Here is a 225,111-nt window from a genome sequence, read left to right as displayed (position 1 = left end):
AGACTGCTCTGGAAGTTGACGGCTGACTGCTAGGGGTCGACAGTTCCAGTTGACACCCTCGGGCAGCGGACGTTCGGGTGGCGACAACGTGCAGGCGCGCCGGAAAGGTCCGCAGTACCTTGAAGCCGGCCATCGAATGCGGGAGACTGCTGGCGTCTGATGACCGCAATGTGGCCGAGACCGTGATTTCAGGGTGCCCCCATCACCGACTGGAAGCGCTGCGAACCAGCCACTCACGAATCTGTAACGAACGCCTGCCACGGGCCGGGTCCTGACGATAACAGTGACTGCTCGACTTGCCGGACCCGACCATTATGAAGAGCTCTCCACTATGGTCGACTGCGCCACTTCACCAGCCAAGCCCAACGGTCTGTTTGGCCCTCCAGTCCAGATATTCAGTTTTGGCGACTGGTAACAACCACTCCCTCTTTCATTGGTACGGCGGTACACGGTCTGAGGCCGCAGTATCGAGTTTTTCCGATAGTGTTTTGTCTACGACTTCAGTTGCTTGGAATAGCCGTCGTTCCCATAAAACCACAGCCTGAAAAATATTTATTTCCGACGTCGTTTATTCACCTCCCACACGCACCCATTTGCCGCTTCACTCTGGCGACCCGCAATAAGCGACGTCGTTTATTCAGCGGAAAAGCGCTGGTAATGCACTTGGTATTTTTGAACCTGGCAAAGACACTTGCATCCACAAAAATCTTCGGTATGCTGATTCCAATCGCTGCCAAATCCGCCATGAATTCAGCCGCCCACGCCCTCGCCAACCGCTGCCCCGCACAGCGGCAGATAAGCGTGCGCGCCATCGCCACGCGCATCAATTCCGCCAGCGCCACAGCGATGCCGGTGGGTAGCGAAGCCTCTCGAACTTAGAGACCGAAATGAAGCGCCTTTGCTACCCACCCATCCCACCCAACCCCCTCAGGGGTTCGTGTCAGCCGACCCGTTGCTCCAGATGATCTGACAACCGCGCTGACCGAGCTCCTGACAGACACAGGAGCCCGAGATGATCCGAGATCGCCAACAACAAGATGCCCCGCCGCCGGGCTACCGGCTGCATGCCCGCTACCTGGGCTTTAAAGCAAAAGGAACGGGCCTGGCGCCCGAGATCCTGCTGGACGAGCGCCTGGCCACCCAACTCGGCGAGGAGGCAAACCGCCTTCGCGAGCAGGAAATCGCCGAAAGAGCGGAACGCGAAGAGGCGGAGGAGCGTGCGCGCGATGCCAAGTACGAGGCCACGCAGGCCAATGCATTCGCCAGATCACGCAAGAAAGACGACATCGACTTTGACTTCGACAAGGAGCTCGAGCAGGCCATCGACCCCGTGCTTGGCGTCGACTACGACGTGAGGGCGCAGCACCCCGTGTACCCGGCCGCCCGGCTGGTGCACTGGATCCAGGGTTGCCTGACATCCACTCCAGACAAGGAGTGGTATCAGCGCGACCACAAGCTGTACCTCAAGCTCAAACAGCGCGGGCCGCTGCGCCGTGTGGCCGCACCTGAGGATCCCGTCGCTGCACTGGCCGCACTGCGCGAGTCCCAGCCGCACTTCGGTGCGGTCATCGATCTCGTGGCCGCCCAGCTCGCGCTGGGGGACAAGAGCGGGCGCGCCTTCTCGCTGCCGCCGATCCTGCTGGTGGGCGAGCCCGGCGTTGGCAAGACCCATTTCGCCTTCAAACTCGCCGACGCCCTGGGTACCGAAGTCCGCCGCCAGGCCTTCGACAACGACCAGACCGGCGCCGTCCTATTGGGCAGTGACCGCAAGTGGGGCAATACCACCTATGGCGTGGTATTCGACCAGGTGGTGCTGGGCCAGGTTGCCAACCCCATCATCGTGCTCGACGAGGTCGACAAGGCCCGGCGCGACTTCGCCGTGCAGGACCCGCTGGCCTCGCTGCTGACGCTGCTCGAGCCCGTCACGTCGAACTGCGTGCGCGACATCTCGACCAACTTCGAATTCGACGCCAGCCAGATCATCTGGATCGCTACTGCGAATGATGCCCGGCGCATCTCCGCGCCGCTGCGCTCGAGGTTTCGCGAGTTCCACATCGCCATGCCTACGCCCGAGCAGGCGCTGCAGATGGCCCCCGGCATCGTAAAAAGCGTCATCGAGAGCCTCGCGCTCGAAGGCTTCGAGCCGCCCGCGCGCGAGATCGTGGTGCGCGTGGCGCATCTCAGCCCGCGCGAGATCCGCCAGGCGATCGAGCCCGCGGTGGGCCACGCGCTGGCCAACGGCCGCTCGCATCTTCGGATCAGCGATCTGCCGAAAGAGCTGCAGGACGATGCCGCCGGCGCGGCGGGACGCCCGCAACTGCATTGACCTTTAGACCAAGGAACTTTCATGAACGCCAATCACGACCATCCATCCACGGTGCAGGCCCTCAAGGAGCGCTACCCGTACATGTTTGCCGGCACGAACATCGGCTTCGCGCTGTACCGCGGCTGGTTCGAGATGTTCGCGCGGCTGTGCGCCGACATCGATGCCGCCCTTTGCGAGAACAAGAGGAATTTTCATTGGGTGCAGATCAAGGAGAAGTTCGGCTCGTACCGGCTGTACTACAGCATGGAACGAGATCCCGATGACGTCTCGATCTCTTACGAGGTGGTGCCGGGGCCCGGCCATGTGGGTCTGCGCCCCAAGGCGAAACCGGCCCGCGCCAACGCACCAGCATCGCCGGCGCAGGTGATCCGCGAGCTGGTCAACCGGGCCGAGGACGCCACCACCAGTATGTGCATGGCCTGTGGCCAACCCGCCAAGGCCCATTCCTACAATGGGTACTACCTCACGCTGTGCAAGGAACACTCGCCCAATCGACGCTTGTCGCTCAGCAATCCGGTCTGGAAGAAGGTATGGCAGGCCACCAAGATGCCCGATGACCAGGAGGGCTCGTCATGATCGTGTTCCTCGACTTCGATGGCGTCACCCACCCCGAGCCTTGCGAAGTGGATGCCCTATTTGGAAGGTTGCCCCTGATCGAGGAGGTGCTGCGCGAGTTTGACGCGACGCGCATCGTGATCAGCAGTAGCTGGCGAGAGGTGCATCCGCTGGGCGAGCTGCTGGAGTTTTTCTCGAAGGACCTGGCCGAGCGCGTGATCGATGTGACCCCAGGGCTGGAACGCCTTGATAACGGCTGGTTGCCCGGCCAATCACGCCGCTTTGAGCGCCAACGCGAATGCGAGCACTGGATGCGGCAGAACCGTCCCTGGGACACGCCGTGGCTCGCCATCGACGACCGTGCGCACTGGTTCGAGCCGCAGTGCCGGCATTTGCTGCTGACCGACCACCGGCAGGGATTTGCGGTGGACGATGCCCCGCGCCTGCGCGCCATGATCGAGGAGAGACTGTGATGGCCCGCGATTTGATCGTGTTCCTGGACTTCGACGGCGTCACGCATCCTGATTTCCACGTTGTGGATGCGCTCTTTGGAAGGCTGCCTCTGATCGAGGGCGTGCTGCGCGAGTTTGATACGCCGCGCATCGTCATCAGCAGCAGCTGGCGCACGATCCATTCGCTGGGCGTGCTACGTGAGTTCTTCTCGGCCGACATGGCCTCTCGGGTAATCGACGTGACACCCGTCATGGAGGCACAGCGGTACAACGAGCGCTGGCTGCCCGTTTTATCGCAGCACTTCGATCGCCAATTGGAGTGCGAGGCCTGGCTGCAAAGGAACCGCCCCCGAGGCACACCCTGGCTGGCCCTCGATGACTGGCCCTACTGGTTCGAGCCGCAGTGCCCGCACTTGCTGCTCACGGACCCAAGCCAAGGCTTCCAGCCGACCGATGCCCCGCGCCTGCGCGCCATGATCGAGGGGAGACTGTGATGCGAGACATGGAGCAATTCGACCGGGACCATGAAAAAGCGCTGCGCCGCCTCTGGTTCCTCGGCGACGTGCATGCCGAGTTCAAGTACCTGGCCCGCGCGCTGCTGGCCGCGCCCGAGCCGCCGCGCTGGCTGGTGTTCCTGGGCGATGTGGACATCGACCACCAGCCCTTTCGGGAAATCCTGGCGCCGTTGCACCGCAGTTTCCCCGAGGTGCGGGTCGCCTTCATCCACGGCAACCACGATGCCGACACTTATGAGCATTGGGCCATGCTGCACGACTGCGGCGCTGCCATCCCGCTGCATGGCCGCGTGCTGGAGATGGACGGCGTGCGCGTGGCCGGTCTGGGCGGAGTGTTCCAGGGCCGCATCTGGTATCCGCCGGCCGAGCCGGTGTTTGCCAACAAGGACCAAGCCATGAAGAAGGGCCCGTACCCGTGGCGCGGTGGCCAGAGGCCGAGCCCGAAGCTGCACGGGGCCATCTACCCCGACGACGTGGCAAGCCTGGCGGCGCAGGACGCCGACATCCTGGTGACGCACGAGGCGCCTTCGTGCCACCCGCATGGCTTCGCGGCACTGGACGACCTGGCGCGTGCGCTGCGCGTGGTGCGCAGCTTCCACGGCCACCACCACGATGACCGCAGCGAGGCATACGCGCCGTTGCGCCCGGCCCTGGGCTTCGATCCCCGGGGCGTGGCGTACTGCGCCATCAAGAACGGCCTGGGCCAGCTGATCCATCCGGGAGAGGCGGGATGGTGAAGCTGCTCGTCCTGTCCGATCTGCACCTGGAGTTCTGCGCCTTCGCGCCCGACCCGGGGGCCGTCGCGGCCGCCGACATCGTGGTGCTGGCCGGCGACGTCCATCCCGGCGCCGACGGCATCATCTGGGCGCGCGCGACCTTCCCTGACAAACCCATCGTCTATGTGGCCGGCAATCACGAGTTCTACGACGGCGACTGGGAGGATACCCTGGCACTCCTGCGCCGCACCGCCCGCGAGCAAGACGTTCACTTCCTGGAGAACGACGCTGTGGAAATAGCGGGCCTGAGGTTCCTGGGCTGCACGCTGTGGACCGATTTCGCGTACCTTGGGGAGCATCGGCAGGAGGAGGCCATGCACGAGGCCGAGTGGGGCCTGGCCGACTACCGGGTCATCGGGGTGGCGGGGCGAGAGAAACGCTTGAGCCCCCAACTCTCGATCGAGCGTCACCTGGCCAGTCGCGCCTGGCTGACCACCGAACTGATGAAGGGTGATCCGAGCCGCACGGTGGTGGTGACGCACCACTACCCGCACCGGCGCTCCACCGCGCCGCAATTCGCCAGCGACATCCTGACCGCGGCGTTCGGCTCGCACCTGCCCCTGGAGCTGTTGCTGCGCGCAAGCCTGTGGATCCACGGGCACACGCACAGTTCGTGCGCCTACCGTCTCGGCGACTCTCGGCGCAACGTGAGGGTCGTATGCAATCCGCGCGGCTATCCCTATGGGTGGCTCACCAACGAGATGGAGAACGCCGAGTTCGATCCCGGCTTGCTAGTTTCGGCCGGCGTGCCAAGCATTTCTTGAGGACCCTATGAAACTGCAAATCGCTTCAGACCTCCACCTGGAATTTCTTCAAAAGCGCTGGCCGGGTGAGCGCGTCATCGCCCCCGCCACTGGCGCCGACCTGCTGGTGCTGGCCGGCGACATTGCCAATGGCACGCAGGCCATCGACTTGTTCGCCGATTGGCCCGTGCCGGTGCTGTACCTGGCCGGCAACCACGAGTTCTATGGCGAGTCGCTGCACAGCGTGCGTCAGGACCTCAGAAAGGCGGCCGCCGGCACCAATATCCACTTCCTGGACAACGACCGCCTGGAGTGGGGCGGCGTGCGCTTCCTGGGCTGCACTCTGTGGACCGACTATCGGCTGGACAACCGTTACCTGCAAAGCGATCTCATGGGCCGGTGTGAGCGGGCCCTGAATGATCACTGGTGCATCAAGATGCAGGAGGGCGCCTTCACAGCGGCGCGTGCGCTGCAGGAGCATGAGCAGTCCCGAGCCTGGCTGGAGCGGGAGTTGGCCCGGCCGTTTGCCGGACCCACGGTAGTGGTGACCCACCACGGTCCGCACCCGGGCTCGGTGCACCCGCGCTACAGGGGCGACGCGGTGAACGCGGCCTTCGTGAGCGACCTCTCCAGCCTGATGCCGGGCGTGGACCTGTGGCTGCACGGTCATGTGCATGACTCGTTCGACTACCGCGTGGGCGACTGCCGGGTCGTGGCGAATCCGCTGGGTTATGCGAGGAACCGCTCCAGCGCGGCCACGCCGGCGGAGCTCCAGTTCGAGAACCCGGACTTTGACGGCTCCCTGCTGCTGGAGGTCCCCTCATGAAGCTGCTGATCCTGTCCGACCTGCATGTGGAGATGCGTCCCTTCTCCCCGGTGACTGATGGCCGGCGCATCGACGCGTCGGCCGACGTGGTGGTGCTGGCCGGCGACATCCATGGCGGGGCGCGGGGACTGCGCTGGGCGCGTGAGACGTTTCCGCACAAACCCATCGTCTATGTCGCCGGGAATCACGAGTTCTACGACCAGCACTGGACGCAGCTGCTCGATCCGCTGCGCGAGATGGCGCGCCAGCACGACATCGAATTCCTGGAGGTCGACGGCGTGGATCTTGGAGGTGTGCGTTTCCTGGGCTGCAGCCTGTGGACGGATTTCGATCTGTTTGGCCAGGAGCGGCGCGGGATTGCGCAGCGCCTGGCTAGAGCCCGCATGAACGACTACCAGTGCATCCGGATCACCAAGACGGCCGAGTTCTACTGGGCACACTCGAAATACCTGATCCCGGAGCTCACCGTGCGTCGGCACCGCGCCAGCGTGGAGTGGCTGAAGGGAAAATTAGGGCATGGCGATCCCGCCAGGACCGTCGTGGTGACGCACCATGCGCCGCACCCCCATTCGATTCCCGAGCGCTTTCGGGAGGATCTGCTCTCGGCAGCCTATGCCTCGGACCTGAGCCATCTCATGGGGCGCGCCGCCCTGTGGATCCACGGGCATATCCATGATTCCGTGGACTACGAGGTGGCTGGGACTCGAGTGGTTTGCAATCCGCGCGGCTACCAGCACTGGAGCGAAAGGTTCGAGAACGGCTCGTTCGAGCCGGGGTTCATTGTGGAAATCTGAAGGAAAGGGATTCATCATGACCATGCCATCGGAGAGAACCCGGGCGCTGCGCTGGGCGGGGGAGTTCCTGCGGGAGGTTCGCTCCTCCAGCGAGGTTCCTGCGCCGCTGCGCGAGCAGGCCAGAGTCATCCTGCGGCACTACCCGAGCAGCGCTGACATCAAATCCGAGGCGGCGCACTTGCGCGCCCGCGACACCCTGGACAAGGGGCTGGGGCCGTGGATTGCGCCGGAATCGGACCTTGAGATTTGATATGGACACCCACCACCCCATTAACCCGGCGGTGCGCGCCCAGGTGCTGGAGCAGCTGGCGGATATCGAGCGCCGCGAGAACGTGCGCATCCTGTACGCCTGCGAGTCCGGCAGCCGCGGCTGGGGCTTTGCCTCGCCCGATTCGGACTATGACGTGCGCTTCATCTTCGTGCGACCGCTCAACCAGTACCTGCGGCTGTATCCGCCCCGCGATGTGATCGAGGAGACACCCGGGCCAGTGTTCGATGTCAATGGCTGGGACCTCAGGAAGGCCTTGCTGCTGCTGGCCAAGGGCAATGCCACCGTGGTCGAATGGCTGAGCTCATCCGTCGTCTACCGCGCGGAAACTGGCTTTCTGGCTGAAATGCACCATGCGGTGGCTTCGGTGCACCGGCCCGAGCGCCTGTTTCACCACTATCTGCACATGGCCCGGAGCAACTACCGGGAGTACCTGCAAGGAGAGATGGTGCGGGCCAAGAAGTACCTCTATGTACTGCGCCCGGTGCTGGCCGCCCTGTGGGTGATAGAGCGCAAGGATGCGCCGCCGATTGCATTCGAGACCCTGGTGGACGAGGTGGTGACCGATCTGGTGGTGAAGGCGGACATCGCCGGGCTGCTCGTGATGAAGCGGGCCGCGGGGGAGCAGGAGTACTTCCCGCGGCGGCCGGTGTTGAACCGGTTCCTGGAAGAGACGCTTTGACCCTGCCTCGATTTCACGTACAGCAAGAAGTTGAAAACTTCTAAGGTATGGAGAATCGAGATGCGAGATAAAAAATTGCCGAAGCGGCAGTACACGGATGAGTTCAAGATAGAGGCGATCAGGTTGGCGGAGTCGGTCGGAGGCCACCAAGCGGCACGCCGCCTCGGCGTGCCTGTAGCGACTCTGGGTAATTGGTCGCGGCGGCGCAGAGCTGCGGGCACACCGGCGCCCGAAGTCGCTGTGGCTGGCGCCGCAATGCCGACGCGTCGACCTGTGAGCGAATTGGAAGCCGAGAACAGCCGCCTGCGCAGGGAGCTTGCCGATGCGAAGCTGGATGTGGAAATCCTTCGAAAAGCGACGGCGTACTTTGCCAAGGGGTCGCGATGAAGTACGCCTGGATCGAGAATCATCGCGACGAGTACACGGTCAGCCGGCTATGCCGGGTGCTGTCGGTGTCGCGCACGGGGTACTGCCAGTGGCGCGTGCGACCGCCCAGCCCACGAGCACTGGCGAATGAGGCACTGGATGCCAAGGTGGCGGTCCTTCACCGCGACAGTCGCAGGAGCTACGGTCGAGCGCGCATCACGCAGCAACTGCACCAACAAGGCGAGTACGTGAGCGCCGAGCGAGTGCGCCGAAGTCTGCAACGGCAAGGGCTGCGTCCGGTGTACCGGCGGGCATATGTGGTGACCACTGACTCGGCCCATCGCCTGCCGCTGGCGCCTAACCTGCTGGATCGGCGCTTCGACGGCTGGCCGTCGAACAAGGCCTGGGTGGCAGACATCACCTACGTTGCCACCGGTGAGGGCTGGCTGTACCTGGCTGCGGTGATGGACCTGGCGAGCCGCCGCATCGTGGGCTGGTCGATGTCCGAGACGATCGATGCGAAGCTGGTGTGCGCGGCCTTGAGATCGGCGTACTGGCAACGCAAGCCTGAGCCGGGGTTGCTCGTGCACACGGATCGTGGCAGCCAGTACGCCAGTCACGAGTACCGCCACCTGACAGCGCAGTTCGGTATTACGATGTCGATGAGCAGGAAGGGCAACGCCTGGGACAACGCGGCCATGGAGAGCTTCTTCAAGACGCTGAAGGTCGAGCGCATCTACCAGGTACGCTACGACACGCGAGCGCAGGCTCGCCTGGACATCGTCGACTGGATCGAGGGCTTCTACAACCGGGTACGAATTCACTCCGCAAATGGATACCTGGCCCCTGTCGTCATGGAGAGCAGCCTAATGGCTGCATGACTTGCTGTACGTGGAAACGAGGCAGGGTCACTTGCCCGGCTCGATGAGGTTGGCATGCCGGCGGCGGGCGGGGTTGATCTCAATGTGCTGGAGTCTGTATTTCTTGGGTTCGTGAAGGCTTCGCAATTCCTTCGCGATGGCGCTGGCAGGGCCGACCTTTCGCGCACCGATCGCGAGCCCATCAGTGACGCTCTCCAGCTCGAAACTCTGACACTCTACTGCGCAGGGAAAATCTCAGGCTCCGAGACCGAGGCAAGCCTGGGCTGCGATACGCGCGGACTGATTGCCTTGGTGGCGCGGCACGGGCTCAAGCTCCCGCACGTGCCGCAGGAGGTGGCGGAGAAGATGGCTCGCGAGGCGCTTGAACTACTCGGGCTGGCGCCTTGACATGACAAAAGGGCATCATTGCACTGAAGTTGAGGAAACAGAAATGCAAAGGGCTTCTGCTGTATTCACCGATGAGCATGCGTTCTTTGCTCGTGGCCGCCGTCTGGCGGCCCTGGCGGATGCCGGCAAGCCGATTCCCGAGACCAAAGGCACCATTGCACTGGACGCGGATGGGGTGCTTCTGGACTACAACCTGGCCTATGCCCACGCTTGGGAGCGCGCGTTCGGCGTCGAGACAAATAGAGAAGGGCGGCCACGAGGCCGCCCCTCTTTTGAGACTGCCCGTTACACTACAGTGCTTGCGAGAAGTCCAGCGCGTTGGTCAGGTCACCCATTGGCTTATTGCCGTTGTTGGCTAGAGCACGGTCGCGCTCCTTCAGGCCCGGTAGTTGCGGCAGGGCAAAACGGTGCGTGATCAGGCGCAGGACCGAGGCCGTGTCGTACTGCGTGTGGTCGACGAAGCCCTTCTTGGCGAACGGCGACACGATGATCGCCGGGATACGCGTGCCCGGACCCCAGCGGTCGGCCTTCGGCACAGCAGCGTGGTCGTAGAAGCCGCCGTTTTCGTCATACGTCACGACGATCACCATGTTTTTCCACTGCGGACTTTGCTGCAGTTTGGCGATCACGTTGGCAATGTGGGCATCGCCGTCGGCTACGCTGGCGTAGCCCGGGTGCTGGTTCAGGTTGCCCTGCGGCTTGTAGAAGGTCACGGCGGGCAGCTTGCCTGAGGCCGCATCCTGCAGGAACGAGGCGTCGTAGTCCTTCAGGTGAGCGGCACGCTCAGCCGCGCCGGTGGCGGTGGCGGGGTCGAAGCGGCTGAAGTAGTTGAACGCCTGGTGGTGCGGCTGGAACTGCGTCGTACCGCCGTAGATGACGCTGCGGTCGGTCTGGGCGGCATTCCAGGCGCCGGCGTACCAGGCCCAGTCGATATGACGGGCGCTCAGCAGGTCACCGATGGTGGTCTGCGATTGCGTCGGCATGGTCGAGGGCTTGGAGGGATCGGCGTCGGCCGCGTTGCCACCGGTCGCGGGCGGGTTGCCGCTTGGCTGATACGGTGGCTGCATCGTGTTGACCGCGTAGAACATGCCCGAGGCATCCTTCGGGGTGATCGCGCCGTCGTTCAGATAGGTGGCCGGGCCGCTCAGCGCCGAGGTCTGGCTGTTGGCGGCCGGCGTCAGGCGGATGAAGTTACCGTCGGCATCGGTGTCGATGGCTGCGATCTTGCCCTTGGCGACCGAGGTGTCGGCGTTCGGGTATTTCGGGACACAGGCGCAGACCAGGTACTGGTGGTTCAGGAACGAACCACCGAACGTGCCCATGAAGAAGTTGTCGGCCAGCACGTATTGCTTGGCGATGTTCCACATGGTCATCTTGCTGCCGTCGTAGTAGCCCATCGACAGGCCGCCGGCATCCGAGTAGGCGGGGAACTTGTCGTTCTTGCCGCCGTTGATCTGCATCTGGTTGTTGTAGAAGCGGTGCACCAGATCGGTGGTGACCACGGTCTGCGGCACGACCACGCCAGTGCCGTTGACGCCCTTCGGATCGTCGATCTGGAACGGCTTGTTGGGCCAGTTGGCTGTTTGCGCCTGTGTGACGGTGACGCTCTGGCCGGGGGCGGTCAGGCCACCCCAGGTCTGCGGCAGCACCGGCAGCACGGAGCCGTCGAAGTCCTTCTGCGGCACAGCGGTGCCTTTCGAGGCCGGGTTCACGCCCGGAACGCCGTCGGCGCCCGGGAACAGGCCGTACAGGTTGTCGAAGCCGCGGTTTTCCGCGTAGATCACGACGATGTTCTTGATGTTCTTGATGTTCTTCGCTAGGGCTGCATGCTTGCGGACGCGCTCGCGGAGACCCTTGTTGAAATCGGCGTCATTGACCTTCGCATCGGCAATCAGGGCGATGACTTCGCCGATTTCCGCCTTCAGCACTTCCTTGATGGCCGGATCGCTTTCCTTGTTGTGGTCGGCCAGCAGCTTGTCCTCCGCCACACCCAGGCGTTGCGCCAGCGCGGTCTTGGCGGCGGCGAGGTCGCCGCCATTGTCGTCCATCTGGACAGCCAGTTCGGTCGAGATGGCGCTGACGATGGCGTTGGCGCCAGCCGGTGCGCGGAACACCAGCGGCTGCGTGACGACGTCATGCGCGCCGGTGTCGGGATCATTGCGGAAGGCATCCGTGCCGACTTCCACCACGACGTTACCCTGGCCGGGCAGCGTGTAGGCACCCTTGGCGTCAGTGAAGGTGCTCGCTTCGCCGGCGTCGCACTTGCCGTTGCTGTTGGCGTCGATACAGACCTTGGCGTGCTCGAAGTAGCTGCCAGTCACGACACCCGAGGTGGACCCGCTCGAGGCGGTACTGGAACTGCCGCCACAGGCAGTCAGGCTGGCCGCGACTAGCGCGGTCAGCGGAAGAAGACAGAATGCTCGGCTCATGATTTTCCTGAAATGTTGTGAAAGAGAGGACGAGGGCGAGCGCGATTCTCTGCTGCCTGTATGACCAGTTGATGACGAAGACGCGCGCGCGGTGCCAAATTCGGTTGCGCGCATGACGACGGCTTGACGACACAAAAGTGTCACGACCGGCGTGCTACCTTGCTAAGCTTTCATCATCCCGTCCGTTGCCGATGCGCCATCGTCTCCCGCCTGCCACCACTGTCCGCGTGATTGCCGTCTTGGCGCTCGCGCTTGCCGGGCTGGCCGCATGCGGGCGCGACGAACCCTTGGAGGCGCAGGCCGCGACGCCGGCGCCTGCTACTCCGGCTGCGGACAATTCGCAGGCAACTGCTGCCCCAGCCTATGAAAAGGCCTTCTACGCGATGATGGTGACGCGCCGGCCTTCGGTGCCGGCCATGGCGGCGCTCGGCAAGGCGCTGTTTTTCGATCCGGCGCTGTCCGCCTCCGGCAAGCTGGCCTGCGCAAGCTGCCACAGCCCGACACACGCCTACGGCCCGCCCAACGACCTGTCTGTGCAGGTGGGTGGCCCGGAGATGAACAGGACCGGTGCGCGTGCAGCACCGTCGCTTCGCTATCTCCAGAAAGTGCCGCCGTTCTCCGAGCACTTCAACGAGAACGACGGCAACGATTCTGAAGACCAGGGCCCGACCGGTGGCTACACTTGGGACGGCCGCGCGTCGTCCACGCACGACCAGGCGCGCATCCCGCTCCTGTCCGCACACGAAATGGCCAATGGAGACCCGGCCGCGGTGGTCGCCAAGCTGCGCAGCGGCCGCCGCGCGCAGACGTTCCGCCAGGTGTTCGGCAACGACATCCTCGATAACGAAGACACCGCTTTTCGAGCCGTGCTGATGGTGCTGGAGGTGTTTCAGCAGACGCCGTCCGAGTTCTACCCGTACAACAGCAAGTACGACGCTTTCCTGCGAAAGCAAGCCAAGCTGACGCCGCAGGAAATGCGCGGGTTGCGGTTGTTCGTCGATCCCAATAAGGGCAATTGCGCGGCGTGTCATACCAGTGTCATCAAGCAAGATGGCGCTTTCCCGGCGTTCACGGACTTCGGCCATATCGCCGTGGGCGTGCCGCGCAACCGCAAAGTGGCCGCCAATGCCGACCCGGCCTTCTTCGACCTGGGCCTGTGCGGCCCGGACCGGATCGACTTCAAGAACCGCCCCGAATACTGCGGCCTGTTCCGCACGCCCTCGCTGCGCAACGTGGCGCTGCGCAAGGCCTTCTTCCACAACGGCGCGATCCACTCGCTGGAGGATGCCGTGCGCTTCTATGCCCAGCGCGACACGCAGCCGCAGAAGTGGTATCCACGCAAGCCTGACGGCACCGTCGACAAGTTCGACGACTTGCCGCCGCAGTACCGCGTCAACGTCAATATGGAGAAGCCCTTCGGCGGCAAGCCCGGCGACAAGCCCGTGCTCTCCGACGCTGACGTCCGCGACATCGTTGCCTTCCTCAAGACGCTGACCGACGGCTACCGCCCGAACGCCTCGCTCGCCAAACGCTGACTACATGCAGGCTGCAGCGCCAGCGGATGCGAGCGCATGCCTGCGCAAGCTCTGGCCCAGCGCCGCACAGTCAAACACAATCTCCTCGTCTTCGGCTAGATGGAGCCGAAGCCAGTGTAATTGTCGATGCCGCGCGGGGGCGCAGGGGTCGCCATGACCAACAGCGTTTCGGTGATTGCACGCAGCTGCATGCTGGCCGACGCGCTCACCAAGGTTGTCGTACTCAAGAGGCGGATTCCTTGCCGCATTGCCAGACATGCGCAGGCCAGGATCGTGGCGCTATGGCGACCCATCACATGTTCAGTATCCGGTTGCCTAAGGCGCAGCGCCGGGCTAGGTATCTGGCGTTGATCTCGGTGGCGGCCTGCAGCATGGTCTGGAGTGTGCTGCACGATGTCCTGCAATGGGATGGGATGCTTGCGGAGCGCCGCTTGCGGATCACATGGCATCGCGGCGGCGGCATTGGTCATCGTTGGGGGTCTGCTGCCGTTGCATATCCGCCTGGGGTGGCGGGTTTGACGCAATCTGGCGTCCGGCATCCTCGCATTGACGGTCATGGCTCTGTTGGCAGGAACCGGGCTGTTTCAATATTACGGTGGCGAGGAATGGCGCGATTGGGGGCGATGGATGCACATCGGCGGAGGCCTTGTTGCCGCTCTTGCCGTCCCGATTCATGTCTGGCTTGGACGCAGCAGGCTTGCACGCTCAGCCGCATCCGTCGTAGCATCTACGCACAGTGCGTAAACTGACCGCCCAACGGCGTGACGTGAGTGACGAACGTTGATACGCCAGCGGCGCGGCGATGCAAACCGGCTGGGCATCGCCGTGCAGTTGTGCTTGCCGCGCCTTCCAGATCAATGGCTGCTGTCCGATACCACGGTGCCGGTGTCCTTGTTGCCGCCGATCGGACGGCACTGCGCACCAATTCGGCATGCTGGTCGCAGTATGCCGAGCGCGAGGAAACCCGGAGGGAACATCTGCTTGAACTGCGCGCTTACCTGGGGTTGGAACCGTTCGGTCTGGCGCGCTACCATCAGGCCGTTCATGCCACCAGCGAACTGGCCTAGCAGACTGATAAGGGCATTGTGCATGCGGCCAGCGTCCTTGATGCGCTGCGCCACGGGCACATCATCCTTCCGACATTGGACGTCATTGAGCGCCTGGCCAAGAGTGTGCCGACAGCGCCGGGACGATTCACCGAAAGGGCCGATCAACCCTTTTCGGGTTGTTCAATCGGCGACTCGCGGTCATCAGCACCATCATGTCCCGTCTTAGGCGCAGATAGCCAGCGTGAGCAGGTTTAGTCTTGGTCGTCGTGATCGTCCCAATCCCGACGGTCGTAATGGCGATAGCCGTAGCCTGGTCCGTAATAGACCGGCGTTGGCGGTCCGTAGTACACAGGTGCGGGGCGGTAATAGACCGGCGGCGGACGGTAGTACACGCGCGGTGCAGGTTGATAGTAGACCGGTGGGGGGGCCGCGTAGACGGGCGCCGGCATGTAGTACACCGGGGGATTGAGCACGCCGACCGCGACGCCCGGGACGCTAACGCCAACGGACCAATTCACCTCGGCATTGGCCGAAGCGACAGTGAAGAGGGCACCGACTGCCACGGTACCTGCGGCAGCCCATTTGACCAAAGTAGAACGATTGGGGCTCACAGTGGGTCTCCGAAAGAAGGGCGAAAACCGCCCATGCCAGCACTCAACGCTCGACCCGTGAATGAGGTGCACCCAAAATTGGGAAGAGCGTTGCTAAATGTCACAGCTCCCGAGGCCTTTCAGATGCTTATCGAGGCGAGTCTGGAACAGACCCGGCATCCTCATGCGCGGCGGCGTTGCCTTAAGACTGCATATCGAAGGGCTGCCTTCTAAATTGCGAAGCCGCAACGACCGGAAACATCTCAAGCGTGCCGGAAGTCATCGAAAGCGCACCCCATGCGTTGAACAATCAGCTCGCTCGAGTCGGGCTTCACGCAGAGGGCACCATGAAATCAAACAACCAACACGAACCGCTTCGAACCAGGCGCCGCCCCAAGGCAGCTTGTTTTCTGGCGACTGCAGCTCTTGTCCTGGCGGCAAGTTTCGCCATGCCACGGACCAGCGCCGCAGCCGAAGTCGGGCTTTCAGGCAGCGGCAGCTTCAAGCCACCTTCGGCCGAGCAACTCGCAGCGCTACCTGCCGGGTTGGGTTTTTCCCAAGCGGATCTCGCCTCTGGAAAATGGTCGTTTTCAGTGCGCTACGACGACAGCATTCGCGACGCCGACCCCGACCCCTATGTGGGGCGTTATGCCGGAGCGATCCGCGCGTTTCGCGTCGTGATTGGCAGCACCACCGTCGATTTGCCCGTTGACCAGGCGCAGATTGTTGTCAGTGACGGCGGGGGCGGTTTCACGAACCGCGAGTCGATTCGGCTGGAGGCCAGGGCCACGATCCCCTCAGGCCTCCTGCGTCTTAGCTGGATTCAGGTCAATCAACAGCCCCAGGGCACTGATCTGCGCGGCCCCGCCGGGGCGCTGGGGAGCGATGCGCTTCCGGCTTACGCGATGGTCGCCAACCTGGCCACGGCAAGTCCGTTCGACAGATACCTGGAACTGCGCATCGACGCCCCGGGTGGCGGATCGCGGCCGCTGCTGTACCTCAGCTCGTCCAAGCTTTCGGTGACAGCCAGCCCGACCATGGCGCCTTGAGGAGTTCGAGATGCCACACATGACCGCATTCACGCGCAGTTTTCTGCTGCGCAGCGTAGCAGCATTGATTATCTCGGGGAGCCTCGCCGCGTGCGGCGGTGGTGGCGACGTGACCGTGGTTGCCTCCCCTGCCGTTGCGCCGCTGACGCTTGCCCTGACGCGCGTCGGGCCCGAAGCCGTCCAGGTTGACTGGAGCGACGATTCCTACGTTGCCAGCTTCCAGGTGGTTCGTGATGGTTACCCATTGGCGACGGTCACGACCACGAGCCTGGTCGACGCTTCGGTCCTCGTCAACGAGACCTATTGTTACCAGGTGCAGGGGTACGACGCCGCAGGGCAACTGGTGGCAGCCACCAGCAGCGGTTGCATCACGATCATTCCTTGAGCGGATCGTCGCTGCAGCAATCACGACCGCAGCGTGGAGAGAGCTTGGGCTTGGACTCAGCGGCACCCATCCGCTGCGGTCGTCGACACGAGCGAGGCCAACAGGGCGATCGATGTTTGCTTCATCGCAACTCCTTTCCCATCTCATCGATGGATCAACAACGGATGCACCACGAGGCCGATCAACGCTGCAATGAGCACGAGCACGGGCTCGGGGATCTTCTTGAAGCGCCACAGGACGCCGACTGTGACGAGCGCCAATGCGGCGGTGATCCGGTCGGTGATCGAGCGCTGTCCGATGACGATCACGGCACCCGTGATCGCGCCGATGGCAGCGGCCGTCACCCCATCGACAAATGCGACGATGGCCGGCCGCTTGCCGTACTTCTTGAAGTACGGCGCCGGCAGGATGGTGAATAGGTAGCACGGCACGAAGGTGGCGCCGGCCGCGACCACCGCGCCCCAGAAACCGGCCACCAAGTAGCCGATGAAGCCGGTGGTGATGACTACCGGGCCGGGCGTGATCATCGCCACTGCGACTGCGTCGACGAATTGGCGATCGGTGAGCCACGCGTATTCCTTGACCACGCCGCCGTAGAGGAAGGGCACGATCGCCAGGCCGCTGCCGAAGACGAAGCTGCCAGCGTAGGCGAAGTACGCGCCGATCTGGCCAAGCTTGTGCCAATCGATCGCGCTCAGCGCGAACCAGCCCGCCACGGGTGCGGCGATGCTGTGGCGTGCACCGCCGAACTTCGGCGGTGCACGCCACAGCCACACGAGCACGCCGGCGCCGAGAAACACCCACACGACCTCCTCCCGTGTGATGACCGTGACTGCCGCGCTGGAGAGGTAGATCGCCCACAGCAGTTTGTCCTTGCCGATGTTCCTGGTGGTGAGCTTGTAGGCGCTGATCGCGATGATGCCGATCACCGCCGCGCCGACGCCGTAGAACACGGCCTGCATCCATCCAATGCCCCCAAAGGCGACGTAGGCCGCCCCCAGGCCCACGACCATGAAGAATGAGGGCAGCACGAAGGCCACGCCGACCAGTGTCGCGCCGAGCACGCGGTAATGCACATAGCCCAGGTAGATCGCGAGCTGGGCCGCCAACGGGCCCGGCATGAGTTGCGCAAGCGCGAGGCCTTCCTTGTAGTCGCTCTCGGAGATCCATTGGCGTCGTTCGACCAGGTCACGGTACATGTAGCCCGCGAGCGCCACGGGTCCCCCAAACCCCCAGGTACCCAGACTGAGCGCGTAGCGCACGAGTTGCCAAAGGGTGTACCGCGCCGGGCTGGGCATGCTGGCCACTTCGTTTGTGGTGATGCCGTTCATCGGCCCATTTTTCTCTCAAGGTTTGGCACGCGCGGCTTCGCGTTCGAAATGCGCGTACAGCGAATCCAACACCGTGCTTATTTCCGTCAACAGCGCGTCGTCGTCCGGCAGGCGCTCGCGGGCGCCCGCCAACACGGCCTCGAAGCCCCTGGCTTCGGGCACCGGCTCGCCACCGACGTCCAGCTGGTGCACCATGGCCGAGAGGCGCATGAGCATCGGGTTGCACTCCAGACCGAAGGAGGCGATCAGCGTCTCGAAGGTCACGCGATTGCCGACATGCGTGAACGTGGCGCCGTCGAAATCGAAGCCGAGCACGCTCTCGGGGCAGTCCGAGGGCTTGGCCAGCCACTGAAAGCGTGCTTCGCGATCGATAAAACGTCGGATCAGCCAGGCGCTGGCCACTCGATCGGCCCACAAGCGGCGCCGCGTGGCCCACGTCCGGCCCTGGTATTGACTTGCATCGCGTCGCGGGATAGCGCCTTCTGTTTCATGCGGCTCGTCGGGTGACAGCACGCCTTCAATGCGCTTGTTGAGGTCCGTCCACGCGGCATCGGCCTCGACGCCGCCCTCGCCGGGAAAGAAGTCGATGGCCCGCACAGCGTCGTACTCGCGCTGCAGCTTTCGCTGCAACCGGGCAATCTCCGGGGCTGCCAACGACGCCAGCGTGCGGTTCGCCCCCTTCCAGGTTTTGCGCAGCTCCGCATAGTCCTTGGTGCGGTCGAACAGCCGCCGATAGGCGCCGGCTTCGTCCGCCGAGCGCGGCTGCACCGCCATCAGCCAGGCGCTGCCGCCTTCACGGCTGCACTCGTCGGCGAGATCCTGCAACGCCTGCTCGTGATTGGCGCCAGAGGGCAGCAGGTAGGCGCCATCGCGTAGTGCCATGCAGCCCAGCGCCTTGAGCGCCCGCCAGATGCGCATGCGCGCCGTGGCGCTCGGTGTAGGGAGCGAGACGATCAGGAGCAGCCATGACATCGGCTCAAGAGAATTCATGTAGTCAATATTACAATAATGTTTTGTAATCTACAAAATTGTGAACGCTTCGACACGTCGATGGGCCGCCCGGCTGCTCCTGCCACAGGGTGCGCACGCCAGCGCGCTGCCTTTGCTGGTCGCCCGCGCGCTGCGTGCGCTCGCTGACGGCTACATGGCCGTTTTGCTGCCGGCCTACCTATTGGCAATCGGGCTAAGTACGCTGGAAGTTGGCATTATCGCCACCACCACCATGCTCGGTTCGGCGTTGGCAACGCTCGCAATCGGTGCCTGGGGGCATCGGTTTCACTCTCACCGCCTGCTGCGAGGTGCCGCGTTGTTGATGACGGCGACGGGTGCGGGGTTCGCCGGTTTCTCGTCGTTCTGGCCGCTGATGCTGGTCGCTTTCGTCGGCACCCTCAATCCGAGTTCGGGGGACGTGAGCGTCTTCCTGCCGCTCGAGCACGCGCGCCTGGCCGGTGCCGCTGCCGGCCAGGCAAGAACGGCACTGTTTGCGCGTTACAGCGTGCTCGGCGCCCTGAGCGCCGCGCTGGGGGCATTGGCGGCTGCGGTGCCGGACTGGCTGGCGAGTCACGCAGGAGACTCGCGCGTCCATGCGCTGCGCGCCATGTTCCTGCTCTATGGCGCGCTGGGCCTGGTCGTGTGGTGGCTCTATCGGCAACTGCCGGCGCACGCCGCGAACACCGGGGCACACGCGTCTGCCCCGCTCGGCCCTTCGCGTCGCGTCGTCGTGCGGCTCGCTGCATTGTTCAGTGTCGACGCCTTTGCCGGTGGCTTGGTCGTGAATTCGCTGCTGGCGCTGTGGTTGCTGCAGCGCTTCGGGCTGTCGCTCGCGCAAGCCGGTGCTTTCTTCTTCTGGGCGGGACTGTTGAGCGCCGCGTCCCAGCTGGCCGCGCCGCTGGTGGCGCGGCGCGTCGGCTTGCTCAACACCATGGTCTTCACGCACATTCCAGCCAACGTCTGCCTGGTGCTCGCGGCACTGGCACCAAGCCTGCCGCTGGCCCTTGCGCTGCTGCTCTTTCGCAGCGCCTTGTCGCAAATGGATGTGCCCACGCGCACGGCCTACGTGATGGCGGTCGTGACGCCGGCGGAGCGACCAGCAGCGGCGAGTTTCACGGCCGTGCCGCGAAGCCTTGCGGCGGCGCTGAGCCCCACACTCAGCGGTGCGCTCTTCGCCGCGGGTTGGATCGCACTTCCGCTGATTGCTTGCGGGGTGCTCAAGACCGCGTACGACCTTGTGCTTTGGCAAGCCTTCCGGCGAAATCGTCTGACAGACGAATGAACGCTGGCTCGGCGAATATGGGGGCCATAGCGACTGCCACGGGGGTACAAACTGACCACAGTTACTGCCGCTACTGCATCCTGGCCACCGCTGCATCCCGTTGTCCAACTACTGGCAAGCGCCACATTCTCTTGGCAAAAAGCTGGCTAGTCGCGCCGATCGGCGCCGTGAAGTCGCAACACCCGCCTGACCAAGTCAACGCCCGGAATTTGGGGCTTGAGGCGCAGTGGAACGAAAAACCAGGTTAAGCGCTACAAACCCCACCTTCAGTGTCGTGCGCATGCTCCATGTCGGGCCGATCCAGCTAGACATCCCGCTATGGAGCATGCTGAATCCTGCGACTCTACTGCTGGCCGTGGACGCCGACATCGCCATGCTTCGCCCCCGTGTGGGGAGGGTCTGGACACCAGGCATCTGCGCCCGCCTTGGTGGAACGCTTCGCTGACGTTGTCGTCAGAAGCAGATGTAGCCCTTTGACGAATTCAACAATGATCAGAAAAACTCGTACTCCACCTGGGTCAGCCACGTTCGCCGGGGGGCCGCCGCATTGAGACCGAGTACCACGCCGAAGCGGTATTCGAGGCTGCTGGTGGTGCCGGGGACGTGCCATTCGCCGGCAACGATGGGGCCTGCCTGATAGGCGTCATCAGCGGGCCGCGCATAGGCCTCAATGCCGGGACGAAAAGCAGCGGAAACTGCATAGGTACCCGAATAGCTGTAGCGAAACTCGTACTTGCCACCGGCACCGGCGCCGACCTGCTTCTCCCAGATGGCATTGAACCGGTGGGTGAACCGTCCCACCGTTTTCTCGACCAGCGGGCCAAACTCGACGGCGTCGGGTTTGCCGGCGACGATCTGGTGTTCGTACGAAGCCAGAAAACCGAAGTCAGCCCAATATTCACCCGGCTGGGTGAATTGGAACGTGTTCTCGAACTCGTAACCGAGCAGGCGACCGCCGCTTCCTGGTTCCTTCTCATACCGCGTGAGATAAATCTCCGGCTTCCACCAATCGGTGAACGCGTGGGACACCGAGAGCTCAGCCGCGTTGCCACCGTTGAAGTCAGCGCGTGGATCGCCATAGCCATAACCGCGCAGCTCGATCTCCGACTGGGTGGCGAGAACGTGCGGCGAATACACGATGAAGTCGTCAGCCTGGACTACTCCGGTGGCGACCAAGAGGATCGCGCCTACACCCAGGGTACGTGATTGCCAAACGCGGCCGTGACGTTGCCGGGGCGCAGATTTTCGAGAGAAGGATGGATACACGGGATGGTTTCTGGGCTGATGATTCAAGACACACGTTCCCGTCCGGCGGCAGCTAACGGGGATGTGAGCGAGCAACAAAAAAGGATGGGTTAGCGCAACGACTCGGAAGCTGGGTCCGTGGGTAGCGAACGCATCCTTGATGAGGGTGACGGCGAGGTTTGGCTCAGTCGCTGCATGCCGACGACCAACAGCAGCAACGTGGTCGCGTAGAAGACCAGTTGGATACCCGCCGGGCTGGCGTCATAGCCGATGAGGATGCCCAGCGTCTGGCCAGCCAGCGAACCGTTCGACAGCAGCCCGGAGGTGTCCCACACCTGAGTCCCCCAGGACGGCACCAGATTCCCCTGCATCAGGAAGCGGGCAGCGGTGGAAGCCAGTCCCGACGCCAGCAGCACCAGCATCCAGTTGGTAACGGTGAAGAAGTGCTTCATCGGGATGCGCAGCAGGCCGAAATACAGCGCCAAGCCAAGCAGCGCGCCGCTGCCGACGCCTAGGGCGATCCCGCCCGCCAGCCCGGCCGCGCCGATACCGCCGATGGCCATACCGGTGAGGAACAAGACGATCTCGGAGCCTTCGCGTAGAACGGCAATCGCCACTACCGCAAGCAACAGCGTCAGCGAGCTGGAGCCTGCCCTGACGGCGCTGCCGACCGCCCCCATATGCTGCGCCAATTCGCGACCGTGTTTGGACATCCACACCACATGCCAGCCGATCATAAGGACGGCAGACAGCAGCACGCATGCGTTGAAGATTTCCTGGCCGGAGCCGCTGGCCATGCGAGCGATGAGCGAGGCGCCCATAGCCACCAGCAGGGCTCCGGCGATGCCGAGTCCGATGCCTGCGGTCACAAACCATCCCCGTCGCGCCACGCCGCGCGTAGCAGCGCACACGATGGAAATGATCAAGGCTGCCTCCATCACTTCACGAAATACCAACAAAGCCACACCAAGCATCACGTCACTCCACGATCAGCCGGCCTTTGGCCGTGGCTTGATGGAAGTCACCGAAAAATCCGTAGCTACCGGCGCGCAAAGGCCCGACGTAAACGGTAACGCTGCTGTTTGGCAGCACAATTTTCTCGCGATTGAAATCCGTGCTCTCGAACTCCTCTGCAGTGGGATCCTCGTTGCGCACAATGAGCTTGAACTTGGTGCCGGCCGGCACCTTGATCTCGCTGGGCTTATAGACGTGATCTTTGACGACCAGTGTGTATTCCGGAAGATCGTTGGCGGCTGCCGTGCCAGCGAGAGCCAGTAGCATCGGTGCCGCGATAAGAAAGGGGTGCTTCATGGAAAGGATACCGGGGAGGTTGAGTGAATGATAACCATTCCTATTTGACACGTCAAACATGGCTGATTCTGTGTCAGGAGTAAATGAGATGTCCGGTGTCTAGCAAGTAATCTGTCCGGTTTGTGGAGGAGCGATGCAACACGTCCCCATAAGCCGGGCCCGCTACATGCAGGAGAACCGGAACATGAGATTCGAACAGGCCCTTGAGGGCTGGAGCCAGGGGCGATTGACACAGGCCGAGGCGGCCTTGTTGCTGGGACAGTGCGAACGCAGTTTTCGCCGCCACATTGAACGCTACGAGGCCGACGGCCTGGACGGCTTGCTGGACAGGCGCTTGAGCCAGATCTCCAAGCGCCGAGCCAGTGGGACGGAAGTTGACCAGGTGGTGCATCTGTACAAGGGCGGCTTCGCCGGCTGGAGCGTGGCGCACTTTCACAGCAAGTACAAGGCGGAGTTTGCCGGCGCTCGCAGCTACAGCTGGCTCAAGAGCGTGCTGCAGGACGCCAGCGTGGTCACAATAGCCAAACGCCAGGGCAAACACCGCATCAAGCGCGAACGCGCGCCGCTTGCCGGGATGCTGCTGCACCAGGATGCCAGCACCCACCGTTAGATGGCCGATCAGGTGTGGGACCTGGTGGTCACCATGGATGACGCCACCGGGGAGCACATCGAGACTTCACAACACGACATCGATCAATTTAGCGCCGGCATCGCATCGTGATGTCGTTAGCCCCGGGCGCACCGCTCATTGATCAGCATTTCCTTAAGTCAGGTAATAGATTTGGATCTAAATCGCCAGAGTCGGAATAACAATGAAATACGCGTTCAGCATGTACAGACCGGTAAGAATCAGCGTGACTGCGCCGGCCACCTCGAATGCCTTCTGGTAACGCTGAAGCTTCGAAAGGCTCTCCAGCCAGCCCACCGCCGCGGCGCCCAGGATAATGGGGACCGCGCGCCCCATCGCAAACGCAAACAGGAGTGTTGCGCCGAACAGGGGCGAGCCGATCCCGGCCGCGATGCCGAGCAGTATCACGAGCACTGGCGTACAAAACGGGCAGACCGCGACGGCGAAGGATGCGCCCAGTACAACTGCCCCCCAGCTGCTGCCGGCGCGCTCTCCGCGAAGCGAAATCGATGGTAACGGCAACTTGATCCACCCAGGCCACATCAGGCCCAGCAGAATCAGTGCGGGTCCCAGCACGAGCCCCCATTCTCGGCTGACCAATTGCGCTACCCAATGTCCGCCGAAGCCGGCAATCAGCCCCAACAGCGTCTGGATGATCACCATGCCCAGAATGAACATGCCGCCATACAAGGTTGCTGTTCTCGGCTCGCGCGCCTTCGTCACGTACGCGAGCGACACCGGAATGGAGGCCAGCGCGACTGGGTTGAACGTAAAAACAAATCCCAGCAGAAAGCCGAAACCTAGGGATGCCAAGCCGGCTTGCTCGAGCGTAGTTCGCAATGCCTCAATATCCACTTACCGCCTCCAAGACGTGTTTCATCTTCATACTGCCTCGTTGAGGCATTGATCTAACGCGATATCGATGCCAGATCGGCGATTCACGTCTGTTCCCGTTGAAGCCGCCGCTCCAATTCCTCACGAAGCTTTGCGGCACTCGGCAGCCTTGGGAATACTAGTTCGCCGTCGATCGCGATCGACGGCGGGGTCAACACGCCGAGCTCCACGGCGTAATCCAGTTCTTTCAGCAGGTTGATGTCGCGCCAGGTCACCCGGTGCGCGCCGAACGCCTGGGCGATGGCTTTCAAGCTATCCCGGCTGCGACCACAGTTGCTGCAGCCCGGCGTCGAAAACACTTCAATTTTGATACTCATTGCTCGCGTCCTAAGTTAGCGTGGTTCACGCTACTGGCTTGCCATACTGGACTCCAGCGCCGCCAGAATGGGGCAGTCATCCAACGGCTTGCCTTCGTCCGTGCAGATCTCAATCAGCTCGCTCAACGCCTGCGACATCGCTTTCATCGTCTTGATCTTCTGTTCGAGCTGCAACTTCTTTCGGATCGCGAGGCTGCGTACGTCGCTGCAGCACGAGCGGTCGTCAGCCTTCAGCTCAAGCAGTTGGCGAATTTCCGATAGCGTCATGCCGCAGTGCTGGGCGTGTTTGATGAAGTCCAGCCGGCGCACCGCGCCCTGGCTGTAAAGCCGATACCCCGCTTCAGTTTTTCCGGCGGGTCTCAACAAGCTTTCGTCCTCGTAAAACCGCAGGGTGTCGGTGCTGACGTCTGTAAGCTTCGCGAGCTTCCCGATCGTCAACCAGGTACCGTCCCGAGCCGCCTCATCAAACGGGTCGGTCTGGTGCCGACGCGCTGGCGCACGATTTTCCTTTTGGGATGCCTTGCTGACGCCAGCGTGGTGTCCTTGGCTGGGCTTGCTTGGTGGTTGCACGAGCTTTCCTCCAATGAGTATCTGGCTTAGAGTTCCTGCCGGCATGCCGGTTCGCGGCGCAACCCGGCCCGTCTCAATGGCGCGGCCCGGAAGTTCATCCGACGACTCTGGTCTGGTAGCCGGCTTCACCCAGGAGTTCCGCGAGTGCGGACAGTTCTACCGTTGCCGTGTCAAACAGCACCTCGATACGCTGGTCAAGCGCTTGTGCACGGACCTGCCGCACGCCATGCAGCGGTGTGAGCAGGCGCGCGACGCGCTGTTCGCATTTTTCACAGTTGAGGTGCTGATCGCCGATGACTTCGAATGTGACGGACTTGAACATGGCTAAGACCTTTCATGAATGACGTGGATTCTGGTCAAGCAGGGGGGTCCTGGGTCGAAAGCAGGCCCAGGAGGCTCGCCTTTCTCTCACGATGCGGTCGCTCTGGAGGGCATCTGAGGCGCGTGCCCGACCGCCCGGATCGCCTCGAAGAAATAGTCGCCGCGGCCCCACAGGGAGTTGATGAAAATTGCTGTCACGCTTGCGGCCATGGCAACCATGCCCCATATCGGATAAATCAAGCCCGTGGCGGCCGCCGGAATCCCGATGCCATTGAAAAGGAAAGCCAGCGAGACGTTCTGCACGATCTTGCGGTAGCTGTTGCGGCTGACCGCATAGGCCTCGAGGACGGCACCGAGCCGCTGGTTCAGGATGATCACGTCGGCTGATTCGATCGCGATGTCCGCGCCACTGCCGAAGGCGACACCGACATCAGCTTGCATCAGAGCCGGCGCGTCGTTGATCCCGTCGCCGACCATCGCCACGCGTGCCCCCTCCTGCAACTGCCGGATCATCGTGGCTTTTCCGGCCGGCAGCACGCGCGCATGCACCTCTTCGATCCCAGCGGCACGGGCGAAATGACGGGCCGCCTGCTCGTTATCGCCGGTGATCAAGCTGGTGCGGATGCCGAGCGCATGCAGGCGGCGCACGGTATCCGCGGCGTCGGGCCGCAGCGCGTCGCCAAGCGCCAGCAGGCCGAGCAGCAGGCCGTCGCGCGCCACGCCGATGACCGTCAGTCCGCGCCCTTCGAGTTCGGTGATGCGTGCGTCCTGAGCCGAGAGATCAACGGCTTCGGCCGCGAGAAACGCCGGGCTTCCGACCATCAGCCTCGTCTCGCCCAGGCGTGCCCGCACGCCTTGACCCGCGACGGCCTCGAACCCCTGCACCTCGGACAGTGCGACCCCGCGTTTGAACGCCTCTTCCACCACCGCCCGAGCCAGGGGGTGTTCGGAAAATGCCTCGATGGCTGCTGCGAGCGCGAGCAGTTCCTCTTCCGTGCACGCCGTGGCGACGATCGTCCGCAAGGCGGGGCGGCCCTCGGTCAGCGTGCCGGTCTTGTCAAACACCACGCGGTTCACGCGCCGCAGGGCTTGAAAGGCCTCGCCGGTGCGCATCAGCACGCCGCGTTCGGCCGCTTCGCCCGCGCCTCGGACGATCGACAGCGGCGCCGAGATGCCCACGGCGCAGGGATAGCCCATGACGAGCACGCTCAGGCCGGCAAACACCGCGCGCTGCAGATCGGGGGAAGACCCGATGAGAAGTGGGCCGAGGAGCCAGAAAAGGGCCGCGCCAGCCGCGGTGAACAGCACGATCGGTGTGTACACACGCAGCACGCGGTCCACGAGATGCAGCAGGCCGGGTTTGAGGGCGCGGGCGTCCTCGACGCTGCGCACCACTTGCCTGAGAAAACTTTCTTCGCCCACCACCGTGACGCGCACCAGCAGCGTGCCGTGACCGTTCATGGCGCCACTCACCACCCGGTCACCGGCGCGCTTTTCGTCCGGTAGCGGCTCGCCGGTCACCAGTGATTCATCCACGTCCGATTCGCCCGACTCGACCTGTCCGTCGACCGGCACGCGCCCTCCCGGGCGGATGCGCACCAGGTCGCCGACGCGCACCTGTTCGAGCGGCACCTCTTGTTCTAGACCATTCTTGACTAAATACGCGACGTCAGGCTCGAGGTCCAAAAGCTTCTTGACCGCCTGCGAACTGCGTGTCTTGACGATCAGCGACAGCCACTCGGAAAAGATGTGATAGCTGAGCACCATCACGGTTACCGCAAAAAACGCTGCCGTCGGATAACCGGCGGGGTGCAATACCAAACCGATCGTCCCTCCGGCCAGCCCCGCGAAGGCGCCGAACTCAACCAGCACGTGCTGGTTGAGGATGCCGCGCCGCAGCGCCATGGCGGCCATGCGCACAATGTGCTGGCCCACCCCGAAGACGAGCATCAGTGCGAGCGCGCCGGTAAGCCATGGAACGGTCGCGCCGAACGTGCCCCGCAACTTGAAATAGTAGATACCAACAGCGAACACGGCGAGCAGGGTTGTACCGGCCATCGCCCGCTGCAAGCCGTAACCGCGCAACACGACGAAAGCAAAGGCCACCAAGCTGACGAGAGCGAAAACGCACAGCGGGAACCACACGCTGTCGACCGGGTAGCCGACCAGGCTCATTGAGGCAACGCTGGCCACCAAGGCAGTCAGGAAGCGCCCGCGCTCGCGCACCAGCGCACGCTCTTCTTGATCATATGGACGCAACTTACGCGGATCGGAAACCGTGTAGCCGATATCCTTGAGCGTCTGCAGCAGGTCCTCGGCGCGCGCCACGTTCGGGTCGTACTCGATCAGCGCCTGCTCATGGGTCAAGCTGACGGCGACCTTGTCGACGCCCGGTCGCTTGCCCAGTGCTTTTTCGATTGTGCCGGTGCACAGCGAACAGTGCAGCCCACCGATGCGCGCGCGGATGCGTCGCCGGCCGGGCAAATTGGACGGCTCCTCGCTCCAGAAGCGCGGGGTGGATTCAACGGTCGTTGCGAGATTCATGACGGTACCTCATTGCGTGTTGGGCATCTTCGATGACACCCGAAGCCTGTGCGCGGCGCAGCCCAGCTGCGACTTCTTTTGGCCCAATCGGCGGGCGGGCGACGGGTGTTTGATGCCGTGATGTTTCAATGGTAGACCTTGGAGGGCACTCCAGAGTCAAGAGAAAACTGTGCGATGCGGTAGCGCAGTGCGAACTGCTGTAGCACTGCGGCTTGTTACAGGCGCCTACTGGGCGGCGTGACACACATTTGTTCTTTACGACGGCGTATCACGAAACAGAAAAATCACTATGGCGTAGTCAGCCCTCGACTACACCGCACCGGCACTGCGAGGTTCGCTCTCCCCCTGCAGCGACGCAATCAGGGGGCAGGAAACATTCCCCTTCCGCGCGTGGCAGGCGCGCACAAGCTGCGATAGCACGGTCTCCATGCTTGTCAGGTGCGCCAGTTTCTCGCGCACATTCTTGAGCTTGTGCTCGGCCAGACTGCTGGCTTCCTCGCAGCGGGTGCCGTCCTCCAGCCGCAGCAGTTCGGCGATCTCGTCCAGGCTAAAACCCAGCCGCTGAGCCGATTTCATGAACTGGACCCGCGTCACGTCCGCCACGCCATACCGGCGAATGCTGCCGTAGGGCTTGTCCGGCTCTGCCAGCAGGCCCTTGCGTTGGTAGAACCGGATGGTTTCCACGTTGACCCCGGCGGCCCTGGCGAAGCCACCGATGGTCAGATTCTCCAGATTGTTCTCCATATCGCTTGACTCCGTACAGGACTACGGAAGTAAGCTTACCCTGTTGATTCCATATCTGAAAGGACAGGTGCATGTCTGAGCCACAAAACGGGCGCAAAGCCCTCTTCGCCGGCGGGCTAGCCGCCATTCTTGCTTCCACCTGCTGCCTCGGGCCGCTGGTGCTGGTCGGCTTGGGGTTCAGCGGTGCCTGGATCGGCAACCTGACGGTGTTGGAGCCGTATCGGCCGATCTTCATTGGCGCGGCGCTGGTTGCGATGTTTTTTGCTTGGCGACGCATTTACCGCCCGGTGCAAGCTTGTCAACCGGGCGAGGTCTGCGCGATCCCGCAGGTGCGCAGCACCTACAAGCTCATCTTCTGGATCCTGGCCGCGCTGGTACTAGTCGCGCTCGGATTTCCCTATGTCCTTCCCTTATTCTACTAACCGCAGGTCACCATGAAGAAACTGTTCGCCTCCCTCGTACTTGTCGCTGTCGTCGCACCCGTGTGGGCCGCCATGCAGAGCGTCACGCTCTCCGTGCCGGGCATGACCTGCGCTGCCTGCCCGATCACGGTCAAGCACGCGCTCTCCAAGGTGCAAGGCGTGACCAAGACCGATGTAAATTTCGAGAAGCGCGAAGCCGTCGTCACCTTCGACGATGTCAGGACCAGTGTCCAGAAGCTGACCAACGCGACCGAAGACGCGGGCTATCCGTCCAGCGTCAAGCGCTGAGCCACTGAACCAGACAAGAGAGCAACATCATGGGACTGATCGCACGCATGGCCAACAAGGCCGGCGCCTTTGGCAGCATCGTGTCGGCAATGGGCTGTGCGGCCTGTTTTCCTGCCATCGCCAGCTTGGGCGCGGCCATCGGCCTGGGCTTCCTGAGCCAGTACGAAGGGCTGTTCATTCGCATCTTGCTGCCGGCGTTCGCCGGCATCGCGCTACTAGCCAATGCGCTCGGTTGGCTCAGTCATCGGCAGTGGCGGCGGACTGCACTCGGCCTGGTCGGCCCGGTCCTCGCTCTGGCAGCGGTGTTTTTGACTTATGGCCGGCGAGGCGAATGGCTGCTCTACGTTGGTCTGGCCTTCATGGTCGGGGTGTCGGTCTGGGATTTCGTCTCGCCGGCGAGCCGTCGCTGCAGACCAGACGGCTGCGAACTTCCACCACAACATGGCTGACAGCAACGGCCGTCGCCGACAACAGAAAAGGAAAATCGCATGACCACCCTAAAGATCACCGATATGACCTGCGACTCGTGCGCTGCGCACGTCAAGGAAGCCCTGGAGAAAGTGCCCGGCGTGCAGTCGGCCGTCGTGTCCTACGCGAAGGGAGCTGCGCAGCTCGCCCTCGAGTCCGGCACTGCACGGGACGCGCTGACCGCCGCAGTGGCCGGACTCGGCTACAAGGCAACGCTCGCCGATGCTCCGTCGGCGCAGAACCGCGGTGGCCTGCCCGACAAGGTGCGCGGCGGGATGCGGGCCGCCGACAAGCGCAACGACGGCGAACGCCCGTTGCAAGTGGCCGTGATCGGCAGTGGCGGGGCAGCGATGGCGGCGGCGCTGAAGGCCGTCGAGCAAGGCGCGCAGGTGACCCTGATCGAGCGCGGCACCATCGGCGGCACCTGCGTCAACGTCGGCTGCGTACCGTCCAAGATCATGATCCGCGCTGCCCACATCGCCCATCTGCGCCGCGAAAGCCCGTTCGACGGCGGAATCGAGGCCACGCCGCCGGCGATCTTGCGCGAGCGGCTGCTGGCACAGCAGCAGGCGCGTGTCGACGAGCTGCGACACACCAAATACGAGGGCATCCTGGATGGTAATCCGGCCATCACCGTGCTGCACGGCGAGGCCCGTTTCAAGAGCGGCCAGAGTCTTACCGTCCGTTTAAACAACGGCGGCGAGCGCGTGGTGGCGTTCGACCGTTGCCTGATCGCCACTGGCGCCAGCCCCGCCGTGCCACCGATTCCCGGCTTGCAAGACACGCCCTACTGGACCTCGACCAAGGCGCTGGTCAGCGACACGATCCCCGAGCGCCTTGCCGTGATCGGCTCATCGGTCGTGGCCGTGGAACTGGCGCAAGCCTTCGCCCGGCTGGGCAGCAAGGTCACGATCCTGGCGCGCAGCACCCTGTTCTTCCACGAAGACCCGGCCATCGGCGAGGCGGTCACGGCGGCGTTCCGCATGGAGGGCCTCGAGGTGCTGGAACACACGCAGGCCAGCCACGTCGCCTATGCGGACGGCGAATTCGTGCTGACCACGGGGCACAGTGAAGTGCGTGCCGACAAGCTGCTGGTCGCCACCGGTCGGACGCCGAACACGCGCGGCCTGGCACTGGAAATGGCGGGCGTCGCCGTCAATGCGCAGGGCGCCATCGGCATCGACAAGGGCATGCGCACGAGTAGCCCGTACATTTACGCCGCCGGCGACTGCACCGACCAGCCTCAATTCGTCTATGTGGCGGCGGCGGCCGGCACGCGCGCAGCCATCAACATGACCGGCGGGGACGCGACCCTGGATCTGAGCGCGATGCCGGCCGTGGTGTTCACCGACCCGCAGGTCGCCACGGTAGGCTATACCAAGGTGCAGGCGCATCACGACGGCATCGAGACCGACAGCCGGCTGCTCACTCTGGACAACGTGCCGCGTGCGCTGGTCAACTTCGACACGCGCGGCTTCATCAAGTTGGTCGCGCAGGCGGGCTCGGGCCGTCTGATCGGGGTGCAGGCGGTGGCCCCGGAAGCGGGAGAACTGATCCAGACAGCGGCGCTGGCTATTCGCAACCGCATGACTGTGCAGGAACTGGCCGACCAGTTGTTCCCCTACCTGACGATGGTTGAGGGGCTCAAGCTCTGCGCACAGACCTTCACCAAGGATGTGAAGCAACTTTCCTGCTGCGCAGGCTGAACAGACAGCACTTCTCGGGCGCAAGCGGGTCAGTCTCTGAAAAGGTGAACGGCAATGTGGGCGAACATGATGACTGGACAGGGCTGGGGCGGTATGGGCATCGGCATGATCGGCATGGCAATTTTCTGGATTTTGGTCATCGTTTTGATCGTCGTGCTGGTCGGGCGAATGCTGGGTTTCAGTGGCGGACGCGACAAACGGCAGGAGAAAACCGCGCTGGACCTCCTGCAGGAACGCTACGCCGCCGGCGAAATTGAACGTGAGGAGTACCAGCAGAAAAAGCGCGATCTCAGCAGCTGATGTCGACAGATTGAAGCGAGGGAATCTCCCTGTGCTTTATTCGCCTTCACCGGCGAGGAAGGAAACAACCATGAATCAAAGTGCGAATCCCGCGATCACCGCTCTGCGGCATTGGTCCATCGGCATTCGCAGAATGACTTGTGCCTCCTGCGTCGCCCACGTTGATTAGCCTGATCCTGCTCGGCAAGTGGCGGGAAGCCCGCGCCAAGTGCCAGACGGCCGACGCCATTCGCGCCCTCAATGCCGTGCGCCCGGCGACGGCCCGCCTATGGCGCGACGGTACGGAACGCGAGTTGCCGCTGGCCTCGGTTCGGGTCGGCGATATCGTCGTCGTTCGCGCCGGCGAGCGCGTCTCGGTCGATGGCGTCATACGCCAGGGAGCCAGCCAGCTCGACGAATCGCTGCTCACCGAGAGCCTGCCAGTTTCAAAGGCGGAAGGCGATCAGGTCACCGGCGGCGTGATCAACGACGACGCCTGCTGCGTATCGAAACCACCGCGATCGGTGCCGAGACGACGCTGGCCCGCATCATCCGTCTGGTCGAAAACGCACAAATGGCCAAAGCGCCAATCCAGCGCGTGGTCGATCAGGTTTCGCCGGTTTTCGTGCCGGTCGTCCTCGATATCGCGCTGCTGACCTTGGGCGGCTGGTGGCTGATGGGCATCGCCCATCGCATCGGCATTGTGGCCTTCGACAAGACCGGTACGCTCACCGAAGGCAAACCACGGCTCGTCGCCCATCTTCCCGCCGGCAGCCTGAGCGCCGACGAATTACTGCAATTGACGGCAAGCGTCCAGGCGGGCAGCTCGCGCCTGATGGCCGAACCCGGCATCAATCTCGCCGCCCTCGCGGGCCAGGCTAGCGAACTCGAAAGCACCGGGCGCACAGTGTCATGGCTGGCCGATGTCACCGCCGCACCGCAGCTGCTCGGTCTGTTGGCTTTGGGCGACACGGTCAAGGACAGTGCGCGCAAGGCCACGATGCGCTCCAGGCGGGCGCTCTCGTCCTCAAGCATTTTCAAGCGCTTGAGTTCCGTCACCCCCAAATTACCGAATTTCTTCCACGCGTAGTACGTCGCCTCCGACACGCCGATCTGGCGGCACACGTCGACCACCGGCGTGTCCGACTCGGCCAAGCGCAGTGCGCTGGCGATCTGTTCCCCCTGAAAACCTCGACCTCTTCATCGCTTCTCCTTCCTGCCCTCGCGGGCCGGCCGAAAAAGCCACCTTACCTCTAGTTTTGAAAAGTCCGGAATCAAGGGGAGACGCACTGTAAGGAAATCCCGACCCCAAGCGTCTCTTCCAAGTACACAGACTAAGGAAGACCCGATCATGCACGAGGTGGTTAGCGACTACTACGGTCGCCAGTTAAAGAATTCCGGCGACCTGAAAACCAACGCGTGCTGCGACGCCAGCGCCGTTCCGCCGTGGATGAAGCCGATTCTCGCGCGCGTCCATCCGGAGGTGTTGAGCCGGTATTACGGCTGCGGGCTCGTGTGTCCGCCGCTTCTGCAGGGCTGCCGGGTGCTCGATCTGGGCTGCGGCGCCGGCCGAGACGTCTATGCCGTTGCACAACTTGTCGGGCCGGCTGGCGAGGTCGTCGGGGTTGATATGACCGACGAGCAACTAGCCGTGGCAAATCGCCATCGCGCCTTCCATGCGCAGTCCTTTGGCTACGACAACGTCCGATTCCTGTACGGCTACATCGAACAGTTGGATCAGTTGGACCTAGAGCCCGGCAGCTTCGACGTCATCATTTCAAACTGCGTAGTCAATCTGTCACCGGACAAGGAATCGGTGCTGCGCGGCGTGCATCGTCTTCTCAAGCCGGGCGGGGAGTTCTACTTCGCCGATGTGTACGCTGACCGCCGTGTGCCCGACTCCGTGCGCAACGACCCGGTGCTCTACGGCGAATGTCTGGGCGGTGCGCTGTACTGGAACGACTTCCTCCGGCTGGCCCAGGGACACGGCTTCGCGGATTCTCGCCTGGTCACCGACCGCCCGCTGGACATGGGCGATCCGCAATTGGCCAGCCGGCTGGGCAACCTTCGCTTCTTCTCGGCGACCTATCGCTTGTTCAAGCTCGAAGGGCTCGAGTCCGCCTGCGAGGATTACGGCCAAGCCGTGGTCTACCGGGGCAGCATCCTCGAGCAGCCCGACCGCTTCGTCCTGGACAAGCATCACGATATCGAAACAGGCCGCGTGTTTCCGGTGTGCGGGAATACTTGGCGCATGCTTCGTGAGACGCGGCTGGCGCCCCACTTCGATTTCATCGGTGACTTCCGTCGGCACTATGGCCTGTTCGAGGGCTGCGGTGGGGGACTGCCATTCGATGCTACGGGGAGCGAATCGACCGCTTCCGCTTGCTGCTAAGGGGCAGGGCGGATATGGAATGGCTGCTCGTCGCTTCAGCGCTATTTGTCGCGCTCAGCAATGGCGCGAATGACAACTTCAAAGGCTTTGCCACCGTCTGGGGCTCCGACACGCTGACATATCGGAAGGCGCTGGCACTGGCCGCCGTTGCTACGGTGGCCGGCAGTCTCGCCTCCATCGCGCTGGCAGGCTCGCTGGTCGAGCAGTTCTCCGGCAAGGGCCTGGTGCCCGATGCAGTGGCCAGTGCTCCGCTGTTCATCCTGGCCGTCGCTGCGGCAACGGCCGCGACCGTGTTCCTGGCCACGCGCCTTGGCTTTCCCGTATCGACGACGCATGCGCTTATCGGCGGTCTGATCGGCGCAGGCGTTGCCCAAGCGGGCACTCAGGTGCATCTCGCGCAGCTCGCGGACGCCTTTCTGCTACCGTTGCTCGTAAGCCCTATCCTCTCGGCCTTGTTGGGCATGGCGGCGTGGCGTTTTATGAGAATGCGGCGCTCCGAAGATGACTGTGCCTGCATCGTCGCAGCCGTCCCTGCGCCGGCTCTGGCGATCGGTGGAACCACGGCCGGGCGCCTGCCGCTTCCAAACATCATCGTGGCGTCCGATGCGCACTGTGATCGCGTCCCGACGCAAGCGCGCGTTTCGGTATCGCGCAGCATGGACTGGCTGCATGTGCTGTCCGCCATGTCGATCTGCTTTGCGCGCGGGGTTAACGACACTCCCAAGCTCGCGGCGTTGCTGGTGGCCGCGCACCTGCTGAAGACCGACATGTCGATCGTGCTGATCGCCGTGGCGATGATGATCGGCGGGCTCCTGTTCGCAAGGCGGGTAGCCGAAACTATGAGCCGGCGCGTGACACGGATGGATCACATACAGGGCTTGACGGCAAACCTGATCACTGCGGCCTTGGTCCTGCTCGCCAGCAAGCTGGGCCTTCCCGTTTCGACGACGCATGTCTGCGTAGGCTCGATCGGTGGCGTGGGTGCGAGTGCCGGGCGCGTGAACTGGCAGGCCCTGCGCGGCATCCTGCTGTCATGGGTCGCAACTTTACCGATTGCAGCCGTCGTTGCCTGGTCCGTGGCGAGGCTGGCATGACGACATCTGTTCCAGTTGGCGATTTCGGGCAAGCCACGGTTGGCAAGCACTACCCGTGGTACGTTCGCACCATCTTCTGGCTGCAGCGCCGTAAGTATGGGCGCGAACTGGAACCGGCCCGACTGTGGGGGCGCGCACCGAAGGCCTTTCTTGCGTTGACGCTGCTCTACCGTTCGCTCGACCGCAAATCGTCGCCGATCAATGCCGCTCTGCGCTCGCTGATCACTGTGCGAATCTCGCAGATCAATTGGTGCGCGTTCTGCATCGACTTAAACTCGGCGACAGCGATTGAACGCCATGTCGCGCCGCAAAAGCTTGCCGAGTTGCCTCGCTTCCTGCACTCAGCGCAGTTCAGTGCCAAAGAGAAGGTCGCGCTTAGCTACGCCGAAGCCGCAACGATCACCGGCTCCGGTGTCGACAACGAGCTGCGGCAGCAGCTGCGGTCGTATTTCGACGACGACGCCATCGTCGAACTGACGGCGCTGATCGCGTTCCAGAACCTGTCGAGCAAGTTCAATGCGGCGCTCGACGTGCCGGCGCAGGGATTTTGCGAGCGTCCGACGCTCTAATCGTTAAGCAGCGCACTGCGGCCTTCGCGCGCCTCGCGCCGAGGTCACGCCAAACCTTCGGCGGCGCCGTCTGATCAGCGGCGCAGCCGCTATTGCTGCCATCCGAAAAATCGAGGCGAGTCTGCTCCTTTTAGGCCACGACCGCGTCGATCTTCATCGGCGCCGCGAGGAGCGGACCGGCAATGCCGCCAATGAGGGCGAAAGCGCCGAGCACGGTCATCCATCAGTGCATTGCATGATTCCTTTTCACGTATCAATCTCCTTCTGTTTGCGACACCGGAGGCAGTGCCTTCATCATTTCGATGGCTGGTCCGCTGGCGGGGGAGCGGCAGCACCGCCTTCGGCGTAGGTCTGCGCGACCACCCGCAGCGCCTTCATCTGCTTGCGGAAATTCGTGCACCCCGTGCACATCATCAAATGAGTTCCCATCGACAGGCGCTCGCCGAAACGTAATCGACGTTCCATTTCCTGGGAGCAGAGTTCGGTGACTTCCTTACAATTCAACACGCCGCGTCTCCCATGTGAGCCCAACCATTTCCAAGGCAAGCCCGCAGTTTCAACCGGGCCCGATGCAGGATGACGTGGCAGTTACTGGTCGAGATGGCCAGCTGAGCGCAAATTTCGTCGGACTCCAGACCCAGGAACTCGCGCATCATGAATACCCGGCCCGTATTGGCTGGCAGATGCTCGAGGCAAGCCTCGAACACCTCCCAGAATTGTTTGTTCTGCATGGATTGCTCCGGATTCGGCCAGGCGCCAGGACGCGCATTGTCGCGCCAGCTCCCCCGCTCGTTGAACAGTGCTTCGAGGCGCTCCTGCCAATCGTCCCCATCTTCGACCAGGCTTGACATCGGCACAGTGCGCCCGGCTTGCCGAAGGTGGTCGATAATGCGGTTCTTGAGGATAGTGAACACCCAGGTCTTGAGCGAAGAGTTGCCCGCAAAGGAGGACGCTTCGCGCAGGGCCGACTCGATAGCCTCCTGCACCATATCCTCGGCAGTCTCCTGGTTGCGCAATTGCATTTGTGCAAATCGGATCATGTCCGTCCGGAGCGCAATCAGCGCCGCGGCGCTGATGCCTGGGCCGGCGCTTGCGGCGGGCTCAGGCGATGCGACGGCCATGCTCGACATTCGGTCTCCTCGATGATTCGTTAACCCCCGCCGCGCACTCGGCGACAGGCTTTGGTGAGCTCGATTCTCCTCCAAGTATCTTTGGACGAGCGCCAATACGATTCCTTACGCCCGGTCATGAGGGCGTGTAAGGAATCGGTCGACGAAACGTCCAAAAGCCATCGCACCACGGAACTGCCATGCACGCCACCCTTCCCCTGCTCGCCCGAACGGATTTCCCCGCCCTGCGCCGGCGCGTGGTCGACACCCTGCAGGTCAACCTCGGCTACCGCTGTAACCAGAGTTGCGTGCACTGCCACGTCAACGCTGGCCCAAATCGGACCGAGGAGATGTCCGGCGAAACTGTCGACACAGTCATCGCCTTTCTTGCCGCCAGCCCTCAAGTTCGCACCCTGGATTTGACCGGTGGCGCACCGGAGCTGAACCGGCATTTCCGCAGGCTGGTCATTGGCGCGCGCTCGCTTGGCGTGCGGGTGATCGACAGGTGCAATCTGACGATTCTGGAGGAACCCGGCCAGGAGGGCCTTGCCGAGTTTCTGGCAGATCATGGGGTCGAGGTCGTGGCATCCATGCCATGCTACCTCGAAGAAAACGTGGACCGCCAACGCGGCAAAGGCACGTTCGACGCCAGTATCCGCGGGCTCCAGCGACTCAACGCGCTGGGTTACAGCCGGCCGGGCACCGGCCTGATACTGAACCTCGTCTACAACCCCCAGGGCGCCGCATTGCCTCCGGCCCAAGAGGCGTTGGAGCGTGATTACAAGCAGCACCTTGCGGCTCACTTTGGCGTTCTCTTCGACCAATTGTTCACGCTTGCAAACATGCCGATCCAGCGCTTCGGGTCGATGCTGGTGTCCAAAGGCCAGTTCAACAGCTACATGTCTCTGCTGCGCAGTGCGCATAGGGAGGACAACCTCGATCAGGTAATGTGCCGCAGCCTTGTCAGCGTGGACTGGCTGGGGTGTCTGTACGACTGCGACTTCAACCAGCAACTCGGACTGCCGATCCGCGATGCCGGCAAGCCGCGTGTCCATCTCGGCGAGATCACTGTCGGTGCGCTGGAGGGCCAATCGATCCGCGTGGCCGATCATTGCTTTGGCTGTACCGCCGGCCAGGGATCGAGTTGTGGCGGCGCCCTCGAGACTGCTGCGGCATCCGCAACGACTTGCGGAATCTGACGGGCGTCGATTCAGCTGTTCAAGGAGAAAAGTCATGGACATCCAGGCCTTGGCGTTCGACACCGGCGGCACCGTGCTGGACTGGCATCGCGGCATGGTGGCCGCCCTGAAGTCGATCGGTACGCGACATGGAATGAGCGCCGACTGGCACGCCGTCGCCAACCACTGGCGACGGCAGTCCATGAAGGGAATCGTGGGACAGGTGCAACCTGAGTTCCAGATGGATGACGTCCATCGCCAGGCCTTGGACGAAACGCTCGCGCATTTCGACCTGGACGCCGTTACCCCGGAGGAACGCGTCGTGGTCTGGCGCGCATGGCATTCGCTCGATGCTTGGCCTGACTTTCCGGGCGCACTGGCCGCCTTGCAGAAGTGGCGGCCCGTCGTCTCCTTCACGATGCTGCCTACATCCCTGGTCGTCGATGTGTCGCGCAAGAACGGATTGACCTGGGACGCCATTATTTCCTGCGAGATGATCGGCGTGTACAAGCCGCACGCGCAGGCCTATGCCACGGCCGCGAAATGGCTGAACCTGCAACCGGCGCAGATCCTGATGGTCGCATGCCACAACTTCGATCTCAACGCAGCGCATGCCGCGGGCTTTCGCACCGCATTCATCCGGCGGCCCCGCGAGTGGGGGCCGCAAGGCCCGCCCGACCCGAATCCGAACATGACTTATGACCTGATCGAAGATGGTTTCGACGGCCTCGTCCGCAGCCTGCGCGCCTGAAGCCGCAGGCACTTCCCTTTCACATACCCACAGGAAACAATCCCGATGAAACCCGATCCTCTGATGCCTCGCGAAGTGGTCCCCGCGCTTGACGTTGCCGTGACTGCGGGTGGGCGCTACACCTCGGGCCAGGCGCCGGGCGCGGCCTTCGACCTGCTGGTCTTCTATCGCGGCTTGCACTGCCCGATCTGCACCAAGTACCTGCTGGAACTCGAGCGGCTGGAGCCCGAGTTTCGCCAGCGCGGCGTGCAGGTAATCGCCATCAGCAGTGACGACGAAAACCGCGCCCGGCAGATGGCCGAGAAGGTCAAGGCCAGCGGCGTGAAGTTCGGTTATGGGCTCAGCCTCAAAACCGCGCGCCAATGGGGCCTGTACATCAGCACGTCGCGCGGCAAGACGTCCGTCGGAATCGACGAGCCGACGCTGTTCAGTGAACCCGGTGTCTTCCTGGTCCGGCCGGACGGAACGCTGTATTACGCAGCGGTGCAGACCATGCCCTTCGCGCGGCCGCAGTTCCAGGATCTGTTGGGCGCGATCGACTTCGCCATTGCCAAGGACTATCCGGCACGGGGAGAATACGCTGGCGAGGTGTGATTGCGCATGGCCTGGTTTCCGTCCCTTCCCGAAGATGCCGGCGTGCGGCATATCGTTTCGCTGAACCCGGCTGCCGGCCGGGCGCTGATCGAATTCCACGACGCAGTCCTGCGCAATGCCTTGGGACTGCTGCCGCGCGACAAGGAACTGATCGCGGCCTATGTCTCCGGGCTGAATGCGTGTCAGTACTGCTACGGCGTCCACTCCGAAACGGCCAAGGCACTCGGGATCGACTCATCGTTGCTCGAACAGCAGCGGACGGATTTCGACATGGCGCCGGTCGACGCGCGCCTGAAGTCCATCCTGGCCTACGAGCCAGCGAAGTTGACCCAGGCGGATGCCCACGCGGTGTTTGCCGTCGGATGGAGCGAGTTGGAACTGCACGACGCTGTGCTGACGATCTGCCTGTTCAACTTCATGAATCGTCTTCTGGAAGGTCATGGCGTCAAGGGCAACCGCGCGCTCTACCAAACCCGCGGGCAATCGTTGCACGACGATGGTTACGCACCTTTGCTGCGAGCATTGCCTCCGGCCGTCTGAGTGTTCATGCCTCATGGAGCCACTGCGCTTCCTCGATATCGCGCGTTCAGTCACCTGCCCTCGAATTTGTTGAAAGACTGCTTATGAAGACCAGCGACGAAGTTCGACCGGTCGCGTCTGCTTCTCAAGGTCGATGGAGGGCCGCCGCGGCGCTGGGTCTCTTCATAGTCATCGTTACCGCTGTCGCCGGCGCAGCGTGGTGGATGGCACTCGACTTTGGGTCCAATTTCACCTCTGACATGCGCAGTGCGGCTGCGACAATTCGCGGCTGGGGCCGGTGGGGGGTCTTTGGATCGATCGGCCTGATGGTCATTCACTCATTTGTGCCGTTTCCAGCGGAAATACTTGCCTGCGCGAACGGTCTCGTCTACGGACCGATCCTGGGCGCCGTGATCACCTGGGTTGGCGCCATGCTCGGCGCCGTTGCGGCGTATGGGCTGGCTCGCCGCTTCGGCAAGCCATTCGTCAAACGGCTTCTGACGCGCCACCAATCCGATGAACTTACGAGATGGGCGGGCCGGCAGGGTGCGGGCGCCATGCTTATGGCCCGGCTGTTGCCGATCGTCGCGTTCAATCTCATCAATTATGCCGCTGCACTGGCGGGTATCGGCTGGTGGACCTTCTTGTGGACCACAGGCTTGGGTATCCTGCCTATGACCGTGCTTACGGCAGTGTTCGGGGACCGGGTCCTCACCGTCTCGCCCTGGATTTGGACGGCGGTGGGCGCCGCAGTGCTAATGGCCGCATGGGTGACGCATGTGGCGCGACGACGTCGGAATGCCTAGACACATACAGCAGGTGCCACAGGGTCGGTGCGGGGAAATCTCCGTTGTCGGCCAAAACTGGGAAATGGCGGTCGAGGCTCGAAGCATCGACCGCCGGCGATCAGATGGCGCCGCGTTCGCCGGAGGGGATCTGTCCCAGACGGACAGCTTCTGCAGCTTGCGCTCGCACCGCCGCGCGATCAAGGCTCGATTGAACCGGCATTGCCACGCGAGAACCAGCCGGTTCGTTGCTGCGATTGCGCGCCGCCAGCACCGCTTCGGCCATGACTTCCGCGCCGGTGCGGCTGCCTTGGAACGCCGGGGTGTGCTCGGGCGCAACTGCATCTTCCGCGTGGGCGCCGGCCGAAACGAGAACTGCCAATGTAGTGACGGCAAACAGGTGACTCGATTTCATGATGATTTCCTTTGTGAGGTTGAACGGTGGACTTGGATCAACTGCTTCGCTCATAACGTCATAGTCACAACCTTGGTCGGCCTAAGGCAGCAAAACGTGACATCGCCAAGTCAAGGCGAGACACGTGACGTTCGCCAACATGCGAGTTGCACCTCCTGGGCAAGCAGAAGGCCGAAGCGTGTAAGACCAAAACAGTGTTGGCCGTCTAAACAGACGATGGGCATGCTCGGGACGGTGAGCACGACGCGGCACTGGCCAAGCGCAGCGTTTCACTCCCTGGCTCCTCGTCGCCATCACGCAGCCACGCCGCACCTTTGATGAAGCCGCACAAAGTTTTCCATCGAAAGTTGATCGCCTCCGTCCTGATGGTGGCTCCGTCGGTGTGCGGTGGCCGCATTTGGCAGGGTTGGCTTTGGCCTCGCATGAGCGCCTACGGGTTCGCCTGGTTGCGATTTCATCTTTGGACCTCGGTGTTGCGCATGCCGTGACATCACGCTCAGGCCGTCGTCCATGTCTCTCGAAATCGTCACCCTCGCCTGCGCCTTGCTGATCGGCTTTGCCGCGCACCGCGCAAGCCTGCGCAACGTACGCGCCATTTCCGAAGTTATTACGGCGGGCAGCATGCACTTGTTGTGGAGTCCGCTACAAGCAATGCTCTGGACAGCTACGCTGACGGGAGTTCTGGTTCTTGGGTTCGGTATGACGCCGCAGCCCGCCTGGGCCCGCACGCCGCTTGCGTTGGCTTGGGCCGGCGGACTGCTGTTCGGCGTGGGCGCGGCTCTCAATGGTGGCTGTTCACTTTCCACGCTGACGCGCCTGGCCGACGGCGACTTGGGCATACTGGCTACGCTGGGCGGATTCCTGGTTGGCGTGAGAACCTGGATTGGCTTGCAGGCGACGGGCTTGCCCGCAGGGCTGGCGGCGGTGGTATCACCCTGGTCGCGCTGGCCACAGTTAGCGCCTTGGCTCCTGGCCCTTTTCTTGGCGTGGGCCTTCCACCGTCTGAAGGTGCTATGGCAATTGAGCCGAGGCCGCCACCAGCTCAAGGCGGCGCTGCTGGCGCCGACCTTTCATCTTTCGATACCTGCCGCACTCCTCGGCTTGGCCGCAGGTCTGCTGTATGCCAGGCAAGGAGCGTGGTCCTACACCAATTACCTGCGGACAAGGGTGTTGAACTCGTGGGGCGCAGCGCCGGCTCCCTCAACGTGGCATGGCCTCCTGGTGCTCGGGCTGCCCGCCGGCATGATCGCCTTCGACGCTGCAACGAGGCTCGTTCGCCTGGCACCGGCCGAACGATGCCTCGAACTGGCTGCGGCACGCTGGCGGCGGCGCACTGATGGGATCGGGTGCAACCATGGTGCCGGGCGGAAATGACACGCTGCTGCTTGGCAGCCTGCCGATGATGACGGCCACCGCCTTGTTCAGCTATTTGTCAATGCTCGCTGGTATTGCACTGGTGCTTGGCACTTTGCGCGCGACACGCACGCCGATGCCAGTGATCTCCTGCTCGCCTTCCGGCTGCGACGAGGCGCGCGTCCCACAAACACCCGGTTCGGGTCGATGAGGGAATCCGGCACGAAGACACGACATGACACTTCTTGACCTACCCATCACCGGCGATGCACCAATGTGCGCCGGTGCGGCCATTTCCGAGCTCGATCTGGAAGGGCAACTCCCGTCGCTGCGCCAGCGGCTTCTTCGGCACGCGCGGTTTGCGCTGAGTGATACCAGTCTCGCCGAGGACCTGGTGCAGGACACATTGATGGCCGTTGTGGAGCAACGCGACCAGCATCGCGGCGTGGCCTCGCTCGTGACGTGGGCGACGGCGATCCTGAAGAACAAGATCGCCGACTGGTACCGCTCGCCCGCCCGGCGTCGTATCGTGCAGCTGAGCCCAGACGATGAGAAGCTCGATGACGCCATTGACGCGCTTTACGATCCCGACGGGGCCTACACCGACCCGATCCCCGCCTGGCAACAGCCTGACAACCTGATGGAGCAGCGACAGATGATGACCGTGCTCGAAAGGTGCGTGAGCTGCCTGCCTCGCCAGACGGGCCGCATCTTCATGATGCGCGAATGGCTGGGGTTCGAAACCACCGAAATCTGCGAGCGTGTCGGCGTCAGTGCCGAGAATTGCAGGACCATCATGCACCGCGCCCGCATGGCGCTTCGCGGCTGCATGCAACGCGATTGGATCAACACCAAGGCCAATGTATGAACTGGATGCATTCTTGCAAGAAAGTCGCGGAGCTCTTGTCGCAGCGACTGGATGAACCGCTCGGGCTCATCGACAGCCTGCGGCTGCGCATTCACCTATCGATGTGCGACAACTGCGGCAATGTCGACAAGCAGATGAGCAGCGTGAACGCGCTGGCGGCGGACCTGTTCTCGGGCGGAGGGGCAATCCAAGAGGACGCGCAAGCAACGCAACATTCGGAAGCCACGCCGACAAGTCCCGCATGATCCGAGCGCCGAAGGCAGCCTCGGGCGCAAATGAACGATTTGCAGTCTGCCAGCTACCCTGTTAGACCCGTCCGATGACTCCAAATTTTGCTGCCGCGCACTTTGAGCGGGTGACGGGTTGCACGACTGCAGATCTGCTGCCGTGGCTTGCGCGCCTCGCCTTCGGCCTCATTGACTATTGACGAATCGAATCCGACTTGCGCGGCGAAGTTTGCGGGAGGTTTTCTGCGCTTGACGTAGACATCTCTCGCCGAAAGGCATCGCGGATACAGCCGCGCTGCCATGAACATCCGAAAGCCGAGACGAATCCTTGCTTTCGCGATTCGTAGATGGGGGACCGTGTCAGTTCCTTACACCAGCTCAAGCCGATGGCGTTTGGTGGTCACAGAAACCGCGCGAGCAGCGCGCTTAAACGCGCGCGCACTTCCGCGGTCATCGCTGCAGGTGGAGTGACCAGGGCGGAGCTCAAGGCGGAGTGCGCGGCCGACACCGGCCAAGTGGCCGCGAGTCGCCTGACCGCGTGGCCCAGCAACGTCTGGGCGCGTTGGGCATTGGCCTGCAGATTGCCAATCGCAATTTCGGCCGTGACGCAAACCTGGTGCGGATGCCAACAGTCCCAATCAGTGGCCAGGGCCACCGTCGCATAGGCGATTTCAGCTTCGCGCGCCAGCCGAGCCTCGGGCATGTTGGTCATTCCAATCACGGCCGCTCCCAGGCTGCGGTACCAGGTCGACTCGGCGCGCGTGGAGAAAGCCGGCCCTTCGATGCAGACGTAGGTGCCGCCATCGTGCAGGCGAATGTCCGCGAATCCGGCGTCGGCATAGGCTTGGGCCATCACGCTGCGCAGTGCACCGCAGACCGGGTCGGCCAATGCAACGTGGGCCACGGCCCCGTTGCCGAAGAAGCTGCCTTCGCGCGTGCGGGTGAAGTCGATGAACTGGTCCGGCAACACCATGTCCAGTGGGGCGATCTCTTCACGCATGGAACCTACGGCCGACACCGACAGCAGATACTGCACGCCGAGCGACTTCATCGCGTAGATGTTGGCGCGAAAAGGGATCTGCCCCGGAATCAGCTTGTGGCCACGGCCGTGGCGCGCCAGGAAAGCGACATCCACGCCATCGAGTTTGCCGAGCAGCAGCGCGTCGGAAGGCGGGCCGTACGGCGTATCGACGACGTGCTCTCGCGTATCGGTGAGCCCGTCCATCCGGTACAGGCCGCTGCCGCCGATGATGCCGATGCGGATGGGGTCCATTCGATGTCTTTCGTTGGTGTGATCGTCTCTAGACGTACGCCGGCGGTATTCCTTACACGGCCTGCGCGGCTGCGCGTGTAAGAAATGCTCAGTGGAGCCGTCTACGAAAAAGAGGCTGGCGCCTGTGCCCGGCCGCACATAATGAAAGCTTGGGATGCATCTGGACAAACGCTGGTGGTTGGTGATCGCTGTGGTCGGACTGGTGGCCCTATTCCAAATCTTTGACGTCTCACGATTCCTGAGCTTAGCCGCCATCAAAAGCAGCCAGGCGGATCTTGAAACGTGGCGGCGCGCGCAACCGGTGTTTGCTGGCCTGATGTTTTTTTCGGGTTACATCGCCGTTGTGGCTTTGTCGGTTCCCGGAGCCACTTGGATGACATTGGCAGCCGGTGCCGTCTTCGGCCTCGGATGGGGCGTGTTGATCGTCTCGTTTGCATCGACCATCGGGGCGACCCTCGTGTTCCTTGCCTCACGCTGGTTGCTGGGCGGCTGGGTCCAGGCTCGCTTTGGCGATCGCTTGGTGGCCATGAATGCCGGCATCGCCAGGGATGGCGGCTTCTACCTGTTCACTCTGCGCCTGGTGCCTGTGGTACCTTTCTTCGTCATCAATCTCGCCATGGGCCTGACAACCATCAGGACGCGGACGTTCTACTGGGTCAGCCAACTCGGCATGCTGGCCGGCACGCTGGTCTACGTGAATGCCGGAACCCAATTGGCCCGGATCGATTCGCTCTCAGGCATCGTCTCGCCCACCGTTCTTGGCTCATTGGTGCTGCTCGGAATCCTGCCGCTGGCAGCGCGCAAAGTCCTCGATGGCGTGCAGGCCCGCCGCATCTATGCACGCTGGCAGCGCCCCAAAAGCTTCGAGCGCAATCTGGTCGTCATCGGTGGCGGGTCGGCTGGTCTTGTCACGGCCTACATCGCGGCGGCACTGAAGGCCGAGGTGACCCTGGTCGAAAGGCACCAGATGGGCGGCGACTGCCTGAACACGGGCTGCGTGCCGTCCAAAGCCCTCATCCGGTCCGCTAAGTTCTTGTCGCATGTGCAGCGTTCCAAGGAATTTGGCATCCGCTCGGCGCACGCCGAATTCGACTTCGCCGAGGTCATGGAACGGGTCGAGCGCGTGATCAAGACCGTAGAGCCGCACGATTCGGTACAGCGGTACACCAGTCTCGGCGTCGACGTGGTGCAAGGCGCCGCCCGCCTCGTGTCGCCGTGGGAAGTGGAAATCACCCGCCACGACGGGCATGTGCAGCGCCTGACCACTCGCAGCATCGTCATTGCGGCCGGCGCCCGCCCGTCCGTGCCTCCGATTCCCGGCATCGAGCGGGTCGACGTCTTCACCTCGGACAACGTGTGGAGTCTGCGGCAGCGACCCGATCGCCTGGTGGTGCTGGGCGGCGGCCCGATCGGCAGCGAGCTGACGCAAGCCTTTGCGCGACTCGGGTGCCGGGTCACGCAGGTCGAGATGGCACCGCGCATTCTGCTGCGCGAAGACCCCGACGTGTCGCAGCTGGTCACCGCGCGCTTTCGCGGCGAGGGCATCGACGTGCGCGTCGGGCACACGGCGAAGCGAGTGGAAGTCAACGGTGGCGAGAAACTGCTGGTTGCCGACCATGAGGGCCAGGAGGTTCGCATCCCCTTCGACGTTTTGCTGGTCGCCGTCGGCCGCACGCCTAACCTCACCGGATATGGCTTGCAGGAACTGGAAGTGGTCACAGGCCGCACGCTTGAAGTCAACGGCTACCTGCAGACCAACTTCCCCAACATCTACGCGGCCGGCGATGTCGCAGGGCCCTATCAATTCACCCACACCGCGGCGCACCAAGCCTGGTACGCCGCGGTGAATGCGCTGCTCGACCCCTTCAAGAAATTCCGCGCCGACTACCGTGTGATTCCGTGGGCCACCTTCGTCGAGCCCGAAGTCGCCCGGGTGGGACTGAACGAAACGGAGGCGAAGGAGCGCAACGTGCCCCATGAAGTCACAGTGTACGGCCTGAGCGACCTGGACCGCGCGATTGCCGACGAAGAGGCCCACGGCTTCGTGAAGGTGCTGACGTTGCCAGGTAAGGACCGCATCCTGGGCGTAACCATCGTCGGCGAACACGCCGGCGACCTGCTCGCCGAATTCGTGTTAGCCATGAAATACGGCATCGGTCTGAACAAAATCCTCGGCACCATTCACACCTACCCAACGCTGGCCGAGGCCAACAAATACGTCGCCGGCAACTGGAAGCGCACGCATACACCCCAGGGCCTGTTGGCTTGGGGCGAGCGCTTCCACGCATGGCGGCGTGGCTGACCGGGAGCGACTATGCACCAATCACCTGGCCTGACCGCCATGATCGACCTGCCGCCAGTGGCCAGGAGAAGCGCGCAACGCGCTGGGCTGAGCGCGTTGCGGGTGCTACCGCGCGACATGCCGGCTGACCGCAACCGACACGAGAACGTTCTGCTTCGACTCGCGGATCGCCCCCACACCGTGGCCTTCATCGATATCTCACGCGGGGGTATGGCGACGCGACCGACATTGATCGAAATCGATGCGGCGCTGCCGCGCGATGCCACGCGTCAACGCATGTTCCTCACCCGGCTCGAAGGCGGACATGTGAGCGAGGCCGACCGGCGCTGGGTTCACGCGCTTGAATTCGCTGACTTGTTACCCGAGTTCGACGCCCGCGACTGTGAAGGAAGCCTGCGATCGGCCCTCGATGGCGTGACTCGCGTACTCGGCATGACGCCGCTTGCACCCGAGGAACTGGCCCGGCATGCCCGAGTACCCAAGCAGAAACGGAAGGTCGGCACGCCACGGGCGACCCTTCGTGCCTTGACCGGAAAATCGGCAGAGGACGTTGCCGAGTTGTTGCACCGGTCGCTTGCCATTCAGGATCTGGCATATCGCCTGCGGACTTACCCGCAATGTTTCGTGGGCTCGGAAGCGGTGGCGTGGATGTCGCGGCGCTGGCACCGCCCGGCCACCGAAGCCGTGGCGATCGGCCAGGCGCTGGGTTCGCTGGGGCTGATGGTCCATGTCACTCATGACCACCCGTTCCTCGACAATCGCCTGTTCTACCGCTTGGCGGTATCCGAAGCTGCCGACCGGCTGGGTCTGGGCCAGGTTCTGGCCTCGGTACGGGCGTCGAACGGAGTGCCGGTAGCCGATCGCAGTTATTTGGGCGCGACCTACCCACGTTGCTGGATCGGCGCCGAGGCGGTGGACCTCCTGGTCGCCCGTCACGCCCTGGCGCGGCGCGATGCGTGGGTGCTGCTGCACCGGCTAATGCAGTTCGGCCTGATTGAGCATGTGACGCATGAAAGGCCTTTCATCGACGGGGCTTTCTACTACCGCTTCACCGGCCCGCCGGCCGACGGGAAATCGTGATGACACGCACCCTCCCGCCACTCCCGGCGTCGTCTTCGCCTCGGAAGTCTCCGACTACGACTGGGCACTCGGCGACGCTCACTGAGCTTGCGCAGACTCGAAACGAAGCGGAACGGAACGCGAACAACCCATGATTGGCATCTTCAACAGCATCGCACGGTGGATCGGCGAGCGCCTGACTCGCTATCTGAGCCAGACCCACCACACGCACAGCCTGACCGCGCCTACCGACCCAGCGAAACTGATGGCCTGCCTGATGCCTGGCGACGTGGTGCTCGTTGAAGGCCAGAGCCGATTCAGTGTCACGATCAAGTACTTGACACAGTCCACCTGGTCGCATGCCGCGCTGTTCGTGGGTGAGGCCAGCGGGCTCGCCGATGACCAAGGCCGGCCGCGCTGCTTTCTGGAGGCAGACCTGCGCGACGGCGTGCGCGCCGTCACGGTGGCCAAATTTGCCGGCCTGCATTGCCGCGTGTGCCGGCCAGTCGGACTCGATGCGATCGAGATCGACGCCCTCATCCGCTTCGTAATGTCCCGTCTGGGTCAGCAGTACGACCTGAAAAACGTCGTCGACCTGGCGCGCTACCTCCTGCCCACGCCACCCGTGCCGGTGCGCTGGCGTCGCCGCATGCTGGCGCTGGGCAGCGGCGATCCCACGCGCGCCATCTGTTCCACCCTCATCGCCCAGGTCTTCCAGTCGGTGCGGTACCCGATCCTGCCGCTCATCCAAAACGTTCCATCGCAGGACCCGATGTGCCTTGGCTGCATGGACGAAATGCTGCACGTGCGCCATCACAGCCTGTTCGTGCCGCGCGACTTCGACGTCTCACCCTATTTCGCGGTGATCAAGCCGACGCTGGCGGCGGGTTTCGAGCACCGCGCGCTGACCTGGCATACCGACATCGACAAGGTGCCGTCTTGAGGCCTTCCCTTTGCATCATCGTGCCGGTGCTGGACGAAGCGCAAACGCTGGCGCAACGCCTGCAGGCACTGCAGCGATTTCGACAGCGCGGAGCGCGTGTGGTCGTGGTGGATGGCGGCAGCCAGGACGACACGCTGGATATCGCCCGGGCCCACGCCGACCTTGCCCTGCTTGCACCGCGCGGCAGGGCATCGCAGATGAATGCCGGCGCCGCGGCTTGCCCGGCCGACGTGCTGCTGTTCCTGCACGCCGACACCGAGTTGCCGGACAACGCCGACGCGCTGGTGCGTCGCGCCACGCTGGGCCCGTTTGCCTGGGGCCGCTTCGATGTGCGGATCGCCAGTGACCGGCCGCTGTTGCGTATGGTCACCGTCATGATGAACTGCCGCTCGCGCTGGACCGGCATTGCCACGGGGGACCAGGCGCTGTTCGTCCGCCACGACCGGTTCCGCCAGGTCGGCGGTTTTCCGGATCTGTCGCTGATGGAAGATGTCGCCATCTCAAAGGTCCTCAAGCGACACGGGCCGCCGGCCTGCCTGACCGAGCGTGTCATCACGTCGGCGCGGCGTTGGGAACGCCACGGCATTTGGCGAACGATTCTGCTGATGTGGCGCCTGCGCGCCGCCTACTTTCTCGGCGCGGACCCCGAACAACTGGCAATCCGGTATGGCTATCACCCACGATGACGCGCATGACAGCCTGCGGCAGGTACAGGTGGCTATCCTGGCCAAGGCGCCCATCCCGGGACTGGCCAAGACGCGACTCATTCCGGTCCTCGGTCCGCGCGGCGCCGCGCGTTTGCAGCGGCGACTGACGCGCGCGGCTGTGCAGACGGCTCGTGATGCCGACGTTGGGCCCGTGACCCTGTGGTGCATGCCCGATGCCGGGCATCGCTTCTTCAAGGCCCTGCAAAGCGCGACGAACGTGCGCTGCTTGGTTCAGTCCAGCGGAGACCTCGGGGATCGGATGCATACCGCGTTTCGCCTGCTTTGCGCGCAGGGGCCCCTGCTGCTCATCGGCACCGACTGTCCGGTGCTGCGACCGGCCCATCTGCGCAAGGCTGCTCGGGCCCTGATCGATGGCGACGACGCGGTGTTCTATCCGGCGGAGGACGGCGGCTATGTGCTGGTCGGCCTGCGCCAGCCGCAAGCTGCCCTGTTCACCGACATGACCTGGGGCACCGCCACAGTCATGTCAGACACCCGGGCACGCGCGCGAGCGCTGGACCTGCGGCTGTGCGAATTCGAAGCCCTCTGGGACGTGGATGTGCCGGACGATCTTGCGCGTCTCGATGCGGTAGGCACTGAGGCCGCCGCGTGAAGCGGCTCATGTTGCTCGGCGGCGGCCGCGCCCATGTCAAGGTGCTGGCCGATCTGGCTGAACGTCCATTGGCCGGATGGGACGTGCATCTGGTGTCACCGTACCGACACCAGATTTACTCCGGCATGTTGCCCGGCGGGGTGGCGGGCCACTATCCGATCGAGGCCTGTGCCATTGCGCTCGACGCGCTGGCGGCCGACGCGCGCATGAAGTTCCACGAGACCGCCGCGCTCGGCGTCGATGCAGCAGACAACGAGGTCACATATGCCGACGGCACCCGGTTGAACTTCGATTTTTGTCCATCAATACCAGTCCGTTGCCAGCCATCAACCAATTACCGGGCTGCGTGGAGCATGCGTTGCCGATCCGGCCTATCGAGGCATTCGTCGCGGCGTGGCCAGAACTGGTGGACCGCACGCTGGACCGCTGTCGTCGCTTCGAGCTGGCGATGCTGGGTGCCAGCGCCGCAGGCGTGGAGTTGGCTTTTGCAGCTCAGTACCGGGCCATGGCCGACGGCTGGTCGCACGTTCGCATCACCCTCGTCGGTTCTGGTGCGCTGCCGCTGGAAGGTGGCCCTGGCCGTATGCGCCGGCAAGTGGGCCGATTGCTGGTGCAGCGCAGCGTGGCTTGGCTCGGCGAGCGTCGCGCCGTAGGTTTGATGGCCGGCCAGATCAACTTCGAACAGGGCCCGCCGCAGCGCTTCGATGCGTGCCAGGTAGAGTCACTGGCGCGGCTGCACCTGCGTGGCCGCGCACGGGTGGCCTGGCCACCGACGAACAGGGTTTCATCCGCGTGCTACCTTGCAAAGTGTCTCGCACCCGCGAGTCTTTGCCGCGGGCGACGTGGCGGCCTACGCCACTGCAATGCCCAAGTCCGGCGTGTATGCGGTCAAAGCCGGCCCCGTGCTGGCCGAGAACTTGAGGGCGGTGTGCGAAGGACGTGCGCCCCTGTCCTGGACGCCTCAACAGCGCGCGCTGCACCTCATCAGCACCGGCAACCTAAATGCACTGGCTTTGTGGGGGCGCTGGTCCATTGGCGGCGGTTGGGTCTGGAACTGGAAAGACAGGATCGATCGGGGCTTCATACGACGCTTTGACACTGATGCGTGATGGTTTCAATCGCGCGCTCTGCCACGGTCACGCGATCCAAGACAATGCGCTGCAGCAAGTCACGGGATTGATCGCTCACATCATGGAATTCCTGTCGGCTTGGCCCGCATCCGCGCTGATCGCATCGGCAAGCTTGAGGACGAGCAGGTCGTCGGCCGGACCGCCGGCGCTGAGCTGGGCCGACTTGCACGTCTGAGCTACGCCCCGCAGCGACACGTTTGGGGCCCGGCGCGCTACTAACGCATCAGCAGCGTGTGATTCCGGGGCGCCGATCCGACCGGACACGACCCGAGCCATGTTTCTGCCCCCTCCATCACGAAAGGCTTGCCATAAGAACCACCTCGCCGCCGACCGCCAGATGCACCGATGGCGCCTGCCTCGCACCGGCGCAGACGCGCCCGCTCACGCGTGTCACGCTGGATTCCCGCCGACAGGTCCAGAGGCACGGTCATGACTGGGAGCCAAAGTAAGTGCCATTCGGGTTAACCCGGATCTTCTGCCGATACGATATGCACGGAAACCGAGATCACCCCGCTCTCCCGCGCAGTTTTCCCTTTGTTCCAGTTCGAGGACCACAAGCCTATCAAGGCCGACCAGAAGGTAATAGCGGCCTTCGGCGAGCACAAGGCGCCGTGGAAGCTGACTTTGTGGTTCACAGCGAACAATGGCTGACTGCCAAGCCAAGCGCGGCCGGTGGACCTTTTGTCGTCGGCTCCGGATGCCGTCGTGGAGGCGGCGCACCGCGACGCGGGCGGGAGCGTGACTTGAGTTGCCGCGCACCGAGTCCGCCGCTCGATACATTGATCGGGCCCTGGCCAGCGGAGCAGGTATTCCATGTCATCCACGACGCGGCCTTCGCGCCAAACAGCTTCAACCCCGGCGTCGATGGTGGGAGCAAGCTGCGAAAGGCGCACGTCGCCTTTATCGTGCAACCCACTCGAACAGCCGCTTCCCATAGAGTCCGCCGAAGGTCAAAAACAGCGCCGCCACGCCAAAATTCCACAGCAAAATCAAGACCGTTGCATCGAGTGGATGGAACAGCGACAGAGCGGCCGCCGTCATCGCGGCGACCGCGAGACTGCCCATCATCGCCACCGGCGCCGGCGACAGACGCGCCACATGGCGCAGCATGACAAGCATCGCCAGCGACAGCGGGATGCCGGTGACCGCCAGCGTGGCAAAACAGCGCGCGGTCTCGCCGAGCGACATGCCTTGCGGCCCCACGCTGACCCAGTCCGTGAGGCAGCCATAGCCAATCGTGGAAATCCACGCCGCCAAAGCGGGCGCCGGCAACAGCAGCCAGCGCCGCGATCGGCCGGGAATGCTCACCACAAACGACGCCATCGCGGCGAGCACGCCGGTCAGCAAGGCGGCCGCAACGCCAGTGGCAAAAGCCGGCTGACGCAGTTTGAACATGAGATCCGGCCGCACGCCATGGCCGACGGCGACCAGCACTAGTATCAGCGCCGCAAACAGCAGCCAACAAAGTGCCCGCAGCGCAGGCGGCCGCAAGCGCCGCACGGGCTTTGCGTCAATCACCAGCGATTCGATGACGTCGGAGGTTGAGGTCATGTCTGGTCCCTTGCCTTTCCAATCACCGCGCGCAACTTCTTCAAGGCCCGATGCGTTGCCACTTTCAATGAGGCAATCGACATCCCGCTGGCCGCGGACGCTTCCAGCAACGACAGTTCTTCGAGTTTCAGCATTCGTATGGCATCCCGTTGCCCGGCTGGAAGGCGCTCCACCGCGTCGCGCAGCACACGCGCATCCGCCGCCTCTTCCTGTAAGTTCGCTGCAGAGGCCCACAAGGTTTCATGCTCGGGCTCGATCGGTGTTTCATACGCACCAAGGCGCCCCAGTCGCCGCAGCCCGTCGACGATGCGCCGATGGGCAATCGTCACCAGCCAGGGACCGAACGGTCGGGCCGGGTCGTACGTGTGGCGCACCGTGTGGACGGTCAGGAGAATATCCTGAACCGTATCCTCAATGTCGCTTCGATTCCCCATGCGGCGGGCTGCGAGCGCCCGTAAATAGGGCGTGATCGCCTCGAGCAGACGTCGGTAGGCATCACGATCGCCCGCCTGTGCCTGAGCCATGGAGAGGGACCAGTCCAGCGTACCGTCGGCGCGAGTTTCTCGCGCCATGAGGGGATGCTCGGGCGTACCCGATTCCCGGACATCCTGTACAAGACTCAGCGACGGGCCGGGGCGCCGCGTTTTGGAAGACATGATCGAATTTTGCACTGGGGTTGGGGGCAATTTCGAATAAATAAATTTTTCGCGCTGTGTAACCTTTGGTCGCCGGCAGTCGAATTTTATGACGGGGTTGCAATCCTGTGACCCGTGAATCTACCTCTACTACTTTTAGGAGAATCCCAAATGAGCAAACAGGGTTTGGCAGCTTCGACGCTGTCTGCGACGGTCGGTCTCGCGCTCGCCTTCCTGGCATTTCCGGGGCAGGCGCAGGGCATGAAGGATATGAGCAACGCGCCACAGATCGTCAAGGACAACATGATGCGGATGACGCAAAACAAGCTGGAAAAGTGCTACGGCATCAATGCCGTGGCGAAAAACGACTGCGCGGAAGGGGCACATTCGTGTGCTGGCCAAGCCACGCAGGCGCGCGATGTGAAGTCCTTCGTGATGCTACCCGCAGGTGACTGCAGCAAGATCCAGGGCGGCAAGCTTCAGGCTAGTTGAGCGGACACCGGCGCATGAACGCTTCTATAGTAATACTGCGGGATGCGCCGGGCCCGATCCCGGTGAAGGCCGGCATCGGGCTGCGCTTTCGGCACCATCAACCAGTCGCCGAGACGCGTCCCGATGTTGCGTGGTTCGAGGTGCACACCGAAAATTACATGGGCGGTGGCATCGTACCCCGGTATCTGGATGCGATTCGCCGCGACTATCCCGTCTCGCTGCACGGCGTCGGTCTGTCGCTGGGCAGTGCCGACGGGCTCGACAGCGCTCATCTCGGGCGGCTTCGCGATGTCGTCGACCGGGTCGAACCCGGCCTGATTTCCGAGCATTTATCGTGGAGCGTCACCGGCGGCACGTATTTGGCCGACCTGCTGCCGCTGCCGCTGACCGAAGAGGCGTTGGCCATCGTCTGCCGCCATGTCGACCAGGTTCAGGCTTATCTGAAGCGGCGCATCCTGATCGAAAACCCGTCAACCTATTTGCAGTTCCGGCACTCGACCCTTCCCGAGTGGGAGTTCCTGACCCAGGTCGCGCAGCGCACCGGCTGCGGCATTCTGTGTGACGTCAACAACATCTTTGTGAGCGCCTGCAATCACGGCTGGGATGCGCGAACCTACCTTGCCGCCCTGCCGCCGGCGGCCATCGGCGAAATCCATCTTGCCGGACACAGCATCCGCGAACTCGGACAGGGGAAAACGCTGCGCATCGACGACCATGGCTCGCGCGTCGCACCAAAGGTCTGGGCGCTGTATCGCGAGGCCCTCGCGCGCTTCGGGCCGATTCCGACCTTGATCGAGTGGGATACCAATGTGCCTGCACTCGAGGTCCTGATGGAGGAAGCCGCCATTGCCGAGTCCATTCTCGAGGGACACCGCCATGAAGCCGCCCGCGCCGACGCTACTTGAACTTCAACACGCCATTCAACGGAGCATGCTTGACGGCGTGGACGGGGATGCGTTCGCCCTCATCATCAACAAAGGATTGGACCCGGCAGAGCGGCTCGGCATCTACCGCAACACCTCGGCCGGCGTGCTGGTGACGGCACTTCGCCTGGCCTATCCAGCCGTGCAGCATGTGGTCGGCCCGGAATTCTTTGAGGGCGCGGCGCGCCTGTTCGCGGCCGAGGCCCCGCCACGCAGTGCCTGGCTGGATGCGTATGGCGCGGATTTCCCTGAATTCCTCGCAAGGCTCGCGCAGGCGTCATCGGTGCCTTACCTGCCGGACCTGGCCCGGCTCGAATGGACGGTCAACCTCGTGCTGCACGCGGCCGACGCCGAACCGCTCGAGATCGCGCGCCTGGCGACTTTGAGCGAAGCCGAGCTCGAAGACCTGCGCTTCGAGCCGCATCCTGCGGCCCAACTGCTGCGCTGCGGGTTCCCGGCCGACGCGATCTGGCAGGCGGTGCTGGAGCGTGACGATGACGCCATGACGGCGATCGACCTTGCAGACGGTCCGGTCTGGTTGCTGGTTCAACGAGCGAAGAGCGGCATCGATGTCGTGCGCTTGAGCGAGCCCGAATGGCGCGTTGCCGCAGCGCTGTTTGCAGGACAGCCATTGGGCGCGGCGCTGGCGCAAGCAGCGTGTGCCGAACCGTACATCCTGCTCGCGGCACACCTCGCGCGCGCCTGCTATGCAGACTGCCGCGTGGCGCACGAACCGATGGCACTCCAGCCCCGAAGGATTCACGCATGAAAAACTCGCCCTCATCCATCACATCGCAACCGGTGGCTGACCATCCGCTAGGGCGTTTCGTGCGCTGGCTCGACCGGGTGCCCTACTCGCTTCTCGCCATCCCGCTGCGGTTCGCGGTGGCCACGGTGTTCTGGAACTCTGCCATGGCCAAGCTGGCCAATTGGGAGACGGCTGTGGCGTTGTTCCAGGACGAGTACAAGGTGCCGCTGTTGCCCCCGGAAGTTGCTGCCTACATGGTGGTTTCGATCGAGTTGACCGCGCCGGTGCTGCTGGTGCTCGGACTGGCGACCCGGCCCGTGGCGCTGATCCTGCTGGGCATGACGTCGGTCATCGAGATATTCGTCTACCCGCAAGCGTGGCCCACGCATATCCAGTGGGCCGCGATGCTGCTGGTGCTGCTGTGCCGGGGTGCTGGCGCCTGGTCCCTTGACCACCTGCTGCGGCAGCGCTGGATGAGGTAGCCCGAACGGGTTTGACGTGTAGGCAGCCAAAAAATCGAGCGCCGAGCAGTTTCCACACCTATCGGCCTGCTCAGATTTCCGGGGCCAGCTCTTCCAGGCCGCCGAAGTTGTCGTGATCATTGGCACTAAGCATTACACCGGCTTCTTGTTGAAGCGACCAAAACGTGCCGCCAAAACGGGCAACGCCAGCAGGTTCAGAACAGTCGAGGTCACGAGGCCTCCCAGGATGACGATGGCCATGGGTCCCTCGATTTCGTTGCCCGGCTCTGCGCTGGACAGCGCCAATGGAAGCAGGCCGAGCGCTGTCACGAGGGCGGTCATCAAGATTGGGATCAGGCGCTCCGAAGCTCCCCGCCGGGCGGCTTCCAGTCCCCACAGCATGCCTTCGGAATGCACCAAATGCTCGTAATGCGAAACGAGCATGATCGAATTGCGCAGCGTGATCCCGAACAGCGTGACGAAGCCGACCAATGACCCCAAGGTCAGGTTGCCTCCGGTGAGCAGCACCGTCAAAACGCCCCCGACCAGGGCGAAAGGCAGGTTGACCAGCACGAGCATCAGCCCGCGCGTGCTGCGCAGCGCGACGAACAGCAGCAGAACGATTGCAACGGCCGCGATGCCGGTATTGACCAGCAGATCGTGCCGCGACTGGGCCTGCGCCTGCGCCTCGCCGGCGAACACCGCATAGGTGCCGCGCGGAAAAGCGACCTTGCTCGCAATCTGCGCCTGTGCCACCTTGACGAAGTCGCCCACCGCGCGCCCGGTAACGTTGGTGGTGACCGTCTGCAGACGTTGCCCGCCCCGGTGCTGGATCTGATAACGACCATCGGATTGCCGAATATCGGCCAGCTCGCGAAGCGGCATCACCAGCCCTTGCGGATTGCGCAGCAACAGCGCGCCCACGCCGGCGGGGTCGCCGTGCACGCCCGCGCCCAGCCTCACGGTGACGTCATAGGCCCTGGTTCCCTGGAATACCTGGGCAACTGCGACGCCCTCGAACGCCGTCTGTATCGCCTCGAGCACATCCACGGAACGAAATCCGAACCGGCTCAACTGCTGCGCACGCAGACGCACGACCATTTGCGGGGTGCCCGGGGGCGATTGCACCGTCACGCCGATGGCGCCAGGGATGCCGCCGAGCACCTGCGCGATCTCCTGCGCCTTGCTGTCCAGAACGTCGAGGTCGTCGCCGAAGACATTGACGATGACCGGTGCGGTGTAGCCGGAGATCGTCTCGTCGATTCGCTCCTTCAGGAAGGTGTTCGCCGAGGTTGTCAGTCCAGGGAAACGTGCCAAGGTGGCGATTACGTCGGATCGCGCGCGTTCCTGTCCGGCACCAGACATCGGCTTGAGCGCCACCTCGAACTCGCTGATGTTCACACCGACCGGGTCGACGACATCCTCGGCGCGGCCGGCTCGTTGCGCCACAAGACGCACGCCTGGAATCTTGGCCAATGCGACCGATACTTCGCGTCCAATGCGCATCGACTCGGTTAGCGAAGTTCCTGGTGCAGTGGCCATGTGCACTGTGTAGTGGCCCTCTTTCAGGTCAGGAATGAAGCTCGTGCTGAAGAACGGGATGATTGCGAGCGCCAGCATGCAAAGGATCGCAAGGGCGGCAATCAGAACTTTGGGGCGATGCTCCACGGCCGTCAGCACCAGGCCATAGCGCGCCTTCAGCGCACCGATCAGGCGAGGCTCCCTTTCCTGCAGTGGCCTGCGAGTCAGAAGAATGTACGCAAGGGCCGGTGTTACCGTCAGGGCGACACCAAGCGAGGCGAGGATGGCAAGGATGTAGGCAATTCCGAGTGGCGCAAACAGCTTGCCGGCCACGCCCGACAAGGTGAGCACTGGAAGGAAGATGAGTGCGACGATGAAGGTCGCAAACACGACGGCACCACGCACCTCGACGGATGCCTTCAGCACTACCCGCGCTGGCGCCAAAGGGGTTGACAGTGCCTGGTTCTCACGCAGCCTTCTGAAGATGTTCTCCACATCGACGATGGCGTCGTCCACCACTTCGCCGAGAGCGATCGCGAGGCCGCCGAGCGTCATGGTGTTCAGACTGACGCCGAGGTGGTGCAACACCACGACTGCCGTAAGCAGCGAAAGCGGAATCGCGGTCGCTGAAATGAAGGCCGTGCGTACGTCCAGGAGGAATAGAAAGAGCACAGCGACGACCATGGCGCCGCCCATCAGGAGCGCCGTGCGCAGATGATCGATGGAGGCGGTGATGAAATCGGCTGGCCGAAAGATATCCGGGTGCAGCACGATGTGCTGGACGTCAAGTGCCGGCTTGAGCTCAGAGAGCACACGTTCAACCGCTTCGGTGGCCAACATCGGATCGGCCCCGTACTGGCTCTCGATCACCATCATCAGGCCAGGCTGATCGCCGATCGAGGCGCCGCCGACGACGGGAGCGGCGCCGATCGCGACCCGCGCGACGTCCCCCAGATGAACGCTGACACCACCGCGCTCGGCGACGACGGCTTGTGCCAGTTCCTCAACGGACGTGATCTGGCCTTCCGAATGAACGACGATGCGTTGATTCGCGCTCTCCACATAGCCGCCGCCGCGCACGCCGGTGGATCGACGTGCGGCTTCGAGTACGTCCGAGACTTGTAGCCCATAGGCGAGCAGCTTCTGAGGATCCACCTCGATCTGGAACTGACGCACATCGCCGCCGAAGATGATCACGTCGGCCACGCCCGGAACGCCGAGCAGGCGTGGCTTCACGGTCCACTGCGCGGCATCGCGCAGCACCATCGATGGCTGCTCTCGCGATGTGAGGCCGATGACCATCGCCACGCCCGTCGAGGATGTCAGTGGCAGCAGCGCCGGCGGCTTGACTCCCGGCGGCAGCGCCCCAGCCACATTGCCAAGGCGCTCAGCCACCAGCTGCCGCGCCCGATAGATGTCGGTGCCCGCATCAAACGTGAGGCTTACCACCGAGAGCGCTTGCAGCGATTTGGACTGCATGGTCTGCAGGCCGAGCGTGCCGCCCAGCGAATTCTCGATTGGCTGGGTAACCAGCGTCTCCACCTGCTCGCTCGACAGGCCCGGGGCTTGCGTGTGGACGATTGCCAAAGGGGGCGCAAACTCCGGGAAAACATCCAGACGCGATTGGAACAGCACGTAGAAGCCGTAGCCGGCGAGAAGGCACGACAGGGCGATGACCACCCCGCGCAAGCGAATCGCGGTCCGAACGAGCGAGGTCAGCATGGAAAGTCGTGCGCGTGCAGGCACTTGTTCTGCCGCCGCTTGGTCATATCAGTCGCACTCTGGATCCTTGCACGCGCTACCGCTCGCGCGAGGCTTGAGTTCTTCGGACAGCAGCAATTGGGCGCCTTGAATCACGACTTGCGCACCCTGTTGAATGGGTTGCGTGACGAAATACCCCCCGTTGGCGGGGGCGCTGATGGAGACCGGTGTGCGGGCAAACCGATCTGGCGCCGTCTTCACGTAAGCCCATGGCTGCCCGCCGTACCAGATCAATGCGTCGGCGGGAACGACAACGCCGATCTCGGCGCGAGTCGCTGGCGCAGGCAGGAAGGCGCTGACCCGCGTTCCCGCGGCGATAGGGCCGGTTGCCGTGATCGCCGACCGGTAAACGAAGGCATCCCCCGGCACTGCCGGATCGCTCTGTGCGGCGCGCGCGACGAGTTCGGCTGGCTGGCGCCGGTTGTCGACGCCTGACACATCGATCTTGCTGGGCGGCGCGCCAACGAAGCCCGAGGGGACCGATACACGCAGCAAGATGTCCTGACGGTTCAACAGACGCTGGAACGCAGCGGATCGTGGATCCATCGCCCACTGCGCCAGCGAATCCCCGAACTGGGTGCGCAAGCTGCCTCGAAGGTTGTTTTCGGTTGCCATCGCTGCTTCGGCTCGGGCCAGCTCCGCCCGGTAGGTTGCCTCGGCGGCTTGGTAGGCCTTCAGGGACATGTTCTGGTTGTCCCGGAAGAGCGCCCCGGTGCGGTCGAACTCGTGACGCGCGACCTCAGCCTGGGCGGCCGTCGCTGCCCGCTCTGCCTGCGCTGCCGCGTAGCGCACGCGCAAGTCAATAAGCGGCTGCAGGTCCAGCACCATGGCCGAGGCCACCACCTCGCTGCGATAAAGCGCCGAGGAGAGCTGCTGCGTGCGGATGCCGCTGTGTTGCTGGGTCGCGGGATCGACCGTCACGACGGTGGCGCCGTTCACCTTGGTCACGCTTTGCGGGGCACTGGCGGGCGTTGCCGAGCTTGCCGCACGAGCTTGCGTGTAGCCCCTAATGACGTAGCCAGCCGCCGCGGCAACCAGGAGGCCAACAACCAGAGCGATGACAACAGTGAACCGCTTCATTTGGGTGTTGGTGCGAGAAGATCGGCCGGTACCGCGTTGCCGGCGCCGAACTGCAGCGGCTGCTGCATGGCGTCCTCCAACTGGCCGGTGGTGCGCTGAACCGCCACGCGCGCGGCCAGACGAGACAGCGTGCTCGTCTCCAGCGTGCTCTGCGCAGAGATCAGGGTCAGCCGATCTGTCTCTCCAGTATCGAAAGACCGCCTCAGATTTTGCAAGACTCGCGTCTGGGTGGCCAGGAGTCTGTCCTGCAAGTCGAGCGCAGCTAGTGCAGATTGATGGGCCTGGACCGCTCGGTCGATGTCGTTGATGGTTGCAGCCTGAAGCGCTAGCGCTTCCGTGGCCGCTTCCTTGCGTCGGCCTTCCGCTTCGGCAATCGGCCCCTCATTGCGGTTGAAGACCGGCAGTGCGATGCCGGAAAACTGTGAAGATAATTTATTCGCCCCTGAATCGACGGTATAGCCGATACCGATATGGAGATCGGGATACTGACGCGCGATCTCGAGTTGCAACGCCGCTTGACTTGCTTCGTAACGGGCCAATGCGGCCCGCAGGTCGACCCGATTCAGAACCGCGCTGCGTCGCGCGTCGTCAAGCGGAATCTCCGCCGGGGTGCGCTCAAACTCCTCGAAGCCGATGTTGACCTGGCGCAGCGCGCCGAGCGACAGCCCCATCACCCTGGCGACCTCGGCACGCGAGGCGCCTTGTCGATCCATGGATTGCACCACTTCGTTTCGGCTGCGCAACAGTGCCACCTTTGCGGAGTTCACATCGGTGGTGGAGGCAGCACCGAGCGTGAAACGCCGATCCAGCATCGCCACGATCTGCTCCTGGGCCGCCACCTGTCGCGTCAGGATTTCCGATGCGCGGCTGGCCGCGAAAAGGTCCAGCAGGGCGCTGCGCAGGCGCGATCGCACTTGCCATGCGACCACGCCGATTTGCAACCGCGCGGCATCGCTCAACTCATTGGCTCGCGCGAGCCGGTACCCTCGCTTGCCGGCCGTTTCGATCGGGATGTCTAGCCCCAATCCATAAAGATAAGGCAACGTTCCGTCCGGTGCGTTCGTCGTGTACCCAAGGGGCAGAACCAGCGTCGGGTTCGGCCGCTGCTGCGCGGTGCGCGCCGCGGCCCGGCTCGTCTCCCAGCGAGCCCTCGCCACATCGAGTTCCGGGCTGTAGTAAAAAGCGGCCAGGGTCAGCGTTTCTAAATTCCACGCCTCGCCCACACCGGCTTCATGGTCTTGATGTTCGGTGATGTAGCGTCGCAGCGCCGGGTCATCGAGACTGCGCGATTCAAAGCTTCGCGCGAGTGCGGCCGGCTCGATGGGTTTTGCTTGGTAGCTCGCACAACCGGCCAGGATGGTCAGCGAGAGGCCGATTGCCATCGGCACCAAGCTCATCATGCGCAACTGAGCAGCGCACGCGAACTCCAGCTGTCGTGGGATACAGCGTGGTTCGAGGGTTGGTTGAAAGAAAAGCACGAGACAGCCGTTCAATGATGGCTGCAACGATATCGAATTACGCGTCAAGCTCGCGTGAGCATGGCGTGATGAAAGCGTTAAGGCGCCGGTGAAAACAGCACAATGAAACGGCTACCGCCGCCTTCGCGGTCTTCGACCGACACGCGCCAGCCAAGGTGGTCCGCCACGCGACGGACAATCGCAAGTCCCAGTCCGGAACCGGTCAGCTGATCGGCACTGCCGCGCACGAACCGCTCGAACAGTCGCTCGCGAATGGCTAATGGGATACCGATGCCGGTATCTTCGACCACCAGGGCGTCGACCAGCAGCCGTACAGTGACGCAACCCTGCTCCGTGAACTGGCAGGCGTTGCGAATGAGATTGCCCACTGCGATACCCACGAGTTCCGGTTGCGCGAAAACGTGCACTTCCGCGGACGATTCGAACTGAAGTTCGACCGGTTTTCCTTCCAGCAGCGGGCGGTGTCGTTCCATCTCCTGCTCGATCAACGGGATCAACCCGATCCTCGGTGCGTCGACGGATTCCGGCGCGCGAGAGAGAAGCAGCAGTGCTCCGATACGGTCCGCGGTATCCGCCGCGGTGCGTCGAACTCGCTCCACGATTGGCAGCAGTTCGTCCTTGCCGTGCAGGCGTGCCTGTAGCAACTCCGCCGCGCCCAAGATGACCGTCAACGGTGTTCGCAACTCATGGCTCACGTCGCCGGCAAAAAGGCGCTCGCGTGCCAGGAACGTTCCGAGCGCATTCGTCCTGGCGGCGAAGGCTCTGGCGAGGACACCGATCTCATCGCCGGCCCGCAGAGAGGGTAACTCGCTTGTCATGTCCTCCTTCCGTACGGCATCAGCCAGGGCCGTGACGGGCGCAATGACGCGGCTTGCGGTAATGCGACCCAAGAGCACTGCCAGCAGCAGACAGGCCGGAACGGCGACAGCCAGCGCTTCGTAGACACTGCGTTTGATCCGCTCGTAGTCGCTATCGTCTTGCGCGATGGCATAGCGTTCGCCTTTGTCATCGACTATGAGCGCCTGATGCGCGCTGTCGCCGATCACAGTGTCGTAGACCCCGGGCTTGAGGCCGGTGAGCGCCAGCGGAATGTCGCGGCCGTGATAGAGCGTTGCCTCGCCTGGTTCGGTGATTGCGAGGCCCTGCCGATAGCGTTCGATCAACCCTGGCGCTGCTTGCGACAGACGCTGATCGATCACGCGATCCTCGACAGCCTGCAGGGCAAGGAAGGCAACAATGGCAAAGCACCCGCAGACTGCGCAGGTCAGCAGCACATAGGCTGCAACGATCCGATAGCGCAGTGACATGGTCCTATTCCTGCGCGGCGGTCAGCCGGTAGCCGATGCCTGGCAGCGTCTTGAGCATGGGGATCGCGAACGGCTTGTCGAGCACCACTCGCAAAGAATGGATATGCGTTCGAAGGGCGTCGCTGTCCGGTCGATCGTCGCCCCACACTTCCCGCTCAAGGTTATCCCGACTTACCACGGCAGGCGCTGCACGCATCAGCGCCGCAAGCAACTTGTAGCCGGTGGGCGTCAGCTGCAATTGGGTGCCGGCGCGTGTCGCTTGGAAGGTCGCCGGATCGAAAGTCAACGCCCCTACACGCAGGGCCGTCGTCACGTGGTTGCCTCTCGCCCTGCGTATGAGCGCCTTAAGGCGGACCTCCAGTTCGATCATCGAAAACGGCTTGACCAAGTAGTCGTCCGCCCCGCATCCGAACCCGGCCACCTTGTCCTCGACGGTGTCCCTTGCGGTAAGTATCAAGACGGGCGTGGCACAGCCAAATACGGCGCGCAAGCGACCGCATACGTCGAGCCCATCGAGCCCAGGAAGCATCAGATCGAGAACGATGGCATCGTAGGTGCCCTTACTGGCAAGCGCCAATCCCGCAGAGCCATTGCGCGCACTGTCCAGTACGTAGCCCAAAGGCTCCAGGAATCCGTACAGATTCGCGAGGATGTCGGGATTGTCTTCTACGATCAGTAGTCTCATGGCCGTGCGGTGGTCAAAGCGCAGCGCAAAATGAGCCTGCCGACGGCGCCCGCTCAAGCCTGTGCAGCCGTGAACGGATTATACGAGCGCCGCTCGCCGGATCACTACGCCGGAGGGGGTGGTTGCGAGCCGAATCGGTGAACGCTGCCACCTCGTACTGCTGCTGAATCAACTCTTCGGCGACCTGATCTTACTGTGTCGTGCGCCATGAAAAGGCGCTGTCTTCCAGCGGGTGCGAATCCCGCCCGGCAACTGTCGCCCCAGCCGGTAGCAATCGGAGTAATCGTGGAGGTAACGAAGCGTTTGAAGCCCTCGGTGTAGAGGATCCTTCAAGGGACTTAACGATCATGCAGGCCGTAAGGCGACTGAACGTTGAGCAGGCCTCGAAAGAGATGGTGCGCAAGGCACGCCAGCGGAACCTGCTCCAGCACGGTTTCCCAGATCGAGATGGTCTACGCGACCGACAGCACGGATTCAGGACGCAGCCCGAAGGCGAACGTGCTGAACGCGCCGGGGCCGGTTGCCTTTGTTGAGGACTATCTGCCGTACCTGGTGGGCGTTGATCCTGCCATTCATTCGGCCCTGATCATGCGAGGTCGGAATGGCACGCCGAACTGTGGGGAGGGCTTGCGACTGGCCGCCTCGCAGCACAGCAGTCTGGTGGAATTCTCGCGCTGGTGGGTGGCGGCTGATACGTGATCGATCCTGGAAGCCTCACTTATTCGAGCGCGGGAGACTCACCTTCATCTGATTTGGGCTTGAACACTGGAAGTCTGGCGGCCGACGGCTTGCCACGTCAGGCGCGGTTGGTGACACGCAGCCACACGCCCAAGGTGTCCCGCAGGCAGGGCTCGCACAAATCAACCTCGACCCGACTCCCATCGCCAAAAATCGAGTCGTAACCGGCATCGAAACCGATCGACGCCATTTCATGAAAGCCGGGCTCCCCGCGCTCAGCCGCCTTGCCGCACCGATCGCATGTGATCCGGTGCACCACACTCACGGTCTCGGCGATCACCACTTGCATGAGGTTCTCCTTGCGAAATCAACAGGCTGCATCATTCACCTGTTACTGCCGCCGCCCATCGGCATCCTTGCCAATGCCCATTATTTGAGCACACCCTGTAAACCCAATGCCTGCGCCATTTTGACGAGTTGTTAGGGCAACTGTCCACAGCTTAGACCACAGTAATCGTGGGTAACTGCGCGCCGCTGGACAAGGCCCTGCACACCGGAGTATTGACGTCGGGCTTGACCTTGCGTTACATTTGCGGCAGGTGACCGTCACCTGCCGCACGCGCCCAGACTGGGCACGACGAAGACGGAATATTCGCAGACCTAACCCATTCCTTTGTTTTTCCATGGGCGGACCGCAATGCGTGCACCGGATACATCGCCCAGGAGAAAACAATGGAACTACTGCAGTTGAAACTGCTGGCGGGTCGTATTCGCGGCCTGCTGGAACAATCAAACCACCCCGTAAACCACAATCAGTCGCTTGACTTGATCGCCGCGCTGCCTGGTCTTCGCAACTGGCCAGAGGTCCAAGCTTTTCCTGATCGGGTTGCAGGCTGTGAGCTCGATACCACATCGGCAGGCCGAATGGCCTTCAGGCTCAAGAAAAAGTTCGAACTTGTGTTCACACCTCAGTCTATGTTGACGGCGCTCAGTCCACCCGGTGTCGAGAGGATTCACCCTGTGCCCCAGATCTGGCCCGGTGGGCCTGCGCCTGGCGTGTACATAACAACATCCCAGGACGCCATCAACGCGCTGCTCGAGAGATACGAAGACGCGACAGACGGGGCTCTCGTCTATGCTGAGCGTGATGGTAACCACTGGGCTGGCAGCATTGATCTAGGTGAAAACGGCTTGTGGTCAAACGGGCTGGAGCGCGTACCCAGTGGAACACTGCTCGTCGTCGGCCCGCTCGAACTGGACCAACAATCCTGGGGCGATAGCTCAAGTAGTCTCGAGAGGGCCTGTCTGCATGCTCAGGCGTCGGCGCACCGAGTGGCGGTTCTGATTCGGACCCCAACGCCTAGCGCTATGTGCGAGGACGTCCGACTCATGATTCAATCCGCCTATTCTGAAGGTAATGACACTGATGCAGCGTTGTTGGGGGTCGTAACCGCGGACGGGGAAATGCAAAGAAGGTTGCCCTTCGCACAACCTTGGCCAACTCCGGCGCAGATCCGAAGTGAGGTCACGGTTGACGCCATCCCGCCATCCGCGCGTGAGGCTCTGAAAATCGCGCTCTCAGAGCGTCACGCCGGGTTGTTGTTCTTTGGCTCTGCAATCATTGACGAACACACCGCGATAGATCTTGTGGTTTCCGCCCTGGCTTTGACGGAACATGCGGGGCCGGCCGCGCGCATCATGCCTCGCAATCGATCGACGCCCGCAAAGGACTGGCTCGTGCCAGACGCCATTAAGCGGCTCCCGTTTTTACCCTCAGTCGAGAGTGCGTTCGCGCAAGGGTATCGACGGATGATCGTCGATCCGAACTACACAGAGACCGAGCTTCTTTTGGAGTTCGGCAAGGACGTTCTTTTTATCGCGGGAACGTACGGCAGCGATGTTGACGAAATATTTATGAGCATGCTGCGCCGGGGCAGGGTCAAAAAGGAGAGCGACCTCGTTACTCTGATAATTGCCCTTTTAGGTGTGAAACCAATTCCAACGAAACACGGCGAGGTTGTTGCGAGTGATTTATTTATTGGGCGCGGAATCGGCCCGGCTTTACCCGTGAAGTTTGAAGACATTATTAGGTACCTGCAAGAGAGTCGAGTCTTGAAATGGCAAGACGAAATGGCTCATCTACTGGATTCGGGTGAGGTAACCGTCGCCGGCATCAAAAGGACGATGGAACGAAACCATGCGGTTCGTGAATTCTTGGCGCAAAGAGCCTCGAACAGGCAGTCCGCGCACAGTGCAGGCTAGAGTGCTGCAATTGTCTCGAGCCAAGCGTGTCATGCTGCGTCTCAGCCCGGAGGCCCATGAAGCATTGAAAATCATCATGGCGCATACCTTCGTGATGCGCTTGCGCCTTGCTGTAGCCCACGGTGGCGAGCCACTGTAGTTTGCCAGTTAGCAGGCTGTTGAAATTTGCTGCAATGAGCCATTCTGAGCGACGGACGCGAGGTCATCCAGTGGTTGCAATTGCCGGGCGAGGGGCCGTTTCGTCTCGCCATTGCGTTCTAGAGCCTGGCGCGGTGGCCTTTGGTGATTCATTGGACTGCTCCTTGCGGTATTCGCGTGAACAGTCGAGCCATTCGCACGATGTTGCTGGCTGTCATCGTCAGCTTGAAGTGCTGATCGACCCGTCGGATGCCTCTATACAGTGTCTGCCTGATGCGCCCGATGGTCTTGCCCCAGCCGAAGTGCTCCTCGATGCGCTTTCGGATCGTCTGGCTGACAGCATAGCCGGCGTGCCGGGTTGTTCGCCCATCGATGGCACTGCCACCGATGCGTGTGTCGTTACTGGCCACGTGAGGCGTGACGCGGCGCTGGCGACAGGCGGCAATGAAGTCCCGCGTGTCGTAGGCTTTGTCTGCGGCGACGGTTTTGGGGTGCGTACCGGGCAAGGTGTCCAGCATCGCCAGCGCCGCGGCTCTCTCGCCCAGCCCGTCGGCATGGGTGACGACGGCACCCACCACCAGCCCCGAGCGGTTCTCCATCAGCACATGGCCCTGATAGCTCATGATGGCGGCGGTGTTGTGACTCTTTCTGAACAGTCGTGCGTCAGGGTCAGTGGTGCTGGCATGGGTGTCGTTGCTGCGCGGCTTGCCCTTCCAGTTGGCTTGGGTGTTGCGCCCGCTCGGCTCCCCGCCGTTGGCGTCGTCATTGCTGCCGTCCTTGGGCACGAAGCTCTTGTGGCTGGCCCACGCCTGGATCAGCGTGCCGTCCACCGAGAAGTGCTCTTTGGACAGCAACTGGCACTTGTCGGCCAAGGTCATGACCTCTGTGAAGAAGCTCTCCACCACCTCGTGTTCGAGCAAGCGGTCGCGGTTCTTGGAGAAGGTGGAGTGGTCCCAGACGGCGTCGTCGATGGCCAGACCGATGAACCAGCGGTACAGCAGGTTGTAGCGTACCTGCTCCATCAACTGGCGCTCGCTGCGCACCGAGAAGAAGATCTGGATGAGCATGGCCCGCAGCAACTTCTCCGGGGCGATGGAGGCTCGGCCTGTGTCCGCGTAGATCAGGTTGAACAGGCCCCCCAGCCGTCCAAGCGCTTCGTTGACCAGCGTGCGCACTCCGCGCAGCGGATGATCCGCAGGAACAAAATCTTCCAGCTTGGCCACTGTGAACAGCGCTTCTTGCATTGCGTCTGATCCTCGCATCGCATTCTCTCCGTTATGAGCATGAACACAATATCGATAACGACCATCCCGCAGACGACGTTTACATGCGGGTAAATTTCAACAGCCTGTTAGGGCTCGATTCCCCGTGACGAGGCATAGTTCAACAGTGACGCCTGCAACTCCAGCATGTCGGGTTCTGGCAGAAGACAGCCCAACGGTGACTGGCCTCGACGCCCCCTTGGCACAAGGACGACTGGGGCACGGCTCAAGGGTGACGCCGTACCTGGTTCAAGCGTGACGCTACCAGGCCCACTCAGAACCATGGATCGCACTTTGCCACCCTGCCCCGGCGCTCTGTGACGCATAGACCTAAGGCATCTTCAGTTGATCGGTAAGCAAACGGTGATCCCATCTTGAGATAGACCCAGCAGTCGGGCATGGTGTGCACGATGAAGATCATGCACACCATGGCGAGCGAGGCGATCGCCGGGCGCCCCAAGCGGCGCTTCTACAGCCCAGAACTCAAGACGCAGGTCGTAGCGCAGTGCCAAACCGATGGCACGTCGGTCGCTGGCGTTGCGCTGGCCCACGGCATCAATGCCAATATTGTCCACCGCTGGCTTCGTGAGCATGCCCATGATGGGTTGTCGGTTGCGTCGCAGGGCTTTGTGCCACTAACCCTGCAGGCTGGCGCAGTTGAACCGTTTAGGACTACGGCCATGCCTGCAGAGATCAAACGCGACATCCGTATCGAAGTTCACCGTGGCACGGGCTCGGTGAGCGTGAACTGGCCGCTCGAAGGTGCTGAGTCCTGCGCGGCCTGGCTGCGCGACTGGCTGAGATGATCCGCATAGATACCGCGTGGCTTGCTTACGGCCCAGCGGCGGTACCAGATGCTGTTTGCCATTGAACGGCGGGGTCGGCCAGCGCAAGCTCTGGGGCATCGTGGGCCTGGCCAAGCGTTACCCCAATCGCTTCATCGACGCGGCCTGTGCGCAGGCCATAGAACACGGTGTGCTCAGCTACCGGCACGTCAAGGCGCTGACCGAGCGGCTGATGGCCAACGCCTTGGCCCCCCTGCAGGCCGGTGCCCCGACATCGTCGGCGTCAACGCTCACCCAGCAGCACGCGCTCATTCGCAGCGCACAGGAGTACGGCGATCTACCTGAATTGGGAAACACTGTTTTAGACTTTACAATTGCTGCGTTGGTGCTCGCGGTGTGGTTCACATGCCGCAGTTCAACGGGAAGCAGGAGGGTGCGCTGCCAACAGCAAACCTAACCTGCGCTGCCCCCGCAACGGTAAGCGGACGAATCCCTCCAGATTCGGTTTGCCGGTCACACAGCCACTGGGCGTCTTGAACACGCGCCTGGGAAGGCGACCCGCAAATTGCTCCGCCAGCCCGGATACCGGCCATCAAGGTGGCGGCCATGGCTCTTCGAGCTTTGCCGTCGTAACGCTCAAGCACTGGCGGGGACGCCGGTGAGGGCTTTTTTGCGGATTGTTCCCTTCATGAAAACCTGTATTTCCCGTGCGCGCCTTGCCGTGCTGCCGCTGGCGTTGACCGCCGCGTTTCCCGTGCTGGCGCAAAACCAGCCTGCCGCATCCCTGAATGAAACCATAGTCACGGCCACGCGCTTCGCCGAACCCGCCGAGTCTCTGCCGCTTGGCGTGAGCGTCATTACGGCCGATGAAATACGCGCATCCGGTACCACCACGGTGAATGAGGCGCTGATGCGGTTGCTGGGTGTCGTCGGGCGGCAGGACTTTTACGGCGGCGGCGATTACGCGCTGGATCTTCGAGGCTTTGGCATCACGGCCGATAGCAACCAGGTTGTGATGGTGGATGGAATGAAGATCAGCGAAGCCGACCTTGGCGGCACGCGCCTGGCCGGCATTCCCATCGATAGCGTGGAGCGCATCGAGGTGTTGCGCAGCAGTGGCGCCGTGCTGTATGGCGAAGGCGCTACCGGCGGGGTAATCCTGATCACGACCAAGGCAGGCGCCGGCAAGGCGCGCCACAACTCGGCGTCGGTCTATGCAGGGGCCGGCAGCTACGGGCTGCGGGAAGCGCGAGCCAATGCCACGGTGGCCGGCGGAGGATTCTCGCTCGACGTGTCCGGATTGAAACGCGACAGCGACAACCATCGGGACAACTTCCGCTCCAAAGTGGATGGCGCTTCGGTGACAGGGCAGTGGTCGAACGACTGGTTGCGCCTGGGCGCCCGCTACTCGCAAGATTCGCTCGATACGGGTTTGCCGGGCGCTCTCACCGCCGCGCAGTACGCGGCCGATCCAAAGCAAACCACGACGCCGAACGACCACGCCCACATCAGGAATACTCGCAACAGCATTTTCGCCGAAGCCATGCTTGGCAACTGGCAACTGGCGGCGGACGCAGGCTCGCGGCAAAAGAATCTTGTCAGTAGCCTCAGCGGTTTTCCTTTTGCCTACGACATCGACGCGAACAACTACTCGCTGCGCGCGCGCAACGAAGCCAGGCTCGGTGAGGTGAAAAATGCGCTGATACTGGGCACCGACTACAACGATTGGAGCCGTGACGTGCTGGGCGCCTTTGGCTCGGTGGCGCAGCAGTCATCGCGTGCATGGTACGTGAAAGACGACGTTACCTTGCCTGGCAGTGGCACGCGCCTGAGCGCGGGCTGGCGCACGGAACGCATTGCCAAGGACAGCACCAGCGCGGCGGCCGGACTGTCGGACCGGCAGCACGCCTGGGAGTTGGGCGTGAGTCAGCCGGTGGCGCAGGGCGTGACGGTGTATGGGCGCGCCGGACGGAGCTTTCGCCTGGCTAATGTGGACGAGTTCAGCTTCACCACGCCGGGAGTGATTCTGAAGCCGCAAACCTCGCGCGATCTGGAGTTGGGGACGCGTTGGGCCTACGAGGCAGGAAAGCTGGAAGCCCGGCTGTATCGGAGCATGCTTGAAAACGAAATTGGCTTTGATCCGAATGCGGCCGGACCTTTTGGCTTTGCGGGTGCCAACGTCAATTTCGATCCCACGCGCCGCCAGGGTCTGGAAATCGACGCCTCCCATGCGCTGACCAAGATGGTCGGGCTGCGTGTCGATGCAGCCGTACGCAAGGCGAACTTCCGTTCCGGTCCCTACGCGGGCAACGACGTTCCGCTGGTGCCGCAACGCACGCTGGCGGTACATGCCGATTGGACGCCGGCGGCGGGGCACCATATCACAGGCGGCGTGAACTGGGTATCCTCGCAACACCCCGATTTCGGCAACAGCTGCCGCATTCCGGCCTATGCCACCGTGGACCTGCGCTACGCCTACCAGTGGCAGCAGGTGGAGCTGTCGCTGGGGGTGGCCAATCTTTTTGACAGGAAGTATTACACCCAGGCATTCGGGTGCGCGGCGGGGGTGACCACCTCCATCTACCCAGAAGCTGGCCGTGCCATCACGGCTGCCATGCGCGTTCGGTTCTGAGTGGCCACAGGCCCAAAAAACACACAGGAGTTCGCCGAAATGCCTTCTGTATCCTGCCCCGCCATCCTGGTCGCGGCACCGGCATCCGGCCAGGGCAAGACCACGGTGGCCTGCGCGCTGGCGCGCTGGCACACGCGCCAGGGCCGGCGCGTGCGGGTGTTCAAGTGCGGGCCGGATTTTCTGGACCCGCACTGGCTGGCACTGGCCAGCGGCGCGCCGGTGCACCAACTCGACCTGTGGATGACCGGCGAGGCCGATTGCCGCCAGCGGCTGCACCAGGCGGCGCAGCAGGCCGACCTCCTCATCGTCGAAGGCGTGATGGGCCTGTTCGACGGCGCGCCGAGCGCGGCCGATCTGGCGCAGCGGTTTGATCTGCCGGTGCTGGCGGTGGTTGACGCCTCCGCTATGGCGGGGACCTTTGGCGCGTTGGCGCTCGGTTTGCAGCATTACCGGCCTGGCTTGCGCTGGGCCGGCGTGCTGGCCAATCGCGTCGCCGGCGAGCGCCACGCCGACATGCTGCGGGCCAGCTTGCGCGAGCCAGCGCACTGGCTCGGGGCCTTGATGCGCAACCCGGCGCTCGCATTGCCGGAGCGGCACCTGGGACTGACCGTGGCCAGCGAGGTCGATGACGCCATGGCGCGGCTCGATGCAGCCGCCGACGCGCTGGCGGGCACGACGCTCACGCAGATGTCCGGCGCTGATTTGCAGCGCTGGGCCGTGTCGTTTGAGCCGGCCGCGAGTGCTGCCGCGCCAGCCACGGGCGCGCAGCCCTTGCTGGGCACCACGGTGGCGGTGGCGCGCGATGCGGCCTTCTGCTTTATCTACGCCGCCAATCTGGAGTGTCTGCAGGCGCTCGGCGCCAAGGTGGCGTTTTTCTCGCCGCTGGCGGACGCCGCACTGCCCGATTGCGACGCGGTGTGGCTGCCCGGCGGCTACCCGGAGCTGCATGCCGAGCAGCTGGCGCGCAACCGGGGTCTACGCGATGGGCTGGCCGCGCACGTGGCGCAGCACAAGCCCGTCTGGGCCGAGTGCGGTGGCATGATGGTGCTGTTCGATCAACTCGTGACAAGGGACGGCGAGACCCATGCCCAGTGGGGCCTGCTACCCGGCCGCATCACCATGCAACAACGTCTGGCCGCCCTCGGGCCGCAGCAGCTTGTGATTGACGGGCAACTGCTGCGCGGCCACACCTTCCATTACTCGACCTGCGCCACGCCGCTGGCGGTCCGCACCCGCACTGCGCGGCCGGGCTGCGAGACGGCGCCCGACGCGGGCGAGGCCTTGTACGAAGCAGGCAGCCTCCGCGCCAGCTACTTCCATGCGTGGTTTGCGTCCAATCCACAGGCGGTGGCGGCCCTGTTCGCGCGCCGGACCGTTACTGGGGGAACTGTCTCATGAGTGCCTTGAATTTTGAGTTGCAGAACGGCCCGCAGCGCATCGTCTGCATGACCGAAGAGACCACCGAATGGCTTTACCTGCTGGGCGAAGAGGCCCGCATCGTTGGCATCTCCGGCTACACCGTGCGGCCGCGCCGCGCGCGTGAAGAGAAACCCAAGGTCAGCGCCTTCATCAATGCCAAGATCGACAAGATACTGGCTTTGAAGCCCGACTGCGTGTTCGGCTTTTCCGACATGCAGGCGGATATTGCGGCCGAGCTGATTCGCCGCGGCGTGCAGGTCACGATCTTCAACCAGCGCAGCGTGGCCGAGATTTTCTCCATGATGAGTCAGGTCGCCGCCATGGTGGGGCAGGTGGCGCGCGGACAGGCGCTGATGCAGACCATGCTGGAGGGCTTGCGTGCCATCGAAAAGACGGCCGCCGCCTTGCCGCGCCGCCCACGCGTGTTCTTTGAAGAGTGGGACGAGCCGCACATCAGCGCGATCCGCTGGGTGTCCGAGCTGATCGGCATCGCGGGCGGTGACGACTGCTTCCCCGAGCTGGCGGCGCAGCCCATGGGCAAGAACCGCATCATTGCCGATGGCGCTGAGATTGTGCGGCGCAACCCCGACATCATCATCGGCTCGTGGTGCGGCAAGAAGTTCCGGCCCGAAAAAGTGGCGGCGCGCGCGGGCTGGCAGGACGTGAACGCAGTCAGGAGCGGGCAGCTGTTCGAGGTCAAATCCACCGACATCCTGCAGCCCGGTCCGGCCGCCTTGACTGACGGAATTGCGCATTTGCACCGCATCATCATGGCGTGGGGAAAGAATGTGACCCCCACGCTTGTCGCTTCGCGTACTGCGCTGCCCCCCGAGGGGGCGCGTTTCGCCTTGGGGCGGCCCGGCGGCGAAACCGTCGCTCCCACGCCCGACGCCGGAGAGTCCAAGGCATGACGGCTCAAGGTGTTGCCCGCAGCGAACTGATCCTGGGCGGCCAGAAGAGCGGCAAGTCGCGCCGCGCCGAAGCGCTCGCAGCGGCGTGGCTGGCGCAATCACCCGGCCACCGCGCAGTCTTCATTGCCACCGCCCGGGCGGGGGACGATGAAATGGCCAGGCGCATTGCGCGGCATCGGCAAGACCGCGCCGCTCGCGTGCCCGGCATGACGACGGTGGAAGAGCCGCTGCAGCTGGCGCAGGCGATGGCAGCGCACGGCCGGCCCGATACGTTGCTGGTCATCGACTGTCTGACGCTGTGGCTGACCAACGCGCTGATGCCGGCCGCTGACCCTGACCCGCCCCAGGACCAAGGTGATGGCAATGACCGTGAATTTAAGCGAAATGTGCCTGTAGCCCTTGATGGATTTGCACAGATAGCTATTGTTTTAGGAGCAATCCGCAATGCCCCCGGCCCCGTGGTGCTGGTCAGCAACGAGATCGGGCTCGGCGTGATTCCGCTGGGGCGCGAGGTGCGCGCCTTCGTCGATGCGCTGGGGCGGCTCAATCAGGATCTGGCGCAGGCGTGCGAGCGCGTCACGCTGATGCTGGCCGGCTTGCCCGTCCCGATCAAGGACGGCTCGGGAGAAGCTTCGTGAGGAAGCTGCTTGCCCTGCTGCTCGTGTGGTGCGCGCTGCTGGGCTCGCAGGGCGCGTTCGCGCTGCAGGTCACCGACGACCGCGGCGTGACGGTCACGCTGGCCGAGTCGCCGCAGCGCATCGTGAGCCTGCTGCCATCGCTCACCGAGAGCGTGTGCGAACTCGGCGCCTGTGCACGCCTGGTGGGGGTGGACCGATACTCGAACTATCCGGCCAGCGTGCGGGCCCTGCCGCAGGTCGGCGGCGGGCTCGATCCCAACATCGAGGCGATCGTCGCGCTGCGGCCCGATGTGGTGCTGCTGGCCACCTCGTCGCGCGCCAGCCAGCGGCTCGAATCGCTCGGCCTGAAGGCGGTGGCGCTGGAGCCCCACAGCTATGCCGACGTGCGCCGCGTGCTGGACAAGATCGGCCAGGTGCTGGCCGTGCCCGATGCGCAGCGCGTCTGGCGCGTGATCGATGCCGGCGTGTCGGCGGCCGCGCAGTCGTTGCCGCAGCGGGTCCGCAACATGCGGGTTTATTTCGAGGTCAACGGCGGACCTTACGCGGCCGGTGCATCGTCCTTCATGGGCGAGATCCTGACGCGCCTGGGCGCGCGGAACATCGTGCCGGCGGCGCTCGGGCCGTTTCCCGAACTCAATCCCGAGTACGTGGTGCGCGCCGACCCCGACGTGATCATGGTGGGCGAGCGCAGCGCGCAGGGCCTGGCGCAGCGCCCCGGCTGGGCGCAGATGCGCGCGGTCCGCGGACAGCACGTCTGCGTGTTCAATCCGCAGCAGATGGACGTGCTGATCCGCCCCGGTCCGCGCATGGCGCAGGCCGCGCGCCTGATGGCCCAATGTCTGCTGGACAAGGCGCCATGACGGCACCGGTGCGCGATGTGACGGGCCAGGCGCGCGCCGCCTTCATGCTGGGCGCGGGATTGCTGCTGGTCAGCGCGGTCTTGCTGCTGCTGGGCAGTGCCGCGGGCAGCACCGGTTTCGAGAGTTTTTTGACGGCCGGCCATGACCCTGTGGCGCGGCAAATCATCTGGGACATCCGGCTGCCGCGCACCGCGGGCGCGTGGCTGGCGGGCGCTTTGCTCGGGCTGGCGGGTGCGGTGGCGCAGGGGCTGTTCCGCAACCCACTGGCCGACCCCTATTTGCTGGGCAGTGCCTCGGGCGCCTCGCTCGCAGTGGCCGCGTCCATGGCGCTGTTGGGCATGTCGCCGCTGGCCACGCAATGGCTGGTGCGCCTGGGCCTGACGGGGGCCGCCTTTGTCGGCGCGGTGGCGGCCGTGCTGCTCACGTTGCTGCTCGCCAAGGGCGTGCAGCACACGCTGCGCCTGCTGCTGGCCGGCGTGATCGTGGGTGTGGTGCTCGGCGCCCTGACTGCCTTGACCATGCTGCTGGTGCCCGAGGTGCAGCAAACCATGCAGGCGTTCACGCTGGGCAGCACGGCCTTTGTCGGCTGGGCCTCGTGCGTGCTGATGGCGGGCGCATGGCTGGCCTGCATGGTGGTGGCCTGGATGCTGAGTCATGCGCTGGATGGGCTGGCGCTGGGCGAAGCCACGGCGCTCAGCCTGGGCCTGCCGCTGCCGGCCATGCGCGCGGCGCTGGTGGTGGTGCTGGCGCTGGCCACCGGTGCCGCCGTGGCGCAAACCGGGCTGATCGCCTTCGTCGGCCTGGCGGCGCCGCACATGGTGCGCTCGGTCGTGAAGACCACGCACGGGCGCCTGATTCTGCTGGCCAGCCTGATGGGCGCCGTGCTGCTGCTGGCTGCCGACATTCTGGCGCGCGCGCTGATCGCGCCGCAGGAGTTGCCGGTCGGCGTGCTTACCGCCGTGCTGGGCGGCAGCTACCTGCTATGGCTCATGCACCGGCGCACCAGCCGCGGGCAAGTGCTATGACACAGGTGCCGGTTGCTATCAATCCCATAGCGCTTGGTGCCCATGCCATTGGGGCCAGGCTCGGAAACATTGAGGTGCTGCATGGGATCGAACTGTCCATTCCACAAGGCCGTTGGACCAGCATCGTCGGCCCCAACGGCGCCGGCAAATCGACGCTGCTCAAGGTGTTGGCGGGCCTGCTGCCGCACGCGGGCCAGGTCGTGCTGCTGGGCCGGCCGCTGGCAGGTCTGCCGGGCCGCGTGCGGGCGCAGCAGCTGTCCTGGCTGGGCCAGAACGAGGCCAGCGCCGACGATTTGACGGTCTATGACGTGGCCATGCTCGGGCGCCTGCCGCACCAGGCCTGGCTGGCGCCGCCCAGCGAGCTGGATCGTGCTGCGGTGGAGCAGGCGCTGCGCGCCACCCAGGCCTGGGACTGGCGCGGCCGGCCCCTGAGCCATCTCTCGGGCGGCGAGCGCCAGCGCGTGCTGCTGGCGCGGGCGCTGGCCGTGCAGGCGCAGGTGCTGCTGATGGACGAGCCGCTGGCCAATCTCGATCCGCCGCACCAGGCCGACTGGCTGACGCTGATGCGCCAGCTGGTGGCCGGCGGCAAGACCGTGGTCAGCGTGCTGCACGAAATCTCGCTGGCGCTGCGGGCCGACGAGATGGTGATCATGAGCCAGGGCGCCATCACCCATCAGGGCGGCTGCCGCGAGGCCGCCACGCACCGCGCGCTGGAGCAGGTGTTTGACCATCGCATCATCATTGCGCCCTTGCTGGACCAGTGGGTGGCGCTGCCGAAATCATGAAACCTTGCGGGACAGACCGCAGGCTGCGTAGCAGGCCAGCTCTGTCCTCAACTAGCCAACTAGCCAGGAACAAACCCATGCAAATCGAAACTCCTCCCGCCACCAAGCCCTACGAGAAGCCCGAGGGCGAGCGCCGCGGCCTGGTTATCGTCAACACCGGCGACGGCAAGGGCAAGAGCACGGCGGCGTTTGGTCTGGCGCTGCGCGCGCACGGCCGCGCCAAGGCGGTCAAGATTTTCCAGTTCATGAAGGTGCCGACGGCGCGCTTTGGCGAGCACCGCATGTTCGAGCAGCTCGGCATTCCCATCGAAGGCCTGGGCGACGGCTTCAGCTGGAAAAGCCAGGATCTGGAACACTCGGCCCAACTGGCGCGCGATGGTTGGCAGAAAGCGCGGGCGGCCATCCTGGGCGGCGAGTTCTTCATGGTGGTGCTCGACGAGATCACCTATCCGCTGATCTACGGCTGGCTGCTGCTGGACGATGTATTGCAGACCTTGCGCGAGCGCCCGCGTGAGGTCCATGTGGTTCTTACGGGGCGCCGTTGTCCACCCGAGATCATCGAGCTGGCCGGCACCGTGACCGAGATGACCAAGATCAAGCACGCCTTCAACGCCGGTATTCCGGCCCAGCGCGGCATTGAAGACTGAGAAGGTGCATTCGTTCACACCTTCTGATCGTGGCTGACATGAGCAATCAAACCCCCGAGCACGCCTTTTCGGCGTCAGAGATCGCCGCCGTTTACCGCGCCATTTACGAGCGGCGCGACATGCGGCATTTTTGTGGCGGCAGCGTGCCCGCCGACATGCTGCAGCGCCTGTTGTCCGCGGCGCACCATGCGCCCAGCGTCGGCTTCATGCAGCCTTGGCGCTTCATCCGCATCAAGAGCCTGGCGCTGCGCCAGGACATTCATGCGCTGGTGGAACAGGAGCGAGTGCTCACGGCAAAGGCTCTGGGCGAGCGCGAAGACGCCTTCATGAAACTCAAGGTGCAGGGCGTGCTCGATGCCGCCGAGCTGCTGGTGGTGGCACTGCCAGCGGGGCGCGAGCAGCATGTATTTGGCCGGCGCACCCTGCCCGAGATGGATTTGGCATCAAGCGCCTGCGCCATCCAGAACCTGTGGCTGGCCGCCCGCGCCGAGGGGCTGGGCATGGGCTGGGTGTCCCTGTTTGCCCCGGAGCAGCTGGCCGGCCTGCTGCACATGCCGCCCGGCAGCAAGCCGATTGCCGTGCTGTGCCTCGGGCCGGTCACAGCGTTCTATGACCAGCCGATGCTGCAAACCGAAAAATGGGCGCGCCGCGCGCCCTTGCACAGCATGCTGTTTGAGGACCGGTGGGACCAGCCTCTCGCTCCGCCACCCGACACCCCGGTGCAGGCGGCCCGCGATGTTTGACGGCGCCTTCGATGCGCAGGGGTTTGGTTGGGGCCTGGCGCTGGCCGGCGGCCTGGTGCTGGCGCTGGTGTTGGACTGGGCATTCGGCGAGCCGCCGGCCCGGCTGCACCCCGTCGTCTGGATCGGCCGCTACCTCGGCTGGGCAGGCCGCCTCATTGCACCGTCCATCGCACCCTGCGCTGCCCCTCGCGGTACGCACGCGCAGCCGCGCGATTTCAAGCATTTTTGTGCCGGAGCCCTTGCCTGGACTGCGGGTTCAGCTATCGCCCTGATAGCATCGCTGGCCTTGGAGACGCTCGCGCGGCGACTGCCCCTGTGGCTCGCCGCGGCGCTGCTGGGCGTGGCGCTCAAGCCAATGCTGGCCTGGCGCATGTTGCGTGACGAGGTGCTGGCGGTCGAGGCCGCGCTGGGCGAATCGCTGGCGGCGGGGCGCGAGCGCCTGGCCTGGCTGGTCAGCCGCGATGTGGCGGACCTGAGTGAGACCGGGGTGCGCGAGAGCGCGATCGAAACCCTGGCTGAAAACCTCAACGACTCGGTGCTGGCGCCGATCTTCTGGTTCGTGCTGCTGGGCCTGCCCGGTGCCGCCGTGTACCGCTTCGCCAACACGGCCGACGCCATGTGGGGTTACCGCGGCGAGCGCGCCGGCCGCGACTGGGAATGGGCCGGCAAATGGGCGGCGCGCGCCGACGACGTGCTTTCCTGGCTCCCGGCGCGCTTGACGGCCTTGTTGCTCGCGCTGGTGGCCGGTCCCATGTCGCTCAAAACGCTGCGCAGGGAGGCCCGTCGCACGCCGTCGCCCAACAGCGGCTGGCCGATGGCGGCGATGGCGCTGGCGTTGCGGATCAGCCTGCGCAAACCCGGTGGCTACGCCCTGAATGCTGCCGCCCCGCCGCCGCAGGCCACGGACACGCCGCGCGCCATCGATATTGCATTAAAAGTGGTACTGGCCTTTGCTCTGATTGGGCTATCAGCTATTGTTTTAATAGCATACGAGGTTAGCCGGTGACTGCCGCGGCGGAAACGATGCAGCGCCTGCATGGCGGTCCCGACGCGCAGGGCGTGCCGCGTTACGACTTCTCGACCAACAGCAATGCTTGCGGCCCGTGCCCGTGGGCGCTGGCGGCCGTGCAACAGGCCGACGCCAGCTGCTATCCGGATCCGGGCTACCGGACGCTGCGCGAACAACTGGCCGCCTTTCATGGCGTGTTGCCGCAGCGTGTGCTGCTCGCGGGCAGCGCCAGCGAATTCATCTTTCGCATCACGGCCTGGGTCGCGCAGCAGGGTGAACGCAGCGGGCAGGGCGAGTGCGCCGTCTGGTTGCCGCGGCACGGTTATGGCGACTACGCCCTGGCGGCGCAGGCTTGGGCTCTGCCGGTGACCACACAACCGCGGGACGCGCAACTGCTGTGGTGTTGCGACCCGTCCAGCCCGCTGGGAACGTGCCAGGACGGACTGCAAGGGCTGGCCGCGACGCCCGGTGTATGCGTGATGGACCGCGCCTACGAGCCCCTGCGCTTGAGCGGCGCGCTGGCCTTGAGCGATGCCCAGGTCGATCGCGTATGGCAACTGTGGACGCCCAACAAGGCGCTGGGCCTGACCGGCGTGCGCGCGGCGTACGTCATTGCGCCCATCAAAGCCGATGACGCGGTGGCCGCGCTGGAGCGCCTATGCGTGTCGTGGCCAGTGGGCGCGCACGGGGTGGCGCTGCTGCAGGCGTGGACGCTGCCCGAGGTCCAGGCCTGGCTGGCCGACAGCCAGCAAACCCTCCAATGCTGGAAGACCCGGCAAGTCGGGCTGTGCGAATCGCTGGGCTGGACCTGCCTGCCCAGCGACACCAATTTTTTCTGTGTGCGGCCCCATGCCGCTGGGCTCGGCCACCTGCTCGACCAGTTGCGTGGGCACGGCATCAAGCTGCGCGACACTGCCTCGTTCGGGCTGCTTGGCCACGTGCGCCTGAGCGTGCAGCCGCCCTTGGCGCAAGACGCGCTGGCCGATGCGTGGCAAAAAGTTAACGAAAGGGAAACCCCATGACCGCAAAATGTGTCATGGTGCTCGGCACCACCAGTGGCGCCGGCAAGAGCTGGCTCACGACGGCGCTGTGCCGCTGGTATGCGCGCCAGGGCCTCAAGGTCGCGCCGTTCAAGGCGCAGAACATGAGCAATAACGCAAGGGTGGTCGCTCAAGGCGAAATCGGCAGCGCCCAGTACTTCCAGGCGCTGGCCGCGCGCGCGCAGCCCGAGGTGCGCATGAACCCGCTGCTGCTCAAGCCCGAGCGCGACACCCACAGCCAGGTGGTGCTGATGGGGCAGGTCGACGAGGCGCTGTCCCGCATGCCCTGGCGCGGCCGCAGCGCCAGCGTGTGGCCGGTGGTGGCGCGTGCGCTGGACGGGCTGCGCGCGGAAAACGATGTGCTGGTAATCGAGGGCGCCGGCTCGCCGGCCGAGATCAACCTGCACGACAGCGACATCGTCAACATGCGTGTGGCGCTGCATGCGCAGGCGCGCTGCCTGCTCGTGACCGACATCGACCGCGGCGGCGCGTTCGCACACCTTTACGGTACCTGGGCGTTGTTGCCCGAGGCCGAGCGCGTCCTCATCAAGGGCTTCGTTCTCAACAAGTTTCGGGGTGACGCGGCGTTGCTCGCGCCCGCGCCGCAACAGCTGCAGGAACTCACCCGCATTCCCACCGTGGCCACGCTGCCAATGTGGTGGCAGCACGGTCTGCCCGAAGAGGACGGTGTGTTTGACGATCGCAGTGTGGCCGCCGGTGTGGTGAGCCAAACCATCGCGGTGGTGGCCTATCCACGCATCAGCAACCTCGATGAATTCCAGCCCCTGAAGAACATCCCCGGCGTGCGCCTGGTCTGGGCGCACAGTTCGGCCGACGTGGCGGGCGCCGACTGGATCATCCTGCCCGGCTCCAAGCACACCAGCGGTGACCTGGCCTGGCTGCGCGCGCAGGGCCTGGACCGCGCAATCGCCGCGCACGCGGCGCAGGGCGGGGCGGTGCTCGGTATCTGTGGCGGCCTGCAGATGCTGGGCGAGGCGCTGATCGATCCGCACGGCATCGACGGCAACGGCCCCGGCCTGGGCTTGCTGCCGCTGGTGACCGCGTTCGATCCGGCCAAGACCGTGCGCCACGCACGGACCCGCTTCACCGGGCTCACCGGCCCGTGGGCGGCGCTCTCGGACACCGAGACTGCGGGCTACGAAATCCACCACGGTCAGACCGCTCAACATCCGGCCATGGCCGCCCAGGGCGATGTGGCGCGGGCCGTGTTGGCCGATGGCTTGGGCTGGCAGAATGACGCGGGCAACGTGCTGGGTGTCTACCTGCATGGCTTGTTCGAAGACCCGCGCGTGCTGCACGCATTATTTGGCGCCAGCGCGTCCACGTTGAACAGCGTATTCGACGGCCTGGCCGATTTCATTGAAAAACATGTCGAGCCTGGCGTGCTCGATGCCCTCATCCGAAAGAACTGAACCATGACCTTCACTGTCCCCACCATTCAAGACATCACCCAGCCCGCACTGGCTGCGAGCCTGCAGCGCCAGCTGGACAACAAGACGAAGCCGCTCGGCTCGCTCGGCCGCGTCGAGACACTGGCGCAGCGCATCGGCCTGATTCTCGGCAGCGAAACGCCCGAGTTGCGCGAGCCGCGACTCGTGGTGTTCGCCGGTGACCACGGCCTGGCCGCGCACGGCATCTCGGCCTATCCGAGCGACGTGAGCTGGCAAATGGTGGAAAACTTCCTTGCCGGCGGCGCCGCGGTGAGCGTGCTCGCGCGGCAGCACGGTATCGGGCTTACCGTGGTCGACTGCGGCGTGCGCCACGACTTCACGCCCCGGCCCGGGCTGGTTATCAACAAGATCGCCCCCGGCACCGCCGACGCTTTGGAAGGCCCGGCCATGAGCCCCTCGCAATGCAAGATGGCCATGGCCAACGGCGCCGCGCTGGTGAAAGAACTGCCGGGCAACGCCTTGCTGCTGGGCGAGATGGGCATCGGCAACACCTCTGCGGCCTCGCTGCTGCTGGCCCGGCTGACCGGCCTGGACGTGGCTGATGCGACCGGCGCGGGAACCGGCCTGGACGCCGAAGCAGTGGAGCGCAAGATCACCATCTTGCGTCAGGTGCTGGCACGCCACCCCGATGCCAGGGCTCCGCTGGAGGCGCTAGCGGCCTTTGGCGGTTTCGAGATTGCTACCATGACGGGCGCGGTGCTGCAGGCCGCGGCCGAGCGGCGCGTGATCGTGGTCGATGGCTTCATCGCCAGCGCCGCCGTGCTGGTGGCCAGCGCCCTGCAGCCTGCGGTATTGCAGCGCTGCGTGTTCGCGCACCGTTCGGGCGAACGCGGCCACGCGCTCATGCTGGCGCACCTGAAGAGCGAGCCGCTGCTGGACATGGGCCTGCGCCTGGGAGAGGGCTCTGGCGCCGCGCTGGCCTGGCCGCTGCTGGTCTCTGCCTGCGCCATCCTGCGCGAGATGGCCAGCTTTGATGCGGCCGGCGTTTCGCGCAGCGAGGTCGGCTCGGTGATGTCATGAGGAGCTTCGTGCGGCACTACCTGCTGGCGCTGCAGTTCTTCACTCGCGTGCCCGTCACCGGACGGCTGGCCGACTGGGTCGGCTTCAGCCCGGCCATGCTGCTGGCCAGTGCCGCCCACTTTCCCGGCGTCGGTTGGCTGGTCGGCGGCCTGGCGGCTGCGTTGTTCGCGCTGCTGTCATGGGCGTTGCCCCCGCTGCCGGCCGCACCCTGGGTGGCCGCAGCGCTGAGCACCATCTTCAGCGTGCTGCTGACCGGCGCTTTCCATGAAGACGGCCTGGCGGACCTTGCCGATGGTCTGGGCGGCAGCCCCGACCGCGAGCGTGCACTGGACATCATGAAGGACTCGTGCATCGGCAGCTACGGCTCGCTGGCGCTGGTGCTATGCGTGTTGACCAAGGTCGCCCTCCTGGCCCTGCTGGCCCAGTACAGCGTCGCGCTGGCCGTGGCGGCGCTGTTCGGCGCGCACGTCACATCGCGCCTTGTGCCGCTCTGGGTCATACGCACGCTGCCGCATGTCGGCGACACGGCTCGGTCCAAGTCCAAACCGCTGGCCGACGGCATTGGCAACGCCGGGCTTCTGGCCGGGATTACATGGTGGCTGGCGGCGATGGCACTGCTGCTGTGGTTGCAGCCGGCCGCGCCCTGGCCGCAAGCGATATTGGGCACGCTGCTGGCTTTGGCATGGATGTGGCGCCTGCTCAAGCGCCGGCTGCAGGGATTCACAGGCGACGGCCTAGGCGCCACGCAGCAGGTCAGTGAAGCGGCGTTCTACCTCGGACTCTTGCTGGGCTTGCCCGCATGAAACTCTGGCTGCTGCGCCACGCGCCGGTTCAACTCGCGCCCGGCCTGTGCTACGGCGCCAGTGACGTGCCGGCCGACGATGCCTTGAGCCGGCGCGCTGCGCAGATGGCCGCGGCCATCCTGCCACCGGGGGTGCCGGTCTGGGTGTCGGGGCTGTGCCGGGCGCAGCAACTAGCCACATATCTGCAGTCCGTGCGACCCGACCTGGCGCCGGCGCGCGTCGATACGCGGCTCAATGAGATGAATTTCGGCCGCTGGGAGTTGCAGCCCTGGGGCGCGGTGCCGCGCGCGGAATTCGACGCCTGGCTGGCCGACTTTGCCAACCACCGTTTTGGCGGCGTGGAAAGCACTCAGGGCGTGCTAGACCGGGTAGCAGCGGTGCTGGCTGAATTGCAAGCCTCGCTCGGCGCAAATGGGCAGGCCGTGTGGATCACGCATGCCGGCGTCATACGTGCGGCGCAGCACATCGCGTCATGCGGCGCCAATCCGATCCCGACTGCCGGCCAATGGCCGCGCTGGTCCCCCGCCCCCGGCGAGTCGATGAGTCTGGTGATCGGAGGGACAGGTTGAGGGACTCGACATCGTTGTTGATTTGCTTGATGCGAGTAGTCGCCTTCGCCACCGATAGGTCCAGCAAGGCTGCCAGCACAATGCCCTGCCAACGGTACCGCTCTCAGGGTGCATGCGCGCCGACTTGTTCGACGACTACACCGAGCATTTCGCACCCTCGGCGCACCGTCCGCTCGACCGATGGATATAAGTGACTTGATTCCGTCCAACGCCACTGGACCGTCAACGTTCGCTGAAGGCGCAGTCTTTTCCAATTCGTCGCCCCTGAGAAACTCCAAGAATCGAGCATTGATGCGGGTTAGTGAGGTGTTGAAGTGGCCCGCAGGTTGCCAGAATTGAGGCTATCAAAGCCCCAAACCTTGCAAACTCATGGCACTGCGCGAGACCCAACATTCGGCTGAAACAGATCTGTTTCGCCAGGAACTGGCCAATCTCATCAACCTGCGCCACCCGCTGGTGCAACTGGCCCAGAAGATCGATTGGCAATCTTGCGAGCAGCGCTTTGGCGGCCTGTACAAAGCCGGCATTGGCCGCCCCGGCCATCCCATCCGTCTGATGGTCGCTCTGCAACTGCTCAAGCACACCAGCAACCTGTCGGATGAAGAAGTCGTGGCGGTGTGGGTAGAGAACCCGTACTGGCAGCACTTCTGCGGCGAGCAGTACTTTCGTCACGACTTCCCCATTGACCCCAGCTTGATGACCGGCTTTCGCAAACGCATTGGCGAGCCCGGCTGCGAATTCATCCTGGGCCTGACAGTGCAAGCAGGTCTGGCCACCAAGACAGTCGTCAAGACCTCGCTGGCTGTGGTCAATGTGGACACCACGGTGCAGGACAAGGCCGTGGCCTTCCCCACGGACGCCCGACTGCTGCACAAGGCGCGCGTGGCGCTGGTGCGCCAAGCCAAGAAACTCGGCATCAACCTGCGCCAAAGCTACGAACGGGTCGGCCAGGCAGCCTTCGTGCGCTCGCAGCGCTACGCCCATGCCCGCCAGATGAACCGGGCCAAGGCCCAGAACAGAAAGCTGCGCACCTACCTTGGCCGCGTCATTCGGGACATTGAGCGCAAGATGCAAAGCGATGACACGCGGACCGGGCGGATGGACAAGTTGCTGGAGATCGCAGCGCGCATCCACAGCCAGCCCAGACGGCGCAGCGAGGGCGATCCACCCAAGCTGTACAGCGTGCATGCCCCGGAAGTCGAATGCATTGCCAAAGTGCGACGTGAAGTCGCTTACATCATTGTCTCGCCCGCTCACAAGGCTGGTGACGAGACCGGCCGTTCCGTTGGCCGTAGCCTACCTGTGCATGCGTCGCCGGCAACGGCGGCGTGTGAAGCCACGGGGACAACGTATCGGGCCTTCGGGCCGCGCCGGCTTCTGCGAGGAAGCAGCGTCACCTGCCAGCGTCAACGCGGGTGGGATGCCAGGCTGAGTGGCATGGTCAACAGAAGTGAACTGCTGCAGGCATCGTTATGCATGACAAGCCAAAGATGCTGACAGGCTTGAACCAAAACGGTACGTGGTCGGTTGCTCCTCCCTTTGTTACGGAGCACGCGGACATGAAGACCATCGGTGTACAGGCAGGACCTACCCCACGCGTTGTGATGTATGCGGAACACGGTAAGCCCGACGCGCCGCCGGAGGCGGCAGGTCAACCGCAAGGAAGGCTGATGGCGCAGCGGGTAAAGGAAAGCGGAGAAAGCGAATGCTGCCCTGTAATGGGGTGGATACGGGTTGCGACATCACCCGGCGCGAAAGCGAGCCCACTTCCGCGAGGTCTTCCATGGCGAGAGAGCCTGAGAAACCGCGAACAGGAGGAAGGCAGATGACGGCGCCTATACATGCGGCGAAAGCCGCAGTGACCAGCGTTGGTGCGCCTCCGACCGATGATGTGACATGGGACCAGATTGACTGGCACCAAGTCACTGAAGAGGTTTCGCGGCTGCAGGTGCGTATCGCCAAGGCCGCACAGGCTGGCAGGTGAAACAAGGTTCAGGCCTTGCAACGCCTGCTGACCCGCTCGCGCAGCGGCAAGCTACTTGCCGTCAAGCGAGTGACGCAGAACGCGGGCAAGAGAACGGCCGGTATTGACGGCAAGATCTGGTCAACGCCGCTGTCCAGGTTGACGGCGACACAATCACTGAAGCACAGGGGCTACCAAACGCAACCGCTGCGGCGCGTGTACATCCCGAAGAGCAACGGAAAGAAGCGCCCATTGGGTATTCCGACCATGCGCGATCGGGCAATGCAGGCGCTATGGCTGCTGGCGCTGAACCCCGTTGCAGAAACCACGGCCGATCCGAACTCGTACGGCTTCAGGCCCCGACGTTCGACGGCCGATGCCATCGAGCATTGCTTCAACATCCTCGCAAAGCGGTCCTCCGCCCAGTGGGTGTTTGAAGGCGACATCAAAGGCTGCTTCGACAACATCAGTCACGACTGGCTGTTGAAGAACATCCCGATGGACAAGGTCATCCTGCGCAAGTGGCTGCAAGCTGGATTCATGGACAAAGGTGTGTTGTTCCCCACCGAAGCCGGAACGCCGCAAGGCGGAATTGCTTCGCCAGTGCTGGCCAATATGGCGCTGGATGGGCTGGAAGAAGCGGTGCGCTCGGCCATCGGCCGCAGCAAGACGGCACGCCAACCAGCCAAGGCGCACGTCGTGCGCTATGCGGACGACTTCATCGTGACCGGCGCGAGTCGGGAGCTGCTGGAACAGCGGGTCAAGCCGGCCGTTGAGGAATTCCTCGCGGCACGGGGTCTGCAACTGGCGCCCGAGAAGACGCTGATCACGCATATCTCCCGAGGCTTCGACTTCCTCGGTCAGAACGTGCGCAAGTATGGGGACAAGCTCCTGATCAAGCCGGCACGCAAAAGCGTGAAGGCACTGCTGGACAAGGTTAGGGAAGTACTGGGGAAGAACAAGGCCGCCACGCAGGCTCAGGTGATCATGCTGCTCAATCCGATTCTTCAGGGTTGGGCGATGTTCCACCGGCATGTGGTGGCAAAGGCGACCTTCGCACGAGTCGATCATCTCGTCTGGGCCAAGCTATGGAGGTGGGCCAAACGCCGGCATCCAGGCAAGAGCACGCGCTGGATCAAAGCGCGGTACTTCTGCCATCTTGGTCTACATGACTGGACATTCGCTTGCTACGCCACGAGCGACCCGCAGGCAAGGCAGTTCGTGCTCTTCCGAGCAGCGACGCTGCCGATCAGACGTTACTTGAAGGTTCGCTGTGACGCCAACCCATTCGACCCCGCATGGGCCACCTACTTCCAGCGCCGTTCATATGCCGGCTGACTGCGTTGTGCATGACTCGGTCCGATCATGGGCCGTCGGAAGGCTTGAGCCGTGTGCTGGGAAACTCGCATGCACGGTTCTTAGGGGAGGGCCTGCCGGTAACGGCGGGTCCTTACCCGACGGCAAGGCACGAACGCCCTACGAGTTCGGCGTGAAGGTGAGCATCGCCACGACCTTGAAGGAAGGTCTGGTGGTGGGCATGAGGAGCATGCCGGGCAATCCGTATGACGGCCATACGCTGGCCGAGACGCTGGAACAGGTAGGCATCCTCACAGACAGCAAGCCGACGACGGCGATCGTGGACAAAGGCTACCGGGGCGTGGAGGTCGAAGGGGTGCGGATTCTGAGATCGGGTCAGAGGCGCGGGGTCACCAGAGCCTTGAAGGCGATGATCAAGCGGCGCAGCGCCATCGAGCCGGCCATCGGGCACATGAAGATGGATGGCAGGCTGGGCCGCAATCCGCTCAAGGGTGCGCTGGGCGATGCACTGCATGCGGTGATGTACGGCGCGGGTCACAACTTGAGAATGATCCTGGCGAAGCTGCGGCTTCTTTGTGCTCAATTCGGAGTCACGATGCAGGCGCTGTGCGTCGCGCTGCGCGCTTGCATTTGCTCTGATCGTATAGCAACCACCTGAAAACTGAATTGTTCAGGGCGGACTCATTAATACTAATATCTGAGTCGCAACTTCGCAACTTCGCCACGTCGCTTGAGCCTTGGCAAGGAGTGTTGACCTTTGTCAAATTCAACCGCACGTTCAAGCGCATATTAGAGATGAGTTGTTACTGATGTAACGCTTAAATCCAGCTGCATCAGCAAAGCGACTGTTTTTAGGCTTCCCCCGACTCCAGGGTACCAACCGGAAGAACGAAATGATTGAGAAAAATGCGATTGCCAAGATAAAGTCCAATCGCCCGGGCTCGTTCGTAAACGAACACTTCGCCGGCAGGGAGCAAACGTACCAGTTGAACACCCATCGGACGATGTATCTGCACGTCCAAGAGTTGCGGGTGTGCCACGAGATGGGCCTCGTATGCAATGGTCTGGCATGCAAGGGAGATTGCGTGTTCAGCGCAGGCAGTGCCAGGTCTGGACTCCTACCCGCGGCATCGCTCTGTGTGCGCGGCCATGCAACGCTCGAAGGTGGGTCGATTTCGGTCATCGGGGCGCCCGGCACCCAATCGCGCGAGTTCAGCATCGGCTTCAATGCGCTCGATGAAGAGATAAGGGCGCAGCGCCAGACATTGGCGCGCAAGCAGGGTACGACGGCACGCTATACGCACGTCACGTTAGGCTACATCCATCGTCAATCGGACATTGGTAACGATGGCTGGTTCGTTGAATGCGAACTTGCCAGTGACACGCTGCAGGCCATCTCCAGCGCTGTGTCTTCCGGCACACTGCGCGCCATGACTTTAGGGCTGGCGTTGCCAGAGGCCTATTCGGATGACTGGAGCCGGCCATCTGCGCTGACTGACTGGTTCTTGCGGCCGAATCCCAAAGACAACCGCATTGACGCGCCGCAAATGGCCCATGGCGATATCACCCGCCTCAGCTTCGACTTGGCCTCGGTCGACCTGCACCGTCCGCCCGAGGAAGACCCTGAGCAGAATGAGTTTCAGGACACGAGCCCTGAGATGATGGCTGCGTAACCAGGCCATCGGGCGACTGCTGGGTAAGTGCTTGCGGGCAACGTCATTTAAAAGAGCCATGAACCTGAAACAAGCTCCATTGTCCAGGCCGGCAGGTTGGAAATCAGTTTGCCTCGCAGCAGTATTTCTCGGTGTGGCCTCATCGATGCTGCCGATGTCGGTCGGCGCAGGACAAGGCAGCGCCAGTTTTCAGATTTCCCTGAGGATTGTGGCGCGCCCGCCGGCGCCTCAGGTGAGCCAGCAGGTTATCTCCGCGGGGTCGCCCGGTTACCCACCGCACCCGATGTTCAAGAGCCAAGTGATGACCGAGCAGAAGTCCGGGGATAAATTCATCGTCCTCAAGACTGAGTTTTAAGGCCGAGTCGGCTCGCCAAGCGTGGACCGGGGCTGGTTTTCCCGCGTCTCTTGGCAACCAATACGGGTCTCTCTCCTTCAATACCGGGACCACGCGGCGTCGTTTGCCTGCGTCAACACAACAGTCTCCCTTTCCCCAGGTTCGTCCCCCAGTCTGGCCTTGCCCCTGTTGTCCGCACTCCATAAGCTGCCCATTATGCGGACTTCCTGTCTTGCTGCTGGGCCGCGATCCAGCGTTGCTCAAACGTCATTGGGCTGACGTAACCCAGCGTTGAGTGCAATCTTCTGTAGTTGTAGAAGTTCAGCCAGTCCACCACCTCGTCCATGGCCTCGCGCCGGGTGCTAACCCTCGGTGTCGCACTGTGCGCACAGGTCACCGGCCAACCGTTTGATGGTGGGCAGACGCAAATCCGTGAGCATCATGCCCAGACGGGGCGAAGTTGGAATAACTGTAGTTGTCGTTGTTGACGCTGTAATTGACGCCGTGCTCATAAGGCCACCTCAAACAGGTCGTCATAAACGGCCAGCGTTGGCAGTGTCACGACCACCTGCGGGACATCTCCTTTGGGCGGTGCCAGCAACTGAGTCAAGGCGTTGAGGTCCGGCATTTGGTCCAGCTCAATTAACTGCTCCAGTTCCTGGGCCAATTGGGCTTCATGCCCGTCAGCGGCCAGGACCAGCAGGCCCACCATTGTTTTGCAGGCTTCGCGTTCAGGCCTTTGGGCGGCCAGTCGCTCCCATGTCTGGCGATACACCGCACGAGGGAAGGCGGCATCGCGCAGCACCCAGCGGGCAAATGCACCAGGCTCGCGTTTCAAAGCACCCACCAAATGCCGGTAGTCGATTGCGCGCCCAACGCGCTGCCCCTGAGCAGGCCTTGCTCTTGGTAACTTGAGGACGCATTGGCCGCCCAGCCAGCACTCCACATGCTGGGCATACTGGCGCACCATCAGCCGGTGACCAATGAGCTGGCTCGGCACGCTGTGCAGAACCCCCTTGAGGGTGAAGACGGCGCATTTGCTGACCCTGGCAGGAATCTCTTCAAACTCGGCGGTGCGGCGCACCGGCAAGGGTTTGAGCATGGCGCGCTCGGTGACCAGGAACTTGGCCGCACGCGTATTCACGTGTCTCACGAAACCATTTACACCGCCATCTACGCCCAGCCGCGTGGAGAGCTGCGCCGCCAGCTCATCGCCTACCTGCGTCAGGGCCGTGGCACGCACCTGCCACGCATGCGAGGAGACAGTCGCCGTGGCCAGATCCCCGAGATGGTGAGCATCCACGTGCGCCCGCCCGAGGTGAATGATCGCGTTATGCCGGGGCACTGGGAGGGTGACTTCCATCTTGGGGGCGGGCAACAAGTCCTCGGTGAGCGTGCTGGTGGAGCGTACGAGCCGTCTGGTGCTGCTGGCGAAGATGATTGATGCCACAGCAGGCTCGGCGCTTGCGGGCTTTACTGCCAAGCTGAATTCGGTTGCAGCACCGATGCGTCAGAGCTTCACCTACGACCAGGGCAAGGAGAGGGCCTGCCACAACGAGTTGAGCGCCGCCACGGGCGTGAGGGTCTACTTCTGTGATCCGCACAGCCCCTGGCAGCGTGGCACCTGCGAGAACACCAACGGGCTGCTTCGGCAGTACCTGCCCAAGGGTACCGATTTGAGCGTCCACAGCCAGAAAGAACTGGACCTGGTCGCCGACAGCCCGAACAACCGGCCCCGCGCTACGCATGGCTTCAACACGCCTTTGGCGGTGTTCGCTCATATGCTCGCCCTGGCACAGCAACCTTCGGCTTCGATTCATTGACCAACCGGTTGCGCCCCAGACTTCAAACCGCCCATTCAATATGGCTGCAGGCTCGCCTTTATCACCGGCGACGATCTGTAGCCATCGCACATATTTGCCCATGACGCCTTTCATAGGTCCGTCCGAACCATCGGGTGCGAAATTGATCTGAATGTGTTTACAGCGCGTGGCGTTTGCTGGCGTCTTCGCACTACGTCCGCGTCAAGCCGATAGCCATGAAAGTGAAGTGCGCCCTTGTCCCTCAGCTTCAGTACCTCTTTGATATTGCGCTTTCCCCGCCAGCCCTTGATCGTCAAATATCCGTGATAGAAAGCTGATATTGATGCTCGGCCGTTTGTCATTAACATCTGCTCCCAGTCGGCCAGCATCGGAATGAATTCGGCCACCAAACATGGCTCACGCTTGCTCATGTCGTTCCCACATCGTCCACAGTTTCGAAGGCTCAGATATTCTCTATTGTTAGCCACAATTTCTCCAAGATCCCTTGGTAAGACGAGAGGAGCGAGACACCTTTCGCAGTGATTTTCCATGAAGCACCCGTGCGCGGGGCAATAACTCCACGTCGCGAATTTCCATTGAACCGGAAAGTAAGCCGTCAGCTGACCGCCAAGGCAAACAGGACAATAGCGAAAGCGTGGCACTCCTTCCATAGACAGCAGCATTTCCGGCGCCTGCCGATATACGCGATCGTAAGAAGTAAGGACCGCATGTGAGGCGGCAAAGCAACCTCTATCGAGGCCGCAAAGATCCGATACCCAGTCCATACTCAGGCGTGAGAATTTGACATCAAGATCGCGTTTGCCGCCGAGTCCGAGCAATTTCGTGATCTCTTCGGGCGTTGATGCTTGCGACAACGCCAGCCTGCATATCCAGGAAACGGGGGCCTCATCAAGAAATGGAGCCGGGCACCCAAACAGTGCTTGCTCTGTAGTGCTCATTTCAAAACAGGTCCAGTTGCCGCGGATTGATAGCCATAAGGGACGGGGTAAACGCTTTCACGACGCCACCGCTCCCAAAAAGGCGCGAGAGCAGCCAGGTGGCAACATCGGTATCGTTAGCGCGAAAGCTTCGTTTGGCCAGCGACACCAACTCGCCCTCTTGTACTTCAGAGCTCAAATCCCTGTCCAGTTCCAACCGCGCCAAGCGCTCCAGACCCCGGATGCAGATTTGCTGCGACCGTGCAGTGGTCAGCTTCCGAGTGGAATGATCCATTGGTTTAGCAAACGGGCCCGGCCGGGCGCCAAAGGCCCGAACAATTTGGAATACTCCATCCAGGGAAAGAAAGTCCAGCCAGGCCGGAACACCGGGCCACTTCCAGATGCCCTCGCCCGCGAGCCGATTGGCCAAGTAAGTGTTGTATTGCCACAGCAGGGATTCAGGCGCCCAGACGTTCTGGGAATTCGAGAGCCCGATCAGTCGCATGCACCGACACATATCGATCGCTGGCCTGTCCCACACGAGGGAGCGCCCGCATTGCGCGCAGAAGTCGACCATGTTGACATGATGCACTGGACAGACGGTAATGTGCGCGAACTCCCAAATGAGCTGGCAGTAGCCAGTCTCTCTTACGCACAGCGGACAAAGTTGTGGCTTCAATGTTGAGCGAATCGCCGTCGAGCGCAGGATTGTTTGGCCATTCATCACAACGCTCGGCCGCCCGTTCCATCTGCCCGGTGCCGCGAACGCGTCCATCAGTCGGTGCTTGTCAGTACTTGTCAGCCACGCCAATAATGGACTATCCGAGGCGCGCAACGCGCCCCCCTCGGGAACTCCTGCGGCGTGGCGCAACCAAGCCAGGGAGAGCTGATTGCGTGACGTGGCGCGGAGCAAGTAGCTGGCCGCAGACTCCCCTTGACGCCAGCTAATGACGACGGGCAAAGGTTCACTAGAGGTAGGGGTTGTCAAAGACATGATCAGCCCCAAAGACGCGGGTAAACGCCAGCGCCAAGTCCTCAATCGAAAGAGACATTCGCTTGGCATCAACAGCGATCATCACCGCCTCAGTCACCATCCGTTTGAACCGCCGCATGTTTCCATTGGTAACAAGATGCAAACGCTTCGGCTCCCCCTTTTCCAGCAATTTTTCCAGCCCAAACGTTCTGGCCCCTGCATCTGCGAATGACTTAACGAACGACAGCCACTGCAAGTTGGGCTCAAAATACTTGAGCTCAAAAACCTGCAAGATGCGATCAGCGAGTGCCGCATCTACCTTCGACAAGTCTTTCAAACCCGCTCGCCCCAAAAGGACAATTCCAGTGCGACTCTCGTCCATTATTGCGCGCAGTACGTCAGTAGCTTCGGTTTCCTCATCGCCGATGGATTCGCGCCTCATTTGATGAACTAGGTGATGAGCCTCGTCGATAAAAAGCATTCTGGTTCCCCTTTGTTGCATCGCCTCCATGGCAACGCCAAGGCGGCTGTAGACCCGACGCGCAGAGGACTTCAATGGGTACTTGTAGGCAGCCAAAATGGATCCAACAATCTGGCCGGCAGTGGGCCGCCGGGAAAGCCGGATCTGAACGGCGCCATAGCCGCGCTCATAGAGAGTCAAGCCCGGTTGAGTCTCGACAAATCTCTGGCCCAAGGTGGTTTTCCCCGAGCCGGTCGGCCCGATGATCATGCTGCCAATTGGCTGCGAAAATTGCCCCGACAACTGAAACTGACGGTCCAATGCGGCCGTTACCATTTCGGCGATTGAAGACTGCACATAGACGGCATCAATGTCTCGCCCCTTCCAGATCGCCTCGGAAGAGTATGTAGCGAGTCGGCGCTTGAGCACCTCGAAGTCATCCTCTCCATCGAGGTCGAGATGTACATATTCTTCCAGCAAATTATCGTGAATCGATGTGGTATCGAGACTCATGCGCCCCTCCGGGAGTTGTAGGTATTGAAAGTGGGAATGGCGCGAACGTCGATATCAAACTCGTCGTCTGCCACGATGATTGGTGACGAGGCGAGACCAGCCGCGTGCACAGAATTCGCTGCGTCTTTAGGCCCCGGCTGAGTCCTCAGATTGGATTCCTGCCCCAGCACTTTGGCGGAAGTAACGCCCGAGAGCACTCCAGCATCAAACTCCCGGATCTTGTGTCTGGTAGGCAGTTTGATCGCGTTTTGCCAAAACTCATGCATCCGCAGGCGCGTCGCCTGCAACGTGTCATATGCGCCAGAGACCTTGAGCTTTTCGCGAGCATACTTGCGGATCTGCAAGTGCTGGTTCCAGCTCAGGCCAAGGGTATATTCAGGAATACGGCTGAAGGACGTGATCCACGACTGGTCGATCGGGTTCCGGATGGATATCTGGTTTATATCGTCGGGATCCCACTTGACTAAGGTCTTGATGCGCTCGCCGGTACGTTTGCGCATCGCCAGCAATTCCCCGCCTCCATAAGGAATCCCGCGCAACTCAACGCCGCCCGGACCAACGGTGAGTTCGGCCGACATCCCTGAGACCAGTCGCAAGTCGTCCCATGTCCCCGGATAGTTGACCGGCGGGCAACGCTCCAGGCCTTCTGCGAACTGGTCATAAGGCCGCAGCAACTTGCGCTCGTTGGGATTGAACGGATATTCATCGACAACGTACATCAGTAGGCCACGCACTAGATCTGAGAAGTAGATACAGGCGTCTGAGTACGGGTCGTAGCGTGGAATATTTGCCTTTGATTGATGTACGCGACCCTTGGTTAGCGTCAGAAAGTTCAGGTTCCCAAAGAAGCGCTCAACCTTAGGCTTGCTCCAGGGGGTACGAACGCGGCAGTACATCAAATCAATGCCCAACGTCCAACTTATGAGCTTGAATACCTTGGAGTGAAACTCCAATCCATTGTCTAAAGCCCATTCGTCCCCTAGCCCTTCAGCAAGCCACGGGTGTTCCAACTCGACGCCTGCACAAAGACCGACTTTGGGCATGACTGCATTCCGAAGTACGCCGCACACGCTTGTGACGCCCGGGCCATAGAAGCTGATGTAGAAGCCAAGCACGTAGCCGCTGAAAGAGTCAACGACCACAGTGAGCACAGGCCGACCAAGCGGTATCGATGTCCTGTCATCAAGTACAACCCAATTGAGGGGGGTGTGATCCACCTCTACCCGCTGCAGGACATACCAACTGCGCGAGCCCTTGAACGTGGTGCGCATGACAGCCCTGGCACGATCGGCGCCTTCGCGCGAACGTACCCTGTCGTAGACGTCGACGTCCAGAACGCGCTTGGCCACGGTTGAGTAGCTGACCTTGCCGTCCTTTTCCTCCACTTCTCCGGCTTTCACGAGCACGGTGAGCTCGCGCGCGATCATGTCAGCCGCATGGCGGATCGTCAGCCGATTGAGATTGAAATATTCATTTTTCAGAACCCGCCGGATCACTTCTTCGACCCGTGGCTTTAGACGCTTATGACGCCTGCGGCGCAGGTTGCCGTCGACAAGAGCCCATGGCGAATTTCCCGACTTTTCATAGTCCCTGCACCAGTCCATCACACTGGAAGCGCTTGGCGGCTTCTCGTCCTCGATATTCTTGGCGATCTTCGGAATGAGGTCCTGGATTTTTTTGCGCATTCCGCGCCGGAGCTTCCTTTTTCTGATGCCCTCTACGTAGGCCATCTTCCGGGTGACCACCTGAAGGTCACGCTCAACCAGCGTTGACAGATCCCTCGGGCCAACATCGGCAAGTTCCTCAGGCGGGCTGGAATTGGGAACATCGATCAGTATTCGCCAGTGCTTGTCCCATATGCCATTTAGAAGGTCAGTTCTGCGCATTGTCTTGGGACGGCGCGTCAAGGTCTCCTCCAACACCACGTCGTCCTCGACGAGCCGCATCAGTTCGTAAGCCTTGTCACCATGGCTTAGCATCAATCCACTGTGCAAAGAAAATTGCATGATCGCCCTCCAGGAATTTGTGAATGGAATGGATTAGGGTGTCGCCGGCAAGGTTAAAAGGCGGTGGTAGGACCAACCTCCTGCGGGCAACTAGGTGAAGGACATGGGGGAGGCTCACGCCGGTCATCTCGCGCAAGGCGGCTAGCGCGATGCCTTGAGGACAGTTGTCCACCGCCTCGACGGTCGCGGCGGATTTGGCGCCGTCGAAACAAGCCTTGTTGTAGCGCATGAGCATGCTCACCCGCTCGTTGATGCCTCCCGTTTGCAGTTGCTTTTCCGTGCTGACCAAAAATGTCATGCCAGCCTCGACTGCTTGACACTTAGCTTGGTCAAATGTGTCCCGGTATTCCTCGACTTTGTGGCTGTGCTTCACCTCCACGACGATTTTCTGGCCGCTTACCAGTTCGACGAGGTAGTCGGTGGTGTATCGCCGCTGGCTCGCCAGTTCAAACACAAACGGCTGGTGAATAACCGCTTTGGTCCAGGGGAACAGTGTGGCCCGACGCACGAAGTCTCGCTCAAGCTCAGACTCGCACTCCACGGGTGCCGTGAGGGTATGGGGTTGGTTGATGACGCGCACGGTGCGATGGGGCGCGCGTTTCACGACCTTACGATTTGACGGTTTCATGCTTTCTCCAGGCAAAGGTTGTCTCATCCCGGCAACAGTTGGGATTTAGATCGCTTGACTTTGGGAGGAGTACTGGGGAAACTGGCGTTGCTTCGACGTATCAGTTTTTCTGTGTACTCCTCAAGACGGCTGCCCTTTAAGGTGGCCGTTTTGGGTTTTGGGGCCCAATCTGCCCTCTATTTATTTACTTCGGCATGTCTTGAATCCTCTGGGCTGCAGATGAGTCAGCGGCGATGTATGCGGCCACCGCTGAGGCCGCGGCGAATCTTCCACGTCTTCCTTTCAGTGTGAATAGTTGTAGCGAGACGCGCCCGTGTAAAACGGCCCGCCTGAACGCATCGGCCGTCGGAAAGTGCAAGACCTTCCAAAGTTCCCCAGCAGGCACCAAAGGTCCGTAGCGTTCAAGGAGGAACGCCTGTACCTCCTCTTCCAGGGTCGTTGGTTTTGCTTGGCTGGGCTGTGCTTCGGGTCGGTTTTTCTCGCGCATCCTTCAAATGTCGCGGGACTATAGGGGACTTGGCAATCAAGATTCAACCTGGGCGGTCGTACCTTTGCTCCATTGATGCGTTCAATTCAATTTGCACATCGATCATCGGCGTAAATATGAAATTCGCACACCCCATGCCTTCAGGCATGAGTCGCCCAATTAATGTCAAAATTGACATTCGCGAAATCATCAATTCTTGTTGGATTGAGCCAACGTGCTTGCGAGAGGCATAACCGTGGTTAGAGATGCCGTTTCCATTTCCTATAGCATCAACTTGGCTCGAGCCGCCGCCGCCGCCGTGCGGCTAATCTCAGTCGCAGCAGCGCCGCTGGGCCTCAGCCCGGCAGCGGCATCAGTGCTTGTTGCACTGGAGAATGGCCAGCCAGCCAACTATCGTTCGATTGAAATGCTTACTGGCCTGGGCCGCACCAACTTGATTGGCCACCTCGGTCATTTAGAGCAAAACGGATTTGTCTCCCGAATCAAGCGTGGACAAGGACAATCACTGACCAGCTTCAGAATTACTGAGTCAGGGAAGAAGCTGCAAAGGGTGCTGGTTTGGAAGATATTTCAGCAGGAAATAGGCCTTCGCAAGTACATACCAGAGAGAGACGTGCGACGCCTTGAGGTGGCCTCTATAAAATTTGTCACCGCAGCCATTGAGCACATTGATAGCGAGGCAACCACGGATCGGATCCACGGCGTTCCCTCGCGGGCGGGCAGAACAGGGGCACGCCCAACTCCAAGAGTCAAGGTTGGCGGCTGACCTTACCCGGCTCGACATATTGTTGGACAAATATCGTTGGGCACTAGGCATCAACCGATCCGTTCGGGTTGAAGTTAAGTTGAGGTACGCCACGAAGCATTGGAACCAGGCGGCATTTGCCCCTGACGCACAACTTTGCCTGATCCGACGTAGGTATTCGCAGTTATTTCTGAAATTTTGTTCGACCACCTATTTTCAACATCTTGCTTGATGGTGTCCTCAAAAGTCCGAGGGCGCATCAGCCCAAACTCTTGACCGCCTGTGAGAAAACCCAAGCGCGGCAACAAGTTACGTTCACTGGCTTGTCAAAAATGTTCACAATTAAGAGCGAAAAGTTCTGAACTGACCCAGAATCGACACCGAGAGCCGGCATCTGACCCGAAATTGCGTTGCCGGCTATCGGCGCCCCTTGAAAATCCGCTAAAAACCCTTATCATTAGCACTCGACCGCATTGAGTGCTAACAAGCGCTCGATCCAGCGAGTTGGCAGGCAGTTGCTTTCCGGTGGCTGCTTTTGATTCCCAAACCCATTGTTTTAAAACAAGGAGCACTTATGAAACTTCGTCCTTTGCACGACCGCGTGATCGTCAAACGCGTTGAAAGCGAAACCAAGACCGCCTCTGGCATCGTGATCCCCGACAACGCCGCCGAAAAGCCCGATCAGGGTGAAGTGCTGGCCGTTGGCCCCGGCAAAAAGAACGACAAGGGCGATCTGAGCCCCATGGCCGTCAAGGTCGGCGACCGTGTGCTGTTTGGCAAATACAGCGGCCAGACCGTCAAGGTCGATGGCGACGAACTGCTTGTCATGAAAGAAGAAGACCTGTTTGCGGTCGTCGAGAAGTAATTTCCCGCTCTTTCACACGTTATCAATCAACTGAATCTGGAGAATCAACATGGCAGCAAAAGACGTCATTTTCGGCGGCGAAGCCCGCGCGCGCATGGTCGAGGGTGTGAACATCCTGGCCAATGCAGTCAAGGTCACCCTGGGCCCCAAGGGCCGCAACGTGGTGCTCGAGCGTTCGTTCGGCGCCCCCACCGTGACCAAGGACGGTGTGTCCGTGGCCAAGGAAATCGAACTGAAAGACAAGCTGCAGAACATGGGCGCGCAGATGGTCAAGGAAGTCGCGTCCAAGACCTCTGACAACGCCGGCGACGGCACCACCACCGCCACCGTGCTGGCCCAGGCCATCGTGCACGAAGGCATGAAGTACGTGGCCGCCGGCATGAACCCGATGGACCTCAAGCGCGGCATCGACAAGGCCGTGGTCGCTTTGGTCGAGCAGCTGAAGAAAGCCTCCAAGGCCACCACCACCTCCAAGGAAATTGCCCAGGTTGGCTCGATTTCCGCCAACTCTGACGAATCCATTGGCAAGATCATTGCCGATGCGATGGACAAGGTTGGCAAGGAAGGCGTGATCACCGTGGAAGACGGCAAGAGCCTGGACAACGAACTCGACGTGGTTGAAGGCATGCAGTTCGACCGCGGCTACCTGTCGCCCTACTTCATCAACAACCCCGAAAAGCAATCCGCACTGCTGGATAACCCGTTCGTGCTGCTGTTCGACAAGAAGATCAGCAACATCCGCGACCTGCTGCCCGTGCTCGAGCAGGTGGCCAAGGCCGGCCGTCCGCTGCTCATCATTGCCGAAGAAGTCGAGGGCGAAGCCCTGGCCACGCTGGTGGTCAACACCCTGCGCGGCATCCTGAAGGTCGTGGCTGTCAAGGCCCCGGGCTTCGGCGACCGCCGCAAGGCCATGCTGGAAGACATCGCCATCCTGACCGGCGGCAAGGTCATCGCCGAAGAAGTCGGCCTGACGCTGGAAAAAGTCACGCTGGCTGACCTGGGCCAGGCCAAGCGCATCGAGGTGGGCAAGGAAAACACCACCATCATCGACGGAGCCGGCGAAGCCAAGGACATCGAAGCCCGCGTCAAGCAGGTGCGCGTGCAGATCGAGGAAGCCACCTCCGACTACGACCGCGAAAAACTGCAGGAGCGTGTTGCGAAACTCGCCGGCGGCGTGGCTGTGATCAAGGTCGGTGCGACCACCGAGATCGAAATGAAGGAAAAGAAGGCGCGTGTCGAAGACGCCCTGCACGCTACGCGCGCTGCGGTGGAAGAAGGCATCGTGGCCGGTGGCGGTGTGGCGCTGCTGCGCGCCAAGCAGGCCGCAGGCACCATCAAGGGTGATAACGCCGACCAGGACGCGGGCATCAAGCTGGTCCTCAAGGCCATCGAATCCCCGCTGCGCGAGATTGTCTACAACGCTGGTGGCGAAGCCTCTGTCGTGGTCAACGCCGTGCTGGCCGGCAAGGGCAACTATGGCTTCAACGCAGCCAACGACACCTATGGCGACATGATCGAGATGGGCATTCTGGACCCGACCAAGGTGACCCGCACCGCACTGCAGAACGCCGCCTCCGTGGCCTCGCTGATGCTGACGACCGAAGCCATGGTGGCCGAGTCCCCGAAGGACGAAGGTCCTGCTGGCGGCGGCATGCCCGGCGGCATGGGCGGCATGGGCGGCATGGGCGACATGGGCATGTAATCCCGCACTGACCGACTTCGCTGGTCCAACCAGCGAAGCAGGCCCCAAAGCCCCCGCAGGTTGCACGACCTGCGGGGGCTTTTTACGTGGAAACGCCCGCGGGAAAGCGCACCGTTACCAGCAGGCCGTGCGCCTCGTGCGGGTTGGCGGCGAGCTGGATTGTGGCGCCAAACGCGCGTGCGATCTCCTGCACGATCGCCAGTCCCAGCCCGGTACCCTCGGTGTCCTGCGCGACGCGGTAGAAGCGCTCGAACACGCGCTCCATTGCCTCGGCCGGAATGCCTGGCCCGTTGTCTTCCACCGTCAATTCGACGACCGCGCCGGCCACGCGCACGCCCACCGTTACGCGCCCGCCCTCCTGCGTGTAGCGCAGCGCGTTCTCCAGCAGGTTGGTCACCAGCGCATCGAGCAGCGCGGGTTGCGCCTGCACCGCCGCGGTCCCCGCAGCCTGCGGTGCGTCTAGGCCCAGATCGATGTGACGACGATCCGCCAGCGCCGCCAGCTGTTCCACGCTGCGCAGCGCCACCGCGGCGAGATCGACCCGCTCCAGGCGCGTGTGTGCATCGCCATGCTCGGCCTGCGCCAGCAGCAGCAGCTTGTTGGTCACGTCCACCAGCCGGCGGTTGCTGGTCTGCATGGCCAGCCACAGCGTGTCCATGTCGGCGCGGCGCGTCTCCCAGTTCTGCCGGTGCGCTCGCGTGTAGCGCGCGTACTCGATCTGCGAGGCCTGCAGCGCCAGCGGCGTGCGCAGTTGATGCGCCGCATCGGCAATGAAGCGCCGCTGCGCCTCGGAGTGCATCTTGAGCTGGCGCACGAACCGGTTGATGGTCTCGGCCACGGGGCGCAGCTCCGTGTGCAGCGCATGCGCATCCACCACGAAGTCCAGGTGCAGCGGGTCGCGCTGCGCGAGCTGGCGGCTCAGCCGCACGACCGGGCGCAGCTCCCAGGTCAGCGCCAGCGTCGTCAGCACAATGGCCAGCACCAGCGCCACCAGCAAATACTCCATGGACGGCCACCACAAGGTGCGCAGCATGTGGTCGCGGCTGCCCGTGGTCTTGCCGACCGCAATCGTGACATCCCGTGCGCCGCCCACGTCGTACATCGAGCGCTGGGTGATCACCGCGCGCACGCGCAAGCCGTCGAATGTGGCGTCATACCACTGCGCCCGGTCCACCCCTGCGAGTCGCCGTGACGGCGGCATGGGAAAATCCGGCGAGCCTGCCAGCAGCCGCCCATCGGCGCCCGTCACACTCAAGAAGACGCGGTCGCGGGCGGGCGAGACAAACAGACTCAGCGCCGCCGGCGGCACGCTGGCCCGGATGTCATCGCCTTCCCAGATCAGCCGGTCCGACAACACCTTGGCCGAGGCCAGCAGGTCATGGTCCTGCACGTAGTCGGCCACCTCCGCGGCGTTTTGCCAATTCAGATAGCCGCAGACCGCCACGAACACCGACAGCGGCAGCAGCAGCCACGCCGCCAGGCGCAGGCGCAGGCTAGCCATCGTCGCGAGTTCGCAGCAGGTAGCCGACGCCGCGCAGGGTGATGATGGTGGCCTGGCTGCCCTCAAGTTTCTTGCGCAGGCGATGCACGTACAGCTCGAGCGCGTCGGCACTGGGCTCGTCGTCCAGGTCGAACAGGCCGTCGATCAGCGTCTGTTTGGGCACGGTGCTGCCGCTCCGGAGCATCAGCGTCTCCAGGAGCGTGCGCTCGCGCGGCGGCAGCGCCAGTTCATGCCCGGCCAGCGCGAACTGGCGCGTGCGCAGGTCGTAGTGCAAATCGCCGCAGCTCATGTCATTGGCCTTGCCCGGCACCTGGCGGCGCACCAGCGCCTTGATGCGCGCCACCAGCTCGCGGGCTTCAAACGGCTTGACCAGATAGTCGTCGGCGCCGATTTCCAGGCACTGCACCTTCTGGTCGAGCGATGCGGCCGCGGTCAGGATCAGCACCGGCACCTCGTCGCGCCGCTCGCGCAGCCGGCGCAGCACGCCCTTCCCCGAAAGGCGCGGGATGTTCAGGTCCAGCAGCACCACGTCGTAGCGCGCCTGCTGCAGCTGGCGGTCGGCGGCATCCCCGTCCTCCATGTGGTCCACCACGAAATTCTGCTCGCGCAGCAAGCTGGCCAGCCAATGGGCCAGCTGCAGGTTGTCTTCGATGAGCAGGAGCTTCATGGGAAAGGCGGCTCGGTCAATTTTACAAACTAGGGTTAACCATGAGAAATTTCGCCAGCGGGCGAAAGCTGCCCGAAGGATGGCATTTCCTAGACTGGCAGGGTCCTGCGGCGCCAGTGCTCGCAGTCCTTGTTCATCACCCAGGAGATTACACACCATGCGTCCTTCACGCCGTACCCTGCTCACCGCCGCCCTTTGCACGGCCCTGGCCGCCGCCGCTCCCCTCGCCCAGGCCGCCGATGCGCCCATCACCATCATGGTGGGCGGCATCAACAAGATCATCTACCTGCCGGCCAAGCTGACCGAGGCGCTGGGCTACTTCAAGGACGCCGGCCTGAGCGTGGAGCTGCAGTCGCAGCCCGCCGGCGTGGACGCCGAAAACCAGCTGATCGCCGGCGCCGTGCAGGGCGTGGTGGGCTTTTACGACCACACCATCGACCTGCAGAGCAAGGGCAAGGAAGTCCAGGCGATCGCAGTGTTCTGCAAGGTGCCCGGTGAGGTGGAATTGGTCTCGACCAAGGCGGCGGCTGCAGGCTTCAAGAGCATGGCCGACGCCAAGGGCAAGACGCTCGGCGTGACCGGGCTGGGCTCGTCCACCGATTTCCTGACCCGCTACCTGGCCGATCGCCAGGGCGTCGCCTCGAAGGATTATTCGCTCCTGCCGGTCGGTGCGGGCAACTCCTTCATCGCCGCCATCAAGCAGGACCGCATCCAGGCCGGCATGACGACCGAGCCCACCGTGTCGCAGATGCTCAAGACCGGCGACGCCCAGGTGCTGGTGGACCTGCGCACCGAAGAGGGCACAAAGGCGGCGCTGGGCGGCCTGTACCCGGCGGCCAGCCTGTACGTGCAAAACACCTGGGCCGAAGCGCACAAGGAGCAGGCTTCCAAGCTGGCGCAGGCCTTCGCGCGCACCATGGCCTATATCCACACGCACACGGCCGAGCAGATTGCCGAACTGGTGCCGCGCGACTACTACGGCAGCGACAAGGCGCTGTATGTGCAGGCGCTGAAGTCCTCGCTGCCGATGTTCACCAGCGATGCGCGCATGCCCGCCGGCGGCCCGGAAACGGTGCTCAAGGTGCTCGCGACCTACAAGCCGCTGGTCAAGAGCAAGAACATCGACCTGTCCAAGACCTACACCAACGCCTACCTGAGCGCCCCCAAGTAACATGAAGAACGACCTGCCGGCCAGCGCCGGAAACACCCCGGCGATCGACTTCCGCGATGTCTCGCTGCGCTTCATTTCCGCGGACGGCAACGCCACGGTGGCGTTGCGCAACTTCACCATGTCGGTGGCGCGCGGCGAATTTGTCGCCATCGTCGGCCCCACCGGCTGCGGCAAGTCGACCACGCTGAACATGATCACCGGCCTGCTCCGCCCGACCGTAGGCGAGGTGGACGTCATGGGCCAGCCGGTGCAGGGCATCGACCCGCGCATCGGCTTCGTGTTCCAGGCCGACGCGGTGTTCCCGTGGCGCAGCGTGGCGGACAACGTCGCGGCCGGTCCGCTGTTTCGCGGCATGCCGAAGAAACAGGCCCACGCGCTCGCCGCGGACTGGATTGCCCGCGTCGGCCTGGACACGTTCGGCAACCATTACCCGCACCAGCTCTCGGGCGGCATGCGCAAGCGCGTGGCGCTGGCGCAGACTTTCATCAACAGCCCCGAGATCCTGTTGATGGATGAGCCCTTTTCGGCGCTCGACATGCAGACCCGCACGCTGATGCAGGACGAGCTGCTGCAACTGTGGTCGGGCACGGGCGGCTCGGTGGTTTTCGTCACGCACGACCTGGAGGAAGCCATCGCGCTGGCCGACCGCGTGTTTGTGCTGTCGGCGCGCCCGGCCACGCTCAAGCGCGTGTACGAGATTGACCTGCCGCGCCCACGCGTCATGTCGGAGGTGCGCTACGACCCGCACTTCATTGAGCTATCCAAGCACATCTGGGCCGACTTGCGCGAAGAAGTCGTGATTCATTAAAGAGACTTGCCATGAATGCCATTGCCACATCTGCCATGAGCCCGGGTCATCAGGCCCTGCCCGCCTCCCTCAGCGACGAGGCGCTGGCGCGCGAATCCGTCGTCGCGCAAGCGGCCATCCGCCGGCACCGCTTCGTGATCATCGGCCTGCGCATTGCGGTGCTGGTGCTGGTGCTGGGCGGCTGGGAGCTGAGCGCCAACCTGAAATGGATCGACCCCTTCTTCTACTCCCAGCCCTCGCTGATCTGGGCGCAGATCGTCGAATGGATTCGCGACGGCACCTCGCAGGGCCCGCTGTGGGTGCAGGTGGCCGTGACACTGGAGGAGACCATGATCGGCTTCCTGATCGGCGGCATCGGCGGCATCATCTGCGGCATCCTGCTGGGCCGCAACAAGCTGCTGGCCGACGTGTTCAGCCTGTACATCCAGATCGCCAACTCGATCCCGCGCGTGGTGCTCGGCTCGGTGTTCGTCATCGCGCTCGGGCTGGGCATGGCCTCCAAGGTGGCGCTGGCCGTGGTGATGGTGTTCTTCGTCGTGTTCGGCAACGCCTTCCAGGGCGTGCGCGAGGCCGATAAGTACCTGATCGCGAATGCGCGCATCCTCGGCGCGTCCAAGCGCCAGCTCACCACCTCTGTCGTCATCCCCTCGGCCATGTCCTGGATCCTGGCAAGCCTGCATGTGAGCTTCGGCTTTGCGCTGGTGGGTGCCGTGGTGGGCGAATTCCTCGGTGCCAAGCAGGGCATGGGCCTGCTGATCTCCACCGCGCAGGGTGCGTTCAATGCCAGTGGCGTGTTCGCCGCGATGATCGTGCTCGCGGCGGTCGCGCTGGTGGCCGACTTCATCCTGACGCGGCTGGAAAAGCGCTTGCTCAAATGGCGGCCCGCGGCATTCTGACGTTTCAGACAAAACCCCGAAACAGAACCCCACGGTCTTGCGACCTGCGGGTTTTTCTTGCGTGCTATTTGTTTTATAGCTGACTGCGTACGAACTGCAATGGCTTGCAGCCTATTTGGCTCTCAGTTTTTGCAACAGGCCGGCCGTGGAACCGTCCAGTCCCGTGCTGTCCCCCGACTGCAGCCGCGGCTCGATGTCCCGGGCCAGCACCTTGCCGAGTTCGACGCCCCACTGGTCGAAACTGTTGATGCCCCAGACCGAGCCGCTTGAGAACACGCGGTGCTCCTGCAGCGCGAGCAGCGCGCCCAGACTCGCCGGCGTCAGCTCCTCTAACAGCAGGAAGGTGCTGGGCCGGTTGCCGGGAAAGTGGCGATGCCCACCCGCGTCCACCTGGCCCACCATCAGCGCCTGCGCCTGCGCCAGGGCGTTGGCCAGCAGCCGGTCGTGATGTCCCGGCAGGTCATGCATCGGCTTCCTGACCGCAACAAATTCGACCGGCACCACATCCGTGCCCTGGTGCAGCATCTGGAAATACGCATGCTGGCCGTTGGTGCCGGGCTCGCCCCACAGCACCGGCGCGGTGCCGAACGGCAGCGCCTGGCCCTGCAGGTCGACGCGCTTGCCGTTGCTCTCCATCTCGAGCTGCTGCAAATAGGCCGGCAGCCGCTTGAGGGCGCTGTGGTACGGCGCGATGCTGCGGCTGGTGAAGCCCAGGAAGTTGCGGTACCAGACGTCGAGCAGGCCCAGGCGCACGGGCAGGTTCCGTTGCAGCGGCGCCGTGCGGAAATGCTCGTCCATCGCATGCGCGCCCGCCAGGAAGTCCCGAAACCCGGCCTCGCCGATGGCGATGGCAATCGGCAGCCCGATGGCCGACCACAGGGAATAGCGCCCGCCGACCCAGTCCCAGAAACCAAAGGTGGTCGTGATGCCAAACTCGCGGGCCGCCGCCACGTTGGTGGTGAGCGCCGCAAAGTGGCGCGCCATGTCGGTGCCGCCCTGCCCTTCGAACCAGCGCCGCGCCGACTGCGCATTGGTCATGGTCTCCGCCGTGGTGAAGGTCTTGGAGGCGATCAGGAACAGCGTGTTCTGTGGCCTGAGGTGCTTGAGCACTGCGGCCAGCTCATGGCCGTCCACGTTCGAGACAAAGTGAAAGCGCTTGCCCGGCAGGGTGAATTCATCGAGCGCCAGCACCGCCATCTGCGGCCCGAGGTCGGAGCCGCCAATGCCGATGTTGACGACGTCGGTGATGGCGGCATCCAAGCGCACGGCCTGCGCGTAGGCCAGCATCGCGTCCAGCGTGGCGTGCACCTGCGCGAGTTCATGCGTCAACCCGTTTGCTTCACTATTGATAGCTGATTGCGCATGACTGGCATGGGCTTGAGCCGGTTTTCTCAACAAATGGTGGAGTACGGCGCGCTGCTCTGTCGTGTTGATCTTCTCGCCCGCGAACATCGCATCGCGGTGCGCCTCGACGCCGCACCGCCGAGCGAGTTCGAACAGCAGCGCCTGCGTGGCGTCGTCGATCAGGTTCTTCGACAGGTCGGCGAAGACGTGCGGCGCGCTCTGGCTGAACGCCGCAAATCGCTGTGGATCGGTCGCGAAGGCATCGCGCAGATCGAAGTCGCCGAAGTTGCGGCCACCCGCGCGGCTCGCGTCCTGCAACGCCCGCCAGGCGGCGGTCTGGTCACCACGTGGGCGCGTCGGCACCGCCATGCTCAGGCTGCCAGGATGAGTTGTTCCAGTTTGACCGCATCGGCCGCGAACGCGCGGATACCCTCGGCCAGCTTGTCGGTGGCCATGGCATCTTCGTTGAGCGCATAGCGAAAGCCGGCTTCGTCGAAATTCACGGCCGGCAGGTCCAGCGCCTTCGCCGCCTGCGGGTCCAGCGCGCGCACCAAAGGGGCCTTGCTGGCGGCCAGCTGCGCGAGCAGTTCGGGGCTGATGGTCAGCAGGTCGCAGCCGGCCAGCGCCACGATCTGGCCCACGTTGCGAAAGCTCGCGCCCATGATCTCTGTCGCGATGCCGAAGTGCTTGTAGTGGTTGTAGATCTGCCGCACCGACTTCACGCCGGGGTCGTTGGCGCCCGCGTTGGCGACTTCGTCCCAGGCCGCCCCGGCGGTCTTCTTGTACCAGTCGTAGATACGGCCGACGAACGGCGAGATCAGTTGCACCCTGGCCTGGCCGCAGGCCACCGCCTGGCAGAACGAGAACAGCAGCGTCAGGTTGGTGTGGATGCCGCGTCGCTCCAGTTGCGCCGCGGCCTGGATACCTTCCCAGGTGGCGGCCACCTTGACCAGCACGCGATCGATGTGAATGCCCTCGGCCTGGTACAGCTCGACGATGCGCTCGGCCCGCGTGACGCTGGCGTTCGTGTCGAAGCTCAGCCGGGCGTCGACCTCGGTGGACACGCGCCCGGGAATGATGGCCAGGATCTCGGCACCGAAGCGCACCAGCAGCCGGTCCACGATTTCGTCGAGTGCGCGGCCGCGGAATTGGGTGACCGTGTCGGTCAGCAGCGAGCGGTACTCGGCCTTTTGCACCGCCTTCAGAATCAGCGACGGATTGGTGGTGGCATCGCGCGGCTTGAAGGCGTCGAGCTGGCGGAAATCACCCGAGTCGGCGACCACGGTGGTGAACTGTTTGAGGGCATCGAGTTGGTTCATCGTTGAATTATCTTTGAAATAAAGTTACATTACAAATCCGTTTCCATGTAACTCGTAAAAAAATGTCCTTCGATCTTGTCCTGTTTGGCGGCACCGGCGACCTGGCCTGGCGCAAGCTGATGCCCGCGCTGTTCCAGGCCTTTCGCCATGGCACCCTGCCCGAGGGCGGGCGCATCATCGGCGTCGCGCGCGACGATCTGACCGACGCGCAATACCGCGCCCTGATCCAGACCCGCTTCGACAGCGTCGAAGGCGCCAAGCGCCCGAACGCCGAGGAGTTTGCGCGCTTTGCCGACCTGCTCCAGTTCGTGCGCATGGACCTGTCCAGGCCCGACGACTACGCGCGCCTGGCCGCGCGCCTGGGCGAGCGCGAGGCCGACACCGTGGTGATGTATGTCGCCACCGCGCCGGCACTGTTCGGCACCACCTGCGAGCAGATTGCCGCGGCCGGCCTGAACTGGCCCAACACCCGGATCGTGCTGGAAAAGCCACTGGGCCACGACCTGGCGTCGAACCGCGCCATCAACGCCATTGTGTGCCGCGCCTTCAGCGAGCGCCAGGTGTTTCGCATCGACCACTACCTGGGCAAGCCCTCGGTGCAGAACCTGTTTGCGCTGCGCTTTGGCAACGCGCTGTTCGAGCCGCTGTGGCGGCGCGAGACCATTGCCAACATCCAGATCACGATCGCCGAGGACCTGGGCGTCGAAAAACGCGGCGCCTTTTACGAGACCACCGGCACGCTGCGCGACATGGTGCAAAACCATGCGCTGCAGCTGCTGTGCGCCATCGGCATGGAGCCGCCCATCAACGCCCATGCCGATGCCATCCGCGACGAAAAGCTCAAGGTGCTGCGCTCGCTCGCGCCGTGGACGCCGCAGACCCTGTCGCAGCACGTGGTGCGCGGGCAATACGCGGCCGGCAACATGGGCGGCGTCGCGGTGCCCGGCTACCGCGACGAGGCTGGTGTCAACCCCAACAGCCGCACCGAGACCTTCGTCGCGCTGCGCACCGAAATCGCCAACTGGCGCTGGGCCGGCGTGCCGTTCTACATTCGCACCGGCAAGCGGCTGGCCTCGCGCGATGCGCACATCGAGGTGAACTTCCGCCCGACGCCGCACGCGATTTTCAAGGCGCCGCTGGGCGCGGCGAACCGTCTCGTGATCAACCTTCAGCCCAAGGACGGCCTCGAACTGCACCTGCTCGCGCAGGGGCAGGACAACCGCCAGAACACACGAACTTCGGCGCAATCGCTGGCCCCCGTGCAGCTCGACCTCGACTTCGACACGCGTTTCGGCGCGGAGCGCGTGGGCGCCTATGAGCGCCTGCTGCTCGATGTGATCGACGGCCGGCTCAACCTGTTCGTGCGCAGCGACGAGCAGGAGGAAGCCTGGCGCTGGGTCGAGCCGATCCTGGACTTCTGGCAGGGCGATCCGCAAGGCCCGCGGCCCTATGCGGCCGGCACCTGGGGACCGAGCGCCGCCAGCGCGATGATCGCGCGCGACGGTTATTGCTGGAGTGAGGAATGTTGACCCCCACGCTTTTCACTTCGTGTAATGCGCTGCCCCCCGAGAGGGGCTTGTCGCCTTGGGGCGGCCCGGCGGCGCCATGCTAGACCGCATCAAGGCGTCGCTCCCTTCGCTGGCACCCGCCGAGCAGCGCGTGGGCAAGCTGGTGCTGGCCGACCCGCGCGCCTTTGCCAACCTGCCGGTGAGCGAGCTGGCCGACCGCTCGCATGTGAGCAAGCCCACGGTGATCCGCTTTTGCCGCAGCATGGGCTACGACGGGCTGTCCGACTTCAAGCTCAAGCTGGCCGGCAGCGTGAGCGAGGGCGTGCCCTTCATCCATCGCAGTGTCGACATGGACGACAAGACCAGCGACGTGCTGGTCAAGGTCATCGACAACACGGTGGCGGCCTTCCTCAAGTACCGCAACGATGCCAGCAGCGCGGCCATTGAAAAGGCCGTCGACGCATTGGCCAATACCTACCGCACAGGCAAGCGCATCGAGTTCTTCGGCGTCGGCAATTCCGGCATCGTGGCGCAGGACGCGCAGCACAAGTTTTTCCGGCTCGGCGGCAGCGCCATCGCCTACAGCGACGGCCACATGCAGGTCATGAGCGCCTCGCTCCTGGGTCCGGGCGACTGCGTGGTGGTGATCTCCAACTCGGGGCGCACAAGGGACCTGATGGACGCCGCCGGCATCGCGCGCAAAAACGGCGCCACCACCATCGTGATCACCGCCAGCGGCTCGCCGCTGGCCAATGTCACGCAGCAGGCCGGGCACATCCACCTGGCGGCCGACCATCCCGAGGGCTATGACCGCTACAGCCCCATGGTGTCGCGGCTGCTGCACCTGATGATCATCGACGTGCTGGCGACCTGCGTGGCCCTGCGCATCGGCGGCGACAAGCTGCAGCCGCTGCTGCAGGGCATGAAGGACAACCTGCGCAGCAAGCGCTACACCTGATATTTGCAGGAAAAGTGGCTGTAGCGCCCGCTGGCTCTTCGATATCTGCTATCAACCTGATAGTACGCAGATTCAATCTTCTGCCACCGGGAGGTGGCCGGCCCTGATCCCTGGCCGAACCCGGCGTGGGCCGGGCGCCTGCGAGCCGTTATTTCTTGTCAGCGCCAAAACAGTGGCGCCCTGACGCGCAATTTGCCAACTATTTCACGAAATTGGCACAAATTGACCTCCTTGCGTCGATGCAGACATGAGCGCTGCGCCTGTTACATTGCAGGTTTGTTAAACTTCGTAACAAAATGTATTAACGTGCAGCGACATCGGGCTCGCCAGCGACAGGGGGGAAACAACACAATGCAAGCGAGGACGCGGGCAAGTGGATCCGCACATACATTCATAGTCGCCGCCCTGACTGGCTGCGCCCTTTCATCCATCGGTACCCTTGCAGGGGCGCAGGTTCCCACAAACGCCGAGCGCGACGCCGCGGAGCAGCGCCGTGCCCAGGAGCGCGAGACCCAGTTGCGCGATCAGCAGGAGAGCATGCCCGACGTGCGTTTGCCCATACCGGCAGCGGCGCCGCCGCAACGCCTGCCGGCATCGGAGGCGCCCTGCTTCACCATGCGCCAGATTGAACTGCGAGGTGACGCGTCGGACCGCTTCAGCTGGTTGCTCGGTGTCTTGGCCGGTCCGCAAGGCAATGACGCCCCGCTGGGTAAATGCCTCGGCGCCAAGGGCATCAACCGCGTGCTTGAGCGGGCCCAGGATGCGCTGATCGCCAAAGGCTTCGTGACCAGCCGGGTGCTGGCCGAGCCGCAGGACCTGAGCACGGGCCGCTTGGTTCTGACCCTGATCCCGGGGCGCATTCGTGCCATCCGCTTTGTGGAACCGGTCGACCCCCGCGGCACCGCGTGGAACGCCGTGCCGGCCAGGGTCGGCGACCTGCTCAACCTGCGCGATGTCGAGCAGGCGCTGGAAAACTTCAAGCGCGTGCCGACGGCCGAGGCCGACATCCAGATCGCGCCGGCCACGGGCGACGCTGCGCAGCCCGGCGAGAGCGATCTGCTCATCAGCTACAAACAAGGCTTGCCGCTGCGCCTGGCCCTGTCCGCCGATGACAGCGGCACCCGTGGCACCGGCAAGTACCAGGGCGGTATCACCCTGTCCTATGACAATTGGTGGACGCTGAACGATCTGCTCTATGTCGGCGTGAATCACGACCTGGGACGCAACCTGGGTGGCAGCGAGCCAGGTCCCCGTGGCACCCAGGGAGGCACGGTACATTACTCCGCGCCGCTCGGCTACTGGCTGGTGGGTGCCACCGTCAGCAGCAACCGCTACTTTCAGACCGTGGCCGGGGCCAGCCAGGACTACATCTTCAGCGGCACCAGCCGCAACGCCGAGCTCAAGCTCTCGCGCCTGCTCTATCGCGACGCCAGCCGCAAAACCACGGCCAGCATCAAGGCGTTCCAGCGCCGGTCGAACAACTTCATCGACGACACCGAGGTGCAGGTGCAGCGCCGCGTGGCGGGTGGCTGGGAACTGGGCATCGGCCACAAGGAATTCGTCGGAGCTGCCGTGCTGGAGGGCAACCTGGCCTACAAGCGCGGCACCGGCGCGTTCGGTTCGCTGCAGGCCCCGGAGGAAGCCTTCGGCGAGGGCAGCTCGCGCTTCGCATTGGTCAGCGCCGATGCCGGCTTGAACCTGCCGTTCAAGCTCGGCCATCAGCGCTGGCGCTACAGCGCCAACTGGCGAGCCCAGTTCGACCGCACGCCGCTGACCCCGCAGGATCGCTTTGCCATCGGTGGGCGCTACAGCGTGCGCGGCTTTGATGGTGAGTCGATTCTTTCCGCAGAGCGCGGCTGGCTGATCCGCAATGAACTCGGCGCACCCTTGGGCAACAGCGGGCAAGAGTTCTATGTCGGGCTGGACCATGGTCAGGTCAGTGGCCCGAGCAGCGCCTGGCTGGTGGGCCGAAGCCTGACCGGTGCCGTGCTGGGCCTGCGTGGCGGCATCCGGAATTTGCAGTACGACCTGTTCATCGGCGCGCCGCTACGCAAACCCGCGGGCTTGCATACCGCCAGCAGCGTAGCCGGATTCAATTTGAACCTCAGCTTTTGAACCGACCCCGCCTTCGCTTGTGAAATTACCTGAAACCACCAGGGATCAATATGAACAAGAACTGCTACCGCATCATCTTCAACGCCGGGCGCGGCCAGCGCATGGCCGTAGCGGAGACCGCCGCGTCACAAGGCAAGAACGCCGCGGGACAAACCCGTGGTGGCGCCGCGAGCAGGTTTTCGGGCAGCCTGGTCGTCACGCTGCGCCCGGCGAGCTTTACAGTCTTCGCAGCCTTGGGGCTGGTGTTCTGGATGCAGCCGCCAGTCCAGGCGCAGATCGTGGCCGACCCCGGCGCCTCGCGCACCCAGCAGCCCACCGTGTTGGCCGCACCCAATGGCGTGCCGGTCGTGAACATCCAGACTCCCAGCGCCGCCGGGGTGAGCCGCAACACCTACCGCCAGTTCGACGTGAACCAGCCGGGCGCCATCCTCAACAACAGCCGCGCCAACGTGCAGACCCAAACAGGCGGCTGGGTGCAAGGCAACCCGTGGCTGGCCGCGGGCGGCGCCCGCGTCATCCTGAACGAGGTCAACTCCAGCAACCCCAGCCAGTTGCGCGGTTATGTCGAGGTGGCCGGCCAGCGCGCCGAAGTCATCATCGCCAACCCGGCGGGCATCAACATCGACGGCGGCGGCTTCATCAACGCCAGCCGCGTCATGCTCACCACCGGCACGCCGGTCATGAACGGCGGCAGCCTGGACGGCTATCGAGTGCAGGATGGCAACGTCAGCGTGGGCGGCTTGGGCCTGGACACCAGCGCGGCGGACTACACCGCCATCCTGGCGCGGGCCGTGCAGGTCAACGCCGGCATCTGGGCCAAGGAACTCAAGGTCACCACCGGCGCCAACCAGGTTGATGCCGGCCAGATCAGTGCCACGCCGATTGCAGGCACCGGCACCGCTCCGGCGTTTGCACTGGATGCCGCGGCACTCGGCGGCATGTATGCCGGCAAGATCACCCTGATCGGGACAGAGGCCGGCGTAGGCGTGCGCAACGCCGGCGTCATCGGCGCCACGGCGGGCGATGTGGTCTTGCAGTCCGATGGCTGGCTGAGCAACAGTGGCAGCATCCAGGCGGCGGGCCATGCCCAGATCAACACGACCGGGGTCATTGACAACAGCGGCAGCATCTACGCCGGTGGCAACACCAACCTGGCTAGTCAGGGCAGCATCAACACCACGGGCCTTGTCGCCGCGCAGGGCCACACCAGATTGCAAGCCGGCTCGTACATCAATGCGGGCACCGGCTCGGTAGTGGTCGCCGGCCTGAACGCGGACGGCACCCTGGCGTCAAGCGGCGATCTGTCGGTCACGGCGGCCGATGCCGTCGTCCTGCGCGGCCAGACGCTGGCCGCCGGCAATGCCAGTGTGTCGGGAACTCGGGTCAGTGTGGCCGATGGCAAAGTCACCGCGAAGAATTTCAACCTGACGGCCCGCGGCGGCGATGTGGACGCCAGCCGCGCCAGCGTGGGTATCGAGGGCACATTCAACGTGAACGCGACGCAAACCCTGCGCACCGATGGCGCCAGCGTCTCGGCGGACCAACTCACCCTCGCGGCGCATGATGCGTCCAACGTCGGCGGCGAGATCGTGCAGACCGGCAATGGCGACACCGCCCTTCGCCTGGGCGGCGACTTGAACAACAGCGCGGGCCGTATCGCCACCAACAGCCAGAACCTGGCACTGGCCGCCCGGACCCTGACCAACACCGACGGCCGCATCGAACACGCAGGCGAGAGAACGCTGGCCATCCAGGCCGGCACGTTGAACGACCAGCGCGGCCAGATCACCAGCAACGGCGCACTCCAGCTCGCCGCGGGCAGCGTCAACCACGATGGCGCCAGCACGCTGGCCCAACAAGTCGCCATCGCAGTCATCGATTTAAGCAACCGCAGCGGCGAAATCACCCAGACCGGAACGCTGGCAGCACGCATCAGCGTCACGGGCACGCTGGACAACACGGGCGGCAAGATCGCGAGCAATGGCGACACCATGCTCGGCGCGCAAAGCCTGCTCAACCGGGGCGGCAGCGTGCAGGCCGCCGGTGCGGCCAAGCTGGAGGTCGCGACCATAGCCGCCCTGGACAACAGCGCCGGCGGCCACATCGCCGCAGGTAGCAACGTCAGCTTGCATGCAGGTTCGTTGAACAACAGCCAGGGCCAAATAACGGCGGGCGGCAGTCTGGGCGCGTTGGCCGACGCCGCCATTAGCAACATCCAGGGCTTGGTCGCGGCCAACGGCGCCGTCAACCTCGCCGCTGCCAGCCTGAACAACACCCAAGGCACCGTGGCCTCCGTGCAGGACAACCTGAACGTTGCCACCGGTGGTGCCACCGTCAACGACAGCGGCATGCTGCAAGCCGCGCAAGACGTGACGCTAAACACTACGAACCTGAGCAACCACCTGGGCACTATTGCGGCCGGCGGCAGCGCCGCCCTGCAAACCGGCGCGTTGAACAACGATGGCGGACTGGTTCAGGCGGCTGGCGCATTGGCCATCGACACCAACGGCTCAACCCTGACCAATACTCATGCTGCGAGCCATGCCAGCGGCGCCGGCGGCATCACCAGCCAAAGCACGCTGACACTGGCCACGGGCGACCTCGACAATGTGGCCGGTTTCATCGGCGCCAGGGGTGCCTTGAGCGCCGCCACCGCCAACGTCAGCAACTCTGCGGGCGGTCAAGTCGTCGGCGAATCCAGTATCGCGATCTCAGGCACCGCCTTCGACAACCGGGGCGGCCAGGTCCAGGCCTTGGGCGATGTGAGCCTGCATGCGAGCGCGGGGTCCATCGACAACAGCGCCAGCCTGATTCGCAGCGCCGGCACCACCACGCTGAGCGCCGGCACCGTGCGCAACAGCGACACCGGTGGCGCCAATCAGGGCATCGAAGGTAACTATGTTGCCATCACGGCGGATTCAATCGCCAACGACAACGGCGCCATTCGCGCCGACAGCAATGCTGCACTGACCAGTTCGGGCGGCCTCAACAACAGCACCGGCCTCATCAGCGCGGGCAACACCTTGGCGGTGCACGACAGCACAGCCACCAAGACCCTGGTCATCAGCAACACGGGCGGCACCGTCATTGCCGGGCAAAGCGCCAGCGTCGATGCCGCAGGCCTCACCGGCGACGGCAAGGTGCTGTCCCGGGGCGACCTCACCATCGCGTTGACCACCGACTTCAGCAACAGCGGCGAAGTCACCGCCAACCACAACGCCAGCCTCGGCACCACCGGGAATCTGACCAACAGCGGCAAGCTGCAGGCGGGAGCCACGCTGCGCGTGTCCGCCTCCAATATCGACAATACAGCCGGCGGCGAAATCACCGGCGCCAGTACTCAGGTCACGGCCACCAACACCCTGACCAATCGGGGCCTGATCGATGGCCAGGACACACAGCTCAACGCGGCAACGCTGAACAACCTGGGTGCCGGCCGCATCTACGGCGACCACTTGAGCATGGCGGCCGGCACGGTCAGCAACGACATGGAAGGCGCCGGCGCCGCGACGATCGCCGCGCGCCAGCGCCTGGACATCGGTGCGGGAACGGTAAATAACCGCGAAGGCGCGCTGATCTTCAGCGCCGGCGACATGGCTATCGGCGGCAGCCTCGACGCGAACCGGCTGGCCAGCGGCCAGGCGGCGGCCGTCAACAACGCCTCGGCCACCATCGAGGTGCTGGGCAACCTTGACATCAACGCGGCACAGGTCAACAACACCAACAACCATTTCAGCACCGAGCAAAGGTTCGTATCGAGCCAGTCGATCGTCGAATACAGCCCCACCGGCTCACCCAATCACTACGCCGAGAACCAGGTCCGGTTGTACTACCCAGATGAAAACATTCACCTCATCAGCCCGGAAGGCGACGCCTACGACTTCAACCGGTTTAGCTATGTCAGAACCGTCACCGAAACGGCACAAGCCACGAGCGACCCCGGAAAACTGCTGGCGGGCGGCAACATGACGCTGAACACCCAAAGCCTGCGGAACGACAAGAGCCACATCATCGCGGGCGCGGCGCTGAATGCGTCTGCCGCAAACCTGGAAAACACCACGGTGCCGGGTACGCGGCAAACCCAGGACAACGGGGTGGCGACGCACTATTACGTCATCTTCCGCAGCGGCCCCGATGGACAAGGCGCCGACGATTCGCCCTATGTGCCGCCCGCCACCCTCGAGGGCATCACGCTCAGTCCTACACGGTACGACGCCTTTACCGCCTCCGTGGGCAGCGGCACCACGCTGACCGACACGGCTCTTGGCAGTGTCAACGCCACCACCGGCGCCACCGGCGCGGTCAACGCTACGGTGCACAGCGTCAGCCAGGTCAACGCCAGCGTGGGCAACGTGGCCCCCAGCAGCGGCGGCGCGCAGATCGTGCGGGCCGTGCAAGTCAATACGCGCATCCCCAACACCAGCCTGTTCCACGTCAACTCCAATCCGGCGGGCAGCTACCTGATAGAGACCGACCCGCGCTTTGCCAGCTACCGCCAGTGGCTCAGCTCGAATTACATGCTGCAGGCCTTGAACATTGACCCTGCCATCACCCAGAAACGCCTGGGCGACGGCTTCTACGAGCAGCGCCTGGTACGCGAACAGCTGGCCCAACTCACAGGACAGCGCTTTCTGGGCAACTACAACAGCGACGAAGAGCAATATCAGGCCCTGATGCAGGCCGGCATCACTTACGTCGGCCAATGGCAGCTGCGTCCCGGTGTGGCCCTGACAGCCGAACAGATGGCGCAGCTCACCAGCGACATCGTCTGGCTGGTCGAGCAGCAAGTCACGCTGCCGGACGGCAAAATCACGACAGCCCTGGTGCCGCAGGTCTATGCGCGCGTGCAGGACGGCGACCTCGCCTCCAGCGGGGCGCTGCTGGCCGGGCGTGAGATCAACCTCAACCTCTCGGGTGATTTGACCAACAGTGGCACCCTCGCAGGCCGGCAGGTCGTCAACCTCGCCGCAGAGAACATCCAGAACCTGGGCGGGCGCATCCAGAGCGACGTCGTCTCCGTCTCGGCGCGCCAGGATCTGAACAATATCGGCGGCACGATCCAGGCCGCCAGCGCTCTGAGCGCCACGGCCGGGCGCGACCTGAACGTGGTGACCACCACGCGCAGCGCCGACAGTGTCGTGGGCGGCAACAGTTTCAGCCGCACCAGCATCGACCGGGTAGCCAGCCTGTATGTCACAGGCCCAAACGGCACGCTGATGGCCAGCGCCGGCCGCGATGCCAACATCATCGCGGGCGTGATTGCGAGCAGTGGCCAGGGCGGCGGCACCACCGTCGTTGCCGGCAACAACCTGAACCTGGGTACCATCACGACCTCCAGCGCCAATCAGATCGTCTGGGATGCCAAAAACCGCCGCAGCGATGGCGCCAGCACCGAAGTGGGCAGCCAGATCCAGAGTACCGGGACGGTGCACCTGGCCGCCGGCAATGACCTGAATGCCCGTGCCGCCAACGTCGAAGCTGCCGGGGCGGTATTCGCCAGCGCCGGGCACGACCTCAATATGAGCGCCGGCCAGAGCAGCCAGAGCGTCGATGAAGCCCACCAGCACACCAGCCGGGGCTTCCTGTCCAGCCGCACCGACACCACGCTGGATCAGGTCAAGCGCACGGACAGCGTGGGCAGCAGCTTCAGCGGCAGCACCGTGACGGCTTTGGCCGGACGCGACCTTACGGTGTCGGGCTCCAGCGTGGTCAGCGACACCGCGACGACGCTGCTCGCCCAAAACAACATCGTCATCGAGGCCGCCAGCAACACCAGTGAAGAACAGCATCTGGTCGCGCAGAAGAAGTCTGGCCTGCTGGGCTCGGGCGGTATCGGCTTCACCATCGGCACGCGCGAGCAGAGCACGGACGGCCAGAGCCGGGCGATCGGCCACACGGCCAGTACCGTGGGCGCAATCAATGGCGATGTGACCATCATCGCCGGCAATCAATACCAGCACAAAGGCAGTGATCTGGTGGCACCGGGCGGCGACATCAACGTGTTGGCTAAGAACATTGCCATCAGCGAGGTGCAGAACACCGAGGCCACGCAAGCTGAGCAAAAATTCAAGCAAAGTGGCCTGACGGTAGCGCTGACCAGTCCGGTGCTCAGCGCCCTGCAAACGGGCCAGCAAATGATGCAGGCGGCAGGCAACACCGGCGATGGACGCATGCAGGCGCTGGCAGTGGCCAATGGCGCCTTTGCCACCAGGGATGTCTATAACGCCCTCCAGGCCGGCCAGAGCAGCACCGGAAACAACCCCGGCGCCGCCACCGAGCACAGTGCTACGGACAAGGCCGGTGGCATCAATGTCAGCATCAGCGTAGGCGGCTCCAAAAGCCAAAGCAACTCCAGCAGCAGCGCCAGCAGCGCCCAGGGATCGACCATCGCCGCAGGTGGCAACGTCAACCTGACGGCGAGTGGAGCCGGCCTGGACAGCAACCTCACCGTACAGGGTAGCGACATCCGAGCCGGCTACCACATCAGCTTGAATGCCGACAACGCTATCGCCCTGCTGGCCGCTCAGAACACCGCCAGCCAGGACAGCAGCAACACCAGTAGTTCGGGCTCCCTCGGAGTGAGCTTTGGCACCGGTGGCTTCGGGGTTACCGCCAGCGCCAGCAAGGGGCGCGGCAACGCCGATGGCAGCGACCTGACCTGGACCAACACCCACATCGAGGCCGGCCACCAGCTGAGCTTGAACTCGGGTGGCGACACCACGCTCAAAGGCGCCGTCGCCAGCGGCCAGCAGGTCAGGGCCAACGTCGGCGGCAACCTCGCCATCGAGAGCCTGCAGGACAGCAGCCGATACGCCAGCAAAGACCAGTCGATGGGCGGCAGCATCACGGTGGGCGCTGGCGTGTCGGGCAGCCTGAACTTGAACAAGAGCAGGGTCAACAGCGACTTTGCCAGTGTGACCGAGCAAAGCGGCATCCGGGCCGGGGACGGTGGCTTCCATGTCGACGTCAAGGGCAATACCGATCTCAAGGGTGGCGTGATAGCCAACACCGACAAGGTGGTGCAGGGTGGCAAGAACACCCTCGTCACTGCCACCCTGACCACCAGCGACCTCCAAAACCGCGCCCAGACCAGCGCCAGCAACAGTGGCATCAACCTCGATAGCGGCATGCTGAACCAGGGCAAATACGGCGTGGCCAAGGCACTCGTGGGCACGGCACTGAATGATGGCAAAGCCTCTGGCTCGTCCGCAGGGGTCACCCGCAGCGCCGTTGAAGCCGGCAACGTCACGATCACTGATGACGCGGCGCAGCAGGTGCTGACCGGTAAGAGCGCCCAAGAGACGGCAATCAGCCTGAACCGCGATACATTTCACGCCCACACAGCCGTGCAGCAGCAGGATGTTCAAGCGATGGAGAGAACTGCGCAGGCTGAACAAGCCATCAAGCAAGCCGTATTCGTAGAAATGGTCAAGTTCTCCAATGAAGCGTACCGCACAACATTTATTGAAAAGCACCCGATGTACGAAATCTTGCAGGACAAAGACGGCAAGACCCAGTTTGACGAGAAGACGGGCAAACCTGTCTTGCGCGAGCTCTCAGACGAAGAAAAGAGAAACCTAAAACCCGGACCTGACGGCAAAGTCCACGTCGCCGCCAACGGCATCTTTAACGACCAAGACGCCGCCAGCAGCTACGGCAACCAGCACACCACTACCACTGGTCCGCAATATGTGATCTATTTCCCGGAAACGAACAACGCTGTTTCAGAACTCATGGTCGCGGGGTACCAAAAATTCCTTGAAAATGATTTCTGGGGCCTTTCCAACTCAACCTCGCAGGTCAAAGATGCCATGCATCAATATGGTCAAACCGGTTTGCAACTGGACGGCCACAGCCGGGGAGCGATGACACTTGGCAATGGCCTGGAGTCGCAAGCTGCCAGCCCCAACGCGCAGGGCAGTCTAAGTCAGACGACGGTCAACTTCTTCGGCCCGGCCTACAACGGGCAGCAGGCGGACAACCTGCTCAGTACGTTGCAAGACCGTGCGAATTTGCCTGCGGCCCAGCAACCAAGCCTGGTGCTGCAGTTTCAGAACCACGCAGCTGATCCTGTGGGTAGGTGGGTTGGGAGTAATCCACCAACGGGTGGGACTATCTCCGAAGGTAGCAGCCAGATCAAAGAGGCCCTTAGAGCGGTTACTGGGCAGTCGACTACGGTGCATAACTGTTATGGGCAATCGCAGGATCCGAACTGCGGGAAGTTTTGGCGAGACACAGGGGGGTTTCCTGCCTTGATTCCTGTCCCCGTATCGCCTGCGCAAGGAGCGTCACAATGAGGTCGCGTTTATTCTTTCTCATGTTCAGCGTGCTGGTAGCCACCGGATGCGCTGGAAAGCCATTCCAACCGATACCACCGAAACTCAAGCAATGGGACAAAGAAGGAGTCTCCATAGAAGGAGTTAAAGCTGCGTTGATTGAGTGCGGGTATGACAACCCGTTCAACGGATTTCAGGCACAAAAGAAAGTAGCAATGAATGAACTCATACGGGCGGATAGGTGCATGGAACAAAAGGGCTTCCATTATTTGCTTAGCGACAGGAAATCTATTTGCGACGATAAATTTCTGTCGTCTTTTCCTGCATGTACGGACGGAGCGATTCTTGATGGTAGCAACCCTGCGTGGGGATCGCCGTGATGAAGATGTCGCATGAATTCTTTGGTACAACCGAACTCGACTGCACTCGACACTGGCCTATGTCAGCCCAATGCGGTTCAGTGAGAACTGGCATGCCAATCGACCTCGACAGCCAGTGTATGAGATCGGCTATGGGATACGGATTCCAGGGAAAAGTCAGAACCTTCCCTGAAGCAGTTGTTAATGATCGCATGCGTAATTGCGTTGTTGCCTTCCTGCCAATCCTTTAAAAATCAACGGAGATAAAACAATGAAACGCTTCACATATCCACACATTCTCGGTTGCCTGTTGTTGCTCTCCGGTTGTTTGGCGATATCGCCTGTAAATCAAGGCACAAGAATCGACGAGGCACCGATGTATGAGGGAATTGACAGATCAAAGGTTCAGGAACTAAAGGCTGCGGATGAAAGATTTATATCTGACGCAACGACTCAATTTGGCTCCCGAGAAAGAGCTAGTGCTCTATGGGTTAATCAAGGATATAAATACTACAAACAAGATCAGCTTGGCATGGCAATGAGAAGATTCAATCAGGCATGGCTTCTTAATCCTGAAAATCCCGAGGTTTATGCAGGATTTGGGGCGGTTTTACACGATCAAGGGAAAAACTGTGCCGCCATGGAAATGATGAAAAAGGCGCTCACGCTTCACCCACCAACGCTTCAGGGAATCTATTCGGATGCGGCGCGGATTACCACACTCTGTGCGGTGAGCGATACGACGTTGTCACCTGAAGTAAAAGCAGAATTGATCGCTCGTTCCGAAACCCTTTACAAGAAGGCGGAGGAAGTCGAGCCAGACAAGCGATACATCTACACCTCACGGGCCACTGCCTACTATTGGCGTGGTCAATACAGTGAGGCTTGGCGCATGGTTGCCACAGCACGTGCGCTCGGCACCGGCTCGGGGGCTATCGCCAGTCTCCCTTCCAGTGCCGCGAACGAGCCTAACGAGCATTTCCTGAACATGCTTCGAAAGAAAATGCCTGAACCCGTACACCAATGATCCGCTATAACCTCCTAAAAAACGACGTACCGAGGCGGACAAGATTCAAGGTTGACAAATCGGGGTAGTGTTATTACATTTGAAATAAATATTTATTTCATTTGAGGCTTCTAAATGCTTGCCCATTCCGCTCGCCTGCCAGGGGACGCCCGCTCGCTGGCGCAATCCTTTGCCACGTGGCTGGACGACTCACTCGATCCAAGCCACCGAACCGGGTCCGTGGCGCCGGTGTTTTCCGAGAACGAATCATCGATCTTCCTGGACTCTGCGCGCGCGGTGCTCTTGATTCGTACCGGCTTGCTCGCGGGCAACGTCGCGGCGCTGGTTCCCTTGCTGGGTCTGGGCAAGAAGGAAGACTTGAGTCGTGCGCTCAATGCGAACAGCACCAGTTTGTGGCGCTGGGCGCGCGACAACAAGCCTTTACCCGGCCAAACGGTCGAGCAGATCCTGCGCACCATGCAGCTGACGCTTTTTGCGGCAGAGGTGTTCGGCGGCGTCGAGGCCGCGCGCCAGTGGCTGCACAAGCCGCACCCGTCGCTCGACGGCATGGCCCCGATCGACTACGCCGACAACGAGTTTGGGGCGCAGAAGGTCCGCGGGATGCTGGCGGGCCTGAAATATGGAGGCGTCGCTTGACGGCGGCCTGGCGCATCTGCTTCAACGGGGACTTGAGCTTGGGTGCGCTGCCTTACGGTTCGACGCTCGGGCCCGGGCGCTGGCATCTGGCGCCGCCCGCGGGCTTGCCGGCGGTCTACGCGGCATCAAACCGGGCGCTGGCGCAGCTTGAAAAGCGGGTGCACGCCAACGGCGTCGCCCCGGTGAATCAGGCACTCATCCGGCTGGAATTGCCGACCGGTGCAGCACTGCTCGATGCCGCCGCCGACTTGGGCCTGAAGGCGCCGCAATGGCGCGACGACGAGGGCTACACGCAGGCGCTGGGTGTGCAGTGGCTTCAATCGAAATCCAGCCTCGGTCTTTGGGTGCCGTCCTATCTGGAACCACGGGAGCGAAACTTGCTGATCAACCCGGCGCACCCGGAATATGCGTTTATCAAGATCGTGACGGAGGAACTGGACTTCCAGTTCGATCCACGACTGTTCACATAGACGCCCCAAGGAAGCGGTGCAAGCGCCACCAAAGCCAGCCACCATCAGATATGAATCTACCGGCAACCCTTATAGGGTCTTCGCAACCTACTATCAACTCGATAGCGTCTAGATACGACCCTCTTCCACGGCATGGCAGGCGACCTTCACGCCCTTGATCTCCAGCAGCGCCGGCCGCTCGGCCCGGCAGCGCTCGTTCACGTGCGGGCAGCGCGGGTGGAAGGTGCAGCCCGTGGGCGGGTCCAGGGGATTCGGCACCTCGCCCTGCACGGGGGTGCGGGCGCGGCCGGTGTCGTGCATCTTCGGGATCGCATCGAGCAGCATGCGCGTGTAGGGATGCCTTGGAGTAGCGAACAGCGTCTGCTTGTCGGCCAGCTCCACCAGCCGGCCCAGGTACATCACGCCGACCTGGTCGCTCACATGGCGCACCACCGCGAGGTTGTGCGAGATGAACAAATAGGTCAGGCCGCGCGTGCGCTGCAGGTCCTTCATGATGTTGAGCACCTGCGCCTGCACGCTCACGTCGAGTGCCGAGGTCGGCTCGTCGCACACCAGAAATTCGGGCTCGGTGGCGAGCGCGCGCGCGATCGAGATGCGCTGGCGCTGCCCGCCCGAGAACTGGTGCGGGTACTTCACCATGTCGAGCGGCGACAGGCCGACCGACTGCAGCAGCACGCCCACGCGGGCCTTCAGCTCGGCCGCGTCGGTGATCAAGCCATGCTCCTTCAGCGGCTCGCCCACAATGTCTTCCACCAGCCAGCGCGGGTTCAGGCTGGCGTACGGGTCCTGGAAGATCATCTGCACGCGCCGGCGCAGCTGCCGGCCCGCCGGCGTCTTGAACGCCGCGTGCGCATCCTGGCCGTCAAACGTCAAGCCGCCGCGCGTGGGCTCGTACAGCCCCACCAGCAATCGCGCCACGGTGCTCTTGCCGCAGCCCGACTCACCGACCAGCGCCAGCGTCTTGCCTTTTTCAATCTCGAAGCTCACGCCGTCGACGGCGCGCAGCAGCTGACGCGGCTTGCGCTCGAGCACGCGGTTGAGCCAGGGTGGGGACACGTCGAAGGTCTTCGCCAGGTCGTGGGCCTGCACCAATGGCGCCCCCACGCGTGCCACTGCGTGTGTTGCGCTGCCCCCGAGGGGGCCAGTTTTCCTTGGGGCGGCCCGGCGGAAAATTCCCCGGCGCTCACGGTGATCTCGCTCATGCGGGCACTCCCGCATGGGCATCGTGCAGCCAGCAGGCCGCGCGCGTCGCACCGGCATTCATCAAATCAGGGCGCTCCTGCGTGCAGCGGTCAAAGGCTTGCGGGCAGCGCGGGTTGAAGGCGCAGCCGCGCGGAATCGCGTTCAGGCGCGGCATGGCGCCGTCGATCTGGTTCAAGCGCTCGCGGTCCAGCGTGATGTCGGGAATCGCGGCCATCAGTCCCGCGGTGTACGGGTGCGCCGGCTGGTTGATCACCTCGTGCACCGGGCCGATTTCGGCGATGCGCCCCGCATACATCACGGCCACTCGGTCGCAGGTCTCGGCAATCACGCCCATGTCGTGGGTGATCAGCATTACGGCGGCACCGCGCTCCTTGCAGATGCTTTTCAGCAGCGTGATGATCTGTGCCTGGATCGACACGTCGAGCGCAGTGGTCGGCTCGTCGGCCACGATCAGTTTCGGCTCGGCCGCCAGCGCCAGCGCAATCACCACGCGCTGGCGCATGCCGCCCGAGAACTGGTGCGGGTAGTGGTCGATACGCTGTGCGGCGGCCGGGATACCGGTGTCGTCGAGCAGCGAAATGGCGCGCGCCTTGGCCTCCTTCTCCGTCACCGGCAAATGGGTCTGGATGGTTTCCACCAGTTGCCGCCCGATGGTGTAGAGCGGGTTCAGCGAGGTCAGCGGGTCCTGGAAAATGGCCCCGATCCGGCGGCCGCGAATATGCCGCATCTGCTCGTAGCCCAGGTTGTCGATGCGCTGGCCTTCGAGCAGGATCTGCCCGCTGGCCACACGCCCTGGCGGCTCCAGCAGGCCGATGATGGCGGCCCCGGTGAGCGACTTGCCGGCCCCCGACTCACCCACCACGCCCAGGATTTCGCCCGGCGCGATGTCGAAGGAGATATCGTCCAGCGCCCGCAGCGTGCCGCGCCGGCCGGGAAACTCGACCACCAGATTCTTGACTTGCAAAAGACTCATGGTCATCTCAAACGCGGGTTCAAGGCATCGCGCAGCCAGTCGCCCAGCAGATTCACGGACAGCGCAATCACCACCAGCATCACGCCCGGAAACACGGCGATCCACCACTCGCCCGAGAACATGTAGTCGTTGCCGACGCGAATCAGGGTGCCCAGCGAGGGTGAGGTCGGCGGTGCGCCGACCCCCAAAAACGACAGGGTGGCCTCGGTGATGATGGCGGTCGCGACCTGGATGGTGGCCAGCACCAGCACCGGCCCCATCACATTGGGCAGCACATGGCGGGTCATGACGCGCAGCGGCGCCACCCCCGTAACGCGCGCCGCCTGCACATATTCCTTATGGCGCTCGACCAGCGTGGAGCCGCGCACCGTGCGCGCGTACTGGACCCAGCCGCTCAGCGAGATCGAGAGAATCAAAACACCGAACGCCACCGATTCGTGCGCATCAGGGAACAGCGCGCGCCCGACGCCAGCAATCAGGAGCGCAATCAGGATCGCCGGAAAGGACAGCATGACGTCGCACAAGCGCATCAGCAGCGAGTCGACCCAGCCGCCGCGAAAGCCCGCCAGCAAGCCCAGGAAAACCCCCACCAGCATCGACAGAATGACTGACACCACCCCGACCACCAGAGAAATGCGCGCCCCGTAAAACAGGACCGACAGAATGTCGCGCCCCTGGTCGTCGGTGCCGAGCAGGTACTTGGCAGTGCCGTGCACATTCCAGGCCGGCGGCAGCCGTGCGTCGGAGAGCACCAGCGTGCTCAGGTCGAACGGGTTGTGCGGCGCCACCCAGCCCGCAAAGGCCGCGCAAAAAACACAGAGGAAGGCCACCACGGCCGCCGCGATCGCGACGGGCGAGGTGCGAAAACTGTAGCCGACGTCGCTGTCGAACCAGCGATAGAGAGTTTTGATCATTCGCTAAAAAGTCCGGTTTTGCCCCCTCCCCCCAACGGGGGAAGGAGCAACCACCATGCGGCTTACCGGGCATCGGCCTTGTTGATGTGGACCCACTTGTAGTCCATAAAATTGTCGGCACGCTGGACCAGCGAGATTTTCTTGCTCATGCCCCAGGCCAGCGATTGCTGGTGCAGCGGGATATGGCCAACGTCGGCGGCGTGGATGGCAAACGCTTCCTTGATCTCGGCCAGGCGCTTGGCCTTGTCGTTCTCAGACTGGATCTTGTGCGTCAACTCATCGAGCTTGGGGTTGCAGTAGGAACCCAGGTTGAACTGGCCGGCTCCCGTCTTGTCGTCCGGGCATACCATCAGCGCATTCAGCGCGTTGTGCGCGTCATAGGTCGACGGCGTCCAGCCCAGCATATAGAAGCTGGTATCGCGGCGCAAAATCTTGGGGAAGTAGGTGCCCTTGGTTTCGGCCTGCAGGTTGATCTTGACGTTGATCTTCGCCAGGTTGGCGGCCACGGCCTGGCAAATCCGGCTGTCGTTCACATAGCGGTCGTTCGGGCAGTTCATGGTGAGTTCAAAGCCATTCGGGTAGCCGGCCTCGACCATCAGCTTCTTGGCCGCTTCCACGTCGTAGGGCAGGCGTTTGTCCTGCTCGGCCGTCCAGCCATTGTTGCCCGGGCCGATCATCAGCGCGGTGGGACGCGAGGCGCCGCGCATCACCGTGGTCTTGATGCCCTCGATGTCGATCGCCTGGTAGAACGCCTGGCGCACGCGCTTGTCCTTGAACGGGTTCTTGCCCTTCACGCTGGAGTACAGCAACTCGTCGCGCTTTTGGTCCATGCCCAGGAAGATGGTGCGCAGCTCGGGCCCGACCATGACTTTCGTGCTGGCATTCGCATTCACGCGCCCGATGTCCTGCACCGGCACCGGTTCCATCACGTCCACCTCGCCCGACAACAGGGCCGCCACGCGCGTGGCGTCGTTGCCGATCGGGGTGAAGACCACCTGCTGCGCATTGCCCTCAACCTTGCCCCAGTAGTTGCCGAAGCGCTCCATCACGGTGCGCACGTTGGGCTGGCGCTCGCGCAGGCGGTACGGGCCCGTGCCGTTTTCGCGGAACGACGCCGCATTTTCGATGCCTTTGCGGCGGTCCACCGGCTTGGTCGCCTGGTTGGTTTCGCACCATTTCTTGCTCATGATGTAGACCAGCGACACCACGTCGGGCAGGATTGGGAACGGCGCCTTGGTCTCGATCTCGACCGCAAAGTCGCCGACCTTGCGCACTTCCTTGATGTCGTTGGTATAGCTCTTCATGTCAGAGCCGTCGGCCGAGGCGCGCTGGAAGCTGAACAGCACGTCATCGGCCGTGAACGGCGTGCCGTCGTGGAACTGCACGCCCTTGCGCAACTCGAAGCGCCAGACCGTCGGCGACGTCTGCTTCCAGCTGGTGGCCAGCGCCGGCGCCAGGCTCAGGTCTTTGCCGCGCCCCGTCAGCCCCTCGTACATATTGCCGTCGACACTGAGCTGCAGCGACTCGTTCAGCGACATCGGGTCCATCGACAGCGCATCGCCCTGATCGGCGACCCGCAAGGTTTGTGCCGACGCTACAAAACTTGTAGCGGATAGTGCACAAACGACAGCGACTGTGAGCAGATTTGACTTAAATTTCACAACGAACTCCTTGGGACAAGAAAGAAAAGAATCGGGGTCACGATACCGCCGACGGGCGCACCGGCATGGCCTGCTCCACCAGACTGGCGTGCAGCGCCGAGCCCAGCGGAAGAATGTCGTCATTGAAGTCGTAGCGGCTGTTGTGCAGGAAACAGCTGCCCACGCCGTTCTCGGCGCCCTGGCCGATGCGCAGGTAGGCGCCGGGCTTGACCTGCAGCATGAACGAGAAGTCTTCCGCGCCCATGCTCGGTTCCAGGTCACGCACCACGCGGTCGGCGCCCAGCAGCGACTCGGCCACGTCGGCGGCAAACTCCGCCTCATCGGCCGAGTTGATGGTGGCCGGGTACATGCGCTCGTATTTCACACTGGCGGAGGCGCCGAAGCCCAGCGCCACGGCGCTGCACAGGTCATGCAGGCGATGCTCGATCACGTCCTGCACCTCGGAGTTGAACGTGCGCACCGTCCCCACCAGCGTGGCCTTGCCGGGGATCACGCTGAACGCCCCCAGGTCGCCCGCATGCATGGCGCACACGCTAATCACGGCGCTGTCGATCGCCCGCACATTGCGCGAGACGATGCTTTGCACGGCCGTGATGATGTGGGCGGACACCAGCACCGGATCGATCGTCATGTAGGGGTGCGCGCCATGCCCGCCGCGACCCGTGATTTCGATGGTGATGCGGTCGGCCGCCGCCATCATGGGGCCGGGGTTGACGCCCACCATGCCCGGTTTCATGGAAGGCCAGTTGTGCATGCCATACACGGCCTGCACCGGGAAACGCTCGAACAGGCCGTCCTCGATCATGACGCGGGCGCCGGCAAAGCCCTCTTCGCCGGGCTGGAAGATCAGCACGGCCGTGCCGTCGAAATTGCGCGTGGCGGCGAGGTAGCGCGCCGCGCCCACCAGCATGGTGGTGTGGCCGTCGTGGCCGCAGCCATGCATCAACCCGGTTTTGGCGGATTTCCAGCCAAAGTCGTTGTACTCGGTCATGGGCAGGGCATCCATATCGGCGCGCAGGCCGATCATCCTGCCGCTGCCGTGGTGTTTACCGCGGATCAGCGCCACCAGGCCGGTCTTGCCGATGCCGGTATGAATCTCGTCCACGCCGCACAGTTTCAAGGCCTCCTTGATGCGCCCACCGGTGTAAAGCTCCTCGAAGCCGAGCTCGGGGTGCGCATGCAGATCGCGGCGGAACGCCGTGAGCTCGGGGTGAAACTCGGTGATCTGGGCAAAGGCGCGGCCATTCGCCTTCAAGCGGGGTGCCAGCATCAGTGGCCTCCGGCGTTGCCAACGCGCAGCCTGGGATCCACCACAAAATACAGCAGATCGACGATCAGGTTGATGATGACAAAAATCAGCGCAATCAGACACAGGTAGGCCGCCATCACCGGGATGTCGGCAAAGGTGATAGCCTGGATGAACAGCAGGCCCATGCCGGGCCACTGGAACACGGTCTCGGTGATGATGGAAAAGGCAATCAGCCCGCCAAGCTGCAGGCCCGTGATGGTCATCACCGGCACCAGCGTGTTCTTGAGTGCGTGGCCGAAGTGAATGGCGCGATTGGACAGGCCGCGGGCGCGTGCAAACCGGATGTAGTCGGTGCGCAGCACCTCGAGCATTTCGGCGCGCACCAGCCGCATGATCAGCGTGAGCTGGAAGATGGCCAGCGTGATGGCCGGCAGCACCATGTGCATCCAGCCGTCCAGGGTGAACAGGCCGCTGCTCCACCAGCCGAACTTGGTGACATCGCCGCGCCCGAAACTCGGAAACCAGCCCAGCTCAACCGAGAAAAACAGGATCAGCAAAATGCCGATCAGGAAGGTGGGCAGCGACACCCCCAGCAGCGACAACATCATGAACAGCTGGCTCGTGAAGGTGCCGCGGCGCAGCGCCGCATAGACGCCCATGGGCACGCCGATCAAGAGCGCCAGCACGGCCGCCACCAGCGAGAGCTCCAGCGTGGCCGGAAAGCGCTCGCCAATCAGGCGCGAGACCTTGGCGCCCAGGCGCAGGCTCAGGCCGAAATTGCCCTGCACCGCATTCACCAGGAAATGCCAGAACTGCACGATGAACGGCCGGTCCAGCCCCAGATCGACGCGCAGCTGCATTCGCTGCGCCGGTGAGGCGTCCTGCCCCAGCATGAGCATGACCGGGTCGCCCACATACTGGAACAGCATGAAGGCAATCAGGGCAACCACGACCATCACGATCACGGCTTGAATCAGGCGGCGCAGGATAAAAGCAAACATCAGCCAAAGAAGAAGTACCGGGGGATACTAGCAGAGCATATGGCGTGCCGACACAGGGGTTTCCTTGAGGCCCCGAGGCCCACTGCCGCCGCGCTATGGTGCCCGCGCAGCAGTGGCGCCGGCAGGTAGCAGCCGCACGGGTCCGTACCAGGCCTGTAGGGTGGATCGGGTATTGTCGGTGTCGGTCATGACGCCAATGCCGACCAGGGCGCCGGGCGCCTCGCCAAAGGCCTGTTCGAAATCGGCGCGGACATCGCGCTCATAGTCCATCCAGCGGCCCAGCCTGCCAGGCCCCGACTCCATCACCAGCTTGCGGATGCGGTCGGTGCGTGGGCTCACGATCAGGCTGCCCGGCGCGCGCTGGTTGTCCCATACATACATCAGCGTGGCGTAGGGCAGCTCTTCACCGGTCAAGGCCCGCACCAGTTCGGACATCATCGCGTTCCTGGCAGAAAATGCGGCGCGGTCGCCCTCAAAAACCAGAATGACGCGTACTGGCGAATCGTCGCTCTCACGCACCGCCATGTCGGCCTGCGCAATCAGTTGCGGCACCTTCCACGAGAAATGCACACTGCCCAGATCGGCTGGCTCAATGCGCAGCTTGTGCCTCAGCATGCTGGCAGACGATACCGCGTGGGCAGCCACGGCGTCGCGCCCCTCCTCGCGGGCGTAGGCAAATTGCGTCGCCTGCTTGCCGGGAAACGTGTGATGTTGCCACGGACTGGTAGGGGCGGTTCTGGAAGAAGCCATGGCCCAAGGGCTGGTTGCCAGGTGGGCGTCGCCCGTCGGCACCGACGAACAGGCCACCAGGGCGGCTAATGCAACGAACACCAGCCCGCACTTACTGGACAGCACGGCGCATCTGCCTTGACCTCCGACAAAGAGTTTCACTACGCTGCTGCCCTCATATGTGCAACTTCCATCACGCGCCGCCATCATCCCCGCTTCTGCAAGAACTCTGCGAACAGAGGGTCATCAATCGTCAAGCCAAGCGCATTTTTCGACAGGAGGCCGCCGCGTTTCAATTTCTCGATGGACGACCTGACTTTGGATATCGTCGGCTTCGCGCCGGGAATCGCCGTCAGCCTCTTCAACGTGGCCTGGCTCAGCGGGGGTTGGCCCCCGGCGACCGCAACCAGCACGCCCCGATCGAAGGCATCGACCGAGTTCAGGAGCGCCAACCAGATGGACACCTGATGATCGCTGGCCATATAGTTTTCGACCCCGCGCCTGACATCGGTGATGCCCTCAGCCGACATGGCCTTGACCACGTCGCGCATGAGTGCCGGCTTGAAGCCGATTTGCCTGAACCCATCGCGCAACTCGCCCAGCTCGAGCTTTTTACCCCGATGAACCTTGCCGAAGTGTTCTGCGAGCAAGCGCAGAAACTCATCCCCGAGAATGGGAAAATCGATAATTTGTGCAAACTGATACATGGGCGCCCCTGCGGTGTTCATGAGCCGGGCCAGGCCTTCCTGCGAGGAACCCGTAAAGACGGCACAGACTTCCTCGCGCCGTTTGTGGAGCACAGCGCGCAAGGTTGCCACCATGGAGACACCGTCCGGCGCATCACCGAGGGTTTGAACCTCATCGAGCATCAGCAAGACCTGGCCCTTGTGCTGCCGGGCCAGCCGCGTAACAAGCGCATCCAGCCGCAGGGCAGCAGCCTGTGGCAAAGTCCGGCGGTGCGGCTCATCGCCAAGGTCGACGCTGGCACCGAGAAGGCCCATCTTCTTCACCGGGGTCCTGGCCACCTTGCCAACATAGCTGTCCGGAACCAGCAAATCGTCCAGAGCCTCTTCCAGGGCATGGTTCACCGCCTCCAGCGGGGCCGACTTGTGCAGCCACAGGTCGGCATAGACAGGCAACAGCCGCGCCGCCTTCGCCTCGGGAGCCAGGTCGTGGTCAAGGAAGAACGTTTTGCCGACGCGTCGCGGGGCAAACAGGGCCAGCGGCCGTCCGGGCTGAGCGCCAAGCAGCGCGAGATAGCTCCGGGCGATGCCCGGGCGCCGCACTTCAATGTCGTCGAATGTTTTCATCGTTCATTGTCGTTTGTTGTCGTAAATATAGCAATTGCTAATTTAGCAGCAACTCGCAGCAACACCTGAACGAGCCCCTTGCCGATATGTTCACCCGCGGCAAAGGCTGGCAGGATCGCCCCCAGCAGGGGGCCTGGCGCCACGTAGGGCTCAGCCCGAATTGAACGTTGCCCGCGCTTCCTGAGCCAACAGCGTAGTGAAGCCCCGCCAACGAAAAAAAGCCACCAGCCCGAGGGCTGGTGGCTTTCAAGATTTCTGAATCAGCACTGGCACAAGGCCAGCGTGTGATTAGAAGGTGTGACGCAGGCCGAGGTCGAAACCGTTGGAGCTGCCAATGACGCCAGAGGCACCGGCGTTGCCGGCGAGAGCACCAGCGGTCACGTTGGCGGACGTGCCGTTGTTCTTGACGTGTGCATACGTGCCGTACAAAGCGGTGCGCTTGGACAGGTTGTACACATAGCCCAGAGCATACTGGTCTGCCTTGACAGCGTTGTTGTCAAACTTGGCACGGTTGTAGGAAGCCACGATGTTGCCAGGACCGACCGGTGCGTTCAAGCCCAGCAGCCAGGTGGTGTTCTTCTCGGCGCCAAACGCGCCAGGAGCACCCAGTTTTTCCTGGTTGTACTGAGCCATCAGGGCCACGACGCCGAGGTCGTAGGAAACACCGATGTTGGCCTTCTTGTAGTTGTCCAAAGCCGCAATCTTGGTCTGGCTGTAGCTCGCGGCTACGTTCAGAGGGCCGTTGGCATAGCCAATACGCCCACCCATAACGTTGCCATTTTTGCTGGTGTCGAAGCCGCCCGCGGTAGCGTTGGAGCTGTTCTCACCCATGGCATACATGGCCTGGCCGTAGAAGCCGCCCAGGTTGCCCGGCAGGAAGTAGCCGATGCTGTTGGACGAGCGCACGGTCGTTTGAATGCCATTTGCACCACCCAGAGCGATGGTCGCGTTGGTCGCAGCGCCGACACCCACGGTGCCGAACGGATCGAAGATGGTGTCGTTCCAGAACGACGGCGTGTAGTCACGGCCCAAACGGATTTCACCGAAGTTGCCAGCCAGGCTGACGGTGGAACGACGATTGAAGGTCAGACCACCACCGCTGTTCTGGGACGTCTGGTTGTTTGCGCTGGTGTTGGCGCCAGAACCGCTGTCGTTGTTCAGGCCGGCTTCGAGCCAGAAACCTGCATTCAGGCCACCACCGAGGTCTTCGGTGCCACGGAAGCCCAGACGGCTGGAGCTGTTGGCGCCTTGCACCAGGCCGTTAACGGAGCCGGCCAGGGCGCTGCCGCTGACGTGTTCGTAAGCAGCGTCAACCACGCCAAACAGCGTGACGGACGATTGAGCAGAGGCCACACCGACAAAAGCGAGTGCAGCCAGAGCAACTAGGGATTTTTTCATTTCGAGTTTCTCCAAGGTTAAACAGAGGGCACCGGCGAGAGAAGTTCGGTTCCCCGGGCCAACCTCCTTTTGGGAAGTTGTAGCTATTGCACCAGACCCGGCGATGTTGGGCAAAGGAATTCACCCAAAAACTACCTCGACGAGCTATTTCGTTGCAATGACGCCACATCTTGCCGATGAGCCGTGGACATCTCGCAACACCATCGGCCATCAGTGGCGCTACGCGCGCACGGCTTAAACTGCAGGTTGTGGACCGCCGGATGAGCGCGCCACGCTGGAGAAAACTGTATGGACCCATTTTTGACGGCCGCGGATGCGGCCCTGCGCACCCTATTTGCCACGCCGCGCGCGACCCGGCCCTGCCCCGTGCTGCCCGCCGGCGCGACCCAACTCGAGAATTCGGAAAAGCATCACTCCGGCGCCCTGATGCGGGTCAACCATGTGGGCGAGGTCTGCGCCCAGGCGCTGTACGCCTCGCAGGCTCTGGCCACCCGCGACGCCGGGTTGCGTGCCCATTTCGAGGCGGCCGCGCGCGAGGAAACCGATCACCTGGCCTGGACCAAAGGCCGGCTCGACGAGTTGGGCGCGCGGCCTTCCCTGCTGAACCCGTTGTGGTACGCCGGCGCCTTTGCGATGGGACTGGTGGCCGGACGATTGGGCGACCGCGTCAGCCTGGGATTCGTGTTGGAGACCGAGCGGCAGGTCGAGGCGCACCTGCAAAGCCACCTGGAGCGGCTGCCCGCGGGCGACCACGCGTCACGCGCCATCGTGGTGCAGATGCGCGACGATGAAGCGCGCCATGCCGCACAGGCCAAGGACGCGGGCGCGCTGGAGTTTCCGGCGCCGGTGAAGGCGCTGATGCAGACCGCCGCCAGGGTCATGACGACGACGGCGCATTACATCTGAGCCTCACGTTCACACTTCGATCACCTCGAAGCTGGTGCTGATGACCGCGGTCTTGCCGAGCATCACGCTGGCCGAGCAGTACTTGTCGTGGCTCATGGCGATGGCGCGCTCTACCGCCTGCGCCGGGATGCCTTTGCCGGTGACGGTGAAATGCATGTTGATGCTCGTGAATACCTTGGGATCGACCTCGGCGCGCTCGGCGTTGAGCTTGACGGTGCAGCCGCGCACATCGTGGCGGCCGCGCTTGAGGATCAGCACCACGTCGTAGGCGGTACAGCCGCCGGTGCCCGCGAGCACGGTTTCCATCGGGCGCGGCGCCAGGTTCTGGCCGCCGTTGGCGGGCGCGACGGCATCGGGCGCGCCATCCATGGCGAGCACATGCCCGCTGCCGGTTTCGGCCACAAAACCCATTCCCGAGCGCGCGCCGGTCGCGCCGGTCCAGCTCACAAGACATTCCATCATGTCGTCATCTCCTCATCCAAATTTGCCAAAAAAGTCTCATGTGCGACGGCCCCGATGGTGCAACGCAACAAAAACAGGACTACACTGTACCCAACGCATCAGAATCCTGGTGCACCGGTTGTCTCCTCCATCCTCTGAAAAGATGGATTACGCCCCGAATCGCAAGGTCCGGGGCGTTTTTTTGGCCCCTCATCAGTTTTCCACGGTACTCAAGCGCCTTCCGCGACCCATGAAACCGGCGCAGCCAGATGCCAGGGATACCGCGGAACCGGCTTTGCCGGGCCGCTGGTATCGCCCCCTTGAGGGGGAGGCGCCGCAGGCGCTTCGGGGGTGTTTCATCCTCGCCGCTTATCATTGGCCCTCCATGAGCACCAAGCACCTGCAACCCGGCGACTACCTGAAAAAAATCCTCACGGCGCGCGTCTACGACGTCGCCATCGAGTCGGCGCTGGAGCCCGCCAAAACCTTGAGCCGGCGCCTGCACAACAGGGTGCTGCTCAAGCGCGAGGACCAGCAGCCGGTGTTCAGCTTCAAGCTGCGCGGGGCCTACAACAAGATGGTGCAGCTCAGCGCCGCGCAGCTGCAAAAGGGCGTAATCTGCGCCTCGGCCGGGAATCACGCACAGGGCGTGGCACTTGCCGCACACAAGCTCGGATCGCGCGCCGTGGTCGTGATGCCGACCACCACGCCGCAGCTCAAGATCGAGGCGGTGAAGGCGCTCGGCGGCGAGGTCGTGCTGTTTGGTGACAGCTATTCCGATGCCTACACGCATGCGGTCACGCTCGAAAAAGAACAGGGCCTGACCTTCGTCCATCCATTCGACGACCCGGACGTGATCGCCGGCCAGGGCACCATTGCGATGGAAATCCTGCGCCAGCACCAGGGTCCGCTGGATGCGGTGTTCGTGGCGATCGGCGGCGGCGGACTGATCTCGGGGGTGGCCAACTACATCAAGGCGGTGCGCCCCGAGGTGCGCGTGATTGGCGTGCAGATGAACGACTCCGACGCGATGATGCAGTCGGTCGCGGCCCACAAGCGCGTGACCCTGCCGGACGTTGGCCTGTTCTCGGACGGCACGGCCGTCAAGCTGGTGGGTGAGGAAACCTTCCGCATTGCCAGCAGGCTGGTCGACGAGTTCATCACGGTCGATACCGACGCGGTCTGTGCCGCCATCAAGGACGTGTTCGTGGACACGCGCAGCATCGTCGAGCCGGCCGGCGCGCTGGCGGTGGCCGCCATCAAGCAGTACGTGGCGAAGAACAAGACCAAAGGCGAAACCTACGCCGCGATTTTGTGCGGCGCCAACATGAACTTCGATCGCCTGCGCTTCGTGGCCGAGCGCGCCGGCGTGGGCGAGGAGCGCGAGGCGCTGTTCGCTGTGACGATTCCCGAGGAGCAAGGCAGCTTCCGGCGCTTTTGCGAGGCGGTCGGCCAGCTGCCGGGCGGCCCGCGCAATGTGACCGAGTTCAACTACCGCATCAGCGACGCGGCGCGCGCCCATGTGTTCGTCGGCCTGACCACGCACGGCAAGGGCGAGTCGCCCAGGATTGCGGACAACTTCAACAAGCACGGTTTCGACACGCTGGACCTGACGCACGACGAGTTGGCGAAGGAGCACATCCGCCACATGGTGGGCGGCCACTCGGCGCTGGCGCAGGACGAGCGGCTGCTGCGCTTTGTATTCCCCGAGCGGCCCGGCGCGCTGATGAAGTTTTTGAACCTGCTGGGGCCGGGCTGGAACATCAGCCTGTTCCACTACCGCAATCAGGGCGCCGACTACGGCCACATCCTGGTCGGGCTGCAGGTGCCCCCCAACGACAACCCGGCCTTCGAGCGGTTCCTCGACACGCTGGGTTACCCCTGGGTCGAAGAAACTGGCAACCCGGTGTACCGGCTGTTCTTGCAGACCCCTTGACCGATATGGCATGGCCCCGACCAGGCATTCCCTGCTCGCGGTCCAGTTCTTCACGCGCAGGCCGGTTACGGCTTGAGCGGCGGCAAGTCCAGCGTCACGCTGGCCGGTGCATCCATGCCGGCGGCCAGCACCGCGCGGCGCGGCGCCACGAACTGCAAAAGCAAGCCGTCATCCACCGGGGCGCCGACACGATAGGGTTTGGGCGGCTTGCCGTCGATGGCGATCAGCGCGGCACCGCTGTGGCCGCGGTCCGCCACCACGCCCAGCAGCTTGTAGCGGCTGACAGCGCCAGCGGCAGGCGCTGCCGCCGGGTTGGCGCCGAGCAGGCGTGCCACGGCGGTGGGGTCTGCCGTCGCGACCTCGCTCCCCGCTATCGGCAGCGCCGCGGGGGCGCCCGGTGCCGGCACGAACTTGAGCCCCCAGAACATCGCGCTGGCCGCCGCCAGCGCCCACACCATCAGTGTGACACTGCGCAACCACCACCTTCTCTGCGAATTCATCGGCATGCGGCGATTATCATTGAAGCGAATCCGACTTCAGGCACACGACGAGCAACCACACCATGACACTGTTTCCCCCCAACCTGCGCCAGCGCGTGCAGGCCGGCTTCACCCTGATCGAGCTGATGGTGGTGCTGGTCATCATCGGCGTGCTGGCCGCGCTGATCGTGCCGAATGTGCTCGAGCGCGCCGACGACGCGCGCGTCACGGCCGCGCGCACCGACATCAACAACCTGATGCAGGCGCTCAAGCTGTACCGGCTCGACAACCAGCGCTACCCGAGTGCCGAACAGGGCCTGCAGGCCCTCATCATCAAACCCACCGCGCCTCCGATTCCGCCGAACTGGAAGCCGTACCTGGACAAGCTGCCGAACGACCCCTGGGGCAACCCCTACCAGTACCTCAACCCCGGCGTGAAAGGCGAGATCGACGTCATGTCGTTCGGCGCCGACGGCAAGGCGGGCGGCGAGGGCAAGAATGCGGACATTGGCAGTTGGCAGTAGTCAGAAGGGCTTCACGCTGCTGGAGCTGCTGGTGGTGGTGGCCATCATCGCGGTCGCTTCAGCCGGGGTGAGTTTTGCCATGCGCGACTCGTCGCAAACCCAGCTGGAGCGCGAGGCGCAGCGGCTGGCGGCGCTGCTGGAGTCGGGCCGCGCCCAGTCGCGCACCAGCGGCGTAGCCATCGTCTGGCACACCACCCCCGGGGGTTTCCAGTTCGACGGCGCGGCGCCGCAGTCGCTGCCCGAATACTGGCTCCATGCCGACACGCAGGTCAGCCAGGCCACCACGATGGTCGGCGGCCAGGCCTTGCTCACGCTCGGGCCGGAGCCCATCATCGGCCCGCAGGAAGTGGTGCTGGGCAGCGCAGACCATCCGACGCAGTCGCTGCGCGTGAGCACGGACGGGCTGCGGCCCTTTGCGGTCCGGCCTAGGGGTTCGCCATGAAGCGCGCCGCCGCTTCGGGCTTTACGCTGATCGAAGTGCTGGTGGCGCTGACCATCGTCGCCATTGCGCTGGCGGCGGGCACGCAGGCCACGATGGCCTTGACCACCCATGCACAGCGCCAGTCCGACATCCTGCTGGCCCATCTGTGCGCCGAAAACGAACTGGTCAAGGTGCGACTGCTGCGCCAGATGCCCGGCGTGGGTGATTCCAGCGTGACCTGCGAGCAGGCCGGGCACCCATTCGACGTGGCCATTTCGGTGCGCCCGACACCGAATCCGAGCTTTCAGCGCGTCGATGCGCAGGTGTTCGATGGCGCAACACCGGTGCTGCGCCTGTCCACCATCGTGGGGAGATTCTGATGCGGCGCCAGCGTGGTTTCACGCTGATCGAGCTGCTGGTGGCGATTTCGATCATGGCGGTGATGGCGGTGCTGAGCTGGCGCGGACTGGACGGCATGACGCGGGCGCAGGCCCAGACACGGCAGCGCGCGGACGAGGTGCTGACGTTGCAGGCCGGCCTCGATCAATGGACGGACGACCTGAACGCGCTGATGCAGCTGCCCCAGGTCAATGCCCTCGACTGGGACGGCCGCGTGCTGCGCATGACGCGGCCCGCCCCCAATGTCAGTGACGGCATGCTGGTGGTGGCCTGGTCGCGCCGCGACGTGAATGGCACGGGGCAGTGGCTGCGCTGGCAATCGCCGCCGCTGCGCACCCGCGGCGACCTGGCGAATGCCTGGGCCGAGGCGACGCTGTGGGCGCAGAACCCGGGCGACGAGGAAAAAAAACGTGAGGTCGCGATCACGCCGTTGCTGGACTGGCAGATTTTTTATTTCCGCAGCGATGCCTGGACCAACCCGCTGTCCAGCAACGGCACCAGCATGGCGGTCAACCCGGTTGCGCTGGCCCAGGGCGCGCCGAATGCCAGCGCGCCCGATGGCGTGCGCCTGGTGTTGACGCTGCCGCCCGGCCAGGCCCTGAGTGGCACACTCACGCGCGACTGGGTGCGCCCCACTTTGGGCGGCAACAAGTCGTGAAAGCACTCGGCGCTCCCACGCAGCGCGGCGCGGCGCTGCTGATGGCCATGCTTACCGTAACGCTGGTGGCCACGTTCGCCGCGGCGGCGATGTGGCAGCAGTGGCGCGCCAGCGAGGTCGAAGCGGCCGAGCGCGCGCGCGTGCAATCCAGCTGGGTGCTGGTCGGCGCGCTCGACTGGGCCCGGCTGATCCTGCGCGAGGACGCCCGCTCGGGCGGCGCCGACTACCTGGCCGAGCCCTGGGCCGTGCCGCTGGAAGAGGCGCGGCTGTCCACCTTTCTGGCGGCCGACCAGAACAATACCGGGGGCCATGCCGACGACAGCGACGACGCGCAGAACGCATTTTTATCGGGCCAGATGATCGACCTGCAATCGCGCCTGAACGTGGCCAACCTGGTGCAGAACGGCCAGGTCTCGGCACCAGCGCAACTGGCCTTCGAGCGGCTTTTTGGCGTGCTGGGGCTGGCGCCGGCGCAACTCAGCGTGTTGACCGACAACCTGCTGCTGGCATCAAACGGCGCTGCGACCGCGGCTACCGCGGCAACTTCTGCAGCCACCGGCAGCACGACCGGCACCCCCACCACGCCGACCACGGCATCGGCCAACAACAGCGACAACGCGCTCGCACCGCTGCTGCCGCAGCGCGTCGGGCAACTGGTGTGGCTGGGCCTGGCGCCCGCGACCCTGGCGGCGCTGCGTCCCTACATTACGCTGCTGCCGGTGCGCACGCCGGTCAACCTCAATACCGCCAGCGCCGAGGTCCTGTACGCCTGCATCCCCGGGATCGAGATGGCCGATGCGCAGAAACTGGTGACGCAGCGCGATCGCACGCACTTCGCCACGCTGGCCGATGCCGCCCAACTGCTGGGCGCGGCGGCAGGCGCACTGAACGCCGACCAGCACGGGGTGTCTTCACGCTTTTTCGAGGTGCGCGGACGGCTGCGACTGAACCAGACAGTGGTGCAGGAGCGCTCGGTGGTGCAGCGCGAGGGGCTGGACGTGCGCGTGCTGTGGCGCGAACGCGGGGTTCCGCCCGCGCTGCCGGGTCAGACACCCTCCACGAACTGAGCGCGCCACGCCCGGCCTCCCGGCGGTACCACGCCGCGCCGGCTCTCTACAATGCCGCTAAATCCATGTCATCCCTGATCGTTTACCTTCCGCTGGAGCCTGCCGGCCCTGCCACGCTGTACGGCTATGTCCTTGCGCCCGACAAGCGTGCACCGGCCAGTGCCGCCAGCGCACCCGTGGCGCTGCTGCCGCAGCCGGCCCAATCGAATGGCGAGGTGGTGGCGGTGGTGCCGATCGCGGCCCTGTCCTGGCAGCGCGTCACCTTGCCCCCCGGCACGAGTGGCACCTCGGCGCGCCTGCGCGCGGTACTGGACGGCCTGCTGGAGGAGCGCCTGCTCGACGACCCGCAGGCCCTGCATTTTGCGGTGCAGCCGCAGGCGCGTGCGGGCGCCACGGTCTGGGTCGCCGCGTGCGACAAGGCCTGGCTGCGCGGCGCCATCGGCGCACTGGAAGCGGCCAAGCGCCCGGTCTCGCGTATCGTGCCCGAATTCGCCCCCGACATGTCGCCCGCGCCGCAGTTGTCGCTGCATGCCGTGGGCACACCCGAAGAGGCCCGTCTGGTGATGACGGGCCTGAGCACGCACAGCGGCGTCACCGTGCTGCCGTTGAGCCGGGCCGGTGTGGCGCTGGCCCTGTCAACGGACCCCGATGCGAGCGCCACCGAAGTCGCGGCCGAACCCGCCGTCGCCGAACTGGCCGAGCAGTTGCTGCAGCGCCAGGTCAGGCTGGAGCAGCCCGCGCAGCGCTGGCTGCGGGCGGCGGCCTCGCCCTGGGATCTGGCGCAATTCGAGCTGGCCAACTCAGGCCGCAGCCGTGCCATGAAGCGACTCGGCACGTACTGGCAGGCGCTGGCGCGGGCGCCGCAATGGCGCGCGGTGCGCTGGGGCTTCGGGCTGCTGCTGCTGGCGAATCTGGCGGGCCTGAACGCCTGGGCCTGGCGCGAACGAAGCACGCTCGAACAGGAACGCACGGCAGTGCGCACGGCGCTGACACAGACCTTCCCGAACGTGCGCGTGGTGGTGGATGCCCCGGTGCAAATGGAACGCGAAGTCGCCGCCCTGCGCCAGGCCACCGGAGCCGCGTCGGGCCGCGACCTTGAATCCCTTCTTGGGGCTTTAAGCACGGCAGCCCCGGCCAATAAAAGCGTTAACGCTATTGAATTCGTAGCTGGCGAAATTCGTGTCAAAGGCCTGGACCTGAATCCCACCGAAACCACGAACGCAAACCGCAAGCTGCAGGCGGCCGGTTACGTGGCCCGCCTGGAGGGCGACAGCCTGCTGGTGCGGCCGGAGGCGGCGCAATGAAGCTCGCCCCAGCCATGCAGGCGCGCTGGGACGCGCTGGCTGCACGCGAGCGGACCCTGGTGCGCGGCGCGCTGGTGCTGGTGGCCGCGGCCGTGTTGTGGTGGCTGTGCCTGGCCCCTGCCCTGCAAACCGTGCGCACCGCCGGCGCCCAGCACCGCAGCCTGCAGGGCGAACTCGAGCAGATGAGAAGCCTGCAAGCCCAGGCCCAGGCGCTGCAGGCGCAGCCCCGGCTCGGCTACGACGAGGCGATGCGGGCATTGCAGGCCTCGGTCAAGGCGTTGGGAAGCCGCGCCCAGCTGGGCGTCGTGGGCGAGCGCGCTACCGTCACCTTCAAGGGCGTACCCGCCGATGTGCTGGCACCGTGGCTGGCGCAGGCCCGCGTCAACGCGCGCGCGTTGCCCACCGATGCGCGGCTGACGCGCCAGGGCGCCAGCACCGGCACCGCCAATTGGGACGGCACCGTGGTGCTGAGCCTGCCGTCCCGCTAATGCCGCGCCGCCGCTCCACACCCGCCTACCACGCCGGCAGCCCCTGGTCGTGGGCCGCCAGCGGTTTGATCCTGGGCGCCCTGGTGGCCACGCTGGTGTTTGCGCCCGCGAACTGGCTGGCGCGGTTGGTCGAGCTACGCACCGGCGGGCATGTGGTGCTGGCGCAGGCGCGCGGCACGGTCTGGAACGGCTCGGCGCAGCTGGTGCTCGCGGGCGGCGCCGGCAGCCATGTGGCACTCGCGCTGCCGGGGCGGCTGTCGTGGCAGTTGCGACCCGGCTGGCGCGCCCTCGCGGCCCGTGTCGAGGCACCCTGCTGCACCCGGCAGCCGGTGCAATTGCGCATCAGCCCGCGCTGGGGCGGCGCGCAGCTGGCGCTGGCCGACGGGCAGTCGCAGTGGCCCGCGGCCATGCTCGCCGGTTTGGGCGCCCCCTGGAATACCGTGCAAGCCGAGGGCACGCTGGCGCTGTCCACGAAGGCCCTTTCAGTAGAATGGGTCGAAGGCCGGCTGGGCGTGGCAGGTCAGGCCCAGCTTGAAGCCACCGGGCTCTCATCGCGCCTGTCAACACTCAAACCCATGGGCAGTTATCGCATGACACTCAACGGAGGCGCCACGCCAACCCTCAAGCTGGAGACGCTGGAAGGCAGCCTGCAGCTCGCCGGCACGGGCCAGTGGGTCGGCTCGCGGCTGCACTTCAATGGCGTGGCCAGCGCCGCGCCCGAGCGCGAGGCCGCGCTATCCAACCTTTTGAACATCATCGGACGGCGCAGCGGCGCGCGCTCCATCATCACCGTGGGTTAACCGCATGAATCGTCCCTTTCGCCGCAGTCTGCCGTCGGCCCGCCTGCCCCTTTCCGTGCTGGCCGTACTGGCCGCGCTGGCAGGCCTGCCCGGCCTGGCAGCGGCCCAGCAGCCCAACGAACTCTCTGCCGCCGGCGCCCCGATCAGGCCGGGCGAGCCGGTCACGCTGAACTTCGCGAATGCCGAGATCGACGCGGTGGCGCGCACCATGGCCGCCATCAGCGGGCGCAACGTGGTAGTGGACCCGCGCGTGAAGGGCACCATCACGCTGGTGACGGACAAGCCGGTCAGCGCCAAGGCCGCGCTCAACCAGTTTCTGGCGGCGCTGCGGCTGCAGGGCTACACCATGATCGACACCGAGGGCCTGTACAAGGTGGTGCCGGAGGCCGACGCCAAGCTGCAGTCCACCAACGTGTCGGTGTCCGACCGGGGCGGCTCGGTCACGGCGGCCGGCAACCAGATCGTCACAAAGATCTTCCGGCTCAATTTCGAGACGGCGAACAACCTGGTGCCCGTGCTGCGACCGTTGATCAGTCCGAACAACACCATCAACGTGAACCCCGGCAACAACTCGCTGGTGATCACCGACTACGCCGACAACCTGCAGCGCATCGGCCGCATCATTGCGGCACTGGATGTCTCGAATGCCTCCGACGTGGAAATCATCCCGCTGAAAAACGCCATCGCCACCGACCTCGCGCCGCTGGTGTTGCGGCTGGTCGAAACCAGCGGCGCACCGGCAGCGGCCGGCCAGGGCCAGGCCGACACGTCATTCAAGACCACCTTGATTGCCGAGCCGCGCAGCAATTCGCTGATCCTGCGCGCCGCCAATCCGGCACGCGTCGCGCTGGTCAAATCATTGGTGGAGCGGCTGGACCGCCCGGGCGCGGACGGCAGCAATCCAGCGGGCAATATCTATGTGGTGTACCTCAAGAACGCCGACGCGACCAAGATGGCGGCAACCCTGAGGGCGGCACTGTCCGGCGAGGCGCGCGGCTCCACCACCGCCAGCGCCAGCGGCGGCTTGTCGACCGCCGCCACCACCGCGCCGGCAGCGGCCGGCGCCGGCATGATGAGCGCATCGACCGCAGGAGGAGCCACCGTCCAGGCCAGCGCCCAACCCTCCACCGGGGGCCAGATCCAGGCCGATCCGGCCACCAACTCGCTGATCATCACCGCGCCCGAGCCGCAATACCGCCAGCTGCGCGCCGTGATCGACAAGCTCGATGGCCGGCGCGCACAGGTGCTGGTGGAAAGCCTGATTGCCGAAGTCAGCACCGACAAGGCCGCGCAATTCGGCATTCAATGGCAATCCCTGCTGGGGAAAAACAGCGGCAGCAACGTGGGCGTGCTGGGCACCAACTTCACGGTGGGAGGAACCAACATCTTCTCGCTGGCTTCGAGCGTTCAGGCCGGCACCGTTCCCGCCTCCTCGGCCGGCGGTAATTTCGGCATCGCGCACAAGATCAACGGCCTGTTCGTGCTGGGCGCGCTGGCGAACCTGCTGCAAAGCACGGGCGACGGCAACGTGTTGTCCACCCCCACGCTGCTGACGCTGGACAACGAAGAAGCCAAGATCGTGGTGGGCCAGAACGTGCCCTTTGTGACCGGCCAGTACACCAACGCCAACACCAGCAACGGCTCGGTGAATCCGTTCACGACAGTGGAACGCAAGGACGTGGGCCTGACCTTGCGCGTGAAGCCGCAGATCAGTGAAGACGGCACCGTCAAGCTCACCATCTACCAGGAGGTGTCTTCGATCCAGGCCGGCACGTTGGCCAACCTGAACGGGCCCACCACCAACAAGCGATCCATTGAATCGACGGTGCTGGTCAACGACGGCGACATTGTGGTGCTGGGCGGCCTGTTGCAGGACGACTATTCCGGCAACCAGCAAAAGGTGCCGGGGCTCGGCGACGTGCCGCTGCTGGGCGCCCTCTTTCGCAGCGACACCCGTGAACGCAAGAAAACCAACCTGATGGTGTTTTTGCGTCCGGTGGTGGTGCGTAACAGTGCCGACAGCAATGCCCTGTCGTTCGACCGCTACGACCTGATGCGCGGCGTGCAGCAATCGGCGCAGCCGACCGAGAGCGTGACGGTGCCCGTGAACCAGGCCCCCGTGATGGCGCCCCTGCCCAAACCCGCACAAGGCAGGCAGCCGGCAGCACGCCCCCTGCTGGCGCCAGGCCTGTCGGGCACCTGGGGCGGCGCGCCGGCGTCAGCGACGCAGAAGGACGTGACGGGTTCCTCCGGTGTCGCGGGCGCGTCCAACGTCACGACGGCGCCCGCGCCGACGCCCCTGGGTGAGCCCACGCCGGCCCAGCCCTACGCACGCTAACGGCGACCCATGCGCTACCCGTTGCCCTATGCCTTTGCACGCACCTACCAGTTGCTGCTGGAGGACGACGGGCAGGGCCGCACGCTGTGGCACACCGGCCAGCCCGACCCGGGCGCCTGGGGCGAGGTCATGCGCAAGTACGCGGTGCGCTCGGTGCAGCAGGCCGATGCGCCCGCGCTGGCGCAGCGCATCAGCGCCGCTTACGCCCAGGGTGAATCGAGCGCCGCCACCGTGGTAAGCGAGGTCGAGGGCGATGCCGACCTGTCGCGCATGATGCAGGAGTTGCCCGCCATCGAAGACCTGCTGGAGACCTCCGACGACGCGCCCATCATCCGCATGCTCAACGCGCTGCTCACGCAGGCCGCGCGCGATGGCGCCAGCGACATTCACATTGAACCCTACGAGCGCCATTCCAGCGTGCGCTTTCGCGTCGATGGCAGCCTGCGCGAAGTGGTGCAGCCGAACCGTGCGCTGCACGCAGCGCTGATCTCGCGCCTGAAGATCATGGCCGAGCTCGACATCTCGGAAAAACGCCTGCCGCAGGATGGCCGTATCAGCCTGCGCATCGGCACCCGCGCCGTCGACGTGCGCGTCTCCACACTGCCGAGCGCGCATGGCGAACGCGCGGTGCTGCGCCTGCTCGACAAGTCGGAGTCCAAGCTGAGCCTGGAATCGGTCGGCATGCAGGGCGATGCGCTGGCCCGGCTGCAGCACCTGATCGCGCAGCCGCACGGCATCATCCTGGTCACCGGCCCCACCGGCTCGGGCAAGACCACCACGCTGTATGCGGCGCTGAGCCGGTTGGACGCGGCGCGCAGCAACATCATGACGGTGGAAGACCCGATCGAGTACGAGCTGGCGGGCGTCGGCCAGACCCAGGTGAATGCCAAGATCGACCTGACCTTTGCCAAGGCCCTGCGCGCCATCCTGCGGCAGGACCCGGACGTGATCATGATCGGCGAGATCCGCGACTTCGAGACCGCGCAGATTGCCATCCAGGCCTCGCTCACCGGCCACCTGGTGCTGGCCACGCTGCACACCAACGACGCCGCCAGCGCGGTCACGCGGCTGACCGACATGGGCGTGGAGCCGTTCTTGCTGAGCTCGTCGCTGCTCGGCGTGCTGGCGCAGCGGCTGGTGCGCAAGCTGTGCAAGTCCTGCGCCGGCGCCGGCTGCGCCGACTGCGGCCACACCGGCTACCAAGGCCGCACCGGCGTGTTTGAGTTGCTGGTCACCGACGACGCGATCCGGGCGCAGATCCACAACCGCGCGGCCGAGGCCGAGATCCGTGAGGCCGCGCTCAAGGCCGGCATGACCCTGATGCGCGACGACGGCGAGCGACTGGTGCAAACGGGCATCACCTCGCGCGAAGAACTGGTGCGCGTCACCCGCGACTGAAAATATATGGCCCCCACGCTTGTCACTTCGTGTACTACGCTGCCCCCCGAGGGGGCTGGCCTTGCTTGGGGCGGCCCGGCGCGGCGGCCGATGGCCCGCACGCTTGCCGCTGCGTAACGAGACCGCCATGCCCGCCTATTCTTTCGAAGCACTGGACGCCCAGGGGCAGATCCGCAAGGGCGTGATGGAGGCCGACACGGCGCGCTCGGCGCGTGGCCTGTTGCGCGTGCAGTCGCTGGTGCCCCTGTCCGTGGAGCCGCTCGGCAGTGGCGCTGCGGCCGGTGCGGGCCGCCTGGGACTGGGCACCACGCTGTTCACCCCGCGCGTCTTCAATGCCACCGGGCTGGCGATCTGGACGCGCCAGGTTGCCGGGCTGGTGTCGTCCGGCCTGCCGCTCGAGCGGGCCCTGACAGCGCTCACCGAAGAGGCCGAGAACGAGGCCCAGCGCAACCTGGTCGCCTCGCTGCGCGCCGAGGTCAACGCCGGCGCCCCGTTTGCCAGGGCGCTGGCGCAGCACCCGCGCGAGTTCTCGCCGATCTACACCGCCGTCATCGGCGCCGGCGAGCAAACCGGCCATCTGGGCCTGGTGCTGGAGCGTCTCGCCGACGATCTGGAGGAACAGCAGGCGCTCACGGCCAAGCTGATCGGCGCGGCCCTGTACCCGGCCATCGTGACGCTGGTGGCGATCGTGATCGTGATGTTCCTGGTGGGCTATGTGGTGCCACAGGTCGCCAATGTGTTTGCCGGCTCCAAGCGCGCGCTGCCGTTCCTCACGGTGGCCATGCTGGCCATCAGCGATTTCGTCAGGCACTACGGCTGGTTCATGCTGATTGCTCTTATTTTGATAGCTATTGGCGCCCGTGTGGCCTTGAGAAACGAGGCATTTCGTGAAAAATTCGATGCTGCGTGGCTCAACCTGCCGCTGCTCGGCAAACTCGCGCGCGGCTACAACGCGGCGCGCTTCACCAGCACGCTGGCCATGCTCGCAGCGGCCGGCGTGCCCATCCTCAAGGCACTGCAGGCCGCCGCCGAAACCCTGAACAACCGCGCCATGCGCGCCGATGCGCTCGACGCGCTGGTGCTGGTGCGCGAGGGCGCGCCGCTGGCCTCCGCGATCGGCCAGAAAAAGCGCTTCCCGGGGCTGGTCAGCATGTTCGCGCGGCTCGGCGAGCAGACCGGCCAGCTGCCGGTGATGCTTGCCCGCGCCGCCAGCCAGCTCGGCGCCGAGGTGCAGCGCCGCGCCATGCAGCTGGCGACCATTCTGGAGCCGCTGCTGATCGTGGCGATGGGGCTGGTGGTGATGCTGATCGTGCTGGCGGTGATGCTGCCCATCATCGAGCTCAACCAGTTGGTGAAATAAATGGCCGCCTCGCTTGACGGTCAGCTGGTGGTGGCGATTTCATCGCGCGCGCTGTTCGACTTCGAGCAGGAGAACGAACTCTTCGAGCAGGGCGACGACCGCGCCTACATGCGGCTGCAGCTCGAGCGGCTGGAGCAGCCTGCCCGCCCCGGTGTGGCGTTTTCGCTGGTGAAAAAGCTGCTGGCTTTCAATGGCGATGCCAAGCGCGTGGAGGTGGTGATCCTGTCGCGCAACGACCCGGTGTCGGGTCTGCGGGTGTTCCGCTCCGCGCAGGCCAGCAGGCTCGAGATCGAGCGGGGCGTGTTCACCAAGGGCCGCGCACCCTACGGTTATCTGCGGCCGCTGCAGGCCAACCTGTTCCTGTCGGCCAGCCCTGGTGATGTGCGCGCCGCGCTGGACCAGGGATTCGCCGCCGCCACGGTGCACACCGGCTCGGTGCAGGCGCGCGACACCTATCCCAACGAAGTGCGCATTGCCTTCGACGGCGACGCCGTGCTGTTCTCCGACGAGGCTGAGCAGGTGTTCCAGCGCGCGGGGCTGGAGGCTTTCCAGAGCCATGAGAAACGTCACGCGGGCAAGCCCCTGCCGCCCGGCCCGTTCAAGCCGCTGCTGCAGGCGCTGCACCGGCTGCAGAAGGAAGGCACGGCCACGATGAGCATCCGCACGGCGCTGGTCACCGCGCGCAGCGCCCCGGCGCATGACCGCGCCATCCGCACCCTGATGAACTGGAACATCGAGATCGACGAGGCCATGTTTCTCGGCGGCCTGCCGAAAGGAGAATTTTTGCGCGAATTTGAACCCGACTTCTTTTTTGATGATCAGACCGGCCACGTCAATTCCGCCGCGCAGCACGTGCCCGCCGGGCATGTGGTCAGCGGAGTGGCGAACCAGATCAAGGGTCCCGCCACATGAGCCTGTCCACCAAAATCACCGATTTCAAGGTCTTCACACGCAAGGTCTGGGCGCTGTCGCTGCCCTATTTCCAGTCCGAAGAAAAGTGGAAGGCGCGTGGCCTGCTGGTGGCCATCGTGCTGCTGAACCTGGGGGCGGTGTACATGCTGGTGCTGCTCAACGACTGGAACCGGCTGTTCTACGACGCACTGCAGAACAAGAACGAACCTGTGTTCTGGACCCAGCTCGGGCGCTTCACCTACCTCGCGTTCGCCTTCATCCTCATCGCGGTGTACCGCTTCTACCTGACCCAGCTGCTGGAGCTGCGCTGGCGCGCCTGGATGACGGGCCACTACCTGCAGCGCTGGCTGGCCCATCATGCGTTCTATCAGCTCGAGCTGGCGCGCTTTACCGGCGACGCCGGGGCCACGCCCGACAACCCCGACCAGCGCATCCAGGAAGACTTGAACCTGTTCACCAGCTACACCATCTCACTCACGATGGGGCTGCTCAACGCAGTCGTCACACTGGCCAGCTTTGTCGGCATCCTGTGGAGCCTGTCAGGCGGCTTTGCGTTCAAATTTGACGGCGGCAGCTACAACATCCCCGGCTTCATGGTCTGGATGGCGGTGCTGTACTGCATGGCGGGCAGCGTCGCGACCCATTACATTGGCCGCCCGCAGATCCGGCTCAACTTCCTGCAGCAGCGCTACGAGGCCGATTTCCGGCACCACATGGTGCGCGTGCGCGAGTACAGCGAATCAATCGCGCTGGACAAGGGCGAGGCCGTGGAGCGCGCGCAACTCGACGGCCGCTTTTCCAGCGTGCTGTCCAACTTTCTCAAGCTGCTCAAGGCGCAAAAAAACCTGGTCTGGTTCACCAATTTTTTTGGCCAGGCGGCCGTGGTGTTTCCGTTCATCGTGGCGGCGCCACGCTTTTTCAGCGGCGCCATCCAGCTCGGCGAGCTGATGCAGATTGCCTCCGCGTTTGGCCGCGTGCAGGATTCGCTGGGCTGGTTTGTCGACAACTACAGCAGCCTGGCCGCCTGGCGCGCCACGGCCGACCGCCTGACCAGTTTTGAGGAGAGCATGGCGGCGCAAGCCCAGACCCAGTCTACATTGGGGGCTACGAATTCCGTAGCGCCCGACACGCTGGCCACGCACGGCCTGACGCTGGCGCTGCCCGGCGGCACGGTGCTGCTCTCGGACGTCACCCTGCACGCGCGCGCCGGCGACAGCGTGCTGATCAAGGGCCCCTCGGGCAGCGGCAAGTCCACGCTGTTCCGCGCCTTTGCCGGCATCTGGCCGTTTGCCCGCGGCCGGGTGGAACAGCCCGCAGATTCGATGTTCATTCCGCAGCGTCCCTATTTTCCCAATGGCCGGCTGCGCGATGCGCTGGCCTATCCCCTGCCGGCCGATCAGTACACCGACGCGGCGCTGCGCCAGGCCCTGACCGATGCCCTGCTGCCGCAGTTGGCGACGCAGCTCGATACGCAGGACGCGTGGAGCCAGAAGCTCTCGGGCGGCGAGCAGCAGCGCCTGGCGATCGCGCGCGTGCTGCTGAAAAAACCCAAGTGGATTTTTGCCGACGAGGCCACCAGCGCACTCGACGAGCCAGCCGAAAAACAAGTGTATGAAAGGCTTCTGGCCCAAGTACAGCATGCGGGTGGCGCTATCGTTTCAATAGCGCATCGACCGGCCTTGAGCGCGCTGCACAGCCAGCGATGGACGCTGGAAAAACGCCCCGAGGGCGCGCCGTCGCTGTACCAGATCAAGGAAAGCGCGAGTTGACCGCAGGGCGCCGACGCCAAGGCCCTGGCAGGATGGCCGGCTTCAGGTGCGGGAAAATAGCGTCGGAGAATCTGCGGTTCTAAATCTCGAAAAATTTATTAAAATCGGTCTAACCATGAGGAATTCATATATGCAAACTCGTCGCGAGACTCTCCATCGAAGCGCCGTCGTGGCTAGCCTGCTGGCCGCGACCGGCCTGTTCCCGCAATTCGCATGGGCTTACAACAACACCGCCTTCGACGCGAAAAGCGTGCCGGACGTGCTCAAAGCCCTGGGTGCCGGCGCGCCGGTTGCCAGCAAGGACGTCATGATCGAAGGCCCGGACATCGCCGAAAACGGCGCCGTGGTGCCAGTGGGCGCCTCCACCACGCTCGCGGGTCCCAAGCAGATCCTGATACTGGTCGAAAAGAACCCCTCGACCCTGGCGGCCGTGTTCCATGTGAATGACAGCATCGAGCCCAACTTCAAGACGCGCGTGAAGATGGGCCAGACGTCCGACGTTTATGTCGTAGCCGTCATGGCCGACGGCCGGGCCCTGTTCGCCAAAAAGGAAATCAAGGTCACGCTCGGTGGCTGCGGCGGCTGAGCCCGTCGTGCGTTTATTTCATTGTTCGAAACCAGATTGAGGAGTTGAAAATGGGAGATCCGATGCGCATTCGCGCTCAAGTCGCTGGCGCCAACGCCGTTGTGCGTGTGCTGATGGCGCACGAAATGGAATCCGGCCAGCGCAAGGATTCCGCTGGCAAAATGATCCCGGCCTGGCACATCCAGGACGTGACCGCCACGCTCAATGGCAAGACCGTGATGACGGCCGAATGGGGACCGGCCGTCTCGAAGAACCCGTTTTTGCAGTTCACCGTGAAGGGCGCCAAGGCGGGCGACAAGATCGGCATCAGCTGGAAGGACACCAAGGGCGACAGCCGGACCGACGAGGCCACGGTTTCTTGACAACAACAAGGCGAGGTGCCCATGAGGATGACAAAAATACTGGCAATGGCCGCGTTGGTCGGCCTGGCTGCGAGTGCGGCCTGGGCGCAAAAAACAACGGAGGAAGGTATTGCCGAATACCGGGCCATGCTGCAGGACGGCAATCCTGCCGAGTTGTTCGAGGCCAAGGGCGAGGATTTGTGGAAAAAGCCACGCGGCCCTAAAAATGCATCGCTGGAAAAATGTGACCTGGGCAAAGGTGCGGGTGTCGTCAAGGGTGCGTTCGTGGAGCTGCCGCGCTATTTTCCCGACACAAAACGGGTCCAGGATCTCGAATCGCGCCTGCTGACGTGCATGGAAACCCTGCAGGGTTTCAACGCCGCCGAGATTGCCAACACGCCCTTCGGCAAGGGCGAGCAGGCGAATCTGGAGGGTCTGGTCGCCTGGATCTCTTCCGAGTCGCGTGGCATGAAGTTCAATTTGCCGCAATCCCGCACGGAAGAAAAAACCATGTACGAGGTGGGCAAGCGCCTGTTTTTTGCGCGCGCCGGCACTCATGACTTTGCCTGTGCGTCCTGCCATGGCACCGACAACAAGCGCATTCGCCTGCAGGACCTGCCGAATCTGACGAAGCCCTCTGGTGCTGCCAGTGGCTTCGGCTCATGGCCCGCCTATCGCGTGTCGTCGGGTGAACTGTGGGGCATGCAGCGGCGCCTGAACGATTGCTATCGCCAGCAGCGCTTTCCCTACCCCCGTTTTGGCAGCGATGCCACGATCGCCCTGGCCGTGTACATGGGTGTGACCGGCAAAGGGGGTGAATCCGTTGCTCCTGCCATCAAGCGTTAAGGAGGCAGCACTATGAGAAAAACCATGAAATTCCTGCTGCCCGCCGCAGCATTCCTGCTGGCGGGCTGCGCGAGCGCGCCTGCGGCCCCGGATTACGACCAGTTGACGGTAGCCATCATGAAGGCATCGTTCCGCGATCAAGGCATCGCCAGGACGGACCGGCTGGCGCAGGACGACACCAATCGCGCATGCAGCGCCGCGGATGTGGCGGGCAAACCGCTGGACGAGGCCACCGCCAGGGCGCTGGAGGCAGCCAACCTCAAGACCGTGAAGATGCCGCTTGATGGCAAGTTTCTGGGCGACTGGAAGGAAGGCGAGAAAATTGCCCAGGATGGCCGCGGCATGACCTGGAACGACAAGGCCGGCGCGCTCAGTGGTGGCAACTGCTACAACTGCCACCAGATCAGCAAGCAGGAGCTGTCGTTCGGCACCATCGGCCCCAGTCTTTACCACTACGGCAAAACGCGCGGTGTGACCGATCCGGACAGCCCTGCGGCCCGGGCCGTCGTCGAATACACCTGGCGCAAGATCTGGAATGCCAAGAGCTACAACGCCTGCTCGGACATGCCCCGCTTTGGCCATGCCGGCATCCTGAATGAGCAGCAGATCCGGGACGTCATGGCGCTGCTGCTGGACCCCAAGTCACCCGTCAACCAGTAACCGACGGGCCTGGCCTCTGTCAGACCCGGGTGAGCCCGGGTTTTCTTTTATTGCTTGTCTCAACGGCCGCCAATTTATGAATTTGACTACGCGCGAGTTTTTGCAGGTGCTCGGTGCGGGCACCATGGCAGGCATGGGCCTGGGCGCTTACGCCGAGACCGACATTGCCACGGCAGCCAATGGGCTGTATGACATTCCCAAGTTTGGCAGTGTCTCGTTTTTGCACATGACCGACTGCCATGCGCAGCTCAAGCCCATTTACTTTCGCGAACCCAACGTCAACCTGGGCGTTGGCGACATGAAGGGCAAACTGCCTCACCTGGTGGGCGAGCACTTGCTGAAGTTCGCCAGCATTCGCCCCGGCAGCGCGCAGGCCCATGCCCTCACGTATCTGGACTTTGAGAAGGCCGCCAGGCGCTATGGCAAGGTCGGCGGTTTCGCACACCTGGCCACGCTGGTCAAGCGATTGAGAGCCAGCCGACCCGGAGCGCTGCTGCTCGACGGCGGCGACACCTGGCAGGGCTCGGCCACATCGCTGTGGACCAAGGGCCAGGACATGGTGGATGCCAGCAAGCTGCTGGGTGTCGACCTGATGACCGGGCACTGGGAGTTCACCTACGGCATGGACCGCGTGAAGGAAATCATCGACAAGGACTTTGCGGGCAAGATCGATTTTGTGGCGCAGAACGTCAAGACCAACGACTTCGGCGACCCGGTTTTCAAGCCCTATGTGATGCGCGAGATGAACGGCGTGCCGTGCGCCATTGTGGGCCAGGCCTTTCCTTACACCCCCATTGCGAATCCGCGCTATCTGGTGGCGGATTGGACTTTCGGCATCCAGGACGACAACCTGCAAAAGGTGGTGGACGAGGCCCGCGCCAAGGGCGCGCAGGTGGTGGTGCTCCTGTCCCACAACGGCATGGACGTGGACCTGAAAATGGCCGCCCGCGTGACGGGCATCGACGCTATCCTGGGCGGCCACACGCACGATGGCATGCCGGTAGCCACCCTGGTGAGCAACCGCGGCGGCAAGACCATCGTCACCAACGCAGGCTCGAACGGCAAATTCCTGGGCGTCCTCGATGTCGAGGTCAGGGACAAAAAGGTGGCCGACTTCCGCTATAAGCTGCTGCCCGTTTTTGCCAACATGCTGCCTGCCGACCCCGAGATGGACGCGTTGATCACGCGCGTGCGCGCCCCGTTTGAAGCCCGGCTGGCCGAGCAGCTGGCAGTGACCGAGGGCACCTTGTACCGCCGCGGCAACTTCAACGGCACGGGTGACCAGTTGCTGGTGGACGCGCTGATGGACGTGCAGGGCGCCGACATGGCTTTTTCGCCCGGATTCCGCTGGGGCACCAGCCTGCTACCGGACCAGGCCATCACGCGGGAGTGGCTGATGGACATGACGGCAACTACTTATTCGTACGCCACCGTGACCGAGATGACCGGGGACACGATCAAGACCGTGCTGGAAGACGTGTGCGACAACCTGTTCAACCCCGACCCTTACTACCAGCAGGGCGGCGACATGGTGCGCGTCGGCGGACTGCAGTACACCTGCAGCCCATCAGCCACGATGGGCAGGCGCATCGACGATATGCGTCTGAACGGCAAGCCGATCGAAGCCGATAAAAAGTACAAGGTGGCCGGCTGGGCCCCCGTGGCGGAGGAAGCCAGAACTCAAGGCAACCAGCAGGTCTGGGATGTGGTGGAGGTTTGGCTCAAGGCCCAGGGTGGCAAGGTGGCTGCGCGCAAGCCCAACATGCCCAAATTGGTGGGCGCCGCGCCCAACTCCGGTATCGCCGACTTGCCGGGTTCGACCTGAAACGGCGACTACCGTCCCCACGTGGGCGAGTGCGTGAGCGCCACGCCCACGATGTAGCCAACACAAAGTAGCGCGGCCGCGAATGCCGGCAGGCGTTGCCCTCTGGCTGTGTTCCGCCCCAAAGCCACGCGGCCCAGCAGGATGTACGCCAGCAATGCCAGCACCTTGGCCGTGAGCCAGCCCTGCACGAACGGATATTGGCCGATGGTCCAGCAAAGCCACAGCGCAGACCCCAACAGCACCGTATCGACGATATGTGGAGCAATGCGCAGCACACCCCAGCGGCGCCAGGGAACGTCCTGCCATTGCAGCGCGGCGCGCAAGGTAAACAGACTGATACTGAGCGCCACGCAGGCAATGTGCAGCGACTTCACCGCCCCATAGCTCATCCGCTTCAGCCGCCAGAATCAGACAGGAGCGGCAGATTTTTCAGCCGGGTGAGCACGCCGGCGACGATGCGGTCACACCGCTCCCCGGCAAAGGCAAAGGCGTCGCCAAAGCTGAAATCGATTTCGCGTGCCAGCGCTTCGCGCAGCAACCCCTTGGCCCGGAAGTAACGCGTGCGCACGGTGGCCGGCGGGATGCCAAGGCACACGGCGGCCTCGTCAACGCTCATCTCTTCCAGCGCCCGCAGTACAAACACGGTACGGAATCCGTCAGGCAGCTGGTCGATTTTGGCCTCCAGCAGGCGGCGCATTTCCGCGCGCATCGCGGCGCGCTCGGGTTGTTCGGAAGAGGCTTCGTTCATAGGCACCTCGGCGGCGTCATCATTTTGTTCCATGGAACCATTGAGTTGTATCACCTCGGCACGTCGGCTGCGCTTGCGCGCCCGTCCGATCGACTCGTTTACAACAATACGCACCAGCCAGGTCGACAACTTCGCGTCGCCACGAAAACCACCCATCGCGCGGTACGCCAGGATATAAGCCTCCTGCACAGCGTCTTCGGCCTCGGCATCGTCTTTCAATATGCTGCGGGCCGTGCGATACAGCGTCTGGTTGTACCGCCGCATGAGCTGCCGCAACGCGTCCCGATCGCCAGCCGCGATCCGCCGGGCCATTTCGGCGTCGGGCAGATCCTTCTCGATGCGCTTTTCGGCTATTGAATTCATAAAGCTCCCTGTTGTTCGCCACATCGGGTTCGCTCATTAGATGGCGACGAACTGCCACGCGTTCCTGCAAATGAGGTATCAACGCCTTGGGCGAGCCCCAGCGTGGTCAGCATAACCCCATGGCAGGTATTGCCCTGAGGCAGAATTCACTATAACATCTATAAAAAATAGATGTTATAAATGAGCCTGCCATCGGCCTCCTCAAATGCAATGAAACTCCCCTCCATCCCCATTCAACCTGGCGCGGCTCAAAGCGTGCCGCCCGCGCGGGGCCTGCCTTTGCTGCGTCTCGGCTTTCGGCCTTTCTACCTGTGCGCCGCACTGATCGCCACGTTGGCCGTTCCGCTGTGGGTCGCCGTATTTCTTGGCCGGATCAGCTTCGAGCCATCGGCGCCTGCCATGCTGTGGCACGCCCACGAGATGTTGTTCGGCTTTGCGGCCACCGTGATCATTGGCTTTCTGTTGACAGCCGTCAAGGCATGGACCGGGCTGGACACGCCGCGCGGTCCCGTGCTCGGCGCCCTGGCACTTTTATGGCTGGCCGCCCGCATCACCGCAGTGGTTGGGCCTTATCCTGTGTACGCGGTGCTCGATGTGGCCTTGTTGCCTCTTGTGGCGGTGGCCCTGATCGACGTCCTGGTACGGGCCCGGAACCATCGCAACCTGCCCCTCGCGCTGATTCTCGTTTTGATGTCGCTGGCCAATCTCGGCTTTCATCTGGCCATCATGGGCGTCATCGATATCCCGCCAGTGCAACCGCTGTACGCCTGCCTCGCGCTCATCGTCATGGTGGAATGCGTGATCACGGGGCGCGTGATTCCCGCGTTCATGAACAACGCCACGCCGGGACTGAAGCTGGTCACTCAACGAAAGTTCGAACTGGCAACACTGGCGGTCACTGCGGCGGGCCTCGCCTTGTGGGTTTGCGCTCCCGCCGGCTGGGTCGCGTTCGCGGTGCTGTTGCTGGCCGCTGGCCTGCACGTTCGTCGTCAATTGCACTGGCGCCCCCGCACGGCGGGCAACCGGCCGATCCTGTGGATCCTGCATACCGCCTATGCCTGGATTCCGCTCGGGCTGGCCTTGCTGGCATTGGCAGAGGTCGGAATCGTGTCCGTTTCCGCCGGGGTGCATGCGCTTGCGGTGGGCGCAACAGGTGGCCTCATCATCGCCATGATGACACGTACCGCCCGCGGTCACACCGGCCGCCCACTCAAGGCTTCAAAGCCCGAAATCCTGGCGTACTTGCTGGTAATGCTTGCAGCGGCCCTGCGCGTGCTGCTTCCGCTGGTATCGCCCGACTTGCTGGCGATCTCGCTGGTAGGTGCCGCGCTCGCCTGGACCGCGGCATTCGGGATCTACCTGGTGATTTACACACCGTGGCTGATGCGGGCACGGCTGGACGGCAAGGATGGCTAGTCACCCAGTTTTCAAATCGTGATTTGTAAAAGAGCGTTTGGTACCATGCCAAGCGAATCCAACTTGAGGAGGCACCCGTGAATCCAGCTGCCATTCTGCTTTCAGCGTTCGTCATTTCGTTCGTGGCGCTAGTCATATTTATCTGGTCGCAACGCATCGGCCTGTTTGATCGCAGCAGTACCGGCGCCGAGGTCATTTTTGCGCCTGGCGAAATCGGCCGCATCGAAGAGCCAGCCGGAACGGCCAGTTCCCAACAGGCATTGCAGGGCGCGGTCGATGCCGCCGGTACCGGGACGGCCGCCCATGGCGACCCCCACGAAATTGCCGAGCGGGCCGCCGCCGACGCGTCCACCGGTCCGCTCATATTTTTCTTTTACTGCTGCTCCATTGTCTGGCTGTTGGTGGCGTCCGCGGCCGGACTCACAGCCTCCATCAAACTGCACGACCCGGACTGGCTGACGTCGCAACAGTGGCTCACCTTCGGCATCATTCGAACCCTGCATCTCAATTCGGTCGCCTATGGCTGGACACCCATGGCGGGTTTGGGTACGGTGCTATTCGTCATCCCGCGCGTGCTCAAGACGCCCTTGATTGGCATGCGCTTCGCATTTTTGGGCGCTATTTTGTGGAATGCCGGCCTGATTGCCGGCCTGGGCGCCATTGCAGCGGGCTTCAACGCCGGACTCATGTGGCTTGAAATGCCGTGGCAGGTCAGCATCCTGATGGCCGTGGGGGGTGCCCTGATTGGCCTGCCCCTGGTGCTGACGCTGGTCAACCGTCGCGTCGAGCACCTCTATGTGTCCGTCTGGTACATGGGTGCCGCGCTGTTCTGGTTTCCCGTGCTGTTCATTACGGCGAAGATCCCCGGCCTGTACACCGGCGTGCAGGCGGGCACCATGAACTGGTGGTTCGGCCACAACGTGCTCGGCCTGTTCTACACGCCACTCGCGCTGGCGTCGATCTACTACTTTCTTCCAAAAATCATCGGCCGCCCCATCCGCTCCTACAACCTGTCTCTGCTGGGATTCTGGGCGCTGGCTTTTTTCTACGGCCAGGTCGGTGGCCACCATCTGATTGGCGGGCCGGTGCCCGAGTGGATGATCACGCTGTCCATCGTCCAGAGCATGATGATGATTATCCCGGTGGCTGCGTTCTCCGTGAACATGTTTCAGACACTGGAAGGACAGCTGTCCACGTTTCGCTATTCACCGACCCTGCGTTTCATCGGCGTCGGTGGCCTGATGTACGCCGCCAGCTCGCTGCAAGGCTCGATCGAGGCGCTGCGCAGCGTGAACCTGATCACCCACTTCACACATTTCACCGTCGCGCATGCACATCTGGGCTTGTACGGTTTCGTCACCTTTGTGTTCTTCGGCGCGATGTATTTCGTGATGCCACGCATCACGGCGCGTGAGTGGCCCTACCCCCGGCTGATCTCTGCCCACTTCTGGCTGGTCAGTGGCGGCTTTGCGCTCTACTTTATCGGCTTGACCATTGGCGGCTGGCTGCAGGGTGAGGCGATGCTGGATGGGACCCGGCCATTCATGGATTCCGTGGCCGTCACGATCCCGTATCTCCAGGCTCGCAGCATTGGCGGCGCCATCATGGGCTTGGGCCACCTGATATTCGCGGCCCATTTCATTGCGATGGTGCTCAATTTCGGACCCACGCGCAACCAGCCGGCACTGTTTTCGCATTTGCTGGCCAAGAAGGTGGCACCATGAAAAGTGAAACCACACTCATCGGCGGCGCCATGGTCATGATCGCGCTGTCCATCAGTGCCCTGGTGATCGTGCCTGCCATGGAGTTGCACGACATCGCCCCCACGCCGGGGCTGAAACCCTATACCAGCGCCGAATTGCGCGGCAGGCAGGTGTATATCAGCAACGGCTGCGTTTACTGCCACACGCAACAGCCGCGCACCAAGGAATTCGCCCCCGCCGACTTTAAGCGCGGCTGGGGCCGCGCCACGGTCGCCGGCGACTATGCCTACGATTCGCCGCCCCTGCTGGGTGACATGCGCACCGGTCCCGACCTGATGAATATCGGCGTTCGCCAACCGAGCGAGCAATGGAATCTGGGCCATCTGTACGAGCCGCGCGCTTACGTGCCCGGCAGCATCATGCCGGCCTTTCCGTTCCTGTTCGAGGCCAAGGCACAGGCGGACAAGGATGAAGTGGTCGTGACGCTGCCACCGGGCTACACGCCTGCCAACAAGGTAGTGGTCGCGCGCCCGGAAGCACTCGACCTGGTGAAATACCTGTTGTCCCTGAATCGCAGTTTCCCGGCCATCGAGACGCCCCCCGCAGCGAGTGCACCCGCGACGCCGGCACCGGTACCGGCCAAATAATGAAGCACCGCACCAACCGAGCACGATCATGACAACGCCTGAAATCCTGCCGCAGCAAGAGCGCGAAAACCCGGAGCCGGTTGAAGGCGCCAACCCGACACCGTGGTTCATCATCGTGCTGGTGACCGCGCTATTCATCTTTGGCGTGGTGTACATCTTGCGCACCACATTGAACACCCCCTCTGACTGGGGCGATGGCCGTACGGCTGCCGAGTTGCAGGGCGCGCCGGCGCTGGCGGCAGGAGCGGCGGTGGACGGTGCGGCCGTGTTTGCGTCGCACTGCGTCGCCTGCCACCAGGCGACCGGACTGGGTCTTCCTGGTGTATTTCCGCCGCTGGCGGGCTCGGACTGGGTGGCCGGCAAGGAGGCCACGCTGATCGCCATCGTGCTGCACGGCATCAATGGCCCCTTGACCGTCGAAGGCAAGCCCTATAACGGTGCCATGCCGACGTTCCAGGGTCAATTGCAGGACGCCGAAGTGGCGGCCGTGTTGACGCACGTTCGCAGCCAGTGGGGCAATACCGGCGCGCCCATCACCGCCGACGCCGTCGCGGCGGTGCGCAAGGATACGGCCTCACGCACCGAGCCGTTCAAGGGCGACGCCGAACTCGGTCCGCTGAAGTAGCGCCGTAGCGCGACAGATGGCCTGCTGTGCCGGATTCCATCTCTCCCGCCGATAGCTCGCTCGCGCGCCGCCTGACGGTGGCGCTGTGTGCCGCGCTGCTGGCGACCTTTGTCTGGGGCCTGTACCGCTACACGGCAAACTTCGGGGTGTGGACCTTTGAAGGCCGGCGCCAGCTGGCACTGCAGGCCGGCAATCTGCGCGCCCCCCAAGTGCCGCTACGCGGAATGGGCACGACTCCGATCACACTGTGGGGCAGCGCAAGCAGCCCGCCGGCAGCTTACCTCGTGGACTTTATCTACACCCGCTGCCCCAGTGTCTGCCGCGTGCTCGGCGACGAGTACCAGCAAATGCAGACCCAACTGGCCGCACAGCGCGCCAGTAGTCCGGCCTCGGCCGCCGTGCACCTGGTCTCCATCTCCTTCGACGCGGAACATGACGATCCGGCCAGTCTGCGCGAGTACGCCCGCGAGCATCGGATCGATCCCGCGCTGTGGACCCTCGCGATACCAGCGACCGCAGCGGATACCCAGGCGCTGATGCGCTCCCTTGACGTCATCGCCATTCCGGACGGTCTGGGCGGCTTTGTCCACAACGGGGCCATCCACCTCCTCGACGCCTCGGGGCGGCTGCGCGGTCTGTATGAATTCGACCAGTGGCCCCAGGCGCTCGAAGCAGCAAAGCAGCTTGCGACGGCGCGGCGCAACATACCATGATGCACAACACCCGCTTGGCCCAGCCCGTTGCCGCCCTGCTGACGGTGCTGCCGCTGATACTGCTGTGGCCCACGCTGCGCCACAGGATTGAAAGCCAGATGCTGCTGCACATGCTGGTCGAGTTCCCGGTGTTGTTCGCCGCAGGCTGGGCTGCACGCCGTCTTGTCGGGCCGACCGCAACGCGCTGGTTTCCATACTTGAGCAGAACAATGGCGCTGCTGGACTGGCGCGGGCTGACGAGCGTCAGCGTGGTCACCTGCGTGGTGATGTTCTGGATGATCCCCGCGGCACTCGACGCCACGTTATTGGTGGCTCCGGTGGCAGCGGCAAAATACCTCAGCTGGTGGCTCGCCGGCCTGATGCTGGCGGGCAGTTGGCGCCGCATGGCGCCCGAGTTGCTGCTGTTTTTTGTAGGCAATCTGTCATGGACGAGCGCCACCGCAGGCATGCTCTACATGGACACCACCTCGCGCCTGTGCGCCAACTACCTGACCGATGACCAGAGTAACACCGGTACCGGCCTGGTGCTGCTCGCGCTGGTACTGGGTGTGCTGGCGCTGCGTCAGATGATGCGGCTTGGTGCCACCCAGAGCGCACCGCGCCGGATCACGCCGCCAGTTGCGCCCGCGCCGACGAAGACAGCACGGTGAAAGCTCGAACGGTCCCTTCGGCGCCGGCGATGGCTTGCAGCGTGTGTGCGTCCAGCGGTGCGCTCAAATCGATCGCTGCCACGCCAATGCCGCCCTGCGTTTCCAGGTGCAGTTGCGACACGTTCAGGCCGGCCGCCGACAGCAAGCCGTTGAGCCTGGACATGACGCCCGGACGGTCGTGATGGATGTGCACCAGGCGGCAGGGCGCCCGCAAGACACCCACCGACAGTTCGGGCAGATTCACGCTGCCGCGCACAGCGCCGGACAGCAGGTAGTCGCGCAATTTCTCCGACACCTCGACGCCCAGGTTGCGCTGCGCCTCGAAGGTGGACCCGCCCACATGGGGCGTCAGGATCACGTTGTCCAGCGTGCGCAGCGGTGATTCAAAGGTATCGGCCTTGGACGCCGGCTCCAGCGGAAACACGTCGATCGCCGCGCCGCGCAGCCGGCCACTGCGCAACGTCGCATACAGCGCGTCGATGTCGACCGCCTGACCACGCGCCAGGTTGATCAGCGCCGCATCGTCCTTCATCTGGGCCAGGCGCCCCGCGTCGATCAATTGCCGGGTGCGTTCCGTCTCCGGAACATGCAGCGTCACCACGTCGGCCTCGCGCAAGAGGACTTCGAGCGATGCGGCCGGCACGGCATTGCCGAGTGGCAGGCAGGCCTCGATGTCGTAGTACATCACGCGCATGCCAATGGCCTCGGCCAGCAGCCCGGTCTGGGTTCCGATCTTGCCGTAGCCAACGATCCCCAGTGTCTTGCCGCGAAGCTCATTGGAGCCCTTCGCGTCCTTCAGCCACGCGCCACGCATCGCGGCGGCATGGCGCTCGGGAATGCGGCGCAGCAAGTGGATGGCGTGGCCGATCACCAGTTCGGCGACCGAACGCGTATTCGAAAACGGCCCGTTGAATACACCGATCCCGCGCTCCGTTGCCGCCTTCAGATCCAGGTTGTTGGTGCCCGTGCAGTAAGAGCCTACCGCCTGCAGGCGGGGGGCATGTTCCAGTACCTGGCTGGTGAGCCGGGTGCGCGAACGCAAGCCCAGCACATTCACATCGGCCAGCAGCGTCTGCAGCTCCTGTGCGTCGGGTGCGTGTTTGAGCCGGACGATTTCGACGTCGCGGATCGATTGCAGGATGGGGGTGGCGCTGGTATGGATATCTTCCAGCAACAAGACTTTAAGGCTCATTTGAACTCCGGTAAAACAAACTTGGCAGACTGCGATTCGATGCGGTCAAATTCTTGAACTCATGAATGAACGGGACTGATGGACGGAATCGTCCTGACTCGCACCCGGGCCGCCTTGCGGGCCTCCAGAACGGCTTCCTCGAAGTTGGCCGTGGCGCCGAAGTAGCCGCGGTGAAGCATCTTCGCAATACCCAGGGCCGCCTTCTGCAGGACCGCGGCAGCACGTGGCCGACACAATTCGCTGGTGCGCAAAAACCAGTACGTGAGCCAGCGCGTGAAGTGCTCGGGCGTGACGCCCGCGACTGCCATGTGCTTGCCGAAAACATTGCCCTTGAAGCTGCGCGTGCCCAGCATCACGGTGCTCCAGAACTCGACCATTCGCGCCAGATGCGGCCCCCAGCGGTCCTCGATCACGGCATCAAAGGTAGGTCCGAGAACCCGATCGGATCGAACGTCTGCATAGAACGTGTGAACCAGTTGGACGATGAGTTCACGGTTGGGGAAGGCCGGATCTGCTGGCACGGCATCGCCGGATGTGCTGGTTTTATCCATAACATTCATATTATATGAATGTTATGGAATTTTGCTTGCGGTCACTCTGGATGCAGCGCCAGCACACGTTTGAACTCGTTGGGCTCGCTCACCAGGTCCTCCAGCGTATAGCGGTCAAGTTCCGCATACAAGGCGTTGAAGGCGCGCACCAGGACACCCGGGAGTCTGCATACGGGCGCAATACGGCAGCGCGCCGGCTCGCCGGACAGGCATTCGACAATCGGACCTTCGCCCTCAGCCTGCCGCACCACTTGACCCAGGCGGATCTGCGCCGGCTCGAGCGCCAGCCGCAGGCCACCACCCTTGCCGCGCACGGTTTCGACCACGCCGCTGCGCGCGAGCTGGTGCACCACCTTCATCAAGTGGCTTTCCGAGATGTCGTAGGCTGTGGCAATCTCCTGGATCGTCGCGAGGCGATCGTCTTGCAACGCCAGGTACATCAGGACCCGCAGGCTGTAATCAGAAAAGGTGGTCAGGCGCATAAAATTGAAGATCTATTTTTAATATTGCTTTTTCAAAAAACCGGTGATATATTTAACTTGCATTAATAATACATCTTTAAAAATGCACTGTCCAACCCGACACTCCGAGAGAAGGATCGCCCTCCATGTCCGCTGAATTCGCCGCCACCCTCGACATTCGCCAGATCGCACCTCATCAGCGTCATCCGATGATCTTCAACAGCTTCGAGACCCTGCAACCAGGCCAGTCCCTGCAATTGATCAACGACCACGATCCCAAGCCGCTGTACGAGCAATTCCAGATCAGGTCGGGCGACGCCTTCAGCTGGGCTTACCTGGAGGCCGGCCCTGAGGTATGGCGCGTGCAGATCGGCAAAACCACTGCCGCGACAAGCGACTGCTGCTCCGGCGGAGCCTGCTGCGGCTGAGGAAAGGACAACTCACCATGACTTTCGTCGTCACCGAGGCCTGCATTAAGTGCAAATACACCGACTGTGTCGATGTATGCCCCGTGGATGCGTTCCGCGAGGGCCCCAACTTCCTGGTCATCGACCCCGACGATTGCATTGACTGCGCGGTGTGCGTGCCCGAATGCCCGGTCAATGCGATTTACGCCGAAGAAGATGTGCCGGCCGATCAGCAGGACTTCACCCCCTTGAACGCCGAGCTGGCACGATTATGGAAGCCCATCATCCGGACCAAGGCCGCACTCCCGGACGCAGATGAGTGGGCGGCCGTGACGGACAAGCGGGACAAACTCGAGCGTTGAGGCGCATCGGCCCTTTCTGCCGCGCCCAGCGCCCCCTATTTTTGAAACGGAGATCAAAAGATGGAAACCATCCAGCCCCACTCCCACCTTTCCCCCGATGCGCTGTACCCCTTTGATGCGCGCGGCATTGCCAAACGCTTTCGTCATGCCGCCATTTTTGGCGCACTGGATGCCCTGCGTGCAGGCGAGACCATGCGCTTCGTCAATGACCACGATCCCTTGCCCCTGCTGCAGCAACTGCAGGCACGCTACGCCGACGCGGTGGAGATCGCCTACCGCCAGCGCGGACCGGACGGTGTGGTGATCGATTTCATCCGACACTGACGATCTCCGCGAAACTTCGGGCAGAAGTCACCATGCAGCAGGAGTCCAAGATCGGCAATGGCAGCCTGGATTTGCACCGGGCCATCGTCGAGCAGGCGCCCGAGGCCATCATCTTTGCGGACCGCGATGGTGCGATCCGGCTCTGGAACGCTGGCGCCGAGACTGTTTTTGGACACACGGCCGACGAAGCCTTGGGGCAGAGCCTTGACATCATCATCCCGGAGCGCCTGCGGCGCGCCCATTGGGACGGCTTTAACCACGCCGTCAGCACCGGACAGCAGAAATACGTGAACCGCGTGCTGACCACGCGCTCCATGCACAAGAACGGAACCAAGCTGTATGTGGACCTGAGCTTTGCGCTGGTGCGCGACGAGGCCGGTGCCGTCGTCGGCGCGCTGGCCGTGGGCCGCGATTGCACCGCGCGCTATCTCGCAGACGGCGCTCTTCGCGCGCGCCTGAACGAGCTGGAAGAAAAAGCAAAGGACGGCGTCAAAGAAAACGGGGAGTCCACCGCATGAACACACCTTTCCCGGGATTTTCCACCCCAAGCGCCGGCCCCGAGGCGCCGCTGGAGATGCTCTCGGTCTGCCACGACCGCATGGCGCGCCAGTGCGCCACCTTGCGCCGCCTGGTGCCGCACCTGGCGCTGCATGGCGCCGATCCCGAAGCACGCACCGCAGCGGCCAACGTGATGCGTTACTTCGACACCTCGGCCATCAATCACCACCAGGACGAGGAGGTTGACCTCTTCCCCGCGCTGATCGAATCGATGGCCGGCTCGGACGCGGTCTGCCTGCACGAGATGACCGAAGGTCTCACGCGGGACCACCGCGCGCTGGAGGCGCAATGGCAGAGGCTGCGCATCACCCTCGCGCAAATTGCGGCGGGCGAGTCTGTCCCCCTGACGGCAGACGACGTCGAGGCGCTGGTCGGCCTGTACGAGCGCCATATCGAACGCGAGAACACCGAACTGTTGCCAATGGCGGCGCGGCTACTGGGCGACGACGCGCTCGCGAGCATTGGCCGCGCGATGCGGGAGCGGCGCGGCATCGGCGACGTTTCAATCTAAGCCCTCTGCCAAATCGCCTTTGATGCGCCTCCAACCGCTCGTGTAACTGATCTTGGATCGCCGCCGTACGCGCCATCAGGCCGCAACCGCCTGCGGCGCCGAGCTGCGAATCAGGTGGTCGAATGCGCCGAGCGCCGCTTTTGCACCATCACCGGTCGCGATGATGATCTGCTTGAACGGCACCGTCGTGACGTCGCCGGCGGCGAACACGCCCGGCAGCGAAGTCTGGCCGCGCGCGTCGACCACGATCTCGCCATGGCGCGACAGCTCCAGCGTTCCCTTGAGCCACTCGGAGTTCGGCACCAGGCCGATCTGCACAAACACGCCTTCGAGTTCGACGCGGCGCGATTCGCCGCTCGCCCGATCGATGTAGGTCAAACCATTCACCTTGCCGTCGGCCCCGGTGATCGCGGTCGTCTGCGCCTGGGTATGGATATCGACATTTTTCAGGCTCTTCAGCTTGCTGACGAGCACAGCGTCTGCGCGCAGCGCATCGCCGAATTCGAGCAGCGTGACATGGCCAACGATGCCGGCCAGGTCGATCGCCGCCTCGACGCCGGAGTTGCCGCCGCCGATCACGGCCACGCGCTTGCCCTTGAACAGCGGGCCGTCGCAGTGCGGACAGTAGGCCACCCCCTTGTTGCGGTATTCCCGCTCGCCCGACACGTTGACCTCGCGCCAGCGCGCGCCGGTCGACAGGATCACGGTTTTGCTGTGCAGGGTGGCGCCATTGGCGAGCTGCACGCCGACCAGGCCGTCGTTGTCGGTGGCCGGAATCAGCTTCTCGGCACGCTGCAGGTTGAGGATGTCCACCTCGTACAACCTGGCATGCTGCTCAAGCGCGGCCGCGAACTTCGGCCCATCCGTCTCGAGCACCGAGACGAAGTTCTCGATGCCCATCGTGTCCATGGTCTGTCCGCCCAGGCGCTCGGCGAGCATGCCGGTGCGGATGCCCTTGCGCGCCGCGTAAACGGCCGCGGCCGCCCCTGCCGGGCCACCACCGACGATGAGCACGTCGTAGGCTTGCTTCGCGTTCAGTCTGGCCGCATCGCGGGCCGCGGTGCCGGTATCAAGCCTGGCGACAATCTCTTCGACGTCCATGCGGCCCTGGCCGAAATGCTCGCCGTTCAGGAACACCATCGGGACCGCCATCACCTGGCGCTCGGTCACCTCCTGCTGGTACAGGGCGCCGTCGATCACGACACTGTGCACGCGGGGGTTCAGCACCGCCATCAGGTTCAGCGCCTGCACGACATCGGGGCAGTTGTGACAGCTCAGCGACATGTAGGTCTCGAAGCGGAATTCACCCTCGAGATTCCTGATCTGCTCGATCAGTGCGGTCTCAATCTTTGGCGGGTGGCCGCCGACCTGCAGCAGCGCCAGCACGAGCGAGGCGAATTCATGCCCTAACGGGATCGCCGCGAAACGAATGCGCGGCGCCTCGCCGGCGCCGGCCAGCGCGAAAGAGGGCTTGCGGACGTCCGTGCCATCGGTCCTCAAGGTGATCTTGTCACACAGCGAGACGATGTCGCTCAACAGACCGTGCATCTCCCGGGCGGCGGCGCTGTCGTCCAGCGAGGCGATGATTTCGAAAGGCAGTTTCACGCGCTCGAGGTACGCCTTGAGTTGAGCCCTCAGGTTGGTGTCCAACATTGCGAATCTCCTTGAATTACAGCCGTGGCGCGGCCCGGCGATACGGTGCCGGGCCGACGGTGGGTGGCGGCGTGCCGCCACCGGGTTCCTCAACGACTCAGATCTTGCCGACGAGGTCGAGCGAGGGGGTCAGCGTGGCAGCACCTTCGGTCCACTTGGCCGGGCAGACTTCACCCGGGTGGGCGGCAACATATTGCGCGGCCTTGACCTTGCGCAGCAGCTCCGACGCATCGCGGCCAATGCCGTTGTCATGCACTTCCATCAGCTTGATGAAGCCTTCGGGATTGATGACGAAGGTGCCGCGCAGCGCCATGCCTTCTTCTTCGATCAAGACTTCGAAGTTGCGCGAGAGTTGCTGGGTCGGGTCGCCGATGAGCGCGTATTGGACCTTCTTGATGGCCTCCGAGGTGTCGTGCCAGGCCTTGTGCGCGAAGTGGCTGTCGGTGGAGACGCCGTAGACCTCGACGCCCATGTCCTTGAACTGGCTGTAGTGATCGGCGAGGTCTTCGAGTTCCGTCGGGCACACAAAGGTGAAGTCGGCGGGGTAGAACATCAGCACGGCCCACTTGCCCTTGAGGGTTTCCTGGGTCACGTCGATGAATTTGCCATTCTTGTAAGCGGTGGCGGCGAAGGGTTTGATCTGGGTGTTGATGATTGACATGTTGAGTCTTTCTTTAAGAGGTGGTTGACGTTGAAATCAGGGTTAATACTAACCTATTTGATAATGATTATCAATTGATAATGACTATGGAAAGCATAGGACAACGGCCTCCCGCATGGAGTTGGCCTTCATTCATAGGGCGCACGCGCCGGCCCGCCTACGGGTGCAACGTGTCAATGGTTTGTCTGGCTTCTTGTTCTGGCGTCGTTCAAGGCCGGCGAAAAGTCACGCGCAGGGAGGACCAATATCTGGAATTCAACTGGTCCAGCCTGACTTCCCCGCCGGTGGACGGCGCGTGGACAAAACGGCCATCGCCCACGTAGATGCCAGCGTGCGTAATGGTGGCACTCTTGGCAAACAGGACCAGGTCGCCCGAGCGAACACTGTCCCTCGACACCGGCTGGCCCCAGTATTGCAGCCCTGAGACCGTTCGAGGTGGCGCAACCCCCGCCCGGGTTCGGTACACGTAGCCAATCAGTCCGCTACAGTCGAAACCCGAGTCGGGCGTATTGCCGCCATAGCGATACGGCGTGCCGACCAGGCCGACGGCGGAGATGGTGATGTCATCGGCCTGCTCCGGCGAGATGCGCGATGGAACCTCGGCGGCGTCGCCGGAAGCGGGGCCACGGATGACCGATGGCGCGGTGCTGCATCCACCAAGGGCGACAAAAAGCGTCACGGCAATGCAAGCGAGACTTGATTTGCCGCGAGGATCGGGCTGATATTCGGGAATCATTACCACTGAAACAGCAGCCGCGCGCGTGACTTCGTCGTCGCGATCAGGCGGGCATTGGGCTCGTCTGTGCGGTTGGCCCATGCTTTCGCAGCTTCCGGGCTTCGACCGAAATCCTGGTGCCGTTCGATAAGGCGGCCGTTTCGCACGGCGTCGTCAACGTCCACATACCAGACGTCGTCAAGCATGGTTGCCAGCCTTGCCCAGTGGCCGTCATCGAGCAGCAGGTAGTTTCCTTCGGTGATGATGAGCCGGGTCTGTGGGTAAACCGGAACGGCGCCTGCGATCGGCTCTTCGAGTTCGCGCCTGAACTCGGGCGCGTAAACGATCTCGTCGTCGTGCTGATGGCGAAGGCGCTGCAGCAGAGCGGCATAGCCCGCGCTGTCAAAGGTGTCCGGAGCGCCCTTGCGTTCGGTGCGCCCAAGCCGCCGCAGCTCGGTGTTGGCCAGATGAAAACCGTCCATGGATACCACCTGCGAGGCCTCGGGAAAAGCCTGATGCAAGGCCAGTGCCAGCGTCGACTTCCCTGCGCCGGGGGCGCCAACCAAACCGAGCAGCTTGCGGCCGCCGCTGCCGAGGAGTTCGCGCACGCGAGCGAGATAGATAGACGGGATCGTCGGCAAATCGGTGGACTTCATGGTCGGAACAATTAGCGCCAAAGCGTGTGCCCGTTATTCAACAGTCACACTTTTCGCCAAATTTCTCGGTTTGTCTACATCGGTGCCGCGCGCACAGGCCGTGTGATACGCGAGCAGTTGCAGCGGCACCACATGCAAGAGCGGGGACAGCGCGCCATAGTTTTCGGGCATGCGGATGACGTGGATGCCTTCGGCGCTCTCGATGCGGGTGTCGGCATCGGCCAGCACGTAGAGCACGCCGCCGCGTGCGCGCACCTCCTGCATGTTGCTCTTGAGTTTTTCCAGCAGCGCGTCGTTGGGCGCCACGGTGACTACCGGCATGGCGCTGGTGACCAGCGCCAGCGGACCATGCTTGAGCTCGCCGGCCGGGTAGGCCTCGGCATGGATGTAGCTGATTTCCTTGAGCTTCAGGGCGCCCTCCAGCGCGATCGGGTAGTGCAGGCCGCGGCCCAGGAACAGCGCGTTTTCCATCCTGGCGAAGTCTTCGGCCCAGCTGATGACTTGCGGCTCCAGCGCCAGCACGGCGGCCAGCGCGGCCGGCAGGTGGCGCATGGCCTTGAGGTGCGCCGCCTCCTGCTCGTCACTGAGTCGCCCCTTGGCCTGCGCCAGCGCCAGCGTCAGCAAAAACAGGCCGGCCAGCTGCGTGGTGAAGGCCTTGGTCGACGCCACACCGATCTCGACGCCGGCGCGCGTGATGTAGGCCAGCTTGCATTCGCGCACCATGGCCGAGGTGGAGACGTTGCAGATGGTCAGGGTGTGCGCCATGCCCAGCGACTGCGCATGGCGCAGTGCGGCCAGCGTGTCCGCCGTTTCGCCGGACTGCGTGATCGTGACCACCAGCGTTTTCGGGTTCGGCACGGAGTCGCGGTAGCGGTATTCGCTGGCCACCTCCACCTGCGTGGGCACCCTGGCAATGCTCTCCAGCCAGTACTTGGCCACGCAGCCGCTGTAGTAGCTGGTACCGCAGGCCAGGATCAGCACCGAATCGATGTCCTTGAAGGTGCGGTACGCGCCCTCGCCGGCACGGTGATTGCCCATGGCTTCGAACAGCTCGGGAACGATGCCCTCGACCCCTTCAAGGGTGTCGGCAATGGCGCGCGGCTGCTCGAAGATTTCCTTTTGCATGTAATGGCGGTACGGCCCCAGTTCCGCCGCGCCGCTGTGCGCGTGCACGGTCTTGACCTCGCGCTGGATGGGCTTGTGGGACTTGTCCACGATCCAGTATTTGCCGAGCTGCACATCGACCACGTCGCCCTCTTCGAGGTAGACGATCTGGTCGGTCACGCCGGCCAGGGCCATGGCATCGCTGGCGAGGAAGTTCTCGCCGCCCTCTTTGCCCACCCCGAGAATCAGCGGCGAGCCCGCACGCGCGCCGATCACCCGGTGCGGCTCGTCCTTGCAGAACACCGCAATCGCGTAGGCGCCGTGCAGTTGCGGCAGGGCCAGTTTCACAGCATCGAACAGGTCGCCGTCGTACAGCGAATCGATCAGGTGGGCGATGACTTCGGTATCGGTCTGGCTCGCAAACCCATAGCCCCTGGCCTGCAGCATGGCACGCAGTTCATCGTGGTTTTCGATGATGCCGTTGTGCACCAGGGCAATGCGGCCGGGCTTGGCCGTGGCGTCGGTGCCGGGCCCGTGGCTGAAATGCGGATGCGCGTTGTGCACCACCGGCGCGCCGTGCGTGGCCCAGCGCGTGTGCGCGATGCCGGTCGTACCCTGCAGGTGCCCGGCGCCGACCTGTTCCAGCAGTTCCGCTACGCGCGAGGTGCTGCGCGCGCGTTTGAGGCCATGGTCATACACCGCGACGCCGCACGAGTCGTAACCACGGTACTCCAGCCGCTGCAGACCCTGTACAAGAATGGGGACGATATTGCGGTTCGAGACCGCGCCGACGATACCGCACATGGAAGCTCCCAAGAAATTCAGTGGCTGAATCGTAGAGTGATTGATGAAAAATTTAATATCTAATATGGATACTTATTTGAATAAAATTTCAAACGTCTATTTTAGAGAAATTTTATTTCTTATATAACTATTTTATGGAACAAATGACAATAGACGAAACCGACATTCGCCTGCTCGACCAGCTCCAGCGCGATGCCTCGCTGAGCAATCAGGCGCTGGCGCAGCGGGTCCATGTCTCGCCGCCAACCTGTCTGCGGCGCGTCAAGCGTCTGGCGGGCGCCGGGTTGATCGAGCGGCAGATCGCCATCCTCAGCGCCGACCGGCTGGCGCCGATGCTGGGCTTCGGGCTCACGGCCATCGTCGAGATCACGCTGGACCGGCAGGATGCGGAGCGCCTGGCCGCGTTCGAGGCACGCGTGTCCGCGGACGAGGCCGTGCAGCAGTGCTACCGCGTCTCGCCCGGGCCTGACTTTTGCCTGATCGTCGTCGCCGCCGACATGCCGGGTTACCTGGCGCTGGTGCAGCGCCTGTTCACCGTGGATGCCAACGTGCGCAACGTCAAGGCCTTTTTCAGCGTGAAGCGCAGCAAGTTCGAACCCCTGGTGCCGCTGGCGTCCAGCGGATAGACGCAGGCAAACCACCCTCCCATGGCGACCGACGGACCTGATCCGTCCACTTTCCCACGCTATGGCCCGAAAAATCTCACCGCGCCCTATAGGCAAGGGTATTCCCCAAAATAATCGAATCGGGGGAGGGCCATGCAATCAATCTGGAGTTGGGCCCTGCCGGGCATCGTGCTGGTGCTGGTGCTGGTGCTGGTCGCGCTGCTGTACCTCAAGTTCGTGCGCGCGCCCTCGCCTCGCGATGACCGGTACACCTCGGAGGCGCTGCTGACGCCCGCGCAGGCCGACCTCCTTGTTACCTGCAAACGGTGTTTCCGGGCCAGGCGGTGCTGGCGAACGTACCGTTGAACAAAATCGTCTCCATCCGGCGCGCCGCCGACCGGCGCCGCGCCCGGCAAGCGCGGGATGCCCTCGCCGGACGAGTTCCGCCTGAAACTCTCGCTGGCCGCCCTGAGCCGCCCGGACCGCTCCGGCCAGATCAGCGTTCGCCAGCAGCTCGAACAGCGCATGGCCAAGGCCGACAAAAACTTGAAGCCTTCCGGATCCAAGAAGTCTCAAGTCATGGGAATTTCCGTCTTGACGGACTTGAACCCCAACCCGGAAAACGCTGCCCTGGATCCCTGGGCCACAAGCCGCAATTGACCGTTTCACCCCGCTGGCAGGAGCAGGCCTGCTTGCGGGCTATTTTTTCTTCGCCGGGCGCTGCCAGTCGGCAATGCTCACCTGCCGGCCGCGCGCAACGCTCAAGGCGCCCGGCGGCGTGTCGCGGATGATGGTGGAGCCACCGCCCACGGTGCCACCGGCCCCAATCGTCACCGGTGCCACCAGCACGCAGTTGCTGCCGATGTGCACGTCGTGCTCGATCACCGTGCGGTGCTTGTTGGCGCCGTCGTAGTTGGCGGTGATGCTGCCGGCCCCGTAGTTCACGCGCTCGCCCACGCTGGCGTCGCCCAGATAGGCCAGATGGTTGGCCTTGGCCCCTTTGGCCAGCGTCGAATTCTTCACTTCGACAAAGTTGCCAATATGCACCTCGGCACCCAGATGGGCGCCTGGTCGCAAACGCGCAAACGGGCCGATCCGTGCGCCCGCGCCGACCTCCACCTGGTCCTGCGCGCTGTGCGGGCCGCCTTCGATGTGGGTGAACGGATGGATCACCGCGCCGGCCGCGATCACCGCATTCGCAATCACGCAATGGGCGCCGATCTTCACGCCCTCGCCCAGGCTGACGCGGCCCTCGAACACGCAGTTCACGTCGATTTCCACGTCCTGCGCGCAGACCAGCGTGCCGCGCAGATCGAACCGCGCGGGGTCCGCGATGCGCACACCCTGCTCCATCAGCGCGCGTGCCTGCTGCAGCTGCAGCGCTCGCTCGAGCTCGGCCAGCTGCACCGGGCTGTTGACACCGGCCACCTGCAGCGCGTCGTCAATCCGGTGCGCGACCACCGGCACGCCGTCGGCCACGGCCAGCTTCACGATATCGGTCAGGTAGTACTCGCCCTGCACGTTCTTGTTGTCCAGCCGCCCCAGCCAGCCTTTGAGCCGGCGCGCCGGCACGGCCATGATGCCGCTGTACACCTCCGTGATCGCGCGCTGGGCTTCGCTCGCGTCCCTGTGCTCGACGATGGCCTGCACCGACGCGCCCGCACGCACGATGCGTCCATACCCGGTCGGGTCGGTGAAGTTGATGGTCAACAGCGCCAGCTTGTCCCCGCCGCAGGCCTCGATCAGGGCGCGCAAGGCTTCAGCGCGGGTCAAAGGCACGTCGCCCGAGAGCACCACGACGACGCCGTCATCGGGCAGCATTGGGGCCGCCTGCTGCACGGCGTGGCCGGTGCCCAGCTGCGGCTCCTGGCGTACAAACTTTATGTCAAAACCGGCTGTAGCCCTTGCCACGCCTTGGCAAGCCGCTTCAACTTCAGTAGCACCGTGACCGGTCACGACAACCACATGGCGCGCATTCAGGCCGGCGGCCGTGTCGATCACATGGTCGAGCAGGGCACGCCCGGCCAGGCGGTGCAATACTTTGGGCAAGCGGCTCTTCATCCGCGTGCCCTTGCCCGCGGCCATGATGACCACATCGATTGCTGTCATGACTCCTCCTGTGCGTTTTCTGCCGGCCTGGGCCGGAAGCGTAGCCCGGATTATCGGCTGGCTGATGTTCACGCTTGCGCTGGCGGCCTGCAGCACGATCAAGATCGCCTACAACAATGCCGCGGGCGTCGGGTACTGGTGGCTGGACGGCTATGTGGATTTCAATGAGGCGCAAACCCTGCAGCTGCGCGCGGATCTGGCCCGGCTGCAGCTCTGGCACCGCTCAACCGAATTGCCCCGGTATGTCGAATTGCTACAGAAAGTGGAGCAATTGGCCACCGCCGATATTGGGCCAGAGCAGGTTTGTGCCATTGCCCTGGAAATGCGCCGGCACCTGGGGACCCTCTTGGCGCAGATCGAGCCTGCCGCGACGGCACTGGCCATGACGCTGACGCCGGCGCAATTGCAGGGGCTGGATCGCAAGTACGCGAAGGCTGACGCGCGCTACCGCAAGGAGTGGCTGTCCAGGGCACCCGCGGAGCAGTCGGACAAGCGCTACAAGCAGTGGCTGGCACGCACTGAAATGATCTACGGCCGGCTTGACGGCGCTCAAAAAGACAGTCTTCGCGCGCAAGTGGCGCTGTCGGGTTTTGATGCGCGCATGAGCTACGAAGAGCGGCTGCGCCGCCAGCAGGATGCGCTGCAGACGCTGCGCCGGATCACACAGGCCGGGCTGCCTGAAGGCGACGCGCGCGACCTGGTCCACGGCTACTTCGAGCGCGCACTCGACTCGCCCAACCCTGCATACCGCGCCTACCAGCAAGCCCTGCTGCAGGAAGACTGCCGCAGCGTCGCCTTGACGCACAACACCGCCACGGCCGGCCAGCGCGACACCGCTGTACAAAGGCTGCGCGCCTACGAACGGGACCTGGCACAGCTGGCGTTGCCGCAACCGTAACCGACGCTGCTGCTTGCGCGGGTCGTGACGAAAACTAGATCAATGGCGCGCGGCGCAACGGCCGGTCGTAATAGTCGGCGATGCGCACCAGTGCCTTGGGATTGACCAGCCGCAAGCGCCCATCCTCGATCTGGTGCAAACCCAGCTTGCGCAGGCGGCGCAACGTCTTGTTGGTGTGCACCAGCGACAGGCCGAGTGCATCGGCGATGTGTTGCTGATTCAACGGAAACGCCACGCTATCGTCCTGCACCAGTCCCACCCGCTGCGCCCGGCGATACAGGTGGATCAGCAGCATGGCGACGCGCTCGGTCGCGTTGCGGCGCCCGGCGGTCAGCAAATTCTCGTCGACCAGGCTCTCCTCGCGTGCCGCAAGCCAGGTCAGGTCATAGCCCAGATTCGGGTACTCGCGGAACAAGTCCCTCAGGCTATCGCGTGCAAAAACGCACAGCGCCACTTCCGTCACAGCTTCCACGCCATGCGTAGCGCCGTCGGCAAACTGCCCCTGCAGGCCGATGAAATCGCCCGGTAACAGAAAATTCAGGATCTGGCGGCGCCCGTCGCTGAGCGACTTGTAGCGAAACGCCCAGCCGGCGTACAGCGTGAACAGCTTGCCGCCCGGCTTCTGCTCGGCAATGATTTCACCGCCCGCCTTGATACGAACCCTACCGTTGCGCAAGGCCTCGACAAATGCAAGTTCCGACGCAGACACGGGTGCAAAACCGTCAGATTGCCGCAGATGGCAATCCACGCAGTGCCGGGGGCAAACGGACGGCTCAGGCTCAATGAGGGCAGATGTGACCATGGGAGATGAGCCGATTGTGTCTTTTGACATTGTGGCTCCATTCAATCGCGCCTACATTGCAGCAAATTGGAGACCCAAGTGACCACTCTTTACGAAGTTTTGTATGCTAGCACGCTAGCCCTGACCGCTCAGGTGACCCAGGTTGCCGGCATTGTGACGGCGGCGCGCACGAGGAATGCAGCGCGCGACATCACGGGCCTGCTGGTGTTCGACGGCATGCATTTTTGCCAGCAGATCGAAGGCACCCGCAACGACGTCCTCAAGTTGATGGAGCAAATTCGGACGGATCCACGTCACATGGATGTCACGGTCGTCCATGAGGGGTCTCTGATCGAACGGCGCTTCGAGCGTTTCGCCATGGGTTACGTTGCGAGTGGCGATGAAGATGCCCTGATGCGGATCGGGCAGGGCGATGGCGAGCAGGCATTGGAGCAGTTTCTGGCGTTGATCCCGACGCTCGCCCTGGATCCCTGCTGACCCTTGCGCAGGCCGGACGCAACCATGCACCCAAGCCCGTCGCCAGCGCCTTCAGCGACCGCTGCCCGTCGTCATCACGCCTGCAACGCAGCCCACATTTCCTTGTCGCGCGCCGCCGTCCAGATGCGCGGGTTCTTGATGCCGCTGGCCTCGTCAAAGGCGCGGCTCACATCGAACGGCAGGCAGTGCTCGTAGATGAACACTTGGCCGAAGATCGGGTCCATGCTCTTGCGCGTGTGCGCCATGGCGGCCTTCAGGTCCATTTTGGCGGCGGCGGCTTCCTTGCCGCAGCGGTACAGCGTTTCGACCCAGCGCTTGGTGTAGTCGAGCGCCTTGTCGACGTTGGCCGCGCCCTTCATGGCTTCGCCGCGTCCGGGCACGATGGCCTCGGCCCTCAACGCCCGCAGGGCTTCGAGCGTGGCGGGCCATTCCTCGAGCTGGGCGTCGCCGGTATAGACGCCGGCCTCATACTCGACCAGGTCGCCGCTGAAAAGCACCTTCTCTTCGGCCACCCAGGCAATCGTATCGCCGCGCGTGTGGCCGTAGCCGGGCGACCAGATCTGCACCTTGACGCCGCCCAGATCGACGACCAGCTTGCCGGGCACTTCGCCCTTGGTGGCATCGCCGCCGCCGATCACCAGCGTCGGCCAGGTCAGGCCGGGCACGCCCTCGGCACCGCGGAACAGGCGCGGGAAGCGCTCCATCTCGCTTTGCATGTCTTCCTTGCCGCGCTCGATGATGAGGTCCAGCGTGCCCTGGCTGGCGATGACCTCGGTCGCCCCTTCGGCCACATAGGCGCTGGCGCCGAGCACGCGCACGGCATGGTAGTGGGTCAGCAGCACGTACTTGATGGGCTTGTCGCTGATGGTGCGGATCTTCGCGATCAGGTCCTGCGCCATCGCCGGCGTGGCGGTGGTGTCGCTGACCATGATGAACTTGTCGCCAATGATCACGCCGGAATTGGGATCACCCTCGGCGGTGTAGGCCCAGCAATGGGCGCTGAGTTGCTCGAAGGTGATTTTCTTGTCGGCCAGATCGGCCTGGCTGGCGAAGGCTTTGGTGGGGGCGCTGGACATGGGGAGTCTCCTGTAAGTGGGCAAGGGCTGAAGAGGCGCAAGTCGCGCGGCATCTTCTTGATGACCGTGCGATTTTACCTAACCGTAATTAATTACGCATTGTTAAATTCCGCTTTCAGCCACTGCACTGCTTTCAAAGCCAGTTCCTCCAGCGAAGCCGTTGCGTCCAGCGCCAGCACACCCGGTTCTTCGGCGGGGTCCTGCAGCGCCTCGAACTGGCTGGCCACCAGGCTGGGCGGGTAAAAATGGCCGTCGCGCCCCGCGACGCGGCGCAGCGATTCGGCCGGCGTGATGGCCAGGTGCACAAAGCGCAGCTCCGGCACGGCCGCCCGCAAGGTATCGCGGTACGCCCGCTTGAGCGCGGAGCAGGTCAGCACCGCGCCGGCCGGGTGCTGCGCCAGCTTGGCGCCCAGCGCCTGCAGCCAGCCGGCGCGATCCCTGTCCGTGAGCGGCACGCCCTGCTCCATCTTGTGAATATTGCGCGGCGGATGAAAGTCGTCGCCCTCGATCAGCGGCAGGCCCAGTTGCGCGGCCATGCGCCGCCCGACCGCCGACTTGCCGCACCCCGCGACGCCCATCACGACCACATGCATTGCACTCATGCGGTCAGTGTAGTGGCTCAGCCCATCTTCGAGCATGCCGAATGCGATCCAAACTCAGGGCGCGTCAGTCGTGCCGCGCAACGCGATGCTCGCGCTTCGGCACGCACCCCCATGGAAACCCCGCTAGAGCGTGGCTTCCGCCATGGCGCGACCGCACAGGCGCGCGATGAAGGCATCGCCATTGCGCGGCACCGCGTCGCCTCGCCACACCACATGCTGATCGGCGCGGCACATCACCAGCGCATGCACGTACTCGGCGGGAACAGCGGGCGCGTCGACGTCCAGCACTGTCAGCGGCATGCCGGTTGCCTGCGCGGCGCGCTGGAGCGGCGCGACGTCTGCATGTCGGTCGAAGCGAAGCAGCGTGTAGGCCGGGCCGAAAGCGTCGTACAGAGAACGCCCATCCGTCAGCCAGAAATGCGGCGCCCGACAGCCCGGCACGGTCGAGGGAGTAAAGGCGCCCATCGAGTATGCCGGCGGCGCGGCGTCGTCGTACTCGATGACGGGCGAGCCCGTGTAGTAGTAGCCGAAATTGAGGCCGGCACAGCAGAACTGCTGCACGTTGAGTTCATAGGCCTCGCGTCCGATGTCGGCGCGCTGCGCGTCAGCCTCGGGTCCGGGCGCCTCGATGTCGGCCGGCACGGTGCGGCGCGCGCGGATCATCTTCTGCGCATGGTCCATTGCGAAGCGCGACACCTGCTCGGTGATGGGCTGGCGTTCCGCCTCGTAGGCGTCCAGGATGCGTTCGTCGGCCCAGCCCTGCACGCAGGCCGCCAGCAGCCACGACAGATTGAGGGCATCCGCGATGCCCGCATTCATGCCGTAGCCGGCGTAGGGCACCCACAGGTGCGCCGCATCACCCGCCAAAAAGACCCGGCGATCGCGGAAGCGGTCGGCCACCAGCCGGCGTCCCACCCAGTCTTCCTTGCTGATCACCTCGTATTCGAAGTCGGGCCCGACACCGAGGATGTCGCGGATCGAGCGGTCGCGGTCGACCGAATCGAATTCGGGCTCCTCGGCGTTCAGGTGGTTGTGCACCAGCCAGGTGGCATGGCCATCGATGGCGAACATCGTGCCGCAACGCCGGGGGTTCATCGAGTAGTACGACCATGCCGGCTTGCCCGGAATGAGCGAGCGCAGCTGCGGCGCGCGGATGTAGGTCGACTGCACGCGCTGGATGACGGCCGTCCCCTCAAGCTTCGCGCCGATCTGCTTGCGCACCGCGGAACTGCCGCCGTCACAGCCCACCATGAAGCGGGCGCGAAGCGTACGCGTGCCGCCATCGTCGAGGCTCGTCGCCGTCGCGACGACACCCGTCTCGTCTTGCATGAAACCGGTGACCTGCGTCCGGTTGAGCAGGGTCACGCCCGACAGCGCGGCCGTGTGCTCCAGCAGAATCGGCTCCAGATAGATCTGGTTGATGCGGTGCGGCGGCTCCGCCGTCGGCCACCATGCGTCCGGCCCTTCCGCCTCGGTGTAGCGGTCGCGCCGGCAGGGAATCGGGATGCGCGTCAGCTCAATGCCCGTGACGCTGGTGCGGAACACGACATCGTTCGGATAATCGGCGGGGAGTCCGGCGTCGCGCAGCTTGCGCGCAACGCCGAGTCGGCGGAACTGCTCCATGGTGCGCGAGGCGACATGGTTGCACTTCACGTTTGGCGGCTCGGCGTAACGGCGAATTTCGGCGATGAGCACTTTCACGCCGCGCGCGGCCAAGTCCATCGCCATGGTCAGGCCCACGGGGCCGGCGCCGACGATCAGCACGTCGGCGGCCAGAATCTCTGCGGGTGCGTTCATGCGTCTTTCACCCCAGCTTGATACGGGCAATCCGGATCACATTGGCCCATTTCGCGGTTTCGGAACGAATGTAGACACCAAAGGCTGCGGACGTGCCCGGCTCCGGCTCGACACCCATGTTCCGCAATTTGGTCTTGATGGCCTCGTCGGTCAATGCGGCGTTGATTTCGGCATTCAGCCGCGCGACGATCGGCTCGGGCGTTCCGGCCGGCGCCACAATGCCGAACCAGCCGGTCGAATCGTATCCGGGCAGTCCTGCCTCAGCCACGGTAGGTACGTCCGGCAGCATGGGCAGTCGTCGCGCACTGGTCACAGCATAGGCAATCAGCTTGCCGGCCTTGATCTGTTGCAGCGCCGACGGCAGGTCGACCACGCCCAGTGACAACTGGCCGCCCATCACGTCGAGCGCAACCGGTCCGCTGCCGCGGTACGGCACCTCGTTCAATTGGATGTTCGCCATCTGGGCGAACAACGCCGCAGACAGGTGCATCGCTGTGCCGTTGCCACCATAACCGACCGACAGCTTGTCCGGCTCGGCCTTGGCCAGTGCGATGAGCTCGCGCAGCGTCACCGCTTTTGCTTTCATCGATGGATTACCGACAATCACGAACGGGATCGCCGCCAGCATCGCGACCGGCTTGAAGTCCTTCATGGCGTCGAACGGCATCTGCGGATAGAGGCTGACGTTGGCCGACAGTGCGCCCGCAGCGCCCAGCCCCAGCGTGTAGCCGTCGGCCGGCGCCCTAGCCACCAGCGTGAGGCCCACATTTCCGCCGGCGCCCGGCCGGTTATCCACTATGACAGGTTGTCCCAGCTTCTCGTTCAGGCGCGGCACGATCATGCGGAACACGGCGTCGGAGCTGCCACCGGGCGGGAAAGTGACGACCACCTGGATCGGCTTGATCGGGAAGTCACCCACGGCATTCTGCGCGGCGGTGGGCATGGCCAGTGCGGCCAGTCCGGTGAACGCGGCAAAGGCGACGGGGCGCAGGAGGCGGGTGAAATTCATCATTGAAGTGGGTCCATGTAGTTATCTCCAAACACCATTGGACCTCAGCGCAATTCATTCGTAAATCAAAAAATTGTTGACCCAATATCATGTTGCCTGATGAATAAAACCTTTGCCCCCACCTTCCGGCAGTTGCGCGCCTTCGTGCAGGTTCACCGACTGCGCAAACTTGGCGCCGCCGCCGAGAAGCTCTTCGTGACTCAGTCGGCCGTCAGCATGTTGATCCGGCAACTCGAAGAGGGGCTGGGTGCGCGTCTGTTCGATCGCACCACCCGATCGCTGCAGCCAACTGCGGCGGCGAATGAAATGCTTGCGACGGCCGAACGCATCCTGCGCGACATGGACGCACTATCGTCCAGCTTTCGCACACTGTCGACGCTGGAACGTGGTCGCGTCTGCTTCGCCACAACGCCCACGCTGGCGTCCTTCCTGCTGCCGGACGCCATCTGCGCTTTTGGCGCAGCCTACCCGCAGGTGCGCGTGGTCGTGGACGACTGCGCGCCCGACCAGTTCATCTCGCGGATCATTGGTGAGCACGTCGATTTCGGCATTGGCACTCCTGAGCACCCCGGCGCCGAGGTGGACACACAGACGCTCCTGCGTGATCAACTCGCGCTGGTGTGCCTGGCCAGCCATCCGCTGGCTTGCGCACGCAGCGTTCGTTGGGTCGACCTTGCAGGCCACCCCATTGTGACCATGCGTACCGGCTATGGCGTCCGGCCGCTGATCGACGGCACAGCAGCCACCGCAGGCGTAATCCTGAACGTTGTCAACGAGGTGTCATTCATGTCGACCGCGTTGTGGATGACGGCCAGCGGCATGGGCGCCTCGATCATGCCCTCGGCCTTCGCGCGCGCATCGAACAACGCATCGCTGGTCATCCGGCCGATTTCGACACCACGCGTGTCGCGCGACATTTCGGTAGTGATCAAGCGCGGGCGTTCGTTGTCGACCGCCAGCATCCGCTTTCTCGCAACCCTACGCAGTGCCTTGAAGGCGAAGTCGCCCTGATCTCTCAGCCCGCGGCGAGCCCATGTTCGAGCACGCCGATCACCTGCTCGGCAAACGCGGCGTAGCTCATGGCCCCGCCGGGGCGCAGCCAGGTGAAAGTCCAGTTGATCATGCCGAACAGCATCATGGCCAGGGCCGTCTGGTTCGCGGCGTTCACGCGCTGCGGATAGGCGCGACGCAGGAATCGCGTGACGGCGGAGACCACATCGCGCTGGCGGTTCAGGATCAGCTCGCGCTGCGACAGCGCCGGCACCTGACCCGGCGCAGCATCGGCCTCTGCGGCCAGAAACTTGGTGTCGTGCAGCAGCGCCACGTGGCGCGTGGCCGAGGTTTCGTACTCCTGCAGGAAATTGCGGACCAACTCGTGCAGCGCGGCGCGGTCATCCAGGCTACGGCGCTGCGCCGTCGCCTCGACCTGGCCGATGATGGCCAGCAGGCGCTGGGTGTAGCGGTCGAGCAGGTCGAACAGGATGGCTTCCTTGCTGCTGTAGTAGTGGTAGAGGCGCGCCTTCGAGGTGCCAATGGCGGCGGCAATATCGTTCATGCTGGCGGCCGGGTAGCTGCGATCGGCAAAACACTGCGCGGCAATATCGAGAATTTCGTCGCGCTTGAGTTCGTGAGAGGCAGATTTGGGGCGGGCCATGTTGGCATTCTGCCAGCGCGGGGGTATGGTGCAGGCCATGCCCGACCCTGCCCGAGACTTTGCCGACTACCGCCGCGAGAGCTTCACCTACCTGGCCCTGGAATCGGCACTAAAAGCGTGCTCAGCCCCCGCAGGGCGGACACGACCAGCTAGCAAATCGATAGCGAATCCGGCCAAGCCCGCGCCCAGGCGGACCACCGCGCCCGCCGCGCCGCCCAACGCCCGGGCCACGCCGCCAAGCGCCAGGCGCAAATCGGCCAGGGGCTGACCCACGGCGACACCCCATCCGCGCACCGCACGAGGCGGATTCTGTGCGGCGGCAGGCTGCGGGTCCCAGCTGAACCAGGCCGGCGCACTGCCGGCTGCATCCCAGGGCTCGAGTACCAGGCGTTGTCCCGCCCGCAACGCCAGCGACTCGCCGGGGTGCAGAAAACGGTCGCCCAGGTCGTTGGCGGGACCGCGGTGCGGGCCTTGCAGGGTAGCCCATACCTGGCCCTGCGCAATACGCAACACACCCGCCTCGCGCGGCCGCAGGGTCACGGCGCGGCCGGCGTCCAGCTTCCAGCAGCCGGGCAGCGCAGCGCCGGGCGTGGGTTGTTGCAATTGCAGAACATTTTGCGAGGTCATGGCGTTCTCCATATCAGCTAATCAGGAATGAATGATGGTCGCCAATGCCTTGGCAGTCCAATGAAAACGCGGTACGCTATTCATACTGAATTCGCATCAATCGACATTTCTGCCATTCCTTCAATCCCATGCAGTCTTCACCCACCCACCTGCGCTCGCGGCCGATCTCGGTGGGACATTTGCGCGCACTGGAGGCGGTTGCCAGGCATCTCAATTTCCGCGCCGCGGCGGAAGAACTGGCGCTGACGCAGTCGGCCGTGAGCCGGCAGATCCAGTCGCTGGAAGAAGAGGTGGGCGTCAGCCTGTTCTTGCGCCACACCCGCGCGGTGGAGCTCACCAGCGCGGGCGCGCAGCTGCTGCGCTCGGTGCTGCCGTCGCTGGAGCGCATCGACAGCGCGGTGCGGCTGATTCGCCGCAGCGCCGGACGCAAGAGCGTGGCCATCACCACCTGGGCCTCGTTCGCGTCCATGTGGCTGATTCCGCGCCTGGAAGCCTTCCAGAGCGAGTACCCCGACATCGACATCCGCATCGACGCGAGCGACCACGCGGTGGACATGGAGACCACCGACGTTGACATCGCGCTGCGCTACGCCGTGCCCGCCAATGTGCCGGCGAGCGCGATCCGCATGTTCGGCGAGCAGCTCACGCCCGTGGCGAGCCCCTGGCTGCTCAAGAGCGGGCATGCACTCGCGCGCGGCGAGGATCTGGCGCATTTCGCGCTGATCGAGGCCGGCGACGCGCACCGCACCCAGCATCTGGAGTGGTTGACCTGGCGGCGCTGGTTCGACACCCACCACTTCAGCAAGCTCGAGCCCAAGCGCTGGCTGTACTTCAACTACGCCAACCAGATCGCCCAGGCCGCGCTCACGGGCCAGGGCGTGGCGCTGGCGCGCATGCCCCTGGTGGCCGACAGCCTGGCCAGCGGCGACCTGGTGGAAATCCTGCCCGGCATGCGGCTCGAATCGCCCATGGCGTACTGGATGCTGGTCGGCCCGCGCAGTGCGCTGCGGCCCGAAATCCGGGCGTTTTGCGAATGGATTTCGCTGCAGGCGGCACAAACGCGCAAGGCCGTTGGCGATGGGCCGGATCCGGACACGCTCGACCAGCCCGATTGAAGGGCCGCGCCAGGGCGTCCGGCCCGTTCAACCGGCCGGGGCTGGTTCTTGCGGCCGGCTCGCCTGGTTCAGCTGCTCGATGGCGGCGGCATCCAGTGTCAGTTGTGTGGCCGCCACCAGTTCCGCCAATTGGGCGAGCGACGTGGCGCTGACAATCGGCGCCGTGATGCTGGGGCGGGCCAGCTCCCACGCCAGCGCCACCCGCGCCGGCGTGGCGTTGTAGCGCGCCGCCACGTCGTCCAGCGCGGCCAGGATGCGCAGGCCGCGCGCGGTCAGGTACTTGGCGGCACCCTTGCCGCGCGGACTCTTGCCCAGATCGGCGCTGGATCGGTATTTGCCGGTCAGAAAGCCGCTGGCCAGCGCATAGAAGTTGATGACGCCCACGCCCTGCTGGACGCACAGCGGCTCCAGCGTGTCTTCATACGCGGCGCGGTCGTACAGGTTGTACAGCGGCTGCAGACTCTCGTAGCGCGGCAGCCCCTCTTGCCGACTCACCTCCAGCGCCTGCGCCAGTCGGACTGCACTGTAGTTCGACGCGCCGATGGCGCGCACCTTGCCCTGCGCGATGAGTTCACCATAGGCCGCCAGCGTTTCTTCCAACAACGTGTCGGCATCGTCGTCGTGGGACTGGTACAGGTCGATGTAGTCGGTCTGCAGCCGGCGCAGCGAATCTTCCAGCGCGCCCCGGATGTAGGCCGGTGCCAGCCCCTTGCGGCCCGGTCCCATCTCCATGCCGACCTTGGTCGCCAGCACCACCTGGCTACGCTTGCCGCTGCGCTTGAACCATTTGCCAAGGATGGTTTCGGATTCACCGCCCGTGTGCCCGGGCACCCAGCGCGAATACACGTCGGCGGTGTCGATGAAGTTGAAGCCGGCATCCACCCAGGCGTCCAGCAGGGAGAACGAGGTGGCTTCGTCAACGGTCCAGCCGAACACGTTGCCGCCGAAGGCCAATGGTGAGACTTGCAGGCCGGATCGGCCCAGGGATCGCTTGTTCATGCGCTGCTCCTTGCGAGGTTCATGTACAAAAACGGAACTTTAAACTTTACGCCCAACCACCCAGGCGTGGGGGCGAACGCAGCGAGGGGCTTATTAAACGGGCCACACCACGCCGTTGTCGTTGAGGATCGCATCCAGCGGCACGTCGTGCGCCTCGGGCTCGAAATCTTCTATGAACCCGTGGGTAAAGCCCAGCCCGACGGTGACCGGCCGGGGCCGCAGGGCGGCCAGCGTGCGGTCATAGAAGCCCCCGCCATAGCCCAGCCGGTAGCCGCCCGCACCATAGCCCAGGCAGGGCACGAACAGCAATGTGGGCACCACCACCTCGGTGTCCTTGGGCTTGGGGATGTCGTAGGCGTCCTCCTGCATCGGGCAGCCCGGGTACCAGGCGTGAAAAGTCAGGGTCTTGTGAACCTTGTCCACCACTGGCAGTCCGATGCGCTTCATGTCGGGGCCGCCCTGCAGCTCGCCATCCTCCTTCCAGCGGTGCAGCGCGGGCAGCGGATCGAACTCGCCCTTGATCGGCCAGTAGGCGCCAATCACGGTATCGGGCCGTCCCACCAGCCAGATCCGCATGACGCGCTGGAGCAAATCCGCGCGCTGCACGCGGTCGGGCAGAGCCAGCCTCTCTTCGATCAATGCACGTCGTACCGCTAACTTGTCCATAATTCCCCCATGAAGATCAACAAGATTTTGACACCGTCTCTCTCCGCCACCCTGATTGCCGGCGTCCTGTTCGCGGCGCTACCGTCTGCACAGGCCCAACCCGGCAGCGACGAGGCCCTGCTGCAAATGAGCCAGGCCTTCAAAAGGGGCGACAAGGCCGCACTCACGGCGCTGCTGCCGCTGGCCCGGGGCAACCCGCTCGAAGCCTGGGCCGCCTATTGGGAGCTGAAGGCGCGGCTGGATGACGCCAGCGCGCAGGAAGTGCAGGATTTCCTCACGCGCTACGCCGGCACCTACCAGGAAGACCGGCTGCGCAACGACTGGCTGCTGCTGTTGGGCCAGCGCCGCGACTGGGAGGGTTTCGCCGCCGAATACCCCAAATTCCGCATGCGCGACGACCGCGAAGTGCAATGCTACGCGCTGCACATCGAGCAGCTGACCAGCGCCACGCCCTCGCCCACCCTGGCCGAGCAGGTCCGCAAAAACTGGTTTGCACTGCACAAGGCCGATGACGGCTGCACGCTGGCGGCAGGCACCCTGATCTTCGCCCAAGAAATGCCCGCGCTGGAGGCGTGGCGCAAGGCGCGACTGGCGATGGCCGCGAATCGCCTGACGGTGGCGCGCAACGCGGTCGGGATCGTCGCCCCCGAGGCTTTGAACCTGGTCGCCGACCTCGGCAACAGCCCGGCGAAATTTCTCGCCGGCAAAGCCGTCGCGATGTCGCGCGTGAGCAAGCAGCTGGTGGTGCTGGCCCTGATCCGGATGGCCGCCAATGACCCGGACGCCGCCGCGACCCAGCTCGATAGCAAATGGAGCCCGCAGCTCACCAGCGAAGAGCGCAACTGGGTCTGGGGCGTCATCGGCAAGCAGGCGGCGACCCGCTTGAGCGGCGATGCGCTGAACTACTACGGGCGCGTCAGCCGGGACAGCGACCTGCCCGACGACCTGCTGGAATGGAAAGCCCGCGCCGCGCTGCGCGCCGGCACATGGCCCACCGTGCTGACGGCGATCAAGGCCATGAGCGAGGACGCGCGCAAGAATCCCACCTGGGTTTACTGGAAGGCACGCGCGCTGCTGGCCACCCTGAACGGTGCCCAGCGCGCCGACCCCGCGTCGCCGCGGCGCCTTGAAGCCAACGCGCTGCTGGAGGGCATCGCGGGTCCCAGCGGTTTCTACGAGCAACTGGCGCTGGAAGATCTGGGCCAGCGCGTCACCGTGCCGCCCAGGCCCGCGCCGCCGACGGCACAGGAAAAGCAGGCGGCGCTGGCGGACCCGGGCCTGAACCGGGCCTTGTACGCGATCGGACTCGGGCTGCGCAGCGAAGGCGTGCGCGAATGGAACTACGCCACCAACCTGCACACGCCCGGCGGCATGAGCGACCGCGAACTGCTGGCCGCCGCCGACCTGGCCTGCCAGCGCAAAATCTGGGACCGCTGTATCAACACCAGCGAGCGCACCAAATCGTTCATGGACTTCGACCAGCGCTTTCCCATGCCGCACGAGCAGGCCGTGATCAAGCGCACGCGCGAGATCGGCCTCGACCCGGCCTATGTGTACGGCCTGATCCGCCAGGAAAGCCGCTTCATCATCGACGCACAGTCGGGTGTGGGTGCCTCGGGCCTGATGCAGGTCATGCCCGCCACGGCGCGCTGGACGGCCCGCAAGATCGGGCTGGTCAACTTCAACGCCGAGCAGATTTCCGATCGCGACACCAACATCGCGATCGGCACCGGCTACCTCAAGCTGATCCTGGACGACTTCGACGGCTCCATGGCGCTGGCCGCCGCCGCCTACAACGCCGGCCCGGGGCGGCCGCGCAGCTGGCGCAACGGCCCGGTGCTGGACGCGGCCATCTGGGCCGAAAACGTGCCGTTTGCCGAAACCCGCGACTACGTCAAGAAAGTGCTGGCCAACACCACCGATTACGCGGCCATCCTGAGCGGCCAGCCCCAGTCGTTGAAGGCCCGGCTGGGCACGGTGGGGCCGCGCGATGCCAGCTTGCCGGACCCGGGCAAGGATTTGCCCTGAAACGGATTTACGGGATCACCGCATTCACCACGGCGCCCGTGGCCTTGACGCCGGTGGTGACGATCACCGCGCCGGTGGTCACCACGGCACCGCCGACTGCCACCACGGCGTCTCCCAGCGCCACTACGGCGCAGCCGCTGCACAGCGCGACGACGCAAAAAACCGACAGCCGGCAGGCGGCGCTGAGTTGGCGCATGAAATAGCCCTTGTCTTCTATCATTCGAATGCTTCAATTATCGGGGCAGGAACACGCGCCAATGCGTCAGATTGTCAGGACACCCACAGGACTCAAGCAGAATCGACCCTCATGAACAAAATACTCATCCTCGGCGGCACCGGCTTTGTGGGCAGCCACCTGTGCGAGAAACTGACGCGGCTGGCGTGGCGCAGCACCGTTCCCACGCGGCGCCTCGCAGGCGCCAAGCACCTGTGGATGCTGCCGCTGCTGGACCTGTTCGAAGCCGATGTGCACGATGAGGCCGCATTGACACGCCTCGTGGCCGGACACGATGCCGTGGTGAATCTGGTCGGCCTCCTGCACGGCAACGAAGCTGCATTTGACAAGATGCACGTCCAGCTGCCGCAAAAACTGGCGCGCGCCTGTGCGGCAACGGGAGTGCGCCGCGTGGTGCACGTCAGCGCGCTGGGCGCCGGCAACGACGCGCCGTCCATGTACCAGCGCAGCAAGGCACGCGGCGAAGAGGTGCTGCGCGCGGCCGATCTGGATCTGACGGTGCTGCGCCCCAGCGTGATTTTTGGCCCCGAGGACAAATTCCTGAACCTGTTCGCCAGACTCCAGCGCGTGTTTCCGGTGCTGCCGCTGGCGGGCAGTGCGGCGAAATTCCAGCCCGTGTGGGTCGAAGATGTCGCTGCGGCCGTGGTGACCAGCCTGCAGGAGCGCCGGCGCATCGGCGAGACTTACGAGGCCTGCGGACCGCAGGTGCTGACGCTGAAAGAACTGGTGCAACTGGCGGGGCGCTACAGCGGCCGCGAGCGCCCGATCATCCCGCTGCCGATGGCACTGGGCCGCCTGCAGGCCCTGCTGATGGAGATGGCCCCGGGCGAGCCGCTGATCAGCCGCGACAACCTCGACGCGATGAAGGTGGACAACATCGCCAGCGGACTGCTCCCTGGACTGCAGGCGCTGGGCATCACCCCCAGCGCCCTGTCCACCATCGCGCCGTCTTACCTCCACACGCAGGGCCAGGAAGACGAGTTGCTGGCCATGCGCAGAACCGCCGGGCGTTTCTAACGCAGAGCCCCCACGCTTGTCGCGGGGATCGATAAGCTTTTGTAAAGGGTTGGCGAACCCGCGGCAGTAACATGTCGCCCTGGAGGTTTTCATGCTCAAGCTCTACATCGGCAACAAAAATTATTCCTCGTGGTCCATGCGGCCCTGGGTACTGCTCAAACAGGCGGGCATCCCGTTCCAGGAAGTCAAGGTGCTCTTCGATTCGTTCGATCCGGGCTCGAACTTCAAGGTGACACTGGACGGCGTAACCCCGGCCGGCAAGGTACCGGTGCTGCTGGACGGCGACTTCGCCATCTGGGACACGCTGGCGATTGCCGAGTATGTGGCCGAGAAATTTCCCGAGAAAAAACTCTGGCCGCAGGACTCCAGGGCCCGGGCACGTGCGCGCAGCATCTGCGCCGAGATGCACTCCGGCTTCGCGGCCCTGCGCGGCAGCTGCGGCATGAACATCGAGGCTTCGCTGCCGCACATCGGCCAGCTCGTGTGGCGTGACAAGCCCGCCGTGCGCGCCGACGTGCAGCGCCTCGTCAGCATGTGGAGCGAGCTGCTCGCGCAGCATGGCGGGCCATTGCTTTTTGGGGATTTCACGATCGCCGATTCTTATTTCGCGCCGGTGTGCATGCGCATCAAGACCTATGCGCTGCCGGTGCCCGCCGAGATCGCCGCCTACGTGGAACGCGTGCGCGCACTGCCCGGCATCAAGGCCTGGATCGACGACGCCCTGGCCGAGCAGGATTTCCGCAATTTCGAGGAGCCTTACCGGCTGTCGAGATAACGCCCCCACGCTTGCCACAGCGTGTGCTGCGCTGCCCCCCCCCCGAGGGGGCCGTTTCGCACTAGAGCAGTCGGCAAGGCTCCCAAGTAAACTGCCCGGCATGCAGATCTACTTGGTTGGCGGTGCGGTGCGCGATGCCTTGCTGGGCTTGCCCGTGCAGGACCGCGACTGGGTGGTGGTGGGCGCCACGCCCGAGGCGATGGTCGCGCTGGGCTATCTGCCGGTGGGCCGCGACTTCCCCGTGTTCCTGCACCCGCAAACGCACGAGGAATACGCGCTGGCACGCACGGAGCGCAAGACCGCGCGCGGCTACCACGGCTTTGCGTTCCACACCACGCCGGACGTGACGCTGGAGCAGGACCTCGCGCGGCGCGACCTGACTATCAATTCAATAGCTGTCAATGCAGATGCAGTAATGGCGTCAAGCCCATTTCATCTAAATCCCAAGGCTCTGATCGACCCTTACGGCGGGCAGCGGGATTTGCGCAGCAAGACCTTTCGCCACGTCACCGAGGCCTTCCGCGAAGACCCGGTGCGCATCCTGCGCGTGGCGCGCTTTGCGGCGCGCTTTGCCGACTTCCATGTGGCGCCCGAGACGATGCGGCTGATGCAGGACATGGTCGGCCACGGCGAGGTCGATGCGCTGGTGGCCGAGCGCGTGTGGCAGGAACTGGCTCGCGGCCTGATGGAGAACACCCCTTCGCGCCTGTTCGAGGTGCTGCGCGATTGCGGCGCGCTGCGCGTCCTGCTGCCCGAGGTGGATCGACTTTGGGGCGTGCCGCAGCCCGCACAGCATCACCCCGAGGTCGATACCGGCGTCCATCTGATGCTGGTGCTCGACATGAGTGCGCGGCTTGGCGCCCCCTTGCCGGTGCGCTTTGCCTGCCTGATGCACGACCTCGGCAAAGGCACGACGCCGGCCGACGCGCTGCCGCGCCACATCGGCCATGAGGAGCGCGGCGTCAAACTGGTCAAGAGCGTGTGCGCACGGCTGCGCGTGCCCGCCGAATGCCGCGAACTGGCCGAGGTGGTGGCGCGCGAACACGGCAACATCCACCGCAGCGGCGACTTCCAGGCGGCGGCGCTGGTGCGCCTGCTGGAGCGCTGCGATGCGTTTCGCAAACCACAGCGATTCGCGGACGCGCTGCTGGCCTGCGAATGCGACGCGCGGGGCCGCCTGGGGCTGGAGCAGAGCGCTTATCCCCAGCGCGAGCGGCTGCTCGGGGCACTCGCCGCCGCGCAGCAGGTCGCTACAAATTCAATAGCCGAACACGCACAATCCACGGGGGCTACAGGTCCAAAGATTGGAGAGATGATTCACCAGGCACGGGTCGCAGCAGTCGCGGCCCGCTGGCCGGCAGCCGGCGCTTGATACCACGCCGGCCCAATTTTCCGCCGGACCGCCCCAAGGAAAGCCAACGTGGGGTCTTTATGGCCGTTTTGGATCGTTGGCCGCATTCACGGCAGCGGCGCCCGGCAAACTGGTGGCATGCCAGCCACCGCCCAGCGCCTGGATCAGCTGCACGCTGGCAACGTAGCGGCTGCCCAGCAGACTCACCGAATCCCGCTCGGTGCCGAACGCCGTGGCCTGCGCGGTGACCACATTCAGGTAGCTGACGACACCGGCCTTGTACTGGTTGATCGTCAGCCTGACCGACTCGCGCGCCGCCTGCAGGGCCGCGTCCTGCACGGCGGCCTGCTGCTCCAGGATGCGCAGGGCCGCCAGATTGTCTTCCACCTCCTGCAAGCCGGTGAGCACGGTCTGGCGGTACAGCGCGACGTTCTGGTCATACACCGCGCGCGCCTGCCGGCTCTGCGCATCGCGCGCGCCACCGTCGAACAGGGTCGCGGCCAGTTGCGGGCCAATGGACCAGAAGCGGTTCGGCAGGCTCAGCAGGTTGGCAAGGGTCGAGCCCTGGTAACCGGCCGACCCGGTCAGGCTCAGGGCCGGAAAATACGCGGCCTTGGCCACGCCGATCTGGGCGTTGGCCGCGGCGACCTGGCGCTCCGCTGCCGCCACGTCGGGCCGGCGCTCGAGCAGTTGCGAGGGCAGGCCGGCCTCGGGCACCGGCGGTGGCGGCGCCGTCGTCAGCGGCGCGGGGGCGATGGAGAAGGTCGAGGCCGGCTGGCCCACCAGCAGGGCAATCGCATGCTCGAGCTGGGCGCGCCGCACGCCCAGGTTGATGGCCTGGGCCTGCGCGGTCTTGAGCTGCGTGTCGGCCGCCACCACATCGGCCTGCGCCGACACCCCGCCGACATAGCGGTTTTTGGTGAGCTGCAGTGATTTCTGGTAGGCGGCGACGGTGTCGGCATACAGCTGGATCTGGGCGTCCACCTGGCGCAGCGTGAAGTAACTTTGCGCCAGCTGGCCCTGCGCACTCAGGCGCGCCGCCGCCAGCTCGGCGGCGCTGGCCTGGGCGCTGCTGGTTTGCGCCTCGGTGGCGCGGCGCACCTTGCCCCAGATGTCGGCCTCCCAGGACGCGCCCAGCGACAGGGAGACGTTGTTGCTGATGCTGGAGGAACCGGAGGAGGAAGCGCCGGAGGCGCCAGTGGTTGTGCGCGTGGTCAGACCGCTGCCGGCCTGCGATCGCGTCGCGGCCGCGTTCAGGCCAATCGTCGGGAAGTAGGCGGCGCGCGCCGACTCCGCCAGCGCGCGCGCCTGCTCGTACTGCGCCGCGGCCGCCTTCACGGTCTGGTTCGAAATCTCCACCTGTTCGACCAGCGCGTTGAGCCGGGCGTCGCCAAACACTTCCCACCACTTGCCGCGATCCGCGGTGTCGGCGGGCTGGGCCACGGTCCAGCCGCTGTTTTCCTTGTAGGCGAGCGGGGCGGCGGTGTCGGGCCTGACGTAATCGGGGCCGACCGCGCAGGCGCCCAGCAGCGTGCACACGGCCAGCGTCATGGCCATGGCCAGCGGCGTATTGGAGGTTGAATGGGTGCTCATGGCCTCTCCTGCCCTGCAAAAATAGGTCGGCCTGGGCCTGCGCGCCAGCGCGCATAGTGCGCCTTGCCCCACACGCTGAGCCGGTCCAGATAAAGGTACACCACGGGGGTGGTGTACAGCGTCAGCAACTGGCTCACCATCAGGCCGCCGACGATGGCGATGCCCAGCGGCTGGCGCAGCTCGGCACCGTCGCCGCGGCCCAGCGCCAGCGGAATGGCGCCGAACATGGCTGCCATGGTGGTCATCATGATGGGGCGAAAGCGCAGCCGGCAGGCCTGGAAAATCGCGTCGCGCGGCGTCATGCCGAGCCGGCGCTCGGCGTCCAGCGCGAAGTCGATCATCATGATGGCGTTCTTCTTGACGATGCCGATCAACAGGATCACGCCGATCAGCGCGATCAGGCTGAACTCGGTGCCGGTCAGCAGCAGCGCCAGCAGCGCACCCACGCCGGCCGAGGGCAGCGTCGAGAGAATGGTCAGCGGGTGCACATAGCTCTCGTACAGCACGCCAAGCACGATATAGACCGCCAGCAGCGCCGTCAGGATCAGCATGGGCTGGCTACTCAAAGAACTCTGGAAGGCGTTGGCCGTGCCCTGAAAGCTGCCATGCAGGCCGGTCGGCACGCCCAACCTGGCCATCGCGTTGTCGATCGCGCCGCTGGCGTCCGACAGCGACACGCCCGGCGGCAGGTTGAACGAAATCGTCGAGGCCGTGAATTGCCCCTGGTGGTTCACCGACAGCGCGGTGCTGGTGGGCGCATACGTGGTGAAGGCGGCCAGCGGAATCTGCGGCTCCGGCTGGGTCGAGAGCGTCAGCGCCAGTGAGGTGTTGGCCGACAGCTTGCCGCCCGCCGTCAGCGCCGGCGCGGTCTGCAGCGCCGACGAGGTCGGTGCCAGGTTCGCCCGCGACAGGGGCACGCTGACATAGGTTTTCTGCAGCGTGGCCGGGCTCTGCCAGTACTCGGGCGAGGCCTCCATCACCACGTGGTACTGGTTCATCGCGTTGTAGATGGTCGAGATCTGGCGCTGGCCGAACAGGTCGTAGAGCGAAGCGTCGATCAGCTGCGGCGTGACGCCCATGCGCATGGCCGTGGCGCGATCGATGGTCAGCGTGGTTTGCAGCCCATGGTCCTGCTGGTCGCTGCTGACGTCGGCCAGTTCGGGCAGATTCGACAGGGCCAGGGTGATCTTGGGCTCCCAGGCGCGCAGCACGGCCAGGTCGTCGGCCTGCAGCGTGTACTGGTACTGGGCATTGCTTTGCCGGCCCCCCACGCGGATGTCCTGCACGGCCTGCAAATACAGGCTGGCACCGGCCACGTGAGACAGCTTGCCGCGCAGCCGCGCAATCACCATGTCGGCCGAGTCCTTGCGCACGCCCAGCGGTTTCAGCGAGACGAAAACAAAGCCGCTGTTGACGCGCCCGCCACCGGTGAAGCCGACCACGGTGTCGACATCCTTGTCGGACCTGACAATCTGCACGAACTCGGCAAATTTCTGCTTCATGGCCTGGAACGAGATCGCCTGGTCGCCCTGGATGCTGCCCACCAGCCGGCCGGTGTCCTGCTGCGGGAAAAAGCCCTTGGGAACGATCACATACAAATACACGTTCAGCGCAATCGTCGCCAGCAAGATGACCATCATGAGCGGGGCAAAGCGCAGCGCCCAGGCCAGCGAGCGCTCATAGCCGCGCAGCATGCCGTTGAAAAACCGCTCGCTCATCAGGTACAGGCGCCCTGGCTGGCGTGCCGCGGCCGCGTCGCGCGCCTTGAGCAGGCGCGCGCACATCATCGGCGTGGTGGTGAGCGACACCAGCAACGACACCAGGATGGCCACCGAAAGGGTGATGGCGAATTCACGGAACAGGCGCCCGACGATGCCGCCCATGAGCAGCAGCGGAATAAACACCGCGATCAGCGACAGGCTCATCGACAGCACCGTGAAGCCGACCTCGCGCGCGCCCTGCAGGGCCGCAGCGAACGGCTTCATGCCGTTCTCGATATGGCGCGAGACGTTCTCCAGCACCACGATGGCATCGTCCACCACGAAGCCGGTGGCAATCGTCAAGGCCATCAGCGAGAGATTGTTCAGGCTGAAGCCCAGCAGGTACATCGCACCGAAGGTGCCGATCAGCGATACCGGCACGGCCACGCTGGGAATCAGGGTAGCGCGCCAGTTGCGCAGAAAAACGAACACCACCATGATGACCAGCGCGATCGAGATCAGCAGCGTGCGCTCGGTGTCCTTGAGCGACGCGCGGATGGTGGGCGTGCGGTCCACCGACACCGTCAGGTTGATGGCGGCGGGAATCGAGGCGCGCAGCTGCGGCAACAGCGCGCGCACCCGGTCCACCGTCTCGATGATGTTGGCCCCCGGCTGGCGGTACAGGATCACCAGCACCGAGGGTTTGCCATTGGTCTGGCCGGCGTTGCGCAGGTCGGCCACCGAATCCACCACCTGGGCCACGTCGCGCACGCGCACCGGCGCGCCGTTGCGATAGGCGACGATCAGGGGCATGTATTCGGCGGCGGTCGTGGCCTGGTCGTTGGCGTAAATCTGCCAGTTGCGCTCGCCGTCTTCCACAATGCCCTTGGGCCGGTTCGCATTCGTGGCTGCCACCGCCGTGCGCACGTCGGCCGTGCCAATGCCGTATTTGTTGAGCGCGGCCGGGTTCAACTCGATGCGTACCGCCGGCTGCGAGCTGCCGCCCACACTGACCTGGCCGATGCCGTCCACCTGCGACAGTTTTTGCGCCAGGATGCTGTCGGCCGCGTCGTACATCCGGCCCTGCGTCATCGTGTCCGAGGTCAGCGACAGAATCAGCACCGGCGCATCGGCCGGATTCACCTTGCGGTAGGTCGGGTTCCTCGGCATCCCCGTGGGCAGCAGGGTGCGCGCCGCATTCAGCGCCGCCTGCACATCGCGCGCGGCGCCGTCGATGTCGCGGCTCAGGTCGAACTGCAGCGTGATGCGCGTCGAATTCAGCGCGCTGCTCGAGGTAATCTCCGTGACGCCGGCAATGCTGCCCAAGGCGCGCTCCAGCGGCGTGGCCACCGTGGCGGCCATGGTCTCGGGACTGGCGCCCGGTAGCGAGGCCGACACGGAGATCGTCGGGAAATCCACCTGCGGCAGGGGCGAAACCGGCAGCAGCCGGAACGCGACCAGCCCGGCCAGCGCGATGCCCAGCGTCAAGAGCGTGGTCGCGACCGGGCGCTCGATGAACGGCTTGGAGATGTTCATGGTCAGGCCATTGCGCTCAAGGCTGGACCAGCGGGTCCACAGCCGGCGTCCCATCCGAGTCCACGTCGGGGTTGCCAAAGCGCTTTTTCATGCGCCGCGCCACACGATCGAAGGCCAGGTAGATCACCGGCGTGGTGAACAGTGTCAGCACCTGCGACACCAACAGACCGCCGACCATGGTGATGCCCAGCGGCTGGCGCAACTCGGAGCCGACACCGCCACCGAGCATCAGGGGCAAGGCGCCCAGCAGGGCGGACATCGTCGTCATCAGGATGGGACGGAAGCGCAGCAGGCAGGCCTGGTAGATCGCCTCGCGCGGCGACTTGCCCTCGTGGCGTTCGGCGTCCAGCGCGAAGTCGATCATCATGATGGCGTTCTTCTTCACGATGCCGATCAAGAGGATGATGCCGATGATCGCGATGATGTCGATGTCATGGCCCGTGAGCAGCAGCGCCAGCAGCGCGCCGACCGCGGCCGAGGGCAGCGTGGACAGGATCGTGACCGGGTGGATGTAGCTCTCGTACAGCACCCCGAGCACGATGTACATTGTGATGATGGCTGCCAGGATCAGCAACAGCGTGTTGCTGAGCGAGGCCTGGAACGCCAGCGCGGCACCCTGGAAGCTGGTCTGCACGCTCACGGGCAGGCCGATCTCGGCCTCGGCCGCCTTGATCGCGTCGACGGCGTCGCCCAGCGAGGCGCCCGCCGCCAGGTTGAAGGAGACTGTCGCGGCGGAGAATTGGCTCAGATGGTTCACCACCAGCGGCGCGGTTTTCTCGGAAATGCGGGCGATGCTGGACAGCGGAATCTGGCCGCCGCTGCCCGTGACCAGGTAGATGCCGTTCAGTGCGGCGGGGCCCTTCTGGAATTCGGGCTTGACCTCCATCACCACGCGGTACTGGTTGGACTGCGTGTAGATCGTGGAGATCATGCGCTGGCCGAAGGCGTTGTACAGCGCGTTGTCGATCGCCGCCGTGGTGATACCCAGGCGCGAGGCCGAGTCGCGGTCGATGTCGATATAGGCCTGCAGACCCTCATCCTGCAGGTTGCTGGCCACGTCCGCCAGCTGCGGGATTTGCTGCAGTCGCGCGACCAGCCGGGGCACCCACAGACTGAGCTCGTCCGGGTTCGCGTCTTCCAGGCTGAACTGGTACTGGGTGCGGCTCACGCTGTCCTCGATGGTCAGGTCCTGCACCGGCTGCATGTACAGCTTGATGCCCGGCACATCGGCGTCGAGCCTGGGCCCCAGGCGCCGGATCACGTCACTGGCGCTGATGCCGCGCTCCGCCTTGGGCTTGAGGTTGATCTGCAGGCGCCCGCTGTTGAGCGTGACATTGGTGCCGTCGACTCCGATGAACGACGACAGGCTCTGCACCGCGGGGTCCTGCAGCACCACGCGGGCCAGCGCCTGCTGGCGCTCGCCCATGGTGGCGAACGAAACCGATTGCGTGGCCTCGGAAATGCCCTGAATCACCCCGGTGTCCTGCACCGGGAAAAACCCTTTCGGCACGAAGATATAGAGCAGCACCGTGAGCACGAGCGTGGCGAAGGCAACGAGCAGCGTCAGCATCTGGCGGTCCAGCACCCATTCGAGCGCCCGCCCGTAATGGGCGATGACGTTGTCGAAAAAGGCCCCGCTCTTGCGGAAGAACCAGCCCTGTTTTTCGGGCGGCGTGTGGCGCAGCAGCCGCGCGCACATCATCGGGGTCAGCGTCAGCGACACCACCGCCGAGATGAGAATGGCAACTGCCAGCGTCACGGCGAATTCGCGGAACAGGCGCCCGACCACGTCGCCCATGAAGAGCAGCGGGATCAGCACCGCGATCAGCGACACGGTCAGCGAGATGATGGTGAAGCCGATCTGCGCCGAGCCCTTCAGTGCCGCCTCCAGCGGTTTCATGCCCTCCTCGATGTAGCGCGAGATGTTCTCGATCATCACGATCGCATCGTCCACCACGAAGCCGGTAGCGATCGTCAGCGCCATCAGGGTCAGGTTGTTGATGGAAAAACCCGCGAAATACATGACGCCGAAGGTGCCGACCAGCGACAGCGGCACCGCGACACTGGGAATGATGGTGGCCGGCACGTTGCGCAGGAACACGAAGATCACCATCACCACCAGCGCCACCGACAGCAGCAGCTCGAACTCCACATCGCTGACCGAGGCCCGGATGGTGGTGGTCCGGTCCGTCAGAACCTTGACGTCGATGGCGCCCGGCAGCGTGGCCTGCAGCGCGGGCAAAATCTTCTTGATGTTGTCGACCACGCCGATCACGTTGGCGCCCGGCTGGCGCTGGATGTTCATGATGATCGCCGGCGTGGTGTTGGCCCAGGCGGCCAGGCGCACGTTCTCGGCCGAGTCCACCACATCGGCAATGTCGGAGATGCGGATGGGGGCGCCGTTCTTGTACGCGACGATCAGGTTTTTGTATTCATCGGCCGACTTGAGCTGGTCGTTGGCGTCGATGGTGGAGGCCCGCGTCGGCCCGTCGAAGTTGCCCTTGGCCTGGTTCACGTTGGCGTTGCCGATGGCGGTGCGCACGTCATCCAGGTTGAGCCCGAGCGCGGCCACGGCCTTCGGATTGAGCTGAATGCGCACGGCGGGACGCTGCCCGCCCGACAGCGTCACCAGGCCGACGCCCGCCACCTGCGAGAGCTTTTGCGCCAGCCGCGTGTCGATCAGGTCGCTCACCCTGGGCAGCGGCAGTGTCTTGGAGGTGATCGCGAGCGTCAGGATCGGCGTGTCGGCCGGATTCACCTTGTTGTAGATGGGCGGCGTCGGCAGGTCCGCGGGCAGCAGGTTGCCGCTGGCGTTGATGGCGGCCTGCACCTCCTGCTCGGCAATGTCCAGGCTCAGATCCAGGCTGAACTGCAGCGTGATCACCGAAGCGCCGCCCGAGCTGGTGGACGACATTTGGTTCAGGCCCGGCATCTGGCCAAAGGTGCGCTCCAGCGGCGCCGTGACGGACGAGGTCATCACGTCGGGGCTGGCTCCCGGGTACAGCGTGACGACCTGGATGGTGGGGTAGTCGACCTCCGGCAGCGCCGACAGCGGCAACTGCCTGAACGCCACGATGCCGGCCAGCAAGATGGCCAGCATCAGCAGCGAGGTCGCGACCGGCCGCAGGATGAAGATGCGTGACGGGTTCATGACGAGCTTTTAATGCGCGGCGCTGGCTGCCGGCGCGGCAGGTGCCGACGCGCCGGCTGCCGGTGCGCTGGCGGCCCCCGCGCCGCGGCGCTTGCCGGCCCCGCGCGCGCCCGGCTTGGGCTGCTGCAGCGCCGGGTCATTGGGCCCGCCGCGCACCACCGGCTCGACCTTGGCGCCCTCGCGCAGCTTGTCGATGCCATCGACCACCACGGTCTCCCCTGGCGCAATGCCGGTGCTGACCGCAGTCAGGTCGCCCTGCGCCGGGCCGGTGGTCACGCTGCGCACCGTCACGGTGTTGTCGGCCTTGACGACGTACACATACAGCCCCGTGGCGCTGCGCTGGATGGCCGCGCTGGGAATGGCCGTGGCGCCGCGCAGCACATCGAGCAGCATGTGCACGTTCACGAACTGCTGCGGGAACAGCGCGCCGTCGGTGTTGGGGAACTGCGCCTTGAGCTTGACGGTACCCGTGGTGTTGTCGACCTGGTTGTCGATCGTCAGCAAGGCGCCGGTGGCGAGCTTGTTCTGCTGGTCGCGGTCCCAGGCCTCGGTCATGGGCTTGGCGCCGCTGCGCAGCCGCTTCGTGATGGCGGGAATGCTGTCCTCCGGCAACGAGAAGACCACGGTGATGGGGTGCAACTGGGTGATGGTGGCAATGCCGGTGGTGTCGCTGGCGTGCACCACGTTGCCCAGGTCCACCTGGCGCAGGCCGATGCGCCCACCGATAGGCGCCGTCACCTTCGAGTACAGCAACTGAAGGCGCGCGCTGTCCAGGTTGCCCTGGTCGGACTTGACCGTGCCCTCGTACTGTTTGACCAGCGCGACCTGGGTGTCGAGCTGCTGCGACTGGATCGAGTCCTGCTCGACCAGCACGCGGTAGCGCTGCAGATCCACCCTGGCGCCATTGAGCAGCGCCACATCACGCGCCAGCTGCCCCTCCGCCTGCGTCACGGCCACCTGGTAGGGGCGCGGGTCGAGCTCCGCCAGCAGCTGGCCGGCCTTGACTTCCTGCCCTTCGGTGAAGTTCAGCGTTATCAAGGTGCCGTCGACGCGGCTTTTGACCACAGCCGTGGCCAGCGGTGTGACCGACCCCAGGCCGCTCAGGTACACGTCGATGTCGGTCGTCCTGGCCACGGCCACGCCCACCGGCGACACCCCGTTCACGCCGCTGAAGCGCTGGCTCCCTCCCGCGCCCGCGCGAGCCGGGGCGGACGCCGCACCGGCCGGCGCCTTGGCCGGGCGCTTCCAGATGAAGTAATAGGCACCGGCGGCGAGCACCAGCACCAGCAGCGTCAAGAACCAGCCGTTCGACCACCAACGTCCGCGGCGACTGGCGCGAGACTCTGCAGAGGGGCTGGCGTCAGGGGGCGGGTTGGAGGGTGTATTCATGGTGCGATGGATGGTAGCAAACGAGGCCGCGCCCACCAGCACGCAGGCAGCGTTTTCGCGCCGCAGCCAAGCTGCTTTACGATTGTTTTACCCGCCTCATACAAGCGCCTCACAAAGGGACCCGCGGCGGGCCCGGCGCACGGCCCACCCGTCAAGCCACCAGCGCCAGCGCGGCGTAGTCGCCGACCTTGTCGCCCAGCCCCGCAGGCACCAGTTCGGCGCCATCGGTCAGTGCGGCCAGCCGGCCCGTGAGCTGCGCCTGCAGGCGCGGCAGCAAAAAATCGCGGTGCGGCCAGAACACGCCGCCACCAATGGCAATGCGCTGCAAGTCGAGCGTGGCCACCAGGTTGTAGAGCATGCGCCCCAGCACCCGGCATATCTCGTCAATCATGGCCGTAGCCCTTACATCACCTGCGCTTGCAGCTATGAAAAGTGCAGCAGCGTCGGCATACCCCTGCGCCGCAAACCGCCTTGCGACGGCATTGCCCGCAACCAGCGCCTCGACGTCGCCGCGGTTGCCGCAGCCGCACAGCGCCTGCTCGTTGTCGCTCACGAAACTGTGCCCGGCGTGGCCGGCATTGCCGCTCTTGCCGCGCAGCACCTGGCCGCCCACGCACAGTCCCACGCCAATGCCGGTGCTCCAGGTGACATACGCGCAATGATCGACGCCCTGCAGCGCGCCCCAGCGGCGCTCGGCTTCCAGTGCAGCGACGCCGTCGTTCTCGATCCGGAGCAGGCAGGTGTCGCTGGCAACACTCTCGCGCAGCGGCGCCTCCAGCAGCGCAGTTTGCCAATCATTGGGCAGGCCGCGCGCCGGGCCGGCCAGGCCGCCGCAGATGTTGGGCTGCGACAGTTCGATCAGGCCCTGGTTCAGCACAAACGGCCCGCACGATGACACGCCCACCGCCGCCAGATCGGTGGCGGCCAGGCCCGCGGCGGCGCAGCTCTGGCCGATCAGGCGCACGACCTGGCGCCCCAGTGCGTCGTTGGCGCCCTGCTTGGCCGTGGGTTCCGTGACGCGCCCGTGCAGGCCCTGCCGGTCCGCCACGCTGACGGCCACCTTGGTGCCGCCGACGTCCACGCAGGCCACGGGCGCGGCGCGCAGCGCGCCAAAATCGATCGGGGTCCTGTTGCTCAACGGCTCAACACCCGCACGAGCACACTGGCCGCCAGACTCAGCAGGACGGTGCTGGCCAGCGGAATGTCCCAATCGCGCCCGAACAGCCGAAAGCGCAGGTCGCCGGGCAGCCGGCCAAAGCCGAGCTTGTGCAGCCACGGCGTGAGCCCGCTGAGCAGCACCAGCGCGAAGAAGACGACGGCAAACCAGCGGATCATGCTCAGAGTGTAGGGGTTCGGTCGCCCTGCGCAAAACCCAGCGCCTGCCACGGCGCGCCCTTGTAGAAGCCGATCACCTTGAACAACTCGCCCATCTCGTGTTCGTTGATTAATTTGAGCGCCATCGCGCGCTCGGCAAGCGTTGCGTGCTCCAGTTTCGAGAGCAAACCCGCGTTCATGAGAAAGCGCGCCTGGCTCGTGTAGCCGAGCGTGCCCACCTCCTGCGCGGCTTCGGGCGAGGTAACGGCCTCCTGCGCCGCCAGCGCCAGAGCGGTGAAGTTGACGTGCGCCGTGATGTCCTTGAGCCCGACCAGGGCCAGCGGATCGGCGTCGGCCAGGTGCCCGCGGTGGCACATCACGGTGCCCATGTGGCGCTGCGGATGGTAGTACTCGGCCTCGGGAAAGCCGTAGTCGATGAAGAAGGCCGCGCCGCGCATCAAAGTGCCGGCCAGCGTGCGAATGAAGGCCTCCATCTGCGGGTGGATCTCGGTCAGGTAGTCGTGCGCGCCAAGGATGTCGACCGGCGGGCGCAGCGCGGTGGGCCGGTCCTGCCAGACGAAGCGGCCCGGCTCGCCCGTCTGGCTCATCTCGCAGGCCACGCCGCGCTCGTGCCACACACCATCTGTGCGCACCAGCAGCTTGACCGGCATGGCGTCCAGCACCTCGTTGCCCACCAGCACGCCCCGCATCGTCTCGGGCAATGCGCTGACCCAGCGCACCCGGCCGGCGTGTGCCGCCAGGGTCTGCTGCTGGCGCTCGCGCAGCGTGCCGGACAGGTCGACGATGGTGTAGGTCTGCACCGCCACCCCCGACGCATCCAGCGTATCGAGCAGCTGCAGCGCCAGCGCGCCGGAGCCGGCGCCAAATTCCCAGACCTCGCACGTCTGCGTGACTTGCAGCGCCTGCGCCACCTGCGCGGCCAGTGTCTGGCCGAACAGCGGCGTCATCTCGGGCGCGGTCACGAAGTCGCTGCCCCCGCCCTTCACGCCGTGCGGCATGGTGCCAAATTTGCGCAAATCGTTGGCGTAATAGCCCAGGCCCGGCGTGTACAGGGCCAGCGCCATGTACTCGTCAAAGCCGATCCAGCCGCCGCTGGATTGGATGGCCCGCCCTATCTGCTTTGCGAGGGTGCTCGTTAAACTACGCTGTGTTGTCATCTGAGCCGAATTGTCCCCGAATGTCCGCCCCTGCCCGCCCCCGCACGGTTCTCGTCACCGGCTCCGCCAGACGGCTGGGCCGCGAGATCGCGCTCGCGCTCGCGGCCAGCGGCTGGCAGGTCGCGGTGCACTACCGTGGCTCGCAGGCAGACGCTATTAAAACGGTAGCTGACTGCGTAGAGCTGTCGCGGGCCAGCGCCGCTTTTGATGCCGATCTCTCGGACGAGGCCGCGGTGCGCGCGCTGCTGCCGCGGGTCATCAAGCACTTCGGCGCGGTCGACGCCGTGGTGAACAGCGCCTCCACCTTCGAGCACGACAGCCCGGCCAGCTTCAGCTTTGCGGCCATGGAAACGCATTGGCGCAGCAATACCGGCGCCCCGATCCTGCTGGCGCAGGCTTTGTTCGAGCATGTGAAGGCGCGGGGCGACGATCCTGCAGGCGAGGGCCAAAGCGCGCCCGGCGTGGTGGTGAATCTGCTCGACCAGAAACTGTGGAACCCGAATCCCGACTTTTTCAGCTACACCCTGTCCAAGGCTGCGCTGGAGGCCGCCAACACGCTGCTGGCCATGGCGCTGGCGCCGCAGCTGCGCGTGGTCGGCGTGGCGCCGGGGCTGACGCTGACCAGCCACCTGCTGAGCGACGAGAAATTCGAGGCCCTGCACAAGCTCTCGCCGCTGGGCCGCTCCTCAACGCCCGCCGATGTTGCGGCGGCCGTGAAATTCGCGCTGGAAAACTCCTCCATCACGGGCACCACGCTGCTGGTCGATGGCGGCCAGCATCTGATGCGGTTCGAGCAAGACTTTTCAATGATGTAAAACCTTGCGGGACAGACCAGGAATTGCGCAGCAATCTTGCTCTGTCCTCAACACTCTAAGACCATGCTGAACACCAAAGGCCTGCAGATCCTCACCTTGACCGGTTTGCGTTTCAACGCCAACCTGGGCATCCTGGCGCACGAAAAAAACGCGCCGCAGCCGATCCAGGTCGACGCCGATCTCAACCTCGGCCCCCAGCCGCTGCTGCCGCGCGACGACGAGATCACACACGTGCTGGACTACCGCAAGGTGCGCCAGATCATCATCAAGGAATGCACGGCCGAGCACGTGAACCTGCTGGAGTCGCTGATCGGCAAACTCGCGCACCGGCTGATGCAGCTGCCCGGCGTGCTGGGCGTGCGCGTGAAGATCGCCAAGCTGAAGATTTTTGACGACTGCGAAGTGGCGATTCGCATCGAGACGGGGCAGTGGTGAATCTTGTGAACACCCAGTGGATTGACAACGAAATCGTGCCACCGAGCCGGGATTTGAAGATCGAGCGCGAAACGCACAAGCTCGAGAAGCGCCTGTGCCGCGAGGTGGGCCGCGCCATCGTGCAGTACAACATGATCGAGGAGGGCGACAAGGTCATGGTCTGCATGTCGGGCGGCAAGGACAGCTACACGCTGCTCGACATCCTGCTCAAGCTGAAGCGCCGCGCGCCGATCCACTTCGACCTGATCGCGGTGAATCTGGACCAGAAGCAGCCCGGCTTTCCCGAGCATGTGCTGCCCGACTATTTGAAGAGCACGGGCGTGCCGTTTCACATCGAGAACGAGGACACCTACAGCATCGTCAAGCGCCTCATCCCCGAGGGCAAGACCACCTGCAGCCTGTGCAGCCGGCTGCGCCGCGGCATCCTGTACCGCGTGGCCGACGAACTGGGCGCGACCAAAATCGCGCTGGGCCACCACCGCGACGACATCCTGCAGACGCTGCTGCTGAACATGTTCTTCGGCGGCAAGATGAAGAGCATGCCGCCCAAGCTGGTCAGCGACGACGGGCGCCACGTGGTGATCCGCCCGCTGGCCTTCGTGGCCGAGAAGGACGCGCAGCGCTGGTCGCAGCACCGCGACTTTCCGATCATTCCGTGCAACCTGTGCGGCAGCCAGGAGAACCTGCAGCGCAAGCAGGTCGGCGAGATGCTGCGCGAGTGGGAAAAGAAGTTCCCAGGCCGCGTGGAAAACATGTTCAACGCCCTGCAAAACGTGGTGCCCAGCCACCTGCTCGACGGCGCGCTGTACGACTTCAAGGGCGCGCGCGCGACCGGCGTGGCGGACGCCAACGGCGACAAGGCGTTTGACACTGAAGACTTCGCCCCCGCCCATCCGGCATTCGCACCGGCCGGCGTGCAGGTGGTGCACATCACCTGAAAAAACGAGGCCCTTGACCTAACCTCCGACACGATCCCTGCCCCCCATGAACACTACCCGCATCCTCGCCATCCGCCACGGAGAAACCGCCTGGAACGTAGACACCCGCATCCAGGGCCAGCTCGACATTCCGCTCAACGAGACCGGCCGCTGGCAGGCTGGCCGCATGGCGCTGGCGCTGGCGGACGAGCCCATCCGCACCATTTACGCGAGCGACCTGCTGCGCGCGCGGGAGACCGCGCTCGCGCTGGCCGAGGCCACGGAGCTGCCGGTGCTCAGCGAGGAGGGTTTGCGCGAGCGCGAGTTCGGCGTATTCGAGGGCAAGACCTTTGCCGAAATCGCGGCGCTGTGGCCCGAACAGTCGCTGCGCTGGCGCAAGCGCGACCCCGACTTCGCGCCCGAGGGCGGCGAGTCCCTGTTGCAGTTCAGGCAGCGCGTGACGCACGCCGTGCAGACCCTGGCCGAGCGCCACCGCGGCGAGCTGATCGCGCTGGTCAGCCACGGCGGCGTGATGGACGTGCTGTACCGCGCCGCCACGCGGCAGGAATTGCAGGCGCCGCGCACCTGGGCACTGGGCAATGCGGCCATCAACCGCCTGCTGTGGACGCCGCAGGGCCTGACGCTGGTCGGCTGGGCCGACACCAACCATCTCCAGGACGATGAATCACTCGACGAAACCACCGCATGACAAGCAGGCCCGGGGAGTCCTGAGCCGATGACCCCCAGCCAAATCATCGTCCTCGCGACGCCGGTGTTCCTGCTGCTGATCGCCTTCGAATTCGCCTGGGGCTGGGCGAAGGGCCGCAACACCTACCGTCTGAACGACGCCATCAACAGCATCAGCCTTGGGGCTCTGAGCCAGCTCAGCGCGGTGTTCACGCGGCTGCTGCAGATCGGCATCTACAGCGCCATCTACGCTGGCGTCGCGCTCTACCCGAACCCGGAGTTCTGGAACACCTGGTACGGCTGGCTGCTGGCGCTGCTGTTCTACGACCTGTGCTACTACTGGCTGCACCGCATGGGCCACAGAAGCGCCGTGCTGTGGGCCGCACACGTGGTGCACCACCAGAGCCAGGACTACAACCTCTCGACCGCGCTGCGGCAACCCGCCACCTACGAGCTGCTGCGCTGGATTTTCTATGTGCCGATGGCAGTGGCCGGCGTGCCGCCTTTGATCTTCACCGTCGTCGCGCTGATCGACCTGCTGTACCAGTTCTGGGTCCACACCGAGCACGTGCCCCGGCTGGGCTGGTTCGACCGCTGGTTCTGCTCGCCGTCGAACCACCGCGTGCACCACGCCGTGAACGACCCCTACCTCGACAAGAACTACGGCGGCATCCTGATCGTCTGGGACCGGCTGTTCGGCACCTTCACCGAAGAGCGCGAGAAATGCGTCTACGGCACGCGCGGCGCGCTGAACAGCTGGGATCCGCTGTGGGCCAACTTTGAAGTCTATTGGGCGCTGCTCAAGGACTCGTGGCACACGCGCCTTTGGCGTGACAAGCTGCGCGTCTGGTTCAAACCGCCGGGCTGGCGGCCTGCAGACGTGGCTCAGCGCTTTCCCAAGCCGGCGTTCGAGATGGCGCAGGTCAAACGCTTTCATCCCCTCGTGAGCCGCGCCGTACTGTGGTTTTCCGGCGTGCAGTTCGCACTGCTGCTGGCAGGTGTCTCCGTGTTCCTGTGGTTTGCCGACACCATGCCGTTGGCGCAAGCCGCCGTGTGGCTGGCGGCGTTAATGGCGGCCCTGTGGGCGCTCGGCGCCGTGCTGCAGGGGCGCATCAACGTGCTGGAGGTGCTCCTGATCGAGTCCGCCGCGCTGGCCACCGCGAGCAGTGCCATGGGCCTGCCCGACCTGCACCACCTCTTCAAGCCGCTGACCATGGTGATTGCTATGGTTTTCGTAGCCTTGAGTCACCGTACCACCAGGGCTGAGGGTCGATTGGATGCACTGTTGATGGCGGCGCTCGCGGCCGCGCTGGCGGGCGATGTGCTGCTGATGTTCCCGGGCTACTTCCTCCCGGGGCTGGTGGCGTTCCTGATCGCCCACCTGTGCTACCTCGTGCTGTTCAAGCTTGGCACCGCGCAGCTGCAGTCGCTCGGCGCGGGCACGGGGCGCGAGGTCGCGGGCGTGCGCTCCGTGTGGTTCCCGAGCCGGCGCGCGCTCTATGGCACGCTGGGTGTGGGTGCGGGCATGTACGCCTACCTGTGGCACGGGATCGGACCGGTGCTGCGGCCGGCCGTGGCCGCCTACGTGGTGGTCATCGCGCTGATGGCGGCGCAGGCCATCGGCCGCGCCACGCTGTTGCGCAACCAGGGCGCCGTGATGGTGGCCGTGGGGGCGGGATTTTTCATGTTGAGCGACGCGCTGCTGGCCATCGACCGCTTTGCACACCCGCTGCCGCTGGCGCCGCTATGGGTCTTGTCCAGCTACTACTGCGCTCAGATTTTGATAGCTACCTACGCATGTTCAGCAAGGGCTAGAAGCTGATTTGATTTAAAATCCTGGCCGCTGCCGCCCGGCACGGCAAACGCTGCATCAGCGGTAGAGCAAGGTCGGCAGCCACATCGTCAGGGGCGACCACAGCGCGGCAATCAGCATGTCCAGGATGGCCACGGCCACCAGCGGCATCACCGCCCGCGAGATCCGGCCCAGCGTCACGTCGGCGATGCCGCAGCTCACGAACAGGCAGATGCCCACCGGCGGCGTGAGCATCCCGATCGCGAGGTTGGTCACCACCAGCACGCCGAACTGCACCGGGTCGATCTGCATCTGCGGCGTCAGCAGGGCCAGCACCGGCACCACCAGCAGCAGCGCCGCGGTGGTCTCCATCACGCAGCCGACGACCAGCAACAGGGCCAGCACCAGCAGCAGCAGGCCCACCGGCGGCAGCGACATCGAATTCACGAAGACGTTCAGCAACTGCGCGCCCTGCTGCATGGCCAGCAGCCAGCCGAAGACCTTGGCCATCGCGATGATGAACAGGATGCCGCCGGCCACCACCTGCGAGCGCACCATCAGGCGCGGCAGGTCGCGCCAGGCCAGTTCGCGGTTGATCACGGTGCCGACCAGCAGCGCATAGAACACGGCCAGCGCTGCGCCTTCGGTCACCGTGACGATGCCGCTCAGGATGCCGCCCAGGACGATCACGGGCGCGCCCATCGACCACAGGGCAGCGCGCCCCGTGCTGGCCACCCTCTTCCAGGTGAAGGCCACGCGCTCGCCATAACCCCTGCGCCACGAGATGCCGATTGCCACGGCCATGAACGACAGGCCCATCAGCACGCCCACCAGCAAGCCGCCGGCGAATAGCTGGGAGGTCGAGATGTTGGTCATGAAGCCGAACAAAATCATCGGGATCGACGGCGGGATGATGATGCCGATGGCGCCGCCGGCCGCCACCACGGCGGCGGCGAAGGCGGGCGGATAGCCCTGGCGGATCATGGTCGGAATCACCACCGCACCGATCGCCGCGGTATCGGCAGCGGCCGAGCCCGAGATGCCGGCGATGATCATCGAGGCCCCGATCGCCGCCGCCGCCAGGCCGCCCGGCGCCCAGCCGACCAGACTGTCGCAGAAGTCGATCAGGCGGCGCGAGATGCCGCCCACCTCCATGATCGAGCCGGCAATCATGAACAGCGGCACGGCCAGCAGGTCGAACGAGTCGACCCCCGAGAAAAGCTGCTGGACGACGGTCTGGCCCAGCGCGGACAGGGTGACCGTGTCGGGGAACACGCCGGGCGAGACGATCAGGCCGATCGCCGGCAGGCCGATGGAGAGCGCGATGGGCAGGCCCAGCGCCATCAGCACGAACATCAGCACGAACAGCAGGACGATGATCACGCTGAGGGGACCACAGGCCGGGTCAGGTCAACGAGAACGTGCAGCAGGAAGATGGCGCCCGACAAGGGCAGCACGGCGATCGGCAGCGACATCGGCATCTGCACCGCGCTCGAGGTCTGATCCCAGGCCTTGAACGTATAGCCCACGCCGAACCAGGTGATGAAGCCGAAGCACGCCAGCGTCAGCAGCTGCAGTGCGCGCACGATGATGCGCTCGACCAGGCGGCCGAATCTGGCGCCGAAGCCGGCCAGACCGATGAAGTCCGCCCGCTTGTAGGCGACGGTGGCGCCGAGGAACGTGGTGGCGACCAGCAGGTAGCGCCCGATCTCTTCGGACCAGCTCAGCGAGTGCCCCAGGTAGCGCGCCAGCACCTGGGCGAACAGGATCAGCGAAAAGGCCACCCCGATGAGCAGAAGCAGCTGCTCGACCAGGCCGTTGACGCGGTCGCTGAACGCCAGCAAGCGGTGGTGCAGATTCATGTTGAGGTCAAGCGCGACAAGGCGGGAGCAGGGGCGGCGCAGCGCCGGCGCGGTCCCCGTCCAGCCGTCGATGGCTCTCTATTTTTCGCTCTTGCGGATCTCGTCGACGATCTTCTTCGTGTCGCCGGTGAGCGACGCGTAGACCGGCTCGGTCTTGGCACGGAAGGCCGCCAGATCCGGGTTCGTGACGACCTGCATGCCCGCCGCCTCCAGCGCCGCGAGCTGCTTGGCCTCGTTGCTGCGCACATAGTTGCGCCCGAAAGTCGAAGCCTGCGCCGCCGCGGCCATGAAGGCCTGTTGATCGGCGGGCGGCAGCTTGTCGAAGAAGGCCTTGCTGCCGACGAACACGAGCGCCGAATACACGTGCCGGGTCAGCGTCAGATACTTTTGCCCCACCTCATTGAGCTTGGCCGCCGAAATCACGGAGATCGGGTTTTCCTGACCATCGAGCACGCCCTGCTGCAACTGGGTCGTGATCGGCCACGCCATGGGCGTCGGGTTGGCGCCAATGTCGCGCCAGATGGCCAGGTGGGTCGGCGACTCCATGGTCCGGATCTTCATGCCTTTGACATCGGCGGGCTCGCGGATGGCGCGCTTGGAGTTGGTGAGATTGCGGAAACCGTTGTCCTCGAAGTGCATGCCGACGAGGCCGGCCTTGCCAAAGCGCTTGAGCAGATCCTGGCCGATGGGGCCATCCAGCACCTTGTCGGTCTGCTCGTACGAGCTGAACAGGAACGGCATCTCGATGGCCTTGATCTCGGGCACAAAGGCCTCGACCGGGCCGGTGGTGCACACGCACATCTGCACGGTGCCCAGCTGCAGTTGCTGCAGCACCTGGGTCTCGCTGCCCAGCGCACCGGAATTGTGGATGACCACGTCGTACTCGCCGGGCAAGGCCTTGTCGAGCGCTTCCTTGAACTTTTCCGCCGACAGCGTGTGCACGAACGCCGGGGCGGTGACGATGCCGATGTTCACCTGCACGGGGGCGGCCGCAGCGGCCCCGCTCCATGCCATCCCGAACACGCAGGCCAGTGCGGCCACGGTGCGTGATATTGAGTTCATCCTTGTTCCTTTGCGGGTTAATTTGCACACGATGCAGGCACAGAACCAGCCGGACGCGAGCGAATCATATGTTAGCAGACGATCATTCGGCGGCCCCGGGAACTTGCTACCCAATCCCCTGCATGCGTGCGACACTGCCGCTGCCCCGTGCCAGCTTTCATCGGGTGGTCACAAGGCTCAATGCAGAAAAGGGGAAGTCATGCACCACATTTCATTCAGCGTGGACGCGGCCGTCTGCACCATCACGATGAACCGGCCGGACAAGCGCAATGCCGTCAACGGCCCGATGGCAGCGGCGTTGCGCGCGGCGTTCGACCGCTTCCAGGGCGATGATGCCTTGCGCATCGCCATCCTGACCGGGGCGGGCGGCCACTTTTGCGCCGGTGCGGATCTGGGCGCGGTGTCCGACCCGGCCTTGCGCAACGAGCTCGACCTGGAGGGCGGCGGCAGTGGCCCGATGGGGCCGACGCGCATGGCCTTGCGCAAACCGCTGATCGCCGCCGTGAATGGCCATGCCGTCGCCGGCGGCCTGGAATTGGCCCTGCTGGCGGACATGCGGGTGGCCGATGAGGACGCGATCTTCGGCGTCTTCTGCCGCCGCTGGGGCGTGCCGCTGATCGATGGCGGCACCGTGCGGCTGCCGCGCATCGTCGGCATGGGCCGCGCGCTCGACCTGATCCTGACCGGCCGCCCGGTGCCGGCGCCGGAAGCGCTGGCGATGGGCCTGGTGAATCGCATCACGCCGCACGGCGGCGCGCTGGCGGCGGCACAGGAACTGGCGCGCCAGATCGCGGCCTTCCCGCAGCAATGCATGCTGGCCGACCGCCGCTCCGCCTACGAGCAGTGGGATCTGTCGCTGGCCGAAGCCTTGTTGCGCGAAGGCGCGCAGGGCACGCCGATGGTGTTTTCTGAGGGCGAAGCCGGCGCCGCGCGCTTTGCGCAAGGCGCCGGCCGGCACGGCAAGTTCGGCGGCTGACCCGAGCCGCCGCGCGGGCTTTACTCGGCAAACAGGCCGTCGCTGCGGCTCGGCGGCGTGACGCCCAGATGTTTGTAGGCGGCCAGCGTGGCGATGCGCCCGCGCGGCGTGCGCTGCAGGTAGCCCTGCTGGATCAGGTAGGGCTCGATCACGTCTTCAATGGTGTCGCGCTCCTCGCCAATGCTGGCCGCGATGTTGTCGAGCCCCACCGGGCCACCGTCGAAGCGGTGGATCACGGCCTCCAGCAGCTTGCGGTCCATCACGTCGAAGCCCTGCGGGTCCACGTCGAGCATGGCCAGCGCCTTGTTGGCAATGTCGAGCGTGATGTGGCCCGTACCCTTCACGTCGGCGTAGTCGCGCACCCGGCGCAGCAGCCGGTTCGCAATGCGCGGCGTGCCGCGCGAGCGGCGCGCGATCTCGAAGCCGCCCGCGTCGTCAGTCGCCACATTCAGCAGGCCGGCACTGCGCCGCACGATGCGCGCCAGCTCCTCCGGCGTGTAGAACTCCAGCCGCGACACGATGCCGAAGCGGTCGCGCAGCGGGTTCGTCAGCATGCCGGCGCGCGTGGTCGCGCCGACCAGCGTGAACGGCTGCAGGTCCAGCTTGATGGAACGTGCGGCCGGCCCTTCGCCGATCATGATGTCGATCTGGTAGTCCTCCAGCGCGGGGTACAGAATCTCCTCGACCACCGGCGAGAGGCGATGAATCTCGTCGATGAACAACACGTCGTTCTTCTCGAGGTTGGTCAGCAGCGCCGCCAGGTCCTTGGGCTTTTCGAGCACCGGACCCGAGGTCTGGCGCAGGTTCACGCCGAGTTCGTGCGCAATGATGTGGCTCAGCGTGGTCTTGCCCAGCCCCGGCGGGCCGAACAGCAGCACGTGGTCCAGCGCTTCGGCGCGCATCTTCGCCGCGCCAATGAAAATCTCGAGCTGCTCGCGCACCTTGGCCTGGCCTACGTACTCGTCGAACAGCTTGGGCCGCAGCGCGCGCTCGATCGCCTCCTCGCCCGGCGAGGCGGGCGCGGCGGACACCACGCGCTGCGGTGGCGGCATCTGGAAGTCGTCGGTCTGGATACTCATAAGCCGGATTATTTCGCCAGCGCCTTGAGCGCCAGCTTGATGCCGTCACTGACGCCTACATCCGCCGGCAGGGCCTTCAGCGCCAGCGCCGCGTCGCGCTCGCTGTAGCCCAGCGCCACCAGCGCCTGCAGGATGTCGGACTGCGCATCGCTGGCCACGCTGGCGGGCACGCCAATGTCGGCGCCGAGCTTGCCCTTGAGTTCCAGCAGCAGCCGCTCGGCGGTCTTCTTGCCGATGCCGGGCACCTTGACGATGCGCCCCGCCTCCTGGCGCGTGACGGCCTGCGCCAGTTCGGCCACGCTCATGCCGCTGAGCACGCTGAGCGCGGTGCGCGGCCCCACGCCCGAGATCTTGATGAGCTGGCGAAAGGCAGCGCGCTCCGGCGCCGTGCCGAAGCCGTACAGGATTTGCGCGTCCTCGCGCACCACGAAGTGCGTCAGCAGCGTGACTTTTTCGCCCAGGGCGGGCAGGTTGTAGAAGGTGCTCATGGGCACGTTCACCTCGTAGCCGACGCCGTGGCAGTCCAGCACGAGTTCGGGCGGATTCTTGTCGCTGAGCGTTCCGGTGAGCTTGCCGATCATGGGTTGCCTGCTTTGTTGCCTATCATTGGGGTTTTGCCTTGTCCTGGTTCACCGGAATTATCAGCTTGATTCTCAGACACACCTTCTCGCCACCCAACAACACGCGCCTGGGCCACCTGTGCGGACCAATGGACGAGCACCTGCGCACCATCGAGGCGGCGCTGCAGGTCAGCATCGCGCACCGCCACGAGCAGTTCAAGGTCGAAGGCCCCAAGGCGAAGGCGACGCGCGCCATGGAGATGCTGCAGGCGCTGTACGAGATGGCCGCGCGCCCGATTGCGCTCGACAAGGTGCAGCTGATGCTGGCCGGCGATTCGGCCATGGACGAGGCCGGCGACGGCAGCCTGGTGCTGCACACGCGGCGCGCCGACCTGCGCGCGCGCACGCCGAACCAGTCGGTCTATATGGAGAACATGGCGAGCCACGACATCACCTTCGGCATCGGCCCGGCCGGCACGGGCAAGACGTATCTTGCCGTGGCGATGGCGGTGGATGCACTCGAGCGCAGCGCCGTGCAACGCATCGTGCTGACGCGCCCGGCCGTGGAGGCCGGCGAGAAACTCGGCTTTCTGCCCGGCGACCTGAACCAGAAGGTCGACCCGTATCTGCGCCCGCTGTACGACGCGCTGTACGACCTGATGGGCTTCGACAAGGTCCAGAAAGCGTTCGAGCGCAATGCGCTGGAGATCGCGCCGCTGGCCTTCATGCGCGGGCGCACGCTGAACAACGCCTTCGTGATCCTGGACGAGGCGCAGAACACCACGCCCGAGCAGATGAAGATGTTCCTGACGCGCATCGGCTTCGGCGCGCGCGCCGTGGTGACCGGCGACGTGAGCCAGATCGACCTGCCCAAGACCCAGCTCAGCGGCCTGATCGACGCCGAACGCGTGCTCCGGCGCGTCAAGGGCATCGCGATCACGCGGCTCACCAGTGCCGATGTGGTGCGGCACCCGCTGGTGGCGCGCATCGTGGATGCCTACGATGCGCGCGGGCAGTCGGACCGCCAGGACGCGCCGCCACTCAAGCCCGCCGCGCGCACGCGCAAGAAATCGATTCAGCTATGAAAATTATAGCTACCTGCCGATACCTCATATGGGCTGCAGGCCGATTTTACTGTTAAACCATGCCTTTGAACACGCTGCAGCTATCGCTGCAATTCGCCCGCTTTGCCGACGCCGCCACGCATCGCGCCGCCCTGCCCCGGCACCAGGTGGCGCGCTGGATCCGCCATGCGCTGGCACTTGATGCCGAGATCACGGTGCGCATCGTGGATGCCGAGGAAGGCCAGGCACTGAACCGCGACTACCGCCACAAGGACTACGCGACCAATGTGCTGACCTTCGACTACGCGCAGGCGCCCGTCGTGACGGCCGACCTGGTGCTGTGCGCGCCGGTCGTCGCAAAGGAAGCGCGCGAACAGCGCAAGACGCTGCAGGCCCACTACGCGCACCTGCTGGTGCACGGCACGCTGCATGCACAGGGCTGGGACCACGAGACCGGCGAGGCGGACGCGGCCGCCATGGAGGCGCGCGAGGTCGAGATCCTGGCCGGGCTGGGTTTTACCAACCCCTACGCCTGACGGAAACCCCGCCGCGCCCATCGCGCCGGTACCCCTGCAAGAAAAATCATGTTCGACATTCCCCTGTTGCTGGTCGCGGCCTTCGTGGCCGGGGCCCTGAATTCCGTGGCCGGCGGCGGCAGCTTCCTGACGCTGCCGGCGCTGGTGTTTACCGGCGTTCCTTCGGTGGTCGCGAATGCGACCGGCACGGTCGCCCTGCTGCCTGGCTACGTCGCCGGCGCCTGGGGCTTTCGCGAAGACACGCAGGCGCCGCCGGGACTGTCGATGCGCCGGCTGGTCGTCCTGTCGCTGCTGGGCGGCGCGGCGGGCGCGGGGCTGCTGCTGATCACGCCGGACACCCTGTTCCGGCGCGTCGTGCCCTGGCTGCTGCTGCTGGCCACCGCCCTGTTTGCGTTCGGCCCACGCCTGCGCGGGCTCGCCACGGGGCACGCCGCGTCGCCGCTGAAGGCCGCCGCCGGTGTGCTGGGGGTCGCGGCTTACGGCGGCTACTTCAATGGCGGCTTGGGCATCCTGCTGCTGGCGCTGTTCGGCCTGCTGGGGCAAACCAGCCTGAACGCGATGAACGGGCTGAAGAACGTAGTCTCTGCGTTGCTGACCGCCATCGCCGTCATCATCTATGCGGCGGGCGGCGTGGTGCAGTGGCCACAGGCGCTGATGATGATGGTCGCCGCCACCGCCGGCGGTTATATCGGCGCGCGCGCGGCGCGGCGCATTCCCGCCCCATGGATGCGCGCCGGCATCGTGGCAACCGGCTTGATCATGACGGCGATCTTCTTTTATTACCCCTGACGCCACGCGCCGCGGGGTGCACGTGCGCCGGGACCGCGACTCAGGGCACGCCGGTCGGCGCGATGCGCAGCGGAATCGTCACCGGCCCGTCGTTGACCAGGTGCACCTGCATGTCGGCGCCAAACTGCCCGGTCTGCACCACGGGGTGCGCGGCGCGCGCCCGGACCACCAAATAGTCGTACAGGCGGCGGCCCTCGTCGGGCGGCGCCGCGTTGCTGAAGCCGGGCCGATTCCCGCTGGCGGTGTCGGCCGCCAGCGTGAACTGGCTCACCAGCAGCAGGCCGCCCGCGCTGCCGCGGCCATCGAGGTCCTGCACGCTGCGGTTCATCTTGCCGGCGTCGTCGCCGAAGATGCGCAGCTTGAGGATCTTGTCCAGCAGCTTGTCGGCCTGCGCCTGGCCGTCGCCGCGCTCGGCGCAGACCAGCACCAGCAGCCCGGCGCCGATCTGGCCCACGGTCTGGCCGTCGATCACGACGCGGGCCTGGCTCACGCGCTGGATCAGGGCGATCAAATCAGGTCCTTGGGGTCATCGAAGTGCGCTTCCACGTCGCTGGGCAGCAGCTGGATGGTGGCGCGCAGGCCGGGCACGGCGCTCATCAGCGCCTGCTCGACGCTGCCGCGCACGGCGGCGGCGCGGCCCAGCGTCCAACTCGCCGGCATGTGCATGTGCAGGTCGACAAAGCGGCGCTGGCCGGAACGGCGCGTGGTGATGTGGTCGAAGCGGATGATGCTGATCTCCCCGCGCTGGTGCGCAAAGCCGGCCAGCGTCTTCTCGATCTCGGCCAGCACATCGGGTTCCACGGCCTCGTCCATCAGGCCCTGCGAGGAGCGCCAGATCAGGTGGCCGCCCTCGCGCACGATGTTCAGCGCGACGCCGATGGCCACCGCCGCATCGAGCCAGAGCCAGCCCGTGAGCGCCACCGCACCGATGCCGACGACCACGCCCACCGAGGTCCAGACATCGGTGACCAGGTGCCGGGCGTCGGCCTCCAGCGCCATCGAGCGGTGCTCCCTGGCGGCGCGGAACATGGCCCACGCCAGCACGCCATTGAGCGCCGAGCTCAGCACCGCCAGCACCAGACCCCAGCCCAGCTGCTGCAGCGGCTGCGGGTCGGCCAGGCGGTGGGCCGCCGCCCAGATGATGCCGACCGCGGCGCCGACGATCAGGATCCCTTCGAAGCCGGACGAAAAATACTCGGCCTTGTAGTGCCCGTAGGGGTGGTCGTGGTCGGCCGGGCGCTGGGCGATGGTGACCATCATCAGCGCAAAAATCGCGCTGGCCAGGTTCACGAATGACTCCATCGCGTCCGATAGCAGCCCCACGGAATCGGTCACGTACCAGGCCAGCGTCTTGAGCACGATGGTGATGACGGCGACGCCCACGGACACCCACAGGAGCGTGCGTGGCGAAGGCAGTGAGCGTGGGGCGGCGGCGGTCGGCATGGGCGCCATTGTGCACAGCCCGGGAGCGCTTGCGTCACTGACGCGCTGACACCGTCTGCCGGCCACGCCACAATCGGGCCTGTTGGCTTTCCCGCAACGACCCTTTTGATGTCTGTCCCCACCTCCGCGATCGACCCCGCCACCGCGCGCACTGGCGAGACCGCCCACGCCGGCACGGACGCACGCTTCGATACGCTGCTGGCCTGGTATTTCGTGATCGTCTGGGGCTCCGGCTTTCTGGCGACCAAAATCGGCATCCAGTACGCCGCGCCGTTCACCTTCCTCACACTGCGCTACCTCGTGGGCGTGGTGTGCCTGCTGCCCTGGCTGGCGCTGTCGCGCCCCGCGTGGCCCGCCAGCCGGCGTGAGTTCTTCCACATCTGCGTGGCCGGACTGCTGATGCACGCGATCAACCTGGGCGGCAGCCACTACGCGCAGTATCTCGGCATCTCGGCTGGCATCGTGGCGCTGATCCTGGCGACCCAGCCGCTGCTCACCGCCGTGTTTGCGCACCGGGTGCTGCACCAGCGCCTGAACCCGCCTCAATGGCTGGGCGTGGCGCTGGGGCTGGCAGGGGTGGCGCTGGTGGTCTGGCACAAGGTCAACGTGGAGGCGGTGTCATGGGCCAGTCTGCTGGCCGTGGGCATTTCGCTGGCGGCGATCACGGCCGGCACGCTGTACCAGCGCGCCTTTTGCAGCGCGGTGGATCTGCGCAGCGCCAGCCTGATCCAGTTTGTCGCGTCGCTGCTGGTGCTGGCGCCGCTGGCCTGGACGGTCGAGGGTTTTGTGGTGCGCTGGCGCTGGCCGCTGCTGTTCTCCATCCTGTTTCTGGTGGTGCTGGCCTCGATCCTCGCGGTGAATGCCCTGCACCTGCTGATGCGCCACGGCCACGCCACGCGCGTCACCAGCCTGTTCTATCTGACCCCGATCGTCGCGGTGCTGCTGGAATGGCGGATGTTCGGCGAGGTGCCGAGCTGGCTCAGCGCCATCGGCATTGCCGTCACCTGCGCCGGCGTGGCGCTGGTCTGCCGGCCGCCGCGCGCCAGAACCTGAACTGGCTACGCCAGGGTCACGCGCGCGAACTTGCGCTTGCCGACCTGCACCACATAGGTGCCGGCGCCGAGCTTGAGCCCCTTGTCGCTGACCACGCTGGAGTCCACGCGCACGCCGCCGCCCTCGATCAGGCGGTTGCCTTCGCCGCTGGAGGCCGCCAGTCCGGCCATCTTGAGCAGGGCCCCGATGCCGACCGCGGCGCCGCCCGCGCCCAGCGGCAACGCCACTTCGGCAATCTCGTCGGGCACGCCGCCCTTGCTGCGGTTCATGAAGTCCTGCTCGGCCGCGTCGGCCGCCTGCGCGCTGTGGAACCGCGTGGTGATTTCCCGGGCCAGCAGCACCTTGGCGTCTTTCGGATTGCGGCCGGCCTCGACTTCGGCCTTCAGGGCCGCAATCTCGGCCTCGCTCTTGAAGCTCAGCAACGTGTACCAGCGCCACATGAGCACGTCGGAAATGCTCAACACCTTGGCGAACATGGTGTTGGGGTCCTCCGATATGCCGATGTAGTTGTTCTTGGACTTGGACATCTTCTCGACGCCGTCCAGGCCTTCAAGCAGCGGCATGGTCAGAATGCACTGGGGCTCCTGCCCGTACTCCTGCTGCAGATGGCGTCCGACCAGCAGATTGAACTTCTGGTCGGTGCCGCCAAGCTCCAGGTCGGACCTCAAAGCCACACTGTCGTAACCCTGCATCAGGGGGTACAAGAATTCGTGCACGCTGATGGATCGTCCGTCTTTGAAGCGCTTATTGAAGTCATCTCGCTCCATCATGCGCGCAACGGTGTACTTCGCCGCCAGCTGGATCATGCCGCGCGCACCCAGCGGATCGCTCCATTCGCTGTTGTAGCGGATCTCGGTCTTGGCCGGATCCAGCACCAGGCTGGCCTGTTTGTAATAAGTCTGGGCGTTGACTTCGATCTGCTCGCGCGTGAGCGGCGGACGCGTGGTGTTGCGCCCCGACGGGTCGCCGATCATGGTGGTGAAGTCGCCAATCAGGAAAATCACCGTGTGCCCGAGGTCCTGCAACTGGCGCATCTTGTTCAGCACCACGGTATGGCCGATGTGGATATCGGGCGCGGTCGGGTCCAGCCCCAGCTTGATGCGCAGCGGCACCCCGGTAGCCTGCGAGCGCGCCAGCTTGGCCAGCCACTCGTCTTGGGGAATCAGTTCCTCGCAGCCCCGCAAGCTCACAGCCAGCGCATTCTTTACATGGTCGGTGACTTCAAATTTAGTACTTAAGGCTTGATTCATAAGGGAATTCGTTAATGTCCGCATGACTGCGGTCGATATAATCGGCGGCTGTCGGTGTGGGAACACACAGAACTTTGGATTCTTGACATTTTTTTACGACTGCCGCCGAAGGATTCGGCCCCAGTCCTGCGCCTGATTTTAAGCGGCGCGCGCTTTTTGCCCGTTTCGGCAACTGCCAGCCAAAACCGCAAGCGTCGCGACAACGCTGATTCGTCATTGGGAAACATTCTTTTGAATAACCGTCTACTTGCCATCGGGAATGCTCTTGCCAGCCTGATTCATCGTCACCCTAAACGGGTCAGTGCCGTTGTTGCCACCCTGATGCTCTGCGGCGGCGGTGGCGCATTTGCCGTGGCCTCGTTCGGCCCCGACCCGTCGGATCTGCCTACGCGCCAGGTGCTGGAGGCCGTGCAGCCGCTGGCGGCGCCCCCGGCAGAGCAGGCCGATGCGCTGGATCTTCATCACTTCCGGCTGTTCCGCTCCGACACCACGCGCTCCAGCGACAGCGCCGACGCCCTGCTCAAGCGCCTCGGCATCGCGGACGCCGGCGCCGCGGCCTTCATCCGCAAAGACGCAACGGCCCGCCAGGGCTTGCTGGGCCGCGCCGGCCGCTCGGTCTCGGCAGAAGCCAGCGACACCCATGAACTGCTCAAGCTCACGGCGCGCTGGACCACCGACACCAGCGGCAATTTTCAACGGCTGGTGATCGAAAAAACGGCGCAAGGCTTCAGCTCGCGCGTCGAGACGGCCCCCTTGAGCGCCTCCACCCGGCTCGGCAGCGGCACCATTACCTCCACGCTGGTGGAAGCGGCGGACGCCGCCCGCATTCCCGACGGCGTGATTTCGCAGATGGTCGATATTTTCTCCGGCGATATCGACTTTCACGGCGGCCTGCACAAGGGTGACCGTTTTTCTGTGGTCTATCAAACGCTGGAAGCCGACGGCGAACCCATCTCCGGCGCGAACGTCACCGGCCGCGTGCTGAGCGCCGATTTTGTCAACAGGGGCAAGGAGTTCCAGGCCATGTGGTTCCAGGATCCCACGGCCACTGGTGCGGCAAACAAGGGCGGCTACTACACGCTGGACGGCCGCAGCCTGCACCACGCCTACCTGAAGTCGCCGGTGGAGTTCACGCACATCACCAGCGGCTTCAGCATGCGCTACCACCCGATCCTGCACATCTGGAAGAAGCACCTCGGCGTGGACTATGCGGGCCCGATCGGCACGCCCGTGCGCACGGTCGCCGACGGCGTGGTGGAATTCGCCGGCGTGCAAAACGGCTACGGCAATGTGGTGTACGTCCTGCATCGCCCCGGCCCGGACGGCAGCCATACCACCGTGTATGCGCACCTGAGCCAGATCAACGTGAAAAAGGGCGAACGCGTGAGCCAGGGTCAAAACGTCGGCCGCATCGGCCAAACCGGCTGGGCCACCGGCCCACACCTGCACTTCGAATATCGCGTCAACGGCGCCTATGAGGATCCGGTCGCGATTGCCCAGCAAAGCGATACGGCCCCGTTGTCGGCTGCCGCCAAGCCGGCGTTCGACCGCCTGGCCGCGTCGATGCGGCTGCAATTGGCGGCCGCCGCGTCGGTGCAGCAGGCCAGCGCGCAATAAGAGTCAGGCGCAGCGCACCGCGCAAGCTCACCTGAACGATCCAGCAGCATCGACCATGACCGAGCGCTACATCGGCCTGATGTCGGGCACCTCGCTGGACGGAGTGGATGGCGTTCTCGTCGAATTTTCCGAATCAAAACCGCGTGTAGCCCTTCACCGCTCTGCACCTTTTGCTACACATTTAAGAGCAGAACTGCTGGCGCTCAACACCCCCGGCGGCAACGAGCTGCACCGGGCCGCGCTCGCGGCGAATGCGCTGGCACGGGTCTATGCCCAGGTGGTGGCCGACCTGCTGGCGGGCGCCGGCATCGAAGCCGCTGACGTCCAGGCCATTGGCGCGCACGGCCAGACGGTGCGGCATCGCCCGCAGGAGTTCGGCGCCGACGCGCAGCAGGGCCTTGCCGCCGCGGGCTACACCCTGCAACTCAACAACCCGGCGCTGCTGGCCGAGCTCACCGGCGTCGATGTGGTGGCCGACTTTCGCAGCCGCGACCTGGCAGCCGGCGGCCAGGGCGCGCCGCTGGTGCCGGCATTCCACCGCGAAGTGTTCGGCCAAGCCGGCGAGACCGTGGCCGTGCTCAACATTGGCGGCATCGCGAACCTGAGCGTGCTCGGGGCCGACGCCAGCGTTCTCGGCTTCGACTGCGGTCCCGGCAATGCGCTGATGGACTACTGGTGCCAGCGGCACACCAGTCGGCCGTTTGATGCCGGCGGCGCCTGGGCGGCCGGCGGCACGGTGAACGCGCCCCTGCTGCAAGTGCTACTGGGCGAGCCCTACCTCGCCAAAGCCCCGCCCAAAAGCACCGGGCGTGACCTGTTCAACCCGGATTGGCTGACCGCCCGGCTGCGGCCATTCAACGCGCTGGCGCCGCAGGAGATCCAGGCAACATTGACGGAATTCAGCGCCAGCGCTTGTGCAGCAAGCGTTGCCAGCTATGCAAAGAGTAGCAAATCGCTGATCGTCTGCGGCGGCGGCGCCCTCAACACGCATCTGATGCAACGCCTGCAGGCGGGTTTGCCACAGGTGGCAGTCATGTCTTCCGAAGCGCGCGGCCTGCCGCCCCTGCAGGTCGAGGCCGCGGCCTTCGCCTGGCTGGCGCGCAAGACCCTGCGGCGCGAGGCGGGCAACCTGGCCAGCGTCACCGGCGCGCGCGGCGAACGCGTGCTGGGCGCGATCTACCCGGCCTGAACCGCCTGCAAAGCCGGCCAGCCAGTTCGCACCATGCGGCTCAGCTGGCTTCGGCGGCTTCGTGCGGACCGGCCGTGGGCTCGATATCTGGCGACAGTTGCCAGAAGATCCAGGCCGAAGCAATCGTGATCAGGCCCATGGTGGCAAACGTGGCGTGGAAGGCATAGAGCGTTTGCAGGACTCCTGCGGCCGACGAAAAAACGTCGGTAAAGGCGGCCAGCACCGCACTCGCCGCCGCCACCCCCATGCTGATGGAGAGCATCTGCACCATCGACAGCAGGCTGTTGCCGCTGCTGGCCAGGCCGCCATCGAGGTCCTTGAGGGTGATGGTGTTCATGACGGTGAATTGCAGCGAGTTGACCGCGCCAAAACAGGCCAGCTGCACAATCCGCAGCCACAGCGGCTGCTCGGGCGACATCAGCGCAAAGCTGGCCATGGCAACGCCGACCAGCGCGGTATTCACCACCAGCACCATGCGGTAGCCAGCCCGCCTCACCAATCTGGTGGCCAGCTGCTTGGAGAACATGCCCGCCGTCGCCACGGGCAACATCATCAGGCCCGCCTGCAACGGCGAATAGGCCAGGCAAACCTGCAGCAGCAGCGGAATCAGAAACGGCATGCAACTGCTGCCGATGCGGGCGAACAGGTTGCCCAGCAGGCCGATGCTCACGGTGGGAATGCTGAACAGGCGCGGCGAGAACAGCGGATTGGGCTGGCGCGCGGCGCGCAGCCAGTACGCCACCAGGCTGGCCAGCCCGAAGATCAGCAGCACCAGCACCGTGGCCTGGCGCAGGCCGAGGTCGGACAGGCCGTCGAGCGAGAGCGAAATGGCCACCATGCCGAAGGCCAGCAGCAGGTAGCCATTCAAATCAAAGCGCGTCGCCCCGTGGCCGCGCCCCACGGGCATGTGCTTCATGGTGGCAATGCATCCG

The 225,111-nt window shown here is 64.2% G+C and carries 220 protein-coding genes, 9 pseudogenes and 1 riboswitch (1 of these 230 cut by a window edge); of the genes and pseudogenes, 142 read left to right on the top strand and 87 right to left on the bottom strand.

The features are described 5' to 3' along the window. Positions 1–504: 504 nt before the first annotated feature. From EUB48_RS03525 to EUB48_RS21585, 14 genes and pseudogenes are all read left to right on the top strand, one after another. A complete protein-coding gene (locus EUB48_RS03525; protein ID WP_142817642.1) occupies positions 505–879 on the top strand; it encodes a hypothetical protein in 375 nt (124 codons plus the stop codon). Between the two features lie 133 nt (positions 880–1,012). Further along, positions 1,013–2,326: an AAA family ATPase gene (locus EUB48_RS03520; RefSeq protein ID WP_142817641.1), complete on the top strand. Its 1,314-nt coding sequence runs from the start codon at positions 1,013–1,015 to the stop codon at positions 2,324–2,326. Positions 2,327–2,347: 21 nt separating this feature from the next. Next, a complete protein-coding gene (locus EUB48_RS03515; protein ID WP_142817640.1) occupies positions 2,348–2,902 on the top strand; it encodes a hypothetical protein in 555 nt (184 codons plus the stop codon). Further along, positions 2,899–3,354: an HAD domain-containing protein gene (locus EUB48_RS03510; protein ID WP_142817639.1), complete on the top strand. Its 456-nt coding sequence runs from the start codon at positions 2,899–2,901 to the stop codon at positions 3,352–3,354. The genes EUB48_RS03515 and EUB48_RS03510 overlap by 4 nt, the downstream gene beginning before the upstream one ends. Then, complete coding sequence (locus EUB48_RS03505; RefSeq protein ID WP_142817638.1) at positions 3,354–3,827, top strand: HAD domain-containing protein; 474 nt, start codon at positions 3,354–3,356, stop codon at positions 3,825–3,827. The genes EUB48_RS03510 and EUB48_RS03505 overlap by 1 nt, the downstream gene beginning before the upstream one ends. After that, on the top strand, positions 3,827–4,585 hold the full coding sequence (locus EUB48_RS03500) for a metallophosphoesterase family protein (RefSeq protein ID WP_142817637.1): 759 nt from the start codon (positions 3,827–3,829) through the stop codon (positions 4,583–4,585). Before EUB48_RS03505 ends, EUB48_RS03500 begins: the two co-directional genes overlap by 1 nt. Continuing rightward, on the top strand, positions 4,579–5,388 hold the full coding sequence (locus tag EUB48_RS03495; protein WP_244618317.1) for a metallophosphoesterase: 810 nt from the start codon (positions 4,579–4,581) through the stop codon (positions 5,386–5,388). Before EUB48_RS03500 ends, EUB48_RS03495 begins: the two co-directional genes overlap by 7 nt. 7 nt (positions 5,389–5,395) lie before the next feature. Then, positions 5,396–6,193, top strand: coding sequence for a metallophosphoesterase (locus EUB48_RS03490; protein ID WP_142817636.1), 798 nt, complete (start codon positions 5,396–5,398; stop codon positions 6,191–6,193). Further along, entirely contained in the window at positions 6,190–6,987 is a 798-nt protein-coding gene (locus tag EUB48_RS03485; RefSeq protein ID WP_142817635.1) for a metallophosphoesterase, read from the top strand. The genes EUB48_RS03490 and EUB48_RS03485 overlap by 4 nt, the downstream gene beginning before the upstream one ends. A 16-nt stretch (positions 6,988–7,003) precedes the next feature. Beyond that, positions 7,004–7,237 carry a BPSL0761 family protein gene (locus EUB48_RS03480; protein WP_142817634.1) on the top strand — a complete coding sequence of 78 codons (234 nt, stop codon included), beginning with the start codon at positions 7,004–7,006 and terminating at the stop codon, positions 7,235–7,237. Position 7,238: 1 nt separating this feature from the next. Next, a complete protein-coding gene (locus tag EUB48_RS03475) occupies positions 7,239–7,937 on the top strand; it encodes a nucleotidyltransferase domain-containing protein (protein ID WP_142817633.1) in 699 nt (232 codons plus the stop codon). A 60-nt stretch (positions 7,938–7,997) separates the two neighbouring features. Then, a protein-coding gene (locus EUB48_RS03470) for an IS3 family transposase (RefSeq protein ID WP_142817632.1) occupies positions 7,998–9,184 on the top strand; the annotation gives its coding sequence in 2 pieces (ribosomal slippage) (positions 7,998–8,292 and positions 8,292–9,184; 1,188 coding nt in all). A 54-nt stretch (positions 9,185–9,238) separates the two neighbouring features. Further along, positions 9,239–9,571, top strand: a complete 333-nt coding sequence (locus tag EUB48_RS03465) for a hypothetical protein (RefSeq protein WP_142817631.1) — start codon at positions 9,239–9,241, stop codon at positions 9,569–9,571. 133 nt (positions 9,572–9,704) lie between these two features. Beyond that, a pseudogene (locus EUB48_RS21585) lies at positions 9,705–9,800 on the top strand (HAD family hydrolase); the annotation flags it as partial. Positions 9,801–9,861: 61 nt separating this feature from the next. On the opposite strand, the gene acpA reads toward EUB48_RS21585, so the two are convergent. Then, entirely contained in the window at positions 9,862–12,000 is a 2,139-nt protein-coding gene (acpA, locus tag EUB48_RS03455) for an acid phosphatase (protein WP_142817630.1), read from the bottom strand. A 191-nt stretch (positions 12,001–12,191) separates the two neighbouring features. Here acpA and EUB48_RS03450 point away from each other — a divergent pair, with 191 nt between their 5' ends. Further along, the gene (locus EUB48_RS03450; protein WP_142821070.1) at positions 12,192–13,535 is read left to right on the top strand and encodes a cytochrome-c peroxidase; all 1,344 of its coding nucleotides are present in this window, start codon (positions 12,192–12,194) and stop codon (positions 13,533–13,535) included. Positions 13,536–13,630: 95 nt separating this feature from the next. Here the strand turns inward: EUB48_RS03450 and EUB48_RS03445 are convergent, their stop codons facing one another. Continuing rightward, on the bottom strand, positions 13,631–14,005 hold the full coding sequence (locus EUB48_RS03445) for a hypothetical protein (RefSeq protein WP_142817629.1): 375 nt from the start codon (positions 14,003–14,005) through the stop codon (positions 13,631–13,633). Positions 14,006–14,312: 307 nt separating this feature from the next. Between EUB48_RS03445 and EUB48_RS03440 the strand changes: the two are divergent. Next, a pseudogene (locus EUB48_RS03440) lies at positions 14,313–14,758 on the top strand (DUF4158 domain-containing protein); the annotation flags it as partial. A gap of 77 nt (positions 14,759–14,835) precedes the next feature. On the opposite strand, the gene EUB48_RS03435 reads toward EUB48_RS03440, so the two are convergent. After that, positions 14,836–15,195 (bottom strand): hypothetical protein, encoded by a 360-nt coding sequence (locus tag EUB48_RS03435; RefSeq protein ID WP_142817628.1) that lies wholly within the window; start codon positions 15,193–15,195, stop codon positions 14,836–14,838. A 326-nt stretch (positions 15,196–15,521) separates the two neighbouring features. Between EUB48_RS03435 and EUB48_RS03430 the strand changes: the two genes are divergently transcribed. Together EUB48_RS03430 and EUB48_RS03425 are read left to right on the top strand one after the other, a co-directional pair. Beyond that, complete coding sequence (locus tag EUB48_RS03430) at positions 15,522–16,223, top strand: hypothetical protein (RefSeq protein WP_142817627.1); 702 nt, start codon at positions 15,522–15,524, stop codon at positions 16,221–16,223. A gap of 10 nt (positions 16,224–16,233) precedes the next feature. Then, the gene (locus EUB48_RS03425) at positions 16,234–16,608 is read left to right on the top strand and encodes a hypothetical protein (protein WP_142817626.1); all 375 of its coding nucleotides are present in this window, start codon (positions 16,234–16,236) and stop codon (positions 16,606–16,608) included. A gap of 143 nt (positions 16,609–16,751) precedes the next feature. Here EUB48_RS03425 and EUB48_RS03420 read toward each other — a convergent pair whose 3' ends face one another. Both EUB48_RS03420 and EUB48_RS03415 read right to left on the bottom strand, forming a co-directional pair. Continuing rightward, positions 16,752–17,939 (bottom strand): chromate transporter, encoded by a 1,188-nt coding sequence (locus EUB48_RS03420; protein WP_142817625.1) that lies wholly within the window; start codon positions 17,937–17,939, stop codon positions 16,752–16,754. Positions 17,940–17,954: 15 nt separating this feature from the next. Next, complete coding sequence (locus EUB48_RS03415) at positions 17,955–18,929, bottom strand: chromate resistance protein ChrB domain-containing protein (protein WP_142817624.1); 975 nt, start codon at positions 18,927–18,929, stop codon at positions 17,955–17,957. Between the two features lie 40 nt (positions 18,930–18,969). Between EUB48_RS03415 and EUB48_RS03410 the strand changes: the two genes are divergently transcribed. Beyond that, entirely contained in the window at positions 18,970–20,211 is a 1,242-nt protein-coding gene (locus EUB48_RS03410) for an MFS transporter (RefSeq protein ID WP_142817623.1), read from the top strand. A 492-nt stretch (positions 20,212–20,703) separates the two neighbouring features. On the opposite strand, the gene EUB48_RS03405 is transcribed toward EUB48_RS03410, so the two are convergent. The 3 genes from EUB48_RS03405 to EUB48_RS03395 form a co-directional block, all read right to left on the bottom strand. Further along, the gene (locus EUB48_RS03405) at positions 20,704–21,387 is read right to left on the bottom strand and encodes a hypothetical protein (protein ID WP_210411690.1); all 684 of its coding nucleotides are present in this window, start codon (positions 21,385–21,387) and stop codon (positions 20,704–20,706) included. 179 nt (positions 21,388–21,566) lie between these two features. Then, entirely contained in the window at positions 21,567–22,430 is an 864-nt protein-coding gene (locus tag EUB48_RS03400) for an FTR1 family iron permease (RefSeq protein ID WP_142817622.1), read from the bottom strand. A 4-nt stretch (positions 22,431–22,434) separates the two neighbouring features. Next, on the bottom strand, positions 22,435–22,767 hold the full coding sequence (locus EUB48_RS03395) for a cupredoxin domain-containing protein (RefSeq protein WP_142817621.1): 333 nt from the start codon (positions 22,765–22,767) through the stop codon (positions 22,435–22,437). Positions 22,768–22,951: 184 nt separating this feature from the next. Here EUB48_RS03395 and EUB48_RS03390 point away from each other — a divergent pair, with 184 nt between their 5' ends. After that, on the top strand, positions 22,952–23,377 hold the full coding sequence (locus tag EUB48_RS03390; protein WP_210411689.1) for a helix-turn-helix domain-containing protein: 426 nt from the start codon (positions 22,952–22,954) through the stop codon (positions 23,375–23,377). A 177-nt stretch (positions 23,378–23,554) separates the two neighbouring features. On the opposite strand, the gene EUB48_RS03385 is transcribed toward EUB48_RS03390, so the two are convergent. From EUB48_RS03385 to merR, 6 genes are all read right to left on the bottom strand, one after another. Next, positions 23,555–24,250 (bottom strand): cytochrome c biogenesis CcdA family protein, encoded by a 696-nt coding sequence (locus EUB48_RS03385; RefSeq protein ID WP_142817619.1) that lies wholly within the window; start codon positions 24,248–24,250, stop codon positions 23,555–23,557. Between the two features lie 83 nt (positions 24,251–24,333). After that, entirely contained in the window at positions 24,334–24,606 is a 273-nt protein-coding gene (locus tag EUB48_RS03380) for a thioredoxin family protein (RefSeq protein ID WP_142817618.1), read from the bottom strand. 30 nt (positions 24,607–24,636) lie between these two features. Beyond that, entirely contained in the window at positions 24,637–25,176 is a 540-nt protein-coding gene (locus tag EUB48_RS03375; protein ID WP_244618316.1) for a heavy metal-responsive transcriptional regulator, read from the bottom strand. Positions 25,177–25,270: 94 nt separating this feature from the next. Beyond that, positions 25,271–25,498 (bottom strand): heavy-metal-associated domain-containing protein, encoded by a 228-nt coding sequence (locus tag EUB48_RS03370; protein WP_142817617.1) that lies wholly within the window; start codon positions 25,496–25,498, stop codon positions 25,271–25,273. A gap of 86 nt (positions 25,499–25,584) precedes the next feature. Further along, on the bottom strand, positions 25,585–28,041 hold the full coding sequence (locus EUB48_RS03365; protein ID WP_142817616.1) for a heavy metal translocating P-type ATPase: 2,457 nt from the start codon (positions 28,039–28,041) through the stop codon (positions 25,585–25,587). Positions 28,042–28,350: 309 nt separating this feature from the next. Then, the gene (merR, locus tag EUB48_RS03360; protein WP_142817615.1) at positions 28,351–28,785 is read right to left on the bottom strand and encodes an Hg(II)-responsive transcriptional regulator; all 435 of its coding nucleotides are present in this window, start codon (positions 28,783–28,785) and stop codon (positions 28,351–28,353) included. A 71-nt stretch (positions 28,786–28,856) separates the two neighbouring features. Here merR and merT point away from each other — a divergent pair, with 71 nt between their 5' ends. The 6 genes and pseudogenes from merT to EUB48_RS21980 all read left to right on the top strand — a co-directional run. After that, positions 28,857–29,207 carry a mercuric ion transporter MerT gene (gene merT / locus EUB48_RS03355; RefSeq protein WP_142817614.1) on the top strand — a complete coding sequence of 117 codons (351 nt, stop codon included), beginning with the start codon at positions 28,857–28,859 and terminating at the stop codon, positions 29,205–29,207. A 12-nt stretch (positions 29,208–29,219) separates the two neighbouring features. Then, complete coding sequence (gene merP, locus EUB48_RS03350; protein WP_142817613.1) at positions 29,220–29,495, top strand: mercury resistance system periplasmic binding protein MerP; 276 nt, start codon at positions 29,220–29,222, stop codon at positions 29,493–29,495. 29 nt (positions 29,496–29,524) lie between these two features. After that, on the top strand, positions 29,525–29,944 hold the full coding sequence (gene merC, locus EUB48_RS03345) for an organomercurial transporter MerC (RefSeq protein ID WP_142817612.1): 420 nt from the start codon (positions 29,525–29,527) through the stop codon (positions 29,942–29,944). Between the two features lie 39 nt (positions 29,945–29,983). Further along, positions 29,984–31,669 carry a mercury(II) reductase gene (gene merA, locus EUB48_RS03340; RefSeq protein WP_142817611.1) on the top strand — a complete coding sequence of 562 codons (1,686 nt, stop codon included), beginning with the start codon at positions 29,984–29,986 and terminating at the stop codon, positions 31,667–31,669. Between the two features lie 54 nt (positions 31,670–31,723). Further along, positions 31,724–31,969 carry an SHOCT domain-containing protein gene (locus EUB48_RS03335; RefSeq protein WP_142817610.1) on the top strand — a complete coding sequence of 82 codons (246 nt, stop codon included), beginning with the start codon at positions 31,724–31,726 and terminating at the stop codon, positions 31,967–31,969. 149 nt (positions 31,970–32,118) lie between these two features. Beyond that, positions 32,119–32,954: pseudogene (locus EUB48_RS21980) on the top strand (P-type ATPase actuator domain-containing protein); the annotation flags it as partial. Here the strand turns inward: EUB48_RS21980 and EUB48_RS21580 are convergent. After that, positions 32,942–33,121 (bottom strand): annotated as a pseudogene (locus EUB48_RS21580) (transposase); the annotation flags it as partial. The pseudogenes EUB48_RS21980 and EUB48_RS21580 overlap by 13 nt on opposite strands. Positions 33,122–33,299: 178 nt before the next feature. On the opposite strand from EUB48_RS21580, the gene EUB48_RS03320 reads away from it, so the two are divergent. Genes EUB48_RS03320 through EUB48_RS03310 form a run of 3 tightly spaced genes read left to right on the top strand, consistent with a single transcriptional unit; the run spans position 33,300 to position 36,003 of the window. Next, complete coding sequence (locus EUB48_RS03320) at positions 33,300–34,340, top strand: methyltransferase domain-containing protein (RefSeq protein ID WP_142817609.1); 1,041 nt, start codon at positions 33,300–33,302, stop codon at positions 34,338–34,340. Positions 34,341–34,354: 14 nt separating this feature from the next. Continuing rightward, the gene (locus EUB48_RS03315; RefSeq protein ID WP_142817608.1) at positions 34,355–35,434 is read left to right on the top strand and encodes an inorganic phosphate transporter; all 1,080 of its coding nucleotides are present in this window, start codon (positions 34,355–34,357) and stop codon (positions 35,432–35,434) included. Then, complete coding sequence (locus EUB48_RS03310) at positions 35,431–36,003, top strand: carboxymuconolactone decarboxylase family protein (protein WP_142817607.1); 573 nt, start codon at positions 35,431–35,433, stop codon at positions 36,001–36,003. The genes EUB48_RS03315 and EUB48_RS03310 overlap by 4 nt, the downstream gene beginning before the upstream one ends. A 294-nt stretch (positions 36,004–36,297) precedes the next feature. On the opposite strand, the gene EUB48_RS03305 is transcribed toward EUB48_RS03310, so the two are convergent. Next, positions 36,298–36,468: a zf-HC2 domain-containing protein gene (locus EUB48_RS03305; protein WP_210411688.1), complete on the bottom strand. Its 171-nt coding sequence runs from the start codon at positions 36,466–36,468 to the stop codon at positions 36,298–36,300. A 35-nt stretch (positions 36,469–36,503) separates the two neighbouring features. After that, the gene (locus tag EUB48_RS03300) at positions 36,504–37,133 is read right to left on the bottom strand and encodes a sigma-70 family RNA polymerase sigma factor (protein WP_244618315.1); all 630 of its coding nucleotides are present in this window, start codon (positions 37,131–37,133) and stop codon (positions 36,504–36,506) included. A gap of 179 nt (positions 37,134–37,312) precedes the next feature. Here EUB48_RS03300 and arsS point away from each other — a divergent pair, with 179 nt between their 5' ends. The 5 genes from arsS (at position 37,313) to EUB48_RS03275 (ending at position 40,960) form a co-directional block, all read left to right on the top strand. Further along, a complete protein-coding gene (gene arsS / locus EUB48_RS03295; RefSeq protein ID WP_142817605.1) occupies positions 37,313–38,311 on the top strand; it encodes an arsenosugar biosynthesis radical SAM (seleno)protein ArsS in 999 nt (332 codons plus the stop codon). 34 nt (positions 38,312–38,345) lie between these two features. Continuing rightward, positions 38,346–39,041, top strand: coding sequence for a haloacid dehalogenase type II (locus EUB48_RS03290; protein WP_142817604.1), 696 nt, complete (start codon positions 38,346–38,348; stop codon positions 39,039–39,041). Positions 39,042–39,086: 45 nt separating this feature from the next. After that, positions 39,087–39,635: a peroxiredoxin-like family protein gene (locus EUB48_RS03285; protein ID WP_142817603.1), complete on the top strand. Its 549-nt coding sequence runs from the start codon at positions 39,087–39,089 to the stop codon at positions 39,633–39,635. Positions 39,636–39,641: 6 nt separating this feature from the next. Next, positions 39,642–40,175, top strand: coding sequence for a carboxymuconolactone decarboxylase family protein (locus EUB48_RS03280; RefSeq protein ID WP_142817602.1), 534 nt, complete (start codon positions 39,642–39,644; stop codon positions 40,173–40,175). A gap of 83 nt (positions 40,176–40,258) precedes the next feature. After that, positions 40,259–40,960: a TVP38/TMEM64 family protein gene (locus EUB48_RS03275; RefSeq protein ID WP_168226691.1), complete on the top strand. Its 702-nt coding sequence runs from the start codon at positions 40,259–40,261 to the stop codon at positions 40,958–40,960. 100 nt (positions 40,961–41,060) lie between these two features. On the opposite strand, the gene EUB48_RS03270 is transcribed toward EUB48_RS03275, so the two are convergent. Continuing rightward, positions 41,061–41,354, bottom strand: coding sequence for a DUF4148 domain-containing protein (locus EUB48_RS03270; protein WP_142817600.1), 294 nt, complete (start codon positions 41,352–41,354; stop codon positions 41,061–41,063). Positions 41,355–41,864: 510 nt separating this feature from the next. On the opposite strand from EUB48_RS03270, the gene EUB48_RS03265 reads away from it, so the two are divergent. From EUB48_RS03265 to EUB48_RS03250, 4 genes are read left to right on the top strand one after another with little or no spacing between them, the layout of a single operon-like run. Beyond that, positions 41,865–42,728 (top strand): YeeE/YedE thiosulfate transporter family protein, encoded by an 864-nt coding sequence (locus EUB48_RS03265; protein WP_142817599.1) that lies wholly within the window; start codon positions 41,865–41,867, stop codon positions 42,726–42,728. Then, positions 42,613–42,918: a YeeE/YedE thiosulfate transporter family protein gene (locus EUB48_RS21810; protein WP_142817598.1), complete on the top strand. Its 306-nt coding sequence runs from the start codon at positions 42,613–42,615 to the stop codon at positions 42,916–42,918. Before EUB48_RS03265 ends, EUB48_RS21810 begins: the two co-directional genes overlap by 116 nt. Before the next feature lie 24 nt (positions 42,919–42,942). After that, positions 42,943–43,575 (top strand): sigma-70 family RNA polymerase sigma factor, encoded by a 633-nt coding sequence (locus tag EUB48_RS03255; RefSeq protein ID WP_142817597.1) that lies wholly within the window; start codon positions 42,943–42,945, stop codon positions 43,573–43,575. Further along, on the top strand, positions 43,572–43,820 hold the full coding sequence (locus EUB48_RS03250; RefSeq protein ID WP_142817596.1) for a zf-HC2 domain-containing protein: 249 nt from the start codon (positions 43,572–43,574) through the stop codon (positions 43,818–43,820). Before EUB48_RS03255 ends, EUB48_RS03250 begins: the two co-directional genes overlap by 4 nt. Positions 43,821–44,202: 382 nt before the next feature. On the opposite strand, the gene mtnP is transcribed toward EUB48_RS03250, so the two are convergent. Then, positions 44,203–45,075, bottom strand: coding sequence for an S-methyl-5'-thioadenosine phosphorylase (gene mtnP / locus EUB48_RS03245; protein WP_142817595.1), 873 nt, complete (start codon positions 45,073–45,075; stop codon positions 44,203–44,205). A gap of 154 nt (positions 45,076–45,229) precedes the next feature. On the opposite strand from mtnP, the gene EUB48_RS03240 reads away from it, so the two are divergent. The 7 genes from EUB48_RS03240 (at position 45,230) to EUB48_RS03210 (ending at position 51,808) form a co-directional block, all read left to right on the top strand. Continuing rightward, entirely contained in the window at positions 45,230–47,377 is a 2,148-nt protein-coding gene (locus tag EUB48_RS03240) for an FAD-dependent oxidoreductase (RefSeq protein ID WP_142817594.1), read from the top strand. A gap of 39 nt (positions 47,378–47,416) precedes the next feature. Continuing rightward, positions 47,417–48,457, top strand: a complete 1,041-nt coding sequence (locus EUB48_RS03235; protein ID WP_168226690.1) for a hypothetical protein — start codon at positions 47,417–47,419, stop codon at positions 48,455–48,457. Positions 48,458–48,587: 130 nt separating this feature from the next. Beyond that, a complete protein-coding gene (locus EUB48_RS03230) occupies positions 48,588–49,379 on the top strand; it encodes a C40 family peptidase (protein WP_142817592.1) in 792 nt (263 codons plus the stop codon). After that, on the top strand, positions 49,376–50,065 hold the full coding sequence (locus tag EUB48_RS03225) for a TIGR04283 family arsenosugar biosynthesis glycosyltransferase (protein WP_142817591.1): 690 nt from the start codon (positions 49,376–49,378) through the stop codon (positions 50,063–50,065). Before EUB48_RS03230 ends, EUB48_RS03225 begins: the two co-directional genes overlap by 4 nt. After that, entirely contained in the window at positions 50,046–50,699 is a 654-nt protein-coding gene (locus tag EUB48_RS03220) for a TIGR04282 family arsenosugar biosynthesis glycosyltransferase (RefSeq protein ID WP_142817590.1), read from the top strand. The genes EUB48_RS03225 and EUB48_RS03220 overlap by 20 nt, the downstream gene beginning before the upstream one ends. Beyond that, a complete protein-coding gene (locus EUB48_RS03215; protein ID WP_142817589.1) occupies positions 50,696–51,352 on the top strand; it encodes an NAD(P)/FAD-dependent oxidoreductase in 657 nt (218 codons plus the stop codon). The genes EUB48_RS03220 and EUB48_RS03215 overlap by 4 nt, the downstream gene beginning before the upstream one ends. A gap of 147 nt (positions 51,353–51,499) precedes the next feature. Then, positions 51,500–51,808, top strand: coding sequence for an NAD(P)/FAD-dependent oxidoreductase (locus tag EUB48_RS03210; protein WP_142817588.1), 309 nt, complete (start codon positions 51,500–51,502; stop codon positions 51,806–51,808). Between the two features lie 921 nt (positions 51,809–52,729). Here the strand turns inward: EUB48_RS03210 and EUB48_RS03190 are convergent. Together EUB48_RS03190 and EUB48_RS03185 are read right to left on the bottom strand one after the other, a co-directional pair. After that, positions 52,730–53,380, bottom strand: coding sequence for an NrsF family protein (locus EUB48_RS03190; protein WP_142817586.1), 651 nt, complete (start codon positions 53,378–53,380; stop codon positions 52,730–52,732). Next, positions 53,377–54,036 (bottom strand): sigma-70 family RNA polymerase sigma factor, encoded by a 660-nt coding sequence (locus EUB48_RS03185; protein ID WP_142817585.1) that lies wholly within the window; start codon positions 54,034–54,036, stop codon positions 53,377–53,379. Before EUB48_RS03185 ends, EUB48_RS03190 begins: the two co-directional genes overlap by 4 nt. A 150-nt stretch (positions 54,037–54,186) precedes the next feature. Between EUB48_RS03185 and EUB48_RS03180 the strand changes: the two genes are divergently transcribed. The 4 genes from EUB48_RS03180 to EUB48_RS03165 are packed head-to-tail and all read left to right on the top strand — an operon-like array spanning position 54,187 to position 56,660. Beyond that, positions 54,187–54,507 carry a BufA1 family periplasmic bufferin-type metallophore gene (locus EUB48_RS03180; protein WP_142817584.1) on the top strand — a complete coding sequence of 107 codons (321 nt, stop codon included), beginning with the start codon at positions 54,187–54,189 and terminating at the stop codon, positions 54,505–54,507. Positions 54,508–54,521: 14 nt separating this feature from the next. After that, positions 54,522–55,412: an MNIO family bufferin maturase gene (bufB, locus tag EUB48_RS03175; RefSeq protein ID WP_142817583.1), complete on the top strand. Its 891-nt coding sequence runs from the start codon at positions 54,522–54,524 to the stop codon at positions 55,410–55,412. Continuing rightward, on the top strand, positions 55,384–56,199 hold the full coding sequence (locus tag EUB48_RS03170; protein ID WP_142817582.1) for an HvfC/BufC N-terminal domain-containing protein: 816 nt from the start codon (positions 55,384–55,386) through the stop codon (positions 56,197–56,199). The genes bufB and EUB48_RS03170 overlap by 29 nt, the downstream gene beginning before the upstream one ends. Continuing rightward, positions 56,196–56,660 (top strand): DoxX family protein, encoded by a 465-nt coding sequence (locus EUB48_RS03165; protein WP_142817581.1) that lies wholly within the window; start codon positions 56,196–56,198, stop codon positions 56,658–56,660. The genes EUB48_RS03170 and EUB48_RS03165 overlap by 4 nt, the downstream gene beginning before the upstream one ends. 132 nt (positions 56,661–56,792) lie before the next feature. Here the strand turns inward: EUB48_RS03165 and EUB48_RS03160 are convergent, their stop codons facing one another. The 5 genes from EUB48_RS03160 to EUB48_RS03140 all read right to left on the bottom strand — a co-directional run bounded on the left by EUB48_RS03160 (position 56,793) and on the right by EUB48_RS03140 (position 64,471). Continuing rightward, positions 56,793–59,882 (bottom strand): efflux RND transporter permease subunit, encoded by a 3,090-nt coding sequence (locus EUB48_RS03160; RefSeq protein ID WP_142817580.1) that lies wholly within the window; start codon positions 59,880–59,882, stop codon positions 56,793–56,795. Positions 59,883–59,930: 48 nt separating this feature from the next. Further along, positions 59,931–61,001: an efflux RND transporter periplasmic adaptor subunit gene (locus EUB48_RS03155; protein ID WP_142817579.1), complete on the bottom strand. Its 1,071-nt coding sequence runs from the start codon at positions 60,999–61,001 to the stop codon at positions 59,931–59,933. Continuing rightward, the gene (locus tag EUB48_RS03150; protein WP_168226689.1) at positions 60,998–62,383 is read right to left on the bottom strand and encodes a TolC family protein; all 1,386 of its coding nucleotides are present in this window, start codon (positions 62,381–62,383) and stop codon (positions 60,998–61,000) included. The genes EUB48_RS03155 and EUB48_RS03150 overlap by 4 nt, the downstream gene beginning before the upstream one ends. Before the next feature lie 173 nt (positions 62,384–62,556). Then, a complete protein-coding gene (locus EUB48_RS03145) occupies positions 62,557–63,786 on the bottom strand; it encodes a sensor histidine kinase (protein WP_142817577.1) in 1,230 nt (409 codons plus the stop codon). A 4-nt stretch (positions 63,787–63,790) separates the two neighbouring features. After that, the gene (locus tag EUB48_RS03140; RefSeq protein WP_142817576.1) at positions 63,791–64,471 is read right to left on the bottom strand and encodes a response regulator transcription factor; all 681 of its coding nucleotides are present in this window, start codon (positions 64,469–64,471) and stop codon (positions 63,791–63,793) included. Between the two features lie 447 nt (positions 64,472–64,918). On the opposite strand from EUB48_RS03140, the gene EUB48_RS03135 reads away from it, so the two are divergent. After that, the gene (locus EUB48_RS03135) at positions 64,919–65,170 is read left to right on the top strand and encodes a hypothetical protein (protein WP_142817575.1); all 252 of its coding nucleotides are present in this window, start codon (positions 64,919–64,921) and stop codon (positions 65,168–65,170) included. A gap of 97 nt (positions 65,171–65,267) precedes the next feature. On the opposite strand, the gene EUB48_RS03130 is transcribed toward EUB48_RS03135, so the two are convergent. Next, positions 65,268–65,498 carry a hypothetical protein gene (locus EUB48_RS03130; protein ID WP_142817574.1) on the bottom strand — a complete coding sequence of 77 codons (231 nt, stop codon included), beginning with the start codon at positions 65,496–65,498 and terminating at the stop codon, positions 65,268–65,270. Positions 65,499–65,881: 383 nt separating this feature from the next. On the opposite strand from EUB48_RS03130, the gene EUB48_RS03125 reads away from it, so the two are divergent. Next, the gene (locus EUB48_RS03125) at positions 65,882–67,411 is read left to right on the top strand and encodes a hypothetical protein (protein ID WP_142817573.1); all 1,530 of its coding nucleotides are present in this window, start codon (positions 65,882–65,884) and stop codon (positions 67,409–67,411) included. Positions 67,412–67,698: 287 nt separating this feature from the next. Here EUB48_RS03125 and EUB48_RS03120 read toward each other — a convergent pair whose 3' ends face one another. Then, positions 67,699–68,811: an IS5 family transposase gene (locus tag EUB48_RS03120; protein WP_142817572.1), complete on the bottom strand. Its 1,113-nt coding sequence runs from the start codon at positions 68,809–68,811 to the stop codon at positions 67,699–67,701. Positions 68,812–69,221: 410 nt separating this feature from the next. Between EUB48_RS03120 and tnpA the strand changes: the two genes are divergently transcribed. From tnpA to EUB48_RS03005, 22 genes and pseudogenes are all read left to right on the top strand, one after another. Further along, positions 69,222–69,617 carry an IS66-like element accessory protein TnpA gene (gene tnpA / locus EUB48_RS03115; RefSeq protein WP_168226688.1) on the top strand — a complete coding sequence of 132 codons (396 nt, stop codon included), beginning with the start codon at positions 69,222–69,224 and terminating at the stop codon, positions 69,615–69,617. 30 nt (positions 69,618–69,647) lie between these two features. Further along, positions 69,648–69,936: pseudogene (locus tag EUB48_RS03110) on the top strand (IS21 family transposase); the annotation flags it as partial. A gap of 26 nt (positions 69,937–69,962) precedes the next feature. Then, positions 69,963–70,204: riboswitch (cobalamin riboswitch) on the top strand. A gap of 80 nt (positions 70,205–70,284) precedes the next feature. Further along, positions 70,285–72,228 carry a TonB-dependent receptor gene (locus tag EUB48_RS03105; RefSeq protein WP_142817570.1) on the top strand — a complete coding sequence of 648 codons (1,944 nt, stop codon included), beginning with the start codon at positions 70,285–70,287 and terminating at the stop codon, positions 72,226–72,228. A 39-nt stretch (positions 72,229–72,267) separates the two neighbouring features. Next, entirely contained in the window at positions 72,268–73,626 is a 1,359-nt protein-coding gene (locus tag EUB48_RS03100; protein WP_142817569.1) for a cobyrinic acid a,c-diamide synthase CobB, read from the top strand. Further along, positions 73,623–74,558 carry an ABC transporter substrate-binding protein gene (locus tag EUB48_RS03095; protein WP_244618314.1) on the top strand — a complete coding sequence of 312 codons (936 nt, stop codon included), beginning with the start codon at positions 73,623–73,625 and terminating at the stop codon, positions 74,556–74,558. Before EUB48_RS03100 ends, EUB48_RS03095 begins: the two co-directional genes overlap by 4 nt. Further along, complete coding sequence (locus EUB48_RS03090; protein WP_142817568.1) at positions 74,555–75,196, top strand: bifunctional adenosylcobinamide kinase/adenosylcobinamide-phosphate guanylyltransferase; 642 nt, start codon at positions 74,555–74,557, stop codon at positions 75,194–75,196. Before EUB48_RS03095 ends, EUB48_RS03090 begins: the two co-directional genes overlap by 4 nt. Continuing rightward, positions 75,193–76,056 (top strand): ABC transporter substrate-binding protein, encoded by an 864-nt coding sequence (locus EUB48_RS03085; RefSeq protein WP_142817567.1) that lies wholly within the window; start codon positions 75,193–75,195, stop codon positions 76,054–76,056. The genes EUB48_RS03090 and EUB48_RS03085 overlap by 4 nt, the downstream gene beginning before the upstream one ends. Continuing rightward, the gene (locus tag EUB48_RS03080; protein WP_420821428.1) at positions 76,032–77,081 is read left to right on the top strand and encodes a FecCD family ABC transporter permease; all 1,050 of its coding nucleotides are present in this window, start codon (positions 76,032–76,034) and stop codon (positions 77,079–77,081) included. The genes EUB48_RS03085 and EUB48_RS03080 overlap by 25 nt, the downstream gene beginning before the upstream one ends. Then, positions 77,078–77,866 carry an ABC transporter ATP-binding protein gene (locus tag EUB48_RS03075; protein ID WP_142817566.1) on the top strand — a complete coding sequence of 263 codons (789 nt, stop codon included), beginning with the start codon at positions 77,078–77,080 and terminating at the stop codon, positions 77,864–77,866. The genes EUB48_RS03080 and EUB48_RS03075 overlap by 4 nt, the downstream gene beginning before the upstream one ends. A 77-nt stretch (positions 77,867–77,943) precedes the next feature. Further along, positions 77,944–78,513 (top strand): cob(I)yrinic acid a,c-diamide adenosyltransferase, encoded by a 570-nt coding sequence (cobO, locus tag EUB48_RS03070; RefSeq protein WP_142817565.1) that lies wholly within the window; start codon positions 77,944–77,946, stop codon positions 78,511–78,513. A gap of 38 nt (positions 78,514–78,551) precedes the next feature. Continuing rightward, the gene (gene bluB / locus EUB48_RS03065; protein ID WP_142817564.1) at positions 78,552–79,256 is read left to right on the top strand and encodes a 5,6-dimethylbenzimidazole synthase; all 705 of its coding nucleotides are present in this window, start codon (positions 78,552–78,554) and stop codon (positions 79,254–79,256) included. Beyond that, positions 79,249–80,262 (top strand): adenosylcobinamide-phosphate synthase CbiB, encoded by a 1,014-nt coding sequence (gene cbiB / locus EUB48_RS03060; protein WP_142817563.1) that lies wholly within the window; start codon positions 79,249–79,251, stop codon positions 80,260–80,262. Before bluB ends, cbiB begins: the two co-directional genes overlap by 8 nt. A gap of 17 nt (positions 80,263–80,279) precedes the next feature. Beyond that, on the top strand, positions 80,280–81,287 hold the full coding sequence (locus EUB48_RS03055; protein WP_142821064.1) for an aminotransferase class I/II-fold pyridoxal phosphate-dependent enzyme: 1,008 nt from the start codon (positions 80,280–80,282) through the stop codon (positions 81,285–81,287). Next, positions 81,284–82,738 carry a cobyric acid synthase gene (locus tag EUB48_RS03050; protein WP_142817562.1) on the top strand — a complete coding sequence of 485 codons (1,455 nt, stop codon included), beginning with the start codon at positions 81,284–81,286 and terminating at the stop codon, positions 82,736–82,738. The genes EUB48_RS03055 and EUB48_RS03050 overlap by 4 nt, the downstream gene beginning before the upstream one ends. A 3-nt stretch (positions 82,739–82,741) precedes the next feature. Further along, on the top strand, positions 82,742–83,797 hold the full coding sequence (cobT, locus tag EUB48_RS03045; RefSeq protein WP_142817561.1) for a nicotinate-nucleotide--dimethylbenzimidazole phosphoribosyltransferase: 1,056 nt from the start codon (positions 82,742–82,744) through the stop codon (positions 83,795–83,797). Continuing rightward, positions 83,794–84,600 (top strand): adenosylcobinamide-GDP ribazoletransferase, encoded by an 807-nt coding sequence (locus EUB48_RS03040; RefSeq protein WP_142817560.1) that lies wholly within the window; start codon positions 83,794–83,796, stop codon positions 84,598–84,600. The genes cobT and EUB48_RS03040 overlap by 4 nt, the downstream gene beginning before the upstream one ends. Beyond that, positions 84,597–85,169 (top strand): histidine phosphatase family protein, encoded by a 573-nt coding sequence (locus EUB48_RS03035; protein WP_142817559.1) that lies wholly within the window; start codon positions 84,597–84,599, stop codon positions 85,167–85,169. The genes EUB48_RS03040 and EUB48_RS03035 overlap by 4 nt, the downstream gene beginning before the upstream one ends. Before the next feature lie 369 nt (positions 85,170–85,538). After that, entirely contained in the window at positions 85,539–86,666 is a 1,128-nt protein-coding gene (locus EUB48_RS03030) for an IS5 family transposase (RefSeq protein ID WP_142817558.1), read from the top strand. Positions 86,667–86,874: 208 nt separating this feature from the next. Beyond that, positions 86,875–88,470, top strand: a pseudogene (ltrA, locus tag EUB48_RS03020) (group II intron reverse transcriptase/maturase). A 121-nt stretch (positions 88,471–88,591) separates the two neighbouring features. Further along, a pseudogene (locus tag EUB48_RS03015) lies at positions 88,592–89,107 on the top strand (transposase); the annotation flags it as partial. 235 nt (positions 89,108–89,342) lie between these two features. Further along, positions 89,343–90,122: a hypothetical protein gene (locus EUB48_RS03010; protein ID WP_142817556.1), complete on the top strand. Its 780-nt coding sequence runs from the start codon at positions 89,343–89,345 to the stop codon at positions 90,120–90,122. 58 nt (positions 90,123–90,180) lie between these two features. Further along, entirely contained in the window at positions 90,181–90,477 is a 297-nt protein-coding gene (locus EUB48_RS03005; protein WP_142817555.1) for a hypothetical protein, read from the top strand. Between the two features lie 193 nt (positions 90,478–90,670). On the opposite strand, the pseudogene EUB48_RS03000 reads toward EUB48_RS03005, so the two are convergent. After that, positions 90,671–90,826, bottom strand: a pseudogene (locus tag EUB48_RS03000) (IS3 family transposase); the annotation flags it as partial. A 138-nt stretch (positions 90,827–90,964) separates the two neighbouring features. Then, positions 90,965–91,558, bottom strand: coding sequence for a Mu transposase domain-containing protein (locus EUB48_RS21975; protein WP_420821427.1), 594 nt, complete (start codon positions 91,556–91,558; stop codon positions 90,965–90,967). 39 nt (positions 91,559–91,597) lie between these two features. Here EUB48_RS21975 and EUB48_RS02990 point away from each other — a divergent pair. Continuing rightward, positions 91,598–92,279 (top strand): annotated as a pseudogene (locus EUB48_RS02990) (IS30 family transposase); the annotation flags it as partial. Positions 92,280–92,389: 110 nt separating this feature from the next. Here EUB48_RS02990 and EUB48_RS02985 read toward each other — a convergent pair. Genes EUB48_RS02985 through EUB48_RS02965 form a run of 5 tightly spaced genes read right to left on the bottom strand, consistent with a single transcriptional unit; the run spans position 92,390 to position 97,776 of the window. After that, positions 92,390–93,217, bottom strand: a complete 828-nt coding sequence (locus EUB48_RS02985) for a TniQ family protein (RefSeq protein WP_142817553.1) — start codon at positions 93,215–93,217, stop codon at positions 92,390–92,392. A gap of 1 nt (position 93,218) precedes the next feature. Then, on the bottom strand, positions 93,219–94,190 hold the full coding sequence (locus EUB48_RS02980; protein ID WP_168226686.1) for a TniQ family protein: 972 nt from the start codon (positions 94,188–94,190) through the stop codon (positions 93,219–93,221). After that, positions 94,165–95,142: a TniB family NTP-binding protein gene (locus tag EUB48_RS02975; protein ID WP_142817551.1), complete on the bottom strand. Its 978-nt coding sequence runs from the start codon at positions 95,140–95,142 to the stop codon at positions 94,165–94,167. Before EUB48_RS02975 ends, EUB48_RS02980 begins: the two co-directional genes overlap by 26 nt. After that, on the bottom strand, positions 95,139–97,148 hold the full coding sequence (locus EUB48_RS02970) for an integrase catalytic domain-containing protein (RefSeq protein ID WP_142817550.1): 2,010 nt from the start codon (positions 97,146–97,148) through the stop codon (positions 95,139–95,141). Before EUB48_RS02970 ends, EUB48_RS02975 begins: the two co-directional genes overlap by 4 nt. Next, complete coding sequence (locus EUB48_RS02965) at positions 97,105–97,776, bottom strand: TnsA endonuclease N-terminal domain-containing protein (RefSeq protein WP_142817549.1); 672 nt, start codon at positions 97,774–97,776, stop codon at positions 97,105–97,107. Before EUB48_RS02965 ends, EUB48_RS02970 begins: the two co-directional genes overlap by 44 nt. 722 nt (positions 97,777–98,498) lie before the next feature. Here EUB48_RS02965 and EUB48_RS02960 point away from each other — a divergent pair. The 3 genes from EUB48_RS02960 (at position 98,499) to groL (ending at position 101,575) form a co-directional block, all read left to right on the top strand. Beyond that, complete coding sequence (locus EUB48_RS02960; protein WP_142817548.1) at positions 98,499–99,029, top strand: helix-turn-helix domain-containing protein; 531 nt, start codon at positions 98,499–98,501, stop codon at positions 99,027–99,029. Positions 99,030–99,582: 553 nt separating this feature from the next. Continuing rightward, positions 99,583–99,873, top strand: coding sequence for a co-chaperone GroES (gene groES, locus EUB48_RS02955; protein WP_077563207.1), 291 nt, complete (start codon positions 99,583–99,585; stop codon positions 99,871–99,873). Between the two features lie 49 nt (positions 99,874–99,922). Continuing rightward, positions 99,923–101,575: a chaperonin GroEL gene (groL, locus tag EUB48_RS02950; protein WP_142817547.1), complete on the top strand. Its 1,653-nt coding sequence runs from the start codon at positions 99,923–99,925 to the stop codon at positions 101,573–101,575. 82 nt (positions 101,576–101,657) lie between these two features. Here groL and EUB48_RS02945 read toward each other — a convergent pair whose 3' ends face one another. After that, positions 101,658–103,076, bottom strand: a complete 1,419-nt coding sequence (locus EUB48_RS02945; RefSeq protein WP_142817546.1) for a sensor histidine kinase — start codon at positions 103,074–103,076, stop codon at positions 101,658–101,660. Further along, positions 103,069–103,743, bottom strand: a complete 675-nt coding sequence (locus tag EUB48_RS02940) for a response regulator (protein ID WP_142817545.1) — start codon at positions 103,741–103,743, stop codon at positions 103,069–103,071. Before EUB48_RS02940 ends, EUB48_RS02945 begins: the two co-directional genes overlap by 8 nt. Before the next feature lie 157 nt (positions 103,744–103,900). Here EUB48_RS02940 and EUB48_RS02935 point away from each other — a divergent pair, with 157 nt between their 5' ends. The 3 genes from EUB48_RS02935 to EUB48_RS02925 are packed head-to-tail and all read left to right on the top strand — an operon-like array spanning position 103,901 to position 106,618. Further along, the gene (locus tag EUB48_RS02935) at positions 103,901–104,914 is read left to right on the top strand and encodes an ABC transporter substrate-binding protein (RefSeq protein WP_142817544.1); all 1,014 of its coding nucleotides are present in this window, start codon (positions 103,901–103,903) and stop codon (positions 104,912–104,914) included. Between the two features lies 1 nt (position 104,915). Then, positions 104,916–105,722: an ABC transporter ATP-binding protein gene (locus tag EUB48_RS02930; RefSeq protein WP_142817543.1), complete on the top strand. Its 807-nt coding sequence runs from the start codon at positions 104,916–104,918 to the stop codon at positions 105,720–105,722. Positions 105,723–105,757: 35 nt separating this feature from the next. Continuing rightward, positions 105,758–106,618, top strand: coding sequence for an ABC transporter permease (locus EUB48_RS02925; protein WP_142821063.1), 861 nt, complete (start codon positions 105,758–105,760; stop codon positions 106,616–106,618). 111 nt (positions 106,619–106,729) lie between these two features. Here EUB48_RS02925 and pgi read toward each other — a convergent pair whose 3' ends face one another. Next, positions 106,730–108,331 carry a glucose-6-phosphate isomerase gene (gene pgi / locus EUB48_RS02920; protein WP_142817542.1) on the bottom strand — a complete coding sequence of 534 codons (1,602 nt, stop codon included), beginning with the start codon at positions 108,329–108,331 and terminating at the stop codon, positions 106,730–106,732. A gap of 2 nt (positions 108,332–108,333) precedes the next feature. Beyond that, the gene (gene tal, locus EUB48_RS02915) at positions 108,334–109,281 is read right to left on the bottom strand and encodes a transaldolase (protein WP_142817541.1); all 948 of its coding nucleotides are present in this window, start codon (positions 109,279–109,281) and stop codon (positions 108,334–108,336) included. A gap of 62 nt (positions 109,282–109,343) precedes the next feature. On the opposite strand from tal, the gene zwf reads away from it, so the two are divergent. The 8 genes from zwf (at position 109,344) to EUB48_RS02875 (ending at position 124,630) form a co-directional block, all read left to right on the top strand. Continuing rightward, positions 109,344–110,810: a glucose-6-phosphate dehydrogenase gene (gene zwf, locus EUB48_RS02910; RefSeq protein WP_142817540.1), complete on the top strand. Its 1,467-nt coding sequence runs from the start codon at positions 109,344–109,346 to the stop codon at positions 110,808–110,810. 76 nt (positions 110,811–110,886) lie between these two features. After that, positions 110,887–111,747, top strand: a complete 861-nt coding sequence (locus EUB48_RS02905; protein ID WP_142817539.1) for a MurR/RpiR family transcriptional regulator — start codon at positions 110,887–110,889, stop codon at positions 111,745–111,747. 537 nt (positions 111,748–112,284) lie between these two features. Beyond that, positions 112,285–113,862 carry a ShlB/FhaC/HecB family hemolysin secretion/activation protein gene (locus EUB48_RS02900; protein WP_244618313.1) on the top strand — a complete coding sequence of 526 codons (1,578 nt, stop codon included), beginning with the start codon at positions 112,285–112,287 and terminating at the stop codon, positions 113,860–113,862. Between the two features lie 50 nt (positions 113,863–113,912). After that, positions 113,913–122,159, top strand: a complete 8,247-nt coding sequence (locus EUB48_RS02895; RefSeq protein WP_142817537.1) for a two-partner secretion domain-containing protein — start codon at positions 113,913–113,915, stop codon at positions 122,157–122,159. 20 nt (positions 122,160–122,179) lie between these two features. Further along, positions 122,180–122,518, top strand: coding sequence for a hypothetical protein (locus EUB48_RS02890; RefSeq protein WP_142817536.1), 339 nt, complete (start codon positions 122,180–122,182; stop codon positions 122,516–122,518). 250 nt (positions 122,519–122,768) lie between these two features. Next, entirely contained in the window at positions 122,769–123,524 is a 756-nt protein-coding gene (locus EUB48_RS02885; RefSeq protein WP_142817535.1) for a tetratricopeptide repeat protein, read from the top strand. 114 nt (positions 123,525–123,638) lie between these two features. Next, positions 123,639–124,160 (top strand): antitoxin Xre/MbcA/ParS toxin-binding domain-containing protein, encoded by a 522-nt coding sequence (locus EUB48_RS02880; protein WP_142817534.1) that lies wholly within the window; start codon positions 123,639–123,641, stop codon positions 124,158–124,160. Next, a complete protein-coding gene (locus tag EUB48_RS02875) occupies positions 124,157–124,630 on the top strand; it encodes an RES family NAD+ phosphorylase (protein ID WP_168226685.1) in 474 nt (157 codons plus the stop codon). The genes EUB48_RS02880 and EUB48_RS02875 overlap by 4 nt, the downstream gene beginning before the upstream one ends. 108 nt (positions 124,631–124,738) lie before the next feature. Here the strand turns inward: EUB48_RS02875 and EUB48_RS02870 are convergent, their stop codons facing one another. The 9 genes from EUB48_RS02870 to EUB48_RS02830 all read right to left on the bottom strand — a co-directional run bounded on the left by EUB48_RS02870 (position 124,739) and on the right by EUB48_RS02830 (position 135,068). Beyond that, a complete protein-coding gene (locus tag EUB48_RS02870; RefSeq protein ID WP_142821062.1) occupies positions 124,739–125,734 on the bottom strand; it encodes an ABC transporter ATP-binding protein in 996 nt (331 codons plus the stop codon). A gap of 94 nt (positions 125,735–125,828) precedes the next feature. Beyond that, positions 125,829–126,806: an ABC transporter ATP-binding protein gene (locus EUB48_RS02865; RefSeq protein WP_142817532.1), complete on the bottom strand. Its 978-nt coding sequence runs from the start codon at positions 126,804–126,806 to the stop codon at positions 125,829–125,831. Between the two features lie 2 nt (positions 126,807–126,808). Beyond that, positions 126,809–127,720 carry an ABC transporter permease gene (locus EUB48_RS02860; protein ID WP_142817531.1) on the bottom strand — a complete coding sequence of 304 codons (912 nt, stop codon included), beginning with the start codon at positions 127,718–127,720 and terminating at the stop codon, positions 126,809–126,811. A 62-nt stretch (positions 127,721–127,782) separates the two neighbouring features. After that, the gene (locus EUB48_RS02855) at positions 127,783–129,381 is read right to left on the bottom strand and encodes an ABC transporter substrate-binding protein (RefSeq protein WP_244618312.1); all 1,599 of its coding nucleotides are present in this window, start codon (positions 129,379–129,381) and stop codon (positions 127,783–127,785) included. A gap of 37 nt (positions 129,382–129,418) precedes the next feature. After that, a complete protein-coding gene (locus EUB48_RS02850; protein ID WP_142817529.1) occupies positions 129,419–130,651 on the bottom strand; it encodes a M20 aminoacylase family protein in 1,233 nt (410 codons plus the stop codon). Then, a complete protein-coding gene (locus EUB48_RS02845; RefSeq protein ID WP_142817528.1) occupies positions 130,651–131,631 on the bottom strand; it encodes an ABC transporter permease in 981 nt (326 codons plus the stop codon). Before EUB48_RS02845 ends, EUB48_RS02850 begins: the two co-directional genes overlap by 1 nt. A gap of 93 nt (positions 131,632–131,724) precedes the next feature. Next, positions 131,725–132,486 carry a DUF3047 domain-containing protein gene (locus tag EUB48_RS02840; RefSeq protein WP_244618311.1) on the bottom strand — a complete coding sequence of 254 codons (762 nt, stop codon included), beginning with the start codon at positions 132,484–132,486 and terminating at the stop codon, positions 131,725–131,727. Between the two features lie 80 nt (positions 132,487–132,566). Then, a complete protein-coding gene (locus EUB48_RS02835) occupies positions 132,567–133,670 on the bottom strand; it encodes a hypothetical protein (protein WP_142817527.1) in 1,104 nt (367 codons plus the stop codon). Between the two features lie 288 nt (positions 133,671–133,958). After that, positions 133,959–135,068, bottom strand: coding sequence for a porin (locus tag EUB48_RS02830; protein WP_142817526.1), 1,110 nt, complete (start codon positions 135,066–135,068; stop codon positions 133,959–133,961). A gap of 288 nt (positions 135,069–135,356) precedes the next feature. Between EUB48_RS02830 and coq7 the strand changes: the two genes are divergently transcribed. Next, a complete protein-coding gene (coq7, locus tag EUB48_RS02825) occupies positions 135,357–135,974 on the top strand; it encodes a 2-polyprenyl-3-methyl-6-methoxy-1,4-benzoquinone monooxygenase (RefSeq protein WP_142817525.1) in 618 nt (205 codons plus the stop codon). Positions 135,975–135,983: 9 nt separating this feature from the next. On the opposite strand, the gene EUB48_RS02820 is transcribed toward coq7, so the two are convergent. Beyond that, entirely contained in the window at positions 135,984–136,433 is a 450-nt protein-coding gene (locus tag EUB48_RS02820; RefSeq protein ID WP_142821060.1) for an OsmC family protein, read from the bottom strand. A gap of 367 nt (positions 136,434–136,800) precedes the next feature. On the opposite strand from EUB48_RS02820, the gene ilvA reads away from it, so the two are divergent. Beyond that, entirely contained in the window at positions 136,801–138,351 is a 1,551-nt protein-coding gene (gene ilvA / locus EUB48_RS02810) for a threonine ammonia-lyase, biosynthetic (RefSeq protein WP_142817524.1), read from the top strand. A gap of 65 nt (positions 138,352–138,416) precedes the next feature. On the opposite strand, the gene EUB48_RS02805 is transcribed toward ilvA, so the two are convergent. Further along, positions 138,417–138,857 (bottom strand): general secretion pathway protein C, encoded by a 441-nt coding sequence (locus tag EUB48_RS02805; RefSeq protein ID WP_142817523.1) that lies wholly within the window; start codon positions 138,855–138,857, stop codon positions 138,417–138,419. Between the two features lie 56 nt (positions 138,858–138,913). Here EUB48_RS02805 and gspG point away from each other — a divergent pair, with 56 nt between their 5' ends. From gspG to soxB, 18 genes are all read left to right on the top strand, one after another. Further along, positions 138,914–139,354 carry a type II secretion system major pseudopilin GspG gene (gene gspG, locus EUB48_RS02800; protein ID WP_142817522.1) on the top strand — a complete coding sequence of 147 codons (441 nt, stop codon included), beginning with the start codon at positions 138,914–138,916 and terminating at the stop codon, positions 139,352–139,354. Further along, complete coding sequence (locus EUB48_RS02795; RefSeq protein WP_142817521.1) at positions 139,329–139,796, top strand: type II secretion system protein; 468 nt, start codon at positions 139,329–139,331, stop codon at positions 139,794–139,796. Before gspG ends, EUB48_RS02795 begins: the two co-directional genes overlap by 26 nt. Beyond that, entirely contained in the window at positions 139,793–140,155 is a 363-nt protein-coding gene (gene gspI, locus EUB48_RS02790) for a type II secretion system minor pseudopilin GspI (RefSeq protein WP_142817520.1), read from the top strand. The genes EUB48_RS02795 and gspI overlap by 4 nt, the downstream gene beginning before the upstream one ends. Continuing rightward, positions 140,155–140,832 (top strand): PulJ/GspJ family protein, encoded by a 678-nt coding sequence (locus tag EUB48_RS02785; RefSeq protein ID WP_142817519.1) that lies wholly within the window; start codon positions 140,155–140,157, stop codon positions 140,830–140,832. Before gspI ends, EUB48_RS02785 begins: the two co-directional genes overlap by 1 nt. Continuing rightward, on the top strand, positions 140,829–141,899 hold the full coding sequence (gene gspK / locus EUB48_RS02780; RefSeq protein WP_274595963.1) for a type II secretion system minor pseudopilin GspK: 1,071 nt from the start codon (positions 140,829–140,831) through the stop codon (positions 141,897–141,899). Before EUB48_RS02785 ends, gspK begins: the two co-directional genes overlap by 4 nt. 65 nt (positions 141,900–141,964) lie before the next feature. Further along, positions 141,965–143,203, top strand: coding sequence for a type II secretion system protein GspL (gene gspL, locus EUB48_RS02775; protein WP_142817518.1), 1,239 nt, complete (start codon positions 141,965–141,967; stop codon positions 143,201–143,203). Next, positions 143,200–143,691 carry a type II secretion system protein GspM gene (gspM, locus tag EUB48_RS02770; protein ID WP_142817517.1) on the top strand — a complete coding sequence of 164 codons (492 nt, stop codon included), beginning with the start codon at positions 143,200–143,202 and terminating at the stop codon, positions 143,689–143,691. The genes gspL and gspM overlap by 4 nt, the downstream gene beginning before the upstream one ends. Further along, complete coding sequence (gene gspN, locus EUB48_RS02765) at positions 143,691–144,491, top strand: type II secretion system protein N (RefSeq protein WP_142817516.1); 801 nt, start codon at positions 143,691–143,693, stop codon at positions 144,489–144,491. Before gspM ends, gspN begins: the two co-directional genes overlap by 1 nt. 4 nt (positions 144,492–144,495) lie before the next feature. Next, positions 144,496–146,829 carry a type II secretion system secretin GspD gene (gene gspD / locus EUB48_RS02760; protein ID WP_142817515.1) on the top strand — a complete coding sequence of 778 codons (2,334 nt, stop codon included), beginning with the start codon at positions 144,496–144,498 and terminating at the stop codon, positions 146,827–146,829. 9 nt (positions 146,830–146,838) lie between these two features. Further along, entirely contained in the window at positions 146,839–148,227 is a 1,389-nt protein-coding gene (locus EUB48_RS02755; protein WP_142817514.1) for a GspE/PulE family protein, read from the top strand. Positions 148,228–148,354: 127 nt separating this feature from the next. Next, positions 148,355–149,587, top strand: a complete 1,233-nt coding sequence (gene gspF, locus EUB48_RS02750) for a type II secretion system inner membrane protein GspF (RefSeq protein ID WP_142817513.1) — start codon at positions 148,355–148,357, stop codon at positions 149,585–149,587. Beyond that, positions 149,588–150,499 (top strand): 5'-nucleotidase, encoded by a 912-nt coding sequence (locus EUB48_RS02745; protein ID WP_142817512.1) that lies wholly within the window; start codon positions 149,588–149,590, stop codon positions 150,497–150,499. Continuing rightward, the gene (locus EUB48_RS02740) at positions 150,496–152,268 is read left to right on the top strand and encodes an ABC transporter ATP-binding protein/permease (RefSeq protein WP_142817511.1); all 1,773 of its coding nucleotides are present in this window, start codon (positions 150,496–150,498) and stop codon (positions 152,266–152,268) included. Before EUB48_RS02745 ends, EUB48_RS02740 begins: the two co-directional genes overlap by 4 nt. 130 nt (positions 152,269–152,398) lie before the next feature. Next, complete coding sequence (gene soxY / locus EUB48_RS02735) at positions 152,399–152,854, top strand: thiosulfate oxidation carrier protein SoxY (RefSeq protein ID WP_142817510.1); 456 nt, start codon at positions 152,399–152,401, stop codon at positions 152,852–152,854. A gap of 50 nt (positions 152,855–152,904) precedes the next feature. Further along, positions 152,905–153,216 carry a thiosulfate oxidation carrier complex protein SoxZ gene (soxZ, locus tag EUB48_RS02730; protein ID WP_210411687.1) on the top strand — a complete coding sequence of 104 codons (312 nt, stop codon included), beginning with the start codon at positions 152,905–152,907 and terminating at the stop codon, positions 153,214–153,216. Between the two features lie 27 nt (positions 153,217–153,243). Then, positions 153,244–154,041: a sulfur oxidation c-type cytochrome SoxA gene (gene soxA / locus EUB48_RS02725; protein ID WP_244618406.1), complete on the top strand. Its 798-nt coding sequence runs from the start codon at positions 153,244–153,246 to the stop codon at positions 154,039–154,041. Positions 154,042–154,065: 24 nt separating this feature from the next. After that, positions 154,066–154,701 (top strand): sulfur oxidation c-type cytochrome SoxX, encoded by a 636-nt coding sequence (gene soxX / locus EUB48_RS02720; RefSeq protein ID WP_420821426.1) that lies wholly within the window; start codon positions 154,066–154,068, stop codon positions 154,699–154,701. 76 nt (positions 154,702–154,777) lie between these two features. Then, the gene (gene soxB / locus EUB48_RS02715) at positions 154,778–156,526 is read left to right on the top strand and encodes a thiosulfohydrolase SoxB (RefSeq protein WP_142817507.1); all 1,749 of its coding nucleotides are present in this window, start codon (positions 154,778–154,780) and stop codon (positions 156,524–156,526) included. 8 nt (positions 156,527–156,534) lie between these two features. Here soxB and EUB48_RS02710 read toward each other — a convergent pair whose 3' ends face one another. Continuing rightward, the gene (locus tag EUB48_RS02710; protein WP_244618310.1) at positions 156,535–156,900 is read right to left on the bottom strand and encodes a SirB2 family protein; all 366 of its coding nucleotides are present in this window, start codon (positions 156,898–156,900) and stop codon (positions 156,535–156,537) included. Positions 156,901–156,920: 20 nt separating this feature from the next. Then, positions 156,921–157,637 carry an RNA polymerase sigma factor gene (locus EUB48_RS02705; protein ID WP_142817505.1) on the bottom strand — a complete coding sequence of 239 codons (717 nt, stop codon included), beginning with the start codon at positions 157,635–157,637 and terminating at the stop codon, positions 156,921–156,923. Between the two features lie 210 nt (positions 157,638–157,847). Here EUB48_RS02705 and EUB48_RS02700 point away from each other — a divergent pair, with 210 nt between their 5' ends. The 6 genes from EUB48_RS02700 to EUB48_RS02675 all read left to right on the top strand — a co-directional run bounded on the left by EUB48_RS02700 (position 157,848) and on the right by EUB48_RS02675 (position 163,391). Then, a complete protein-coding gene (locus EUB48_RS02700) occupies positions 157,848–159,053 on the top strand; it encodes an NnrS family protein (protein WP_142817504.1) in 1,206 nt (401 codons plus the stop codon). Between the two features lie 77 nt (positions 159,054–159,130). After that, positions 159,131–160,777, top strand: a complete 1,647-nt coding sequence (locus EUB48_RS02695; protein WP_142817503.1) for a cbb3-type cytochrome c oxidase subunit I — start codon at positions 159,131–159,133, stop codon at positions 160,775–160,777. Further along, entirely contained in the window at positions 160,774–161,403 is a 630-nt protein-coding gene (locus EUB48_RS02690; protein WP_142817502.1) for a cbb3-type cytochrome c oxidase subunit II, read from the top strand. The genes EUB48_RS02695 and EUB48_RS02690 overlap by 4 nt, the downstream gene beginning before the upstream one ends. 28 nt (positions 161,404–161,431) lie before the next feature. Beyond that, positions 161,432–162,028 carry a c-type cytochrome gene (locus tag EUB48_RS02685; protein ID WP_142817501.1) on the top strand — a complete coding sequence of 199 codons (597 nt, stop codon included), beginning with the start codon at positions 161,432–161,434 and terminating at the stop codon, positions 162,026–162,028. Positions 162,029–162,054: 26 nt separating this feature from the next. After that, positions 162,055–162,741, top strand: coding sequence for an SCO family protein (locus tag EUB48_RS02680; RefSeq protein WP_142817500.1), 687 nt, complete (start codon positions 162,055–162,057; stop codon positions 162,739–162,741). Beyond that, positions 162,738–163,391, top strand: a complete 654-nt coding sequence (locus tag EUB48_RS02675; protein ID WP_142817499.1) for a hypothetical protein — start codon at positions 162,738–162,740, stop codon at positions 163,389–163,391. The genes EUB48_RS02680 and EUB48_RS02675 overlap by 4 nt, the downstream gene beginning before the upstream one ends. Here EUB48_RS02675 and serA read toward each other — a convergent pair. Genes serA through EUB48_RS02660 form a run of 3 tightly spaced genes read right to left on the bottom strand, consistent with a single transcriptional unit; the run spans position 163,348 to position 165,616 of the window. After that, the gene (gene serA / locus EUB48_RS02670; RefSeq protein ID WP_142817498.1) at positions 163,348–164,583 is read right to left on the bottom strand and encodes a phosphoglycerate dehydrogenase; all 1,236 of its coding nucleotides are present in this window, start codon (positions 164,581–164,583) and stop codon (positions 163,348–163,350) included. The genes EUB48_RS02675 and serA overlap by 44 nt on opposite strands. Positions 164,584–164,642: 59 nt before the next feature. Beyond that, the gene (locus tag EUB48_RS02665; protein ID WP_244618309.1) at positions 164,643–165,134 is read right to left on the bottom strand and encodes a group III truncated hemoglobin; all 492 of its coding nucleotides are present in this window, start codon (positions 165,132–165,134) and stop codon (positions 164,643–164,645) included. 41 nt (positions 165,135–165,175) lie between these two features. Beyond that, positions 165,176–165,616: an RrF2 family transcriptional regulator gene (locus tag EUB48_RS02660; protein WP_142817497.1), complete on the bottom strand. Its 441-nt coding sequence runs from the start codon at positions 165,614–165,616 to the stop codon at positions 165,176–165,178. A 125-nt stretch (positions 165,617–165,741) separates the two neighbouring features. Between EUB48_RS02660 and EUB48_RS02655 the strand changes: the two genes are divergently transcribed. The 5 genes from EUB48_RS02655 to EUB48_RS02635 are packed head-to-tail and all read left to right on the top strand — an operon-like array spanning position 165,742 to position 167,757. Next, positions 165,742–166,023 carry a DUF2249 domain-containing protein gene (locus tag EUB48_RS02655; RefSeq protein WP_142817496.1) on the top strand — a complete coding sequence of 94 codons (282 nt, stop codon included), beginning with the start codon at positions 165,742–165,744 and terminating at the stop codon, positions 166,021–166,023. 17 nt (positions 166,024–166,040) lie between these two features. Further along, the gene (fdxA, locus tag EUB48_RS02650; RefSeq protein ID WP_077560146.1) at positions 166,041–166,364 is read left to right on the top strand and encodes a ferredoxin FdxA; all 324 of its coding nucleotides are present in this window, start codon (positions 166,041–166,043) and stop codon (positions 166,362–166,364) included. 60 nt (positions 166,365–166,424) lie between these two features. Continuing rightward, on the top strand, positions 166,425–166,688 hold the full coding sequence (locus EUB48_RS02645; RefSeq protein WP_077560147.1) for a DUF2249 domain-containing protein: 264 nt from the start codon (positions 166,425–166,427) through the stop codon (positions 166,686–166,688). A 32-nt stretch (positions 166,689–166,720) separates the two neighbouring features. Further along, positions 166,721–167,206, top strand: coding sequence for a PAS domain-containing protein (locus EUB48_RS02640; RefSeq protein ID WP_142817495.1), 486 nt, complete (start codon positions 166,721–166,723; stop codon positions 167,204–167,206). After that, on the top strand, positions 167,203–167,757 hold the full coding sequence (locus tag EUB48_RS02635) for a hemerythrin domain-containing protein (RefSeq protein WP_142817494.1): 555 nt from the start codon (positions 167,203–167,205) through the stop codon (positions 167,755–167,757). Before EUB48_RS02640 ends, EUB48_RS02635 begins: the two co-directional genes overlap by 4 nt. Before the next feature lie 75 nt (positions 167,758–167,832). On the opposite strand, the gene ahpF is transcribed toward EUB48_RS02635, so the two are convergent. The 5 genes from ahpF to glmS all read right to left on the bottom strand — a co-directional run bounded on the left by ahpF (position 167,833) and on the right by glmS (position 173,350). Then, positions 167,833–169,410, bottom strand: coding sequence for an alkyl hydroperoxide reductase subunit F (ahpF, locus tag EUB48_RS02630; RefSeq protein WP_142817493.1), 1,578 nt, complete (start codon positions 169,408–169,410; stop codon positions 167,833–167,835). Between the two features lie 97 nt (positions 169,411–169,507). Further along, positions 169,508–170,071, bottom strand: coding sequence for an alkyl hydroperoxide reductase subunit C (gene ahpC, locus EUB48_RS02625; protein ID WP_077563045.1), 564 nt, complete (start codon positions 170,069–170,071; stop codon positions 169,508–169,510). 208 nt (positions 170,072–170,279) lie between these two features. After that, positions 170,280–170,807, bottom strand: a complete 528-nt coding sequence (locus EUB48_RS02620; RefSeq protein ID WP_142817492.1) for a C40 family peptidase — start codon at positions 170,805–170,807, stop codon at positions 170,280–170,282. Then, positions 170,807–171,442, bottom strand: a complete 636-nt coding sequence (locus tag EUB48_RS02615) for a nucleoside/nucleotide kinase family protein (protein WP_142817491.1) — start codon at positions 171,440–171,442, stop codon at positions 170,807–170,809. Before EUB48_RS02615 ends, EUB48_RS02620 begins: the two co-directional genes overlap by 1 nt. A gap of 33 nt (positions 171,443–171,475) precedes the next feature. Next, the gene (gene glmS, locus EUB48_RS02610; protein WP_142817490.1) at positions 171,476–173,350 is read right to left on the bottom strand and encodes a glutamine--fructose-6-phosphate transaminase (isomerizing); all 1,875 of its coding nucleotides are present in this window, start codon (positions 173,348–173,350) and stop codon (positions 171,476–171,478) included. A 134-nt stretch (positions 173,351–173,484) separates the two neighbouring features. On the opposite strand from glmS, the gene EUB48_RS02605 reads away from it, so the two are divergent. The 3 genes from EUB48_RS02605 (at position 173,485) to EUB48_RS02595 (ending at position 174,615) form a co-directional block, all read left to right on the top strand. Continuing rightward, on the top strand, positions 173,485–173,976 hold the full coding sequence (locus EUB48_RS02605) for an Lrp/AsnC family transcriptional regulator (RefSeq protein ID WP_142817489.1): 492 nt from the start codon (positions 173,485–173,487) through the stop codon (positions 173,974–173,976). Positions 173,977–174,108: 132 nt separating this feature from the next. Continuing rightward, the gene (locus EUB48_RS02600) at positions 174,109–174,321 is read left to right on the top strand and encodes a hypothetical protein (RefSeq protein ID WP_142817488.1); all 213 of its coding nucleotides are present in this window, start codon (positions 174,109–174,111) and stop codon (positions 174,319–174,321) included. A gap of 57 nt (positions 174,322–174,378) precedes the next feature. Continuing rightward, entirely contained in the window at positions 174,379–174,615 is a 237-nt protein-coding gene (locus tag EUB48_RS02595) for a hypothetical protein (RefSeq protein WP_142817487.1), read from the top strand. Between the two features lie 39 nt (positions 174,616–174,654). Here EUB48_RS02595 and glmU read toward each other — a convergent pair whose 3' ends face one another. Next, positions 174,655–176,064 (bottom strand): bifunctional UDP-N-acetylglucosamine diphosphorylase/glucosamine-1-phosphate N-acetyltransferase GlmU, encoded by a 1,410-nt coding sequence (glmU, locus tag EUB48_RS02590; RefSeq protein ID WP_142817486.1) that lies wholly within the window; start codon positions 176,062–176,064, stop codon positions 174,655–174,657. Between glmU and EUB48_RS02585 the strand changes: the two genes are divergently transcribed. Further along, positions 176,063–176,962 (top strand): DUF6279 family lipoprotein, encoded by a 900-nt coding sequence (locus tag EUB48_RS02585; RefSeq protein ID WP_142817485.1) that lies wholly within the window; start codon positions 176,063–176,065, stop codon positions 176,960–176,962. The two genes, glmU and EUB48_RS02585, sit on opposite strands and share 2 nt — an antisense overlap. A gap of 34 nt (positions 176,963–176,996) precedes the next feature. On the opposite strand, the gene EUB48_RS02580 is transcribed toward EUB48_RS02585, so the two are convergent. Next, positions 176,997–177,764: a Crp/Fnr family transcriptional regulator gene (locus EUB48_RS02580; protein WP_420821425.1), complete on the bottom strand. Its 768-nt coding sequence runs from the start codon at positions 177,762–177,764 to the stop codon at positions 176,997–176,999. A 78-nt stretch (positions 177,765–177,842) separates the two neighbouring features. Between EUB48_RS02580 and EUB48_RS02575 the strand changes: the two genes are divergently transcribed. After that, the gene (locus EUB48_RS02575; RefSeq protein WP_142817483.1) at positions 177,843–178,241 is read left to right on the top strand and encodes a BLUF domain-containing protein; all 399 of its coding nucleotides are present in this window, start codon (positions 177,843–177,845) and stop codon (positions 178,239–178,241) included. Between the two features lie 74 nt (positions 178,242–178,315). On the opposite strand, the gene EUB48_RS02570 is transcribed toward EUB48_RS02575, so the two are convergent. The 4 genes from EUB48_RS02570 to EUB48_RS02555 all read right to left on the bottom strand — a co-directional run bounded on the left by EUB48_RS02570 (position 178,316) and on the right by EUB48_RS02555 (position 182,725). After that, the gene (locus tag EUB48_RS02570) at positions 178,316–179,317 is read right to left on the bottom strand and encodes an MBL fold metallo-hydrolase (RefSeq protein WP_142817482.1); all 1,002 of its coding nucleotides are present in this window, start codon (positions 179,315–179,317) and stop codon (positions 178,316–178,318) included. A 92-nt stretch (positions 179,318–179,409) separates the two neighbouring features. Continuing rightward, on the bottom strand, positions 179,410–179,919 hold the full coding sequence (locus tag EUB48_RS02565; RefSeq protein WP_142817481.1) for a gluconokinase: 510 nt from the start codon (positions 179,917–179,919) through the stop codon (positions 179,410–179,412). 123 nt (positions 179,920–180,042) lie between these two features. After that, positions 180,043–181,716, bottom strand: a complete 1,674-nt coding sequence (locus EUB48_RS02560; protein WP_142817480.1) for an FAD-dependent oxidoreductase — start codon at positions 181,714–181,716, stop codon at positions 180,043–180,045. A gap of 7 nt (positions 181,717–181,723) precedes the next feature. Continuing rightward, complete coding sequence (locus tag EUB48_RS02555) at positions 181,724–182,725, bottom strand: Bug family tripartite tricarboxylate transporter substrate binding protein (protein WP_244618308.1); 1,002 nt, start codon at positions 182,723–182,725, stop codon at positions 181,724–181,726. 99 nt (positions 182,726–182,824) lie between these two features. Here EUB48_RS02555 and EUB48_RS02550 point away from each other — a divergent pair, with 99 nt between their 5' ends. After that, positions 182,825–183,736, top strand: coding sequence for a LysR family transcriptional regulator (locus EUB48_RS02550; RefSeq protein WP_142817478.1), 912 nt, complete (start codon positions 182,825–182,827; stop codon positions 183,734–183,736). Positions 183,737–183,740: 4 nt separating this feature from the next. Here EUB48_RS02550 and EUB48_RS02545 read toward each other — a convergent pair whose 3' ends face one another. Then, a complete protein-coding gene (locus EUB48_RS02545; protein WP_142817477.1) occupies positions 183,741–184,379 on the bottom strand; it encodes a TetR/AcrR family transcriptional regulator in 639 nt (212 codons plus the stop codon). Positions 184,380–184,466: 87 nt separating this feature from the next. After that, positions 184,467–185,006, bottom strand: coding sequence for a DUF2917 domain-containing protein (locus EUB48_RS02540; RefSeq protein WP_168226684.1), 540 nt, complete (start codon positions 185,004–185,006; stop codon positions 184,467–184,469). A 128-nt stretch (positions 185,007–185,134) separates the two neighbouring features. Between EUB48_RS02540 and EUB48_RS02535 the strand changes: the two genes are divergently transcribed. Beyond that, positions 185,135–186,121, top strand: a complete 987-nt coding sequence (locus EUB48_RS02535) for a LysR substrate-binding domain-containing protein (RefSeq protein ID WP_142817475.1) — start codon at positions 185,135–185,137, stop codon at positions 186,119–186,121. A 27-nt stretch (positions 186,122–186,148) separates the two neighbouring features. Here the strand turns inward: EUB48_RS02535 and EUB48_RS02530 are convergent, their stop codons facing one another. Together EUB48_RS02530 and EUB48_RS02525 are read right to left on the bottom strand one after the other, a co-directional pair. Further along, positions 186,149–187,120 (bottom strand): aldo/keto reductase, encoded by a 972-nt coding sequence (locus EUB48_RS02530; protein WP_142817474.1) that lies wholly within the window; start codon positions 187,118–187,120, stop codon positions 186,149–186,151. 93 nt (positions 187,121–187,213) lie between these two features. Beyond that, entirely contained in the window at positions 187,214–187,786 is a 573-nt protein-coding gene (locus EUB48_RS02525) for a 5-formyltetrahydrofolate cyclo-ligase (protein ID WP_142817473.1), read from the bottom strand. 9 nt (positions 187,787–187,795) lie between these two features. Between EUB48_RS02525 and EUB48_RS02520 the strand changes: the two genes are divergently transcribed. Beyond that, on the top strand, positions 187,796–189,814 hold the full coding sequence (locus tag EUB48_RS02520; protein ID WP_142817472.1) for a lytic transglycosylase domain-containing protein: 2,019 nt from the start codon (positions 187,796–187,798) through the stop codon (positions 189,812–189,814). 7 nt (positions 189,815–189,821) lie between these two features. Here the strand turns inward: EUB48_RS02520 and EUB48_RS02515 are convergent, their stop codons facing one another. Beyond that, positions 189,822–190,034, bottom strand: coding sequence for a hypothetical protein (locus EUB48_RS02515; RefSeq protein ID WP_244618307.1), 213 nt, complete (start codon positions 190,032–190,034; stop codon positions 189,822–189,824). A gap of 87 nt (positions 190,035–190,121) precedes the next feature. Here EUB48_RS02515 and EUB48_RS02510 point away from each other — a divergent pair, with 87 nt between their 5' ends. From EUB48_RS02510 to EUB48_RS02500, 3 genes are all read left to right on the top strand, one after another. Next, positions 190,122–191,066, top strand: coding sequence for a complex I NDUFA9 subunit family protein (locus tag EUB48_RS02510; protein ID WP_142817471.1), 945 nt, complete (start codon positions 190,122–190,124; stop codon positions 191,064–191,066). A 91-nt stretch (positions 191,067–191,157) separates the two neighbouring features. After that, entirely contained in the window at positions 191,158–191,841 is a 684-nt protein-coding gene (locus EUB48_RS02505) for a glutathione S-transferase family protein (protein WP_142817470.1), read from the top strand. 100 nt (positions 191,842–191,941) lie between these two features. After that, complete coding sequence (locus EUB48_RS02500; protein ID WP_142817469.1) at positions 191,942–193,213, top strand: multifunctional CCA addition/repair protein; 1,272 nt, start codon at positions 191,942–191,944, stop codon at positions 193,211–193,213. 57 nt (positions 193,214–193,270) lie between these two features. On the opposite strand, the gene EUB48_RS02495 is transcribed toward EUB48_RS02500, so the two are convergent. The 7 genes from EUB48_RS02495 to EUB48_RS02465 all read right to left on the bottom strand — a co-directional run bounded on the left by EUB48_RS02495 (position 193,271) and on the right by EUB48_RS02465 (position 205,053). Next, a complete protein-coding gene (locus EUB48_RS02495; protein WP_244618306.1) occupies positions 193,271–194,785 on the bottom strand; it encodes an efflux transporter outer membrane subunit in 1,515 nt (504 codons plus the stop codon). Continuing rightward, the gene (locus EUB48_RS02490; RefSeq protein ID WP_142817468.1) at positions 194,782–198,021 is read right to left on the bottom strand and encodes an efflux RND transporter permease subunit; all 3,240 of its coding nucleotides are present in this window, start codon (positions 198,019–198,021) and stop codon (positions 194,782–194,784) included. Before EUB48_RS02490 ends, EUB48_RS02495 begins: the two co-directional genes overlap by 4 nt. Positions 198,022–198,037: 16 nt before the next feature. After that, the gene (locus tag EUB48_RS02485; protein ID WP_142817467.1) at positions 198,038–201,172 is read right to left on the bottom strand and encodes an MdtB/MuxB family multidrug efflux RND transporter permease subunit; all 3,135 of its coding nucleotides are present in this window, start codon (positions 201,170–201,172) and stop codon (positions 198,038–198,040) included. Between the two features lie 9 nt (positions 201,173–201,181). Continuing rightward, positions 201,182–202,561: an MdtA/MuxA family multidrug efflux RND transporter periplasmic adaptor subunit gene (locus EUB48_RS02480; RefSeq protein ID WP_142817466.1), complete on the bottom strand. Its 1,380-nt coding sequence runs from the start codon at positions 202,559–202,561 to the stop codon at positions 201,182–201,184. Between the two features lie 151 nt (positions 202,562–202,712). Then, positions 202,713–203,699 (bottom strand): ROK family protein, encoded by a 987-nt coding sequence (locus tag EUB48_RS02475; RefSeq protein ID WP_244618305.1) that lies wholly within the window; start codon positions 203,697–203,699, stop codon positions 202,713–202,715. Further along, entirely contained in the window at positions 203,696–203,896 is a 201-nt protein-coding gene (locus EUB48_RS02470; RefSeq protein ID WP_077563020.1) for a DUF2905 domain-containing protein, read from the bottom strand. Before EUB48_RS02470 ends, EUB48_RS02475 begins: the two co-directional genes overlap by 4 nt. Positions 203,897–203,898: 2 nt before the next feature. Beyond that, positions 203,899–205,053: a class I SAM-dependent methyltransferase gene (locus EUB48_RS02465; RefSeq protein WP_142817465.1), complete on the bottom strand. Its 1,155-nt coding sequence runs from the start codon at positions 205,051–205,053 to the stop codon at positions 203,899–203,901. A gap of 20 nt (positions 205,054–205,073) precedes the next feature. Between EUB48_RS02465 and EUB48_RS02460 the strand changes: the two genes are divergently transcribed. The 5 genes from EUB48_RS02460 to EUB48_RS02440 all read left to right on the top strand — a co-directional run bounded on the left by EUB48_RS02460 (position 205,074) and on the right by EUB48_RS02440 (position 209,729). Then, positions 205,074–205,868, top strand: coding sequence for an SDR family oxidoreductase (locus EUB48_RS02460; protein ID WP_142817464.1), 795 nt, complete (start codon positions 205,074–205,076; stop codon positions 205,866–205,868). Positions 205,869–205,931: 63 nt separating this feature from the next. Next, the gene (locus EUB48_RS02455; RefSeq protein ID WP_142817463.1) at positions 205,932–206,303 is read left to right on the top strand and encodes a dihydroneopterin aldolase; all 372 of its coding nucleotides are present in this window, start codon (positions 205,932–205,934) and stop codon (positions 206,301–206,303) included. A 5-nt stretch (positions 206,304–206,308) separates the two neighbouring features. Then, a complete protein-coding gene (gene ttcA, locus EUB48_RS02450; RefSeq protein WP_142817462.1) occupies positions 206,309–207,241 on the top strand; it encodes a tRNA 2-thiocytidine(32) synthetase TtcA in 933 nt (310 codons plus the stop codon). A gap of 46 nt (positions 207,242–207,287) precedes the next feature. Beyond that, positions 207,288–207,929, top strand: a complete 642-nt coding sequence (locus tag EUB48_RS02445; RefSeq protein WP_142817461.1) for a histidine phosphatase family protein — start codon at positions 207,288–207,290, stop codon at positions 207,927–207,929. Between the two features lie 27 nt (positions 207,930–207,956). Further along, positions 207,957–209,729, top strand: a complete 1,773-nt coding sequence (locus tag EUB48_RS02440; RefSeq protein WP_142817460.1) for a lysoplasmalogenase family protein — start codon at positions 207,957–207,959, stop codon at positions 209,727–209,729. 48 nt (positions 209,730–209,777) lie between these two features. Here the strand turns inward: EUB48_RS02440 and EUB48_RS02435 are convergent, their stop codons facing one another. The 3 genes from EUB48_RS02435 to EUB48_RS02425 form a co-directional block, all read right to left on the bottom strand. Further along, positions 209,778–211,082 carry a TRAP transporter large permease gene (locus EUB48_RS02435; RefSeq protein WP_142817459.1) on the bottom strand — a complete coding sequence of 435 codons (1,305 nt, stop codon included), beginning with the start codon at positions 211,080–211,082 and terminating at the stop codon, positions 209,778–209,780. Next, the gene (locus tag EUB48_RS02430; RefSeq protein ID WP_142817458.1) at positions 211,079–211,561 is read right to left on the bottom strand and encodes a TRAP transporter small permease; all 483 of its coding nucleotides are present in this window, start codon (positions 211,559–211,561) and stop codon (positions 211,079–211,081) included. The genes EUB48_RS02435 and EUB48_RS02430 overlap by 4 nt, the downstream gene beginning before the upstream one ends. 78 nt (positions 211,562–211,639) lie before the next feature. Beyond that, entirely contained in the window at positions 211,640–212,623 is a 984-nt protein-coding gene (locus EUB48_RS02425) for a DctP family TRAP transporter solute-binding subunit (RefSeq protein WP_142817457.1), read from the bottom strand. Between the two features lie 199 nt (positions 212,624–212,822). Here EUB48_RS02425 and EUB48_RS02420 point away from each other — a divergent pair, with 199 nt between their 5' ends. After that, entirely contained in the window at positions 212,823–213,599 is a 777-nt protein-coding gene (locus tag EUB48_RS02420; RefSeq protein ID WP_142817456.1) for a crotonase/enoyl-CoA hydratase family protein, read from the top strand. A 20-nt stretch (positions 213,600–213,619) separates the two neighbouring features. On the opposite strand, the gene ruvB is transcribed toward EUB48_RS02420, so the two are convergent. After that, entirely contained in the window at positions 213,620–214,678 is a 1,059-nt protein-coding gene (gene ruvB, locus EUB48_RS02415) for a Holliday junction branch migration DNA helicase RuvB (protein WP_142817455.1), read from the bottom strand. A gap of 8 nt (positions 214,679–214,686) precedes the next feature. Further along, positions 214,687–215,259 (bottom strand): Holliday junction branch migration protein RuvA, encoded by a 573-nt coding sequence (ruvA, locus tag EUB48_RS02410; protein ID WP_142817454.1) that lies wholly within the window; start codon positions 215,257–215,259, stop codon positions 214,687–214,689. Positions 215,260–215,324: 65 nt separating this feature from the next. Here ruvA and EUB48_RS02405 point away from each other — a divergent pair, with 65 nt between their 5' ends. The 3 genes from EUB48_RS02405 to EUB48_RS02395 are packed head-to-tail and all read left to right on the top strand — an operon-like array spanning position 215,325 to position 217,627. Further along, a complete protein-coding gene (locus EUB48_RS02405) occupies positions 215,325–216,323 on the top strand; it encodes a PhoH family protein (protein ID WP_142817453.1) in 999 nt (332 codons plus the stop codon). A gap of 59 nt (positions 216,324–216,382) precedes the next feature. After that, on the top strand, positions 216,383–216,838 hold the full coding sequence (gene ybeY, locus EUB48_RS02400; protein WP_142817452.1) for an rRNA maturation RNase YbeY: 456 nt from the start codon (positions 216,383–216,385) through the stop codon (positions 216,836–216,838). 48 nt (positions 216,839–216,886) lie between these two features. Further along, positions 216,887–217,627, top strand: coding sequence for a sulfite exporter TauE/SafE family protein (locus EUB48_RS02395; protein ID WP_142817451.1), 741 nt, complete (start codon positions 216,887–216,889; stop codon positions 217,625–217,627). Positions 217,628–217,667: 40 nt separating this feature from the next. Here EUB48_RS02395 and dtd read toward each other — a convergent pair whose 3' ends face one another. After that, entirely contained in the window at positions 217,668–218,138 is a 471-nt protein-coding gene (dtd, locus tag EUB48_RS02390; protein ID WP_142817450.1) for a D-aminoacyl-tRNA deacylase, read from the bottom strand. Beyond that, complete coding sequence (locus EUB48_RS02385) at positions 218,135–219,070, bottom strand: cation diffusion facilitator family transporter (RefSeq protein WP_142817449.1); 936 nt, start codon at positions 219,068–219,070, stop codon at positions 218,135–218,137. Before EUB48_RS02385 ends, dtd begins: the two co-directional genes overlap by 4 nt. 108 nt (positions 219,071–219,178) lie before the next feature. On the opposite strand from EUB48_RS02385, the gene EUB48_RS02380 reads away from it, so the two are divergent. Further along, on the top strand, positions 219,179–220,123 hold the full coding sequence (locus EUB48_RS02380; RefSeq protein WP_142817448.1) for a DMT family transporter: 945 nt from the start codon (positions 219,179–219,181) through the stop codon (positions 220,121–220,123). A 5-nt stretch (positions 220,124–220,128) separates the two neighbouring features. Here the strand turns inward: EUB48_RS02380 and tyrS are convergent, their stop codons facing one another. After that, complete coding sequence (gene tyrS / locus EUB48_RS02375) at positions 220,129–221,373, bottom strand: tyrosine--tRNA ligase (protein WP_142817447.1); 1,245 nt, start codon at positions 221,371–221,373, stop codon at positions 220,129–220,131. A 231-nt stretch (positions 221,374–221,604) separates the two neighbouring features. On the opposite strand from tyrS, the gene EUB48_RS02370 reads away from it, so the two are divergent. Further along, the gene (locus tag EUB48_RS02370; protein ID WP_244618303.1) at positions 221,605–222,990 is read left to right on the top strand and encodes a M23 family metallopeptidase; all 1,386 of its coding nucleotides are present in this window, start codon (positions 221,605–221,607) and stop codon (positions 222,988–222,990) included. A gap of 55 nt (positions 222,991–223,045) precedes the next feature. After that, on the top strand, positions 223,046–224,179 hold the full coding sequence (locus EUB48_RS02365; RefSeq protein ID WP_142817446.1) for an anhydro-N-acetylmuramic acid kinase: 1,134 nt from the start codon (positions 223,046–223,048) through the stop codon (positions 224,177–224,179). Between the two features lie 40 nt (positions 224,180–224,219). Here EUB48_RS02365 and mdtD read toward each other — a convergent pair whose 3' ends face one another. Beyond that, positions 224,220–225,111, bottom strand: the 3' portion of a protein-coding gene (gene mdtD / locus EUB48_RS02360; RefSeq protein WP_142817445.1) for a multidrug transporter subunit MdtD. The gene runs 524 nt beyond the window's last position; only the last 892 of its 1,416 coding nucleotides appear in the window; its start codon lies beyond the right edge, outside the window; its stop codon occupies positions 224,220–224,222.

The sequence above is a fragment of the Rhodoferax sediminis genome (assembly GCF_006970865.1).
GTDB classification, from domain to species: Bacteria; Pseudomonadota; Gammaproteobacteria; order Burkholderiales; family Burkholderiaceae_C; genus Rhodoferax_A; species Rhodoferax_A sediminis.
The sequence above is the reverse complement of the archived record's forward strand: the minus strand, read 5'-3'. Positions and strand labels throughout refer to the sequence as shown.

Excerpts from the sequence above, each read along its gene's own strand:
- EUB48_RS02845 (WP_142817528.1), bottom strand. The coding sequence starts at position 131,631 with ATGTTTGCTTTTATCCTGCGCCGCCTGATTCAAGCCGTGATCGTGATG.
- EUB48_RS03185 (WP_142817585.1), bottom strand. The coding sequence starts at position 54,036 with ATGTCTTCCAAAACGCGGCGCCCCGGCCCGTCGCTGAGTCTTGTACAG.
- EUB48_RS02600 (WP_142817488.1), top strand. The coding sequence starts at position 174,109 with ATGCAATCAATCTGGAGTTGGGCCCTGCCGGGCATCGTGCTGGTGCTG.
- ilvA (WP_142817524.1), top strand. The coding sequence starts at position 136,801 with ATGAGCACCAAGCACCTGCAACCCGGCGACTACCTGAAAAAAATCCTC.
- EUB48_RS02865 (WP_142817532.1), bottom strand. The coding sequence starts at position 126,806 with ATGAGTCTTTTGCAAGTCAAGAATCTGGTGGTCGAGTTTCCCGGCCGG.
- EUB48_RS02745 (WP_142817512.1), top strand. The coding sequence starts at position 149,588 with ATGGCCGCCTCGCTTGACGGTCAGCTGGTGGTGGCGATTTCATCGCGC.
- glmU (WP_142817486.1), bottom strand. The coding sequence starts at position 176,064 with ATGACAGCAATCGATGTGGTCATCATGGCCGCGGGCAAGGGCACGCGG.
- EUB48_RS02635 (WP_142817494.1), top strand. The coding sequence starts at position 167,203 with ATGAACACACCTTTCCCGGGATTTTCCACCCCAAGCGCCGGCCCCGAG.
- EUB48_RS03425 (WP_142817626.1), top strand. The coding sequence starts at position 16,234 with ATGCCACACATGACCGCATTCACGCGCAGTTTTCTGCTGCGCAGCGTA.
- EUB48_RS02660 (WP_142817497.1), bottom strand. The coding sequence starts at position 165,616 with ATGCGCCTGACCACCTTTTCTGATTACAGCCTGCGGGTCCTGATGTAC.
- EUB48_RS03280 (WP_142817602.1), top strand. The coding sequence starts at position 39,642 with ATGGCCTGGTTTCCGTCCCTTCCCGAAGATGCCGGCGTGCGGCATATC.
- EUB48_RS03005 (WP_142817555.1), top strand. The coding sequence starts at position 90,181 with ATGAACCTGAAACAAGCTCCATTGTCCAGGCCGGCAGGTTGGAAATCA.
- EUB48_RS02850 (WP_142817529.1), bottom strand. The coding sequence starts at position 130,651 with ATGCTGGCACCCCGCTTGAAGGCGAATGGCCGCGCCTTTGCCCAGATC.
- EUB48_RS03485 (WP_142817635.1), top strand. The coding sequence starts at position 6,190 with ATGAAGCTGCTGATCCTGTCCGACCTGCATGTGGAGATGCGTCCCTTC.
- glmS (WP_142817490.1), bottom strand. The coding sequence starts at position 173,350 with ATGTGCGGTATCGTCGGCGCGGTCTCGAACCGCAATATCGTCCCCATT.
- EUB48_RS02970 (WP_142817550.1), bottom strand. The coding sequence starts at position 97,148 with ATGCAATTTTCTTTGCACAGTGGATTGATGCTAAGCCATGGTGACAAG.
- coq7 (WP_142817525.1), top strand. The coding sequence starts at position 135,357 with ATGGACCCATTTTTGACGGCCGCGGATGCGGCCCTGCGCACCCTATTT.
- EUB48_RS03120 (WP_142817572.1), bottom strand. The coding sequence starts at position 68,811 with ATGCGAGGATCAGACGCAATGCAAGAAGCGCTGTTCACAGTGGCCAAG.
- gspF (WP_142817513.1), top strand. The coding sequence starts at position 148,355 with ATGCCCGCCTATTCTTTCGAAGCACTGGACGCCCAGGGGCAGATCCGC.
- EUB48_RS02565 (WP_142817481.1), bottom strand. The coding sequence starts at position 179,919 with ATGAGTGCAATGCATGTGGTCGTGATGGGCGTCGCGGGGTGCGGCAAG.
- EUB48_RS02655 (WP_142817496.1), top strand. The coding sequence starts at position 165,742 with ATGTCCGCTGAATTCGCCGCCACCCTCGACATTCGCCAGATCGCACCT.
- EUB48_RS03180 (WP_142817584.1), top strand. The coding sequence starts at position 54,187 with ATGAGCAAACAGGGTTTGGCAGCTTCGACGCTGTCTGCGACGGTCGGT.
- EUB48_RS03430 (WP_142817627.1), top strand. The coding sequence starts at position 15,522 with ATGAAATCAAACAACCAACACGAACCGCTTCGAACCAGGCGCCGCCCC.
- EUB48_RS02935 (WP_142817544.1), top strand. The coding sequence starts at position 103,901 with ATGCGTCCTTCACGCCGTACCCTGCTCACCGCCGCCCTTTGCACGGCC.
- EUB48_RS02490 (WP_142817468.1), bottom strand. The coding sequence starts at position 198,021 with ATGAACATCTCCAAGCCGTTCATCGAGCGCCCGGTCGCGACCACGCTC.
- EUB48_RS02805 (WP_142817523.1), bottom strand. The coding sequence starts at position 138,857 with ATGCCGATGAATTCGCAGAGAAGGTGGTGGTTGCGCAGTGTCACACTG.
- EUB48_RS02460 (WP_142817464.1), top strand. The coding sequence starts at position 205,074 with ATGTCCGCCCCTGCCCGCCCCCGCACGGTTCTCGTCACCGGCTCCGCC.
- EUB48_RS02820 (WP_142821060.1), bottom strand. The coding sequence starts at position 136,433 with ATGGAATGTCTTGTGAGCTGGACCGGCGCGACCGGCGCGCGCTCGGGA.
- EUB48_RS02755 (WP_142817514.1), top strand. The coding sequence starts at position 146,839 with ATGCGCTACCCGTTGCCCTATGCCTTTGCACGCACCTACCAGTTGCTG.
- EUB48_RS03230 (WP_142817592.1), top strand. The coding sequence starts at position 48,588 with ATGATTGGCATCTTCAACAGCATCGCACGGTGGATCGGCGAGCGCCTG.
- EUB48_RS03240 (WP_142817594.1), top strand. The coding sequence starts at position 45,230 with ATGCATCTGGACAAACGCTGGTGGTTGGTGATCGCTGTGGTCGGACTG.
- EUB48_RS03495 (WP_244618317.1), top strand. The coding sequence starts at position 4,579 with ATGGTGAAGCTGCTCGTCCTGTCCGATCTGCACCTGGAGTTCTGCGCC.
- EUB48_RS03310 (WP_142817607.1), top strand. The coding sequence starts at position 35,431 with ATGACGACATCTGTTCCAGTTGGCGATTTCGGGCAAGCCACGGTTGGC.
- EUB48_RS02885 (WP_142817535.1), top strand. The coding sequence starts at position 122,769 with ATGAAACGCTTCACATATCCACACATTCTCGGTTGCCTGTTGTTGCTC.
- EUB48_RS03370 (WP_142817617.1), bottom strand. The coding sequence starts at position 25,498 with ATGTTCAAGTCCGTCACATTCGAAGTCATCGGCGATCAGCACCTCAAC.
- EUB48_RS02675 (WP_142817499.1), top strand. The coding sequence starts at position 162,738 with ATGATGCACAACACCCGCTTGGCCCAGCCCGTTGCCGCCCTGCTGACG.
- gspN (WP_142817516.1), top strand. The coding sequence starts at position 143,691 with ATGCCGCGCCGCCGCTCCACACCCGCCTACCACGCCGGCAGCCCCTGG.
- tal (WP_142817541.1), bottom strand. The coding sequence starts at position 109,281 with ATGAACCAACTCGATGCCCTCAAACAGTTCACCACCGTGGTCGCCGAC.
- EUB48_RS03150 (WP_168226689.1), bottom strand. The coding sequence starts at position 62,383 with ATGGCAATCGGCCTCTCGCTGACCATCCTGGCCGGTTGTGCGAGCTAC.
- EUB48_RS02540 (WP_168226684.1), bottom strand. The coding sequence starts at position 185,006 with ATGACCTCGCAAAATGTTCTGCAATTGCAACAACCCACGCCCGGCGCT.
- EUB48_RS02615 (WP_142817491.1), bottom strand. The coding sequence starts at position 171,442 with ATGAAGTCCACCGATTTGCCGACGATCCCGTCTATCTATCTCGCTCGC.
- ruvB (WP_142817455.1), bottom strand. The coding sequence starts at position 214,678 with ATGAGTATCCAGACCGACGACTTCCAGATGCCGCCACCGCAGCGCGTG.
- EUB48_RS02485 (WP_142817467.1), bottom strand. The coding sequence starts at position 201,172 with ATGAACCCGTCACGCATCTTCATCCTGCGGCCGGTCGCGACCTCGCTG.
- gspG (WP_142817522.1), top strand. The coding sequence starts at position 138,914 with ATGACACTGTTTCCCCCCAACCTGCGCCAGCGCGTGCAGGCCGGCTTC.
- EUB48_RS03400 (WP_142817622.1), bottom strand. The coding sequence starts at position 22,430 with ATGCTTGGTGTGGCTTTGTTGGTATTTCGTGAAGTGATGGAGGCAGCC.
- merC (WP_142817612.1), top strand. The coding sequence starts at position 29,525 with ATGGGACTGATCGCACGCATGGCCAACAAGGCCGGCGCCTTTGGCAGC.
- soxA (WP_244618406.1), top strand. The coding sequence starts at position 153,244 with ATGACAAAAATACTGGCAATGGCCGCGTTGGTCGGCCTGGCTGCGAGT.
- EUB48_RS03300 (WP_244618315.1), bottom strand. The coding sequence starts at position 37,133 with ATGTCGAGCATGGCCGTCGCATCGCCTGAGCCCGCCGCAAGCGCCGGC.
- EUB48_RS03170 (WP_142817582.1), top strand. The coding sequence starts at position 55,384 with ATGAAGCCGCCCGCGCCGACGCTACTTGAACTTCAACACGCCATTCAA.
- EUB48_RS02500 (WP_142817469.1), top strand. The coding sequence starts at position 191,942 with ATGCAGATCTACTTGGTTGGCGGTGCGGTGCGCGATGCCTTGCTGGGC.
- EUB48_RS03030 (WP_142817558.1), top strand. The coding sequence starts at position 85,539 with ATGGCACTGCGCGAGACCCAACATTCGGCTGAAACAGATCTGTTTCGC.
- EUB48_RS02455 (WP_142817463.1), top strand. The coding sequence starts at position 205,932 with ATGCTGAACACCAAAGGCCTGCAGATCCTCACCTTGACCGGTTTGCGT.
- EUB48_RS02420 (WP_142817456.1), top strand. The coding sequence starts at position 212,823 with ATGCACCACATTTCATTCAGCGTGGACGCGGCCGTCTGCACCATCACG.
- EUB48_RS02975 (WP_142817551.1), bottom strand. The coding sequence starts at position 95,142 with ATGAGTCTCGATACCACATCGATTCACGATAATTTGCTGGAAGAATAT.
- tnpA (WP_168226688.1), top strand. The coding sequence starts at position 69,222 with ATGAAGATCATGCACACCATGGCGAGCGAGGCGATCGCCGGGCGCCCC.
- EUB48_RS03365 (WP_142817616.1), bottom strand. The coding sequence starts at position 28,041 with ATGAATCTCGCAACGACCGTTGAATCCACCCCGCGCTTCTGGAGCGAG.
- bluB (WP_142817564.1), top strand. The coding sequence starts at position 78,552 with ATGAGCAATCAAACCCCCGAGCACGCCTTTTCGGCGTCAGAGATCGCC.
- EUB48_RS03075 (WP_142817566.1), top strand. The coding sequence starts at position 77,078 with ATGACACAGGTGCCGGTTGCTATCAATCCCATAGCGCTTGGTGCCCAT.
- EUB48_RS03390 (WP_210411689.1), top strand. The coding sequence starts at position 22,952 with ATGAGATTCGAACAGGCCCTTGAGGGCTGGAGCCAGGGGCGATTGACA.
- EUB48_RS03420 (WP_142817625.1), bottom strand. The coding sequence starts at position 17,939 with ATGAACGGCATCACCACAAACGAAGTGGCCAGCATGCCCAGCCCGGCG.
- EUB48_RS03270 (WP_142817600.1), bottom strand. The coding sequence starts at position 41,354 with ATGAAATCGAGTCACCTGTTTGCCGTCACTACATTGGCAGTTCTCGTT.
- EUB48_RS03450 (WP_142821070.1), top strand. The coding sequence starts at position 12,192 with ATGCGCCATCGTCTCCCGCCTGCCACCACTGTCCGCGTGATTGCCGTC.
- gspM (WP_142817517.1), top strand. The coding sequence starts at position 143,200 with ATGAAGCTCGCCCCAGCCATGCAGGCGCGCTGGGACGCGCTGGCTGCA.
- EUB48_RS02605 (WP_142817489.1), top strand. The coding sequence starts at position 173,485 with ATGGAACAAATGACAATAGACGAAACCGACATTCGCCTGCTCGACCAG.
- soxB (WP_142817507.1), top strand. The coding sequence starts at position 154,778 with ATGAATTTGACTACGCGCGAGTTTTTGCAGGTGCTCGGTGCGGGCACC.
- EUB48_RS02900 (WP_244618313.1), top strand. The coding sequence starts at position 112,285 with ATGCCCGACGTGCGTTTGCCCATACCGGCAGCGGCGCCGCCGCAACGC.
- soxX (WP_420821426.1), top strand. The coding sequence starts at position 154,066 with ATGAAATTCCTGCTGCCCGCCGCAGCATTCCTGCTGGCGGGCTGCGCG.
- EUB48_RS02470 (WP_077563020.1), bottom strand. The coding sequence starts at position 203,896 with ATGATCCGCTGGTTTGCCGTCGTCTTCTTCGCGCTGGTGCTGCTCAGC.
- EUB48_RS03335 (WP_142817610.1), top strand. The coding sequence starts at position 31,724 with ATGTGGGCGAACATGATGACTGGACAGGGCTGGGGCGGTATGGGCATC.
- EUB48_RS03305 (WP_210411688.1), bottom strand. The coding sequence starts at position 36,468 with ATGGAACGTCGATTACGTTTCGGCGAGCGCCTGTCGATGGGAACTCAT.
- acpA (WP_142817630.1), bottom strand. The coding sequence starts at position 12,000 with ATGAGCCGAGCATTCTGTCTTCTTCCGCTGACCGCGCTAGTCGCGGCC.
- EUB48_RS03080 (WP_420821428.1), top strand. The coding sequence starts at position 76,032 with ATGTCTGCTGGACAAGGCGCCATGACGGCACCGGTGCGCGATGTGACG.
- EUB48_RS02545 (WP_142817477.1), bottom strand. The coding sequence starts at position 184,379 with ATGGCCCGCCCCAAATCTGCCTCTCACGAACTCAAGCGCGACGAAATT.
- zwf (WP_142817540.1), top strand. The coding sequence starts at position 109,344 with ATGTCCTTCGATCTTGTCCTGTTTGGCGGCACCGGCGACCTGGCCTGG.
- EUB48_RS03090 (WP_142817568.1), top strand. The coding sequence starts at position 74,555 with ATGACGGCTCAAGGTGTTGCCCGCAGCGAACTGATCCTGGGCGGCCAG.
- EUB48_RS03235 (WP_168226690.1), top strand. The coding sequence starts at position 47,417 with ATGATCGACCTGCCGCCAGTGGCCAGGAGAAGCGCGCAACGCGCTGGG.
- soxZ (WP_210411687.1), top strand. The coding sequence starts at position 152,905 with ATGGGAGATCCGATGCGCATTCGCGCTCAAGTCGCTGGCGCCAACGCC.
- EUB48_RS03055 (WP_142821064.1), top strand. The coding sequence starts at position 80,280 with ATGCAGCGCCTGCATGGCGGTCCCGACGCGCAGGGCGTGCCGCGTTAC.
- merT (WP_142817614.1), top strand. The coding sequence starts at position 28,857 with ATGTCTGAGCCACAAAACGGGCGCAAAGCCCTCTTCGCCGGCGGGCTA.
- EUB48_RS03265 (WP_142817599.1), top strand. The coding sequence starts at position 41,865 with ATGTCTCTCGAAATCGTCACCCTCGCCTGCGCCTTGCTGATCGGCTTT.
- merP (WP_142817613.1), top strand. The coding sequence starts at position 29,220 with ATGAAGAAACTGTTCGCCTCCCTCGTACTTGTCGCTGTCGTCGCACCC.
- EUB48_RS03515 (WP_142817640.1), top strand. The coding sequence starts at position 2,348 with ATGAACGCCAATCACGACCATCCATCCACGGTGCAGGCCCTCAAGGAG.
- tyrS (WP_142817447.1), bottom strand. The coding sequence starts at position 221,373 with ATGAATCAAGCCTTAAGTACTAAATTTGAAGTCACCGACCATGTAAAG.
- EUB48_RS03500 (WP_142817637.1), top strand. The coding sequence starts at position 3,827 with ATGCGAGACATGGAGCAATTCGACCGGGACCATGAAAAAGCGCTGCGC.
- EUB48_RS02425 (WP_142817457.1), bottom strand. The coding sequence starts at position 212,623 with ATGAACTCAATATCACGCACCGTGGCCGCACTGGCCTGCGTGTTCGGG.
- gspI (WP_142817520.1), top strand. The coding sequence starts at position 139,793 with ATGAAGCGCGCCGCCGCTTCGGGCTTTACGCTGATCGAAGTGCTGGTG.
- EUB48_RS03415 (WP_142817624.1), bottom strand. The coding sequence starts at position 18,929 with ATGAATTCTCTTGAGCCGATGTCATGGCTGCTCCTGATCGTCTCGCTC.
- EUB48_RS02560 (WP_142817480.1), bottom strand. The coding sequence starts at position 181,716 with ATGAACGCACCCGCAGAGATTCTGGCCGCCGACGTGCTGATCGTCGGC.
- EUB48_RS21975 (WP_420821427.1), bottom strand. The coding sequence starts at position 91,558 with ATGCTCAAACCCTTGCCGGTGCGCCGCACCGCCGAGTTTGAAGAGATT.
- EUB48_RS02580 (WP_420821425.1), bottom strand. The coding sequence starts at position 177,764 with ATGGTCACATCTGCCCTCATTGAGCCTGAGCCGTCCGTTTGCCCCCGG.
- serA (WP_142817498.1), bottom strand. The coding sequence starts at position 164,583 with ATGAGCCTTAAAGTCTTGTTGCTGGAAGATATCCATACCAGCGCCACC.
- ahpF (WP_142817493.1), bottom strand. The coding sequence starts at position 169,410 with ATGTTGGACACCAACCTGAGGGCTCAACTCAAGGCGTACCTCGAGCGC.
- EUB48_RS02895 (WP_142817537.1), top strand. The coding sequence starts at position 113,913 with ATGAACAAGAACTGCTACCGCATCATCTTCAACGCCGGGCGCGGCCAG.
- EUB48_RS03095 (WP_244618314.1), top strand. The coding sequence starts at position 73,623 with ATGAGTGCCTTGAATTTTGAGTTGCAGAACGGCCCGCAGCGCATCGTC.
- EUB48_RS03155 (WP_142817579.1), bottom strand. The coding sequence starts at position 61,001 with ATGAAGCGGTTCACTGTTGTCATCGCTCTGGTTGTTGGCCTCCTGGTT.
- EUB48_RS02690 (WP_142817502.1), top strand. The coding sequence starts at position 160,774 with ATGAAAAGTGAAACCACACTCATCGGCGGCGCCATGGTCATGATCGCG.
- EUB48_RS03105 (WP_142817570.1), top strand. The coding sequence starts at position 70,285 with ATGAAAACCTGTATTTCCCGTGCGCGCCTTGCCGTGCTGCCGCTGGCG.
- EUB48_RS02835 (WP_142817527.1), bottom strand. The coding sequence starts at position 133,670 with ATGAAAACATTCGACGACATTGAAGTGCGGCGCCCGGGCATCGCCCGG.
- EUB48_RS02550 (WP_142817478.1), top strand. The coding sequence starts at position 182,825 with ATGAATAAAACCTTTGCCCCCACCTTCCGGCAGTTGCGCGCCTTCGTG.
- EUB48_RS02510 (WP_142817471.1), top strand. The coding sequence starts at position 190,122 with ATGAACAAAATACTCATCCTCGGCGGCACCGGCTTTGTGGGCAGCCAC.
- EUB48_RS02860 (WP_142817531.1), bottom strand. The coding sequence starts at position 127,720 with ATGATCAAAACTCTCTATCGCTGGTTCGACAGCGACGTCGGCTACAGT.
- EUB48_RS02700 (WP_142817504.1), top strand. The coding sequence starts at position 157,848 with ATGAAACTCCCCTCCATCCCCATTCAACCTGGCGCGGCTCAAAGCGTG.
- EUB48_RS03465 (WP_142817631.1), top strand. The coding sequence starts at position 9,239 with ATGCCGGCGGCGGGCGGGGTTGATCTCAATGTGCTGGAGTCTGTATTT.
- EUB48_RS02620 (WP_142817492.1), bottom strand. The coding sequence starts at position 170,807 with ATGATTCCCGAATATCAGCCCGATCCTCGCGGCAAATCAAGTCTCGCT.
- EUB48_RS03145 (WP_142817577.1), bottom strand. The coding sequence starts at position 63,786 with ATGTCACTGCGCTATCGGATCGTTGCAGCCTATGTGCTGCTGACCTGC.
- EUB48_RS02830 (WP_142817526.1), bottom strand. The coding sequence starts at position 135,068 with ATGAAAAAATCCCTAGTTGCTCTGGCTGCACTCGCTTTTGTCGGTGTG.
- EUB48_RS02925 (WP_142821063.1), top strand. The coding sequence starts at position 105,758 with ATGAGCCCGGGTCATCAGGCCCTGCCCGCCTCCCTCAGCGACGAGGCG.
- EUB48_RS02705 (WP_142817505.1), bottom strand. The coding sequence starts at position 157,637 with ATGAATTCAATAGCCGAAAAGCGCATCGAGAAGGATCTGCCCGACGCC.
- EUB48_RS02940 (WP_142817545.1), bottom strand. The coding sequence starts at position 103,743 with ATGAAGCTCCTGCTCATCGAAGACAACCTGCAGCTGGCCCATTGGCTG.
- EUB48_RS03290 (WP_142817604.1), top strand. The coding sequence starts at position 38,346 with ATGGACATCCAGGCCTTGGCGTTCGACACCGGCGGCACCGTGCTGGAC.
- EUB48_RS02740 (WP_142817511.1), top strand. The coding sequence starts at position 150,496 with ATGAGCCTGTCCACCAAAATCACCGATTTCAAGGTCTTCACACGCAAG.
- soxY (WP_142817510.1), top strand. The coding sequence starts at position 152,399 with ATGCAAACTCGTCGCGAGACTCTCCATCGAAGCGCCGTCGTGGCTAGC.
- EUB48_RS03320 (WP_142817609.1), top strand. The coding sequence starts at position 33,300 with ATGCACGAGGTGGTTAGCGACTACTACGGTCGCCAGTTAAAGAATTCC.
- EUB48_RS03510 (WP_142817639.1), top strand. The coding sequence starts at position 2,899 with ATGATCGTGTTCCTCGACTTCGATGGCGTCACCCACCCCGAGCCTTGC.
- EUB48_RS02890 (WP_142817536.1), top strand. The coding sequence starts at position 122,180 with ATGTTCAGCGTGCTGGTAGCCACCGGATGCGCTGGAAAGCCATTCCAA.
- EUB48_RS03380 (WP_142817618.1), bottom strand. The coding sequence starts at position 24,606 with ATGAGTATCAAAATTGAAGTGTTTTCGACGCCGGGCTGCAGCAACTGT.
- EUB48_RS02515 (WP_244618307.1), bottom strand. The coding sequence starts at position 190,034 with ATGATAGAAGACAAGGGCTATTTCATGCGCCAACTCAGCGCCGCCTGC.
- ruvA (WP_142817454.1), bottom strand. The coding sequence starts at position 215,259 with ATGATCGGCAAGCTCACCGGAACGCTCAGCGACAAGAATCCGCCCGAA.
- EUB48_RS02525 (WP_142817473.1), bottom strand. The coding sequence starts at position 187,786 with ATGGACAAGTTAGCGGTACGACGTGCATTGATCGAAGAGAGGCTGGCT.
- EUB48_RS02440 (WP_142817460.1), top strand. The coding sequence starts at position 207,957 with ATGACCCCCAGCCAAATCATCGTCCTCGCGACGCCGGTGTTCCTGCTG.
- EUB48_RS02505 (WP_142817470.1), top strand. The coding sequence starts at position 191,158 with ATGCTCAAGCTCTACATCGGCAACAAAAATTATTCCTCGTGGTCCATG.
- bufB (WP_142817583.1), top strand. The coding sequence starts at position 54,522 with ATGAACGCTTCTATAGTAATACTGCGGGATGCGCCGGGCCCGATCCCG.
- EUB48_RS02595 (WP_142817487.1), top strand. The coding sequence starts at position 174,379 with ATGCCCTCGCCGGACGAGTTCCGCCTGAAACTCTCGCTGGCCGCCCTG.
- EUB48_RS03160 (WP_142817580.1), bottom strand. The coding sequence starts at position 59,882 with ATGCTGACCTCGCTCGTTCGGACCGCGATTCGCTTGCGCGGGGTGGTC.
- EUB48_RS02495 (WP_244618306.1), bottom strand. The coding sequence starts at position 194,785 with ATGAGCACCCATTCAACCTCCAATACGCCGCTGGCCATGGCCATGACG.
- EUB48_RS02905 (WP_142817539.1), top strand. The coding sequence starts at position 110,887 with ATGCTAGACCGCATCAAGGCGTCGCTCCCTTCGCTGGCACCCGCCGAG.
- EUB48_RS02570 (WP_142817482.1), bottom strand. The coding sequence starts at position 179,317 with ATGTCCAGCGCCCCCACCAAAGCCTTCGCCAGCCAGGCCGATCTGGCC.
- EUB48_RS03125 (WP_142817573.1), top strand. The coding sequence starts at position 65,882 with ATGGAACTACTGCAGTTGAAACTGCTGGCGGGTCGTATTCGCGGCCTG.
- EUB48_RS03315 (WP_142817608.1), top strand. The coding sequence starts at position 34,355 with ATGGAATGGCTGCTCGTCGCTTCAGCGCTATTTGTCGCGCTCAGCAAT.
- merA (WP_142817611.1), top strand. The coding sequence starts at position 29,984 with ATGACCACCCTAAAGATCACCGATATGACCTGCGACTCGTGCGCTGCG.
- EUB48_RS02445 (WP_142817461.1), top strand. The coding sequence starts at position 207,288 with ATGAACACTACCCGCATCCTCGCCATCCGCCACGGAGAAACCGCCTGG.
- arsS (WP_142817605.1), top strand. The coding sequence starts at position 37,313 with ATGCACGCCACCCTTCCCCTGCTCGCCCGAACGGATTTCCCCGCCCTG.
- EUB48_RS02985 (WP_142817553.1), bottom strand. The coding sequence starts at position 93,217 with ATGAGCACTACAGAGCAAGCACTGTTTGGGTGCCCGGCTCCATTTCTT.
- ybeY (WP_142817452.1), top strand. The coding sequence starts at position 216,383 with ATGCCTTTGAACACGCTGCAGCTATCGCTGCAATTCGCCCGCTTTGCC.
- EUB48_RS02395 (WP_142817451.1), top strand. The coding sequence starts at position 216,887 with ATGTTCGACATTCCCCTGTTGCTGGTCGCGGCCTTCGTGGCCGGGGCC.
- ahpC (WP_077563045.1), bottom strand. The coding sequence starts at position 170,071 with ATGTCAATCATCAACACCCAGATCAAACCCTTCGCCGCCACCGCTTAC.
- EUB48_RS02365 (WP_142817446.1), top strand. The coding sequence starts at position 223,046 with ATGACCGAGCGCTACATCGGCCTGATGTCGGGCACCTCGCTGGACGGA.
- merR (WP_142817615.1), bottom strand. The coding sequence starts at position 28,785 with ATGGAGAACAATCTGGAGAATCTGACCATCGGTGGCTTCGCCAGGGCC.
- cobO (WP_142817565.1), top strand. The coding sequence starts at position 77,944 with ATGCAAATCGAAACTCCTCCCGCCACCAAGCCCTACGAGAAGCCCGAG.
- EUB48_RS03480 (WP_142817634.1), top strand. The coding sequence starts at position 7,004 with ATGACCATGCCATCGGAGAGAACCCGGGCGCTGCGCTGGGCGGGGGAG.
- EUB48_RS02380 (WP_142817448.1), top strand. The coding sequence starts at position 219,179 with ATGTCTGTCCCCACCTCCGCGATCGACCCCGCCACCGCGCGCACTGGC.
- EUB48_RS02645 (WP_077560147.1), top strand. The coding sequence starts at position 166,425 with ATGGAAACCATCCAGCCCCACTCCCACCTTTCCCCCGATGCGCTGTAC.
- EUB48_RS02535 (WP_142817475.1), top strand. The coding sequence starts at position 185,135 with ATGCAGTCTTCACCCACCCACCTGCGCTCGCGGCCGATCTCGGTGGGA.
- EUB48_RS02555 (WP_244618308.1), bottom strand. The coding sequence starts at position 182,725 with ATGAATTTCACCCGCCTCCTGCGCCCCGTCGCCTTTGCCGCGTTCACC.
- fdxA (WP_077560146.1), top strand. The coding sequence starts at position 166,041 with ATGACTTTCGTCGTCACCGAGGCCTGCATTAAGTGCAAATACACCGAC.
- groES (WP_077563207.1), top strand. The coding sequence starts at position 99,583 with ATGAAACTTCGTCCTTTGCACGACCGCGTGATCGTCAAACGCGTTGAA.
- EUB48_RS02465 (WP_142817465.1), bottom strand. The coding sequence starts at position 205,053 with ATGACAACACAGCGTAGTTTAACGAGCACCCTCGCAAAGCAGATAGGG.
- EUB48_RS03040 (WP_142817560.1), top strand. The coding sequence starts at position 83,794 with ATGAGGAGCTTCGTGCGGCACTACCTGCTGGCGCTGCAGTTCTTCACT.
- EUB48_RS03275 (WP_168226691.1), top strand. The coding sequence starts at position 40,259 with ATGAAGACCAGCGACGAAGTTCGACCGGTCGCGTCTGCTTCTCAAGGT.
- EUB48_RS03505 (WP_142817638.1), top strand. The coding sequence starts at position 3,354 with ATGGCCCGCGATTTGATCGTGTTCCTGGACTTCGACGGCGTCACGCAT.
- gspL (WP_142817518.1), top strand. The coding sequence starts at position 141,965 with ATGTCATCCCTGATCGTTTACCTTCCGCTGGAGCCTGCCGGCCCTGCC.
- EUB48_RS02385 (WP_142817449.1), bottom strand. The coding sequence starts at position 219,070 with ATGCCGACCGCCGCCGCCCCACGCTCACTGCCTTCGCCACGCACGCTC.
- cbiB (WP_142817563.1), top strand. The coding sequence starts at position 79,249 with ATGTTTGACGGCGCCTTCGATGCGCAGGGGTTTGGTTGGGGCCTGGCG.
- EUB48_RS02585 (WP_142817485.1), top strand. The coding sequence starts at position 176,063 with ATGACTCCTCCTGTGCGTTTTCTGCCGGCCTGGGCCGGAAGCGTAGCC.
- mtnP (WP_142817595.1), bottom strand. The coding sequence starts at position 45,075 with ATGGACCCCATCCGCATCGGCATCATCGGCGGCAGCGGCCTGTACCGG.
- EUB48_RS02640 (WP_142817495.1), top strand. The coding sequence starts at position 166,721 with ATGCAGCAGGAGTCCAAGATCGGCAATGGCAGCCTGGATTTGCACCGG.
- EUB48_RS03220 (WP_142817590.1), top strand. The coding sequence starts at position 50,046 with ATGGCTATCACCCACGATGACGCGCATGACAGCCTGCGGCAGGTACAG.
- EUB48_RS03445 (WP_142817629.1), bottom strand. The coding sequence starts at position 14,005 with ATGACCAATGCCGCCGCCGCGATGCCATGTGATCCGCAAGCGGCGCTC.
- EUB48_RS03165 (WP_142817581.1), top strand. The coding sequence starts at position 56,196 with ATGAAAAACTCGCCCTCATCCATCACATCGCAACCGGTGGCTGACCAT.
- gspD (WP_142817515.1), top strand. The coding sequence starts at position 144,496 with ATGAATCGTCCCTTTCGCCGCAGTCTGCCGTCGGCCCGCCTGCCCCTT.
- EUB48_RS02520 (WP_142817472.1), top strand. The coding sequence starts at position 187,796 with ATGAAGATCAACAAGATTTTGACACCGTCTCTCTCCGCCACCCTGATT.
- groL (WP_142817547.1), top strand. The coding sequence starts at position 99,923 with ATGGCAGCAAAAGACGTCATTTTCGGCGGCGAAGCCCGCGCGCGCATG.
- EUB48_RS03190 (WP_142817586.1), bottom strand. The coding sequence starts at position 53,380 with ATGACCTCAACCTCCGACGTCATCGAATCGCTGGTGATTGACGCAAAG.
- EUB48_RS03035 (WP_142817559.1), top strand. The coding sequence starts at position 84,597 with ATGAAACTCTGGCTGCTGCGCCACGCGCCGGTTCAACTCGCGCCCGGC.
- EUB48_RS03475 (WP_142817633.1), top strand. The coding sequence starts at position 7,239 with ATGGACACCCACCACCCCATTAACCCGGCGGTGCGCGCCCAGGTGCTG.
- EUB48_RS02930 (WP_142817543.1), top strand. The coding sequence starts at position 104,916 with ATGAAGAACGACCTGCCGGCCAGCGCCGGAAACACCCCGGCGATCGAC.
- EUB48_RS02480 (WP_142817466.1), bottom strand. The coding sequence starts at position 202,561 with ATGAATACACCCTCCAACCCGCCCCCTGACGCCAGCCCCTCTGCAGAG.
- cobT (WP_142817561.1), top strand. The coding sequence starts at position 82,742 with ATGACCTTCACTGTCCCCACCATTCAAGACATCACCCAGCCCGCACTG.
- EUB48_RS03520 (WP_142817641.1), top strand. The coding sequence starts at position 1,013 with ATGATCCGAGATCGCCAACAACAAGATGCCCCGCCGCCGGGCTACCGG.
- EUB48_RS02430 (WP_142817458.1), bottom strand. The coding sequence starts at position 211,561 with ATGAATCTGCACCACCGCTTGCTGGCGTTCAGCGACCGCGTCAACGGC.
- EUB48_RS03135 (WP_142817575.1), top strand. The coding sequence starts at position 64,919 with ATGGTCTACGCGACCGACAGCACGGATTCAGGACGCAGCCCGAAGGCG.
- EUB48_RS02945 (WP_142817546.1), bottom strand. The coding sequence starts at position 103,076 with ATGGCTAGCCTGCGCCTGCGCCTGGCGGCGTGGCTGCTGCTGCCGCTG.
- EUB48_RS03050 (WP_142817562.1), top strand. The coding sequence starts at position 81,284 with ATGACCGCAAAATGTGTCATGGTGCTCGGCACCACCAGTGGCGCCGGC.
- EUB48_RS02965 (WP_142817549.1), bottom strand. The coding sequence starts at position 97,776 with ATGAAACCGTCAAATCGTAAGGTCGTGAAACGCGCGCCCCATCGCACC.
- EUB48_RS03010 (WP_142817556.1), top strand. The coding sequence starts at position 89,343 with ATGATTGAGAAAAATGCGATTGCCAAGATAAAGTCCAATCGCCCGGGC.
- EUB48_RS03140 (WP_142817576.1), bottom strand. The coding sequence starts at position 64,471 with ATGAGACTACTGATCGTAGAAGACAATCCCGACATCCTCGCGAATCTG.
- EUB48_RS02685 (WP_142817501.1), top strand. The coding sequence starts at position 161,432 with ATGACAACGCCTGAAATCCTGCCGCAGCAAGAGCGCGAAAACCCGGAG.
- EUB48_RS03395 (WP_142817621.1), bottom strand. The coding sequence starts at position 22,767 with ATGAAGCACCCCTTTCTTATCGCGGCACCGATGCTACTGGCTCTCGCT.
- EUB48_RS03255 (WP_142817597.1), top strand. The coding sequence starts at position 42,943 with ATGACACTTCTTGACCTACCCATCACCGGCGATGCACCAATGTGCGCC.
- EUB48_RS02880 (WP_142817534.1), top strand. The coding sequence starts at position 123,639 with ATGCTTGCCCATTCCGCTCGCCTGCCAGGGGACGCCCGCTCGCTGGCG.
- EUB48_RS02665 (WP_244618309.1), bottom strand. The coding sequence starts at position 165,134 with ATGGATAAAACCAGCACATCCGGCGATGCCGTGCCAGCAGATCCGGCC.
- EUB48_RS03250 (WP_142817596.1), top strand. The coding sequence starts at position 43,572 with ATGAACTGGATGCATTCTTGCAAGAAAGTCGCGGAGCTCTTGTCGCAG.
- EUB48_RS02795 (WP_142817521.1), top strand. The coding sequence starts at position 139,329 with ATGCGGACATTGGCAGTTGGCAGTAGTCAGAAGGGCTTCACGCTGCTG.
- EUB48_RS03490 (WP_142817636.1), top strand. The coding sequence starts at position 5,396 with ATGAAACTGCAAATCGCTTCAGACCTCCACCTGGAATTTCTTCAAAAG.
- EUB48_RS03285 (WP_142817603.1), top strand. The coding sequence starts at position 39,087 with ATGAAACCCGATCCTCTGATGCCTCGCGAAGTGGTCCCCGCGCTTGAC.
- EUB48_RS02980 (WP_168226686.1), bottom strand. The coding sequence starts at position 94,190 with ATGTCTTTGACAACCCCTACCTCTAGTGAACCTTTGCCCGTCGTCATT.
- EUB48_RS03100 (WP_142817569.1), top strand. The coding sequence starts at position 72,268 with ATGCCTTCTGTATCCTGCCCCGCCATCCTGGTCGCGGCACCGGCATCC.
- pgi (WP_142817542.1), bottom strand. The coding sequence starts at position 108,331 with ATGGCGGTGCCGACGCGCCCACGTGGTGACCAGACCGCCGCCTGGCGG.
- EUB48_RS02530 (WP_142817474.1), bottom strand. The coding sequence starts at position 187,120 with ATGAACAAGCGATCCCTGGGCCGATCCGGCCTGCAAGTCTCACCATTG.
- EUB48_RS03130 (WP_142817574.1), bottom strand. The coding sequence starts at position 65,498 with ATGCAAGTGGTGATCGCCGAGACCGTGAGTGTGGTGCACCGGATCACA.
- EUB48_RS02785 (WP_142817519.1), top strand. The coding sequence starts at position 140,155 with ATGCGGCGCCAGCGTGGTTTCACGCTGATCGAGCTGCTGGTGGCGATT.